General features: G+C 72.4%; 207 protein-coding genes, 1 tRNA gene and 2 pseudogenes. 149 read left to right on the top strand and 61 right to left on the bottom strand.

Annotated elements, in window-relative coordinates; genetic code table 11:
- Positions 1-167: 167 nt before the first annotated feature.
- From ACZ7RU_RS07450 to ACZ7RU_RS07405, 10 genes are all read left to right on the top strand, one after another.
- The gene (locus ACZ7RU_RS07450; protein ID WP_470339929.1) at positions 168-1,046 is read left to right on the top strand and encodes an SCO4651 family lipoprotein; all 879 of its coding nucleotides are present in this window, start codon (positions 168-170) and stop codon (positions 1,044-1,046) included.
- Positions 1,047-1,439: 393 nt separating this feature from the next.
- A complete protein-coding gene (rplJ, locus tag ACZ7RU_RS07445) occupies positions 1,440-2,003 on the top strand; it encodes a 50S ribosomal protein L10 (RefSeq protein WP_045693068.1) in 564 nt (187 codons plus the stop codon).
- An 87-nt stretch (positions 2,004-2,090) separates the two neighbouring features.
- A complete protein-coding gene (gene rplL, locus ACZ7RU_RS07440) occupies positions 2,091-2,474 on the top strand; it encodes a 50S ribosomal protein L7/L12 (protein WP_470339928.1) in 384 nt (127 codons plus the stop codon).
- 693 nt (positions 2,475-3,167) lie between these two features.
- Positions 3,168-6,644, top strand: coding sequence for a DNA-directed RNA polymerase subunit beta (rpoB, locus tag ACZ7RU_RS07435; RefSeq protein ID WP_470339927.1), 3,477 nt, complete (start codon positions 3,168-3,170; stop codon positions 6,642-6,644).
- 98 nt (positions 6,645-6,742) lie between these two features.
- Entirely contained in the window at positions 6,743-10,636 is a 3,894-nt protein-coding gene (locus ACZ7RU_RS07430; protein ID WP_470339926.1) for a DNA-directed RNA polymerase subunit beta', read from the top strand.
- 188 nt (positions 10,637-10,824) lie between these two features.
- A tRNA-Met gene (locus tag ACZ7RU_RS07425) sits at positions 10,825-10,898 on the top strand.
- A gap of 352 nt (positions 10,899-11,250) precedes the next feature.
- Positions 11,251-11,991, top strand: coding sequence for an SIR2 family NAD-dependent protein deacylase (locus ACZ7RU_RS07420; protein ID WP_470339925.1), 741 nt, complete (start codon positions 11,251-11,253; stop codon positions 11,989-11,991).
- A gap of 90 nt (positions 11,992-12,081) precedes the next feature.
- Positions 12,082-13,296, top strand: a complete 1,215-nt coding sequence (locus tag ACZ7RU_RS07415; RefSeq protein WP_470339924.1) for a cytochrome P450 — start codon at positions 12,082-12,084, stop codon at positions 13,294-13,296.
- 21 nt (positions 13,297-13,317) lie between these two features.
- Positions 13,318-14,316 (top strand): ADP-ribosylglycohydrolase family protein, encoded by a 999-nt coding sequence (locus ACZ7RU_RS07410; RefSeq protein ID WP_470339923.1) that lies wholly within the window; start codon positions 13,318-13,320, stop codon positions 14,314-14,316.
- 76 nt (positions 14,317-14,392) lie between these two features.
- On the top strand, positions 14,393-15,709 hold the full coding sequence (locus tag ACZ7RU_RS07405; RefSeq protein ID WP_470339922.1) for a serpin family protein: 1,317 nt from the start codon (positions 14,393-14,395) through the stop codon (positions 15,707-15,709).
- A gap of 66 nt (positions 15,710-15,775) precedes the next feature.
- Here ACZ7RU_RS07405 and ACZ7RU_RS07400 read toward each other — a convergent pair whose 3' ends face one another.
- From ACZ7RU_RS07400 to ACZ7RU_RS07385, 4 genes are all read right to left on the bottom strand, one after another.
- Positions 15,776-16,888, bottom strand: a complete 1,113-nt coding sequence (locus ACZ7RU_RS07400; protein WP_470339921.1) for an ADP-ribosylglycohydrolase family protein — start codon at positions 16,886-16,888, stop codon at positions 15,776-15,778.
- 130 nt (positions 16,889-17,018) lie between these two features.
- Positions 17,019-18,290, bottom strand: a complete 1,272-nt coding sequence (locus ACZ7RU_RS07395; protein ID WP_470339920.1) for a DUF2786 domain-containing protein — start codon at positions 18,288-18,290, stop codon at positions 17,019-17,021.
- Between the two features lie 136 nt (positions 18,291-18,426).
- Entirely contained in the window at positions 18,427-20,076 is a 1,650-nt protein-coding gene (locus ACZ7RU_RS07390) for a transporter (protein WP_470339919.1), read from the bottom strand.
- A gap of 73 nt (positions 20,077-20,149) precedes the next feature.
- Positions 20,150-20,971 (bottom strand): ABC transporter ATP-binding protein, encoded by an 822-nt coding sequence (locus tag ACZ7RU_RS07385; protein ID WP_470339918.1) that lies wholly within the window; start codon positions 20,969-20,971, stop codon positions 20,150-20,152.
- 263 nt (positions 20,972-21,234) lie between these two features.
- Here ACZ7RU_RS07385 and ACZ7RU_RS07380 point away from each other — a divergent pair, with 263 nt between their 5' ends.
- The 9 genes from ACZ7RU_RS07380 to ACZ7RU_RS07340 all read left to right on the top strand — a co-directional run bounded on the left by ACZ7RU_RS07380 (position 21,235) and on the right by ACZ7RU_RS07340 (position 32,659).
- Positions 21,235-21,780 carry a DUF1707 and DUF4190 domain-containing protein gene (locus ACZ7RU_RS07380; protein ID WP_470339917.1) on the top strand — a complete coding sequence of 182 codons (546 nt, stop codon included), beginning with the start codon at positions 21,235-21,237 and terminating at the stop codon, positions 21,778-21,780.
- 224 nt (positions 21,781-22,004) lie between these two features.
- Positions 22,005-23,621 (top strand): DUF2142 domain-containing protein, encoded by a 1,617-nt coding sequence (locus ACZ7RU_RS07375; RefSeq protein WP_470339916.1) that lies wholly within the window; start codon positions 22,005-22,007, stop codon positions 23,619-23,621.
- Positions 23,622-23,997: 376 nt separating this feature from the next.
- A complete protein-coding gene (gene rpsL / locus ACZ7RU_RS07370; protein ID WP_014144289.1) occupies positions 23,998-24,369 on the top strand; it encodes a 30S ribosomal protein S12 in 372 nt (123 codons plus the stop codon).
- Between the two features lie 2 nt (positions 24,370-24,371).
- Complete coding sequence (gene rpsG / locus ACZ7RU_RS07365; RefSeq protein ID WP_030055803.1) at positions 24,372-24,842, top strand: 30S ribosomal protein S7; 471 nt, start codon at positions 24,372-24,374, stop codon at positions 24,840-24,842.
- A gap of 39 nt (positions 24,843-24,881) precedes the next feature.
- Positions 24,882-26,987 carry an elongation factor G gene (fusA, locus tag ACZ7RU_RS07360; protein WP_470339915.1) on the top strand — a complete coding sequence of 702 codons (2,106 nt, stop codon included), beginning with the start codon at positions 24,882-24,884 and terminating at the stop codon, positions 26,985-26,987.
- A gap of 198 nt (positions 26,988-27,185) precedes the next feature.
- Entirely contained in the window at positions 27,186-28,379 is a 1,194-nt protein-coding gene (tuf, locus tag ACZ7RU_RS07355) for an elongation factor Tu (protein WP_380608275.1), read from the top strand.
- Positions 28,380-28,734: 355 nt separating this feature from the next.
- Positions 28,735-29,685 (top strand): glycosyltransferase family 2 protein, encoded by a 951-nt coding sequence (locus ACZ7RU_RS07350; protein ID WP_470339914.1) that lies wholly within the window; start codon positions 28,735-28,737, stop codon positions 29,683-29,685.
- A gap of 230 nt (positions 29,686-29,915) precedes the next feature.
- Positions 29,916-32,183, top strand: a complete 2,268-nt coding sequence (locus ACZ7RU_RS07345; RefSeq protein ID WP_470339913.1) for a hypothetical protein — start codon at positions 29,916-29,918, stop codon at positions 32,181-32,183.
- A gap of 23 nt (positions 32,184-32,206) precedes the next feature.
- Positions 32,207-32,659: a GtrA family protein gene (locus ACZ7RU_RS07340; protein WP_470339912.1), complete on the top strand. Its 453-nt coding sequence runs from the start codon at positions 32,207-32,209 to the stop codon at positions 32,657-32,659.
- A 38-nt stretch (positions 32,660-32,697) separates the two neighbouring features.
- Here the strand turns inward: ACZ7RU_RS07340 and ACZ7RU_RS07335 are convergent, their stop codons facing one another.
- The 3 genes from ACZ7RU_RS07335 to rfbA form a co-directional block, all read right to left on the bottom strand.
- Complete coding sequence (locus tag ACZ7RU_RS07335) at positions 32,698-33,888, bottom strand: acyltransferase family protein (protein ID WP_470339911.1); 1,191 nt, start codon at positions 33,886-33,888, stop codon at positions 32,698-32,700.
- 209 nt (positions 33,889-34,097) lie between these two features.
- Positions 34,098-34,697 (bottom strand): dTDP-4-dehydrorhamnose 3,5-epimerase, encoded by a 600-nt coding sequence (gene rfbC / locus ACZ7RU_RS07330; protein ID WP_470339910.1) that lies wholly within the window; start codon positions 34,695-34,697, stop codon positions 34,098-34,100.
- Positions 34,694-35,569: a glucose-1-phosphate thymidylyltransferase RfbA gene (gene rfbA, locus ACZ7RU_RS07325; protein WP_470339909.1), complete on the bottom strand. Its 876-nt coding sequence runs from the start codon at positions 35,567-35,569 to the stop codon at positions 34,694-34,696. Before rfbA ends, rfbC begins: the two co-directional genes overlap by 4 nt.
- 81 nt (positions 35,570-35,650) lie before the next feature.
- Between rfbA and rfbB the strand changes: the two genes are divergently transcribed.
- The 6 genes from rfbB to ACZ7RU_RS07295 all read left to right on the top strand — a co-directional run bounded on the left by rfbB (position 35,651) and on the right by ACZ7RU_RS07295 (position 40,957).
- Positions 35,651-36,628, top strand: a complete 978-nt coding sequence (gene rfbB, locus ACZ7RU_RS07320) for a dTDP-glucose 4,6-dehydratase (protein WP_470339908.1) — start codon at positions 35,651-35,653, stop codon at positions 36,626-36,628.
- Positions 36,625-37,560 (top strand): dTDP-4-dehydrorhamnose reductase, encoded by a 936-nt coding sequence (rfbD, locus tag ACZ7RU_RS07315; protein ID WP_470339907.1) that lies wholly within the window; start codon positions 36,625-36,627, stop codon positions 37,558-37,560. Before rfbB ends, rfbD begins: the two co-directional genes overlap by 4 nt.
- Before the next feature lie 11 nt (positions 37,561-37,571).
- Positions 37,572-38,894 carry a lipopolysaccharide biosynthesis protein gene (locus ACZ7RU_RS07310; protein ID WP_470339906.1) on the top strand — a complete coding sequence of 441 codons (1,323 nt, stop codon included), beginning with the start codon at positions 37,572-37,574 and terminating at the stop codon, positions 38,892-38,894.
- A gap of 68 nt (positions 38,895-38,962) precedes the next feature.
- Positions 38,963-39,652, top strand: a complete 690-nt coding sequence (locus tag ACZ7RU_RS07305) for a glycosyltransferase family 2 protein (RefSeq protein WP_392867362.1) — start codon at positions 38,963-38,965, stop codon at positions 39,650-39,652.
- Positions 39,649-40,047, top strand: a complete 399-nt coding sequence (locus ACZ7RU_RS07300; RefSeq protein ID WP_188301641.1) for a DUF2304 domain-containing protein — start codon at positions 39,649-39,651, stop codon at positions 40,045-40,047. Before ACZ7RU_RS07305 ends, ACZ7RU_RS07300 begins: the two co-directional genes overlap by 4 nt.
- A gap of 4 nt (positions 40,048-40,051) precedes the next feature.
- Entirely contained in the window at positions 40,052-40,957 is a 906-nt protein-coding gene (locus ACZ7RU_RS07295; RefSeq protein ID WP_470339905.1) for a glycosyltransferase family 2 protein, read from the top strand.
- An 85-nt stretch (positions 40,958-41,042) separates the two neighbouring features.
- On the opposite strand, the gene ACZ7RU_RS07290 is transcribed toward ACZ7RU_RS07295, so the two are convergent.
- Positions 41,043-42,800, bottom strand: a complete 1,758-nt coding sequence (locus ACZ7RU_RS07290) for a hypothetical protein (protein WP_470339904.1) — start codon at positions 42,798-42,800, stop codon at positions 41,043-41,045.
- Positions 42,801-43,113: 313 nt separating this feature from the next.
- Between ACZ7RU_RS07290 and ACZ7RU_RS07285 the strand changes: the two genes are divergently transcribed.
- The 37 genes from ACZ7RU_RS07285 to glmM all read left to right on the top strand — a co-directional run bounded on the left by ACZ7RU_RS07285 (position 43,114) and on the right by glmM (position 67,720).
- The gene (locus ACZ7RU_RS07285; RefSeq protein ID WP_470339903.1) at positions 43,114-44,904 is read left to right on the top strand and encodes a phospholipid carrier-dependent glycosyltransferase; all 1,791 of its coding nucleotides are present in this window, start codon (positions 43,114-43,116) and stop codon (positions 44,902-44,904) included.
- Between the two features lie 393 nt (positions 44,905-45,297).
- Positions 45,298-45,606: a 30S ribosomal protein S10 gene (gene rpsJ / locus ACZ7RU_RS07280; RefSeq protein WP_012785157.1), complete on the top strand. Its 309-nt coding sequence runs from the start codon at positions 45,298-45,300 to the stop codon at positions 45,604-45,606.
- A 14-nt stretch (positions 45,607-45,620) separates the two neighbouring features.
- Complete coding sequence (rplC, locus tag ACZ7RU_RS07275) at positions 45,621-46,268, top strand: 50S ribosomal protein L3 (RefSeq protein ID WP_031063055.1); 648 nt, start codon at positions 45,621-45,623, stop codon at positions 46,266-46,268.
- Positions 46,269-46,273: 5 nt separating this feature from the next.
- Positions 46,274-46,951: a 50S ribosomal protein L4 gene (gene rplD / locus ACZ7RU_RS07270; RefSeq protein WP_097237486.1), complete on the top strand. Its 678-nt coding sequence runs from the start codon at positions 46,274-46,276 to the stop codon at positions 46,949-46,951.
- Positions 46,951-47,268 carry a 50S ribosomal protein L23 gene (rplW, locus tag ACZ7RU_RS07265; protein ID WP_030280768.1) on the top strand — a complete coding sequence of 106 codons (318 nt, stop codon included), beginning with the start codon at positions 46,951-46,953 and terminating at the stop codon, positions 47,266-47,268. Before rplD ends, rplW begins: the two co-directional genes overlap by 1 nt.
- 46 nt (positions 47,269-47,314) lie before the next feature.
- A complete protein-coding gene (gene rplB, locus ACZ7RU_RS07260) occupies positions 47,315-48,151 on the top strand; it encodes a 50S ribosomal protein L2 (protein WP_207810337.1) in 837 nt (278 codons plus the stop codon).
- Between the two features lie 11 nt (positions 48,152-48,162).
- A complete protein-coding gene (gene rpsS / locus ACZ7RU_RS07255; RefSeq protein ID WP_030280772.1) occupies positions 48,163-48,444 on the top strand; it encodes a 30S ribosomal protein S19 in 282 nt (93 codons plus the stop codon).
- A gap of 82 nt (positions 48,445-48,526) precedes the next feature.
- Positions 48,527-48,874, top strand: a complete 348-nt coding sequence (rplV, locus tag ACZ7RU_RS07250) for a 50S ribosomal protein L22 (protein WP_030280773.1) — start codon at positions 48,527-48,529, stop codon at positions 48,872-48,874.
- Positions 48,874-49,698 carry a 30S ribosomal protein S3 gene (gene rpsC, locus ACZ7RU_RS07245; RefSeq protein ID WP_355253411.1) on the top strand — a complete coding sequence of 275 codons (825 nt, stop codon included), beginning with the start codon at positions 48,874-48,876 and terminating at the stop codon, positions 49,696-49,698. Before rplV ends, rpsC begins: the two co-directional genes overlap by 1 nt.
- Before the next feature lie 5 nt (positions 49,699-49,703).
- A complete protein-coding gene (rplP, locus tag ACZ7RU_RS07240) occupies positions 49,704-50,123 on the top strand; it encodes a 50S ribosomal protein L16 (protein WP_030232476.1) in 420 nt (139 codons plus the stop codon).
- Entirely contained in the window at positions 50,123-50,347 is a 225-nt protein-coding gene (gene rpmC / locus ACZ7RU_RS07235) for a 50S ribosomal protein L29 (protein WP_030263491.1), read from the top strand. Before rplP ends, rpmC begins: the two co-directional genes overlap by 1 nt.
- On the top strand, positions 50,347-50,619 hold the full coding sequence (rpsQ, locus tag ACZ7RU_RS07230; RefSeq protein ID WP_030055826.1) for a 30S ribosomal protein S17: 273 nt from the start codon (positions 50,347-50,349) through the stop codon (positions 50,617-50,619). Before rpmC ends, rpsQ begins: the two co-directional genes overlap by 1 nt.
- A 102-nt stretch (positions 50,620-50,721) precedes the next feature.
- Positions 50,722-51,093, top strand: coding sequence for a 50S ribosomal protein L14 (gene rplN, locus ACZ7RU_RS07225; RefSeq protein WP_196949334.1), 372 nt, complete (start codon positions 50,722-50,724; stop codon positions 51,091-51,093).
- Between the two features lie 15 nt (positions 51,094-51,108).
- Complete coding sequence (gene rplX / locus ACZ7RU_RS07220; RefSeq protein WP_030263484.1) at positions 51,109-51,420, top strand: 50S ribosomal protein L24; 312 nt, start codon at positions 51,109-51,111, stop codon at positions 51,418-51,420.
- A complete protein-coding gene (rplE, locus tag ACZ7RU_RS07215; RefSeq protein WP_316523506.1) occupies positions 51,420-51,989 on the top strand; it encodes a 50S ribosomal protein L5 in 570 nt (189 codons plus the stop codon). Before rplX ends, rplE begins: the two co-directional genes overlap by 1 nt.
- 4 nt (positions 51,990-51,993) lie before the next feature.
- Entirely contained in the window at positions 51,994-52,179 is a 186-nt protein-coding gene (locus ACZ7RU_RS07210; protein WP_030055830.1) for a type Z 30S ribosomal protein S14, read from the top strand.
- A 264-nt stretch (positions 52,180-52,443) separates the two neighbouring features.
- Positions 52,444-52,851: a 30S ribosomal protein S8 gene (rpsH, locus tag ACZ7RU_RS07205; RefSeq protein ID WP_238862988.1), complete on the top strand. Its 408-nt coding sequence runs from the start codon at positions 52,444-52,446 to the stop codon at positions 52,849-52,851.
- Between the two features lie 22 nt (positions 52,852-52,873).
- On the top strand, positions 52,874-53,413 hold the full coding sequence (rplF, locus tag ACZ7RU_RS07200; protein WP_387756336.1) for a 50S ribosomal protein L6: 540 nt from the start codon (positions 52,874-52,876) through the stop codon (positions 53,411-53,413).
- A gap of 3 nt (positions 53,414-53,416) precedes the next feature.
- A complete protein-coding gene (gene rplR, locus ACZ7RU_RS07195) occupies positions 53,417-53,800 on the top strand; it encodes a 50S ribosomal protein L18 (RefSeq protein ID WP_031063032.1) in 384 nt (127 codons plus the stop codon).
- Between the two features lie 48 nt (positions 53,801-53,848).
- Positions 53,849-54,469: a 30S ribosomal protein S5 gene (gene rpsE, locus ACZ7RU_RS07190; RefSeq protein ID WP_316523510.1), complete on the top strand. Its 621-nt coding sequence runs from the start codon at positions 53,849-53,851 to the stop codon at positions 54,467-54,469.
- Positions 54,469-54,651, top strand: a complete 183-nt coding sequence (gene rpmD, locus ACZ7RU_RS07185; protein ID WP_030055835.1) for a 50S ribosomal protein L30 — start codon at positions 54,469-54,471, stop codon at positions 54,649-54,651. Before rpsE ends, rpmD begins: the two co-directional genes overlap by 1 nt.
- Positions 54,652-54,653: 2 nt before the next feature.
- Positions 54,654-55,106, top strand: coding sequence for a 50S ribosomal protein L15 (rplO, locus tag ACZ7RU_RS07180; RefSeq protein WP_189916067.1), 453 nt, complete (start codon positions 54,654-54,656; stop codon positions 55,104-55,106).
- Between the two features lie 307 nt (positions 55,107-55,413).
- Positions 55,414-56,724, top strand: a complete 1,311-nt coding sequence (gene secY / locus ACZ7RU_RS07175; protein WP_387756339.1) for a preprotein translocase subunit SecY — start codon at positions 55,414-55,416, stop codon at positions 56,722-56,724.
- Entirely contained in the window at positions 56,724-57,377 is a 654-nt protein-coding gene (locus ACZ7RU_RS07170; RefSeq protein ID WP_470339902.1) for an adenylate kinase, read from the top strand. The genes secY and ACZ7RU_RS07170 overlap by 1 nt, the downstream gene beginning before the upstream one ends.
- A gap of 118 nt (positions 57,378-57,495) precedes the next feature.
- Positions 57,496-58,335 (top strand): type I methionyl aminopeptidase, encoded by an 840-nt coding sequence (map, locus tag ACZ7RU_RS07165; RefSeq protein ID WP_470339901.1) that lies wholly within the window; start codon positions 57,496-57,498, stop codon positions 58,333-58,335.
- Positions 58,336-58,477: 142 nt separating this feature from the next.
- On the top strand, positions 58,478-58,903 hold the full coding sequence (gene mscL, locus ACZ7RU_RS07160) for a large conductance mechanosensitive channel protein MscL (RefSeq protein ID WP_470339900.1): 426 nt from the start codon (positions 58,478-58,480) through the stop codon (positions 58,901-58,903).
- Positions 58,904-59,096: 193 nt separating this feature from the next.
- Positions 59,097-59,318: a translation initiation factor IF-1 gene (gene infA, locus ACZ7RU_RS07155; RefSeq protein WP_003956442.1), complete on the top strand. Its 222-nt coding sequence runs from the start codon at positions 59,097-59,099 to the stop codon at positions 59,316-59,318.
- 33 nt (positions 59,319-59,351) lie between these two features.
- The gene (gene rpmJ / locus ACZ7RU_RS07150; RefSeq protein ID WP_003956441.1) at positions 59,352-59,465 is read left to right on the top strand and encodes a 50S ribosomal protein L36; all 114 of its coding nucleotides are present in this window, start codon (positions 59,352-59,354) and stop codon (positions 59,463-59,465) included.
- A gap of 176 nt (positions 59,466-59,641) precedes the next feature.
- Positions 59,642-60,022 (top strand): 30S ribosomal protein S13, encoded by a 381-nt coding sequence (rpsM, locus tag ACZ7RU_RS07145; protein ID WP_049649048.1) that lies wholly within the window; start codon positions 59,642-59,644, stop codon positions 60,020-60,022.
- A gap of 72 nt (positions 60,023-60,094) precedes the next feature.
- The gene (gene rpsK, locus ACZ7RU_RS07140) at positions 60,095-60,502 is read left to right on the top strand and encodes a 30S ribosomal protein S11 (protein WP_014136257.1); all 408 of its coding nucleotides are present in this window, start codon (positions 60,095-60,097) and stop codon (positions 60,500-60,502) included.
- Positions 60,503-60,647: 145 nt separating this feature from the next.
- Positions 60,648-61,670 (top strand): DNA-directed RNA polymerase subunit alpha, encoded by a 1,023-nt coding sequence (locus tag ACZ7RU_RS07135; RefSeq protein WP_049649049.1) that lies wholly within the window; start codon positions 60,648-60,650, stop codon positions 61,668-61,670.
- Positions 61,671-61,797: 127 nt separating this feature from the next.
- Entirely contained in the window at positions 61,798-62,265 is a 468-nt protein-coding gene (gene rplQ / locus ACZ7RU_RS07130; RefSeq protein WP_470339899.1) for a 50S ribosomal protein L17, read from the top strand.
- A gap of 80 nt (positions 62,266-62,345) precedes the next feature.
- Positions 62,346-63,254 (top strand): tRNA pseudouridine(38-40) synthase TruA, encoded by a 909-nt coding sequence (gene truA, locus ACZ7RU_RS07125; protein ID WP_470339898.1) that lies wholly within the window; start codon positions 62,346-62,348, stop codon positions 63,252-63,254.
- 46 nt (positions 63,255-63,300) lie between these two features.
- Positions 63,301-64,959 (top strand): ABC-F family ATP-binding cassette domain-containing protein, encoded by a 1,659-nt coding sequence (locus tag ACZ7RU_RS07120; RefSeq protein WP_470339897.1) that lies wholly within the window; start codon positions 63,301-63,303, stop codon positions 64,957-64,959.
- 232 nt (positions 64,960-65,191) lie between these two features.
- Complete coding sequence (gene rplM / locus ACZ7RU_RS07115; protein WP_030055846.1) at positions 65,192-65,635, top strand: 50S ribosomal protein L13; 444 nt, start codon at positions 65,192-65,194, stop codon at positions 65,633-65,635.
- 33 nt (positions 65,636-65,668) lie between these two features.
- Positions 65,669-66,190 carry a 30S ribosomal protein S9 gene (gene rpsI / locus ACZ7RU_RS07110; protein WP_387756606.1) on the top strand — a complete coding sequence of 174 codons (522 nt, stop codon included), beginning with the start codon at positions 65,669-65,671 and terminating at the stop codon, positions 66,188-66,190.
- 165 nt (positions 66,191-66,355) lie between these two features.
- Positions 66,356-67,720 carry a phosphoglucosamine mutase gene (gene glmM / locus ACZ7RU_RS07105; RefSeq protein WP_470339896.1) on the top strand — a complete coding sequence of 455 codons (1,365 nt, stop codon included), beginning with the start codon at positions 66,356-66,358 and terminating at the stop codon, positions 67,718-67,720.
- A gap of 104 nt (positions 67,721-67,824) precedes the next feature.
- On the opposite strand, the gene coaA is transcribed toward glmM, so the two are convergent.
- Entirely contained in the window at positions 67,825-68,820 is a 996-nt protein-coding gene (gene coaA / locus ACZ7RU_RS07100) for a type I pantothenate kinase (protein ID WP_359897501.1), read from the bottom strand.
- A 99-nt stretch (positions 68,821-68,919) separates the two neighbouring features.
- On the opposite strand from coaA, the gene glmS reads away from it, so the two are divergent.
- The 6 genes from glmS to ACZ7RU_RS07070 all read left to right on the top strand — a co-directional run bounded on the left by glmS (position 68,920) and on the right by ACZ7RU_RS07070 (position 76,056).
- Positions 68,920-70,776 carry a glutamine--fructose-6-phosphate transaminase (isomerizing) gene (gene glmS, locus ACZ7RU_RS07095; protein WP_470339895.1) on the top strand — a complete coding sequence of 619 codons (1,857 nt, stop codon included), beginning with the start codon at positions 68,920-68,922 and terminating at the stop codon, positions 70,774-70,776.
- A 301-nt stretch (positions 70,777-71,077) separates the two neighbouring features.
- A complete protein-coding gene (locus ACZ7RU_RS07090) occupies positions 71,078-72,589 on the top strand; it encodes an NAD(P)H-hydrate dehydratase (protein WP_470339894.1) in 1,512 nt (503 codons plus the stop codon).
- Positions 72,590-72,693: 104 nt separating this feature from the next.
- On the top strand, positions 72,694-73,893 hold the full coding sequence (gene alr, locus ACZ7RU_RS07085) for an alanine racemase (RefSeq protein WP_470339893.1): 1,200 nt from the start codon (positions 72,694-72,696) through the stop codon (positions 73,891-73,893).
- Positions 73,890-75,125, top strand: a complete 1,236-nt coding sequence (locus ACZ7RU_RS07080) for an alpha/beta fold hydrolase (RefSeq protein WP_470339892.1) — start codon at positions 73,890-73,892, stop codon at positions 75,123-75,125. Before alr ends, ACZ7RU_RS07080 begins: the two co-directional genes overlap by 4 nt.
- A gap of 99 nt (positions 75,126-75,224) precedes the next feature.
- Positions 75,225-75,722 (top strand): tRNA (adenosine(37)-N6)-threonylcarbamoyltransferase complex ATPase subunit type 1 TsaE, encoded by a 498-nt coding sequence (gene tsaE / locus ACZ7RU_RS07075; RefSeq protein ID WP_470339891.1) that lies wholly within the window; start codon positions 75,225-75,227, stop codon positions 75,720-75,722.
- Positions 75,723-75,843: 121 nt separating this feature from the next.
- Positions 75,844-76,056 carry a hypothetical protein gene (locus tag ACZ7RU_RS07070; RefSeq protein ID WP_470339890.1) on the top strand — a complete coding sequence of 71 codons (213 nt, stop codon included), beginning with the start codon at positions 75,844-75,846 and terminating at the stop codon, positions 76,054-76,056.
- A 69-nt stretch (positions 76,057-76,125) separates the two neighbouring features.
- On the opposite strand, the gene ACZ7RU_RS07065 is transcribed toward ACZ7RU_RS07070, so the two are convergent.
- A complete protein-coding gene (locus ACZ7RU_RS07065) occupies positions 76,126-76,692 on the bottom strand; it encodes a hypothetical protein (RefSeq protein ID WP_470339889.1) in 567 nt (188 codons plus the stop codon).
- A 154-nt stretch (positions 76,693-76,846) separates the two neighbouring features.
- Here ACZ7RU_RS07065 and tsaB point away from each other — a divergent pair, with 154 nt between their 5' ends.
- Genes tsaB through ACZ7RU_RS07040 form a run of 5 tightly spaced genes read left to right on the top strand, consistent with a single transcriptional unit; the run spans position 76,847 to position 80,377 of the window.
- Complete coding sequence (gene tsaB / locus ACZ7RU_RS07060; protein WP_470339888.1) at positions 76,847-77,503, top strand: tRNA (adenosine(37)-N6)-threonylcarbamoyltransferase complex dimerization subunit type 1 TsaB; 657 nt, start codon at positions 76,847-76,849, stop codon at positions 77,501-77,503.
- 23 nt (positions 77,504-77,526) lie between these two features.
- Positions 77,527-78,060 (top strand): ribosomal protein S18-alanine N-acetyltransferase, encoded by a 534-nt coding sequence (gene rimI / locus ACZ7RU_RS07055; protein ID WP_470340220.1) that lies wholly within the window; start codon positions 77,527-77,529, stop codon positions 78,058-78,060.
- On the top strand, positions 78,053-79,144 hold the full coding sequence (gene tsaD / locus ACZ7RU_RS07050; RefSeq protein WP_470339887.1) for a tRNA (adenosine(37)-N6)-threonylcarbamoyltransferase complex transferase subunit TsaD: 1,092 nt from the start codon (positions 78,053-78,055) through the stop codon (positions 79,142-79,144). Before rimI ends, tsaD begins: the two co-directional genes overlap by 8 nt.
- Entirely contained in the window at positions 79,141-79,401 is a 261-nt protein-coding gene (locus ACZ7RU_RS07045) for a hypothetical protein (protein WP_470339886.1), read from the top strand. The genes tsaD and ACZ7RU_RS07045 overlap by 4 nt, the downstream gene beginning before the upstream one ends.
- Before the next feature lie 31 nt (positions 79,402-79,432).
- A complete protein-coding gene (locus ACZ7RU_RS07040; RefSeq protein ID WP_470339885.1) occupies positions 79,433-80,377 on the top strand; it encodes a polysaccharide deacetylase family protein in 945 nt (314 codons plus the stop codon).
- A 1-nt stretch (position 80,378) separates the two neighbouring features.
- Here the strand turns inward: ACZ7RU_RS07040 and ACZ7RU_RS07035 are convergent, their stop codons facing one another.
- Both ACZ7RU_RS07035 and ACZ7RU_RS07030 read right to left on the bottom strand, forming a co-directional pair.
- Positions 80,379-81,545 (bottom strand): class I SAM-dependent methyltransferase, encoded by a 1,167-nt coding sequence (locus ACZ7RU_RS07035; RefSeq protein ID WP_470339884.1) that lies wholly within the window; start codon positions 81,543-81,545, stop codon positions 80,379-80,381.
- A gap of 67 nt (positions 81,546-81,612) precedes the next feature.
- A complete protein-coding gene (locus ACZ7RU_RS07030; RefSeq protein WP_470339883.1) occupies positions 81,613-81,948 on the bottom strand; it encodes a hypothetical protein in 336 nt (111 codons plus the stop codon).
- Between the two features lie 249 nt (positions 81,949-82,197).
- On the opposite strand from ACZ7RU_RS07030, the gene groES reads away from it, so the two are divergent.
- From groES to ACZ7RU_RS07015, 3 genes are all read left to right on the top strand, one after another.
- Positions 82,198-82,503, top strand: coding sequence for a co-chaperone GroES (groES, locus tag ACZ7RU_RS07025; RefSeq protein WP_014136232.1), 306 nt, complete (start codon positions 82,198-82,200; stop codon positions 82,501-82,503).
- 117 nt (positions 82,504-82,620) lie between these two features.
- Positions 82,621-84,252 (top strand): chaperonin GroEL, encoded by a 1,632-nt coding sequence (gene groL / locus ACZ7RU_RS07020; RefSeq protein WP_470339882.1) that lies wholly within the window; start codon positions 82,621-82,623, stop codon positions 84,250-84,252.
- Between the two features lie 130 nt (positions 84,253-84,382).
- Positions 84,383-85,381, top strand: a complete 999-nt coding sequence (locus tag ACZ7RU_RS07015; protein WP_470339881.1) for a LysR family transcriptional regulator — start codon at positions 84,383-84,385, stop codon at positions 85,379-85,381.
- 99 nt (positions 85,382-85,480) lie between these two features.
- Here ACZ7RU_RS07015 and ACZ7RU_RS07010 read toward each other — a convergent pair whose 3' ends face one another.
- Positions 85,481-85,807, bottom strand: a complete 327-nt coding sequence (locus tag ACZ7RU_RS07010) for a WhiB family transcriptional regulator (protein WP_470339880.1) — start codon at positions 85,805-85,807, stop codon at positions 85,481-85,483.
- A gap of 563 nt (positions 85,808-86,370) precedes the next feature.
- On the opposite strand from ACZ7RU_RS07010, the gene ACZ7RU_RS07005 reads away from it, so the two are divergent.
- From ACZ7RU_RS07005 to ACZ7RU_RS06990, 4 genes are all read left to right on the top strand, one after another.
- Positions 86,371-86,982 (top strand): response regulator transcription factor, encoded by a 612-nt coding sequence (locus ACZ7RU_RS07005; protein WP_014136228.1) that lies wholly within the window; start codon positions 86,371-86,373, stop codon positions 86,980-86,982.
- 335 nt (positions 86,983-87,317) lie between these two features.
- The gene (locus tag ACZ7RU_RS07000; protein WP_470339879.1) at positions 87,318-88,034 is read left to right on the top strand and encodes a sigma-70 family RNA polymerase sigma factor; all 717 of its coding nucleotides are present in this window, start codon (positions 87,318-87,320) and stop codon (positions 88,032-88,034) included.
- 263 nt (positions 88,035-88,297) lie between these two features.
- Complete coding sequence (gene guaB, locus ACZ7RU_RS06995) at positions 88,298-89,800, top strand: IMP dehydrogenase (protein WP_387756392.1); 1,503 nt, start codon at positions 88,298-88,300, stop codon at positions 89,798-89,800.
- Positions 89,801-89,967: 167 nt separating this feature from the next.
- Positions 89,968-91,095: a GuaB3 family IMP dehydrogenase-related protein gene (locus ACZ7RU_RS06990; RefSeq protein WP_470339878.1), complete on the top strand. Its 1,128-nt coding sequence runs from the start codon at positions 89,968-89,970 to the stop codon at positions 91,093-91,095.
- Between the two features lie 384 nt (positions 91,096-91,479).
- Here the strand turns inward: ACZ7RU_RS06990 and ACZ7RU_RS06985 are convergent, their stop codons facing one another.
- Positions 91,480-92,040, bottom strand: a complete 561-nt coding sequence (locus ACZ7RU_RS06985) for a hypothetical protein (RefSeq protein ID WP_470339877.1) — start codon at positions 92,038-92,040, stop codon at positions 91,480-91,482.
- Between the two features lie 253 nt (positions 92,041-92,293).
- On the opposite strand from ACZ7RU_RS06985, the gene ACZ7RU_RS06980 reads away from it, so the two are divergent.
- Positions 92,294-94,204, top strand: a complete 1,911-nt coding sequence (locus ACZ7RU_RS06980) for a serine/threonine-protein kinase (protein ID WP_470339876.1) — start codon at positions 92,294-92,296, stop codon at positions 94,202-94,204.
- A 15-nt stretch (positions 94,205-94,219) separates the two neighbouring features.
- On the opposite strand, the gene ACZ7RU_RS06975 is transcribed toward ACZ7RU_RS06980, so the two are convergent.
- Positions 94,220-94,747 carry an SHOCT domain-containing protein gene (locus tag ACZ7RU_RS06975; RefSeq protein ID WP_470339875.1) on the bottom strand — a complete coding sequence of 176 codons (528 nt, stop codon included), beginning with the start codon at positions 94,745-94,747 and terminating at the stop codon, positions 94,220-94,222.
- 57 nt (positions 94,748-94,804) lie between these two features.
- Between ACZ7RU_RS06975 and ACZ7RU_RS06970 the strand changes: the two genes are divergently transcribed.
- The 8 genes and pseudogenes from ACZ7RU_RS06970 (at position 94,805) to ACZ7RU_RS06935 (ending at position 107,336) form a co-directional block, all read left to right on the top strand.
- Positions 94,805-95,920 (top strand): protein kinase domain-containing protein, encoded by a 1,116-nt coding sequence (locus ACZ7RU_RS06970; RefSeq protein WP_470339874.1) that lies wholly within the window; start codon positions 94,805-94,807, stop codon positions 95,918-95,920.
- 161 nt (positions 95,921-96,081) lie between these two features.
- Positions 96,082-97,836 (top strand): serine/threonine-protein kinase, encoded by a 1,755-nt coding sequence (locus tag ACZ7RU_RS06965; protein WP_470339873.1) that lies wholly within the window; start codon positions 96,082-96,084, stop codon positions 97,834-97,836.
- A 96-nt stretch (positions 97,837-97,932) separates the two neighbouring features.
- Entirely contained in the window at positions 97,933-99,564 is a 1,632-nt protein-coding gene (locus tag ACZ7RU_RS06960) for a succinic semialdehyde dehydrogenase (RefSeq protein WP_470339872.1), read from the top strand.
- Positions 99,565-99,653: 89 nt separating this feature from the next.
- Positions 99,654-101,444 carry a GMC oxidoreductase gene (locus ACZ7RU_RS06955; protein WP_470339871.1) on the top strand — a complete coding sequence of 597 codons (1,791 nt, stop codon included), beginning with the start codon at positions 99,654-99,656 and terminating at the stop codon, positions 101,442-101,444.
- 266 nt (positions 101,445-101,710) lie between these two features.
- Positions 101,711-103,480: a hypothetical protein gene (locus tag ACZ7RU_RS06950; protein ID WP_470339870.1), complete on the top strand. Its 1,770-nt coding sequence runs from the start codon at positions 101,711-101,713 to the stop codon at positions 103,478-103,480.
- A 1,020-nt stretch (positions 103,481-104,500) separates the two neighbouring features.
- A complete protein-coding gene (guaA, locus tag ACZ7RU_RS06945) occupies positions 104,501-106,096 on the top strand; it encodes a glutamine-hydrolyzing GMP synthase (protein ID WP_470339869.1) in 1,596 nt (531 codons plus the stop codon).
- Positions 106,097-106,316: 220 nt separating this feature from the next.
- Positions 106,317-106,844, top strand: a pseudogene (locus tag ACZ7RU_RS06940) (DoxX family membrane protein); the annotation flags it as partial.
- A gap of 48 nt (positions 106,845-106,892) precedes the next feature.
- Positions 106,893-107,336, top strand: a complete 444-nt coding sequence (locus ACZ7RU_RS06935) for a QcrA and Rieske domain-containing protein (RefSeq protein ID WP_470340219.1) — start codon at positions 106,893-106,895, stop codon at positions 107,334-107,336.
- 24 nt (positions 107,337-107,360) lie between these two features.
- Here ACZ7RU_RS06935 and ACZ7RU_RS06930 read toward each other — a convergent pair whose 3' ends face one another.
- Both ACZ7RU_RS06930 and ACZ7RU_RS06925 read right to left on the bottom strand, forming a co-directional pair.
- Positions 107,361-107,570, bottom strand: coding sequence for a hypothetical protein (locus tag ACZ7RU_RS06930; RefSeq protein ID WP_470339868.1), 210 nt, complete (start codon positions 107,568-107,570; stop codon positions 107,361-107,363).
- Positions 107,567-109,060 carry a PspC domain-containing protein gene (locus ACZ7RU_RS06925; protein WP_470339867.1) on the bottom strand — a complete coding sequence of 498 codons (1,494 nt, stop codon included), beginning with the start codon at positions 109,058-109,060 and terminating at the stop codon, positions 107,567-107,569. Before ACZ7RU_RS06925 ends, ACZ7RU_RS06930 begins: the two co-directional genes overlap by 4 nt.
- A 134-nt stretch (positions 109,061-109,194) precedes the next feature.
- Here ACZ7RU_RS06925 and ACZ7RU_RS06920 point away from each other — a divergent pair, with 134 nt between their 5' ends.
- From ACZ7RU_RS06920 to pcrA, 6 genes are all read left to right on the top strand, one after another.
- Positions 109,195-110,658, top strand: coding sequence for a PspC domain-containing protein (locus tag ACZ7RU_RS06920; protein ID WP_470339866.1), 1,464 nt, complete (start codon positions 109,195-109,197; stop codon positions 110,656-110,658).
- Complete coding sequence (locus ACZ7RU_RS06915; RefSeq protein WP_097237526.1) at positions 110,651-111,328, top strand: LuxR C-terminal-related transcriptional regulator; 678 nt, start codon at positions 110,651-110,653, stop codon at positions 111,326-111,328. The genes ACZ7RU_RS06920 and ACZ7RU_RS06915 overlap by 8 nt, the downstream gene beginning before the upstream one ends.
- An 87-nt stretch (positions 111,329-111,415) precedes the next feature.
- The gene (locus ACZ7RU_RS06910; RefSeq protein ID WP_470339865.1) at positions 111,416-111,724 is read left to right on the top strand and encodes a hypothetical protein; all 309 of its coding nucleotides are present in this window, start codon (positions 111,416-111,418) and stop codon (positions 111,722-111,724) included.
- Complete coding sequence (locus ACZ7RU_RS06905) at positions 111,724-113,421, top strand: alpha/beta hydrolase (protein ID WP_470339864.1); 1,698 nt, start codon at positions 111,724-111,726, stop codon at positions 113,419-113,421. Before ACZ7RU_RS06910 ends, ACZ7RU_RS06905 begins: the two co-directional genes overlap by 1 nt.
- Positions 113,422-113,444: 23 nt before the next feature.
- On the top strand, positions 113,445-113,990 hold the full coding sequence (locus ACZ7RU_RS06900) for a hypothetical protein (protein ID WP_470339863.1): 546 nt from the start codon (positions 113,445-113,447) through the stop codon (positions 113,988-113,990).
- Between the two features lie 76 nt (positions 113,991-114,066).
- Positions 114,067-116,676, top strand: coding sequence for a DNA helicase PcrA (pcrA, locus tag ACZ7RU_RS06895; RefSeq protein ID WP_470339862.1), 2,610 nt, complete (start codon positions 114,067-114,069; stop codon positions 116,674-116,676).
- A gap of 12 nt (positions 116,677-116,688) precedes the next feature.
- Here the strand turns inward: pcrA and ACZ7RU_RS06890 are convergent, their stop codons facing one another.
- Positions 116,689-117,492, bottom strand: a complete 804-nt coding sequence (locus ACZ7RU_RS06890; protein WP_470339861.1) for a M23 family metallopeptidase — start codon at positions 117,490-117,492, stop codon at positions 116,689-116,691.
- Positions 117,493-117,814: 322 nt separating this feature from the next.
- Between ACZ7RU_RS06890 and ACZ7RU_RS06885 the strand changes: the two genes are divergently transcribed.
- On the top strand, positions 117,815-118,219 hold the full coding sequence (locus ACZ7RU_RS06885) for a cobalamin B12-binding domain-containing protein (protein ID WP_396300242.1): 405 nt from the start codon (positions 117,815-117,817) through the stop codon (positions 118,217-118,219).
- A 145-nt stretch (positions 118,220-118,364) separates the two neighbouring features.
- Here the strand turns inward: ACZ7RU_RS06885 and ACZ7RU_RS06880 are convergent, their stop codons facing one another.
- Positions 118,365-119,948: a DUF5691 domain-containing protein gene (locus ACZ7RU_RS06880; RefSeq protein WP_470339860.1), complete on the bottom strand. Its 1,584-nt coding sequence runs from the start codon at positions 119,946-119,948 to the stop codon at positions 118,365-118,367.
- An 11-nt stretch (positions 119,949-119,959) separates the two neighbouring features.
- The gene (locus ACZ7RU_RS06875; protein WP_470339859.1) at positions 119,960-121,258 is read right to left on the bottom strand and encodes an SWIM zinc finger family protein; all 1,299 of its coding nucleotides are present in this window, start codon (positions 121,256-121,258) and stop codon (positions 119,960-119,962) included.
- A gap of 189 nt (positions 121,259-121,447) precedes the next feature.
- Between ACZ7RU_RS06875 and ACZ7RU_RS06870 the strand changes: the two genes are divergently transcribed.
- From ACZ7RU_RS06870 to sucD, 5 genes are all read left to right on the top strand, one after another.
- Entirely contained in the window at positions 121,448-122,530 is a 1,083-nt protein-coding gene (locus ACZ7RU_RS06870; RefSeq protein WP_470339858.1) for an ATP-binding protein, read from the top strand.
- 64 nt (positions 122,531-122,594) lie between these two features.
- Entirely contained in the window at positions 122,595-124,976 is a 2,382-nt protein-coding gene (locus tag ACZ7RU_RS06865) for a DUF5682 family protein (protein ID WP_470339857.1), read from the top strand.
- Positions 124,977-125,107: 131 nt separating this feature from the next.
- Positions 125,108-126,274, top strand: coding sequence for a VWA domain-containing protein (locus tag ACZ7RU_RS06860; RefSeq protein ID WP_470339856.1), 1,167 nt, complete (start codon positions 125,108-125,110; stop codon positions 126,272-126,274).
- A 302-nt stretch (positions 126,275-126,576) separates the two neighbouring features.
- On the top strand, positions 126,577-127,749 hold the full coding sequence (gene sucC, locus ACZ7RU_RS06855) for an ADP-forming succinate--CoA ligase subunit beta (protein ID WP_359911285.1): 1,173 nt from the start codon (positions 126,577-126,579) through the stop codon (positions 127,747-127,749).
- Between the two features lie 18 nt (positions 127,750-127,767).
- On the top strand, positions 127,768-128,658 hold the full coding sequence (gene sucD, locus ACZ7RU_RS06850) for a succinate--CoA ligase subunit alpha (RefSeq protein WP_470339855.1): 891 nt from the start codon (positions 127,768-127,770) through the stop codon (positions 128,656-128,658).
- Between the two features lie 62 nt (positions 128,659-128,720).
- On the opposite strand, the gene ACZ7RU_RS06845 is transcribed toward sucD, so the two are convergent.
- Positions 128,721-130,778, bottom strand: coding sequence for a sigma factor-like helix-turn-helix DNA-binding protein (locus tag ACZ7RU_RS06845; protein ID WP_470339854.1), 2,058 nt, complete (start codon positions 130,776-130,778; stop codon positions 128,721-128,723).
- A gap of 132 nt (positions 130,779-130,910) precedes the next feature.
- Between ACZ7RU_RS06845 and ACZ7RU_RS06840 the strand changes: the two genes are divergently transcribed.
- On the top strand, positions 130,911-132,332 hold the full coding sequence (locus ACZ7RU_RS06840; protein ID WP_470339853.1) for a cell division protein PerM: 1,422 nt from the start codon (positions 130,911-130,913) through the stop codon (positions 132,330-132,332).
- A 76-nt stretch (positions 132,333-132,408) separates the two neighbouring features.
- Here the strand turns inward: ACZ7RU_RS06840 and ACZ7RU_RS06835 are convergent, their stop codons facing one another.
- The gene (locus tag ACZ7RU_RS06835; protein ID WP_470339852.1) at positions 132,409-133,077 is read right to left on the bottom strand and encodes a hypothetical protein; all 669 of its coding nucleotides are present in this window, start codon (positions 133,075-133,077) and stop codon (positions 132,409-132,411) included.
- Positions 133,078-133,479: 402 nt separating this feature from the next.
- On the opposite strand from ACZ7RU_RS06835, the gene purN reads away from it, so the two are divergent.
- Together purN and purH are read left to right on the top strand one after the other, a co-directional pair.
- Positions 133,480-134,145, top strand: coding sequence for a phosphoribosylglycinamide formyltransferase (purN, locus tag ACZ7RU_RS06830; RefSeq protein ID WP_470339851.1), 666 nt, complete (start codon positions 133,480-133,482; stop codon positions 134,143-134,145).
- 69 nt (positions 134,146-134,214) lie between these two features.
- Complete coding sequence (gene purH, locus ACZ7RU_RS06825; protein WP_470339850.1) at positions 134,215-135,792, top strand: bifunctional phosphoribosylaminoimidazolecarboxamide formyltransferase/IMP cyclohydrolase; 1,578 nt, start codon at positions 134,215-134,217, stop codon at positions 135,790-135,792.
- Positions 135,793-135,874: 82 nt separating this feature from the next.
- Here purH and ACZ7RU_RS06820 read toward each other — a convergent pair whose 3' ends face one another.
- Complete coding sequence (locus ACZ7RU_RS06820) at positions 135,875-136,480, bottom strand: hypothetical protein (RefSeq protein ID WP_470339849.1); 606 nt, start codon at positions 136,478-136,480, stop codon at positions 135,875-135,877.
- A gap of 533 nt (positions 136,481-137,013) precedes the next feature.
- Between ACZ7RU_RS06820 and ACZ7RU_RS06815 the strand changes: the two genes are divergently transcribed.
- The 6 genes from ACZ7RU_RS06815 to ACZ7RU_RS06790 all read left to right on the top strand — a co-directional run bounded on the left by ACZ7RU_RS06815 (position 137,014) and on the right by ACZ7RU_RS06790 (position 142,597).
- Positions 137,014-137,868: a bifunctional methylenetetrahydrofolate dehydrogenase/methenyltetrahydrofolate cyclohydrolase gene (locus tag ACZ7RU_RS06815; RefSeq protein ID WP_392867187.1), complete on the top strand. Its 855-nt coding sequence runs from the start codon at positions 137,014-137,016 to the stop codon at positions 137,866-137,868.
- A gap of 19 nt (positions 137,869-137,887) precedes the next feature.
- Positions 137,888-138,313, top strand: coding sequence for a DUF3017 domain-containing protein (locus ACZ7RU_RS06810; RefSeq protein WP_470339848.1), 426 nt, complete (start codon positions 137,888-137,890; stop codon positions 138,311-138,313).
- A gap of 214 nt (positions 138,314-138,527) precedes the next feature.
- Positions 138,528-139,520, top strand: a complete 993-nt coding sequence (locus tag ACZ7RU_RS06805) for a malate dehydrogenase (RefSeq protein WP_470339847.1) — start codon at positions 138,528-138,530, stop codon at positions 139,518-139,520.
- A gap of 129 nt (positions 139,521-139,649) precedes the next feature.
- On the top strand, positions 139,650-140,975 hold the full coding sequence (locus tag ACZ7RU_RS06800; protein ID WP_470339846.1) for a hemolysin family protein: 1,326 nt from the start codon (positions 139,650-139,652) through the stop codon (positions 140,973-140,975).
- Positions 140,976-141,005: 30 nt separating this feature from the next.
- Positions 141,006-142,046: a tryptophan--tRNA ligase gene (gene trpS / locus ACZ7RU_RS06795; protein ID WP_470339845.1), complete on the top strand. Its 1,041-nt coding sequence runs from the start codon at positions 141,006-141,008 to the stop codon at positions 142,044-142,046.
- A 62-nt stretch (positions 142,047-142,108) separates the two neighbouring features.
- On the top strand, positions 142,109-142,597 hold the full coding sequence (locus tag ACZ7RU_RS06790) for a 2'-5' RNA ligase family protein (RefSeq protein ID WP_470339844.1): 489 nt from the start codon (positions 142,109-142,111) through the stop codon (positions 142,595-142,597).
- 159 nt (positions 142,598-142,756) lie between these two features.
- Here the strand turns inward: ACZ7RU_RS06790 and ACZ7RU_RS06785 are convergent, their stop codons facing one another.
- Positions 142,757-146,329 (bottom strand): bifunctional glycosyltransferase/CDP-glycerol:glycerophosphate glycerophosphotransferase, encoded by a 3,573-nt coding sequence (locus tag ACZ7RU_RS06785; protein WP_470339843.1) that lies wholly within the window; start codon positions 146,327-146,329, stop codon positions 142,757-142,759.
- Positions 146,330-146,463: 134 nt separating this feature from the next.
- Between ACZ7RU_RS06785 and ACZ7RU_RS06780 the strand changes: the two genes are divergently transcribed.
- Both ACZ7RU_RS06780 and ACZ7RU_RS06775 read left to right on the top strand, forming a co-directional pair.
- Complete coding sequence (locus ACZ7RU_RS06780; protein ID WP_470339842.1) at positions 146,464-147,462, top strand: glycosyltransferase family 2 protein; 999 nt, start codon at positions 146,464-146,466, stop codon at positions 147,460-147,462.
- A gap of 102 nt (positions 147,463-147,564) precedes the next feature.
- A complete protein-coding gene (locus tag ACZ7RU_RS06775; protein ID WP_470339841.1) occupies positions 147,565-148,560 on the top strand; it encodes a YihY/virulence factor BrkB family protein in 996 nt (331 codons plus the stop codon).
- Between the two features lie 27 nt (positions 148,561-148,587).
- On the opposite strand, the gene ACZ7RU_RS06770 is transcribed toward ACZ7RU_RS06775, so the two are convergent.
- Positions 148,588-149,805, bottom strand: coding sequence for a D-alanyl-D-alanine carboxypeptidase family protein (locus ACZ7RU_RS06770; RefSeq protein WP_470339840.1), 1,218 nt, complete (start codon positions 149,803-149,805; stop codon positions 148,588-148,590).
- Positions 149,806-149,944: 139 nt separating this feature from the next.
- Between ACZ7RU_RS06770 and ACZ7RU_RS06765 the strand changes: the two genes are divergently transcribed.
- Both ACZ7RU_RS06765 and ACZ7RU_RS06760 read left to right on the top strand, forming a co-directional pair.
- On the top strand, positions 149,945-150,202 hold the full coding sequence (locus ACZ7RU_RS06765) for an SCO4848 family membrane protein (protein WP_470339839.1): 258 nt from the start codon (positions 149,945-149,947) through the stop codon (positions 150,200-150,202).
- A gap of 91 nt (positions 150,203-150,293) precedes the next feature.
- Positions 150,294-151,946: a hypothetical protein gene (locus tag ACZ7RU_RS06760; RefSeq protein WP_470339838.1), complete on the top strand. Its 1,653-nt coding sequence runs from the start codon at positions 150,294-150,296 to the stop codon at positions 151,944-151,946.
- Positions 151,947-152,032: 86 nt separating this feature from the next.
- Here ACZ7RU_RS06760 and ACZ7RU_RS06755 read toward each other — a convergent pair whose 3' ends face one another.
- From ACZ7RU_RS06755 to ACZ7RU_RS06730, 6 genes are all read right to left on the bottom strand, one after another.
- Complete coding sequence (locus ACZ7RU_RS06755; RefSeq protein WP_470339837.1) at positions 152,033-152,806, bottom strand: succinate dehydrogenase iron-sulfur subunit; 774 nt, start codon at positions 152,804-152,806, stop codon at positions 152,033-152,035.
- Positions 152,806-154,548 carry a succinate dehydrogenase flavoprotein subunit gene (gene sdhA, locus ACZ7RU_RS06750; RefSeq protein ID WP_470339836.1) on the bottom strand — a complete coding sequence of 581 codons (1,743 nt, stop codon included), beginning with the start codon at positions 154,546-154,548 and terminating at the stop codon, positions 152,806-152,808. The genes ACZ7RU_RS06755 and sdhA overlap by 1 nt, the downstream gene beginning before the upstream one ends.
- A 51-nt stretch (positions 154,549-154,599) precedes the next feature.
- Positions 154,600-155,091 carry a succinate dehydrogenase, hydrophobic membrane anchor protein gene (gene sdhD / locus ACZ7RU_RS06745; protein WP_392867153.1) on the bottom strand — a complete coding sequence of 164 codons (492 nt, stop codon included), beginning with the start codon at positions 155,089-155,091 and terminating at the stop codon, positions 154,600-154,602.
- 8 nt (positions 155,092-155,099) lie between these two features.
- Positions 155,100-155,480, bottom strand: a complete 381-nt coding sequence (gene sdhC / locus ACZ7RU_RS06740) for a succinate dehydrogenase, cytochrome b556 subunit (protein WP_033332398.1) — start codon at positions 155,478-155,480, stop codon at positions 155,100-155,102.
- 346 nt (positions 155,481-155,826) lie between these two features.
- On the bottom strand, positions 155,827-156,312 hold the full coding sequence (locus ACZ7RU_RS06735) for a 2-oxo-4-hydroxy-4-carboxy-5-ureidoimidazoline decarboxylase (RefSeq protein WP_470339835.1): 486 nt from the start codon (positions 156,310-156,312) through the stop codon (positions 155,827-155,829).
- Positions 156,313-156,615: 303 nt separating this feature from the next.
- Complete coding sequence (locus tag ACZ7RU_RS06730) at positions 156,616-157,371, bottom strand: SDR family oxidoreductase (protein WP_470339834.1); 756 nt, start codon at positions 157,369-157,371, stop codon at positions 156,616-156,618.
- 129 nt (positions 157,372-157,500) lie between these two features.
- Between ACZ7RU_RS06730 and ACZ7RU_RS06725 the strand changes: the two genes are divergently transcribed.
- From ACZ7RU_RS06725 to ACZ7RU_RS06690, 8 genes are all read left to right on the top strand, one after another.
- The gene (locus ACZ7RU_RS06725; protein WP_470339833.1) at positions 157,501-159,090 is read left to right on the top strand and encodes an acyl-CoA mutase large subunit family protein; all 1,590 of its coding nucleotides are present in this window, start codon (positions 157,501-157,503) and stop codon (positions 159,088-159,090) included.
- Between the two features lie 211 nt (positions 159,091-159,301).
- Positions 159,302-160,555, top strand: a complete 1,254-nt coding sequence (locus ACZ7RU_RS06720) for an amidohydrolase (protein ID WP_470339832.1) — start codon at positions 159,302-159,304, stop codon at positions 160,553-160,555.
- Positions 160,556-160,823: 268 nt separating this feature from the next.
- A complete protein-coding gene (locus tag ACZ7RU_RS06715) occupies positions 160,824-161,885 on the top strand; it encodes a BMP family lipoprotein (protein WP_470339831.1) in 1,062 nt (353 codons plus the stop codon).
- A 347-nt stretch (positions 161,886-162,232) separates the two neighbouring features.
- Positions 162,233-163,759 carry an ABC transporter ATP-binding protein gene (locus tag ACZ7RU_RS06710; protein ID WP_470340218.1) on the top strand — a complete coding sequence of 509 codons (1,527 nt, stop codon included), beginning with the start codon at positions 162,233-162,235 and terminating at the stop codon, positions 163,757-163,759.
- 3 nt (positions 163,760-163,762) lie between these two features.
- On the top strand, positions 163,763-164,926 hold the full coding sequence (locus tag ACZ7RU_RS06705; protein ID WP_470339830.1) for an ABC transporter permease: 1,164 nt from the start codon (positions 163,763-163,765) through the stop codon (positions 164,924-164,926).
- Between the two features lie 73 nt (positions 164,927-164,999).
- A complete protein-coding gene (locus ACZ7RU_RS06700) occupies positions 165,000-166,265 on the top strand; it encodes an ABC transporter permease (protein ID WP_470339829.1) in 1,266 nt (421 codons plus the stop codon).
- Positions 166,262-166,663 (top strand): cytidine deaminase, encoded by a 402-nt coding sequence (locus tag ACZ7RU_RS06695; protein ID WP_470339828.1) that lies wholly within the window; start codon positions 166,262-166,264, stop codon positions 166,661-166,663. Before ACZ7RU_RS06700 ends, ACZ7RU_RS06695 begins: the two co-directional genes overlap by 4 nt.
- Before the next feature lie 106 nt (positions 166,664-166,769).
- Positions 166,770-168,047, top strand: coding sequence for a thymidine phosphorylase (locus tag ACZ7RU_RS06690; protein ID WP_470339827.1), 1,278 nt, complete (start codon positions 166,770-166,772; stop codon positions 168,045-168,047).
- 30 nt (positions 168,048-168,077) lie between these two features.
- Here ACZ7RU_RS06690 and ACZ7RU_RS06685 read toward each other — a convergent pair whose 3' ends face one another.
- Both ACZ7RU_RS06685 and ACZ7RU_RS06680 read right to left on the bottom strand, forming a co-directional pair.
- Entirely contained in the window at positions 168,078-168,338 is a 261-nt protein-coding gene (locus ACZ7RU_RS06685) for a Uma2 family endonuclease (protein WP_470339826.1), read from the bottom strand.
- A gap of 26 nt (positions 168,339-168,364) precedes the next feature.
- Positions 168,365-169,657 (bottom strand): MFS transporter, encoded by a 1,293-nt coding sequence (locus tag ACZ7RU_RS06680; RefSeq protein ID WP_470339825.1) that lies wholly within the window; start codon positions 169,655-169,657, stop codon positions 168,365-168,367.
- Positions 169,658-169,709: 52 nt separating this feature from the next.
- Between ACZ7RU_RS06680 and ACZ7RU_RS06675 the strand changes: the two genes are divergently transcribed.
- The 3 genes from ACZ7RU_RS06675 to ACZ7RU_RS06665 all read left to right on the top strand — a co-directional run bounded on the left by ACZ7RU_RS06675 (position 169,710) and on the right by ACZ7RU_RS06665 (position 172,595).
- Positions 169,710-170,717 (top strand): LysR family transcriptional regulator, encoded by a 1,008-nt coding sequence (locus ACZ7RU_RS06675; RefSeq protein WP_470339824.1) that lies wholly within the window; start codon positions 169,710-169,712, stop codon positions 170,715-170,717.
- 130 nt (positions 170,718-170,847) lie between these two features.
- Positions 170,848-172,005, top strand: coding sequence for an adenosine deaminase (locus tag ACZ7RU_RS06670; protein WP_470339823.1), 1,158 nt, complete (start codon positions 170,848-170,850; stop codon positions 172,003-172,005).
- A gap of 227 nt (positions 172,006-172,232) precedes the next feature.
- Positions 172,233-172,595, top strand: a complete 363-nt coding sequence (locus ACZ7RU_RS06665) for a hypothetical protein (RefSeq protein ID WP_387756503.1) — start codon at positions 172,233-172,235, stop codon at positions 172,593-172,595.
- 35 nt (positions 172,596-172,630) lie between these two features.
- Here the strand turns inward: ACZ7RU_RS06665 and ACZ7RU_RS06660 are convergent, their stop codons facing one another.
- Positions 172,631-172,816 (bottom strand): PspC domain-containing protein, encoded by a 186-nt coding sequence (locus tag ACZ7RU_RS06660; RefSeq protein WP_355267409.1) that lies wholly within the window; start codon positions 172,814-172,816, stop codon positions 172,631-172,633.
- A gap of 416 nt (positions 172,817-173,232) precedes the next feature.
- Between ACZ7RU_RS06660 and ACZ7RU_RS06655 the strand changes: the two genes are divergently transcribed.
- On the top strand, positions 173,233-174,615 hold the full coding sequence (locus tag ACZ7RU_RS06655) for a hypothetical protein (RefSeq protein WP_470339822.1): 1,383 nt from the start codon (positions 173,233-173,235) through the stop codon (positions 174,613-174,615).
- Positions 174,616-174,710: 95 nt separating this feature from the next.
- Here the strand turns inward: ACZ7RU_RS06655 and ACZ7RU_RS06650 are convergent, their stop codons facing one another.
- Complete coding sequence (locus ACZ7RU_RS06650) at positions 174,711-175,259, bottom strand: hypothetical protein (protein ID WP_470339821.1); 549 nt, start codon at positions 175,257-175,259, stop codon at positions 174,711-174,713.
- A gap of 149 nt (positions 175,260-175,408) precedes the next feature.
- Between ACZ7RU_RS06650 and ACZ7RU_RS06645 the strand changes: the two genes are divergently transcribed.
- Positions 175,409-176,086 (top strand): PhzF family phenazine biosynthesis protein, encoded by a 678-nt coding sequence (locus ACZ7RU_RS06645; protein WP_470339820.1) that lies wholly within the window; start codon positions 175,409-175,411, stop codon positions 176,084-176,086.
- Here the strand turns inward: ACZ7RU_RS06645 and ACZ7RU_RS06640 are convergent.
- The 4 genes from ACZ7RU_RS06640 to ACZ7RU_RS06625 all read right to left on the bottom strand — a co-directional run bounded on the left by ACZ7RU_RS06640 (position 176,056) and on the right by ACZ7RU_RS06625 (position 179,463).
- Positions 176,056-176,727 carry a VanZ family protein gene (locus ACZ7RU_RS06640; protein WP_470339819.1) on the bottom strand — a complete coding sequence of 224 codons (672 nt, stop codon included), beginning with the start codon at positions 176,725-176,727 and terminating at the stop codon, positions 176,056-176,058. The two genes, ACZ7RU_RS06645 and ACZ7RU_RS06640, sit on opposite strands and share 31 nt — an antisense overlap.
- Before the next feature lie 121 nt (positions 176,728-176,848).
- The gene (locus ACZ7RU_RS06635; protein WP_470339818.1) at positions 176,849-177,181 is read right to left on the bottom strand and encodes a hypothetical protein; all 333 of its coding nucleotides are present in this window, start codon (positions 177,179-177,181) and stop codon (positions 176,849-176,851) included.
- Positions 177,178-178,722, bottom strand: coding sequence for an ATP-binding protein (locus ACZ7RU_RS06630; RefSeq protein WP_470339817.1), 1,545 nt, complete (start codon positions 178,720-178,722; stop codon positions 177,178-177,180). Before ACZ7RU_RS06630 ends, ACZ7RU_RS06635 begins: the two co-directional genes overlap by 4 nt.
- A gap of 63 nt (positions 178,723-178,785) precedes the next feature.
- The gene (locus ACZ7RU_RS06625) at positions 178,786-179,463 is read right to left on the bottom strand and encodes a response regulator transcription factor (RefSeq protein ID WP_360495283.1); all 678 of its coding nucleotides are present in this window, start codon (positions 179,461-179,463) and stop codon (positions 178,786-178,788) included.
- Between the two features lie 380 nt (positions 179,464-179,843).
- Between ACZ7RU_RS06625 and ACZ7RU_RS06620 the strand changes: the two genes are divergently transcribed.
- On the top strand, positions 179,844-180,716 hold the full coding sequence (locus tag ACZ7RU_RS06620; protein ID WP_470339816.1) for a SigE family RNA polymerase sigma factor: 873 nt from the start codon (positions 179,844-179,846) through the stop codon (positions 180,714-180,716).
- Positions 180,717-180,897: 181 nt separating this feature from the next.
- On the opposite strand, the gene ACZ7RU_RS06615 is transcribed toward ACZ7RU_RS06620, so the two are convergent.
- The 5 genes from ACZ7RU_RS06615 to deoC form a co-directional block, all read right to left on the bottom strand.
- Positions 180,898-181,536 (bottom strand): ATP-binding protein, encoded by a 639-nt coding sequence (locus ACZ7RU_RS06615; RefSeq protein ID WP_470339815.1) that lies wholly within the window; start codon positions 181,534-181,536, stop codon positions 180,898-180,900.
- Between the two features lie 62 nt (positions 181,537-181,598).
- Complete coding sequence (locus ACZ7RU_RS06610) at positions 181,599-182,000, bottom strand: hypothetical protein (protein ID WP_470339814.1); 402 nt, start codon at positions 181,998-182,000, stop codon at positions 181,599-181,601.
- Positions 182,001-182,259: 259 nt separating this feature from the next.
- On the bottom strand, positions 182,260-183,165 hold the full coding sequence (locus ACZ7RU_RS06605; protein WP_470339813.1) for an aldehyde dehydrogenase family protein: 906 nt from the start codon (positions 183,163-183,165) through the stop codon (positions 182,260-182,262).
- On the bottom strand, positions 183,158-184,654 hold the full coding sequence (locus tag ACZ7RU_RS06600) for an aldehyde dehydrogenase family protein (protein ID WP_470339812.1): 1,497 nt from the start codon (positions 184,652-184,654) through the stop codon (positions 183,158-183,160). Before ACZ7RU_RS06600 ends, ACZ7RU_RS06605 begins: the two co-directional genes overlap by 8 nt.
- Positions 184,655-184,659: 5 nt before the next feature.
- Entirely contained in the window at positions 184,660-185,646 is a 987-nt protein-coding gene (gene deoC / locus ACZ7RU_RS06595) for a deoxyribose-phosphate aldolase (RefSeq protein WP_470339811.1), read from the bottom strand.
- Positions 185,647-185,754: 108 nt separating this feature from the next.
- On the opposite strand from deoC, the gene ACZ7RU_RS06590 reads away from it, so the two are divergent.
- Positions 185,755-186,435 carry a PH domain-containing protein gene (locus ACZ7RU_RS06590; RefSeq protein ID WP_470339810.1) on the top strand — a complete coding sequence of 227 codons (681 nt, stop codon included), beginning with the start codon at positions 185,755-185,757 and terminating at the stop codon, positions 186,433-186,435.
- A 67-nt stretch (positions 186,436-186,502) separates the two neighbouring features.
- Here the strand turns inward: ACZ7RU_RS06590 and ACZ7RU_RS06585 are convergent, their stop codons facing one another.
- The 3 genes from ACZ7RU_RS06585 to ACZ7RU_RS06575 all read right to left on the bottom strand — a co-directional run bounded on the left by ACZ7RU_RS06585 (position 186,503) and on the right by ACZ7RU_RS06575 (position 189,859).
- Positions 186,503-188,227 (bottom strand): phospho-sugar mutase, encoded by a 1,725-nt coding sequence (locus ACZ7RU_RS06585; protein ID WP_470339809.1) that lies wholly within the window; start codon positions 188,225-188,227, stop codon positions 186,503-186,505.
- Between the two features lie 185 nt (positions 188,228-188,412).
- On the bottom strand, positions 188,413-189,234 hold the full coding sequence (locus ACZ7RU_RS06580) for a purine-nucleoside phosphorylase (protein WP_387756531.1): 822 nt from the start codon (positions 189,232-189,234) through the stop codon (positions 188,413-188,415).
- Between the two features lie 187 nt (positions 189,235-189,421).
- Positions 189,422-189,859: a gamma-glutamylcyclotransferase family protein gene (locus ACZ7RU_RS06575; protein ID WP_049660023.1), complete on the bottom strand. Its 438-nt coding sequence runs from the start codon at positions 189,857-189,859 to the stop codon at positions 189,422-189,424.
- A 97-nt stretch (positions 189,860-189,956) separates the two neighbouring features.
- Between ACZ7RU_RS06575 and ACZ7RU_RS06570 the strand changes: the two genes are divergently transcribed.
- Both ACZ7RU_RS06570 and ACZ7RU_RS06565 read left to right on the top strand, forming a co-directional pair.
- A complete protein-coding gene (locus ACZ7RU_RS06570) occupies positions 189,957-191,411 on the top strand; it encodes an NAD(P)H-quinone dehydrogenase (RefSeq protein ID WP_470339808.1) in 1,455 nt (484 codons plus the stop codon).
- Positions 191,412-191,647: 236 nt separating this feature from the next.
- Complete coding sequence (locus ACZ7RU_RS06565) at positions 191,648-192,604, top strand: DeoR/GlpR family DNA-binding transcription regulator (RefSeq protein WP_470340217.1); 957 nt, start codon at positions 191,648-191,650, stop codon at positions 192,602-192,604.
- A gap of 77 nt (positions 192,605-192,681) precedes the next feature.
- Here the strand turns inward: ACZ7RU_RS06565 and ACZ7RU_RS06560 are convergent, their stop codons facing one another.
- The 6 genes from ACZ7RU_RS06560 to ACZ7RU_RS06535 form a co-directional block, all read right to left on the bottom strand.
- Positions 192,682-194,457: an acetyl/propionyl/methylcrotonyl-CoA carboxylase subunit alpha gene (locus ACZ7RU_RS06560; protein WP_470339807.1), complete on the bottom strand. Its 1,776-nt coding sequence runs from the start codon at positions 194,455-194,457 to the stop codon at positions 192,682-192,684.
- 235 nt (positions 194,458-194,692) lie between these two features.
- Entirely contained in the window at positions 194,693-195,439 is a 747-nt protein-coding gene (locus ACZ7RU_RS06555; protein WP_470339806.1) for a hypothetical protein, read from the bottom strand.
- Positions 195,440-195,499: 60 nt separating this feature from the next.
- Positions 195,500-196,102, bottom strand: coding sequence for a nucleoside triphosphate pyrophosphatase (locus tag ACZ7RU_RS06550; protein WP_470339805.1), 603 nt, complete (start codon positions 196,100-196,102; stop codon positions 195,500-195,502).
- Positions 196,103-196,149: 47 nt separating this feature from the next.
- On the bottom strand, positions 196,150-196,290 hold the full coding sequence (gene mmpB, locus ACZ7RU_RS06545) for a morphogenic membrane protein MmpB (RefSeq protein WP_470339804.1): 141 nt from the start codon (positions 196,288-196,290) through the stop codon (positions 196,150-196,152).
- Positions 196,291-196,432: 142 nt separating this feature from the next.
- Positions 196,433-196,654, bottom strand: a complete 222-nt coding sequence (locus ACZ7RU_RS06540) for an acyl-CoA carboxylase subunit epsilon (RefSeq protein ID WP_470339803.1) — start codon at positions 196,652-196,654, stop codon at positions 196,433-196,435.
- A gap of 30 nt (positions 196,655-196,684) precedes the next feature.
- Positions 196,685-198,274 carry an acyl-CoA carboxylase subunit beta gene (locus ACZ7RU_RS06535; protein ID WP_387756546.1) on the bottom strand — a complete coding sequence of 530 codons (1,590 nt, stop codon included), beginning with the start codon at positions 198,272-198,274 and terminating at the stop codon, positions 196,685-196,687.
- Positions 198,275-198,540: 266 nt separating this feature from the next.
- On the opposite strand from ACZ7RU_RS06535, the gene ACZ7RU_RS06530 reads away from it, so the two are divergent.
- The 4 genes and pseudogenes from ACZ7RU_RS06530 to ACZ7RU_RS06515 all read left to right on the top strand — a co-directional run bounded on the left by ACZ7RU_RS06530 (position 198,541) and on the right by ACZ7RU_RS06515 (position 203,375).
- Positions 198,541-199,434: a biotin--[acetyl-CoA-carboxylase] ligase gene (locus tag ACZ7RU_RS06530; RefSeq protein WP_470339802.1), complete on the top strand. Its 894-nt coding sequence runs from the start codon at positions 198,541-198,543 to the stop codon at positions 199,432-199,434.
- Positions 199,435-199,607: 173 nt separating this feature from the next.
- Entirely contained in the window at positions 199,608-200,732 is a 1,125-nt protein-coding gene (locus ACZ7RU_RS06525) for an adenylate/guanylate cyclase domain-containing protein (protein ID WP_470339801.1), read from the top strand.
- A gap of 425 nt (positions 200,733-201,157) precedes the next feature.
- A pseudogene (locus tag ACZ7RU_RS06520) lies at positions 201,158-202,315 on the top strand (GGDEF domain-containing protein); the annotation flags it as partial.
- Positions 202,316-203,045: 730 nt separating this feature from the next.
- Positions 203,046-203,375 (top strand): hypothetical protein, encoded by a 330-nt coding sequence (locus ACZ7RU_RS06515; RefSeq protein WP_470339800.1) that lies wholly within the window; start codon positions 203,046-203,048, stop codon positions 203,373-203,375.
- Here the strand turns inward: ACZ7RU_RS06515 and ACZ7RU_RS06510 are convergent.
- The gene (locus ACZ7RU_RS06510; protein WP_470339799.1) at positions 203,353-203,973 is read right to left on the bottom strand and encodes a TetR/AcrR family transcriptional regulator; all 621 of its coding nucleotides are present in this window, start codon (positions 203,971-203,973) and stop codon (positions 203,353-203,355) included. The two genes, ACZ7RU_RS06515 and ACZ7RU_RS06510, sit on opposite strands and share 23 nt — an antisense overlap.
- 125 nt (positions 203,974-204,098) lie before the next feature.
- Between ACZ7RU_RS06510 and ACZ7RU_RS06505 the strand changes: the two genes are divergently transcribed.
- Together ACZ7RU_RS06505 and hutH are read left to right on the top strand one after the other, a co-directional pair.
- Positions 204,099-205,265, top strand: coding sequence for a macrolide family glycosyltransferase (locus ACZ7RU_RS06505; protein WP_470340216.1), 1,167 nt, complete (start codon positions 204,099-204,101; stop codon positions 205,263-205,265).
- A gap of 127 nt (positions 205,266-205,392) precedes the next feature.
- Complete coding sequence (gene hutH, locus ACZ7RU_RS06500; protein WP_470339798.1) at positions 205,393-206,970, top strand: histidine ammonia-lyase; 1,578 nt, start codon at positions 205,393-205,395, stop codon at positions 206,968-206,970.
- Between the two features lie 28 nt (positions 206,971-206,998).
- Here hutH and ACZ7RU_RS06495 read toward each other — a convergent pair whose 3' ends face one another.
- Positions 206,999-207,427 carry a hypothetical protein gene (locus ACZ7RU_RS06495; protein WP_470339797.1) on the bottom strand — a complete coding sequence of 143 codons (429 nt, stop codon included), beginning with the start codon at positions 207,425-207,427 and terminating at the stop codon, positions 206,999-207,001.
- A 223-nt stretch (positions 207,428-207,650) separates the two neighbouring features.
- Between ACZ7RU_RS06495 and ACZ7RU_RS06490 the strand changes: the two genes are divergently transcribed.
- Entirely contained in the window at positions 207,651-208,520 is an 870-nt protein-coding gene (locus ACZ7RU_RS06490) for a MurR/RpiR family transcriptional regulator (protein WP_470339796.1), read from the top strand.
- 73 nt (positions 208,521-208,593) lie between these two features.
- Positions 208,594-208,914: a hypothetical protein gene (locus tag ACZ7RU_RS06485; RefSeq protein ID WP_470339795.1), complete on the top strand. Its 321-nt coding sequence runs from the start codon at positions 208,594-208,596 to the stop codon at positions 208,912-208,914.
- Positions 208,915-208,955: 41 nt separating this feature from the next.
- Here the strand turns inward: ACZ7RU_RS06485 and ACZ7RU_RS06480 are convergent, their stop codons facing one another.
- The gene (locus ACZ7RU_RS06480; RefSeq protein ID WP_470339794.1) at positions 208,956-209,618 is read right to left on the bottom strand and encodes a hypothetical protein; all 663 of its coding nucleotides are present in this window, start codon (positions 209,616-209,618) and stop codon (positions 208,956-208,958) included.
- Between the two features lie 126 nt (positions 209,619-209,744).
- The gene (locus tag ACZ7RU_RS06475) at positions 209,745-210,143 is read right to left on the bottom strand and encodes a hypothetical protein (protein ID WP_470339793.1); all 399 of its coding nucleotides are present in this window, start codon (positions 210,141-210,143) and stop codon (positions 209,745-209,747) included.
- A 180-nt stretch (positions 210,144-210,323) separates the two neighbouring features.
- Here ACZ7RU_RS06475 and hutU point away from each other — a divergent pair, with 180 nt between their 5' ends.
- From hutU to hutI, 4 genes are read left to right on the top strand one after another with little or no spacing between them, the layout of a single operon-like run.
- On the top strand, positions 210,324-211,991 hold the full coding sequence (gene hutU / locus ACZ7RU_RS06470) for a urocanate hydratase (protein ID WP_470339792.1): 1,668 nt from the start codon (positions 210,324-210,326) through the stop codon (positions 211,989-211,991).
- Positions 211,992-212,008: 17 nt separating this feature from the next.
- Positions 212,009-213,190 carry an allantoate amidohydrolase gene (locus ACZ7RU_RS06465; protein ID WP_470340215.1) on the top strand — a complete coding sequence of 394 codons (1,182 nt, stop codon included), beginning with the start codon at positions 212,009-212,011 and terminating at the stop codon, positions 213,188-213,190.
- On the top strand, positions 213,187-214,539 hold the full coding sequence (locus ACZ7RU_RS06460) for a formimidoylglutamate deiminase (protein ID WP_470339791.1): 1,353 nt from the start codon (positions 213,187-213,189) through the stop codon (positions 214,537-214,539). Before ACZ7RU_RS06465 ends, ACZ7RU_RS06460 begins: the two co-directional genes overlap by 4 nt.
- Before the next feature lie 34 nt (positions 214,540-214,573).
- Complete coding sequence (hutI, locus tag ACZ7RU_RS06455; protein ID WP_470339790.1) at positions 214,574-215,758, top strand: imidazolonepropionase; 1,185 nt, start codon at positions 214,574-214,576, stop codon at positions 215,756-215,758.
- A 135-nt stretch (positions 215,759-215,893) separates the two neighbouring features.
- Here hutI and ACZ7RU_RS06450 read toward each other — a convergent pair whose 3' ends face one another.
- On the bottom strand, positions 215,894-217,417 hold the full coding sequence (locus ACZ7RU_RS06450) for a peptide MFS transporter (RefSeq protein ID WP_470339789.1): 1,524 nt from the start codon (positions 217,415-217,417) through the stop codon (positions 215,894-215,896).
- 329 nt (positions 217,418-217,746) lie between these two features.
- On the opposite strand from ACZ7RU_RS06450, the gene ACZ7RU_RS06445 reads away from it, so the two are divergent.
- Together ACZ7RU_RS06445 and ACZ7RU_RS06440 are read left to right on the top strand one after the other, a co-directional pair.
- The gene (locus tag ACZ7RU_RS06445) at positions 217,747-218,421 is read left to right on the top strand and encodes a response regulator transcription factor (protein WP_030058577.1); all 675 of its coding nucleotides are present in this window, start codon (positions 217,747-217,749) and stop codon (positions 218,419-218,421) included.
- Between the two features lie 53 nt (positions 218,422-218,474).
- On the top strand, positions 218,475-219,719 hold the full coding sequence (locus tag ACZ7RU_RS06440) for an ATP-binding protein (protein ID WP_470339788.1): 1,245 nt from the start codon (positions 218,475-218,477) through the stop codon (positions 219,717-219,719).
- A 57-nt stretch (positions 219,720-219,776) separates the two neighbouring features.
- On the opposite strand, the gene ACZ7RU_RS06435 is transcribed toward ACZ7RU_RS06440, so the two are convergent.
- Positions 219,777-220,283, bottom strand: coding sequence for a GtrA family protein (locus ACZ7RU_RS06435; RefSeq protein WP_470339787.1), 507 nt, complete (start codon positions 220,281-220,283; stop codon positions 219,777-219,779).
- Positions 220,284-220,608: 325 nt separating this feature from the next.
- Between ACZ7RU_RS06435 and ACZ7RU_RS06430 the strand changes: the two genes are divergently transcribed.
- Genes ACZ7RU_RS06430 through ACZ7RU_RS06420 form a run of 3 tightly spaced genes read left to right on the top strand, consistent with a single transcriptional unit; the run spans position 220,609 to position 223,532 of the window.
- Complete coding sequence (locus ACZ7RU_RS06430) at positions 220,609-221,748, top strand: 5-(carboxyamino)imidazole ribonucleotide synthase (protein WP_470339786.1); 1,140 nt, start codon at positions 220,609-220,611, stop codon at positions 221,746-221,748.
- Positions 221,745-222,275: a 5-(carboxyamino)imidazole ribonucleotide mutase gene (gene purE, locus ACZ7RU_RS06425; protein ID WP_470339785.1), complete on the top strand. Its 531-nt coding sequence runs from the start codon at positions 221,745-221,747 to the stop codon at positions 222,273-222,275. Before ACZ7RU_RS06430 ends, purE begins: the two co-directional genes overlap by 4 nt.
- A 36-nt stretch (positions 222,276-222,311) precedes the next feature.
- A complete protein-coding gene (locus ACZ7RU_RS06420) occupies positions 222,312-223,532 on the top strand; it encodes a dipeptidase (protein ID WP_470339784.1) in 1,221 nt (406 codons plus the stop codon).
- On the opposite strand, the gene ACZ7RU_RS06415 is transcribed toward ACZ7RU_RS06420, so the two are convergent.
- Both ACZ7RU_RS06415 and ACZ7RU_RS06410 read right to left on the bottom strand, forming a co-directional pair.
- Complete coding sequence (locus ACZ7RU_RS06415; RefSeq protein ID WP_470339783.1) at positions 223,529-223,942, bottom strand: CoA-binding protein; 414 nt, start codon at positions 223,940-223,942, stop codon at positions 223,529-223,531. The two genes, ACZ7RU_RS06420 and ACZ7RU_RS06415, sit on opposite strands and share 4 nt — an antisense overlap.
- Before the next feature lie 61 nt (positions 223,943-224,003).
- Complete coding sequence (locus tag ACZ7RU_RS06410) at positions 224,004-225,341, bottom strand: UDP-glucose dehydrogenase family protein (protein ID WP_470339782.1); 1,338 nt, start codon at positions 225,339-225,341, stop codon at positions 224,004-224,006.
- A gap of 218 nt (positions 225,342-225,559) precedes the next feature.
- Between ACZ7RU_RS06410 and ACZ7RU_RS06405 the strand changes: the two genes are divergently transcribed.
- A partial coding sequence (locus ACZ7RU_RS06405) for an acyl-CoA dehydrogenase family protein (protein ID WP_470339781.1) occupies positions 225,560-225,879 on the top strand: 320 nt, incomplete at its 3' end.

Genomic DNA, 225,879 nt, shown 5'->3' with positions numbered 1-225,879 from the left:
CGCCCCCGACCGGCGTTCCGGCCCGGGCCGGGCTCGGCCGACCCGGTGGATCCGCCCGCGCCCGGGGCGGGTCCGAGGGGGCCGCGACCGGGCGGGCGGGGGACGGGTGGCAAGGTGGCCGGAGCGAAGCCGCCGTCGGGCGGGGGCCGGCGAGAGGGGAACGGACCATGGCGGCACGGCAGCGATTGGCGGCAGTGGCCGTCGTCGTCCTGCTGACGAGCGGGCTGAGCGGGTGCGGCGGGGACGGCGACACGCCCGCCACGCCGTCCGACGGCCCGACCACGACCAGCGCCACGCCGTCCACCGCCTCGCCGAGCGCCCAGGCCAAGCCGACGGACCGCTCCCCGCACGGGGTGCTGCTCTCCGCCCAGCTGGCCGCGCAGACCGCCCGCCGGGCCAAGGTCAGCTACCGGCTCGGCGCGGACGCCGGTTCCGGCCCGCTGTTCTGGCAGCCCAAGACCGCGCTCCAGATCAAGCGCTCCACCCCGGCCGAGGCCGAGCAGCTGATCGTCGTGGACACCGTCGCCTACCAGGGCGGCGACGCCGCCACCGCGGCCCGGCAGGGCGGGAAGCACTGGGAGCGCTTCACCGTTCCGCCGGCCGCGGACGGCCACAAGGAGATCCCCTACGCCGGGCTGATCGACCTGCTGAACCCGGTCGAGGCGCTGACCGCGGCCACCGCCGAGGGGACCGAGCCGGCCTTCGTCGGCGAGGAGAAGTTCGACGACTCGACCGTCGGGCACTACCGGGTGACCACCACCGCCGAGAAGTACGCGGCCGCCCAGTCCCAGCTGACCCAGTCCCGCCGGGACGGCCTGCGGGCCGCGCTCGCGCCCGGCGGCTCGCTCTCGCTCACCCTGGACCTCTGGCTCAACGACAAGGACCAGCTGGTCCGGCTCCAGCGCACCGGCAGCGGGGACAGCGGCCGGGCGGACGACGCGGTGCTCTACACCGACCTCGCCGGGGCGTTGCTCTCGGCACAGGCGCCGGCCGAGACGGACACGGTGGACACCGGCGTCCGGACGGTCTCCCCGCTGGCCCGCTGACCCGCGGCCCGCTGACCCGCGACCCGCCTAACCGCGACCCACTGAACCGCGCCGGGCCGCTCCGCCCGAGGGCGATTTGCACCCGGCCGACGGCTCCGGTTACTGTTGCCGAAGCCAAAGACCGCTGGTTGTCATCACGCGCCCGTCAGGGAGCAGGTGGCCGAAGGATCTGCGCTTCGTCGCAGGCAGCCCGCGCAGGTGTGTCTGGAGCTTCGACTTCCGGGTCCGCGTTCGCGCGGCAGCCCGTCGAGGTCGTTCCGAGCCCCGTGCGCCTGCGCATCGGGGCTCATTGCATTTCGCAGGAGCTTTCCTTCCGTCCGGTCGGTCCACGGCGACCCAGGTCGACTTTCGCGGTCGGCCCGACTTCTACATCACGGAAGGAGGCGTAAGCCTATGGCCAGGCCCGACAAGGCTGCTGCCGTTGCCGAGATCACGGACAAGTTCCGTGGCTCCTCCGCGGCGCTGCTGACCGAGTACCGCGGTCTCTCGGTGAAGCAGGTCAAGACCCTGCGTCGCTCGCTCGGCGACAACGCCGAGTACGCCGTGGTGAAGAACACGCTGACCAAGATCGCGGCCAATGAGGTCGGGATCACGGAGCTCGACGACCTGTTCAACGGTCCGACGGCTGTCGCCTTCGTCACCGGTGACCCGGTGGAGTCGGCGAAGGCTCTGCGTGACTTCGCCAAGGAGAACCCCGCTCTCATCATCAAGGGCGGTGTCCTTGACGGCAAGGCGCTGTCCGCCGATGAGATCAAGAAGCTCGCGGACCTCGAGTCCCGCGAGGTGCTGCTCGCCAAGCTGGCGGGTGCCCTGAAGGCCAAGCAGTCCCAGGCTGCCGCGCTCTTCCAGGCCCTGCCGTCGAAGCTCGTCCGCACTGTGGACGCGCTGCGCGACAAGGTCGAGCAGGGCGGTGCCGGTACGCCGGCTCCCGCCGCCGAGGACGCCGCCGCCGAGTAATCGGCAGGCTCACGCCTCGCTGCGGGCCCGTGCCCGCCCAACCCGTACATACGGCACCACCTGCCGATTTAGTGGAAGGACGCCATCATGGCGAAGCTGTCCCAGGACGAGCTGCTCGCGCAGTTCGAGGAGCTCACCCTCATCGAGCTCGCTGCCTTCGTGAAGGCCTTCGAGGAGAAGTTCGACGTCACCGCCGCCGCCCCGGTCGCCGTTGCCGGCGTTGCCGGTCCGGCCGTTGCCGCCGAGGCCGCTGAGGAGCAGGACGAGTTCGACGTCATCCTCGAGGCCGCTGGCGACAAGAAGATCCAGGTCATCAAGGAGGTGCGCACCCTGACCTCCCTCGGCCTGAAGGAGGCCAAGGACCTCGTTGACACCGCTGGTGCCAAGGTCCTGGAGAAGGTTGCCAAGGACGTTGCCGAGAAGGCCAAGGCCGCCCTCGAGGGTGCCGGCGCCAAGGTCACCGTCAAGTGATCTCGCGCCCCCTCTGAGGGGGCGTACGGCCGGGCCGATCACCCTTGCGGGTGGTCGGCCCGGCCTTTTCGCGTTCCCGGGCCGGGGCGGCCCGCGGGGCCGTTCCGCCAACCGGCCGGTACGGCCCCCGGTGTGGCCGACGGTGCACTCGGCAGCGTCGGTGCCTGGGGGTATGGTGATCACCGTCGTCGAGGGCGGCCCGACCACGGCCTCTGTAACGCCGGGGCGGTCCGGACCGATGGACGGGTCGAGGTCCGCGCCGCCGGCGGGCCCTTGACGAACCTGGCGCGGCGCGCGATTCTCGAGGCGCGAGTCCGCCCGGTTGGTTCGCCACTGGATGCATAACCAGTGGCTCCGGCGGGAAATGACTCCACGTGAGTTAGAGCAGTACCCGGTGGGCGCCCGCGCCCGCCGGCTACCGGGAGGAGTCTCCGATTCGGTCTCCGAATCAGAGCTGGACAGCAGTGTCGCCATTGGCTACACTGTCCCTTTGCGCTGCCTGTTAGCTGCTCCGTGACTCGTCGCCCGGAGTTTGCGTTGCCCTGAAGGGGTCTGGCACCGCCTCCGCAAAGCGGCTCTGACCTGGGGTTTCGACCCCGGCGGAGGCCAGTGGCGAGGGAGGCGGCACCAAGCCCAAGCAGGCCCGGCTGGTACGCGCGTAGTGAGCTCCGAGCCCTCGGAAGGACCCCCCTCTTGGCCGCGCCGCGCAACGCCTCGAACAATTCCGCCGCATCCACCGCCCCGCTCCGCGTCTCCTTCGCGAAGATCAAGGAGCCCCTCGAGGTCCCCAACCTCCTGGCCCTGCAGACCGAGAGCTTTGACTGGCTGCTCGGCAACGCGGCCTGGAAGACCCGGGTCGAGCAGGCGCTGGAGTCTGGTCAGGATGTCCCCACCAAGTCCGGTCTGGAGGAGATCTTCGAGGAGATCTCGCCGATCGAGGACTTCAGTGGGTCGATGTCGCTGACCTTCCGCGACCACCGTTTCGAGCCGCCGAAGAACTCCATTGACGAGTGCAAGGACCGCGACTTCACGTTCGCCGCCCCGCTCTTCGTCACGGCCGAGTTCACCAACAACGAGACCGGTGAGATCAAGTCTCAGACGGTCTTCATGGGCGACTTCCCGCTCATGACCCACAAGGGCACGTTCGTGATCAACGGCACCGAGCGTGTCGTCGTGTCGCAGCTCGTCCGCTCCCCGGGCGTGTACTTCGACTCCACCCTGGACAAGGTGTCCGACAAGGACATCTACTCCTGCAAGGTCATCCCCTCGCGTGGTGCCTGGCTCGAGATGGAGATCGACAAGCGCGACATGGTCGGCGTCCGCATCGACCGCAAGCGCAAGCAGTCCGTCACCGTGCTGCTCAAGGCGCTCGGCTGGACCAACGAGATGATTCTCGAGGAGTTCGGCGAGTACGAGTCGATGCGCGCCACCCTGGAGAAGGACCACACCCAGGGCCAGGACGACGCGCTGCTGGACATCTACCGCAAGCTGCGCCCGGGCGAGCCGCCCACGCGCGAGGCCGCGCAGACGCTTCTGGAGAACCTCTACTTCAACCCGAAGCGCTACGACCTCGCGAAGGTCGGCCGTTACAAGGTCAACCGCAAGCTGGGCAACGCCGAGTCGCTGGACTCCGGCGTGCTCACCGAGCCCGACATCATCGGTGCGATCAAGTACCTGGTGAAGCTGCACGCGGGCGAGACCGAGTGGCGTGACGACGAGGGCCGCGACATCGTGGTCGAGGTCGACGACATCGACCACTTCGGCAACCGCCGCCTGCGCAACGTCGGCGAGCTCATCCAGAACCAGGTCCGTACGGGTCTCGCCCGTATGGAGCGCGTCGTGCGCGAGCGCATGACCACCCAGGACGTCGAGGCGATCACGCCGCAGACCCTGATCAACATCCGGCCGGTCGTCGCCTCCATCAAGGAGTTCTTCGGCACCAGCCAGCTGTCGCAGTTCATGGACCAGACGAACCCGCTGTCGGGCCTGACCCACAAGCGCCGTCTGTCCGCGCTGGGCCCCGGTGGTCTGTCCCGTGAGCGGGCCGGCTTCGAGGTCCGTGACGTGCACCCCTCGCACTACGGCCGCATGTGTCCGATCGAGACGCCCGAAGGCCCGAACATCGGTCTGATCGGCTCGCTGGCCTCGTACGGCCGGGTCAACGCGTTCGGCTTCATCGAGACGCCGTACCGCAAGGTCGTCGACGGTGTGGTCACCGAGAAGGTGGACTACCTCACCGCCGACGAGGAGGACCGCTTCGTCATCGCCCAGGCGAACGCGCCGCTGACCGCGGACCTGCACTTCGCCGAGCCGCGCGTCCTGGTCCGCCGCCGTGGTGGCGAGATCGACTACATCCCCGGCACCGAGATCGACTACATGGACGTCTCGCCGCGCCAGATGGTGTCGGTCGCGACCGCCATGATCCCGTTCCTCGAGCACGACGACGCCAACCGCGCGCTCATGGGCTCGAACATGATGCGCCAGGCGGTGCCGCTGCTGAAGAGCGAGGCTCCGCTGGTCGGTACCGGCATGGAGTACCGCTGCGCCGTCGACGCCGCGGACGTCATCACCGCCGAGAAGGCCGGTGTCGTCCAGGAGGTCTCGGCCGACTACGTCACCGTGGCCAACGACGACGGCACGTACACCACGTACCGCGCCGCCAAGTTCACCCGCTCCAACCAGGGCACCGCCTTCAACCAGAAGGTGCTCGTGGACGAGGGCGCCCGGGTCGAGACCGGCCAGGTGCTGGCCGACGGCCCGTGCACCGACGAGGGCGAGATGGCCCTCGGCAAGAACCTGCTCGTGGCGTTCATGTCGTGGGAGGGTCACAACTACGAGGACGCGATCATCCTGTCGCAGCGCCTCGTCCAGGACGACGTCCTCTCCTCGATCCACATCGAGGAGCACGAGGTCGACGCCCGTGACACCAAGCTCGGCCCCGAGGAGATCACCCGGGACATCCCGAACGTCTCCGAGGAGGTCCTCGCCGACCTCGACGAGCGCGGCATCATCCGCATCGGCGCCGACGTCGTCACCGGCGACATCCTGGTCGGCAAGGTCACGCCCAAGGGTGAGACCGAGCTGACCCCGGAGGAGCGCCTGCTCCGCGCGATCTTCGGCGAGAAGGCCCGTGAGGTCCGCGACACCTCGCTGAAGGTGCCGCACGGTGAGTCCGGCAAGGTCATCGGCGTCCGCGTCTTCGACCGCGAAGAGGGCGACGAGCTGCCCCCGGGCGTGAACCAGCTGGTCCGCGTCTACGTGGCCCAGAAGCGCAAGATCACCAACGGTGACAAGCTCGCCGGCCGTCACGGCAACAAGGGTGTCATCTCCAAGATCCTTCCGGTCGAGGACATGCCGTTCCTCGAGGACGGCACCCCGGTCGACATCATCCTCAACCCGCTGGGTGTCCCGTCCCGAATGAACCCGGGACAGGTCCTGGAGATCCACCTCGGGTGGCTCGCCAAGCAGGGTTGGGACGTCTCCGGCCTCGCCGACGAGTGGGCCCAGCGCCTGCAGGCGATCGGCGCCGACACGGTCGAGGGCGGCACCAACCTGGCCACCCCGGTCTTCGACGGCGCCCGCGAGGACGAGATCACCGGCCTGCTGGACAACACCACCCTCACCCGTGACGGTGAGCGCCTGGTGAACTCCACCGGCAAGGCCCGACTGTTCGACGGCCGCTCCGGCGAGCCGTTCCCGATGCCGGTCTCGGTCGGCTACATGTACATCCTCAAGCTGCACCATCTGGTCGACGACAAGCTGCACGCCCGGTCGACCGGTCCGTACTCGATGATCACCCAGCAGCCGCTCGGTGGTAAGGCGCAGTTCGGTGGTCAGCGCTTCGGTGAGATGGAGGTGTGGGCCCTCGAGGCGTACGGCGCCGCCTACGCGCTCCAGGAGCTGCTCACCATCAAGTCCGACGACGTCCTCGGCCGAGTCAAGGTCTACGAGGCCATCGTCAAGGGCGAGAACATCCCCGAGCCCGGCATTCCCGAGTCCTTCAAGGTCCTCATCAAGGAAATGCAGTCGCTCTGCCTCAACGTGGAGGTGCTGTCCTCGGACGGCCAGTCCATCGAGATGCGGGACTCCGACGAGGACGTGTTCCGCGCCGCCGAGGAGCTCGGCATCGACCTGTCCCGGCGCGAGCCGAGCAGCGTCGAAGAGGTCTGACGGAGGTCGGGCCGGCCGCACCCGCGGCCGGCCCGCCCCCAGGCCCCCCTCAGACCACATGAACGACTCTCGACTTACGAAAGAGGGCTTGACGACCAGTGCTTGACGTCAACTTCTTCGACGAGCTCCGCATCGGCCTGGCCACCGCCGACGACATCCGCCAGTGGTCGCACGGCGAGGTCAAGAAGCCGGAGACCATCAACTACCGCACCCTGAAGCCCGAAAAGGACGGACTCTTCTGCGAGAAGATCTTCGGCCCCACCCGGGACTGGGAGTGCTACTGCGGTAAGTACAAGCGCGTCCGCTTCAAGGGCATCATCTGCGAGCGCTGCGGCGTCGAGGTGACCCGCGCCAAGGTGCGCCGTGAGCGGATGGGCCACATCGAGCTGGCCGCCCCGGTCACCCACATCTGGTACTTCAAGGGCGTGCCGTCCCGTCTGGGCTACCTGCTCGACCTGGCGCCGAAGGACCTCGAGAAGGTCATCTACTTCGCCGCCTACATGATCACCTGGGTCGACGACGAGCGCCGCCAGCGCGACCTGCCGTCCCTGGAGGCGCACGTCTCGGTCGAGCGCCAGCAGATCGAGAACCGCCGCGACTCCGACCTCGAGGCCCGCGCCAAGAAGGCCGAGACCGACCTGGCCGAGCTGGAGGCCGAGGGCGCCAAGGCCGACGTGCGCCGCAAGGTGCGCGAGGGCGCCGAGCGCGAGATGAAGCAGCTGCGCGACCGCGCGCAGCGCGAGCTCGACCGCCTCGACGAGGTGTGGGCCCGCTTCAAGAACCTCAAGGTCCAGGACCTCGAGGGCGACGAGCTGCTCTACCGCGAGCTGCGCGACCGCTTCGGCACCTACTTCTCCGGCTCGATGGGCGCGGCGGCCCTCAAGGACCGCCTCGAGACCTTCGACCTGGCGGAGGAGTCCGAGCGCCTGCGCGAGATCATCCGCACCGGCAAGGGCCAGAAGAAGACCCGCGCGCTCAAGCGCCTCAAGGTCGTCTCCGCGTTCCTGCAGACCACCAACAAGCCCAACGGCATGGTGCTGGACTGCGTCCCGGTCATCCCGCCGGACCTGCGTCCGATGGTGCAGCTGGACGGTGGCCGCTTCGCGACCTCCGACCTGAACGACCTGTACCGCCGCGTCATCAACCGCAATAACCGCCTGAAGCGCCTGCTCGACCTCGGTGCCCCCGAGATCATCGTGAACAACGAGAAGCGCATGCTCCAGGAGGCCGTCGACGCGCTGTTCGACAACGGCCGCCGCGGCCGTCCGGTCACCGGCCCGGGCAACCGCCCGCTGAAGTCCCTCAGCGACATGCTGAAGGGCAAGCAGGGTCGTTTCCGTCAGAACCTGCTCGGCAAGCGAGTCGACTACTCGGCCCGTTCGGTCATCGTCGTCGGCCCGCAGCTCAAGCTGCACCAGTGCGGTCTGCCGAAGGCCATGGCGCTGGAGCTCTTCAAGCCGTTCGTGATGAAGCGCCTGGTCGACCTGAACCACGCGCAGAACATCAAGTCGGCCAAGCGCATGGTCGAGCGCGCCCGTCCGGTCGTGTGGGACGTCCTCGAAGAGGTCATCGCCGAGCACCCGGTCCTGCTGAACCGTGCGCCCACCCTGCACCGCCTCGGCATCCAGGCCTTCGAGCCGCAGCTGGTCGAGGGCAAGGCCATCCAGATCCACCCGCTCGTCTGCACCGCGTTCAACGCGGACTTCGACGGTGACCAGATGGCCGTCCACCTGCCGCTCTCCGCGGAGGCGCAGGCCGAGGCCCGCATCCTGATGCTGTCCTCGAACAACATCCTGAAGCCGGCCGACGGTCGCCCCGTCACCATGCCGACCCAGGACATGGTGCTCGGTCTGTTCTTCCTGACCTCGGACCGCGACAACGTGAAGGGCGCCGGCCGCACCTTCTCGTCGACCGCCGAGGCGATCATGGCCTTCGACGCCCGCGAGCTGGACGTCCAGGCCCCGATCGAGCTGCGCCTGCCGGCCGGCACCGTCCCGCCGCGCGGCTGGACCCCGCCGGTGGACGAGGAGGGCCAGTCGACCTGGTTCGACGGCGAGCCGTTCCGCCTGACCACCACCCTGGGCCGCGCGCTCTTCAACGAGCTGCTGCCCGAGGACTACCCGTTCGTCGACTACGAGGTGGGCAAGAAGCAGCTCTCCGCGATCGTCAACGACCTGGCGGAGCGCTACCCCAAGGTCGTCGTCGCGGCGACCCTGGACAACCTGAAGGCGGCCGGCTTCCATTGGTCGACCCGCTCGGGTGTCACCGTCTCCATCTCGGACGTCGTCGTCCCGCCGAACAAGCCCCAGATCCTGGAGGGCTACGAGGCCAAGGCGGAGAAGGTCCAGCGTCAGTACGAGCGCGGTCTGATCACCAACGACGAGCGCAAGCAGGAGCTCATCGGCATCTGGACCCAGGCGACCAACGACGTCGCCGAGGCCATGAACGTGAACTTCCCGAAGACGAACCCCATCTTCATGATGGTCGACTCGGGTGCTCGCGGAAACATGATGCAGATGCGCCAGATCGCCGGTATGCGTGGTCTGGTGTCGAACGCCAAGAACGAGACCATCCCGCGACCCATCAAGGCGTCGTTCCGTGAGGGTCTGTCCGTGCTGGAGTACTTCATCTCCACCCACGGTGCCCGTAAGGGTCTGGCCGACACCGCCCTGCGTACCGCCGACTCCGGCTACCTCACCCGTCGTCTGGTCGACGTCTCCCAGGACGTCATCATCCGCGAGGAGGACTGCGGCACCGAGCGCGGCCTGAAGCTGGCGATCGGCTCCGTGGGCGCGGACGGCGTGCTGCGCAAGGCCGACGACGTCGAGACCAGCGTCTACGCCCGCATGCTCGCCGAGGACATCACCGTCGACGGCAAGCTGCTGGCCACCGCCAACACGGACCTCGGCGACGTCCTGATCGACGAGCTGATCCGCCACGGCATCGGCGAGGTCAAGACCCGCTCGATCCTGACCTGTGAGTCGGCCGTCGGCACCTGCGCCATGTGCTACGGGCGCTCGCTGGCCACCGGCAAGCTGGTCGACATCGGTGAGGCGGTCGGCATCATCGCCGCCCAGTCCATCGGTGAGCCCGGTACCCAGCTGACCATGCGTACCTTCCACACCGGTGGTGTGGCCGGTGACGACATCACCCAGGGTCTGCCGCGTGTCGTCGAGCTCTTCGAGGCCCGTACCCCCAAGGGTGTGGCCCCGATCTCGGAGGCCCAGGGCCGGGTCCGCATCGAGGACACCGAGAAGACCCGCAAGCTGGTCGTCACCCCGGACGACGGCACCGACGAGATCGCCTACCCGGTCTCGAAGCGTGTGAAGCTGCTGGTCAGCGAGGGTGAGGCGGTCGAGGTCGGCCAGAAGCTGACCATGGGTGCCACCAACCCGCACGACGTCCTGCGCATCATGGGCCAGCGTGCCGTCCAGGTCCACCTGGTCGCCGAGGTCCAGAAGGTCTACAACTCGCAGGGTGTGTCGATCCACGACAAGCACATCGAGATCATCATCCGGCAGATGCTCCGCCGCGTGACGATCATCGAGTCGGGCGACGCCGAGCTGCTGCCCGGCGAGCTGGTCGAGCGCGGCCGCTTCGAGCAGGAGAACCGCCGCGTCGTCGCCGAGGGCGGTCACCCCGCCTCCGGCCGTCCGCAGCTGATGGGTATCACCAAGGCCTCGCTGGCCACCGAGTCCTGGCTGTCGGCCGCCTCCTTCCAGGAGACGACCCGGGTCCTCACCGACGCGGCGATCCACGCCAAGTCGGACCCGCTGCTGGGCCTCAAGGAGAACGTCATCCTCGGTAAGCTCATCCCGGCCGGTACGGGTCTGCCCCGCTACCGCAACATCCGGGTCGAGCCGACCGAGGAGGCCAAGGCCGCGATGTACTCGGCCGTCGGCTACGACGACTACGACCTGTCGCCCTTCGGCGCCGGCTCCGGCCAGGCGGTCCCGCTGGACGACTACGACTACGGCCCGTACACCGGCTGAGTCTCCCTCCTCGCCCTCCATCGGGCAGGAGTGGCCCAGGTCACCGATCGCAGGGCGGTCACCCCACACGGGGTGGCCGCCCTGCGGCGTTTCCGGGCCCTTCCGCGGCCGCCGGGGCAGGGCCGGAGGCCGGTCGACACCGCCGGTTAGGACATTCGGCGGAAGTCGCGTAAGGTCGTGTTTACCGACGCGGGGTGGAGCAGCTCGGTAGCTCGCTGGGCTCATAACCCAGAGGTCGCAGGTTCAAATCCTGTCCCCGCTACTGGTTCGAAGGGCCCGGAGGCATCAAGCCTCCGGGCCCTTCGGCGTTCCCGGGCGCGGCCGGCTCCGTCGCGCGGGGGAGGGCGGGAACCGCTCCGTCGTACGGGGGAGGTGGCGGGTCCGCCGGTGCGGGCGATCCGGGACGAGGGCCCCGGCGGCCCGGCTCCGCGGTGTCGGAACGGACCACACCACGGGAGACCATCGGATGAACGCCCCCCGGAACGCCCGAACCACCCGCCTCACCTCCCGGGCCGCCGTCGGTGCCCCCGTCCTGGCGGCCCGCTACGGCGACATCCGGCGCACCCCCGATTTTCGGTGGCCGCGGGCGGGCCGGCGGCCGTACCGTCCGGGGTATGAACGCGAAGCGTCCCCTGATCGCCGTGCTCACCGGCGCGGGCATCTCGACGGACTCCGGCATCCCCGACTACCGCGGCCCGAACGGGCTGTGGCAGAAGGACCCGTCGGCGCAGGAGCTGGTCACCATCGGCCCGTACCTGGAGGACCCGGAGGTCCGGCGGCGGGCCTGGCGGATGCGGCTGGAGACGGACGCGGTGGCCGCCGAGCCGAACGCCGGGCACCGGGCGCTGGTCGACCTGGAGCGCTCCGGGCTGCCGCTGCGGGTGCTCACCCAGAACATCGACGGGCTGCACCAGAAGTCCGGGCTGCCCGCCCGCAAGGTGCTCGAACTGCACGGCAACACGCGGGAGACGCAGTGCCTGCGCTGCCGGGTGGTCGGGTCGATGGCGGACGCGCTGGCGCGGGTCGGGGCGGGCGAGCCGGACCCGGCCTGCCGGGAGTGCGGGGGGATCCTCAAGCCCCGCATCGTGATGTTCGGCGAGAACCTGGACCCGGAGGTGCTCGGGCAGGCCGACTCGATCGTCCGGGCCTGCGACGTCCTCATCGCGGTCGGCACCAGCCTCCAGGTGTTCCCGGTGGCGGCGCTGCCGTACGACGCGGTGAGGACCGGGGCGGAGTTGGTCATCGTGAACGCCGAGCCGACGCCGTACGACGAGGCCGCGGCCGAGGTGATCCGGGAGCCGATCTCGCAGGCGCTGCCGGAGCTGGTCCGGCGGCTGGTGCGGGAGCGGGTCTGAGCGGGGCCGGAAGGGCCGTCTTCCCGGACGCACCGCGTGCGTACGATGATCCTTCCGGCTTTCCCCCTCATGGCCTGGAGTGATGGACCGATGACGACGACGGCGAAGTTCGACCCCTGGTCGGCGGCGTTCGTGGCCCACCCGTACGACGCGTACGCCGAACTGCGCGAACACGCGCCGGTGACGTACTTCGAGCCGACGAACCAGTGGCTGGTCTCGCGCCACGACGACGTCAGCGCCCTGCTGCGCGACCGGCGGCTGGGCCGCACCTACACCCACCGCTTCAGCCACGCGGAGTTCGGCCGCCCCGAGCCCGACCCGGCGCACGAGCCCTTCCACACCCTGAACGACCACGGGCTGCTGGACCTCGAAGGGCCGGACCACACCCGGCTGCGCCGGCTGGTCTCCAAGGCCTTCACCCCGCGCATGGTCGAGGGACTGCGCCCCACCGTGCGGCGGCTGGCCGGCGAACTCGTCGACGACCTGCTCGCGGCCGGCGGCGGCGACCTGATCGCCACCGTCGCCGAGCCGCTGCCGGTCGCCGTGATCGCCGAGATGCTCGGCGTGCCGGAGGGCGACCGGCACCTGCTGCGGCCGTGGTCCTCCGACATCACCGGGATGTTCGAGCTCAACCCGACCGAGGAGGCCGCCCGCCGGGCCGTCACCGCGAGCATCGAGTTCTCCGACTACCTGCGCGCCCTGATCCGCGAACGCCGGGCGAACCCGGGCGACGACCTGATCAGCGCGCTCGTCCAGGCCCAGGAGGGCGCCGACGCGCTCAGCGAGCAGGAGATGGTCTCCACCTGCGTGCTGCTGCTCAACGCCGGCCACGAGGCGACCGTCAACACCACCGGCAACGGCTGGTGGGCGCTGTTCCGCAACCCCGGGGAACTCGCCCGGCTGCGCGGCTCGGTGGACGAACTGCTGCCCACTGCCGTCGAGGAGCTGATGCGCTGGGACACCCCGCTGCAGATGTTCGAGCGCTGGGTGCTGGAGGACATCGAGGTCCGCGGTGTCACCATCCCGCGCGGCGCCGAGATCGCCCTGCTCTTCGGCTCCGCCAACCGCGACCCCGAGCGCTTCGCCGACCCGGACCGCCTCGACCTCGGCCGCACCGACAACCCGCACATCACCTTCGGCGCCGGAATCCACTTCTGCCTCGGCGCCCCGCTTGCCAGACTGGAGCTCACCGAGTCCTACGGCACCCTGCTGCGCCGGGCCCCGGGCCTGCGGCTGGTCCGTGAGCCCGAATGGAACCCGGGCTACGTGATCCGCGGGCTCGGGGAACTGGTGGTCGAGGTCTGACGGAACAGAGGGGGAGCGGCCGTGGGCAAGGCTACGGGGGCACTGCTGGGGCTGGCGATCGGGGACGCGCTCGGCCGGCTGACGGAGTTCAGGACCGTCGAGGCGATCGCGCCCGAGCATCCGGACTGGCGGCGGCTCCCGCTGCCCGGCCGGGCGCTGGTCACCGACGACACCCAGATGACGCTCGCCCTGGCCCGCGGCCTGCGCACCGCCCTGGCGCGCGGTCCGCTCACGCCGCTGCGGCTGGAGCGGCCGGTCCGCGAGGAGTTCGTCGACTGGTGGCGCTCCCCGGACAACAACCGCGCCCCCGGCATGACCTGCCTGCGCTCCTGCGAGCGGCTCGGCCACGAGGGAGTCCGCTGGCAGCAGGCGAGCGACGTCGGCTCCAAGGGCTGCGGCGCCAACATGCGGGTCGCCCCGATCGGGCTGGTCCGCGAACTGGACGCCCGGCAGCTCTCCGGCGCCGCCCAGCTGCAGTCCGGGCTCACCCACGGCCACCCCACCGCGCTCGCCGCCAGCGACCTCACCGCGTACGCCGTCCGCAAGCTCGCCGAGGGCCTGCCGCCGGCCGGCCTGCCCGCGGTGCTGCGGGCGTACGCGCTGGCGAGCCGGGAGCGGTACGACGAGTTCTGGCTCGGCGACCTCGCCGACCGCTGGTACGGCTCCTCGCCGCAGGCCGTCCTCGCCCGCGGCTGGGAGGACTGCCTCAAGGTGCTCGACCAGCTGGACGCGGCGCTCGCCGCACCCGACGTCGAGGCCGACCCCTGCCTGGCCACCGGCGAGGGCTGGGTCGCCGAGGAGGCCTTCGGCACCGGACTGCTCTGCTTCCTGCTGCTCCCGGACGACCCGGTGGCGGCCGTCCGCCGGGCCGCGTACTCCAGCGGCGACTCCGACTCGCTGGCCTGTCTGACCGGCGCCTTCGCGGGCGCCCGCCACGGCGAGGCGGCCTGGCCGGCCGACTGGGTGGAGCGGATCGAGCACCGCGACGAACTGCTGGAGTTCGGGGCGCTCTGGGACTGAGGCGGGGCGCCGCGGGGACTCAGGCGGGGTGCCGCGGGCGGCGGAACCGGGTGGCGGGGCGGTGCGTCGAAGGGCCATGACGAACCGCAGCACCGCAACCCGTCGTACCCTCCGCCGCCCGGCGGCGCTCCTGCTCGCGGCCGCGCTCGCCACACCGCTGCTCGCCGGCTGCGGCAGCACCACCCCCGCGCCTGTGGAGCTCCGGGCGTCCGCGCCCACCGGCCGGCCGGCCGTCGACCCGGCCCAGGTGGCCGCCACCGCGGCCGCCACCGACGCCTTCGGCCTGGACCTCCTGCACGCCCTGACCGCCGAGCCGGACGCCGCCGGGAGCAACCTCGTGGTCTCCCCGTCCGGCCTGGCCACCGTGCTCGCCATGTTGCTGCCCGGCGCCCGCGGCGCCACCGCCGAGGAGCTGGCCAAGGCCCTGCACACCGCCCTCGACCCGCAGCAGTACGCGTTCGCCACCGGCGCGCTGAACCGGCCGGTCCCGGCCACCGACAAGCTGACCCTGCGCCGCAGCGACGACGTCTGGACGCAGCAGGGCCTGGCCGTCGAGCCGGACTACCTGGCCACCCTGGCCGGCGCCTTCGACACCGGCGTGCACCAGGCCGACTTCGCCAAGGACCCGGACGGGGCCCGCAAGTCCGTCAACGCGGCCGTGGAGAAGGCCACCGACGGCCGGATCAAGGACCTGTTCGGCCGGGAGGCGATCACCCCGGGCACCCGGCTGGTGCTCACCGACGCGCTCTACCTCAAGGCCAGGTGGGCCTCCGCCTTCAAGCCCTCGCACACCGCCGACCGCCCGTTCCACAAGCTCGACGGCTCCACCGCGACCGTCCCCACGATGGGGCAGACCGGGGAGTTCAAGTACGCCGACGGCTCCGGCGGGATCGTCGGCGAGCCCTGGCAGGCCGTCGAACTGCCGTACGCGGAAGGCGGGTTGGTGATGGACCTGATCGTCCCCGCGCAGGGCGGCTTCGCGGCCTTCGCCAAGGGCCTGGACCAGCCGCAGCTCGACCTCGTCCTCGGCGCCCTCGCCGAGCGGCCGGTCGACCTCCAACTGCCGCGCTTCCACTTCGACACCTCGAAGGAGCTCGGCTCCGCGCTGCGCTCGCTCGGGGTGCGGACGGCCTTCGGCGCGGCCGACTTCAGCGGCATCGCCAAGGACCCGCTGGTCGTCGGCACGGTGGTGCAGAAGGCCACCATCGAGGTCGGCGAGGACGGCACGGTCGCGGCGGCCGGCAGCGGTGCCGGGATGGACGTGGCGGCGGCGCCGAACGCCGACCGGCCGGTCCAGGTGCACCTCGACCGGCCGTTCCTGTTCCTGATCCGGGACGCCCGGGGCGGAGCGCCGCTGTTCCTCGGCCAGGTCACCGACCCGCAGGCCGGGTAGCGCCGGCCACCGGCCCCGCCGGGCCGAGGAGCGCGAGACCGGGCCGAGTGGTGCGGGCCGCCCGGCTCACCAGGCCGGGTAGCGCCCGCCGAGCCCCGGGTGCAGCGGGTCGCGGCTGCCGAACAGCACCAGCAGGTCGTCGGCGACCTGCCGCAGCTCCGTCCGGCCCTCGACCGCCCCGGCCCACTCGGCGGGCAGCGCCGCGGCGCCGTACGCGGCCCCGACCAGGTTGCCGCAGACCGCGCCGGTCGAGTCGCTGTCCCCGGAGTGGTTCACCGACAGCAGCAGCGCGGTGCGCACCGGGTCGGGGTCCAGGGTGGCCGCCAGCAGCGAGTACACCGCGACGGCCAGGCACTCCTCGGCGACCCAGCCGAGCCCGACCCGCTCCACCGTCTCGGCGGCCGGCTCGGCCTCCTGGGCGAGCCGCACCGCCCGGGCCAGTGCCTGGACGGTTTCCTTGGAGCTCGGCAGCTCGCGGATCTGCTCCACCGTCTCGCCGACCGCCGCCCACGGCTCGGTGCCGTCCGCGAGCCGCTCGACCAGCGCCGCGAAGGCGCCCGCCGCGAGGTAGCCGGTCGGGTGGCCGTGGGTGAGCTGGGCGCACTGCACCGCCAGCCCGAAGGACTGCTCGACGCCCAGCCGGGCCAGCCCGAACGGCGCCGAGCGCATCACCGTGCCGCAGCCCTTGGAGCCAGGGTTGATCGGCCCGTTCAGCCCGATCGCGGACGGCACCTCGAACACCGGGTGCTCGGACACCCCGCTCAGGCAGGCGTTGCCCGGCGCGCGCCGGGCGTACAGGAAGGGCCGGCTCAGCAGCCAGCCGTCGTAGGGGCGGGGCTGCGGCCCGGCGTCCGGGGCGCCCTGGTACTGGGTCCGCAGCCAGCGCCGGTAGGCGCCGTGGACGGCCTCCGGCACCGAGCCGCCGCCGCCCGTCCAGCCGCGGACGAAGCCGCGGATCAGGCCCTCGGCGGTGAACAGCGTCATCTGGGTGTCGTCGGTCACCTCGACCGGCCCGGGCCCGGCCGGCAGCGAGGTGACGCCCTGCGGCCCGTACCGGTCCTGGATCTGGTGGAGCTGCTGGAACTCCACCGGCCAGCCCAGCGCATCGCCGATCGCTCCGCCGAGCAGCGCTCCGCGCACCCGGTCCCGGTATCCCGACTCCGCCGCCGGTTCCGTCACGTCGAGTCCCCCTTCGTTCGTGGCGGACTACGTTCTATCAGGTCCTTCAGGGCGCGGGGCGGCTCTTGTGGATCTTGCGCGGGTCGGGCGGGGAACCGGTGCGGACCGTCCTGGGCCCGTCCGACCCGCCTCAGCGGCGGATCGCCCCGGCGCGCCCGTGCAGCGCGGCCCGGTCGGCGGCGGCGCGGCCGGCCGCCCAGCCCACGCCGTCGCTGACCCGTACCCGCTGCGAGACCAGCTTCGGGAACAGCCGGCCGATCTCCTCGTCCACCGCCTCGGAGCGGGCGGCGAGCGCGGGCAGCAGCCGCTCGTCGGGCAGCAGCTGCTCCTCGGTGCCGTCCTCGCGCAGGTGCCGCCCGGCCGCGGCGGCGCTGGTGGCGCGCTCGGTCGCGGCGGTCAGCCGCTCCCGGATCCGCGCCGCGTACGCGACCAGGAAGGACTGCCGGAACGCCTTGCTGCGCGAGTCCTTGCGGGAGCCCGCCTTGTTGAGCGCGTGGGTGGCCTGCACCAGCAGCGAGGTGTAGAGCAGTTCGACGCCGTCCAGGTCGCCGTCGAAGCCGACCACGGTGCAGAAGCCGAACTCCTTCGCCCACACCACCCGGCACCGGTTGGCCGCCGCGACCGCGTCCAGCAGCATCGTCTTGGGGCCCTCGTACGGGTTGTCCACCCCGATCCGCAGCGCCGCCGGGGTGTCGCGGTCGGCGCCGGCCGCGGCCAGCAGCGCGTCGTCGATGCTGTGCTGGGCCATCAGCTGCTGGGCCTTGGCGGTCAGCGCCTCGGCTTCCTCCGGGTACTCGGTGGACTCGGCCTTGGCCAGCAGCGCCCGGATCCGCGCCAGCATCCGCGGCTCTCCGGTCGTCGGCGCCCGGTGCTGCGGCCGCACGGCCTGCCCGGGGGCGGGCCCCACCGGGGCGATCGGCGGCAGCCGGCCCCAGGTGCGCAGCAGCTCCAGGGCGACGGTGGCGAGCGCGAAGCGGTCCAGCCGGTGCCGGTGGGCGAAGGCGCTCAGGTACGCGTCGTCGCCGGACCACCACACCTCGGCCTCCAGCTCGCGCAGCTGCTCCCGCCAGCGCCGGTCCAGGGCGGCCGCGGGGTGGCGGCGGCCCTCGGCGGCGATCAGGTCCACCGCGAGGGCCAGGTGGACGGGCTTCAGCTCGCGCCGCACCACCCGGGCCAGGTCGGCCGGCCGCCATCCGGCGGACCAGCAGCGGCCGACGGCGGTGTCCGCGTGGCCGAGCAGCGCCCGGCCGATCTCGGGCCACTGCCCGGCCGAGGCGGCCAGCAGCGAGGCCCCGGTGTCCAGGGCGAGGTCCAGTGCGTCCTCGGGCGCCGTCAGCACCGACCGCACCGCCTGCTCCAGCAGCGGCCCGGCGGTCCCGGCCTGCTGCGCTCGCTCGCCCACGGTGTGTCCCTGCTCTCCTCGACGGTCCGGCCTCCTGCCCATGATGCCGGAGCGGTGGCGCGAACCCTCCGGAGAGCGGGCCGGAGAACCGTTTCCCCGGGCAGAGTTCAGACGGTTCGAACCCCGCCCGGCGGGCTCAGCGCTCGATGGCCTTGGCCAGGATCTCCGGCGTGCGCTCCAGCAGCCTCCCGGCCGCCACCCGCACGCCCAGCGTCGCGACCAGCGCGCCGTACACCGGGCCGACCAGCAGCACCGGCCAGCTCGGCCCGTCCGCGACCAGCGCCCAGGCGAGGTAGCCGCCGACCGGCAGCGCCAGCACCGTGACGCCGACCATCGAGCCGAACTGGTTGAGCAGGATCAGCCCGCCCTGCCCCGGGGCGGCGTTGCGCATCGGGTTGCTGTCGGCCGGCATGGTGTACGGCGCCAGCACGCTGAACACCGAGCCCAGCGCGATCCCGCAGCCGAGCAGCGTCAGCGCCAGGCCGAGCGCGGGCGGCAGCTCGCCCCACCGGCCGGTGACGGCCGCCAGCACCAGCCCGAGCACCACCGTCACCGGAACGGCGTACGAGAGCACCGCGTACGCCCGTCCGCGCAGCTCCGACCGGGCGTCGGCCGGGGTGCGCAGCGTGGCGGCGACCATCCAGAACGCCGAGCCGTCCATGCCGAACAGGTTGAGCATCTGCAACCCGAGGAACACCCCGGTCATCGCCAGCAGGTAGACGCTCGCCCAGCCCTGGACCATCGACAGCACGCAGACCACCAGCGTCATCCCGATGCTGGTGAACAGCGCCGCCTTGGCCCGTGGCTCGCGCCAGGCGTACCGCAGGTGCCGCTGCATCACCGCACCGGTCCGGCCCTGGGGCAGGAAGCCCCAGGCGCGGGAGTTCTGCACCCCGCGCGCCACCTCCAGGGTGGAGGAGTCGGCGGTCACCATCAGCTCCTGCAGGCTCCGCCGCCACCAGCGCAGCAGCAGCGCCAGCAGCGCGGCGGCCGCGGCGAGCTGGAGCAGCGCCAGCCCGTACCGGCCCTCGCCGGCGGTGCGCGGCGCGTCCGCCGCGCTGATCGGCGGGATCCAGCGCAGCACCGAGGCGATCGGCTTCAGCGGGGTGAGGTCGATCGGCCCGCCCCGGCGGCCGAGGATGCTCTGCGAGCCGACGTTGGCGACCTGCACCAGCAGCGCGAACGCGAGCCCTCCGAAGATCGCGAAGTCCTTGCCGCGCCGGCTGGAGAGCATCCGGGCGTTGCCGGCCGCGACCGCCCGGGAGAGCGTGACCAGGCAGAGCACCACGAGCGGCACGCCGGGCACCGCGACCGCGGCCGAGACGCCGCCGGCCGCGCCGGCCAGCACCGCGCCGGTCACCAGCACCAGGCTGATCAGCGGCCCCGGCCCGATCAGCGCGGCCAGCAGCGAGCCGCGCAGCAGCGGGCCGGGCCGCAGCGGCAGCATGGTCAGCCGGGTCGGGTCGGCGCTCTCGTCGCTGGAGAAGAGGAACAGCGGCAGCGCGCCCCAGCCCAGGGTCAGTACGCCGAGCAGCATCACCCCGGCGTCCCCGGAGCCCGGGTAGCGCCCGTTCAGCGCGGCCATGGCGACGGCGATGCCGGCCGCGAAGGCCAGGCCCACGACGCCGCCGATCACGTAGACGGCGGTCCGGCCGGGACTGCGCCGCAGCCCGTTGCGCAGCAGCCGCAGCTTGAGCGCCACCAGGGCGCGGACCACCGTCCGGCCGTCGGGCACGGCGGGCGTCGTCGCGCCACTGTCGATGACGAGCCCGCTGCGCTCGCTCATGCGCCCACCTCGCTGCGCCCGGCAGGGGCATCCGCCCCCGCGCGCCTGTTGACGGCGACCTCGCCGCGCCCGCTCACCGGGCGCCCCCGGCCTGTCCGCCGCCGAGCCAGCCGAGCGCCTGCCCGTCGTCCTCGCGCACGCCGATCAGCTCCAGGAAGGCCTCGTGCAGGCTGCGCCCGCCCCGGACGGAGTCCAGCGGCCCCTGGGCGATCACCCGGCCGGCGTTGACCACCGCGACCCAGTCGCAGAGCTGCTCGACCAGCTCCATCACATGGCTGGAGAAGACCACCGTGGACCCGGCCGCCGCGTACCGCTTGAGCACCCCGCGGATGGTCTGGGCGGACACCGGGTCGACGCCCTCGAAGGGCTCGTCCAGGAAGAGCACGTCCGGGTTGTGCAGCAGCGCGGCGGCCAGGCCGATCTTCTTGCGCATGCCGGTGGAGTAGTCGGCGACCAGCTTGTCGGCGTCCCGCCCGAGGTCCAGGACGGCCAGCAGCTCCTCGGCCCGCCGGTCCACCTCGGCGCCGGGCAGGCCGCGCAGCCGCCCGGTGTACTGGAGCAGCTCGCGCCCGCTGAGCCGCTCGAACATCCGCAGGCCCTCGGGCAGGATCCCGATCCGGGCCTTGACCGTGACCGGGTCGGCCCACACGTCGGTGCCGTGCACCAGGACGGTGCCCTGGTCGGGCCGGAGCAGCCCGGTGACCATCGACAGCGTGGTGGTCTTGCCGGCGCCGTTCGGCCCGACCAGGCCGATGAACGCCCCGGCCGGCAGCTCCAGGCTCAGCCCGGCCACGGCGGCCTGGGTGCCGAAGTGCTTCCAGAGCCCCTGGATGCTGACGGCGGACGGGGTTCCCGGCCCGGGGAGGTCGGAGGACGGCGGCGCTGACGCCTGCATGGCGGCCTTCTCTGCTCGTGGTGGTGGACGGGGGAGAGCGTGGTGCGAAGCTCCCGTGGCTCAGCCTGGCACCACTCGAACGGGCTGTCGCCCGAGTTGAGCATCCTCTGAGCGCATCCGCCGCCCGGGTGAGGCACACCGACCGGCATCGCCTTCCCGGCGACTACTGGACCGATTCGGCAACTACTCAGTTCGTTCGTTCGTCCTGCACTATGAGGGAGCAGTGACGTGCGCGGGGGTGCCGCGCTACCGGGAGGTGGCGGATGTCCGTACAGCCATGGGGCGAGCCGGGTTCCGGCTATCCGCCCGGCAAGCGGCCGACGGGGGGCTGGCAACCAGCGCCCGCGGTCTCGTCGCAGGCCGCGATGCGGGCGGGCCACGCCGACCGGGAGCGGACGCTCGACGTGCTCAAGGCCGCGTTCGCCGAGGGCCGGCTCTCCGTCCAGGAGTACGAGCAGCGCCACGAGGCGGTGGCCGCGTCGCAGACCTACGGCCAGCTGGCCGCCCTGGTGGCCGACCTGCCCTCCGGGCCGATGACGGCGCCGCCGATCACCGCGCCGCAGCCGATCCCGGCGACCTTCCTCGTGGCGCCTCCGCCTCCGCCCCGCACCACCAGTGTGCTGGCGGTCACGTCGTTGGCGCTCAGCCTGATCGGCTTCTCACTGCCCGCCGTGGTCACCGGCCACATCGCGCGGTCACAGATCCGGCAGCGCAACATGGACGGTGACTGGGCGGCCGTCCTCGGCCTGGTCATCGGCTACCTTGGCAGCGCGTTCTGGACCTTGATGATCCTCCTGGGTACCGTCTGATCCTGCTGAGCACCGCCTCCCTAGGCGGCGGAGCGCACCGGGCCGACCGGGTCCACGGGCCGCCATCGGGAGGGTGCCGTTAGTCCCTCAGGGCTCGGTTCGGTACGGTCTTCTCGTCCATGGCTGACCGTTGCCTGTTACATCTCGTCGATGCGAGCACCCACCGCCCCCGGCCGTGGGCGTCGCACGCCGAGTTCGGACCGACCCCGAAGGCCCATTTCCAGATGATGATCACTGCCGTCAAGAGCATCGCCGAGCGGCTTGCGTCCACGCCCCGGCGGCTGTGGGCGGTCGCGTTCGCGATCCTGTTCGCGCTGAGCGCGGCCTGGTCGCTGGCGACTCCGATCGGCGGCTCGCCGGACGAACCCGCGCACCTCATCCGGGCGGGCGCCGTCGCCCGAGGCCAGGTCAACGGTGAGGAAGTCATGATCCCGCACACGGTCGGCGGGATCAAAGGCTACTGGGCCGAGAGCGGGGTAGTGCTCCCGCGGATCTACGAGGACGTGGCGGAGACCCACTCGTGCTACGCCTTCAAGCCCTGGCAGTCGGCCGACTGCGCGCCAGCGCTCAAGCAGCGCTCCGGGACGGCCGAGGTGACCACCTCGGCGGGCCGCTACCACCCGGCGTACTACTTCGCCGTCGGCTGGCCCAGCCTGCTGCTCCCGGGTAAGACGGCCTTCTACCTGATGCGCCTGATCTCGGCCGCGATCTGCTCCGCCCTGGTGGCGAGCGCGGTGGTCTCGGCGGCGGAGTGGCGTCGACGTTCCCTCGGCCTCCTCGGAGTGGTGGCGGCCACCGCTCCGATGTCGCTGTTCATGTTCGGGGTGGTCAATCCGAGCGGCCCGGAGATCGCCGCGGGCATCCTGGTCTGGAGTGCCGCCGTCGCGCTGCTGATGAACCCGGATCCTCAGCTCCTGAGCCGCCGCGTCGCCCGGCTCGGCATCGGTGCGATAGTGCTGATCAGCATCCGGCCGCTAGGCCTGATCTGGTTCAGCGGGGCGGTCTTCTTCGCCCTGCTGCTCGGGCGCAGGGACGCACTCGCTTCGATCCTGCGCCATCGGGCAACCTGGGCCTGGGGCGCTCTGACCGCGGTCTCGGCCGGCGTGGCCCTCGTCTGGTCCTCGACTCACCCGGACCACTCGGTCATCAACGCCCCGAGCGGTTTCACTCCGCTGTCCGCGGCCCGTCAGACCTTCGACAACGGTCTGCTGTACATGAAGCAGATGATCGGCTACTTCGGCTGGCTGGACGCCGAACCCCCGGCGGCGACGCTGCTGCTGTGGTGCGGCGTGGTGATCGTCCTGGTGCTGCTCGCGCTCTGCTACGCGCGGCTCAGGGACGCCCTGGCCGTCCTGGGGATCCTGGCCGGGATCGTGGCCATACCGTTGGTCGCCCAGGCCATGCAGGCGCGGGAGGTCGGCATGATCTGGCAGGGCCGCTACCTGCTGCCGTTCGCCGTCGGGCTGCCGATCGTGTGCGTCGCGATCTGCCACGAGCGGCTGCCCTGGGGTGGTTTCTCCTGGCGCCGGCTGATGGTGCTGTGCTCCGGCGCACTGGCGCTGGCCGACTTCGCGGCGTTCGTCTGGGCGCTGCGCCGCATGGCGGTCGGTACCGGAGGGTCGTTCTTCATCAGCCCGGCCCACTGGGCGCCGCCGTTCGTGGGCTGGCAGCCCTGCGTGCTGGTGTACGGGGCGGCCGTGGTGGCACTGGGACTGCTCGTCGTCCTGTCGGACCGGAAGGGGACCGACCAGGAGCAGGCCGAGTCGTCGTCGGCCGGGACGTCCGGGGACGGCGCCGGCGACGGGAACACACCGCTCGCCGCCCTCCGCGCAGAGGCGTAGGGTTTCGCCGTGCGGGGGTTCTCGACCATGGTATGGGGGCCGCCCGCGTCGTTTCCCGTCCCGTTTCGAGGCCTGGCCCCGCGACCTGCGGCGTTGCATTTGTTTTGACCGCGCCCGATGCGCTAGGTACGCTCTGACCTTGTGCCTGGGGTGTCCCCGGGTCCTTGTGCGTGCATGCACACCGGTCGCCGCGCCGAGCCGGAGCGCTTCCCAGCGCGCCGCGCGTAGAGCGCCGTCGCTGTACATCAGCTCATGGGATTCCGTGTCGTAACAAGCCCAACACACCCGACCGCGTGGGTCGACCACGGGGCCGTGTGCGAGGGAGACACCGCAGGTTAGTTCCACCAAGCCTTGGCACACAGAAAACGGAGAAACGGTGCCTACGATCCAGCAGCTGGTCCGAAAGGGCCGGCAGGACAAGGTCGAGAAGAACAAGACTCCCGCGCTGAAGGGTTCCCCGCAGCGCCGTGGGGTCTGCACGCGTGTGTACACGACCACCCCGAAGAAGCCGAACTCGGCTCTCCGCAAGGTCGCCCGTGTGCGCCTCACCAGCGGGATCGAGGTCACCGCTTACATCCCGGGCGAGGGCCACAACCTGCAGGAGCACTCCATCGTGCTGGTGCGCGGTGGTCGTGTGAAGGACCTTCCTGGTGTCCGCTACAAGATCATCCGCGGTTCGCTCGACACCCAGGGTGTCAAGAACCGCAAGCAGGCCCGCAGCCGCTACGGCGCCAAGAAGGAGAAGTAAGAATGCCTCGTAAGGGCCCCGCCCCGAAGCGCCCGGTCATCATCGACCCGGTTTACGGCTCCCCGGTCGTCACCCAGCTGGTCAACAAGATCCTGCTGCACGGCAAGCGCTCCACCGCCGAGCGGATCGTCTACGGCGCCCTCGAGGGCGTCCGTGAGAAGACCGGCTCGGACCCGGTCGTGACGCTGAAGCGCGCGCTGGAGAACGTCAAGCCGGCCCTCGAGGTCAAGTCCCGCCGTGTCGGTGGCGCGACCTACCAGGTTCCGGTCGAGGTCCGTCCGGGCCGCGCCAGCACCCTGGCGCTGCGCTGGATGGTCGGTTACTCCCGCGCCCGTCGCGAGAAGACCATGACCGAGCGCCTGATGAACGAGATCCTCGACGCCAGCAACGGTCTGGGCGCTTCCGTGAAGCGTCGCGAGGACACCCACAAGATGGCCGAGTCCAACAAGGCCTTCGCGCACTACCGCTGGTAGTCCGTACCCCGTCACTAGACAGAGAGAGAACGAGCCACCATGGCTGCAACCTCCCTTGACCTCGCCAGGGTCCGCAACATCGGGATCATGGCGCACATCGACGCGGGCAAGACCACCACCACCGAGCGGATCCTGTTCTACACCGGTGTCTCGTACAAGATCGGTGAGGTCCACGATGGCGCTGCCACCATGGACTGGATGGAGCAGGAGCAGGAGCGCGGCATCACGATCACGTCGGCCGCGACGACCTGTCACTGGACGGTCGACGGCGTCGACAACACCATCAACATCATCGACACCCCGGGTCACGTCGACTTCACCGTCGAGGTGGAGCGTTCGCTGCGCGTCCTCGACGGTGCCGTGACGGTGTTCGACGGTGTCGCCGGTGTCGAGCCCCAGTCCGAGACCGTGTGGCGGCAGGCTGACCGCTACGGCGTCCCGCGCATCTGCTTCATCAACAAGCTGGACCGCACGGGCGCGAACTTCTTCTTCTGCGTCCAGACCATCGTGGACCGCCTCGGCGCCACCCCGCTGGTCATGCAGCTCCCGATCGGTGCCGAGTCGGACTTCCAGGGCGTTGTCGACCTGGTCCGCATGAAGGCTCTGGTCTGGTCCGCCGAGGCCGCCAAGGGCGAGATGTACGACGTCGTCGACATCCCGGCCGAGCTGCAGGAGCAGGCCGACGAGTACCGCGAGGCGCTCATCGACACGGTCTCGAACGTCAGCGACGAGATCATGGAGCTCGCCCTCGAGGGCGAGGAGATCCCGGTCGAGCTGCTGCAGGACGCGATCCGCAAGGGCACCCTGAACTCGGACTTCACCCCGATCTTCTGCGGTACCGCCTTCAAGAACAAGGGCGTTCAGCCCCTGCTCGACGCGGTCGTCAAGTACCTGCCGTCCCCGCTGGACATCGAGTCCATCGAGGGCACCAAGCCGGGCGACGACACCGTCAAGATCTCCCGCAAGGCCTCGGACGACGAGCCGCTCGCCGCGCTCGCGTTCAAGATCATGTCGGACCCGCACCTCGGCAAGCTCACCTTCGTCCGGGTCTACTCGGGCCGCCTGGAGTCCGGCACCTCGGTGCTGAACGCCGTGAAGGGCAAGAAGGAGCGCATCGGCAAGATCTACCGCATGCACGCGAACAAGCGTGAGGAGATCGACTCGGTGGGCGCCGGCGACATCATCGCCGTCATGGGCCTGAAGCAGACCACCACCGGTGAGACGCTGTCCGACGAGAAGAACCCGGTCATCCTGGAGTCCATGGACTTCCCGGCCCCGGTCATCCGCGTCGCGATCGAGCCCAAGTCCAAGGGTGACCAGGAGAAGCTGGGTGTCGCCATCCAGCGTCTCGCCGAGGAGGACCCGTCCTTCCAGGTCAACACGGACGAGGAGACCGGCCAGACCATCATCGCGGGTATGGGCGAGCTGCACCTCGAGGTGCTGGTCGACCGTATGCGCCGTGAGTTCAAGGTCGAGGCCAACGTCGGCAAGCCGCAGGTCGCGTACCGCGAGACCATCCGCCAGGCGGTCGAGCGCATCGACTACACCCACAAGAAGCAGACCGGTGGTTCCGGTCAGTTCGCCAAGGTGCAGATCGCGATCGAGCCGCTCGAGCAGGCCGAGGGCTACGAGTTCGTCAACCAGGTCACCGGTGGCCGCGTTCCGCGCGAGTACATCCCGTCGGTCGACGCCGGTTGCCAGGAGGCCATGGAGTTCGGCATCCTCGCCGGCTACCCGCTGCAGGGTGTCCGCGTGAAGCTGCTGGACGGCCAGGCGCACGACGTCGACTCCTCCGAGCTCGCGTTCAAGATCGCCGGCTCGATGGCCTTCAAGGAAGGCGCGAGGAAGGCCAAGCCGGTCCTCCTCGAGCCGATGATGGCCGTCGAGGTCACCACGCCCGAGGACTACATGGGCGACGTGATCGGCGACATCAACTCTCGCCGTGGCCAGATCCGGTCCATGGACGAGCGTCACGGTGCCCGCGTCGTCACGGCGCTGGTGCCCCTCTCCGAGATGTTCGGCTACGTCGGTGACCTGCGCAGCAAGACCTCTGGTCGCGCGAGCTACTCGATGCAGTTCGACTCGTACGCCGAGGTTCCGAAGAACGTGGCGGACGACATCATCGCCAAGGCCAAGGGCGAGTGACGTCCCGATAATCGGGACGATAACGAAGCCTTAGGCTATTAGGAGGCAACCCGGGAGGATCCGGTCGGATCCTCCCGGGGCCTCCGGCCCCCCCACCAGCGGGACGGCACGGGATGTCCTCCGGACAACCCGCACCAAAACCGATTCAGACCAACTGACGTCAGCACGGCGTACAGGAACTGTCCTCAGGAGGACTCAGTGGCGAAGGCGAAGTTCGAGCGGACGAAGCCCCACGTCAACATCGGCACCATCGGTCACATCGACCACGGTAAGACCACGCTGACCGCGGCCATCACCAAGGTGCTGCACGACGCGTACCCGGAGATCAACCCCTTCACGCCGTTCGACCAGATCGACAAGGCGCCGGAGGAGCGGCAGCGCGGTATCACCATCTCCATCGCGCACGTCGAGTACCAGACCGAGGCGCGCCACTACGCCCACGTCGACTGCCCGGGTCACGCCGACTACATCAAGAACATGATCACCGGTGCCGCCCAGATGGACGGCGCCATCCTGGTGGTCGCCGCCACCGACGGCCCGATGCCGCAGACCAAGGAGCACGTGCTCCTGGCCCGCCAGGTCGGCGTCCCCTACATCGTCGTCGCCCTGAACAAGGCCGACATGGTGGACGACGAGGAGATCCTGGAGCTCGTCGAGCTCGAGGTCCGCGAGCTGCTCTCCGAGTACGAGTTCCCGGGCGACGACCTGCCGGTCGTCCGCGTCTCCGCGCTGAAGGCGCTGGAGGGCGACAAGGAGTGGGGCGAGAAGCTCCTCGGCCTGATGCACGCCGTCGACGAGGCCATCCCGACCCCGGCCCGCGCCGTCGACCAGCCGTTCCTGATGCCGATCGAGGACGTCTTCACGATCACCGGTCGTGGCACCGTCGTCACCGGTCGTATCGAGCGTGGCATCCTCAAGGTCAACGAGACTGTCGACATCATCGGCATCAAGGAGACCAAGACCACCACCACGGTCACCGGCATCGAGATGTTCCGCAAGCTGCTCGACGAGGGCCAGGCCGGTGAGAACGTCGGTCTGCTGCTCCGTGGCATCAAGCGCGAGGACGTCGAGCGCGGCCAGGTCATCATCAAGCCGGGTTCGGTCACGCCGCACACCGACTTCGAGGCCCAGGCCTACATCCTGTCGAAGGACGAGGGTGGCCGTCACACCCCCTTCTTCAACAACTACCGCCCGCAGTTCTACTTCCGTACCACGGACGTGACCGGCGTCGTGACCCTCCCCGAGGGCACCGAGATGGTCATGCCGGGCGACAACACCGCCATGACCGTCGCGCTGATCCAGCCGATCGCCATGGAGGAGGGCCTGAAGTTCGCCATCCGTGAGGGTGGCCGCACCGTCGGCGCCGGCCAGGTCACCAAGATCATCAAGTAGTCTGATGTTCTGACCTGCCTGCCTCGTACAGGCTCAGTCCGCAGGGCCCCGCGCACTCATGGTGCGCGAGGCCCTGCGGCGTGTCGGGATATCGAATCGACGGCGATCAGGTAACAGGTCCGTTGAGAGTGCCCTCGGAATGGACTGCTATCCTGCCGCTCATTGGCTCTCCCCCGCCGCCGTCCGCGATGCTCAGGGTGCGGAGGGGGAAGGATTCCGGCCGGTGGGACGACCCGGCGGTCCGTGCCTCCCAACCGCTCTCGGATCACATGGGGACAGGCGAAGAAGGATGCTCAACGCAGTGGAGCACGGAGTCGGACGGACCGGGGAGCCGGCGCCGCTCTTGTCGGTCGTCATGCCGATCTACAACGAGCAGGAGGCGCTGCCGCTGACCGTGCGGCGCCTGCGCCCGATCCTTGACGGCCTGGGGATCACGTACGAAGTGGTCGGCATCGACGACGGCAGCACGGACGCCACCCCGGTGCTGATGCAGAAGATCCACCAGGACTGGCCGGAGTTCCGGATCGTCCGGTTCGCCCGCAACTCCGGGCACCAGGCCGCCCTCACCGCCGGCATCCACCGCGCCTTCGGCGACTACGTCGTCTCCATCGACGCCGACCTCCAGGACCCGCCGGAGAAGATCCCCGAGATGCTCTCGCTCGCGCGGGAGCAGGATCTCGACATCGTCTACGGCGTGCGCGGCGACCGCGGCACCGACACGATCTTCAAGCGCCGCACAGCCGGCGCCTACTACTGGCTGATGCGCAAGCTCGTCGGCAAGAAGATGCCCAACCAGGCCGGTGACTTCCGGCTGCTCAGCCGTGCGGCGGTGAACGCCCTCAAGGCGATGCCCGAGCACCAGCCGGTCTACCGGCTGCTGGTACCGTGGCTCGGCTTCCCGAGTGGCGAGGTCGTCTACGTGCGTGAGGAACGGATCGCGGGCTCGACCCACTACCCGCTGTCCAAGATGGTCCGCCTCGCCGTCGACAGCGTCACCAACTTCTCCGCGAGTCCGCTGCGGCTCGCCACCTGGCTTGGGCTGTTGAGCTTCCTGCTCTGCTTCGCCCTCGGCGTCTACACCGTGGTCATGTACGCGCTGGACAAGACCGTCCCCGGCTGGTCCTCGCTGTTCATGGGCATGCTGTTCCTCGGCGCGGTGCAGCTCGTCTGCATGGGCCTCCTGGGCGAGTACGTCGGCCGCATCTACTCGGCGGCCCAGGCCCGGCCGGCCTACTTCGTCGGCTATGACTCGGCGGAGGGGCCCGACCCCGCGACGGCTCGTCGCAGCGCCTCCTGCACGAGCTGACCGGAGTCGTTCCGCCGCCGGTCGACAGACCGCCGCCGGCCTCCACCAGGGCCGTGCTGCGAGCTGTGAGCTTGGACGAGAGAACGGACACCATGCATACGAACAGCACTGCGACTGGAGCGCCGACCACCGGAGGACGTCCGGGTGATCCGGCGCTGTCCGGCAGCGCGGCGGACGGGGGACCCGGGGCCCGCGCCTTCTGGCGGTTCCTCCCCGCAGTCTGCGCGTACTTGCTCCTGGTTGGGCTGCTGCTGGCCGCGGACACCAGGGTCGGCGACGTCGCCCGGTACACCTTCTACGCGGGCTGGGGCGTGGTGCTTCCGGGCACCCTGGTCTTCCGGGCCCTGCGCAGGCGTCCGCACACCCTGCTGGAGGACCTCGTCTTCGGCGCGGTGACCGGGCTGGTGCTGGAGCTGGCAGCGTGGGCGGTCCTGGTCGGCGCGGGCCTCCAGTCGGTGGCCGTCGGGTGGCCGCTCGCTGTGGTCGTCCCGTTCGCGCTCGTCCCTGGTCTGCGCCGGCACTGGCGCGTCAGCGGCTACCGGCGGCAGTCCCTCGGCCTCTCCTGGTCGTTGGCCGGGCTGGTGGGCCTGACCAGCCTGTACTACTACCTGGTCTTCCTGTCGAAGTTCCCGGTCCTGGCGACGGACGAGAACTCCCGGCTGTTCGGCGACATGCCGTACATGCTGTCGCTGGCGGCCAACGCCAAGCAGCACGTGCCATTGACGTTGCCGCAGGTGGCCGGGGAACCGCTCCACTACCACTGGTTCACGTTCGCGCACATGGCGATGACCGACATGGTGGGCCACATCGACCTGCCGGTGGTCGAGACCAGGCTGCTCGTCCCCGCGTTCGTCGCGCTCGGCACGCTGATCACGGCCGTGGTGGCCCAGCGGATCACCGGTCGGGCGTGGGCCGGTCCGCTCGCCGGGCTGCTGCTCTTCGCGGTCGGGGAGTTCACCGCGGTCTACCCGAACACGGTGATGAGCTGGACCTTCGGCGCGCCGGCCATCCGGTTGATGTCCTGGTCGAGCATGTCGCTGACGTACAGTCAGCCACTGCTGATCGCGCTGATCGGCGTGGTCGCCGACAGGCTCCGCAGGGTCAGCGGTCCGGGCGACGCGGACGGGCCGGCTCGGGCGCCGGAGTTCGGACGGGGGGCCTTCGTCCTGACGGCGATGTTCGCGACCGCCTCCAGCGCGGCCAAGGCGAGCACCCTCCCGGTGGCACTCGCGGGTCTGGCCGTCGCCGGCCTGGCGGTCCTGATCAGGACCCGGCGCATCCCCTGGACGGTCGTCGGGTTGGGTGCGGCCATCGCGGGCGCCCAGCTCTTCGCGACGGCGGTGATCTTCGACTTCGAGAGCTACGGCCTGGAGGTCCTCCCCTTCGGCAACATCCAGAAGTACTGGGCCGAACCCGTGGAGGGCCGGCCGGTGCTGCTTCAGGGCGGTCTGGTCGCGGTCGTCTTGATCGCCTTCTTCCTGAACCACCAGATCAAGCTGCTGGGCGCGGTGCCGCTGCTGTGGCGGCGCCGGCTTCGGCTGAACGCGGAGCAGTGGTTCCTGCTCGGCGCGGTGGTCGCCGGACCGGCGGCCTACCTGATGGTCAACGGCTACAACGCCAGCTACTTCACCATCTCCGCGATGCCCTTCGGGGCGGTGCTGTCCGCCTGGGGGTACTGCGAGGCCTTCGAACGGGCCACGCTACCCAGGGCCGCCAAGGCCGCCCTGGCCGTCGGCGCGGTGGCCCTGACCGGGCTGTTCACCTGGCTCTCGTACCGGTACTCGGCGGACTGGGAGACCTTCCTGCGCGAGCACACCGGGGACGGCACCGGCACCGAGCCGTACACGCCGCTGCTGCCGGCGCTGGGCGTGGCGGCCGCGTTCGCGGTACTGGCGGTCCTCCTGGGGTTGCTCTGGCGCCTGCTCTCCAGGGCGGCGCGCGGTCTGCGGCGCCGGGGCGGGATCGTCCTGCTCACCGCCGGACTGACGCTCGGCACCCCGGGCCTCGCCCTCGACGCCATCCAGGCCCACGAGACCCTGTGGGACGGCAGTTGGGTGATGCCTGCGAGCCAGGTGAACGCCGCACGCTGGATTCGCTCCCACAGCGCGCCCTCGGACGTCCTGGCGACGAACAGCCACTGCTGGCAGTACGAGGACTACGCGGACGGTCTGCCGTGCGCCAACTACCGTTCGCACTGGCTCGGCGCCTATTCGGAGCGCTCGGTCCTCATCGAGGGATGGGCGTACGCACCGAGACTGATGTCCAGCTCGAACGGGTCGTCGGCCTCCGGCTCGCCGTTCTGGGACACCGAGCTGTTCCAGCTCAACGAATCCGCGTTCTACGCGCCGACGCCGGACGTCCTGAACCGGCTGCACCGTGTCCACAAGGTCCGCTACCTCGTGGTCCAGCGGAAGGCGGGTGCCGAGTCGCCACAGCTGAGGAACTTCGCCAAGCCGGTGTTCGACAATGGCCGGGTGGCTGTGTACGAGCTCTCCTGACCCGACGAACGAAGCAGCAAACCATGATCTCCACCGACAACGCCCCGGCACCGGCGCCCGACGGCCCGGCCGCCGCGACGGCCGGCACCGCCAAGCGGCAGCTGCCGTCGTTCGTGGTCATCGGCGTGCTCAGCACGGTCTTCTGCCTCGGCCTGTACGTGGTTGCCCGCCAGGTCGTGGACCCGCAGGCGGCCAACCTGATCGCCCTGGCGGTGAGCGCGGTCGTCAACACCGCAGCCAACCGGCGCTTCACCTTCGGGATCACCGGCTCGGAGGGCGCGGTGCGCCAGCAGCTCCAGGGCGCCGTCGCGTTCCTGATCGGTCTGGGCCTGAGCAGCGGCGCGCTCGCGCTGCTGGCCCACCTCGCGCCGCACGCCTCGCGGGTGGTCGAGGTGGCCGGCCTGGTCGTGGCCAACGGCCTCGCGACGGTGGCCCGGTTCGTCCTCCTCAAGGTGTGGGTCTTCAGGACCCGCTGAGGGCGAACCGGGCCACCTGGGCCTGACGTCTCGTGCGGTCAGGGCGCGGGGACCGCGGTCCTGGCGGATTCCCTGGCCTGCTGGGCCGTGGCCGGGACGAGGACCTTGCGGGCCCGGCGTTCGGCCAGCGCGCGCACCGGCCGCGGCGTCCAGTCCTTCGCCTTCAACGCGGGCTTCTCGACCAGGTACCAGGAGAGCGCGGCGAGGACGACCGTCCCACCGAGGGACAGCAGGAGGTAGACCTTCATGCCGTGCGCGTTGCCCCCGAGTGCGGCGACGGCCTGCTCGACGGTGAAGCCGTACACGTAGATGCCGTACGAGAAGTCCCGCTTGACACCGATCCGCTGGAACGGCCTGGGCAGCCGGACCGCCAGCCAGAAGAGCAGGTACGCGAAGGCCGGGTAACCGAACGCGAACAGCCCGCCGTAGCGCATGCTGGCGACCAGCACGACGACCGACAGCAGTGCGAGCCCGGCGTTGATCGGGATCCGCTCCTTGTACAACTGCACCGTGGCGCCGAGCAGGAAGACGAACGACAGGTAGACGAAGTACTGCGTGTAGACCTGGCCGAAGACCGGCACGTGGACATAGAAGCCCATGCTGTGCGGGTTGTTGACGAAGCCGGCGGTCGTCCGCCAGTCCTCGAAGATCAGGATCCAGCCGACCAGCGTCAGCAGCGGCACCGTCTTCTTCGCGCGCAGCAGCACGCCGCCGGCGGCCAGCAGGCCCATCATGACGTAGCAGAGCATCTCGTAGTCGAGCGACCAGAGGGAGCCGTTGATCCCGGGGTCGTGGTTGGTGCCGGCCCGCATGCCGTCGTCGATGACGTTCGAGATGTCGAACCCGGTGGAGAGCGAGGCGTTCCAGGCACCTGCCAGGTAGTTCAGCGGCCCGTGCGGGTGCGACCAGTAGCCGGTGAGCGAGTGGTGGGTCCGGTAGTACAGGGCGGGTGCCACCAGCAGGACGCAGACCAGGAGCGACGCCCAGAGCCCGGGCAGGATGCGCAGGGCGCGGTGCCAGGAGTACCGGCCGGCCGTGCTGCGCACGGCACTTCCGGTGATCATGAACCCGGACAGGGCGAAGAAGCCGACCACCGCGAGCCGCCCGAGGTCGATCTGGCCACCGCTGAAGTGAGAGAGCGGAGCAGGCCGGCCGAATCCGAGCGGGTAGGCGTGGGAGTACACGACGGCTACCGCGAGGGTCGTCCGGATCGCGCCGAAGCTGTTCACCCGGCCGGACAGACTGCCCCCCCTCAGCCACGCAGGGCGTCGGATGTCGACGCCCTCGCGTATGCCGTGTGAGCGTCCCGCATGGTGGGTCATGGTCCGTCCGATCCGGCCGGCTGGGGAGCGGCCTGGGAATGGCCTGTGATGGGGGAGGGAGAACGGCCGAGGGGACGGGTACGCCCTGCGCTCGCCCCTCGGCCGGACGGGCTGCGCTACCGCTGCTTCAGCGAGTCCGTGTAGGCCTTGCAGGCCTGGTAGTCCGGCAGCAGGCCGTCGGCGAGCGCCTCCGCGAGGGAGGGGGCCACCGCGTCGCGGGCCGAGAGCTGCGGGGCGTCGGTCGGCCACTCGATGCCGAGGTCCGGGTCCAGCGGGTGCACGCCGTGCTCGCCGGTCGGGTTGTACGTCGCCGAGCAGAGGTAGGTCAGCGTGGCGTCGTCGGTCAGGGCGCAGAAGCCGTGGCCGAGGCCCTCCGGGATGTAGACGGCCTTGCGCTCGGTGTCGTCCAGCCGGACGAACTCCCACTTGCCGAAGTTCGGCGAGCCGACCCGCAGGTCGACGATGACGTCCAGCACCGCGCCGCGGGTGCAGGCCACGTACTTGGCCTGGCCGGGCGGGACGTCGGCGAAGTGGATGCCGCGGACGACGTCCTTGGCGGAGAGCGACAGGTTCGCCTGGGCCAGGTTCAGCGGGTGGCCGACGACCTCGGCGAGGCGGTCGAAGCGGTACCACTCGGTGAAGTGGCCGCGGGCGTCGCCGTGCACCTGCGGGGTGATCTCGAAGGCGCCCTCGATGGAGAGCTCACGGAACTTCACTGGGCGGCCGCCTCTTCGAGCAGGCCCAGCAGGTACTGGCCGTAGCCGCTCTTCAGCAGCGGCTCGGCGAGCTCGCGCAGCTGGGCGTCGTCGATCAGCCCGGCCCGCCAGACGGCCTCCTCGATGCAGCCGATCTTGAAGCCCTGGCGCTCCTCGATGACCCGGACGAACTCCGAGGCCTGGACCATCGACACGAACGTGCCGGTGTCCAGCCAGGCGGTGCCGCGGTCGAGGATCGTCACGTGCAGGTCGCCGGTCTGGAGGTAGGCGTCGTTGACGGCGGTGATCTCCAGCTCGCCGCGGGCGCTCGGCTCCAGGTTGCGGGCGATCTCGACGACCCGGTTGTCGTAGAAGTACAGGCCGGGGACGGCGTAACGGGACTTGGGCTCGGCCGGCTTCTCCTCGATGGAGAGGACCTGGCCGTTCCCGTCGAACTCGACCACGCCGTACGCGGTCGGGTCGGCCACCGGGTACGCGAAGACCCGGCCGCCCTTGATGTCGGAGTGCTCGGTGAGCGCGGTGCCCAGGCCGGTGCCGTGGAAGATGTTGTCGCCGAGGATCAGGGCCACCGGCTCGTCGCCGATGAAGTCCGCGCCGAGCACGAAGGCCTGGGCGATGCCCTCGGGCTTCTCCTGGACGGCGTACTGGAGCTTCAGGCCGAACTGGGAACCGTCGCCCAGCAGCCGTTCGAACTGGTCCCGGTCGTTCGGGGTGGTGATGATCAGGATTTCGCTTATCCCGGCCATCACCAGGGTCGAGAGGGGGTAGTAGATCATCGGCTTGTCGAAGACCGGGAGGAGCTGCTTCGACACCGCACGGGTCAGGGGCCACAGCCGCGAGCCGGTGCCGCCGGCCAGGAGGATTCCACGCATGGGTGCACCCTATTCGAGATCGGTGAACGCGGGAGGGGCCGGGTCGGGAGGGCGTTCGGGCGGCGGTAGACTACGCGCATTATGCGCATCCTCGTGACCGGCGGCGCCGGATTCATCGGTTCGGAGTTCGTCCGTCAGCTCCTCGGAGCAGACGAGAACGCCCGGATCACGGTCTTTGACAAGCTCACCTACTCGGGTGTCCTGGAGAACCTGGCCCCGGTGGCAGACCACAAGGGCTACACCTTCGTCCAGGGCGACATCTGCGACGCGGACGCCGTCGACCAGGTCATGCCCGGCCACGACGTGGTGGTGCACTTCGCCGCCGAGTCCCACGTGGACCGGTCGATCGCCGGTGCGGGCCCGTTCGTGCTGACCAACGTCGTGGGCACCCAGGTGCTGCTCGACGCGGCCCGCAAGCACGGCGTCGGCCGCTTCGTGCACATCTCCACCGACGAGGTGTACGGCTCGATCAACGAGGGCTCCTGGACCGAGACCTGGCCGCTGGAGCCGAACTCCCCGTACTCGGCCTCGAAGGCCTCCTCCGACCTGCTGGCGCTGGCCTACCACCGCACCCACGGCATGGACGTCGTGGTGACCCGCTGCTCCAACAACTACGGGCACTACCAGTTCCCGGAGAAGGTCATCCCGCTGTTCACCACCAACCTGATCGACGGCAAGAAGGTGCCGCTGTACGGCGACGGTGGCAACATCCGCGACTGGCTGCACGTCTCGGACCACTGCCGGGGCATCGAGCTGGTCATGCGCGGCGGCCGGGCCGGTGAGGTCTACAACATCGGCGGCGGCACCGAGGCCACCAACAAGGAGCTGACCGGCCTGCTGCTCGAGGCGGCCGGCGCCGGTTGGGACATGGTCGAGCACGTCGAGGACCGCAAGGGCCACGACCTCCGCTACTCGATCGACATCAGCAAGATCCGCGAGGAGCTCGGCTACGAGCCGCAGGTCCGCTTCGAGGACGGCCTCGCCGCGACCATCGCGTGGTACCGCGAGAACCGTGCCTGGTGGGAGCCGCTGAAGCAGAAGGCGGCCCTGGCCAAGTGACCGCGAACGCCGCCGCGCCCGTGCGCTGGCTGGTCACCGGCGCGGCCGGGATGCTCGGGCGGGACCTGCTGTCGGTGCTGGGCGCCGACGCGACCGCCGAGATCACCGCGCTGCGCCGGGCGGACCTCGACATCACCGACGCGGAGGCCGTCCGGGCCGCCGTCGAGGGCCACGACATCGTGGTCAACTGCGCCGCGTGGACGAACGTCGACGCGGCGGAGACCGAGGAGGACGCCGCCACCGCCATCAACGGCACCGGTGTGCGCCACCTGGCCGCGGCCTGCGCCAAGAGCGGCGCGCGGCTGCTGCACGTCTCCACCGACTACGTCCTGCCGGGCGACGCCACCGAGCCCTGCCCGGAGGACGCCCCGACCGCGCCGGTGAACGCGTACGGCCGCGGCAAGCTGGTGGGGGAGCGGGCGGTCGCCGAACTGCTCCCCGAGCACGGCTACGTCGTGCGCACCGCCTGGCTGTACGGCGAGCACGGCCCGAACTTCGTGGCCACCATGCTCAAGCTCGCCGCCCAGCGGGACACCCTGGACGTGGTGGACGACCAGCACGGCCAGCCGACCTGGTCCTACGCGCTGGCCGGCCGCCTGGTCGAGCTCGGCCGGGCCGCGCTCGCCGGGCAGGCCCCGGCCGGGGTCTACCACGGCACCGCGAGCGGCCGCACCACCTGGTGCGGACTGGCCCGCGAGAGCTACGCGCTGAGCGGGCTGGACCCGGAGCGGATCCGTCCGACCACGTCGGAGGCCTTCGTCCGCCCGGCCGCCCGTCCGGCCTTCAGCGTGCTGGCCCACGACCGCTGGGCCGCCGCCGGACTGGCGCCGCTGCCCGAGTGGCGGGCCATGCTGGCCGAGGCCCTCGCCCGTCCCGTCTTCGCCGAACTGGCCGCCACGGCCCGGAGCACCGAGAGCGACAGACCTCAGTGAAGAAAGCACTGATGAAGGTGGCTGCCGCGCTACCGCCGGGAACCCTGGCGGTGGCCGGCGGCACCGTCGTCCTGGGCGCCGCCTCCTACATCCACCTCGGGGTGGCGGGCCACAGCCTGTCCGTCGACGACATGGCGAACGTCTCACTGCTGTGGACGATCGTGATGTCCGTCGGCATCGGCGTCTTCTTCCCGATCGAGCAGGAGCTCACCCGGATCGTCGCCGCCCGCGCCGCGCTCGGCCACGGCGCCGCACCGGTGCTGCGCCGGGCGACCCTGCTCACCGGCGGGATCCTCGCGGCGACCCTGGCCGTCCTCGGCGCCGCCTCCGGCCCGATCGCCCGGTCGATGTTCCACGGCGACCGCTCGCTGGTGCTGGCGCTCGGCGGGGCCTTCACCGGCATGGCCGTCTGCTACCTCACCCGCGGCGTGCTGGCCGGCCTCGGCCGCTTCGGCGCGTACGGCACCCAGCTCGGCCTGGACGGCGGCCTGCGGATCGGCCTGGCCTTCGCCTTCGGCGTGGCCGGGGTGCACTCGGCGCTCGCCTTCAGCCTGATCCTGGCCGTCGCGCCGGTCCTCGCCACGATCGTCACGCTGCCGCCGCTGCTGCGCGCGGTGAAGCCCGGCGAGCAGGTCGGCTGGTCCGAACTCTGCTCCGGGCTGGGCCTGTTGATCTGCTCGACGCTGCTCTCGCAGGTCGTGGTGAACGCGGCCGTGGTGAGCACCAAGCTGCTCGCGCCCTCCGACTCCGCGCTGATCGCCGCCCTGCTCAACGCGCTGGTGCTGGCCCGGGTGCCGCTGTTCGTCTTCGGTTCGCTCCAGGCCTCGCTGCTGAACGGCCTCTCCGCCGCGATCGCGGTCGGGGACCGGGCCGCCTTCACCGGGATGCTCAAGAAGATCGGCGCCGTGGTGGGCGCGCTGGGCCTGCTCGGCGGGATCCCGGCGGTCGCCCTCGGCCCGTGGCTGATCCAGGTACTGTTCGGCGCCAAGCCGGTGCTCGGCTGCCTCGACTTCTTCTGGTTGTCCGCCGGAACCGTGGCGTACATGTTCGCGATGGTGCTCGGCCAGGCGCTGATGGTATTCAAGCGGCACAACCTGCAGCTGCTCTGCTGGGCGGTCGGCACCGCGGTCCTCGCCGGGGTGACCTTCCTGCCCGGCGAGGTGTCCACTCGCGTGATCCTTGCGTACACGGCGGGTTCCGTGGCCACCGTCCTCGGTATGCTGGCGGTCCTGAGGCAGAGTTTCGCCCGTTCGGCGACGATTTCCGCGGGCCCCGTCCAGCAGCCGGGGGACCCGGACGCCGCGGTGTTGAGCAGCCGGACGGCCGGTGACTGACCGTGTCCGCCCCTCATCTTCAGATCGCCGCGCAGCAGCGCGGGCCAGACCCCATTCATGGAGCCTCCGTGTCCCAGTACGACGATGTTTGGCTGGTGATCCCGGCCTACAACGAGGGCCAGGTGATCGCCGACGTTGTGGAGGGGGCGCGAAAGACGTTCCCGAACATCGTGGTGGTCGATGACGGCAGCGGCGACGACTCGGCGAAGCACATCATGGAGACGGGCGCGCACCTGGTGCGCCACCCGGTCAACCTCGGCCAGGGTGCCGCCCTCCAGACCGGCCTCGCCTACGCCCTGGCCCAGCCGGGCGCCAAGTACTTCGCCACCTTCGACGCGGACGGTCAGCACCAGACCGCCGACGTCGAGAAGATGGTCGCCCTGCTGCGGGAGGGCGACGTGGACGTGGTCCTCGGCTCGCGCTTCATCGAGCAGAACGGGCAGGTGCCGTGGATCAAGCGGGTCGTCCTGCGCACCGCGGCGACCGTCAGCCCGACCGCTCGCAAGCTCAAGCTGACCGACGCCCACAACGGCCTGCGGGTGCTGAACCGCGAGGCCGCCGGCCGGCTGCGGATCACCATGAACGGCATGGCGCACGCGTCGGAGATCGTCAGCTACCTCGCCGGCTCGGACCTCCGGGTCGCCGAACTCCCGGTGGACATCCTGTACACCGACTACTCACGCGCCAAGGGTCAGTCCCTGATCAACGGCGTCAACATCATCTTCGACATCTCGCTGCGGGAGCGTAGCCGCCGATGAAATTCTTCTGGATCCAGCTGGTTCTCATTCTCGGCTCGGTCACTCTCGCCTTCATGTTCATCCGGCGTTGGGACCGTGCCAACACCCGCGCCTGGAAGCGCATCGCGTTCTCGGTCTTCGTGCTCGTGAACATCTACGCGGTGCTGCGTCCCACCGACGTGACCTGGCTGGCCCACCAGCTCGGCGTCGGCCGCGGCACCGACCTGGTGCTGTACGTGATGGTGCTGGCGATGGGCTTCCTGACCCTGAACACCTTCCTGCGCTTCCGCTCGCTGGAGAAGAAGCTCACCGACCTGGCGCGCACCGTGGCGATCAACGAGGGCGCCCGGCTGAACGAGGAGCGCTTCGACCTGGACCTGCCGGTCTCGGCGCCGGTCGACCGCAGCAAGGCCTGATCCCGTGGCGACCTTCGAGTTCATGCTGCCGTACTACGGCGACGTGGCACTGATGCAGGCCGCGGTGCGGAGCATCCTCGCGCAGACCGACCGGGACTTCCGGCTGACCGTCATCGACGACGGCAAGGAGCCGGACGTCCCGGGCTGGTTCGCCGCGCTCGGCGACGACCGGGTGAGCTACCTGCGCAACGAGCGGAACCTCGGCATCACCAAGAACTTCCAGAAGTGCGTGGAGCTGTCGACGGCCGACCACGTGGTCATCATGGGCTGCGACGACCTGCTGCACCCGCACTACCTGGAGACCGTCCGGGCGATCGTCAAGGACAACCCGGACCTGGGCATGGTGCAGCCGGGCGTCGAGGTCATCGACGGCAACGGCGAGGTCAGCCGTTCCGGCTTGGCGGACAACGTCAAGGAGAAGATCTACGCGCCGACCGTCAAGGGCCGGCGGCTGATGGGCGGCGAGGAGCTGGCCGCGAGCGTGCTGCGCGGCAACTGGCTCTACTTCCCGTCGATCTGCTGGCGGGGCGAGGCGCTGCGCGCGGTCAACTTCCGTGACGAGTACTCGGTGATCCAGGACCTGGCCCTGGTCGTCGACCTGCTGGAGCGCGGCGAGCAGATGATGGTGGACAACACCACCGTCGTCTTCCAGTACCGCCGGCACGCGGTCAGCGAGTCCTCGGTGCAGGCCTTCTCCGGCACCCGGTTCACCGAGGCGGAGCGGTACTTCAACGCGGTGGCCGAGCGGATGGACGCCCGGGGCTGGCCGAAGGCCGCCCGTGCGGCCCGGTTCCGCAGCGCCTCCCGTCTGCACGCGCTGACCATGCTGCCGGGCGCGCTGAAGCGCGGCCAGCGGGCCGGCGCCAAGGTCCTGGTCCGCCACGCGCTGACCGGGGGAGAGCGGCACTGACCGCTCGGAAGTCCTGGAACGGCACTGGGCCGGTAGTCCGAACTCGGACTACCGGCCCAGTGCCGTTCGCGGTTCGCGGCGAGGATCACTCGGGCAGGTCCGCGGAGAACCCGGGGAGCAGTTCATTCTTGCGCGGGTACGGGTTGACCTTCGGGCAGATCAGCTTCCCGAGGTCGACCTTCGGGTCCGCAGGGTTCAGAAGCCCAGGGGCCTCGACGCATTTGGGCGCGTAGCGGGAGCAGTGCCCCTTGGTGTCGGCGGTGGTCTGCGAGATCCAGGCCAGCATGCCGGTGCCCTCGTGCGGGTCGGGCATGTACTTGCTGGCGGTGGCGGAGCCGGCCATGCCGAAGAGCAGGCCCAGGGCGCAGACGGCGCCGACGGCCACTCCTCGCGGGTTGAGGCGCAGCGGGAGGCGGCGGCCGGCCGGCTCGGCCGACTCCGTGCCGGGGGCCGCGGCGGCGCTCTGCCGGCGGCGGACGATCAGGTAGCAGGCCAGGCCGACGAGGACCAGCAGGCAGTAGAGCAGCTGCGCGCTGGTGCGGGGGTAGAGCATGACGGCCTGGTCGCGCTCCATGTGGGAGGCGTACCAGTAGCGCATCAGCAGGGCGCTCGCGGTGCAGGCGGCGGCGGTCAGGACGACGGCCCGGCCGATCCCGAGGGCCAGCGCCACGCCCAGGCCGACCAGCAGCAGGATCGTGAAGAGGCCGACCCCGCCGAGCTCGCCGGGCACCGGCCAGGTGCTCTGGCCGTCGGTGCCGGGAAGGTCGTCGCGCCACATCGCGAAGTAGGTCGGCTCGGTGTAGGTGTCGAAGTAGCAGTAGCGGTCGACCGTGCTTCCTGCGGACCCGAGCAGCCGGACCAGGTAGACGCCGGAGACGACCAGGAAGACCCCGCCGGCGGCGCCGATCGCGCACAGGGCGTTGAGCAGGCCGGACGTCCCGCCGGTGCGGCGGGCGCGCAGCAGCAGCACCAGGGTGAGCACCACCACGCCGGCCGCGGACCACACGAACCAGCCGGAGTAGAGGAGGAACAGCAGCCCGATCCCGAGGCCGAGCACGGCCCCGCGGACGGCGGCGGTGCGGCGCGGGAGCTCCGGGGCGCGCTGGAGGAGCCGCATCAGCTTCGCCAGCACGGGGAGGAAGGCGACGAGCACGAAGGTGGTGTACGGCTTGTACGGCTGCGCCATCGGCAGCGCGGCGGTGACGCCGATCCCGAGCGCCCAGAGCGGCGGCAGCAGCAGCCGCCAGGACAGGTAGGCGAGCGGGCCGAGTATCGCGACGAACAGCAGGTCGACGAGCTTGAGCGCGTGGCCGATGTCCCCGTGGGTGAGGTGCTCGGTGACGAAGGCGACGATGTGCGGGAACATGGGCGGGTAGGCGCCGTCGAGTGGCTTGCCCTCCAACAGGGCGTTGACCCAGGCCTGGAGGCTGCCGGAGTCACCCGACTGGGCGTACAGCGGCCAGTTGGTGTCGCGCAGCGCGAGCGAGACGCCGGCCGCCAGGACGCCGGAGGACAGGCCGGCGACCGCGGCGGCGGCGAACCGGACCGGGACGTCCGCCCAGCGGCGCATCGCGGGCACGAGGACCAGGACGACGACGCCGAGCAGCAGCAGGAGTCGGAGCTGGAGCGCCGCGAGGCCGCTGACCTGGCCGATCCTCGACATCGGGTTCAGCTCGATGGACGTCGCCAGGCCCGTCATCAGCAGGGCCGCCGCAACCGCGGTCAGGATCTCCGCCGTCCAGAGGACGGCGGAGAGACGCAGAGCGGCTGCCCGTCTCCTTCGGCTGGACGGTATGTCCTGCTGCATGCCCGGGGTGGAGGCGGGCTGCACGCTCGTCGTCACTGTTCGGTCCTTCTGCTCTTCCGCAGCGATCCGGTGCGGAGGCGGTGTGTGGTTTCGGTGCCGGACACTGCGATTCTGCCAGCACCAGGGTCGGCGGATCCGCAGGGGATGAACCGCCGTTCCCGAGCGGGTCGTTGTCGTCCGCGGGAGAGGAGTGCGTTGGCTCCGGCCGATCACCGCGTGGCACACTGCCGATGCGCTTCGACGAGGGTGGCAGGAACCGTGGCGCGCCCGTCCGGAGCCCCATGGCGGGATCGTCCACTCACACAAGTAGGGAAGTGTCTCGGTGCAGCCGCTGATCGACTCTGCCCACATGTCCGACGGGCCGGGCCGGGGTGAGGAGGGCGGCAGGAGCGCGCCGGACACCCGGGCCCCGGCCGTGCCGCCCCGGCTGCGGGCGCTGGCCGCCCACCGCTGGTTCTGGCCGGTGGCGCTGCTGCTCGGGTACGGCGGGCAGGTGGCGTTCCGCCTGGTGCTGTCGGTCCACAACTACTTCCCGTCGGTGCACGCCGACGAGGACTCCTACCTGGTGATCGCGCGGGTGCTGGCCGGTCGGCCGACCACCGAGATGCCGGTCGGCGTGGTGATCCCCGGCGGGTACCCGCTGCTGATCTCGCCGGCGCTGCGGATCGCCGACAACCCGGCCACCGCGTACCACCTGGTGATGGGCCTCAACGCGCTGCTCAACGCGCTGGTGTTCCCGCTCGCCGTGGCGGCGGCGCGCCGGGTGGGCCTGTCCCGGCCGCAGGCGTACCTGGTGGGCACCGCCGTGGCGCTGGTGCCGCCGGTGGTCTTCTACTCCCAGTTCGTCATGTCGGACACCGTGCTCCCGGTGCTGCTGCTGGCCTGGCTGCTCGCGATGCACGGCTGGCTGTCGCCCGGCCCGGCGCGCCGCCGGGCGCTGTACGGGGTGGGGACGGGCCTGGCGGCCGGCTGCACCATGGCCACCCACGACCGCGGCGGCGTGGTCGTGGCGCTGACCGCGCTGGTCCTGGTGGTGGTGCTGGCGTCCGGCTGGGCGCCGCGGCTCGCCTCGCTGGCCGGCGTCGGCGCGCTCGGGGTGTCGTACCTGGGCGCGAAGCTGCTGGCGGGCTTCGTCGAGGGCCAGTTCAAGGACGTGCCGCCGAGCGACGTCGGCAACAAGGTCTTCGAGAACCTCGGGAACAGCGACTACATCGGCACGATCGTCGCCCGCACCTTCGGGCAGCTGTGGTACTTCATGGTCTCCACGTACGGCTTCGGGGCGATCGCCTTCGTGCTGTGCGTGGTGGTCGTGTTCCGTCGCCGGTACTCGGTCCCCGAGCGGGTGGTGGCCTGCACCATGGTGGCCCTGCTGTTCGGTACCGCGCTGGCCTCCGCGGCCGGCCTGGCGGACAACGGCCGGACCGACAACTGGGTGTACGCCCGGTACTGCGCGGTGCTGGTGCCGATGTTCCTGGTGGTCGGCCTGGCCGCGCTGTGGCGGGCCGGGGTGCGGGCGCTGCTGTGGCTGGCGCTGGTCGGCACGGCGGTGATCGGGGTCATCCAGCTGTCCGTCGGCGCGTACGCGGGCGCCGTGCTCAAGCTCTGGGTCAGTCCGTGGACCGTGCCCGACGCGATGTTCCTGGCCTCGACCTGGGACGGCCTGCACATGGCCCGGACGAGCTTCGGCGCGCTGGCGGTGCTGGCCGCGTGCCTGCTGCTGCGGGTGGCCGGCGGGCGCCGGGTGGTCGCCGCGGTGGTGGCCTGCGTGACGCTGTTCGCCGCCTACGCGACGATCGCCGTCACCGACAACGTCTCCGAGCCGCACGCCAAGGAGCGCAAGTACCAGGCGGTCGGCGTGGCCAAGGAGGCCGGCCTGCGCAAGGGCGACAACGTCGTCCTGGACATGGACCTCGACTGGGACACCCGGATGGCGATGGCCTACGAGGTCTACTGGGGCCGGGTCTGGTCGGACGACCTGAAGGACGGCTCCACCCCGCCGGAGAGGGCCACCGCGTACCTGGCGGCGACGGCCTCCCGCAAGGAAGCCCCGCCGGAGGCCAGCTGGCCGGACCCGAAGCCGGGCTGGCACGTCGCGAAGTACAACAAGGACCGCGGCTGGGTGCTCTGGCGCAAGGGCTGAGCGGGGTCGTCACCCCGTCGGGGCCGGTGAGGAGCGCCTCACCGGCCCCGATTGGCATCCGGGCTGCTCCATGTGGCAGTATGTCCAAGTTGCTCGGTTGAGTGCCGATGCTGCGCGCCTCCCGCCGGGAGGACTGGAAGCGAGTCCCATGTACTCGTCGTTCCCGTGATGGCCGTCAAGCGTGAGTTCTACGCCACGGCAGCTGCGGGGCGAAAGTACGGGAATCTTCCGGGAAGCGTGTGCGGGGCCTCGGCCCGGCACCCCCCACCCCGAAAGTTTGAAACCGACGAAGTACTTCGCCGGTTTTTTGCAAGCGCGAGTGCGACACGCCCGAGCGCGGGGGTCGGAGGGGCAGTCGTGAAGTAACTAAGGACAAAGGACTACTGAGTAGCCATGGCGGGACAGAAGATCCGCATCCGGCTCAAGGCCTACGACCACGAGGTCATCGACTCCTCGGCGAAGAAGATCGTCGAGACGGTGATCCGTACTGGTGCGCAGGTCGCAGGCCCGGTGCCGCTGCCCACTGAGAAGAACGTGTACTGCGTCATCCGCTCGCCGCACAAGTACAAGGACTCGCGCGAGCACTTCGAGATGCGTACTCACAAGCGTCTGATCGACATCCTCGACCCCACGCCGAAGACGGTTGACTCGCTGATGCGTCTCGACCTGCCGGCGGGCGTCGACATCGAGATCAAGCTCTGAGAGGCGCACCGAAGATGGCTAAGCAGATTAAGGGCATCCTGGGCGAGAAGCTCGGCATGACCCAGGTCTGGGACGAGAACAACCGGGTCGTTCCGGTGACCGTCGTCAAGGCTGGGCCCAATGTCGTGACCCAGGTCCACACCGCCGACAGCCCGGCCGGCTACGACGCCGTCCAGATCGGCTTCGGCGAGATCGACCCCCGCAAGGTGAACAAGCCCCTCGCGGGCCACTTCGCCAAGGCCGGTGTCACCCCGCGCCGTCACCTGGTCGAGCTCCGTACCTCGGACGCGTCCGAGTACACCCTGGGCCAGGAGATCACCGCCGAGCTGTTCGAGGCGGGTGTCAAGGTCGACGTGACCGGCACCTCCAAGGGCAAGGGCTTCGCCGGTGTCATGAAGCGTCACAACTTCAAGGGCCTCGGCGCCGGTCACGGCACCCAGCGCAAGCACCGCTCGCCCGGTTCCATCGGTGGCTGCGCCACCCCGGGCCGTGTGTTCAAGGGCCTGCGCATGGCCGGTCGGATGGGCCACGAGCGTGTGACCACCCAGAACCTGACCGTGCACGCGGTCGACGCGGAGAAGGGTCTGCTGCTCATCAAGGGCGCCGTCCCGGGCCCGAACGGCGGCCTCGTCCTCGTCCGCACCGCGGCGAAGGGGCTGTGAAGGATATGAGCACCATTGACATCCTGTCGCCGGCTGGCGACAAGACCGGCAGCATCGAGCTGCCGGCCGAGATCTTCGACGCGAAGGTCAGCGTTCCGCTGATGCACCAGGTCGTCGTGGCGCAGCTCGCTGCGGCCCGTCAGGGCACCCACAAGACCAAGACTCGTGGCGAGGTCCGCGGTGGCGGCAAGAAGCCGTACCGCCAGAAGGGCACCGGCCGCGCCCGTCAGGGCTCGACCCGTGCGCCGCAGTTCGCCGGCGGTGGCGTCGTGCACGGTCCCGTGCCGCGCGACTACTCGCAGCGGACCCCGAAGAAGATGATCGCCGCCGCCCTGCGCGGTGCGCTCACCGACCGGGCCCGCCACAACCGCATTCACGTCGTCACCGGCGTGACCGCGACCGAGGCGCCGTCGACCAAGGCCGCCAAGAGCCTGTTCGGCAAGATCACCGAGCGCAAGAACGTCCTCCTGGTCGTCGAGCGCGAGGACGAGCTGGGCCTGAAGTCCGCTCGCAACCTGCCGCACGTGCACATCCTGGACGCCGGTCAGCTGAACACCTACGACGTGCTCGTCTCCGACGATGTGGTCTTCACCCAGGCCGCCTTCGAGCGTTTCGTGGCCGGTCCGGCCGCGTCCGCCAAGGCCGTTGCCGCTGAGGGCGAGCTCGAAGGGAGCGCCGCCTGATGAGCGACGTTACGAGCAAGACGTTCACGGACCCCCGTGACGTCCTGGTGAAGCCGGTCATCTCCGAGAAGAGCTACAGCCTTCTCGACGAGAACAAGTACACGTTCATCGTGTCGCCGGGCGCCAACAAGACCCAGATCAAGCAGGCCGTCGAGGCGGTCTTCTCGGTCAAGGTCGAGGCTGTCAACACGATCAACCGTCAGGGCAAGCGCAAGCGCTCCAAGACGGGCTTTGGCAAGCGCAAGGACACCAAGCGCGCCATCGTGACGCTGGCCGAGGGCAACCGCATCGACATCTTCGGTGGTCCGGTCTCCTGAATAGGGAGATCGTGATCGTCGATTAGGACGAGGACGAGAGAGCCAAATGGGCATCCGCAAGTACAAGCCGACTACGCCGGGCCGTCGTGGCTCCAGCGTGGCCGACTTCGTAGAAATCACGCGGTCCACTCCGGAGAAGTCGCTGGTTCGCCCGCTGCACAGCAAGGGCGGCCGTAACAACGCCGGTCGTGTCACCGCTCGCCACCAGGGTGGCGGTCACAAGCGCGCCTACCGCGTGATCGACTTCCGTCGTCACGACAAGGACGGCGTGCCGGCCAAGGTCGCGCACATCGAGTACGACCCGAACCGCACCGCGCGCATCGCGCTCCTGCACTACGCGGACGGCGAGAAGCGCTACATCATCGCGCCGCGCGGCATCACGCAGGGCGACCGGATCGAGAACGGCGCTGGCGCCGACATCAAGCCGGGCAACAACCTGCCGCTGCGCAACATCCCGGTCGGTACCACCATCCACGCGGTGGAGCTGCGTCCCGGTGGCGGTGCCAAGCTGGCCCGCTCGGCCGGTTCCGGCATCCAGCTGCTGGCGCGTGAGGGCAAGATGGCGCACCTGCGCATGCCCTCCGGTGAGATCCGCCTGGTCGACGCGCGCTGCCGCGCCACCGTCGGTGAGGTCGGCAACGCCGAGCAGTCGAACATCAACTGGGGCAAGGCCGGCCGCATGCGCTGGAAGGGCGTCCGCCCGACCGTGCGTGGTGTCGCCATGAACCCGATCGACCACCCGCACGGTGGTGGTGAGGGTAAGACCTCCGGTGGTCGCCACCCGGTCTCGCCGTGGGGTAAGCCCGAGGGCCGTACCCGTCGCCCGAACAAGGCGTCGGACAAGCTCATCGTGCGCCGCCGCAAGACCAACAAGAAGCGCTAGGAGCAGGTCAGATGCCGCGCAGTCTTAAGAAGGGCCCCTTCATCGACGGCCACCTCATCAAGAAGGTGGACGCTCAGAACGAGGCGGGTACCCAGAACGTCATCAAGACCTGGTCCCGTCGTTCCGTGATCTCCCCGAGCATGCTCGGCCACACGATCGCGGTTCACGATGGCCGTAAGCACGTCCCGGTGTTCGTCACCGAGTCGATGGTCGGCCACAAGCTCGGCGAGTTCGCTCCGACCCGCACCTTCCGTGGCCACGTGAAGGAAGACCGGAAGTCGAAGCGTCGCTAGAAGGCCCGACTGTGGCCACTGGCCACGGGCTGAGCTTGCGCGCCAAGAAGACTCAATGACTTACTCCATTAAGGGGACAACCATGGAAGCCAGGGCACAGGCGCGGTACATCCGCGTGACGCCCATGAAGGCCCGCCGCGTGGTGGACCTCATCCGTGGCATGAATGCCACGGAGGCCCAGGCCGTCCTGCGTTTCGCTCCGCAGGCCGCCACCGTGCCGGTTGGCAAGGTGCTCGACAGCGCCATCGCCAACGCCGCGCACAACTACAACCACTCCAACGTGGACGACCTCTACATCTCCGAGGCGTACGTTGACGAGGGCCCGACCCTGAAGCGGTTCCGTCCGCGTGCCCAGGGCCGCGCCTACCGGATCCGCAAGCGGACCAGCCACATCACCGTGGTCGTCAGCAGCAAGGAAGGGACCCGGTAATGGGCCAGAAGGTTAACCCGCACGGGTTCCGCCTCGGCATCAGCACGGACTTCAAGTCCCGCTGGTACGCCGACAAGCTGTACAAGGACTACGTCAAGGAAGACGTCGCCATTCGTCGCATGATGACGAAGGGCATGGAGCGCGCCGGCATCTCCAAGGTCGAGATCGAGCGCACCCGCGACCGCGTCCGCGTCGACATCCACACCGCCCGTCCCGGCATCGTCATCGGTCGCCGTGGCACCGAGGCCGACCGCATCCGCGGCGACCTCGAGAAGCTGACCGGCAAGCAGGTCCAGCTGAACATCCTCGAGGTCAAGAACCCCGAGCTGGACGCCCAGCTCGTGGCTCAGGGCGTCGCGGAGCAGCTGTCCTCCCGCGTCTCCTTCCGCCGTGCCATGCGCAAGTCGATGCAGGGCACCATGAAGTCCGGCGCCAAGGGCATCAAGGTCCAGTGCTCCGGTCGTCTCGGCGGCGCCGAGATGAGCCGTTCGGAGTTCTACCGCGAGGGTCGCGTGCCGCTGCACACCCTGCGTGCGAACGTCGACTACGGCTTCTTCGAGGCCAAGACCACCTTCGGCCGCATCGGCGTGAAGGTCTGGATCTACAAGGGCGACGTCAAGAACATCGCCGAGGTCCGCGCTGAGAACGCCGCTGCCCGCTCGGGCAACCGTCCGGCCCGTCCCGAGGGTGGTCGTCCCGCCCGCGGTGGCGACCGTCGCGGTGGCGAGCGTGGTGGCCGTGGCCGTCGTCCCGCCGCTGCCGAGGCCCCCGCGGCCCCGGCCGTCGAGGCTCCGGCTGCCGAGAACACCGGAACGGAGGCCTGACCCAAATGCTGATCCCCCGTCGGGTCAAGCACCGCAAGCAGCACCACCCGAAGCGCCGTGGCGCTGCCAAGGGTGGCACCGAGCTGGCGTTCGGCCAGTTCGGCATCCAGGCCGTCACCCCGGCCTACGTGACGAACCGTCAGATCGAGTCCGCTCGTATCGCGATCACCCGTCACATCCGCCGTGGCGGCAAGGTCTGGATCAACATCTACCCGGACCGTCCGCTCACCAAGAAGCCGGCCGAGACCCGCATGGGTTCCGGTAAGGGTTCGCCGGAGTGGTGGATCGCGAACGTGCACCCGGGTCGGGTCATGTTCGAGCTGTCGTACCCGAACGAGAAGGTTGCTCGCGAGGCGCTCACCCGCGCCGCGCACAAGCTGCCGATGAAGTGCCGGATCGTCCGGCGCGAGGACGGTGAGAGCTGATGTCGGCCGCTACCAAGGCTGCTGAGCTTCGTCAGCTGGACAACGAGGGTCTCGTTGCCAAGCTCCGCGAGGCCAAGGAGGAGCTGTTCAACCTCCGCTTCCAGGCGGCGACCGGGCAGCTCGACAACCACGGCCGGCTCAAGCTGGTCCGTAAGGACATCGCGCGGATCTACACCCTGATGCGCGAGCGCGAGCTGGGCATCGAGACGGTGGAGAACGCCTGATGACTGAGAACACCAACGAGACGCGCGGTTTCCGCAAGACCCGTGAGGGTCTCGTCGTCAGCGACAAGATGGACAAGACCGTCGTCGTCGCCGTCGAGGACCGCGTCAAGCACGCTCTGTACGGCAAGGTCATCCGCCGTACGAACAAGCTGAAGGCGCACGACGAGGCGAACGCCTGCGGCATCGGCGACCGGGTCCTCCTCGCGGAGACCCGCCCGCTGTCCGCGACGAAGCGCTGGCGCGTCGTCGAGATCCTCGAGAAGGCCAAGTAACGAAGCCGATGTGGTACGGCCGTATGTGCAGCGGGTCCCCCCGGGGCGCCGATGTGAGCAGCGGCCGGCCCGTCGACTCTCGTTGACGATCAGGAGAAAGCTGTGATCCAGCAGGAGTCGCGACTGCGTGTTGCCGACAACACTGGTGCCAAGGAGATCCTTTGCATCCGTGTTCTCGGTGGCTCCGGTCGCCGCTACGCCGGAATCGGGGACGTCATCGTCGCGACCGTCAAGGACGCGATCCCCGGTGGCTCGGTGAAGAAGGGTGACGTGGTCAAGGCCGTCGTCGTCCGTACCGTGAAGGAGCGCCGTCGTCCGGACGGTTCCTACATCCGGTTCGACGAGAACGCCGCCGTCGTCCTCAAGAACACCGAGGGTGACCCCCGCGGTACCCGCATCTTCGGCCCGGTGGGCCGCGAGCTGCGCGACAAGAAGTTCATGAAGATCATCTCGCTGGCGCCGGAGGTGCTCTAACCCATGGCGAACAGCATGAAGATCAAGAAGGGTGACCTGGTTCAGGTCATCACCGGCAAGGACAAGGGCAAGCAGGGCAAGGTCATCCAGGCCATGCCGGCTGAGAACAAGGTCCTCGTCGAGGGTGTCAACCGGGTCAAGAAGCACACCAAGCCGGGTCCGGGTACCCAGGGTGGCATCGTGACCGTCGAGGCCCCGGTGCACGTCTCCAACGTCCAGCTGGTCGTGGAGAAGGACGGCAAGAAGGTCGTCACCCGCGTCGGCTACCGCTTCGACGACCAGGGCAACAAGATCCGCGTTGCCAAGCGAACCGGTGAGGACATCTGATGTCTGAGACGTCTGTTGAGAAGGTGGCCCCCCGCCTCAAGGAGCGTTACAACTCCGAGATCAAGGGCCAGCTGCACGAGCAGTTCAAGTACGAGAACGTCATGCTGATCCCCGGCCTGGTCAAGGTCGTGGTCAACATGGGTGTCGGCGAGGCCGCCCGTGACAGCAAGCTGATCGAGGGCGCGATCCGCGACCTGACCGCGATCACCGGTCAGAAGCCGGCCGTGACCAAGGCTCGTAAGTCCATCGCGCAGTTCAAGCTGCGCGAGGGCCAGCCGATCGGCACCCACGTCACCCTCCGTGGTGACCGCATGTGGGAGTTCCTGGACCGTCTGGTTTCGCTGGCCCTGCCGCGTATCCGTGACTTCCGTGGTCTCTCCCCGAAGCAGTTCGACGGCCGTGGCAACTACACCTTCGGTCTGACCGAGCAGGTTATGTTCCACGAGATCGACCAGGACAAGGTCGACCGTCAGCGCGGTATGGACATCACCGTCGTGACCACCGCTCAGACCGACGACGAGGGCCGGGCGCTCCTGCGCGCTCTGGGCTTCCCGTTCAAGGAGGCGTGAGCCAATGGCGAAGAAGTCCCTCATCGCGAAGTCCGAGCGCAAGCCGAAGTTCGGCGTCCGGGCCTACACCCGGTGCCAGCGCTGCGGCCGTCCGCACTCGGTGTACCGCAAGTTCGGCCTGTGCCGTGTCTGCCTCCGTGAGATGGCGCACCGCGGCGAGCTGCCGGGCGTGACCAAGAGCTCCTGGTAATCCAGGCGCTTTAGGCACCCAGCGACGCAGAGGTGCCCGATCCCACACGGCCCGTTTTTGGGCTGCCGTACGGATTCCCGTAAGGTAGTGGGGTCGGGCCCCCTGCCACGGCTTCCCCATGGACGACCGTGGCCCTTCTCAAGGGCTCGCACCCAGTCTTACTACGTCGTAGGTCCCCTGCGCTTGTGCCCCTGACGGACTCGCAAGAGTGCGGAAGGGGGACCTGGTGCGGAGAAACCACGGCGAGAGAGGCCTGAGGCCATCATGACCATGACCGACCCCATCGCAGACATGCTCACGCGTCTGCGTAACGCGAACTCGGCGTACCACGACTCCGTGGCGATGCCGGCCAGCAAGATCAAGGCGCACGTCGCCGAGATCCTGCAGCAGGAGGGGTACATCTCCTCCTACAAGGTTGAGGAGCCGGCTGAGGGCGAGGTCGGCAAGAAGCTGACCATCGAGCTCAAGTTCGGCCCCAACCGTGAGCGCTCCATCGCCGGCATCAAGCGCATCAGCAAGCCGGGTCTGCGCGTTTACGCAAAGTCCACCAACCTGCCGAAGGTTCTCGGCGGCCTGGGCGTGGCGATCATCTCCACGTCCTCCGGCCTCCTGACCGACAAGCAGGCCGCCAAGAAGGGCGTAGGCGGAGAAGTTCTCGCCTACGTCTGGTAATTCGGGAAACGGAGGTACAGCAATGTCGCGCATTGGACGGCTGCCCATCCAGGTCCCCGCTGGCGTGGACGTCACCATCGATGGCCAGGCGGTCTCGGTGAAGGGCCCCAAGGGCTCGCTCACCCACGTCGTCGCCGAGCCGATCGAGATCGGCAAGGGCGAGGACGGCACCGTGCTCGTCACCCGCCCCAACGACGAGCGTCGCTCGAAGGCCCTGCACGGCCTGACCCGCACGCTGGTGGCGAACATGATCACCGGTGTGACGCAGGGCTACCGCAAGTCGCTGGAGATCAGCGGTGTTGGTTACCGTGTGACCGCGAAGGGCTCCGACATGGAGTTCGCGCTCGGTTACAGCCACCCGATCCTGATCGCCGCGCCGGAGGGCATCTCCTTCGTCGTCGAGTCGCCCACCAAGTTCCACGTGGACGGCATCGACAAGCAGAAGGTCGGCGAGGTCGCCGCGAACATCCGCAAGCTGCGCAAGCCCGACCCGTACAAGGCCAAGGGCGTCAAGTACGCGGGCGAGGTCATCCGCCGCAAGGTCGGAAAGAGTGGTAAGTAAGCGATGAGTGTCTCTGTCAAGATCGGCAAGGGCAACGCCTACAAGAGCGCCGCTCGCAAGCGCCGCGCGATCCGCGTTCGCAAGCGCGTCGTCGGCACCGAGGTGCGTCCGCGTCTCGTCGTGACGCGCTCGAACCGCCACATGGTCGCCCAGGTCATCGATGACGCCAAGGGTCACACCCTGGCGTCGGCGTCCACCCTCGACGTGTCCATCAAGGGCACCGAGGGCGACAAGACCGAGCTGGCCAAGAAGGTCGGGAGCCTGGTCGCCGAGCGCGCCAAGGCCGCCGGCATCGAGTCGGTCGTCTTCGACCGCGCGGGCAACCGGTACGCCGGCCGCATCGCCGCCCTGGCGGACGCGGCCCGCGAGGCCGGGCTCGACTTCTAAGCCGCTCGTCGACTCTGTCGACGGACGTAAACGAGAGAGGTAATTCCAATGGCTGGACCCCAGCGCCGCGAAGGCGGCGCCGGTCGCGGCACGGGTGGCGAGCGGCGCGACCGTAAGCGTGACGGTCAGGGCAACGCCCCGGCTGTCGAGAAGACCGCTTACGTCGAGCGCGTCGTCGCGATCAACCGTGTCGCCAAGGTTGTCAAGGGTGGCCGTCGCTTCAGCTTCACCGCGCTCGTCGTGGTGGGCGATGGCGAGGGCACCGTGGGTGTCGGTTACGGCAAGGCGAAGGAGGTTCCGGCCGCCATCGCCAAGGGTGTTGAGGAGGCCAAGAAGAACTTCTTCAAGGTCCCCCGTATCCAGGGCACCATCCCGCACCCGATCCAGGGTGAGAAGGCCGCCGGCGTCGTGCTGCTGAAGCCCGCCGCCCCCGGTACCGGTGTTATCGCCGGTGGTCCGGTGCGCGCCGTCCTGGAGTGCGCCGGCATCCACGACATCCTGTCGAAGTCGCTCGGCTCGGACAACGCGATCAACATCGTGCACGCCACCGTGGTGGCTCTGAAGGGCCTCGTCCGCCCCGAGGAGATCGCCGCCCGTCGTGGTCTGCCGCTGGAGGACGTGGCCCCCGCCGCTCTGCTGCGGGCGCGTGCTGCTGGGGTGAGCGCCTGATGGCTCGCCTGAAGATCACGCAGACCAAGTCGTACATCGGCAGCAAGCAGAACCACCGTGACACCCTGCGTTCGCTTGGTCTCAAGCGCATGCACGACGTCGTGGTGAAGGAGGACCGTCCCGAGATCCGCGGGATGGCCCACACGGTCCGTCACCTGGTGACGGTTGAGGAGGTGGACTGATCATGGGCGAGAACCCGATCAAGATCCACAACCTGCGTCCCGCCCCGGGTGCCAAGACCGACAAGATCCGCGTGGGTCGTGGTGAGGGCTCCAAGGGTAAGACCGCTGGTCGTGGTACCAAGGGCACCAAGGCCCGCTACCAGGTTCCGCAGCGCTTCGAGGGTGGCCAGATGCCGCTCCACATGCGCCTGCCGAAGCTGAAGGGCTTCAAGAACCCGTTCAAGATCACGTTCCAGGTGGTGAACCTGGACAAGCTGGCCGAGCTCTACCCGCAGGGTGGCGAGGTCACGGTCGAGGACCTGGTCGCCAAGGGCGCGGTTCGCAAGAACTCGCTCGTCAAGGTGCTCGGCACCGGCGAGGTCTCGGTCGCCCTCCAGGTGACGGTCGACGCCGTCTCCGGTTCGGCCGCCGAGAAGATCAAGGCCGCGGGCGGCACGGTCACCGAGCTCGTCTGAGCCCGCTGACCCGGCCCCACGAGCCCCGCACCTCCTTCGGGAGGTGCGGGGCTCGTGCCGTTCCCGGGATTTCCGGCCGGACGGTGCTCGTTCTTTTGTGTGGCAAACCCGGGCATCCCGTACCCCGTGAGTGGGGGAGCGGCCGTACGCGCTTCTTCGGAATGGCCGCGCACTGTTAGAGTCCGTGGAGTTCCCTTGTAGGCTGCGCGTAGGCTCGCCTGTGCCGTCTGTACGGGAGCCCGTACCGCAAACTCCCATTCAGGACCGACCCTCCCGCCGACGACGCGCGGGAGGCGCAGGAGGCACCGTGCTCAGTGCGTTCGCGCGGGCGTTCCAGACGCCCGACCTGCGCAAGAAGCTGCTGTTCACGCTGGGCATCATGGTGCTGTTCCGGCTGGGCTCGCACATCCCGATTCCGGGCGTGAGTTTCACGGCCGTGAACGAGTGCGTGAAGGAGACCAAGAACAGTGGCCTCTTCGGACTCGTCAACCTGTTCAGCGGTGGCGCGCTCCTCCAGCTGACGATCTTCGCCCTCGGCATCATGCCGTACATCACGGCGAGCATCATCCTCCAGCTCCTCACCGTCGTGATCCCGCGACTGGAGATGCTGAAGAAGGAGGGACAGGCCGGCCAGGCGAAGATCACCCAGTACACCCGGTACCTGACCATCGCGCTCGCGGTGCTCCAGGGCACCGGCATCGTGGCGACGGCCTCCAGCGGCGCGCTGTTCTCCGGCTGCGTCTACGCGAACCAGATCGTCCCGGACACCAGCGTGTTCCGGATCACCGTCATGGTGCTCACCATGACCGCCGGCACCACGGTCATCATGTGGCTCGGTGAGCTGATCACGGACCGCGGCATCGGCAACGGCATGTCGCTGCTGATCTTCACCTCGATCGCCGCCCAGTTCCCGTCCTCGATGTGGGCGATCAAGCAGTCCGGCACCATCGGCGGCGGCTGGGTCGAGTTCCTCTCCGTGGTCGCGGTCGGCGTCATCGTCGTGATGCTGGTCATCTTCGTCGAGCAGGCCCAGCGCCGGATCCCGGTCCAGTACGCGAAGCGGATGATCGGCCGCCGGGCGTTCGGCGGCACCTCGACCTACATCCCGCTCAAGGTGAACCAGGCCGGTGTCATCCCGGTCATCTTCGCCTCGTCGCTGCTGTACATCCCCGCCCTGGTGGTCCAGCTGACCAACAGCCAGGCGGGCTGGGCCACGTGGATCCGGACGAACTTCGTCAAGGGTGACCACCCGATCTACATGGCCACCTACTTCCTGCTGATCGTCTTCTTCGCGTTCTTCTACGTCGCCATCTCCTTCAACCCCGAAGAAGTTGCCGACAACATGAAGAAGTATGGTGGGTTCATCCCGGGCATCCGGGCCGGCCGGCCGACGGCCGAGTACCTGAACTACGTGCTGACCCGAATCACGTGGCCGGGTTCGCTCTACCTGGGCCTGATCGCGTTGATCCCGATGATCGCCCTGGTCGCCTTCGGACAGCAGACAAACTTCCCGTTCGGCGGCACCAGCGTGCTCATCGTCGTCGGCGTCGGACTCGAAACTGTGAAGCAGATCGAGAGCCAGCTCCAGCAGCGCAATTACGAAGGGTTCCTCCGCTGATGCGTATCGTCCTCGTTGGTCCTCCCGGGGCCGGGAAGGGTACTCAGGCGCACCTGCTCGCCAAGACCCTGTCCATCCCCCACATCTCCACCGGCGACCTGTTCCGCGCGAACATCAGCCAGGGCACCCCCTTGGGGCTCGAGGCCAAGAGCTACATGGACGCGGGACACCTGGTGCCGGACGAGGTCACCATCGGGATGGCCAAGGACCGGATGCTTCAGCCGGACGCCGCCAAGGGCTTCCTGCTCGACGGCTTCCCGCGCAACCTGGGCCAGGCGAAGGCGCTCGACGAGTTCCTCGCCGAGCAGGGCATCAAGCTGGACGGTGTGCTGGACCTGGAGGTCCCCGAGGACGAGGTGGTCCGCCGGATCGCCGGCCGACGCCTGTGCCGCAACGACGGGGGCCACGTCTTCCACGTGGACTACAACCCGCCGAAGGCGGAGGGCGTCTGCGACGAGTGCGGCGGCGAGCTGTACCAGCGCTCGGACGACACCGAGGAGAAGGTGCGCACGCGCCTGGAGGTCTACCACACCGAGACCGAGCCGATCATCGACTACTACGTCCAGCAGGGCCTGGTGGCGACCATCTCGGCCCTCGGCAAGGTGGACGAGGTCACCGCCCGCTCGATCGAGGCGCTGAAGCAGGACAGCTGAGTCTCTCGGCGAACGTACGACGGTACGGCCGGGTCGCCCGCCCCAGTGCGGGTGGCCCGGCCGTTTCGGCGTCGTACGGTGGTAGCAGTGGTAATCCGGACTTGGAAGGCGTGACCAGATGGTGGAGATCAAGACCCCCGAGCAGATCGCGAAGATGCGAGCGGCCGGGCTGGTCGTCGCCGAGGCCCTGAAGGCCTGCCGCGAGGCGGTCGTCCCCGGGGTGACCACCCAGGAGCTCAACGACATCGCGGACAAGGTCATCACCGACCACGGTGCCACCTCGAACTTCCGCGCCCACCACGGCGGGCTCTGGTTCCCGGGTGTGATCTGCGCCTCGGTGAACAACGAGGTAGTGCACGGCATCCCCGGCGAGCGGGTGCTCCAGGAGGGCGACGTCATCTCGATCGACTGCGGCGCCATCCTGGACGGCTGGCACGGCGACTCGGCCATCACCGTGGCGGTCGGCGAGGTCAGCCCGGAGGTCGAGATGCTGAGCCGGGTCACCGAGGGCTCGATGTGGGCCGGCATCGCCCAGATGAAGAAGAACAACCGCCTGGTGGACGTCTCCAAGGCGATCGAGGGCTACATCCGCCGCCAGCCGCTGCCGCCGAAGGGCAAGTGGGGCATCACCGAGGGCTACGGCGGCCACGGCATCGGCACCGCGATGCACATGGAGCCGCACGTGCTGAACTACGTCGAGCGCGGCCGCGGCAAGGGCCCGAAGCTGGTCCCCGGCACCGTGCTGGCGATCGAGCCGATGGTCTCGCTCGGCACCCCGCACACCACCGTGCTGGAGGACGACTGGACGGTCGTCACCAACGACGGCACCTGGGCCTCGCACTGGGAGCACTCGGTGGCCGTCACCGAGCAGGGCCCGCTGGTGCTGACCGCCTTCGACGGCGGCAAGGCGGAACTGGCCAAGCTGGGCATCACCGCAGCTCCGGACCCCCTCGCGTAGTCGCGGCGGCGCCCGACCGCCGCTGCTGACAAGGGATCAGAGCCCTGGAGGTTTGGACCTCCAGGGCTTTTGTCCTATTTTTATCGGCTGGTAGTGGTCCGCTGCCGCCTGACTGGTTTACGAGCGATGCAGGAGACAGCACGTGCTCAAGGGATTCCGCGACTTCATGATGCGCGGCAACGTCGTCGACATGGCCGTCGGTGTGGTCATCGGCGCCGCGTTCACCGCGGTGGTGACCGGCTTCGTGTCGGCGTTCCTCACCCCGCTGGTGGGTGTGGTGGTCGGCGCGGCCGGCGACTTCAGCTCGTACAAGGCGCACATCGCCGGGGTGACCTTCCCGTACGGGCAGTTCCTCAACGTGCTGATCGCGTTCTTCATGACCGCCGCGGTGCTGTACTTCTGCGTGGTGCTGCCGATCACCAAGGCGACCGCGCGCTACCTGCCGAAGAAGCCGAAGACGCCGAAGCGCCCCTGCCCGGAGTGCCTGACCGACATCCCCGAGGCCGCCCGCCGCTGCTCGGCCTGCACCGCGCACGTCGAGCCGCTGACGGTCACCGCCCGGCTCTGACCCGGCGGTGTGACGGCGGCCGCTTTCCGGGGCCCCCGTTTTGGTCCACCGGACGCGCTGGCGTAGGATGGACCGTCGGCTCACTCGTAGCGTGCTTCAGCGCGCCCTCTTCCCCTCGGGGGAGGGGTGAACCCAGGTTCGCACGAGCGTTCCGCATACGGTAGCCGGTCCCGGAAGGTGGATCTCGCAGTTCATGGCTAAGAAGCAAGGCGCCATTGAGATCGAGGGCACCGTGATCGAGTCTCTTCCGAACGCGATGTTCAAGGTCGAGCTGCAGAACGGTCACAAGGTCCTCGCGCACATCAGTGGCAAGATGCGCATGCACTACATCCGCATCCTGCCGGACGACCGGGTCGTCGTGGAGCTCAGCCCCTACGACCTCACGCGCGGGCGGATCGTCTACCGCTACAAGTAAGAACGTCAGATCTAGACCCGGAGAACCTGAAGCATGAAGGTCAAGCCGAGCGTCAAGAAGATCTGCGACAAGTGCAAGGTGATCCGCCGTCACGGCCGGGTCATGGTGATCTGCGACAACCTGCGCCACAAGCAGCGCCAGGGCTGATCGCTCTCCAGCATTTCTCGTAGTACTTCGCGCGACGCGAAAACGTCATAAGCGGGCTACCCGATCCGTCCGTTCGCGGGCGGACTGCCGCCCCCGGTCAGAGGCCGGGGCTCCATCGTCGAGAGGCGAAGGAGTAGGTAGCACGCAAGACCTCTGAAGAACCACAGGAGCCTTGAATGGCACGCCTCGCCGGCGTTGATCTCCCCCGTGAGAAGCGGATCGAGATCGCCCTCACCTACGTGTACGGCATCGGCCGTACCCGCGCCCAGCAGACCCTGGCCGAGACCGGTGTCAACCCGGATGTCCGCGTTCGCGACATCTCCGAGGACGACCTCGTCAAGCTGGGCCAGTACATCGACGCCAACTACACGGTCGAGGGTGACCTCCGCCGTGAGGTGGCCGCCGACATCCGCCGCAAGGTCGAGATCGGCTGCTACGAGGGTCTGCGTCACCGCCGCGGCCTGCCGGTCCGCGGCCAGCGCACCCACACCAACGCGCGTACCCGCAAGGGCCCGCGTCGCGCGATCGCCGGTAAGAAGAAGCCGGGCAAGAAGTAGTCCGTCCCGTAACCGGACATCCCTCCGGCCCGCGGGTCAGCGGACCGACCACCTCAGTAGGAGAACAGACTTATGCCCCCCAAGGGTCGTCAGGCTGCCGGCGCGAAGAAGATCCGCCGCAAGGAAAAGAAGAACGTCGCTCACGGCCACGCGCACATCAAGAGCACGTTCAACAACACCATCGTTTCGATCACCGACCCGTCGGGCAACGTGATCTCCTGGGCCTCCGCCGGCCACGTCGGCTTCAAGGGCTCGCGCAAGTCCACCCCGTTCGCCGCGCAGATGGCCGCCGAGGCCGCTGCCCGTCGCGCGCAGGAGCACGGCATGCGCAAGGTTGACGTCTTCGTGAAGGGTCCGGGCTCCGGCCGCGAGACCGCGATCCGTTCGCTCCAGGCCACCGGCCTGGAGGTCGGCTCGATCCAGGACGTCACCCCCACCCCGCACAACGGCTGCCGTCCGCCGAAGCGCCGCCGCGTCTGACGCAGCGCCTTCGGGCACACGCGGGTCTTGCTGTAAACCTCGTACGGGCTCCCGGGCGGTGAGTGTCACTGCTCACGGGAGCCCGTACGCTTGGTCCTGTCGGCATCAAATAGTGGGTGCCGAAGACAACTGGAGGATTTCCCCCATGCTTATCGCTCAGCGTCCGTCGCTGACCGAAGAGGTCGTCGACGAGTTCCGCTCGCGGTTCGTGATCGAGCCGCTGGAGCCGGGCTTCGGCTACACCCTCGGCAACTCCCTGCGCCGCACGCTCCTGTCGTCGATCCCGGGTGCCGCTGTCACCAGCATCCGCATCGACGGCGTCCTGCACGAGTTCACCACCGTGCCGGGCGTCAAGGAGGACGTGACCGACCTCATCCTCAACATCAAGCAGCTGGTCGTCTCCTCGGAGCACGACGAGCCGGTCGTGATGTACCTGCGCAAGCAGGGCCCGGGTGTCGTCACCGCCGCCGACATCGCCCCGCCGGCGGGTGTCGAGGTGCACAACCCCGAGCTGGTCCTCGCCACCCTGAACGGCAAGGGCAAGCTGGAGATGGAGCTGACCGTCGAGCGCGGTCGCGGCTACGTCTCCGCCGTCCAGAACAAGGCATCCGGCCAGGAGATCGGCCGCATCCCGGTCGACTCGATCTACAGCCCCGTGCTGAAGGTCACCTACAAGGTCGAGGCCACCCGTGTCGAGCAGCGGACCGACTTCGACAAGCTGATCGTCGACGTCGAGACCAAGCCCGCCATGCGTCCGCGCGACGCCATGGCCTCGGCCGGCAAGACCCTGGTGGAGCTGTTCGGCCTCGCCCGCGAGCTGAACATCGATGCCGAGGGCATCGACATGGGCCCGTCCCCGACGGACGCCGCCCTGGCCGCCGACCTGGCGCTGCCGATCGAGGAGCTGGAGCTCACCGTCCGCTCCTACAACTGCCTCAAGCGCGAGGGCATCCACACCGTGGGTGAGCTCGTCGCCCGCTCCGAGGCGGACCTGCTCGACATCCGCAACTTCGGTGCGAAGTCGATCGACGAGGTCAAGGCGAAGCTGGCCGGCATGGGCCTGGCCCTCAAGGACAGCCCGCCCGGGTTCGACCCGACCGCCGCCGCCGACGCCTTCGGCGCCGACGACCTCGACGACTCGCACTTCGCCGAGACCGAGCAGTACTAAGAGATTTGGCCGCGGGGGCGGTTCCACGGAGCCGCCCCCGTCGTCGTGAAAGTCGTACGGGCACCGTGCCCGTACGCCCGCTGCGGTACCTGGTACGGCCGCAGTCGGAGATTCAAGGAGTAATTCCATGCCGCGTCCCACCAAGGGTGCCCGCCTGGGCGGTGGCCCGCACCACGAGCCGCTGCTGCTCGCCGGTCTGTGCCGGGAGCTGTTCCAGTACGGCCGCATCACCACGACCGAGGCCAAGGCCCGTCGGATGCGCCCGCTGGCGGAGAAGCTGATCACCAAGGCGAAGAAGGGCGACATCCACAACCGTCGCCTGGTGCGCAAGACCATCACCGACATCTCGGTGCTGCACACCCTCTTCACCGAGATCGCGCCGCGCTACGAGAACCGCCCGGGTGGCTACACCCGTATCACCAAGATCGGTCCCCGTCGTGGCGACAACGCCCCGATGGCCGTGATCGAGCTGGTCGAGGCGCTGACCGTCGCGCAGACCGCCGTCGGCGAGGCCGAGGCCGCCACCAAGCGTGCCGTCAAGGAGGCCGACGCCAAGGTCGAGGCCACCGAGACCGAGGCCGCCGAGCAGGCCTGACACCGCCAGGTGTGTTGCGGGCCCGCCCTCCCATCCGTGGGGGAGCGGGCCCGTTCCTCATGTCCAGGGAGTGAAGAGCAGTGGTCAACGATTGCGCCGAGCGGCCGCCGGTGAAGGACGGCCCGGCGGAGGGGTACGTCCGGGTCCGGCTCGACCTCGCCTACCAGGGCGCCGGGTTCTCCGGCTGGGCCCGCCAGAAGGGCGGCCGCCGGACGGTCCAGGAGGAGATCGAGACCGCGCTCCAGGTCGTCACCCGCAGCTCCGAGCTGTTCCCGCTGACCGTGGCCGGCCGCACCGACGCCGGGGTGCACGCCCGCGGCCAGGTCGCCCACGTCGACCTGCCCGTCGAGCTGTGGGCGGCGCACCGGGAGAAGCTGCTGCGCCGGCTGGCAGGCCGGCTCCCCGGGGACGTCCGGATCTACCGGGTCGGCGAGGCGCCGGCCGGGTTCGACGCCCGCTTCTCGGCGATCTGGCGCCGGTACGCGTACCGGGTCGCCGACCACCCCGGCGGGGTGGACCCGCTGCTGCGCGGCCACGTGCTCTGGCACGACCGCCCGCTGGACGTCGACCGGATGAACGCAGCCGCGCAACTGCTGCTCGGCGAGCACGACTTCGCCGCGTACTGCAAGAAGCGCGAGGGCGCCACCACCATCCGCACCCTGCTGGAGCTGCGCTGGGACCGCGTCCCGGTGGACTCCTACGCCGCCCAGGAGGGCTCGCTGGCGGTCGCCACCGTCCGGGCGGACGCCTTCTGCCACAACATGGTCCGGGCGCTGGTCGGCGCGATGCTGCTGGTCGGCGACGGGCACCGGCCGGTGGAGTTCCCCGGCGAGGTGCTGGCCGGCGGGGTGCGCAACTCGGCCGTCAACGTGATCCGGCCGTACGGGCTCACCCTGGAGGAGGTCGGCTACCCGCCGGACGACCAGCTGGCCGAGCGCAACCGTGCGGCCCGGCGGATGCGCACCCTGCCCGGGCAGAGCGCGCTGTGAGGTAATCCGTTTTGGCCCGGCGCGTCCGCTTGGGAGAATCGCTCCCATGGGACACGTCGAGATTTCGCACCTGGAGTACTACCTGCCGGACGGGCGCGTCTTGTTCGACGACGCGTCCTTCCGGGTCGGCGAGGGTGCCGCCGTCGCCCTGGTCGGCGCCAACGGGGCCGGCAAGACCACCCTGCTGAGGATGATCGCGGGGGACCTCCAGCCGCACGGCGGCTCGGTGACGATCAGCGGCGGGCTCGGCGTGATGCGCCAGTTCGTCGGCACCACCGGCCGCGAGGACCAGCAGGCCACCCCCGGTGCGCTGCCCGCCGACGCCTCGGTGCGGGACCTGCTGGTGTCGGTCGCCCCGGAGCGGATCGCCAGTGCGGCCCGCGCGGTGGACGCCGCCGAGCTGGCGATGATCGCCCAGGACGACGAGAAGACGCAGATGGCCTACGCCCAGTCGCTCTCCGACTGGGCCGACGTCGGCGGCTACGACTACGAGACCGACTGGGACGTCTGCACCATGGCGGCCCTCGGGATGCCCTTCGACAAGGCCCAGTGGCGCGGCCTGAACACCCTCTCCGGCGGCGAGCAGAAGCGGCTGGTGCTGGAGGCGCTGCTGCGCGGCCCGGAGGAGGTGCTCCTGCTCGACGAGCCCGACAACTACCTGGACGTCCCGGCCAAGCGCTGGCTGGAGGAGGCCATCAAGGCCACCCCGAAGACCGTCCTGTTCATCTCGCACGACCGCGAGCTGCTCTCGAAGACCGCCGACAAGATCATCAGCGTCGAGTCCGGCGCGGCCGGCAGCAGCGTCTGGGTGCACGGCGGCGGCTTCGACACCTTCCACGAGGCCCGCAAGGCCCGCTTCGAGCGCTTCGAGGAGCTGCGCCGCCGCTGGGACGAGGAGCACGCCAAGCTCAAGAAGCTGGTCGTCACCCTGCGCCAGGCCGCCTCCGTCAGCCACGACATGGCCTCCCGCTACTCCGCCGCCCAGACCCGGCTGAAGAAGTTCGAGGAGGCCGGCCCGCCGGAGGCGCCGCCGCGCGAGCAGAGCATCAGCATGCGGCTCAAGGGCGGGCGCACCGGCGTGCGCGCCTTCACCCTGGAGCGGCTGGAGCTCACCGGCCTGATGCAGCCCTTCGACCTGGAGGTCTTCTACGGCGAGCGGGTCGCGGTGCTGGGCGCCAACGGTGCCGGCAAGTCGCACCTCCTGCGGCTGCTGGCGGGTGACGGGACGGTCGCGCACACCGGTGACTGGAAGCTCGGCGCGCGGGTCGTCCCCGGCCACTTCCGGCAGACCCACGCCCACCCGGAGCTGTTCGGCCGCACCGTGCGGTCGATCGTCGAGGAGGAGCACGCGCTCAGCCGCGGCGCCGCGATGGGGGCGCTGCGCCGGTACGAGCTGGACCGCCAGGAGGAGCAGAAGTTCGAGTCGCTGTCCGGCGGACAGCAGGCCCGGCTGATGATCCTCAAGCTCGAACTCTCGGGCGTCACCGCCCTGTTGCTCGACGAGCCGACCGACAACCTGGACCTGGAGAGCGCCGAGGCGCTCCAGGCCGGCCTGGAGGCGTTCGACGGTACGGTACTGTGCGTCACCCACGACCGCTGGTTCGCCAAGACCTTCGACCGCTTCCTGGTGTTCGGGGCGGACGGCCGGGTCTATGAAGCGTCCGAGCCGGTCTGGGACGTGACCCGGGTGGAGCGCGAACGCTGAGTGACGGCGGGGGCCGGTCCCGGGCATTTTTGACCCGGTCCGGCCCTGCCGGTAACCTGGACGCTTGATGTGCGTATTGGCTCGCTCTATCTCACGTGAGAGGTCGGTACGCCGGAGACATCAGGTCGTCGACCAGCGGTCCCCCTTGAATTGCGTCCAAGGGTGGCCAGGCTGCTCTTCCGTCCGGGTGCTCCTGTCAGGACTCACTCACTGAAAAGCGAAGGCTACGACCGTGCGTACGTACAGCCCCAAGCCCGGCGACGTCCAGCGTCAGTGGCACGTCATCGACGCGACCGACGTCGTGCTCGGCCGCCTGGCCTCCCAGGCCGCCAACCTCCTCCGGGGCAAGCACAAGGCGATCTACGCGCCGCACGTTGACACTGGTGACTTCGTCATCATCATCAACGCCGACAAGGTGCACCTGTCCGGTAACAAGAAGACCCAGAAGCTGGCCTACCGCCACTCGGGCTTCCCGGGCGGTCTGCGCTCGGTGCGCTACGACGACCTGCTGGCGAACAACCCGGAGAAGGCCGTCGAGAAGGCCATCAAGGGCATGATCCCCAAGAACAGCCTGGGCCGTCAGATGCTCTCGAAGCTCAAGGTCTACTCGGGCGACCAGCACCCGCACGCTGCCCAGCAGCCGGTGCCGTTCGAGATCACCCAGGTCGCGCAGTAATTCGGCCACCAAGCCCCCCAACACTGAAAAGAGCTGAGGAACACCGTGGCCGAGACCACTGAAACCCTTGAGGTCGACTTCGACGAGGCCGCCGAGGCCGTCGAGGGCGAGTACACCTCCGAGGAGAGCTACACCTCCGAGTCCCTGGCGGGCCGCTTCGGCGAGGCCGTCCCGGGCGCCGGTCTGGGCCGTCGCAAGGAGGCGATCGCCCGTGTGCGCATCGTCCCCGGCACGGGCCAGTGGAAGATCAACGGTCGCACCCTTGAGGACTACTTCCCCAACAAGGTGCACCAGCAGACCGTGAACGAGCCCTTCAAGCTCCTGGAGCTGGACGGCCGTTACGACGTCGTCGCCCGCATCAGCGGTGGCGGCGTCTCCGGCCAGGCCTACGCGCTGCGCCTCGGCGTCGCCCGTGCCCTGAACGAGGCCGACGTGGACAACAACCGCGGCGCCCTCAAGAAGGCCGGCTTCCTGACCCGTGACGCCCGCGCCGTCGAGCGCAAGAAGGCCGGTCTGAAGAAGGCCCGCAAGGCGCCGCAGTACAGCAAGCGCTAATCGCCTCCCCGGGGGTGCGGCCCGCCCTGGCGGCGCACCCCCTGGTTGCGCGAAACCGTCGCCCCGGAGTACCCCGTGTACTCCGGGGCGACGTGTTCCCCGGCTACTGTGCGGCGGCCGGGATCATCGGTTGGGTTCCGAGCAGTGGTGATGGAGGACGGGACAGTGGGACGACTCTTCGGTACGGACGGCGTGCGCGGGGTGGCCAACGAGGGCCTGACGGCGGAGCTGGCGCTCGGTCTGTCGGTCGCGGCGGCCCATGTGCTCGGCGAGGCCGGTGCCTTCGACGGCCACCGGCCGGTCGCGGTGGTCGGCCGTGACCCGCGCGCCTCGGGCGAGTTCCTGGAGGCCGCCGTCATCGCCGGTCTGGCGAGTGCCGGGGTCGACGTCCTGCGGGTCGGCGTCCTGCCGACCCCGGCCGTGGCGTACCTCACCGGCGCCCTCGGCGCCGACTTCGGCGTGATGCTGTCCGCCAGTCACAACGCCATGCCGGACAACGGCATCAAGTTCCTCGCCCGCGGCGGCCACAAGCTGGACGACCGGATCGAGGACGCGATCGAGTCCCACTACCGCAAGCACACGCTCGGCGACGAGGACTGGAACCGTCCGACCGGCGCGGCCGTCGGCCGGGTGCGCGAGTACACCGAGGGCTTCGACAAGTACGTCGCCCACCTGATCGGCGTGCTGCCCAACCGCCTGGACGGCATCAAGGTCGTCATCGACGGCGCCCACGGCGCGGCCGCCTACGTCGCCCCCGAGGCCTTCGCCCGGGCCGGCGCCGAGGTGGTCCACACCCTGGGGGCCGAGCCCACCGGCCTCAACATCAACGACGGCGTCGGCTCCACCCACCTGGACCGGCTGCGGGTCGCGATGAAGGAGCACCAGGCCGACCTGGGCATCGCCCTGGACGGCGACGCCGACCGCTGTCTGGCCGCCGACGCCGAGGGCAACGAGGTGGACGGCGACCAGATCATCGCCATCCTCGCGGTCGCCATGAAGGAGGCCGGCACCCTGCGCGGCAACACCGCGGTGGCCACCGTGATGTCCAACCTCGGCTTCAAGCTGGCGATGGAGCGCGAGGGCATCGAGCTGGTGGAGACGGCCGTCGGCGACCGCTACGTGCTGGAGGCGATGAAGGAGCACGGCTTCGCGCTGGGCGGCGAGCAGTCCGGCCACGTGATCCTGCTGGACCACGCCACCACCGGTGACGGCACCCTGACCGGCCTGATGCTGGGCGCCCGGCTGGCCGCCACCAAGCAGCCGCTGGCCGACCTGGCCGCCGTGATGACCCGGTTGCCGCAGGTGCTGATCAACGTCAAGGGCGTCGACAAGAGCCGGGTGCGGACCAGCACCGAGCTGGCCGCGGCGGTCGCCGGGGCCGAGGCCGAACTGGGCTCCACCGGCCGGGTGCTGCTGCGCCCGTCGGGCACCGAGCCGCTGGTCCGGGTGATGGTCGAGGCCGCCGACCCGGCGCAGGCCGAGACGGTCGCGCAGCGGCTCGCCGAGGCGGTGCGCACCCACCTGGGCTGAGCCCGGAGACGCCGGGCCGGGTCTTGAGACGCCGGGCCGGGTTTTGAGACGACGAAGGGCCCCCGCGCGCCGCGGGGGCCCTTCCCGTCGTACCCGGCGGACGCTCAGAGCTTGCGCAGCAGCGCCCGGCGGACCTTGTGGTCCGAGCCCTTCTGGAGGATCAGGGTGGCCCGGCCGCGGGTCGGAAGCACGTTCTCCAGCAGGTTGGGCTTGTTGATGGTGCGCCAGACCTGCCGGCCGTACTCCATCGCCTCCTCCTCCGGCACCTCGGTGAAGCGGCGGAAGTAGGAGTTCGGGTCCTGGAAGGCGGTCTGCCGCAGCTTTCGGAAGCGGTCCAGGTACCAGTGCTCGATGTCGTCGGTCCGGGCGTCGACGTAGATCGAGAAGTCGAAGTAGTCGGCCACCGCGAGGCGGGTGCGGCCGTCGGAGCCGGGCAGCGCCGGCTGGAGCACGTTCAGGCCCTCGACGATCAGGATGTCCGGGCGCTCCACGGTGAGCCGCTCGCCCTGCACGATGTCGTACACCAGGTGCGAGTAGACCGGCGCGCTGACCCGCTCTTTGCCCGCCTTCACGTCCGCGACGAAGCGCATCAGCGCCCGGCGGTCGTAGGACTCCGGGAAGCCCTTGCGGGCCATCAGGCCGCGCCGGCGCAGCTCGGCGTTGGGGAGCAGGAAGCCGTCGGTGGTGACCAGTTCGACCCTGGGGTGCTCGGGCCAGCGGGCGAGCAGCGCCTGGAGCAGACGGGCGGTGGTGGACTTGCCGACCGCGACGGAGCCGGCCACGCCGATGATGAACGGGGTGCGGGTGCGCTCGGTGTCGGGGGTGTCCAGGAACGTGCCCAGCGTGCCGCGCAGTTCGTGCGTGGCGTGGATGTACAGGTTCAACAGGCGCGACAGCGGCAGGTAGACGTCGCGGACCTCGTCCAGGTCGAGCGCGGTACCGAGCCCGCGGAGCCGCTCCACCTCCTCGGCGGTCAGCGGCAGCGGCGTACGCTCGCGCAGCGCGCTCCACTCGGCCCGGCTGAGGTCCACGTAAGGGGACGGGGACGGGCCGGGCGTGGCGGCGCCCCGCGTACAGAGTTCGGTCAGCACATGCTCCATTGTGAGCCGTAGCGACGTTCACGGTTGCTGTGGTGTCGGTCACGCAGCGTTCCCGCGCGGCGGGAAAAGGGGCCCAGAACCGCCCTTATGCTGGCACGCATGTGCGGAATTGTTGGATACGTGGGCGCTCAGGCCGCCCTCGACGTAGTAATCGCAGGCCTGCAGCGCCTGGAGTACCGGGGTTACGACTCGGCCGGTGTGGCGGTGCAGGTCCAGGACTCCGAGGGGCAGTGGAGCCTGGCCACGGACAAGCGGGCGGGCAAGCTCGCCAACCTCCAGAAGTCGCTCGCCGAGACCCCCCTGCCCGGCGGCACCACCGGCATCGGCCACACCCGCTGGGCCACCCACGGCGGCCCGACGGACGCCAACGCCCACCCCCACCTGGACGACCACCAGCGGGTGGCCGTGGTCCACAACGGCATCATCGAGAACTTCGCCCAGCTGCGCGCCGAGATCGCCGAGCGCGGCCACACCCTCCGCTCCGAGACCGACACCGAGGTCGTCGCCCACCTGCTGGGCGAGGCCTACGCGGGTGACCTCGCCGAGGCCATGCGGGTGGTCTGCCGGCAGCTGGAGGGCGCCTTCACCCTGGTCGCCGTGCACGCGGACGCGCCGGACGTCGTCGTCGGCGCCCGCCGCAACTCGCCGCTGGTGGTCGGGCGCGGCGAGGGCGAGAACTTCCTCGCCTCGGACGTCGCCGCCTTCATCGCCCACACCCGTGAGGCGATCGAGCTGGGCCAGGACCAGGTGGTCGAGCTGCGCCGGGAGGGCGTGACCGTCACCAACTTCGACGGCACCCCCGCCGACGTGCGCGAGTACCACGTCGACTGGGACGCCTCCGCCGCCGAGAAGGGCGGCTACGACTACTTCATGCTCAAGGAGATCGCCGAGCAGCCGAAGGCGGTCGCCGACACCCTGCTCGGCCGGATCGGCACCGACGGCCGGCTGACCCTGGACGAGCTGCGGATCTCCGACGCCGACCTGCGCTCGGTCGACAAGGTCGTCATCGTGGCCTGCGGCACGGCCTTCCACGCCGGCATGATCGCCAAGTACGCGATCGAGCACTGGACCCGCATCCCCTGCGAGGTCGAGGTCGCCTCCGAGTTCCGCTACCGCGACCCGATCATGGGCCCGGGCACGCTGGTCATCGCCATCTCGCAGTCCGGCGAGACCATGGACACCCTGATGGCGCTGCGGCACGCCCGCGAGCAGGGCGCCAAGGTGCTGGCGATCTGCAACACCAACGGCTCCACCATCCCGCGCGAGTCGGACGCGGTGCTGTACACCCACGCCGGCCCGGAGGTCGCGGTCGCCTCGACCAAGGCGTTCCTGACCCAGCTGGTCGCCTGCTACCTGGTCGCCCTGTACCTGGGCCAGGTGCGCGGCACCAAGTGGGGCGACGAGATCTTCGCCGTCATCAAGGAGCTCGGCGACGCGCCGAAGCAGGTCGAGCAGGTCCTGGAGACCATGGAGCCGGTGCGCGAGCTGGCCCGCTCGCTGGCCGACGCCCGCTCGGTGCTGTTCCTCGGCCGCCACGTCGGCTTCCCGGTGGCCCTGGAGGGCGCGCTCAAGCTCAAGGAGCTGGCGTACATGCACGCCGAGGGCTTCGCGGCGGGCGAGCTCAAGCACGGCCCGATCGCGCTGATCGAGGAGGGGCTGCCGGTCGTGGTCGTCGTGCCCTCGCCGCGCGGCCGGTCGATCCTGCACGACAAGATCGTCTCCAACATCCAGGAGATCCGGGCCCGCGGCGCCCGCACGATCGTGATCGCCGAGGAGGGCGACGAGGCGGTCGTCCCGTACGCGGACCACCTGATCCGCATCCCGGCCACCCCGACCCTGCTCCAGCCGCTGGTCTCCACCGTCCCGCTCCAGGTCTTCGCCTGCGAGCTGGCCACGGCCAAGGGCCACGAGGTCGACCAGCCGCGCAACCTGGCGAAGTCGGTCACCGTCGAGTAGTCGCTCGGCCTTCCACGGCGCCCCTGCGGTGGCTGCGTCCTACCGCAGGGGCGACGTGTCGAGCGTGAAGGAGAACGGGGCGGGGAGCTCGATGCGCCTGCCGGCCTCGCGCGCAACGGCCCGGCGACCATGGCCCTTCTCCCTCCTGTGGGTCCGTGTCGAGCCACAAGGTAGGCGTACGGACCGGCACCGGTGGGGGATCGAAGTGGTCGTCACTCGAAAGTGTGCCGCAGGGGCGGCTCCCGCGGGGCGGCGGCGCGGGCTAGCGTCGGCGGTAGCCGACCGCTGAAGGAGTTCCCGCATGCGTCATGCACACCCTGTGGAAACCGTTCGGGCCGCCGAGGCCGCGCTGATGGCGCGGCTGCCGGAGGGCACGCTGATGCAGCGGGCGGCCGCCGGGCTGGCCGCGACCTGCGCGCGGCTGCTGACGCGGCGTCGCGGCCGGGTGTACGGCAGCCGGGTGACGGTGCTCGCGGGCAGCGGGGACAACGGGGGTGACGCCCTGTACGCCGGGGCCGCGCTGGCCCGGCGCGGGGCGCGGGTGACGGCGGTGCTGCTGGCCCCGGAGAAGGCGCACCCGGGCGGGCTGGCCGCGCTGCGGGCCGCCGGCGGACGGGTGACGGCGGAGCAGGAGGTCGGCCTGGCCGACTTCTCGCGCGCGGACCTGGTGCTGGACGGCATCGTCGGCATCGGCGGCCGGGGCGGGCTGCGCCCGGAGGCCCGGCCGTACGCGCAGGCCGCGCGGTCCGGGATCGTGGTGGCGGTGGACCTGCCGAGCGGGGTGGACGCCGACACCGGCGAGGTGCCCGGCGAGGCGCTGCGCGCGGACGTCACGGTCTGCTTCGGCACGTACAAGCCCGGGCTGCTGGTCGACCCGGGGGCCTCGTACGCGGGCGTGGTGCAGCTGGTCGGCATCGGGCTGGAGCCGCCCGCCGCGCAGGTGACGGCGCTCCAGCACGCGGACGTGGCGGCGCTGCTGCCGGTGCCGGGCGCGGAGAGCGACAAGTACCGGCGCGGCGTCGTCGGGGTGGCGGCCGGCTCGGCGACCTACCCGGGTGCGGCGCTGCTGGCGGTGGCCGGGGCGCTGCACGGCGGCGCGGGCGCCGTCCGCTACGTGGGCACCGCCGCCGAGGAGGTGGTGCGGCGCTTCCCGGAGGCGCTGGTCACCGAGGGCGGGCCGGCCGGGGCCGGGCGGGTGCAGGCCTGGGTGGTGGGGCCGGGCGGCGGCGAGGGGGCGCGGCAGGCGCTGACCGAGGCGCTGGCGAGCGACGTCCCGGTGCTGGTGGACGCGGACGGGCTGACCGAGCTGGGCCGGCTCGGACCGGACGCGCTGGCCGGCCGCACCGCACCCACCCTGCTCACCCCGCACACCGGCGAGGCCGCCCGGCTGCTCGCGGGCGCCGGGGGCGGCACCCCGCCGGCCGCGGACGACCTGGCCGCGGCCCGGCTGGCCACCGCCCGACGGCTGGCGGCGGTCTACCGCGCGACGGTGCTGCTGAAGGGCTCCACCACGGTGGTCGCCGACCCGGGCGGGGCCGTCCGGGTGAACCCGACCGGCACCTCCTGGCTGGCCACCGCCGGCAGCGGCGACGTGCTGGCCGGGCTGGCCGGCTCCCTGCTGGCGGCCGGACTCGCACCCCTGGACGCCGGGTCGGCGGCCGCCTACCTGCACGGCCTGGCCGGCCGCGAGGCGGCGGGCCGGCCGGGCGCCCCGACGACGGCGCTCGCCGTGGCGGGGGCGCTGCCGGCCGTGTGGCGGGCGGTCCGCGAGGGGGCGCCGACGGAACCGGGACATCCGGCTACGGCGTCCTGAACGGGGGGAACGGGCGGTCCGCGGCACGTCGGCGGGCCATGGGGGGCCGCCGCGCGGACGGGCCGTTCGGCGAGGACTCCGGGACGTCTGGGAGACTGACCCTGATGACAACTGCGAACACGACCGGCACAGCCACCCTCACCGACGGCGTACGGGCCGAGGCGACCATCGATCTCGCCGCCCTGCGCGGCAACCTCGCGGCGCTGCGCGAGCGCGTCGGCGGCCCGGCGGTGATGCTCGCGGTCAAGGCGGACGCCTACGGCCACGGGGCGGTCGAGTGTGCCCGGGAAGCGGTCGCCAACGGGATCGGCTGGCTCGGCTGCGCGACGCCGGACGAGGCGCTGGCGCTGCGGGCCGCGGGCATCCGCCCCGAGCGGGCCCGCATCCTGTGCTGGCTGTGGACGCCGGGCGGGCCCTGGCGCGAGGCGCTGCGCGCGGACCTGGACATCTCGGTCAGCGGCCAGTGGGCGCTCGACGAGCTGCTGTCCGCCGTGCGCGAGACCGGCATCCCGGCCCGGGTGCACCTGAAGGCCGACACCGGCCTCGGCCGCAACGGCTGCCAGCCGCACGACTGGCCGCGGCTGGTGGCCGCCGCCCGCCGGGCCGAGGCCGAGGGCCTGCTGACGGTCGTCGGCGTCTGGTCGCACTTCGCCGCGGCGGACGAGCCCGGCCACCCCTCGATCCAGGCCCAGCTGGACTCCTACCGCGCCGCGCTGGCGACGGCCGAGGCCGCCGGGCTGCGCCCCGAGGTCCGGCACCTGGCGAACTCCCCGGCCACCCTGCTGCTGCCCGAGTCGCACTTCGACCTGGTCCGCACCGGCCTGGCCGCGTACGGGCTGTCGCCGGTGCCCGGGGTGGGCTCGCCGGCCGACTTCGGGCTGCGCCCGGTGATGGCGCTGACCGCGCGGCTGGCGCTGGTCAAGCAGGTCCCCGGCGGGCACGGGGTCAGCTACGGCCACCACTACACGACGCCGGGCGAGACCACCCTGGGCCTGGTCCCGGTCGGCTACGGCGACGGCGTCCCCCGGCACGCCAGCGGCACCGGCCCGGTGCAGATCGACGGCAAGTGGCGCACGGTGGCCGGCCGGGTCGCGATGGACCAGTTCGTGGTGGACCTCGGCGGCGACACCCCGGCGATCGGCGACGAGGTGCTGCTGTTCGGCAACGGCGAGCGCGGCGAGCCCACCGCCGAGGACTGGGCCCGCGCCTGCGGCACCATCTCGTACGAGATCATCACCCGGATCGGTGCCCGGGTGCCCCGCCGCTACCTGGGCGGCAGCCACGCCGAGGGCCCGTCGGCATGACGGACGCGCCGTCCGAGGTCAGTCCGGTCGCGGTGGTCGCCAAGGCGGCCGGCGCCGCCTCCGGGGTGAGCCGGGCGGGTGTGATCGGGATCTCGGTCGGCGTGCTGGCGGCCGGGGCGGCCGCGGGCGTCGCGCTCGAACGGCTGACCGTCGGCCGGGCGATGCGCCGCCGGGCCCGGGCCGAGCTGGACGCGAACGCCCCCTACGGCTCGCTGCGCGGCCGCCCGCGGACGGTGGCCGCACCGGACGGCACCGAGCTGTACGTCGAGCTGGACGGCACCGGCTGGAGCGGGCCGGACGGCGACGGCTCCGACGACGAGCCGCTGACCGTGGTGTTCTGCCACGGGTACTGCCTCAACCAGGACAGCTGGCACTTCCAGCGGGCCGCGCTGCGCGAGGGCATGCGGCTGGTCTTCTGGGACCAGCGCAGCCACGGCCGCTCCGAGCGCTCCCGTTCGTTCCTGGCGGGCGAGCCGGCCGGCATCGACCAGCTGGGCGGCGACCTCAAGGCGGTGATCGACGCCGTCGCCCCGACCGGGCCGCTGGTGCTGGTGGGCCACTCGATGGGCGGCATGACGGTGATGGCGCTGGCCGACCAGCACCCGGAGCTGTTCCGCGAGCGGGTGGCCGGGGTGGCGCTGATCGGCACCCTCGCCGGGGACTGGAACGACGTCAGCCTCGGTCTGCCGAGGGCCGGCGCCAAGCTGTTCAAGAAGGTCGCGCCCGGGATGGTGCGGCTGCTGGGCCGGCAGGTCGACCTGGTCGAGGCGACCAGGCGGCTGGGCTCGGACGTGGCCGCCCTGTTCTACCGGCGCTTCTCCTTCGGCGGCCGGGACGTCGACCCCGGCGTGGTGCGCTTCGCCGAGCAGCTGCTGGACGCCACCCCGATCGACGTGGTCGCCGAGTTCTACCCGGTGTTCGGCGTGCACGAGAAGTACGAGGCGCTGGCCGCCCTGCGCGGTCTGCCCGTGCTGGTGCTGGCCGGGACGAAGGACCTGCTGACGCCCTCGACGCACAGCGAGGCGATCGCCGCGCTGCTGCCGGGCGCCGAGCTGGTCCTGGCCGAGGGCGCCGGGCACCTGGTGATGCTGGAGCGCCCGGAGCCGGTCGGCCACGAGCTGGCCCGGCTGCTGCGCCGGGCCGCCGACTTCGCCGGGGCCGCGCCGCTGCCCGCGGCCGTCCTCGACCTGGCCCGTGAGCGGGCCGGCGAGGCCGTCGCCGACCCCGCGTGAGCCCGGGGGCCGCCCGCACCGGGGCCCTCCGATGTGGGACGGTAGCGGTGGCGGCCGGTGGTCGGTGCGCCGGTACGGATCGAAGGGCAAGACACGCGCATGGGCTCGCAAGCCACTCTCACCGTCCCCACCCCGGAGCGGATGGGCCGGCTCGGCCGGGAGCTGGCCGCGCTGCTGCGGCCGGGTGACCTGGTGCTGCTCTCCGGCGAGCTGGGAGCGGGGAAGACCACGCTGACCCGGGGCCTGGGGGAGGGGCTCCAGGTCCGCGGGGCGGTGACCTCGCCGACCTTCGTGATCGCCCGGGTGCACCCCTCGCTGGTCGGCGGCCCGGCGCTGGTGCACGTGGACGCGTACCGGCTGGGCGGGGACCTGGACGAGATGGAGGACCTCGACCTGGACGTCTCGCTTCCCGAGTCGGTGGTCGTGGTCGAGTGGGGCGAGGGCAAGGTCGAGCGGCTGTCCGAGGACCGGCTGGAGGTCCGGATCGAACGGGCCATCGGCGGCACCGCGGACGGCGACGACCAGGACCCGCGCCGGGTGGTGCTGACCGGCATCGGCCCGCGCTGGGCGGACGTGGCGCTGGCGGAACTCGGATAGCGACCGGCCGCCGACGTCTCGCCGGCACTTGCCGACAGGCTGTCGGCAAGGTGTTGCGGGCGGGGCGCCGGGCGTGGTGGGATGGGTGCTGCGGTTAGGTCTGCCTAACTAGGGAGGCGCCATGTCGAGCACCACCCCCGCCCCGCAGCGCGCGGTCCCCGCCGCCGGGGCCGGAGACTCCGCCCGCCGCGCTCCGGGAGAGCCGATGCGGGCGCTGCTGGCCGCGTGCGCGGCCGCCGAGGCGGTGTCCACCCCGCCCGAACCGCGGTCCGTACCGGACGAACGGCCCGGGCAGGACGAACGGCCCGAAGCGCGGACGCCCCGGGCCGCGTGAGGCCGGTCGGCCGCGTGAGGCCGGTCCTCCCGGGCGCGGACGCTCCGGGCCGCTCCCGGCCGTCTGGGGTCAGGCGACCACGACCACCTTGGTGTCCTTCGGCGCGAAGTCCCAGAGCAGCTGCCCCTCGGCGCGGCCGCTGCGGATGCCGCCGGTCTTGGTGCCCGGGTCGGTGGTCGGCGTCGCGCCGTCCACGGCCGCGCTGAAGCCGAACACCACGCCGTTCTGCTGCGCGAAGCGCACCACGTGCTCGATCTGCCGGCCGTCCGTCCCGGTGGCGGTCGGGGTGCGGCTGTACACCGCGTAGTTGCCCGGGGCCGGCTCGACCGAGCCCGGGGTGACCGGGAAGGCGGCCGCGACCTGCGGGGTCTTCTTCGGGTCGACCAGCCAGACGTAGTGGCTGCCGACCGAGTACACGACCCGGATGCCGGTGCCCGAGGTGGGCGGCAGCGCGGGGACGGTCGGGGTGGCCGCGGGGGTCGGCGCCGCGGCGGTGGCCGTGCCGGTCGCCGTGGTGGTGGCGGTGGGCCTGGCGCCGCCCGCCCGGTCCTGGGCGCCGTTGGCCTGGAAGGCCAGCAGGCTCACCGCCACCAGGGCCCCCACGGTCAACCCCGTGACCACCACTCCAGGACCCATCTTCGCCACGTTGCCGCTCCCGCCGCCGTCCCTTTACGTACGGCCCCATCGTGCCAGGTTCATCCGCGCGGGTCGCAGCGCCTCGGATGTGTGTTCCCGGGTGGTACGCCCTGCCGATCGGCCGGTCGGCCCAACGTCGGTCTAACCTTGACCCGTGCTGCTGCTCGCGTTCGACACCGCTACCCCCGCCGTCACCGCCGCCGTCCACGACGGCACGGCCGTCCTCGCCGAGACCCACCAGGTCGACGCCAGGCGCCACGGCGAACTGCTGCTGCCCGCGATCGACCAGGTGCTGCGGGCCGCCGGGGTGGACAAGCACCGGCTGACCGGCATCGCGGTCGGCGTCGGCCCCGGCCCGTACACCGGCCTGCGGGTCGGCCTGGTGACCGCCGCCGCGCTCGGCCACGCGCTCGGGCTGCCGGTCCACGGCGTCTGCACCCTGGACGCGATCGCCTTCCAGGCCCGCGCCGAGGGCCTGGCCGGACAGCCGTTCACGGTCGCCACCGACGCGCGCCGCAAGGAGGTCTACTGGGCCTCGTACGACGCCGAGGGCCGCCGCACCGAGGGCCCCGACGTCGACCGCCCGGCCGAGCTGACCCCGCAGGAGCGCTCCGTCGGCGCCGGCGCGCTGCTCTACCCCGACGCCTTCCCGGGCGCGCACGGCCCCGCGCACGTCTCGGCCGGCGCCCTGGCCGGCTTCGCCGCCGCCGAGCTGGCCGCCGGCCGCGAGCTGCTGCCGAACCACCCGCTGTACCTGCGCCGCCCGGACGCCCAGGTCCCGGCGGGCTACAAGGCGGTGCTCCCGGCGTGAACCACGGCACCACCCTGCGCCCGATGCGCTGGTGGGACATCGCGCCGGTGCTGGAACTGGAGCTGCGGCTCTTCCCCGAGGACGCCTGGTCCGCCGGGATGTTCTGGTCCGAGCTGGCCGACTCCCACCCCGGCGGCACCCGCCACTACACCGTCGCGGCCGCCCCGGACGGCACCGTCGTCGGCTACGCCGGGCTGATGGCGATCGCCGGCGAGGGCGACGTCCAGACCATCGCCGTCGACGAGCGCCACCAGGGCGCCGGCCTCGGCGCGGCGCTGCTCACCGACCTGATCCGGGAGGCCGCCCGGCGCGAGTGCGCCGAGCTGCTGCTGGAGGTGCGGGTGGACAACCCGCGTGCCCAGCGGCTGTACGAGCGGCACGGCTTCGAACCGGTGGGCATCCGGCGCGGCTACTACCAGCCCGCCAACGTCGACGCGCTGGTGATGCGCCTCGACCGCCCGGGCCTCGACCATCCGAGTCCCGACCACCCGGGCCTCGACCGCCCGAGCACTGACAGCACCGATCCGAAGGACATTGAGGACACCCGCCATGGCTGACGAACCGCTCGTCCTCGGCATCGAGACCTCCTGCGACGAGACCGGCGTCGGCATCGTGCGCGGCACCACGCTGCTGGCCGACGCGGTCGCCTCCAGCGTCAACGACCACGCCCGCTTCGGCGGTGTCGTGCCGGAGATCGCCAGCCGCGCGCACCTGGAGGCGATGGTCCCGACCATCCAGCGCGCCCTGGACACCGCCGGGATCAAGGCGAGCGACCTGGACGGCATCGCCGTCACCGCCGGCCCCGGCCTGGCCGGCGCGCTGCTGGTCGGCGTCAGCGCCGCGAAGGCGTACGCCTGGGCGCTGGACAAGCCGCTGTACGGGGTCAACCACCTCGCCTCGCACATCTGCGTCGACCAGCTGGAGCACGGCCGGCTGCCCTCGCCGACGATGGCCCTGCTGGTCTCCGGCGGGCACTCCTCGCTGCTGCTCAGCGAGGACATCACCAGCGACGTCCGCCCGCTCGGCGCGACCATCGACGACGCGGCCGGCGAGGCCTTCGACAAGGTCGCCCGGGTGCTCGGCCTCGGCTTCCCCGGCGGCCCGATCGTCGACCGCACGGCCCGCGAGGGGGATCCCAAGGCGATCGCCTTCCCGCGCGGCCTGTCCGGCCGGAACGACCCGGAGTACGACTTCTCGTTCTCCGGCCTGAAGACCGCCGTCGCCCGCTGGGTCGAGGCCAAGCGCCGGGCCGGCGAGGAGGTGCCGATCGCCGACGTGGCGGCGTCCTTCCAGGAGGCGGTCACCGACGTGCTCACCCGCAAGGCCGTCAAGGCGTGCCGGGACAACGGCGTCGACCACCTGATGATCGGCGGCGGCGTGGCGGCCAACTCGCGGCTGCGCGAGATGGCCCAGCAGCGCTGCGACCGGGCCGGCATCCGACTGCGGGTGCCCCGGCCGGGCCTGTGCACCGACAACGGCGCGATGGTCGCGGCGCTCGGCGCCGAGATGGTGTGGCGCGACCGCACGCCGTCCGCCTTCGACCTGTCCGCCGACTCCTCGCTGCCGGTGACCGACGTCCACGTGCCCCACACCGACTTCCACGGTCAGGCCTACGACGCCCTCGGCGGCGGCGCGGCATGACCGTCGCCGCGATGTGGGAGGCCCGGGCGGCGACCGGCCGGGGGGCCGAACTCGCCGCCTGGGTGCGGGAGTCGGTGCTTCCCGTGCTCCGCGGCTCGGCCGGGCTGGACCGTCTCGAACTGCTCTCCGCCCCGGGCGGGAGGGTGCTGCTGATCGCCTGGTGGAGCGGCGAGCCGGTGCCCGTCGCCGACCCTCCGGCCGAGCTGTTGGGCCGCCCGGTGCACCGCTGGTCCTTCACCAGCGAGCACATCGAATAACTGATCGGGAACCGCTGACCTGTTCGGTACCGTGCTAGCTGAGAGAGAGCTGGACGGGAGCCGGGAGCGCGCAGCGGTGATCAGGGACGGGCGGAGCAGGGCCAGGACGTACGCGGCGGGGGCGGCGGCCCTGCTGGCCTTCGCCACCGCGTGCGGCGACGACGGAGGCGGCGGCAGCGCCGCCCCGCCCGCCGCGCCTTCGTCCGCCGCGGCCCGGCCCACCGGCTCCGCGCCGACCGGCGCGACCGCGACCGCCACCCCGGCGGCAGCGGGCGCGGCGGCCTGGGCCAAGTGGGGCCTCACCCCGCTCGCCCCCGCCCCGGCGCCGCCCGCCGACAAGCCCGTCAAGCTCGAACGGACCGGCCCGGTACCGGTGTTCAGCGACGTGAAGACGAGCGACAAGGTCGTCTTCATCACCATCGACGACGGCGCCGAGAAGGACCCGAAGTTCGTCGAGATGCTGACCGACCTCAAGGTGCCGGTCTCGATGTTCCTGACCCGGGACATCGTCAGGAACGACTACGCCTACTTCAAGCCGCTCCAGGCGCTGGGCAACCACGTCCAGAACCACACCGTGGACCACCCGGTGATGAGCAAGCTCCCGGCGGACCGGCAGAAGTCCGAGATCTGCGACGCGCAGTCCGCGCTCACCCAGCAGTACGGCACCGCCCCGCTGCTGTTCCGCCCGCCGTTCGGCGACGGCGCCAACACCCCGATGCTCAACACCTCGGTCCAGGAGTGCGGTCCGCGCGCGATAGTGCTGTGGCGCGAGTCGATGCAGATCCACGACATGCAGTACCAGTCCGGGGACAAGAAGCTGAAGCCCGGCGACATCGTCCTGGCGCACTTCCGCGGCCCCAAGGAGCTCAAGGGCGCCACGATGACCCAGATGTTCGGCGACCTGCTGGCCCGGATCCAGGAGCAGGGCTTCTCGGTGGCCCGGCTGGAGGACTACATCCAGGCGCCCGGCGCGTAGCTCAGACCGGCTGCCCCAGCATCATCAGCGGCCCGTGGTCGGTGCGGCTGAGGATCACCGTGACGGTGTTCGGCCCGGACGGCTTGAGCTGGCGGCGCAGCTCCTCCGGGGTGATCGCCATTCCGCGCTTCTTGATCACCACCGTGCCGACCGCCCGTTCGCGCAGCAGCGCCTTCAGCTTCTTGATGTTGAACGGCAGCACGTCGGTGAGCTCGAAGGCGTGCGCGTACGGGGTGGCGACCAGCTCGTCCGAGGTCAGGTAGGCGATCTTCGGGTCGATCAGCCGGCCGCCCACCTGCTCGGCCACCTCGGCCACCAGGTGGGCCCGGATCACCGCGCCGTCCGGCTCGTACAGGTAGCGCCCGACCGGGCCGGCCGGCGGGTCGGGCAGGTCGCCGCCGGTCAGGCTGGCGCCCTGCGGCAGCAGGGTGGCGCGGTGCGGGCTCGCGGCCCGGGTGCCGAACCAGAGCACCGCCTCCTTGACGTCGCCGTGGTCGGAGACCCACTCGGCCTCGGCGTCCTGCGGCACCGCCTCGTGCGGGATGCCCGGCGCGACCTTCAGCGCGCCGACCGGGGTCCGCCGGCCGGCCTCGACGGCCCAGGAGAGCGGCGGGGCGTACGCCTCCGGGTCGAACACCCGGCCGCGCGAGGTGCGCCGGGCCGGATCGGTGAACACCGCGTCGAAGCCGGTGACGTCCACGTCGGCGACGTCCGCGCAGCGCACCTCGACCTGTTCGGCCAGGCCCAGCGCGGCGGCGTTGGCCGCGGTGGCGGCGCAGGCCGCCGGGTCCCTGTCGACGGCCAGCACCTCGATGCCCGCCCGGGCCAGCGCCAGCACGTCCCCTCCGATGCCGCAGCACAGGTCCGCCAGCCGCCGTACGCCCAGGGCGGCGAACCGCCGCGCCCGCCACTCGGCCACGCTGCGCCGGGTGGACTGCTCCACCCCGTTGGGCGTGAAGTACATCAGGTCGGCGTCGGTTCCGAACTTCGCCCGCGCCCGCTGCCGCAGCCGAGCCTGCCCGAACGCGGCCGACACCAGCTCCGCGGGGTGCTCCCGGCGCAGCCTGGTCGCCAGCGCCAGCTCCTCCTCGGGGGTGAACTCGCGCAACTCGGCGAGCAGGGCCTGGCCCTCGGGGGTCAGCAGCGGCTGGAGGTTCTCGGTGTCCACGGGGCCATTCTCGCGGGTCGGGCGCCCTCGCTCCGCGTGCCCGCCGACTCCGGCGGGCCGGAGGGCGTCACCGCCACAGGACGCCCGAGGAGAGGACCACCGGCAGCACGAACGGGGAGAGCGCAGCGGCGACCGGGAGGTACCGGTAGCCGGACCGCCGGCCGCGGAAGGCGACCGCCAGGCCCGCCGCCAGGGCGGCGACCGGGGCGGCCAGCATCCCGATGCTCAGGAAGGCCCACCCGAGGCCGTCCCCGTCGTCCCCGTGGCCGGGGCCGCTGCCGAGGGAGGCGACGAGGAGGAAGACCACGAACGGCAGCGCGGCCCCCAGCAGGGGCAGCGACAGCAGGGCGAGGGCGGCGTCCGTGGTCCGGGACGGGCCGACGCGCACCGGGATCGATGTCATGACGAGGAGTCTGCCGACGGCTGGACCGTCGCACATGAGTACGACTACTCATCCGGGAACCGGGCTCCTCAGGGCGCGTCGTTGGCACTCTGGTTGACTGAGTGCTAACACGGCCCTATGGTCGTCCTTGGCACTCCCCACTAGGAGAGTGCTAACGCGATAACGCGTGTCTGACCCCCGCGACGGCAGACCCGCAGGATCGCCCCTACCCGTTAGAAAACCCCGTAATCTCCGAAGGGGAGCTCGGACGTGACCACCAGCAGCAAGGTTGCCATCAAGCCGCTCGAGGACCGCATCGTGGTCCAGCCGCTCGACGCCGAGACCACCACGGCCTCCGGCCTGGTTATCCCGGACACCGCCAAGGAGAAGCCCCAGGAGGGCGTCGTCCTGGCCGTCGGCCCGGGCCGCTTCGAGGACGGCCAGCGTCTGCCGCTCGACGTCGCCGTGGGTGACATCGTCCTGTACTCGAAGTACGGCGGCACCGAGGTGAAGTACCAGGGCGAGGAGTACCTGGTGCTCTCCGCTCGCGACGTTCTCGCCATCATCGAGAAGTAAGTCGTCCCCGACCCGCCCCGGATCCGTGTCCCTAGTGACAGGGGCCCGGGGCGTGGTTGTTGGTTCACGTAGTTCGGCGGCCGGTCGGCCGGCCGCAGCCCCGAGGGAATAGGGAACATGGCGAAGATCCTGCAGTTCGACGAGGACGCCCGCCGCTCGCTGGAGCGCGGTGTCAACAAGCTGGCCGACACCGTCAAGGTGACCATCGGCCCCAAGGGCCGCAACGTCGTCATCGACAAGAAGTTCGGCGCCCCGACCATCACCAACGACGGTGTCACCATCGCCCGTGAGGTCGAGCTGGACGACCCGTACGAGAACCTTGGCGCGCAGCTCGTCAAGGAGGTCGCCACCAAGACCAACGACGTCGCGGGTGACGGCACGACCACCGCCACCGTGCTGGCCCAGGCCCTGGTCAACGAGGGTCTGCGCAACGTCGCCGCCGGTGCCGGCCCGGCCGCCCTGAAGAAGGGCATCGACAAGGCCGTCGCCGCCGTCTCCGAGCACCTGCTCTCCATCGCCCGCGAGATCGAGGGCAAGGACGACGTCGCCGCCGTCGCGTCCCTCTCCGCCCAGGACACCCAGGTCGGCGAGCTGATCGCCGAGGCGATCGACAAGGTCGGCAAGGACGGTGTCATCACCGTCGAGGAGTCGAACACCTTCGGCGTGGAGCTGGACTTCACCGAGGGCATGCAGTTCGACAAGGGCTACCTGTCGCCGTACTTCGTCACCGACGCGGAGCGGCAGGAGGCGGTCCTGGAGGACCCGTACATCCTGATCAACCAGGGCAAGATCTCCTCCATCCAGGAGCTGCTCCCGCTGCTGGAGAAGATCCTCCAGGGCGGTACCTCCAAGCCGCTGCTGATCATCGCCGAGGACGTCGACGGCGAGGCGCTGTCGACCCTGGTCGTGAACAAGATCCGCGGCACCTTCAACGCCGTCGCTGTCAAGGCTCCGGGCTTCGGCGACCGCCGCAAGGCGATCCTCGGCGACCTGGCCGTCCTGACCGGTGGCCAGGTCATCTCCGAGGAGGTCGGCCTCAAGCTCGACCAGGTCGGCCTGGACGTGCTGGGCACCGCCCGCCGCGTGACCATCACCAAGGACGAGACCACGGTCGTCGACGGCGCCGGTGACGCCGAGGCCGTCGCCGGCCGCGTCGCCCAGATCAAGGGCGAGATCGCCGCGACCGACTCCGACTGGGACCGCGAGAAGCTGCAGGAGCGCCTGGCCAAGCTGGCCGGCGGCGTCTGCGTCATCAAGGTCGGCGCCGCCACCGAGGTGGAGCTCAAGGAGCGCAAGCACCGCCTGGAGGACGCCATCTCGGCGACCCGCGCCGCGGTCGAGGAGGGCATCGTCGCCGGTGGTGGCGCCTCCCTGGTCCACGCCGCCAAGGTGCTGAACGACGGCCTGGGCCTGTCGGGTGACGAGGCCACCGGTGTCGCCGTCGTCCGCAAGGCGCTGCACGAGCCGCTGCGCTGGATCGCCCAGAACGCCGGCCTGGAGGGCTACGTCATCACCTCCAAGGTCTCCGAGCTGGAGGCCGGCCAGGGCTACAACGCCGCCACCGGCGAGTACGGCGACCTGGTGAAGGCCGGCGTCATCGACCCGGTCAAGGTCACCCGCTCCGCCCTGGAGAACGCCGCCTCGATCGCCTCCCTGCTCCTCACCACCGAGACCCTCGTGGTGGAGAAGAAGGAGGAGGAGGCCGACAGCGGTCACGGCCACTCGCACGGCCACGGCCACTCGCACTGAGGCTCCGACACCTGACCGGAGGCCCGGTCCGCGCCCCGCGAGGGGAGGCGGGCCGGGCCTCCGGCGTTCGCGCCCGTTTCAACTATCAGTAGAATTTTGCAGAATTCAAAGATTGCCTTATAAATAAGGCATGATCGAGGCCCGCCATCTGCGCGTCCTGCGTGCCGTCGCCCGCACCGGCTCCTTCTCCGCCGCCGCCCGCGAGCTGGGGTGTACGCAGCCCGCCATCAGCCAGCAGATGAAGGCCCTGGAGAAGTCGGTGGACACCCCGCTGGTGGTCCGCTCGGGCCGGGGGATGCAGCTCAGCGAGGCCGGCCGGGTCCTGCTCAAGCATGCCACCGGAATCCTGGCCGGGCTCTCCGCCGCCGAGGAGGAGGTGGCCGCGATCGCCGGGCTGCGGGCCGGGCGGGTTCGGCTGGTGTCCTTCCCGACCGCGAGCTCCACTCTGGTGCCGCCCGCCGTCGCCCGCCTGCGGGACGGCCATCCGGGGGTGCGCGTGTCGCTGGTCGAGGCGGAGCCGCCGGAGTCGCTGGCGATGCTGCGCGGCGGCGAGTGCGAGATCGCGCTGGCCTTCCGCTACCCGCAGTCCGACGGCGCCGCCGCGGCCCCGGCGCCCGCCCACGGCACGCCGCGCGAGGCCCGGGCCGAGGCCAACCTGGAGGCGCAGCAGCTGACCGCCGGGACCGACTGGTCCGATCTGGTGGTCACCCCGCTGCTGGACGACCCGCTGGTGGGCCTGCTGCCCGCCGACCACCCGCTGGGCGGGCGCGGCGGGGCGGTGGAACTGGCCGAGCTGGCGGGGGAGCAGTGGATCGCCGGCTGCCCGCAGTGCCGGGGGCACCTGGTGGAGCTGTGCGCCGGTGCGGGCTTCGAGCCCCGGATCGACTTCGCGACGGACGACTACCCGGCGGTGGTCGGCCTGGTGGCGGCCGGGCTGGGGGTGGCGGTGCTGCCCCGGCTGGCGCTCCAGTCGGTGCGTCCTGACGGCGTGTCGACGGTGCCGGTGCGGACGGCCTCCGGGGTGCCCGCGGTGCGCCAGGTGGTCGCGCTGACCCTGCCGGACCTGGCCGGGGTGCCGGCCGTCGCGCTGATGCTGGAGCGGCTGGCGGGAGCGGCCGCCACGCGCTGACGGCGGGTGACGGGGCCGCGGTGGTCCTGTACGAACAGTGAGCCGAGAGGCTGAAGCGCCGCGAGGAAACGTTTCTTCACGGCGCTCATGGAGACGGGGCTAGTGCCGGGCGACCATCGGCGGGGCCAGCGGGACCTCGACCAGCCGGTGCCGCGAGCGTCCCAGCATCTCCTCGCGCTCGTCCTCGGTCATCCCACCCCAGACGCCGTACGGCTCACGGACCGCCAGCGCGTGCGCCGCGCACTCGGCGATCACCGGGCAGCGCATGCAGACCTCCTTGGCGCTGGCCTCGCGCGAACTGCGCGCGGCCCCGCGCTCGCCCTCGGGGTGGAAGAAGAGCGAGCTGTCCACGCCACGGCAGGCTGCGGAGAGCTGCCAGTCCCAGAGGTCCGCGTTGGGACCGGGGAGGCGGGAGAAATCTGCCATGGCTCATTCCCTTCAGAGGCTGTCGGCCGTCGGCCGGGCGTTCGGCGGGGCTGGCTGCCGAGCGGTGCGGCGGGGCTTCGATGCACTGGTGTGGACACCTGGAAATATGACTTAAGGCAACTCCATGGACAAGTCACCCACACACTGGCACAACAGTCAATGACCATACGAAAGCTATAAAAAAGGGCATAGTGGGCAAGGGCTCTGCCGGGCGCGGGCGTGGCAATCGGGTGGCCGAGGGGCGCGCGGCGGGCCGGGCCGGTGTGCGGGTCGTGCGCCGACCGCGCGCGAGCTGCGCAAAAGAGCGGCGTGTGCACCGCGATGCGGCTGATCGGTAACGGGTCGGCCACGTACAGTGGTGGAGATGGCCCCGAAGGCCGTAACTCATTCGAGTGACGGTCGTTGGAAGTGCGGAGGCGGTTAGCGGGCGCCGGACGTCGGGAACGATCGCGGGCAGGTTGGGGCGATCAGGACGGAGTCTGTCGCCGATCGGCCGTGTCGGAGAGGTTCGTACCAGCCAGGAGGCTCAACGTGACGCGGATCAGCTGCGGAGGACGACGGTCATGACTTCCGTTCTCGTTTGCGACGATTCCCCGCTCGCCCGCGAGGCGCTTCGCCGCGCGGTCGCGACCGTACCCGGTGTGGACCGGGTCACCACCGCGACGAACGGGGAGGAGGTCCTCCGCCGCTGGGTGGCCGACCGCTCCGATCTCGTTCTGATGGACGTCCGGATGCCCGGCCTCGGCGGGGTCGAGACGGTCCGGCGGCTGCTGTCCGCCGACCCGGGCGCGCGGATCATCATGCTCACCGTCGCCGAGGACCTCGACGGCGTCGCGCTCGCGGTGGCCGCGGGCGCCCGCGGTTACCTGCACAAGGACGCCTCGCGCGCCGAGCTGCGGGCCACCGTCACCCAGGCCCTCGCCGACCCGACCTGGCGGCTCGCCCCGCGCCGGCTGCGCAGCCCCGACATGGGCGCGGCGCCGACGTTGACGGCGCGTGAGATCCAGGTGCTGGAGGGCATGAGCCACGGCCGCAGCAACGCCGAGATCGGCCGTGAGCTGTTCCTCTCCGAGGACACCGTCAAGACCCACGCCCGACGGCTCTTCAAGAAGCTCGGGGCCTCCGACCGGGCGCACGCGGTGGCGCTGGGCTTCCGCTGGGGCCTGGTCCGCTGACCACCGGCGGCGCCGCCGGTTGCGGCGTGCCGCCGGCGGTTCCCGGAGCGGACACCGCACAGGCGTGTGACGTCACGGTCCCGAGGTTGCACCATGGAGGAGTGGAGCACCTCGGGGACCAGCGGACAGGCACTGCGGCGAACCACGCAGCCGCAGGACACTCGGCGGACGGCGCGACGGACGGGACCAGCGACGGCGGCGGGGCGGGAGGCGGCACGGTGCAGGAGGGGCCGGTGGTGCACGGCATGCCGCACGGTGCCGCAGCGCATAACGTTCCGGTGCACAACTCCGGACGCGGTGCCACGTTTTCCCGCTCGACCAGGCACCATGGACCGATGCGCGACGACGTCGCCGGTACGGCCGGCCAGGCGGACCCGGTGGAGGCCGAGCCCTCCGGTCCGGGTCACGATCCGTCGTACGCCGAACCCGGCGGTTCCGCCGGTGAGACCGGACCCGACCGCCCGCCGGTGCTCGGCAAGGGCGGCTCCCCGCTGGTGGGGGAACTGGTCGCGGCCGCCGTGCGCGGCGAGGGCCCGGCGATCGACGCGCTGCTCGCCTACGTCCACCCGCTGGCCCTGCGGTACTGCCGCGCCAGGCTGGTCCGGCTGCCCGGCGGGGCCCGGCACCACGTGGACGACGTCGCGCAGGAGGTCTGCGTCGCGGTGCTCTGCGCGCTGCCCCGGTACAAGGACCAGGGGCGCCCGTTCGAGGCCTTCGTCTACGGGATCGCCGCGCACAAGATCGCCGATCTCCAGCGGGCCGCGATGCGCGGGCCCGGCTCGACCGTGGTGCCCCAGGACGACCTGCCGGAGGTGCCGGACGAGGCGCTCGGCCCGGAGGAGCAGGCGCTGCTGAGCAGCGACGCCGCCTGGGCGAAGGAACTGCTCTCCAACCTGCCGGCCCGTCAGCGCGAGCTGGTGCTGCTCCGGGTGGCCGCCGGACTGTCGGCGGAGGAGACCGGCGAGGTGCTCGGGATGTCACCCGGCGCCGTCCGGGTCGCCCAGCACCGGGCGCTCAGCCGGCTGCGGGCGCTCGCGGAGGAGTCCTCCTGACCCGTGCCGTGCCCGCCGGCCGCGGTGGAATGGGCCATGGTGCGGGGTTGTTGTCAAGGGCACACGAGGACACATTCGCGGTGCCAGTACCATGGGGTATCGGCGCCTGGGCGGGTTGCCAAAGTTTGACGGGTGCGCGCGGGGTCCCCCTGGAGGATCCTCCCATTGCACCCGGCTTCGGCGGTCTGCGCGAGTGAGCGATGAATGCGCCCCCACCCTCAGGGCGTGAGCGGATAAGGCCGGCCACGGAAGGTACCCCCCAAATGTCTTACAACGCCGCAGGCGTACCCGAGAAGTTCGCCATGCTCGGGCTCACGTACGACGACGTCCTGCTGCTGCCCGGGGCCTCCGAGGTGCTGCCGAACCAGGTGGACACCTCCTCGCGGGTCTCCCGGAACGTGCGCGTCAACATCCCGCTGCTCTCCGCGGCGATGGACAAGGTCACCGAGTCGCGGATGGCCATCGCGATGGCGCGCCAGGGCGGCGTCGGCGTGCTCCACCGCAACCTGTCCGTCGAGGACCAGGCCAACCAGGTCGACCTGGTGAAGCGGTCCGAGTCCGGCATGGTCACCGACCCGATCACGGTCGGCCCGGAGACCACCCTGGGCGAGGCCGACGCGCTGTGCGCCAAGTTCCGCATCTCCGGCGTGCCGATCGCCGACGAGGCGGGCAAGCTGCTCGGCATCGTCACCAACCGCGACATGGCCTTCGAGTCGGACCGCAGCCGCCAGGTCCGCGAGATCATGACCCCGATGCCGCTGATCACCGGCAAGGTCGGCATCTCCGGGGTGGACGCGATGGCGCTGCTGCGCCGTCACAAGATCGAGAAGCTTCCGCTGGTCGACGACGAGGGCCGGATCAAGGGCCTGATCACCGTCAAGGACTTCGTCAAGGCCGAGCAGTACCCGAACGCCGCCAAGGACGCCGAGGGCCGGCTGCTGGTCGGCGCCGCCGTCGGCGCCAGCGCCGAGGCGTTCGACCGGGCCCAGGCCCTGGTCGAGGCCGGTGCGGACTTCCTGGTGGTGGACACCTCGCACGGCCACAGCCACAACGCGCTGGCCTGGATCGCGAAGATCAAGTCGGCCGTCAAGATCGACGTGGTCGGCGGCAACGTCGCCACCCGCGACGGCGCCCAGGCGCTGATCGACGCCGGCGTGGACGGCGTCAAGGTCGGCGTCGGCCCCGGCTCCATCTGCACCACCCGCGTGGTCGCCGGCATCGGCGTCCCGCAGATCACCGCCATCTACGAGGCCGCGGTGGCCTGCCAGGCGGCCGGCGTGCCGGTCATCGGCGACGGCGGCCTGCAGTACTCGGGCGACATCGGCAAGGCGCTCGCCGCCGGTGCCGACACCGTGATGCTCGGCTCGCTGCTGGCCGGCTGCGAGGAGTCGCCGGGCGAGCTGATGTTCATCAACGGCAAGCAGTTCAAGTCCTACCGCGGCATGGGTTCGCTGGGCGCCATGCAGTCCCGCGGCCAGGGCCGCTCCTACTCCAAGGACCGCTACTTCCAGGCCGAGGTGGCCTCGGACGACAAGCTCGTCCCCGAGGGCATCGAGGGCCAGGTGCCCTACCGCGGCCCGCTGTCGGCCGTGCTGCACCAGCTGGTCGGCGGTCTGCGCCAGACCATGGGCTACGTCGGCGCCGCCACCGTCGCCGAGATGGAGAGCAAGGGCCGGTTCGTCCGGATCACCTCGGCGGGCCTCAAGGAGAGCCACCCGCACGACATCCAGATGACCGTCGAGGCGCCGAACTACTCGGCCCGCTGACGCCGCCGGACCACTGAGGGGCCCGCTGCCGCACCGCGGCGGCGGGCCCCTCGGGCCGTCGGGCGTCCGGCCGTGGGCCGTCGGGGCGGGACCAGCGGCAGTACGGGATACTGGGGTGCGGTCGGGGTGACCCGGCAGGCATGAGCAACAAAGCAGAAGGGCTCGAAGTGACTGAGATCGAGATCGGGCGAGGCAAGCGCGGCCGACGGGCGTACGCCTTCGACGACATCGCCGTCGTCCCCAGCCGCCGTACCCGGGACCCGAAGGAGGTCTCGATCGCCTGGCAGATCGACGCCTACCGCTTCGAGCTGCCGTTCCTGGCCGCCCCGATGGACAGCGTGGTCTCGCCGCAGCAGGCCATCCAGATCGGCCGCCTCGGCGGTCTGGGCGTGCTGAACCTCGAGGGCCTGTGGACCCGCTACGAGGACCCGCAGCCGCTGCTGGACGAGATCGCCTCGATCACCGACGAGTCCGCCGCGACCCGCCGGCTCCAGGAGATCTACTCCGCGCCGATCCGCGCCGAGCTGATCAAGCAGCGGATCCAGGAGGTCCGCGACTCCGGCGTGGTCACCGCCGCGGCCCTGTCGCCGCAGCGCACCGCCGAGTTCTCCAAGGCCGTCGTGGACGCCGGCGTCGACGTCTTCGTCATCCGCGGCACCACCGTCTCCGCCGAGCACGTCTCCGGCGCGGCCGAGCCGCTCAACCTCAAGCAGTTCATCTACGAGCTGGACGTTCCGGTGATCGTCGGTGGGTGCGCCACGTACACCGCGGCGCTGCACCTGATGCGGACCGGCGCCGCCGGGGTGCTGGTCGGGTTCGGTGGGGGCGCGGCCCACACCACCCGGGCCGTCCTGGGCATCCAGGTGCCGATGGCGACCGCGGTCGCCGACGTGGCGGCCGCCCGTCGCGACTACATGGACGAGTCCGGTGGGCGCTACGTGCACGTCATCGCGGACGGCGGGGTCGGGTACAGCGGTGACATCCCGAAGGCGGTCGCCTGCGGCGCCGACGCGGTGATGATCGGGGCCGCGCTGGCGCGGGCCACCGACGCTCCGGGCAAGGGGATCCACTGGGGGATGGAGGCCGTCCACGAGGAGCTGCCGCGGGGCAAGCGGGTGGACCTCGGGACGGTCGGGACCACCGAGGAGATCCTGACCGGCCCCTCGCACGCTCCGGACGGGACCATGAACCTGTTCGGTGCGCTGCGGCGGGCGATGGCCACGACGGGGTACACGGAGCTCAAGGAGTTCCAGCGGGTCGAGGTGACGGTGAATCCGGCGCTGGATCATCGCTGAGGTTGTTGGTTGACGGGGCCCCTGCCGGGTGACGGTGGGGGCTTTCGTTTTGGGGGTGGGCTTTCGGGAGGGTGGGGGGTCGGGGGCGGCTCCGGGGGTGGGTGCTGCGGGGGCTGGATGATTTTCAGACTGCCGGTGGCGTGGGTGGGGTCGTTGGGTGCGTTGGCAGTCTGAAAATCACCCGTCACGCCCCTCTCCGCACCCACCCCCTGCGCCGCCCCCTTCCGCAGCGCGTCCCTCTCGCGGGGGGTGGGTGGGTGGGGGAGGGGTGGGGTGTGCGCTGGTGGGTGGGGGGCCGGTGGGGGGCCGGTGGGGGTTGGGGTTTGTGCGGGCGTGCGGGCTTTGCCCTGCGCGCCCGCTGGGGGGTGTGGGGGTGGTCGGGGGTCAGGTGCGGGTGGCGGTACGGCGGGTGAGGAGGAAGCCGCCGATGAGGGCGATGGCGTAGAAGGCGGCGTCGAGGGGGCGTAGGTCGGCGCGCCAGGTGGTGAGGGTGTCGTGGAGGAGGCCGTGGGGGGTGGGGCCTTCGGCGCGGAGGCGGCGGAGGTGTTCGATCAGTTGGCCGAGGAGGAGGGCGCCGGCGGCGAGGAGGGCGCCGAGTGGGGGGAGGAGGCGGCTGTGGCCGCCGAGGCGGCCCAGGGGGAGGGCGACCAGGCCGGCGGGGGCGATGGCCAGCCAGCCGAGGCTGTCGGCGGCGCGGAGGGGGGCGCTGCCGTAGGCGAGGCCGCCGAGGAGCATGGCGAGCAGGGCCAGGGTGACGGCCAGGGCGGTGCGGTGGCGGGGGGCGGGCCGGGGGTCGGGTTCGGTGGGGTCGAAGCCGGTGACGGCGCCGGGCATGCCGGGGGCGACGTAGCCCTCGGGGGTGGCCGGGGGAGGTGCGACCGAGTAGTGCTGGGCGGTGCGCGGCCGGGGCGATGGGCCGTCAGTGCCCGGTACGGGTGCGGTCATGGGCGTCGAATCCCCCCGGAAAGACGATGAGCTGCCGAACGGTAGCAGCGACTCGGACAGATCTTGGCGAGTTTTCGATCACAGATCGGGCACGGAGCGCCGCATCCGTTCAGGTCCGTCCCAGGTTGGGGCGGGGGCCGGGTGGTCGAGGGCCCCCGGGACAGGGGATGATGGAGGCTTGGGCGTTCGGGACCCAGGTCGGGCCGACGCGCCGTCACCACGACCGCCGGCAGCACATGGGGGAACGTTCCGAATGACCCAGGCGCAGGGTTCCACCGGCCGCCTCCTGGCCGGCCGCTACCGCCTGAACGGCGTGCTCGGGCGCGGCGGCATGGGCACGGTCTGGCGCGCCGAGGACGAGATGCTGGGCCGGACCGTCGCGGTCAAGGAACTGCGGATGAACGCCAGCGTCGACGAGGAGGAGAAGCACCGGCTGATCACCCGGACGCTGCGCGAGGCCAAGGCCACCGCGCGGATCCGGCACAGCTCGGCGGTGACGGTCTTCGACGTGGTCGACGAGGACGACCGGCCGTGGATCGTGATGGAGCTGGTCGAGTCCCGCTCGCTGGCCGACGTGGTGCGGGAGGACGGGCCTCTGGAGCCCGCCCGGGCGGCGGAGATCGCGCTGGACGTGCTGGGCGTGCTCAGCGCGGCGCACGCGCTGGGGATCCTGCACCGGGACGTCAAGCCGTCCAACGTGCTGATCGGCGAGGACGGCCGGGTGGTGCTCACCGACTTCGGCATCGCCAGCGTGGAGGGCGACGCCTCCGTCACCTCGACCGGGATGCTGGTCGGCGCCCCCTCGTACATCTCGCCGGAGCGGGCCCGCGGGCAGAAGCCCGGGCCGCCGGCCGACCTGTGGTCGCTGGGCGGCACGCTGTACGCCATGGTCGAGGGCCGGCCGCCGTACGACCGGGGCTCGGCGCTGGCCACGCTGACCGCGGTGATGACCGAGGACCTGGCCACGCCGGTGAACGCCGGGCCGCTGCTGCCGGTGATCGAGGGGCTGCTGGCGAAGGACCCGGCCGAGCGGCTGGACGCCTCGCAGACCCGGTCGATGCTCAAGCGGGTGGTTGCGGAGTCGACCGCGCGGGCCGAGTCGACCACCGAGCACGCGGTGCCGGTGAAGAAGGCGGCCGTGGCGGAGTCGGCGCCGGGGGCCAAGCCGGCCGAACCGGCGAAGGCGGCGGAGGCGGAGCCGGAGCAGGCCGAGGACGGCCGGAAGCGGGCCGTGGGCGGGCTGCTGGGGACGGTCCGGGTCGGCAGTCGGGCCCAGGGCGGGGAGCCCGCCGGGAAGCCGTCGGGGGAGCCGGGGGCGGAGGCGATCCGGCCGGTCACCAGCGAGTGGACGCTGGGGGCGACCCAGGCGGCCGGGGCCGATCCGCGCACCGGCCGGCGGCGGCTGGCCATCGCCACCGTGATCGTGGTGCTGCTGCTGATCGCGGGCGTGGTGGCGGTGGTCCAGGCGGTCGGCGGGGACGGCGGTTCGAGCGGCGGGTCCACCGGGAGCGCGGGTGCCACCGGGCCGGTGACGGCCAGTACGCAGCCGGAGCCGGTGTCGAGCCCGAGCGCGGCGGCGCCGCCCGCGCCGGCGCCCGCCCAGCCGACCAGCGACCCGGCGGCGGTGCCGGACGCGCCGGCGCAGTCCGCCGGTGCGCCGGCGGCTCCCGTGCAGACCCCGCCGCCGGCGCAGACCCCGGCGCCGCCCGCGCCGGCCGCCGTGCCGGCCGGCTACCACGAGTACAAGGACCCGAGCGGCTTCTCGGTCGTGCTCCCGGACGGCCTGCAGCCGGCCGGGTCGGACGCCAACCGGCGGATCTTCAAGAACGCGGCCGACGGCAGCCAGCTGCGGATCGAGTGGACCACGTCGCCCGGTGCGAGCGCGGTCGCGGACTGGCAGGAGTCGGAGCCGAACGTCCGCGGTCAGGTCAGCAACTACCAGCGGCTGAACCTGGCGGCGATCACCTACCGGCAGTGGAGCAACGCGGCGGACTGGGAGTGGACCAACGGCACGCCCAGGATGCACTCGCTCAACCGCGGCTTCGTGACCGGCACCCCGGCCAAGTACGGGTACTCGATCTACTGGATCGTCCCGGACGCCGAGTGGGCCGCCCAGGCCCCCGTCCGGGACGTCGTCTTCAACAGCTTCCAGCCGGCGCCGTAGGGTCGAAGGCGGGCCTCAGCCGATCAGGCGTTGCTTGGCGCGGGTGAACTCGTCCTCGGTGAGGGCGCCGGAGGTGCGCAGGGCGGCCAGCCGTTCGAGCTGGCCGATGAGCTGGTCGCCGGTGGCGTCGGCCGGGGCGGCGGACACGGCCTTCGGGGCGTTGCGGGCGGTGCGGGCGGCGGTCCGGAGCTGTTCGGCGAAGAAGTCGGCCTTGACCACGTCCTCGAAGCGGTGCGAGCCGGTGAGCGCCACCACCAGGAGCACTTCGCCGTTGAGCTTGGTGCGGGTCACGGTGACGTCGGTGACGGCGGCGAGCGGAACCGGCACCGGAGGCTTCCCGTCCTTCAGGAAGAGCAGCCGATGGGTGGTCAGCACGAGCATTCCCTTGCGGAAGTGGTCGGGATGGCGCCCGGCGGTCGAGGCGACCGGCTTCTCACCGTCGATGATGGTCCCCTCGACGGTGCGGAGGGCCTCGGCCTGATTGGCTTTGCCGCTGTTTCCGGAGGCCTCGAAGGCGGTGTCGATCAGATCGGTCCAGTCCATGGGATCGAGCCTAAGGGAGCCGCTCAGTAGGCTGCTCGGTGAGCGAGAGGAACTGGCATGCGAGGCGCCCCCGGGCAGTTGCTGGCGGGGCGGTACCGGTTGACGGACCGTCCTGAACCGCTGCGTGCCCACGCGGTGGACGAGCGGACCGGCGAATCGGTGCTGCTGAGCGCCCTGGAGTTGCCGGGTCTGCTGACGCCGGGTCAGGACCTGGAGGAGGCCGCCGCCGCGCAGGCGGACCGGCTGGTGCGGCGGGTAGCGGCGGTCGGTTCGGCCGCGCCGGTCGCGCACCCGCGGCTGCTGCGCGGGGTCGGCGCGTTCGTCGAGGGCGAGCTGCTGTGGACGGTGGAGGAGCGGCCGGCCGGGCGTACGGTGGCCGAGCTGCTCGCCGAGGGGCCGCTGCCGCCGTACCGGGCGGCCGAGTTGGCGGCGGACGTGGCCGGTGCGCTGCGGGCGCTGCACGCGGCCGGGCTGACCCACGGAGCCGTGACCGCGGAGTCGGTGCTGGTCTGCGAGGACGGCGCGGCGATGCTCGGCGGGCTGCTCGCCGGGGTGGCGCAGGAGGCGCTGGCCGAGGAGCTCGGCGGGCCGGGCGGGCGGCGCCGGTACGAGGTGCGGGCCACCCTGGTCGGTCCGGTGGCGGAGCGCTGGCCGCTGGACGGCGGCCCGGCGGGCGACTGCTGGGCGCTCGGGGTGCTGGTGCAGCGGCTGGTCACCGGCCGTGCGCCGTACCCGGAGCGGGACGTGCCGGAGCTGGTGACGGCCGTCCGGGACGGGCGGCGCGAGCCCGCGGTGGTGTGCGGGCCGCTCGCGCCGCTGGTGGAGCGGCTGTTGCGGCCTGACCCGGTGCTGCGGCCGACGGCGGAGGCGGTGCGCGGGGAGCTGGCGGCGCTGCTGGCGGGGGCGCCGGAGCCGGTCGACGAGGAGCGGGCGGCGGGGGTTCCGGTGCTGAAGCCGGAGGCGCCGCTGGTGCCGCATCCGCGCGGCGGGAGGGCCGGGGGCTCCAGGGCCGGGAGGAGTGCCCGAAAGGGCGGCGGCGGTGGGGACTTCGGGGCGGGCAACGGGGCGAAGCCGCCCCGGATACCCCCCGCCCTGCTGGGCCCGCTGTTGGTGGGTGGGGTGTTCGTGCTGCTCGCGCTGGGAATCGCCGCGGTGGTCCTGTTCGCAGGCTGACGGCCCGCGGCGATTCCGGTCCGCCGGTCCGGGGGGCGGGCGTGATTACCCGGGGAGGCGGGGTGCGCCTAATGTGTGCGTGGGATTTGTTCGAACAGTGGTCTGCACCAGGCCCTCCGTCGCGGGGACGGCAGGCGGAATGTGTGGGGGAGCGGGCGCAGATGGGCGTGCAGGACGGGCCGGAGTCGGCCGAGGCGGAGCGGTTGCTGGCCGGGCGGTACGAGCTCGGCGAGCGGCTCGGCCGCGGCGGCATGGGCACTGTCTGGCGGGCCTGGGACCGGATGCTCGACCGCGAGGTGGCGGTCAAGGAGCTGACCGTGAACCACCTGCCCGAGGAGGACCTCCAGATCCTGCACGCCCGGATGAAGCGCGAGGCCAGCGCGGCTGCGCGGATCAAGCACCCCGGCGTGATCACCGTGCACGACGTGCTGGAGCAGGACGGCCGGCCGTGGATCGTGATGGAGCTGGTCGACGGCCGCTCGCTGGCCGACGTGATCAGCCAGGACGGCACCCTGCAACCGCGCGCCGCCGCCGAGGTCGGCAGCCAGGTGCTGGCCGCGCTGCACCGCGGCCACCAGCTGGGCGTGCTGCACCGGGACGTGAAGCCGGCCAACGTGCTGCTGGAGCGCGGCACCGGGCGGGTGGTGCTGCTGGACTTCGGCATCGCGAAGTACGAGGGCTCGACCGAGCTGACCCGGCCGGGGGACCTGGTCGGCTCGCCGGACTACCTGGCGCCGGAGCGCGCCCAGGGCGAGCGGCCCGGGCCGGCCTCCGACCTGTGGGGCCTCGGGGCGACGCTGTACGCGGCGGTCGAGGGCCAGTCGCCGTTCCGGCGGGACTCGCCGATCACCACGCTCGCCGCGGTGGTCGACGAGCCGTTGCCGGAGTCGCGGCGGGCCGGGCCGCTGGGGCCGGTGCTGGCCGCGCTGATGGCCAAGGACCCGGCCGAGCGGCCCACCGCGGACGAGGCCGCCCGGATGCTGGCCGAGGTGCAGTCCGGGCACACGATGGGCCTGAAGTCGGTCGCGTCGGTGCGCACGCCCACGCAGTCGGTGCCGGTGGTGGACCGCAGTGAGGGCCGGGCGACCGCGGCGGAGCCGGTCGAGGGCTCCGAGGAGCCGACCGAGCCGAAGGCCGCCGCGCCCGCCGTCCCCGCCGTCCCCGCCGTCCCCGCCGGACCGGACACCGCCGGGGGCGGGCAGGCCGCGGCCATGGCGTACACCGGCCCCGTCGCGCCGGTGCCGCACTCCGTCACGCCCGCGCGCGGACCGGCCAAGCGCCGTAACCTGCTGAAGATCGTGGGCATCGCGGTGGCCGTCGGCCTGCTGGCCGCCGCGGGCACCTTCCTCGTCACCCGGCACATGGTGGGCGGCGGCGCCGGCCCCGACGACCCGACGCCGACCGCCGCCGAGTCCACCGGGCCCGAGCCCACCAGCGACGCCAGCCCGGCGGTGGCGCCGCCCAGCGGCTACCACTGGGTCGACGACCCGGCCGGCTTCCGCTTCCCGCTGCCGAACGGGACCCCCTCCTGGCAGCGGATCAGCGCCGGGGACAACCAGATCTTCTACAGCCCCGACGGCAAGGTGCACTACCTCCAGTTCGCCGTCACCGTCGGCCAGTCGGTCAAGCCGCTGGAGCACATGCGGCAGATGGAGGGCAACGTCTCCAAGTCGCTCAAGGACTACAAGCAGCACCGGATGGCCGGCACGGCGGTGAAGGGCCAGGAGGCGGCGGTCTGGGAGTTCAGCTACCTGGCCAAAGAGGGCGGCCGCCGGCGCGCCATCGAGACCGAGTTCATCAGCCAGGACGGCACCAGCTACGCGATCTACTCGTCCAGCCCGGAGAAGGGCAACGAGTGGAACGAGGCCGAGCAGCGCTTCTACGCGGTGCTCAACGGCTTCACCCCGACCCGCTGACCGGGGCCGGGCGGAGCGCCCGCTTTCGCCCGACTGCGGCAGATTCTTGTTACCGACGGGTACCGGACCGGCCGCCGAGCGCCTAGGCTGCGCCGTATGTCGGACCTCACAGCAGATGCAGTGGCCACCGAACACCCCGGCACCGGCAACCCGGCGGCCCCCGGCGGCGGCCGGACGGTCGCCGCGGCCGTCCCGCCGTCCCTGGTCGCCAAGCTGGCCGCCGGCGTCACCGCCACCGGCGAGCCCGACCTGGTGGAGACCGTCGCCCCGCTGACCGGCGAACGGCTGGCCAGTCTGCCGCAGTCCACCCCGGCCGACGTCGAGGTCGCCTTCCAGCTGGCCCGCCGCGCCCAGGCGGCCTGGGCCGCGCTGCCGGTGCGCCGCCGGGCCGCCGTCCTGCTGCGCTTCCACGACCTGCTGCTCAGGCGGCAGGACGAGGTGCTGGACCTCGTCCAGGCGGAGACCGGCAAGGCCCGGCTGCACGCCTTCGAGGAGGTGCTGGCCGTCGCCATGGCCGCCCGGCACTACGGGCGGGCCGCGCACGCGTACCTCAGGGACAAGCGGCACGGCGGCGCGCTGCCGGTGCTCACCCATGCCGTCGAGGCCCGCCGCCCCAAGGGCGTGATCGGCCACATCTCGCCGTGGAACTACCCGCTGGAGCTGTCCGTCGGCGACGCCCTGCCCGCCTTCGTGGCCGGCAACGCGGTGGTCAACAAGCCCGACACCCAGACCGCGCTGACCGCACTGTGGGCCCGCGAGCTGCTGGTCGAGGCCGGGCTCCCGGCCGACCTGTGGCAGATCGTGATCGGCGACGGCCCGGTGATCGGCCCCGCCGTGGTGGAGCACGCCGACTACGTCTCGTTCACCGGCTCGACCCGCACCGGCCGCGACGTCGCCCAGCGCGCCGCCGCCCGACTGGTCGGCGCCTCGCTCGAACTCGGCGGCAAGAACGCCATGCTGGTGCTCGCCGACGCCGACCTCGACGCGGCCGCCGCGGGTGCCGTACGGGCCTGCTTCTCCTCCGCCGGGCAGCTCTGCATCTCGATCGAGCGGCTGCTGGTGCACCGCTCGGTGGCCGACGGGTTCCTGGAGCGCTTCGCCGCCCGCACCCGGGCGCTGCGCCTCGGCGGCGGTCTCGCCTACGGCGCGGACATGGGCTCGCTGGTCTCCGTCCGCCAGCTGGAGACCACCACCCGGCACGTCGAGGAGGCGGTCAAGGCGGGCGCCACCGTGGTGGCCGGCGGGCGCGCCCGGCCGGACCTCGGCCCGTTCTTCTTCGAGCCGACCATCCTCGACGGCGTCACCCCCGACATGGCGGTCTGCGCCGAGGAGACCTTCGGCCCGGTCGTCTCCGTCTACCGCTTCGACACCGACGAGGAGGCGGTGGCCGCCGCCAACTCCACGCCGTACGGCCTGAACTCCAGCGTCTGGACCAGGGACCTGCGGCGGGGCCGGGCGGTCGCCGCCCGGCTGCGCACCGGCACGGTCAACGTCAACGAGGCGTACGCCGCCGCGTACGGCTCGGTCGGCTCGCCGATGGGCGGCATGGGCGACTCCGGGCTGGGCCGCCGGCACGGCGCCGAGGGCATCCTGCGCTTCACCGAGGCGCAGACCGTCGCGACCCAGCGGCTGATGCCGATCGCGCCCTCGTTCGGGCTGGACGACAAGCAGTTCGCCGCCGTGATGACCGGCGGGCTGCGGGCGCTCAAGGCGCTGCGCTTCAAGTAGGCCCCGGAGGTACGCGGGCCCCGCGCGTCCGCCGGGGCCCGGTTCGCGGTACCCACAGGCAGGTTCACCCGGCGAAGGAGCGGTGGCAGATGGTGCAGTCCGGCGGTGCGGCGGAGTTCGACTACGACGTGGTGGTGGTCGGGTCCGGCTTCGGCGGTTCGGTCGCGGCCCTGCGGCTGACCGAGAAGGGCTACCGGGTCGCCGTCCTGGAGGCCGGGCGGCGCTTCGACCGGGACGAACTGCCCAGGAACTCCTGGGACCTGCCGAACTACCTGTGGGCGCCGCAGCTCGGGCTGTACGGCATCCAGCGCATCCACCTGCTGGCCAACGTGCTGATCCTGGCCGGCGCCGGGGTCGGCGGCGGCTCGCTGAACTACGCCAACACCCTGTACGTGCCGCCGAAGGCCTTCTTCGAGGACCGCCAGTGGCGCCACATCACGGACTGGCAGCAGGAGTTGGCGCCGTTCTACGACCAGGCGCAGCGGATGCTCGGGGTCCGGCTCAATCCGACCCTCACCCCCTCCGATGTCCACCTCAAGGCGGCCGCCGAGCGGATGGGCGTCGGTGACACCTTCCACATGGCGCCGGTCGGGGTCTTCTTCGGCGACGGCGGGGACACCGACGGCAGCGCCAAGGCGGCCCCCGGCGGCGAGGTTGCCGACCCGTACTTCGGCGGCGCCGGCCCGGCCCGCAAGGCCTGCGTGGAGTGCGGCGAGTGCATGACGGGCTGCCGGCACGGCGCCAAGAACATGCTCACCGAGAACTACCTCCACCTGGCGGAGCGGGGCGGCGCGGAGATCCACCCGCTGACCACGGTGGCCAGGATCCGCGAGTACGGCGACGGCTACGCGGTGGACGTGCGCCGCACCGACTCCCGTTCGAGGACGGACCGGGTGAAGGCGGGCGCGCGGACGATCACCGCGGCCCGGGTGATCGTCGCGGCCGGCACCTACGGAACCCAGTCGCTGCTGCACCGGATGCGGGACGGCGGCCACCTGCCCCGGATCTCGGAGCGGCTGGGCGAGCTGACCCGCACCAACTCCGAGGCGCTGGTGGGCGCGCAGACCACCGACCGGCGGTACGGCACCAGGGCGGACTTCACCAAGGGCGTGGCGATCACCTCCTCGATCCACCCGGACGCCAACACCCACATCGAACCGGTCCGCTACGGCAAGGGCTCCAACGCGATGGGCGCGCTGTCCATCGCCCAGGTCCGGGGCGGCGGGGCGGTCCCGCGCTGGCTGCGCTACCTGGCCAACTCGGCGCTCCACCCGGTGACCTTCGCCCGCTCGATGAACCAGCGCCGCTGGTCCGAGAAGACGATCATCGGCCTGGTGATGCAGTCGCTGGACAACTCGATCACCGTCTCGCTGAGGAAGGGGCCGCTCGGCAAGGCCCGGCTCACCTCCTCCCAGGGCCACGGCGAGCCCAACCCGACCTGGATCCCGGCCGCCGAAAAGGGCGCCCAGGCGCTGGCCGACGAGATCAACGGCTTCCCGGGCAGCACCGTCGGCGAGATCTTCGACATCCCGATGACGGCGCACTTCCTGGGCGGCTGCCCGATCGGCGACGCCCCCGAGACCGGCGTGGTGGACCCGTACCACCGGCTGTACGGCTACCCCGGGATCAGCGTGGTGGACGGTTCGGCCGTCTCCGCCAACCTGGGCGTCAACCCCTCGCTCACCATCACCGCCCAGGCCGAGCGCGCCATGTCGATGTGGCCGAACAAGGGCGAGGCGGACCCGCGCCCGGCCCAGGGCGAGGAGTACCGGCGGGTCGCCGCGGTGGCCCCGGTGCGGCCGGCCGTGCCCGAGGGCGCGTTCGGGGCGCTGCGGCTGCCGCTGCTGCCCGTCCCGGAGGTCCCGAAGAAGCGCGGCTGACCCGGCCCGGAGGCCCAATGGGCCTGCCCCCTTTCCCGGTTGACATCCGTTCGGATCCGATGGGATAAACGGGCTCCCTGGGGCGACCAGGGACTCGTCGAGCGGGGGGAATGCGGGCCATGGCCGACTGCACATCGTGCGGGGCGACTTCGGAGGAGGGGGCCTCCGGCTGCGGGTCGTGCGGCCGGCCGTTCGTGCCGCCGCCCCCGCCGGACGCCGCTTCGCCCGTCGCTCCGCCCGTCGCTCCGCCCGTCGCTCCGCCGGCCGTGCCGCCGCCCCCGCCGGGTGCGGCTCCGCCCGTCCCCCCGCCCCCGCCGGGTGCGGCTCCGCCCGTCCCGCCGCCCGGCTACGGGCCGCAGCCGGGGTACGCGCCGGCCGCGGCCCCGCCCGCGCTGGCCAGCTGGGGCGCCGGGCAGCGGTACGACAAGCAGCCCGGGTTCCAGCGCCTGCTGACCGCCGCGGACTGGCGCCCGGCGGCCAGGGCGGCCGTCGCGCCGACCCTCGTCCTGCTGGCCGTGGCACTGATCGCGGCGATCCCGAGCGGCTACGACTACCAGTACCGGTTCGAAGCGCCCGGCTTCGGCGAGCGCTTCCTCGCGATGCTGTCGATGACCCTGAACGCGCTCGGCGCGCCGTTCCGCATCGGCTTCGAGAGCTCGGCGAGCCGGGGCACGGCCGGCTGGGCGGAGTCCGTCCGGGTGCTGCCGATGACCGTCACCGCCCTGTGGTGCCTGGCGCTCTGGCTCGGGCTGCGGGCCGGGCTACGCCGGTGCAGGGCGGCCGAGGGCCAGCTGACCCGGAGCCGGGCCGCCGCCGAGGCGGTGCGCACCGCGGTCGTCCTCGCGGCGGTGAGCCTGGTGCTCGGCCTGGTCGGCGGTACGGACTGGAACCCGGACGGCCGCCTGGGCCGGGCCGACTACCCCGGCTCCGGCCGGAAGTCGGCGGAGTCGCTGATCACCGCGGACTCCGGCTGGCTGGAAGCGGTCGCCTGGACCGCCGTGTCGGCCGCCCTGCTGGCCTTCCTGGTGTACGGCACCGACGCGCTGCGCTGGGCCGCCTGGCGCAGCCGCGCGGTGCGCGGCTGGGCGGTGGCCGCGCTGACCGCCGGCCAGGCGCTCGCGATCTCGGTGGGGCTGTCCTCGGTGGCGGCCTTCGTGGTGGTCGCGGCGAACAGCGACAGCGGGGCGCTGACCGGGGTCTCACTGGCCTTCCTGCCCAACCTGGGCCTCGGCCTGCTCGCCTTCGGCTCGGGGGCGAGCCTGCGGTCGCACACCAACCTGTCCGGCGACGGCGGATCCTCGTGGCGCGACCGCGGCAACGACACCGAGTTCTCCTTCTTCGACCTGCGGGACATGAGCGCCGACTGGCGCTGGACCGGCCTGGCCGCGCTGGTCGCGGCGGGCGTGCTCGGCTGGGCGGCGTACCGGCGGCGTCTGGACACCACCGACCGGCTGCGCCTGGCGGCCCTGTACACCGGGGCGCTCACCCTGCTGATGACGGTCTCCGGGGCGGCGCTGGTGGAGACCAGCTCCATGACCGGCTGGGCCGAGGCCAAGCGGACGGAGTTCTCTCAGGAGTCCTCGGTCGGGCTGGTGTTCCTGACCGTGCTGGTGGCCAACGCGGTCTGGGCGCTGGTCGGGGTGCTGCTGGTGCCGGTGTTGCTGGCGGCCGTGCGGGGCCGGGGCGAGGGCGCGCCGGGCGGCGCCGTGCCGTACGCCGAGTCCCCGTTCGCGCCGGGCGGGGGCGCCGTGCCGTACCCGCCGGAGGTGCCGTACGCGACGCCGCACGGTGTTCCGGCGCAGCAGGGCGGCCCGGTGCCGGGGGCCGGTGTGCCGCCGCAGGCCGCCGCGCCGCAGGACGCGCCGTACGCCGCCGGGAGCGGGGTGAGCGAGGTGCTCGCCTCGCACGAGGCGCCGTCCGCCCCGCCCGCGCCGTCAGCGCCGCCCGCGCCGTCCGCCCCGGCCGGTGGGGCGCCGGTGCCGCCGCGCCCGGCCGAGGAGCCGGTCGACCCGAGCGTCTGGCGCGAGCACCCCTGAGCGCGGGCACCCCTTGAGCGCGAGCCCCACTGAGCGCGAGCACGCCTGAGCGAAGACGGCCCGGACAGGGCAAAGGGCCCCGCGGGGGAACGGGGCCCTTTGTCGCTCAGCACTCGGCGTCAGGGCCGCGCCGGTGCTGGGGTGACGGCGCCGGGGGAGGAGCGCCGTCGTGTCGGTTGGCTTCGGGATGCGCCGTGCGGCTCCGGCGTGGGTGGCCGGACGCGCGGGGCGCGAACGCCCGTACGCGGGGTCGGCGCGCAGGTCTGCGCCGGTCCCACGCTCACGGAGCGTGAACTGAAGACCGCTGCCACCTCCCTGCGGCGCGGCTGCGGAGAACGCCCGTCGCGGGCCTCCTCGGCGAGCCGTGAGGCGCCGGGAGAACCGCTTACAAGGAGCATCGTGCTGGACGAGGGGCTCGCTCTGCAACCGGTTCGGCACAGTTCGGCAGAGAGCATTTCCCGTCGGGCCCGCCATCGATGATCACGGTGCGTAGTGGCCTGGGTGGTGGAGGCGCACGGGGACGCGCGTAGCGGCGCGGTGCGGACGGGGGCGTGCGCCCGGGCGCACACCGGATCGGACCGGGGGTGCGACGGCCGGCCCGGGCGTCCCCGGATTCCGGCCGTCCCACCTCTCGGCCCAGTCGCGGCCGGGGTCGCTGTCCCCTGCTGGCCGGCCGCGGCACCCGCGCACGGTCCCACGGAGCCGCGCACCCGGCGGGCCGGGCGGCGGCACCACGTGCGCCGGTGGACTGGGTGGAACTCCACGCGTGGTCCTGCTGCCGTACGGCGGTGCCCCCGCGGGGACGGGCGGCGCGTCTGGCGGACGCGGCGCGGCCGTACGTTCGTCAGAAGCAACGAACCGCGGCCCCGCCCGGTCACGGTTCGTTGGACGGGCAGACGAGTGAAACCGGACAGCCCGGTAGAATCGGTGTCCAGACACCCCACACCCGTCCGCAGCCGTGGCCCCCGCCGGGGAAGCGGCTCCGCGCGACACCTCGATACCGCTGCCGGAAGGCCGTCTGTGTCCTCTGCAATTCCCGTCCAGTCCGCGCCGGACAACGACCCCGTTCTGGTGGTCGACTTCGGCGCCCAGTACGCCCAGCTCATCGCCCGTCGGGTGCGTGAGGCGCGGGTCTACAGCGAGATCGTGCCGAGCAGCATGCCGGTCGCCGAGATGCTCGCCAAGAACCCCAAGGCGATCATCCTCTCCGGCGGCCCGTCGTCGGTCTACGAAGAGGGCGCGCCGCAGATCGACCGCGCGATCTTCGAGGCCGGTGTCCCGGTCTTCGGCATGTGCTACGGCTTCCAGCTGATGGCCAAGAGCCTCGGCGGCACCGTCGACAACAACGGCGCCCGCGAGTACGGCCGCACCCCGCTGACCGTCTCCCGCACCGGCTCCACCCTGTTCGAGGGCGTCCCGGCGCAGCACTCGGTGTGGATGTCGCACGGCGACGCCTGCTCCGCCGCCCCGGAGGGCTTCGCGGTCACCGCCTCCACCGACCTGGTCCCGGTCGCGGCCTTCGAGAACGACGAGGCCCGGCTGTACGGCGTCCAGTACCACCCCGAGGTGCTGCACTCCGACCACGGCCAGCTGATCCTGGAGCACTTCCTCTACCGCGGCGCCGGCATCGCCCCGACCTGGACCACCGGCAGCGTGGTCGACGAGCAGATCGCCCTGATCCGCGAGCAGGTCGGCGACAAGCGCGCGATCTGCGGCCTGTCCGGCGGCGTGGACTCCGCGGTCGCGGCCGCCCTGGTCAACAAGGCCATCGGTGACCGGCTGACCTGCGTCTACGTCGACCACGGCCTGATGCGCAAGGGCGAGACCGAGCAGGTCGAGAAGGACTTCGTGGCCGCCACCGGCGTCCAGCTGAAGGTCGTCGACGCCTCCGAGCGCTTCCTGGACGCGCTGAAGGGGGTCACCGACCCCGAGGAGAAGCGCAAGATCATCGGCCGGGAGTTCATCCGGGTCTTCGAGCAGGCCCAGGCCGAGATCATCGCCGAGGCCGGCGAGCACGGCGAGTCGGTCGACTTCCTGGTCCAGGGCACCCTGTACCCGGACGTGGTGGAGTCCGGCGGCGGCACCGGCACCGCCAACATCAAGTCCCACCACAACGTCGGCGGCCTGCCCGAGGACCTCCAGTTCCAGCTGGTCGAGCCGCTGCGCAAGCTGTTCAAGGACGAGGTCCGGATGGTCGGCCAGGAGCTGGGCCTGCCGGAGGAGATCGTCCAGCGCCAGCCGTTCCCGGGCCCGGGCCTGGGCATCCGGATCGTCGGCGAGGTCACCAAGGAGCGCCTGGACCTGCTCCGCGACGCCGACGCGATCGCCCGCGAGGAGCTGACCGCGGCCGGTCTGGACCGCGAGATCTGGCAGTGCCCGGTCGTGCTGCTCGCCGACGTCCGCAGCGTGGGCGTGCAGGGCGACGGCCGCACCTACGGCCACCCGATCGTGCTGCGCCCGGTCTCGTCCGAGGACGCCATGACCGCCGACTGGTCGCGTCTGCCCTACGACGTGCTGGCGAAGATCTCCACCCGGATCACCAACGAGGTCCGCGACGTGAACCGCGTCGTCGTCGACGTCACCAGCAAGCCGCCGGGCACCATCGAGTGGGAGTGAGCACTCCCGCCGGCCGCCGGGGCGCGAGGTCGTCGTCGTCCTGAGGCCGATGCCTGAACGGCCGCGCCGTCGTTCCCGTACTGGAGGGAGCGACGGCGCGGCCGTTTGCGGTGCGGGTGCCGCTCTCCGGGAGGGACCTCCCACCGAAAGCGGTCGGGAACGGGCAGAATGCGGACCGGACCTGTCAGGGAGTGGCAGGCGACGAGGGAAGGTGTGAGGGATGTCGGAGGCCAGCAACTCGGTGCCGGCCGGTGGGGGAGCGGCCAGTCGGGCCGACCGGGCGGCGCGGTGGCGGGCGCTCGCGTCCCGGTACGCGCTGCTGCCCCTGCGGCTCTTCCTCGGCGTCACGTTCGTCTACGCCGCCCTCGACAAACTGTCCGACGCCCACTTCCTGGCCGGGGCGGGCGACCCGGCCTCCTTCGTCTCGCAGACCCAGGCCGCCAAGGCGGGCGGCAGCCCGATCTCCTTCCTGCTCGGCCCCGCCCTCGACCACCCCACCCTGTTCGCGCTCGCCATCGCCTTCGGCGAGCTGGCGGTCGGCCTCGGCACCCTGCTCGGCCTCTGGGGCCGGGCCGCCGCGCTCGGCGGCGCGCTGCTCAGCCTCAGCCTGTGGCTGACCGTGAGCTGGAGCGTCGCGCCGTACTACCTCGGCAACGACCTGGCCTACCTGATGGCCTGGACCCCGCTGGTGCTGGCCGGGACGCCGTACCTGTCCGTGGACGGCTACCTGGCCCGCCGGGCCGGGCGGGACCGCGCGCGCGGGCTCGGCGAGGACCACGTCCGGCGGCGGGCCCTGGTGGACGGCGGGATCGCGGCCGTCGCGATCGGCGGGGCCGGGCTGCTCGCCGGCTCGCTGACCCGCACCTTCGGCCGGGACAGGTCCGCCGCGCCCAAGCAGTCGGCGGCCCCGGTCTCCACCGCCCTGGCGCAGGCCCCCGCGGTGTCCGCCGCGAGCGTGCCGGTCGGCGGCTCGGCCCAGGTCAAGGATCCGGCCACCGGGGACGCCGTCTACATCGTCCAGCCCAAGGCCGGCCAGTACTGCGCCTTCTCCGCGGTGTGCACCCACTCCGGCTGCGCCGTGGACGCGCCGAAGAACGGCCAGCTGTACTGCCCCTGCCACGGCTCCCGGTTCGACGCCGCGACCGGTGCGGTGGTCAACGGGCCGGCGGTCAAGCCGCTGCCCAGGTACGCCGTCCGCAAGGACGGGGACCAGCTGACCCTGGGCCCCCAGCAGGGCTGAGGACCCGGGGGTTCGTCGGCGGGGTCACTCCTCGCGGTCGGGCCGGGCGCGCCGGGCCACCGCCGCGACCGCGCCGGCCAGGCCGCCGACGCCGAGCACGATGAAGGTGACCGGGATGACGATCCGCCCGTTCACCGACTGGTCGTTGAGCGCCGCGACCAGGTAGAGCACCGCGATCACGGTGAACAGCGCGCCCGCGATCAGCGAGAACAGGTCGAGCCGGTGCTTCCTCACTGCTGGACCACCTTGATGTTGCCGAGCCCGATTCCGAGTTCGAGATTGAGGGTGCCCTTGGCCGGCCGCCCGTTGGCAGGGCCGATCAGGTAGGTGTGCCGCCCGGTGCTGTCGCTGCGGTCACCGGGCACGGTGACGTCGCCCAGGCCGACCCGGACCACCAGGTTCACCGCCACGTCGTCCGGCACGGTGACGGTCATGTTGCCGGCGCCGAGGTCGGCCTTGGTGGCGAGGGTGGCCCCGGCCGGGTCGACCGCGGAGAGGTCCAGCCTGATCGTCCCGGCGCCCAGGTTGTAGCGGTCGTGCAGGTCGGTTGCCGAGACGACGGTCCAGTCGCGGTCGCCGACCGCGTTGCGCAGGGAGTCCGGCGAGTGGCCGACGAAGGCCAGCGCCAGGGTGAGCAGCAGACCGGTCACCGCCAGCCGCCGGGCCCGGCCGAACTTCGCGCCGACCAGCAGCGTCAGGCCCACCACCAGCAGCGCGGAGGCCAGCACCGTCGCGCCGCGGACCGTGGGGTCGTGGTGGCCGGCGGAGGCGGTCCACACCGCGGTGCCGGCGCCGACCGCCAGCAGGAATCCGAAGAAGCCGAGCGCCGAGCGCTCCCGGGGGCGCCGGACGGCGGCGGGTTCGGGACGGCGCTCCGCGCGCTCCTTGCGCAGCGGGTCGCCCTCCGGCAGGTCGGCGCGCTGCCACCAGGGCTGGGCCGGGGTGCCGGCCGGCGGCACCGGGGTGCCGAACGGCGGGGTCGGGGTGCCGAACGGTGGCGTCGGGGTGGCCGGGGCGGTGTTCCCGTACGGGTTGCGCTCGGGGTGGCGCGGGTCCCACAGGTAGCCGCCGGCGTCGGGGGTCGGGCCGTCGGCGGGCGCCTTCCCGGCGGTCCGGGCGGTGGTGTGCTCCGTCGCCCCGGCCGGCTCGGCCTGCTCGGCCTGCTCCGGCCGCGGCCAGCGGTAGGCCCCGGCGCCGCCGGTGATCCCGGTGCCTTCGTTGTCGGGGAAGTGACGGTCGTACGGGCCGCCGCGGCGGCGCTCGCGCCCCCGCCCGCGCCCCCGGCGGCGCTCCGGGTCGTACCGCACCGCCAGGAAGACCAGGGCGGCGAGCAGCAGCAGCGGGAACATCTGGTCCCCGTCGCCCATCGAGGAGAAGAACACCCCGGTGCCGATCACGGTCAGCAGCACCGCGCCGACCGACTGGCCGTCCACCCGCCCGGTGAGCACCCGCTGGAGCTCGGTGCGCCCGCCGCGGCCCTTGGCGCCGTCGTCGGTCGGGACGATCAGCCAGGCCAGGCCGTACAGGAACAGCCCGAGGCCACCGGAGAGGCAGAGCACCACCGTGACGATCCGGAAGACCACCGGGTCGATGTCCAGGTGCCGGCCGAGGCCACCGCAGACACCGGCCACCACGCGGTGGTGCTCGGCCCGGGTCAGTGGGGGGCGTTCCGGTTCCGGCGGGGCGGCGGGCCCGGCCTCCTCGATGCGGGGGTCCTCGGTCATGGACACCATCCTTCCGGCACGGGACGGCCCGGCCCAACCGGGTCGACCCCTGTCCGTACCCTGACTTGTCCCTGATGCGGCTTGGGGACACACCCTGATGCGCCCGCGGGTGCCCGCGTGGAACCATCGGTGGCGTGGCAGCCCCCGGTACCGATCCCCGATCCATCGCCCCCGACACCGTGCCGTCGGCCGGCGCCGACCCGAGCACGCCCGACGGCGGGCGGCCGCCCTACCGGCGGCTCTACCGCAGCCCGCGGGGACGGATGCTGGGCGGCGTCGCGCACGGCCTGGCGGTGCACCTCGGGCTGCCGGTGCGGTGGGTGCGGCTCGCCTTCGTCGTGCTGTTCTTCGCCCAGGGGATCGGCGCGCTGCTGTACGCCGCGTTCTGGTTCGTGGTGCCGATCGGCATCGGCGAGCCCTCGCAGCGCGGCGGCGCCCAGTGGGTGTACCTCAACGGGGTGTTCGTCCCGGCCACGCCCGGGCTCCAGGGCGGGGCGCTGAGCAAGGGCGGCGAGACCGGCGGCTGGGTGGGCCGGATGCGCCGGCTGCTCCAGCACACCCTCCAGGGCGAGCCGGTGGCCGCGCCCGCCGAGGGCGAGGAGGCCGGGGCGTCCGGCAAGGGCGGGCAGGGCGGCCTCGGCCAGCTCTCCGCCCTGGTGATGACGGTGATCGGCCTGATCGCCCTGCTCAACGTGCTCGGCTGGCAGACCGCCAAGCCCTACACCTGGCCGCTGCTGGCGATCGGCGTCGGCGTGGCGCTGGTCTGGCGGCAGGCCGACGACTCGCGCTGGCAGCGCTGGTTCGGCATCGAGGAGGGCGAGAAGCGGCGCGGCGCCTACACCCGGGTCGGCGCGGGCGTGCTGCTCGCGGTGGCCGGCACCATCGCGCTGCTCGCCATGCAGGGCAGCGGCTCCACGCTCGGCTCGGTGGTCGAGGCCTCGCTCGCGGTGCTGGCCGGCGTGCTGGTGCTGCTCGGCCCGTACGGCCTGCGGCTCTGGCAGGACCTCGGGGCCGAGCGCACCGCCCGCATCCGCGCCCAGGAGCGGGCCGAGATCGCCGCGCACATCCACGACTCCGTGCTGCACACCCTGACCCTGATCCAGCGCCGGGCCGAGGACCCCAAGGAGGTACTGCGGCTGGCCCGCTCGCAGGAGCGCGAGCTGCGGCTGTGGCTGTACCGCCCGGAGGCGGCCGCCGAGGCCGCGCCGGACACCATGGCGGAGACCCTGCGGGCCGCGGTCGCCGAGGTCGAGGACCGGCACGGCGTCCCGGTCGAGCTGGTGATCGTCGGCGACTGCCCGATGGACGAGGGGATCGCGGCACAGATGCAGGCCGCGAGGGAGGCGACCGTCAACGCGGCCAAGTACGGTGGCGGGGGACCGGTCCAGGTCTACGCCGAGGTCGAGGGGAGGACGGTGTCGGTGTTCGTGCGCGACCACGGCCCCGGCTTCGATCCCGACACGGTGCCCGAGGACCGGATGGGCGTACGGGAGTCGATCATCGGCCGGATGAAGCGCAACGGCGGCACCGCTCGGGTGCGGCCGGCTGCGGGCGGCGGCACCGAGGTCGAGCTGGAGATGGAGAGAACTGATGACTGAGGCAGCTCCGGAGCGTACTGCGCGGGTCGTGCTGGTCGACGACCACCGGATGTTCCGGACGGGGGTCAGGGCCGAGATCGGCCGCACCGAGGTGACCGGCATCGACGTGGTCGGCGAGGCCGACGACGTGGACTCGGCGGTCCGCGTGGTCGCCGAGACCAGGCCGGACGTGGTGCTGCTCGACGTCCACCTGCCGGGCGGCGGCGGCGTCGAGGTGCTGCGCCGCTCGGCCGGGCTGATGGGCGAGCAGGGAGGGGTGAAGTTCCTGGCGCTGTCGGTGTCGGACGCCGCCGAGGACGTCATCGGCGTCATCCGCGGCGGCGCGCGCGGCTACGTCACCAAGACCATCACCGGCACCGACCTGGTGAACGCGGTCTTCCGGATCGCCGACGGCGACGCCGTGTTCTCGCCCCGGCTGGCCGGCTTCGTGCTGGACGCCTTCGCCGCCACCGACACCCCGCCGGTGGACGAGGACCTGGACCGCCTCACCCAGCGCGAGCGCGAGGTGCTGCGCCTGATCGCCCGCGGCTACGCCTACAAGGAGATCGCCAAGCAGCTCTTCATCTCGGTGAAGACCGTCGAGAGCCACGTCTCCGCCGTCCTGCGCAAGCTCCAGCTGAGCAACCGCCACGAGCTGACCCGCTGGGCCACCGCCCGCCGCCTGGTCTGACACTTCCGAACTCGCACTGTAGTTCCATTCGTACCCACGGTAGTCTCCTTGGTGCCCGACGCTGTCGGGCCCCAGGGAGGGGGAAGCATGGGGGACGCGGTCAAGGTCGATCCGACCGGCCTGGCGAACGTGGGGAAGAAGACGCAGGAGATCGCCGCCCAGATGCCGGGCGAGGTCGCGCGGATAAGGAAACCGTCCGACGACGCGGTCGGTGCCCTCGGCGGCTGGGCTTCGGGGGGCGCGCTGGCAGCATGCACGAAGGCCTGGGAAGGCTGCCTCGACAAGCTCCATGCCGAGGTCGACACCAACGGCCTCAACATGGTGACGGCTGCGAACAACTACGCGAAGAACGAATCCGCGGTCAACAGTGCCATGGCGACGGGCGGAGTCCACTGATGGTCGACTTCGCCCGTCTCCGGGACGCCCAGCCCGGCAAGCTCCGTGCGGCCGCGGAGGCCTACGAATCGCTGGGCGTCGCACAGGGTCAGCACTTCGAGACGATCAAGCAGGCCTCCTATTACATCGTCCGCGGGGACAAGTGGACGGGCAGCGCGGCCGAGGCGGCGACGAAGGCACTCAAGAAGACGGACACCAAGCTGGACGGAGTCCACAAGGGATTGCACGACACCGCCGTCGTCCTCAAGATGGCCGCCGAGGCGTTCGAAATCGCCCAGGGCAAGCTCCAGGGGGCCCTGGACGAAGCCGTTCGGGCCGGGTTCACTGTCGGCGAGGACGGCTCCGTCACCTATCCGCCGCCGACGCAGGCGGAGAAGCACGACAAGGACTACAACGCGCCGCAGCACGCCCAGTCACTGGCCGATCGCATCGGACAGGCACTCACCGAGGCCACCAACGCCGACGAGAAGATCTCCCAGCGGCTGGCCAGCATCACCACCGGGGCCCAGAACGGCGCCTGGGAGAACCCCGATGCGGCCACCGTCGAGCTGGACGCGATCAACGACGTCGGCAGGCAACTGACGGCGGCGGGCTGGCCGAAGCCCGATGCCTCGCCCGCCCAGGTGCACGACTGGTTCACGGGTCTCTCGGCCGCCGAACAGCAGAGGCTCATCCAGGACCACCCCGATCTGCTCGGCAACCGGGACGGTATTCCGTCGGCGGCCAGGGACCGGGCCAACCGGATCCTGCTGCCGAGGCTGATCGAGCAGTACCAGCAGCGGAGCGGCAGCCTGAACGACGCCGAGCGGAAGAAGCTGCAGGGCTTCCTGGACATCCAGAAGCGCCTCAAGGGGGAGATCGGGGAGCCGGACGACGACAAGCTGAATCTCCCCAGGCCCCCGTTGTTGCTGCTGGGGATCGGCGATCAGGGCCAGGGCCGCGCGATCCTGTCCTGGGGCGACCCGGACAAGGCGAGGAACGTCTCGTCGATCGTGCCCGGGTTGAACAGCGACATGTCGGGTGCGGGAAAGGGAGACACCTCGACGGCGCTGCGGGTGTACCGGTCGGCCGAGGCGGCTGCGAAGGGCAACAAGGAGATACCGGATGTCGCATCCGTGTTCTGGCTGGGGTACGACGCGCCGCAGTTGGACGGCCCGTCGGTGGCCATGAAGGACCGGGCGGTCGAGGGTGGGGCGGCTTACAACAAGTTCATCGCCGGACTCCGGGCGACGCACGAGGGATGGCCGGCGCACATGACCGCGCAGGGACACAGCTACGGATCCCTGGTGGTCGGGCAGTCGACTCAGCACCCCGGTGGCCTGGCCGCCGACGACATCGTCCTTGTCGGCAGCCCGGGTACCGGGGTGGACAGGGCGACACAGTTGGGGGTCGGAGCGGATCACGTGTACGTCGGCATGGCCAAGAACGACCCCGTCGGGATGTCGCCGGGCAAGGGGACGCTCATTCCCGGTGTGGCGGCGTACGAAGCGTTCGCGAACCCCGACGGATCATGGCACGGAACCGACCCGGCCAGTCGGAGCTTCGGCGGACAGCGCTTCTCCGTGGCGGACGGAACGGTGGACGACTCCCACGACAACTACTTCGGGAAGCACGACAAGGGCGGCGACTCCCTCGCCAACATCGGCAAGATCGTGAGCGGCCACGGGAGCACGATCACGCGGCAGGACACGAGGTGAGGATCAGGTGGCGGTGGGGGACCGTGTCGGCCGTCCTCCTGGTGGTTCTGGCGGGCTGGCTCTTCTGGCCGGAACCGGACGAACCGATGTTGCCGGTCGAGCAGGCGCGGCAGCGGATCGAGGCCGAACTCGCCGAGGTGGCCGGTGCGCTTCCGTCGGGGCTCCAGTGGACTGAGGCGAGGTACGGCAGTGAGGCAGACACCACGGGGTTCTGCGGGACGTCCGGGTGCAGGAAGACCGGCCGGGCGGAACTGGCTGCCGGGCAGGTGGCCCGAGTCAGGGTTGCCGACAACCGGCGCACCGAATCGCTCGACAAGGTGGAGACGCTCTGGACCGGGAAGGGCTATTCGGTCACGCGCACCTGGTACTCGCTGGAGGTGAAGGAGGACCGGAACCCGCGTTTCAGCCTCCGGTTCTCCGTCGAGCTGGGCGGCTGCGCGAGGCTCGTTGTCTCCCAGTACGACGTCAGGGACACGACCGGGCCCGATGGATCCGGCGGATTCACCCAGGGGCCGCGGGACGGCGACAAGGCGTGCGCGACCGCCGACGACCCGTATTGGTCGCACTGACCCCGTCGAGCCCGTCCGCCCCGGGATCTCCGGGGCGGACGGGCTTGTCGGTGGGTGGCCATAGACTCGATGTGCCATGAGTAGCCTCTTTGACGACCTTCCGCTCCCCGGTTTCGAGGCCCCCGCCGCCGGGTCGAAGCAGCCCGCCGCTCCCGCCGACGAGGAGCCCCCGCCGTACGAGGAGGAGGTCCCGTACGACGCGTACGAGGAGGCCATCCCGGACGGGCTGTTCCGGACCGACCACGCCGCCGAGGCGGAGCGGGACGCCTGGTACCGCAACGGCGCCGCCCGTACGGTGATCGATCCGGCGCAGCTGCTGGAGGGGATGAACGACCCGCAGCGCGAGGCGGTGCTGCACGCGGGCTCGCCGCTGCTGATCGTGGCCGGCGCCGGCTCCGGCAAGACCCGGGTGCTGACCCACCGGATCGCCCACCTGCTGGGCGCCCGCGGGGTGCAGCCGGGGGAGATCCTGGCGATCACCTTCACCAACAAGGCGGCCGGCGAGATGCGCGAGCGCGTCGAGGCGCTGGTCGGCCCGCGCGCCCGGGCGATGTGGGTCTCCACCTTCCACAGCGCCTGCGTGCGCATCCTGCGCCGCGAGTCCAAGCAGCTGGGCTTCACCTCCAGCTTCTCGATCTACGACTCGGCCGACTCGCAGCGGCTGATGTCGCTGGTCTGCCGGGACCTCGACCTGGACCCGAAGCAGTTCCCGCCGAAGTCCTTCACGGCGAAGATCAGCAACCTCAAGAACGAGCTGATCGACGAGGAGACCTTCGCCGACCAGGCCGCCAACCCGATGGAGAAGAAGCTCGCCGAGGCGTACGCGCTCTACCAGCGGCGGCTGCGCGAGGCCAACGCGCTGGACTTCGACGACATCATCATGACGACGGTGAACCTGCTCCAGGCCTTCCCCGACGTCGCCGAGCACTACCGGCGCCGGTTCCGGCACATCCTGGTCGACGAGTACCAGGACACCAACCACGCCCAGTACATGCTGGTCCGGGAGCTGAGCGGGGGCTCCGTCGCGGCCGCGCCGAAGCGCACCGCGGACGGGGACTTCGTGAACCCGGCGGCCGGGCGGCTGGCCGAGGTGCCGCCGGCCGAGCTGTGCGTGGTCGGTGACGCGGACCAGTCGATCTACGCCTTCCGCGGCGCGACCATCCGCAACATCCTCCAGTTCGAGGAGGACTACCCGAACGCGACCACGATCCTGCTGGAGCAGAACTACCGCTCCACCCAGACCATCCTGAGCGCCGCCAACGCCGTCATCGAGCGCAACGCCAACCGCCGCGAGAAGAAGCTGTGGACGGCCGGCGACCACGGCGAGAAGGTCATCGGCTACGTCGCGGACGACGAGCACGGCGAGGCCCAGTTCATCGCCGACGAGATCGACCGGCTCACCGACAAGGGCGAGGCCAAGCCCGGCGACGTCGCGATCTTCTACCGGACCAACGCCCAGTCCCGGGTGTTCGAGGAGGTGTTCATCCGGGTCGGCCTGCCGTACAAGGTGGTCGGCGGGGTGCGCTTCTACGAGCGCAAGGAGGTCCGGGACGTCCTGGCGTACCTGCGGGTGCTCTCCAACCCGGAGGACACCGTGCCGCTGCGCCGGATCCTCAACGTGCCCAAGCGCGGCATCGGCGAGCGGGCCGAGGCGATGATCGACGCGCTGGCCGCGCGGGAGCGGATCTCCTTCGCCCAGGCGCTGGTCCGGGTGGACGAGGCGTACGGGATGGCCGCGCGCTCGGCCAACGCCGTCAAGAAGTTCAACACCCTGATGGCCGGGCTGCGCCAGGTCGTCGAGTCGGGCGCGGGCCCGGCGGCGGTGCTGGAGGCCGTCCTGGAGGAGACCGGCTACCTGGCCGAGCTCCAGGCCTCCACCGACCCGCAGGACGAGACCCGGGTGGAGAACCTCCAGGAGCTGGCCTCCGTCGCCCTGGAGTACGAGCAGGACCCGGGCGAGCGGCCGGACGCCGGGGAGGAGGGCACCCCGCCGGTCGGTTCGCTGGCCGACTTCCTGGAGCGGGTCGCGCTGGTCGCCGACAGCGACCAGATCCCGGACGACGACGAGGACGGGCAGGGCGTCATCACGATGATGACCCTGCACACCGCCAAGGGCCTGGAGTTCCCGGTGGTCTTCCTGACCGGCATGGAGGACGGGATCTTCCCGCACATGCGGGCGCTCAACCAGGTCAAGGAGCTGGAGGAGGAGCGCCGGCTCGCGTACGTCGGGCTCACCCGGGCCCGCGAGCGGCTGTACCTGACCCGCTCGGTGCTGCGCAGCGCCTGGGGGCAGCCGGCCTACAACCCGGCCTCGCGGTTCCTGGAGGAGATCCCGGAGGCGCTGGTGGAGTGGAAGCGCACCGGGGCGGCGCAGGCGCCGGTCCAGCGCGGTTACTCCTCGGGCTCGTCCTGGGGCAAGTCCTCGTCCGGGGGCGGGAGTTCGCGCTCCTCGTCGTCGGCGTCGCCGAAGGCCGGCTGGGGGCAGTCGGCGCGGCGCGGCGGCCAGGTGGTGGAGCGCGAGGCCGCCTCGCTCGCGGTCGGCGACCGGGTCACCCACGACAGCTTCGGGCTGGGCACGGTGGTGGCCGTCACGGGCGCCGGGGACCGGGCGCAAGCCACCGTCGACTTCGGCACCGAGGGGCGCAAGCAGCTGCTGCTGCGCTACGCGCCGGTCGAGAAGCTGTAGGGCCTCAGCGCCTCAGCGCGGGTCCAGCCCGTTGGAGAGGAGCCAGGGCAGCGGGTCGATCGGTCCGCTGCCCTGCGGCCGGATCTCGAAGTGCAGGTGCGGGCCGGTGCTGTTGCCGCTGGTGCCGACGAAGGCGATCACGTCGCCCTGCTTCACCGGGCCCTTGCGGACCTTGTACGCCCGCAGGTGGCAGTACCAGGCCTCGGTGCCGTCGGGCATCCTGAGGATCGTCATGTAGCCGTAGAACGGATTCCACTGGGTTCGGACGGTGCCGTCGGTCACGGCGTAGACCTCGGAGCCGCCGTCCACCGGGAAGTCGATGCCGGTGTGCCGGTTGGCCCAGCGGCTGCCGGCCTCGCCGAACAGTTCGCCGAGGCCGTGCTGGGCGACCGGCATGACCACCTTGGGCTTGACCGGTTCGGGCGCCGGCTCGGCGGTGGGCTGCGCGGTGGGGGCCTCGGTGGGCTGGGCGCCGGCCAGCGGCTGGCGGGCGTCGCCGCGGGAGGCCTGGGCCGGTGCGCCGGCCGCGACCGCCTGGGCGGCGGCCGCCTGCGCGGCCGTGGTGTCCGGGTCGGCCTCCACCGCGGACTGCGGCACCCGCCCGGCGGCCTGGGCGCGCTGCTGGTCGGCCTCCCCCTGCACGGTGACCGCGGCCGCCGCGGCCACTCCGAGCGCGGCCATCGACGGCAGCGCGACCCGCAGCAGCGCCGTCCGGGTGGCCGCCCTGGCGGCGCCGCGGCGCTGGGTGCGGGACTGTTCGCGGGCGGCGAGGCGCAGCTCCGCGCGGGTCGGACGGGCGGCTGCATCGGGAGCCATCGGGGGCTGCCTCCTCGGTGGGCCTCGGACGTCGTCGGACGAGGGAGAACAGCCGTGACTGTAGCTCCAAGGCCGACGCCCCGGAAAAACCCCCGGATGTCAAGGGGTCGGCCGGGGGGTCTGTGCGGAGGTTGCGCGGAGGACGGGTATACCGGCTGGTAGCAAGGCCTGGAGCTGTGACTTTGCCCTCCTCTTCGGGGGCGGCACGGCCAACCGGGCCGGGTGGCGCTAACCTCCCCTCAGGTTGGTTATTGACCGTTAACCGCGCCGGCGGCCCACGAGGCCCGGTCGGATGGTGGACGACGACGTCCAGGAGGCAGTCATGAGTGTGTCGGGGCCGATCCGTGTGGTGGTCGCCAAGCCCGGGCTCGACGGTCACGACCGTGGTGCCAAGGTCATCGCGCGCGCCCTGCGCGACGCCGGTATGGAGGTCATCTACACCGGACTGCACCAGACGCCCGAGCAGGTCGTCGACACCGCGATCCAGGAGGACGCGGACGGCATCGGGCTGTCGATCCTCTCCGGTGCCCACATGACGCTCTGCGCCCGGGTGCTGGAGCTGCTGAAGGAGCGCGACGCCGAGGACATCAAGGTCTTCTGCGGCGGGATCATCCCGGACGAGGACGTCGCCGAGCTCAAGGCGATGGGCGTCGCGGACATCTTCACCCCGGGCACGCCGACCCGGGACGTGGTCGCCTGGGTCGAGTCGAACCTGCGGGCCGGCTGAACCACGGCGCGTCGAGCGGGCCGGCCCTTCCGGGGCCGGCCCGCTCCGTCGTTCCGGGGAGTTCCGGGGCGTTCCGTCGTTCCCGGCCGGTCCCGGTCGTTCCCGGTCGTTCCCAGTCGTTCCGGGGTGTGCGGGAGCCCCGGGCTCAGCCCGCCAGCTCGGCGAGCATCGCCGCCCGGAAGCGCAGGGTGCCGGCCAGCCGGGCGAAGGTCTCCGACCAGGCGGAGTCCGGGGCGGCCCCGGCGGCCAGCTCCTCCACCGCGGCGGCCGTCTCCGGGGCGAGCGCGCGCTCCGTCATCCCGAGCACCCCGCTGTGGCTCCACGGGTACGCCCCGGAGGCCGCCGCCCGGGCCAGCGCGGCCACCACGGCGGTGGACAGCGGCGGCGTCCACGGGGTGGCGCAGGCTCCGAGCAGCTGGAAGGCCTCGCCCAGCCCGTGCACCCGGATGAACGCGGCCGTCCAGACCGCCCGCTCCTCCGGCGGCAGGACGGCCAGCAGCTTGGCCGGGGCGCCGGTGGTGCGCGGCGAGCGGGCCCGCGCACCGCGACCGGCGACGGGTGCCGGGCCGAGCAGCGCCCGGGCCCAGTCGGCGTCCTGCTGGCGGACGGCGGCCCGCGCCCAGGCCTCCCGCAGGTCGTCGGCCCAGCTGCTGGTGGTCTCGTCGATGCTGTCACCGACCCGCAGGGCGAGCAGCTGTTCGGGCGTCAGTCCGGTGGTCCGCGGCCAGAGCGACAGCGGCGCGGCGGCCACCACTTCACCGAACCACCAGGCCCGTTCGCCGCGCCCGGTGGGCGACTTGGGCGCGATCCCGTCGCGCTGCATCTGCGCGTCGCACTCGACGGGCGGGGTGACCAGCAGGTGGGTCCCGGTGTCGGCGAGCCGGACGGCGGCCCGGGCCCGCTCGGCCATCCGGCGGGCCAGCGCCGAGCCGGGCAGGGTGGAGAGCAGCTCGGCGGCGGTGGCCCGGACGTTCTTGCTGCGGTCGCCGAGGGCGGCCTCCAGGAAGGGCTCGTCGGCGGGGGAGAGGCCGTCCTGGAGGGCGTCCAGGAAGAGCAGGCGGTCCTCGGCGCGCTCGGTGGACCAGGTGCCGCGCAGCAGCTCCAGGCCGGCCGCGGGGTCGCGGCGGCGGAGCAGCGTGAGGTGGGTGACCCGCTCGGCGAACAGGCCCTCGTGCCAGAGCCGGTCGTCCGTGGGCTGCCGCGGCAGCTCGGGGGTGGTGGTGCGCAGCACGAACCGCCAGTCGGGGTTCCGCTCGGCCAGCCAGCGGCCCAGCGGACCGGCCAACGCCACGGCGTCGGGCCGCAGTTCGCTACGGGCCCGGGCGGCGTCGAGCAGGCCGGGTATCAGCGCGGCGGGCGGGCGCAGGCCGCGGTCCCGGGCGGCGTCGAGCCACTGCGGCAGCAGCTCGGCCAGGTTGGCCAGGGTGCCGCCGCCGCTGCCGGTCCGCCCCGAGAGCAGGACGGCCAGCCGGCGGGCGGCCGGCTCGGGCAGCTCCGGGCGGGGGTCCTCGGCCGCGGGCGGGCCCGGAGGCTGGGCGGCCGGTACGGGCAGCGCGCCGGCCCGGCGGCGGACGGTGGCCAGCGCGGCCAGCTCCAGCAGCGCGGTGGCCGGATCGCCCTGGTCCACGGCGTCGGCGAGCGGCAGGGCGGTGGCCGGGAGCGGGCGGCGGTCGGTGCCGAGCAGGGCGGTGGTGTGCAGCGTCTCCCACGGGTCCTGGGTGAGCGTCATGCCGGGTTCTCCTATGCGTTGGTGAGGCCGACCGGGCGTCGGCCGGCGGCCCAGGCCGTGACCGGGGCGAAGCCCTGGTGGCCGTACTCGCCGAAGACCGTCAGCGGGCGGCCGGTGGAGACCGCGGCCAGCCGCCACAGCGCGGCCTCCGGGACGGACGAGGTGCGGACCGGCACGGTGTGGTGGCCGTCCGTCAGGAACCAGCCGCCGGGGGCGTGCACCGGGACGACGCTGTCGAGCACGGTCGGGCGGCTCTCCAGCCACGGGTCGTCGGCGACGGCCGTGCCGTAGGCGGCCACCGCCTCGGCGACGGTGAGCCCGGCGGGCGGGTCGGCGGGGCCCGGCTCGGGGGCGCCGTAGCGCTCGCCGAGGGTGGCGCGCAGCGGATGGGCGCCGGGGTGGTAGGCGAGGTCGGCCTCCACCAGGTGGCCGGTGGGCAGGGCGAGGGCGGGCGCCTGGCCGGGGCGGCCGAAGGAGAGCAGCAGGGCCGGACGGCCGGTCTTGGCGCCGCGCAGCCAGATCCGGCGGGTGATGAGCCGCTCGTCGGTGGTGTCCCGGCTGCCGAGCACCAGCCAGCGGTCGCGGACGGTGGGGCCGGCCAGCACCTCGGTGGACTCCACGGTGTAGCCGACCCGGGTGCGGACGGTGGCGGCCAGCTCGGCCGGCAGCTCGTCCATCCGGGTGGCGGCGGTGGCGAGCAGGTGGAGCATCGCGTACTCCTCCAGCAGCCGCTCCTGCGGCAGCGCGTCCAGCTCGCGGACCCGGGTGGCCAGGCCGGGGGCCTGCGCGTCGACCATCCGGGCGGCGACCTCCTCCCAGGGCCCGGCGGTGGACTGGTCGGCCAGGCCGTGCCGGACCCGGTCGGCCAGCCGCAGCCGCAGTTCGGCCGCCCCGGCCGCGACCCGGGCGCCGCGCTTCTCGGCCCGGCGCCGGGCGGCCTCCGGATCGACCGTCTCCTTCGCGCGCTTCTCGGCGCGGTCCTGGCGGGACCTGAGCCACTCGGCCACCCAGTCGGCGGGCTCGCCGGCCGGGACGGCCTGCGGGGTGCCGCTCCACAGCAGGAGGAGCCCGAGCGCGTGCTTGCACGGGAACTTCCGGCTGGGGCAGCTGCACTGGTAGGCGGGCGTGGCGAGCTCGATCGCGGTGCGGTACGGCGTGCGGCCGCTGCCCTTGCACTCGCCCCACAGCGCGGCGCCGTCGGTGCCGGTGGCGGACCACGGCGCGGGCGCGGAGAGCTTGCCCGCGGCCTTCCGCGAGGCGGCGTCAGGTGCCAGGGACAGGACGTGTTCGGTGCTCCAGCGTTCCTCCATGCGACCGACCGTAGGCGGCACCACTGACAGCTGCTGACGGCCCGTCCGGAGCTCCGCCGAGGTCGGCGGCGGATGTCAGTGGCTCGGTGCAGGGTGGTTCCCACAGGCCGGGACGCCGACCTGGCTCCCCCCGATCATCCTGCCGTCCAGGGCACCCGTGCGCCCGGCGGCCGACCCGAAGGAGCCCCCATGACAGACGTTCTGCGGCAGCACGCCGAGGACGCCTTCGCCGGTGAACTGGCCGCGCTGGCCGCGCAGGACGACCGTCCGCGCCCCGAGCGCTGGAAGCTCTCGCCGTGGGCCGTGGCGACGTACCTGCTCGGTGGCGAACTGCCCGACGGCACCCGGATCACCCCCAAGTACATCGGCCCGCGCCGGGTCGTCGAGGTCGCCGTGACGACCCTGGCGACGGACCGCGCGCTGCTGCTGCTCGGTGTGCCCGGCACCGCGAAGACCTGGGTGTCCGAGCACCTCGCCGCGGCGATCAGCGGCGACTCCACGATGCTGGTGCAGGGCACCGCCGGCACTCCCGAGGAGGCCGTCCGGTACGGCTGGAACTACGCCCAGCTGCTGACCCACGGGCCCAGCCGGGACGCCCTGGTGCCCTCGCCGCTGATGCGGGCGATGGCCGAGGGCAGGATCGCCAGGGTCGAGGAGCTCACCCGCATCCCGGCCGACGTGCAGGACAGTCTGATCACCATCCTGTCCGAGAAGACGCTCCCGATACCGGAGTTGGGCACCGAGACCCAGGCGGTGCGCGGCTTCAACGTGATCGCCACCGCCAACGACCGCGACCGCGGCGTCAACGAGCTGTCCAGCGCGCTGCGCCGCCGCTTCAACACCGTGGTGCTGCCGCTGCCGGGCTCCCTGGACGAGGAGGTCGACATCGTCACCCGCCGGGTCAACCAGCTCGGCCGCTCCCTGGACCTGCCCGAACTGCCGGGCGGCGCCGAGGAGATCAGGCGGGTGGTCACCGTCTTCCGCGAGCTGCGGGCCGGGATCACGGTGGACGGCCGGACGAAGGTCAAGACCCCGAGCGGCACCCTCTCCACCGCCGAGGCGATCTCGGTGGTGACCAACGGACTCGCCCTGGCCACCCACTTCGGCGACGGCGTGCTGCGCGCCGGGGACGTGACGGCCGGCATCCTCGGCGCCGTCGTCCGCGACCCGGTGGCGGACCGGGCGGTCTGGCGCGAGTACGTCGAAGGGGTGGTGCGCGAGCGCGACGGCTGGAAGGACTTCTACCGCGCCGCCCGCGAGGTGACGGCATGAGCGGGCGAGTCGTGGAGGGGTGCGTGTGGGCGAGTGCCCCTGCCGGGCGCGGCGAGGTGGGAGCATGAGCCCTGTCGAGGTCGCCCTCCTCGGCATCCGCCACCACGGTCCCGGCTCGGCCCGGGCGGTGGCCGCCGCGCTGGCGCAGTGGCGGCCGGACGCGGTGCTGATCGAGGGCCCGCCGGAGGCCGACGGCATCGTCCACCTGGCCGCCGAGAAGGACCTGGTCCCGCCGGTGGCGCTGCTCGCCCACGCGGTGGACGACCCGGCCAGGGCCGCCTTCTGGCCGTACGCCGAGTTCTCCCCGGAGTGGGTGGCGATCCGGCACGCCGTGGAGCACGACCTGCCGGTCCGCTTCATCGACCTGCCCGCCGGGTACGGGTTCGCGCCGGCCCCGGCGGACGCCGCTGCGACGGGCGCCGAGAAGGACGGCACCGGGGAGGACGACGCCGAGTCGGTAGCCGACCCGCTGGCGCTGCTCGCCGAGGCCGCCGGGCACGACGACGCGGAGCGCTGGTGGGAGGACGTGGTCGAGCACCGCGCGCCCGGCGGCGACGCGCTGGCGCCGTTCGCCGCCGTCGCCGAGGCGATGGGCGCGCTGCGCGCCGAGGGCCTCGGCGAGTCCCGCCGGGACCAGCTGCGCGAGGCGTACATGCGCCAGCAGATCCGCGCCGCCCGCCGCGCCGGGCACCAGCGGATCGCCGTGGTCTGCGGGGCCTTCCACGTCCCCGCGCTGGAGACGATGCCCACCGTCGCCCACGACCGGGCCCTGCTCGCCGGGCTGCCGAAGAAGGTGCGCACGGACATCACCTGGGTGCCGTGGACGCACCGCAGGCTCTCCCAGGCCACCGGCTACGGCGCGGGCGTGCAGTCGCCCGGCTGGTACCACCACCTGTTCACCACCGACGGGGACCCGGTGCCGCGCTGGCTCACCCGGGCCGCCGAGCTGTTGCGCGCCGAGGACCACCCGGTCTCCTCCGCGCACGTGATCGAGGCGGTCCGGCTCGCCGAGAGCCTGGCCGTGCTGCGCGGCCGCCCGCTCGCCGGGCTGACCGAGACCCTGGACGCCGTGCGCGCGGTGCTCTGCGAGGGCTCCGACGTCGCCCTGGAGCTGGTCCGGGACCGCCTGGTGGTCGGCGACGCGCTCGGCGAGGTCCCGGACGCCGCACCGGCGGTGCCGCTCCAGCGCGACCTGACCCGGTTGCAGCGCTCGCTGCGGCTCAAGCCCGAGGCCGCGCCGAAGGACGTCGACCTCGACCTGCGCAAGGAGACCGACGCGGCCCGCTCCCGGCTGCTGCACCGGCTGCGGCTGCTGGGCGTGGACTGGGGCGTGCCCGCGCGCTCCTCGGTGAACTCGACCGGGACGTTCCGGGAGAGCTGGCGGCTGTGCTGGCAGCCCGAGTTCGCGGTGCGGATCGCCGAGGCCGCCCAGTGGGGCACCACGGTCGAGGAGGCGGCGGCCAACAAGGCCGTCGGCACCGCCCGCGCCGCCGAGGAGCTCGCCGAGCTGACCGGCCTGGTGGAGACCTGCCTGCTGGCCGGACTGTCCGGTGCGCTGCCCGCGGTGATGCGGGTGCTGGCCGACTGCGCGGCCCTGGACACCGACGTCGCCCACCTCGCGGGCGCGCTGCCGGCGCTGGTCCGCGCGCTGCGCTACGGCGACGTGCGCGGCACCGACCACGGCGCGCTCGCCGAGGCGGCCTCGGGCCTGGCCGAGCGGATCTGCGTCGGGCTGCCGCCCGCCTGCGTCGGCCTGGACGCGGACAGCGCGGCGGCGATGCGCGGCCGCCTCGACGAGGTGCACGGCGCGATCGGCCTGCTGGCCGCCGATCCCGCCGCCCCCGACACCGTCACCGCCACCGCCACCGCCCCCGACACCGGCACGGCGCCGGACCCCGACGGTCTGGCCGGCCTGGCCGACCGCTGGGCCGGCGCCCTGGGCTCGCTGGCCCGCCGCGAGCCGGCCGGCGGACCGGCCACCGGTGCCCCCGGGCTGCTGCGCGGCCGGGCCGTACGGCTGCTGCTGGACGACGGCCGGCTCGGCTCCGAGGAGGCGGGCCGACGGCTGCGGCTGGTGCTCTCCGTCGCCAACGCCCCGGCGGACGCGGCCGGTTGGGTCGAGGGCTTCCTGACCGGCGGCGGCGCCCTGCTGCTGCACGACCCGAGGCTGCTCGCCCTGCTGGACGAGTGGCTGACCGGAGTGAGCGGCGAGGTCTTCACCGACGTCCTGCCGCTGCTGCGCCGCACCTTCGCCGGACTGGAGGCGGGCGTGCGCACCACCATCGGCGGCCGGGTCGCGGCCGGCCCGCTCGGCGAGCCCCCGGCAGCCCGGGCCGAGGCCGGTGAACTGGACCGGGCCCGCGCCGACGCCGCCGTCCCGGTGGTGGCCCTGCTGCTCGGCGTCCGGCCGAGGATCCCCCGGCAGGCCGCCGGCCGCGACACCTGACACCGCCGCGGAGCCACACCCCGCGGAGCCACACCCCGCAGTGCCACCCCCACGGTGACCCCGTACCGCCGCGGCCCGCACCGCACCGAACGCCTGCCCCGCCGCAGGACCCGCTGAAGGAGGAGGACGAGATGGCAGCGCCCACGACCGACGAACGGCTGCGCCGCTGGCGGCTGGTGCTGGGCGGCGAGGCCGACGGCACCGGCTGCACCCTGCGCGGCCGTGACGCCGCGATGGACGGCGCCCTCGCCGCGCTCTACCGCGGTGCCCCCGAGGAGGGCGCCCGGCCCGGCCGCGGCAGCCGCCGCAGCGCCGGGCTGGGCGGCTCGGCCCCGCAGGTGGCCCGCTGGCTGGGCGACATCCGCGAGTACTTCCCGTCCACCGTCGTGCAGCTGATGCAGCAGGACGCGATCAGCCGGCTCGGCCTGGACCGGCTGCTGCTGGAGCCGGAGATGCTGGAGGCCGTCGAGCCGGACGTGCACCTGGTCGGCACCCTGCTCTCGCTCAAGCACGCGCTGCCCGAGACCACCCGGGAGACCGCCCGGGCGGTGGTCGGCAAGGTGGTCGCGGACCTGGAGCGCCGGCTCGCCGACCGCACCCGGGCCACCCTCGGCGGCGCCCTCGACCGCAGCGCCAAGGTCAACCGCCCCCGCCACCGCGACATCGACTGGGACCGCACCATCCGGGCCAACCTGAAGAACTACCTGCCCGAGCACGGCACCGTCGTCCCCGAGCGGCTGGTCGGCTACGCCCGCGCCCAGCGCGCGGTGAAGAAGGACGTCATCCTCTGCATCGACCAGTCCGGCTCGATGGCGCCCTCGGTCGTCCACTCGGCGGTGTTCGGCGCGGTGCTCGCCTCGATGCGCACCCTGGACACCCGGCTGGTCGTCTTCGACACGTCGGTGGTCGACCTCACCGAACAGCTCACCGACCCGGTCGACGTCCTGTTCGCCACCCAGCTCGGCGGCGGCACCGACATCAACCGCGCGCTCGCCTACTGCCAGTCGAAGATCACCCGGCCGTCCGAGACCGTCGTGGTGCTGATCAGCGACCTGTACGAGGGCGGCATCCGGGACGGCATGCTCAAGCGGGTCGCCGCGATGAAGGCGGCCGGCGTCCAGTTCATCGCCCTGCTCGCGCTCTCCGACGAGGGGGCCCCGGCGTACGACCACGCGCACGCCGCCGCCCTGGCCTCGCTCGGCGCGCCGGCCTTCGCCTGCACCCCGGACGCGTTCCCGGAGATCATGGCGGCGGCCATCGAGAAGCGCCCGATCCCGGTCCCGCCGCAGGGGGGATGAGGTGTTCACCCGAACGCGTCAATCCGCTCGATCGGTGGACCGGCAGCGGACCCCGTCCCGCCGGGCATTCTGTGACGGTTCTCACCCAAGCCGGGCAGGCCCCGGGCGGAACAGGCCCGTCCAGCGGGGATAACCTGCCAGACGGACGTGACGCGCGTGTTGATTGACGTGTGCGCCCGTGGCTGTGTGGGCCGCAAGGCCGTACCTCTGCGTACCCGCACCGCCCCGACGACCCGCAGCGAAGATCCTGCCGTGGCACGCTCGTAGAGACACAATCCGCGACCACGAACAAGGACAAACACGTGGACCTGTTCGAGTACCAGGCGAGGGACCTCTTCGCCAAGCACGGCGTGCCCGTGCTTGACGGCGATGTCATCGAGACCGCCGCAGACGCTGCCGCCATCGCGGAGCGCTTCGGCGGCCGCGCCGTCGTCAAGGCTCAGGTGAAGGTGGGCGGCCGAGGCAAGGCCGGCGGCGTCAAGCTCGCCGCCGACCCGGCGGACGCCGTCGCCAAGGCCGAGCAGATCCTCGGCATGGACATCAAGGGCCACACCGTTCACAAGGTGATGCTGGCCCAGACCGCGGACATCAAGGACGAGTACTACGTCTCGTTCCTGCTGGACCGCACCAACCGCACCTTCCTGGCCATGGCCAGCGTCGAGGGCGGCGTGGAGATCGAGGTCGTCGCCGAGCAGAACCCCGAGGCGCTCGCCAAGATCCCGGTCGACGCCAACGAGGGCTGCACCCCGGAGAAGGCCGCCGAGATCGTCGCCGCGGCGAAGTTCCCGGCCGAGGTCGCCGACCAGGTCGCCGAGGTCCTGCAGAAGCTGTGGACCGTCTTCATCAAGGAGGACGCCCTCCTCGTCGAGGTCAACCCGCTGATCAAGTCCGGCGAGGGCAAGATCATCGCGCTCGACGGCAAGGTCTCCCTGGACGAGAACGCCGAGTTCCGCCAGCCGGAGCACGAGGCGCTCGAGGACAAGGCCGCGGCCAACCCGCTCGAGGCGGCCGCCAAGGCCAAGGGCCTGAACTACGTCAAGCTCGACGGCCAGGTCGGCATCATCGGCAACGGCGCGGGCCTCGTCATGAGCACCCTCGACGTGGTCGCCTACGCCGGTGAGAACCACGGCGGCGTCAAGCCCGCCAACTTCCTCGACATCGGTGGCGGCGCCTCCGCCGAGGTGATGGCGAACGGCCTGGAGATCATCCTGGGCGACCCCGACGTCAAGTCGGTCTTCGTCAACGTCTTCGGCGGCATCACCGCGTGCGACGCGGTCGCCAACGGCATCGTGCAGGCCCTGGCGCTCCTCGAGGGCAAGGGCGAGAACGTCACCAAGCCGCTGGTCGTCCGTCTGGACGGCAACAACGCGGAGCTGGGTCGCAAGATCCTCGACGACGCCAACCACCCGCTGGTCCAGCGCGTGGACACCATGGACGGCGCCGCTGACCGCGCCGCCGAGCTGGCCAACAAGTAAGGAAGGGGACTTAACACCATGGCTATCTTCCTTACCAAGGACAGCAAGGTCATCGTCCAGGGCATGACCGGCGCCGAGGGCATGAAGCACACCCGCCGCATGCTCGCGTCCGGCACCCAGATCGTCGGCGGCGTGAACCCGCGCAAGGCCGGCACCACGGTCGACGTCGACGGCACCGAGATCCCGGTCTTCGGCTCCGTCGCCGAGGCCATGAAGGAGACCGGCGCCGACGTCTCCGTCCTCTTCGTGCCGCCGGCCTTCACCAAGGCCGCCGTCGTCGAGGCCATCGACGCCGAGATCCCGCTGGCCGTCGTCATCACCGAGGGCGTCCCGGTGCACGACACCGCCGCCTTCTGGGCGCACGCCGGTGCCAAGGGCAACAAGACCCGCATCATCGGCCCGAACTGCCCCGGCCTGATCAGCCCCGGACAGTCGAACGCCGGCATCATCCCGGCCGACATCACCAAGGCCGGCAAGATCGGCCTGGTCTCGAAGTCCGGCACCCTGACCTACCAGCTCATGTACGAGCTGCGGGACATCGGCTTCACCTCGGCCGTCGGCATCGGTGGCGACCCGGTCATCGGCACCACCCACATCGACGCGCTCAAGGCCTTCCAGGAGGACCCGGAGACCGAGCTCATCGTCATGATCGGTGAGATCGGTGGCGACGCCGAGGAGCGTGCCGCGGACTTCATCAAGGCGAACGTGACCAAGCCGGTCGTCGGCTACGTCGCGGGCTTCACCGCCCCCGAGGGCAAGACCATGGGCCACGCCGGCGCCATCGTCTCCGGCTCCTCGGGCACCGCCCAGGCGAAGAAGGAGGCCCTCGAGGCCGCCGGTGTCAAGGTCGGCAAGACGCCGTCCGAGACCGCCCGCCTGGCCCGCGAGATCATCGCCGCCCAGGGCTGATCCCGCCCCGCGCGTGACGAGCGCCCCCGCCCTCCCCGGGCGGGGGCGCTCGCCGTTCCGGCTCAGGGCGCCTTCGGCCCCGTCGTGCAGGGCAGCGGCGACCACAGCCGGCAGACCACCGGGCCCTGCGGCGGCGGAGCGGCCCCCCGGCCCGCCGCCGGCAGCTCCCAGCGCGCGACCGCCTGCGACCGCGGCTCCACCAGGACGGCCTCCAGGCCGGGCGCCGGGCTGCACCAGATGCTGGTGATGCCGTTCGGCGTGCCGCCGGGCACCAGCGGCACGCCCGGCTCCGCCGGCTCCGCCCCGGCGGCGGGCAGGCACAGCGCGGGCGCCGGCGGGGCGGCCGGCCGGAACAGCTCCGCCGGGCGCACCCCCGCCAGGGTGGCCAGCGTCGCCCCGCCCACCGCGACCGTCAGCAGCGCCGCCGCGCCCGTCCGGCTCGCCGTCCGGAGCCGGTGCCGGGCCCGCAGCACCGGAACCGGCATCCGGTGCGGCTGCGGGCAGCCGCGCACCGCCGCCCGGTGCAGCAGCCCGCTCAACCCGTCCGCGAAACCCGGCGCCGCCGGATCCGGGCCGACCAGCTCCGGCACCCACCTCGCCAGCGCCGCCCGGGCGGCCCACACCCGCCCCTCGGCCGCCGCCAGGGTGGACTCCACCTCCACCGCGACCGCCGCGGCCGGCAGGCCCAGCCCGTCGTGCAGCACCAGCGCCCGGCGCTGCGGCCGGGACAGCCGCCTGAGCGCCTTCAGCAGCGCCCGGTCCCGGTCGGTGAGCCGGTCGTGGTCCGGCAGCACCGCCTGCGCCTCGTCGGCCGGCCGCACCTTGATCCGCCGGTGCGGCAGCCCCCACGCGTGCGACCGCCGGGGCCCGCCCCGGTGCCACGGGGACAGCGCCAGCTCGCAGGCCCGCACCCGGACCCACCCCTCCGGGCTCCCCGAACCGGCCACCACCTCCCAGCGCCGCCGGGCCTCCCCGAACGCCCGCCGCACGCAGTGCACCGCCCGGTGGCGGCAGGCGGTCAGCAGGAACACCTGCTGCACCAGCCGGGTGTGCGCGGTCTCGTACAGCTCCTCGAAGCTCATCGCCGGGGGGACCGGGGGCTCAGCGTCGAGGTCGTCGTCCGCGCCCGAGGGGGCGGCGGCGGCCAGCGCCGCCCACCCGGGGCCGACGGCGGCGTGCTCGGCCGGGGCCTGGGCGCGGGCCGCAGGGGAGGGGGCGGCGCGGTGCTCCTCCTGCTCCCCGCTCCGGGCCCGGCCGGGCGGCTGCGCCCCGTCCGCTTCCGGCGCGGTCGGGGCCCGGCGCGGAGTGTCGTCGTGGCCTGCCCCGGGCGAGGGGCCGGTGTCGGGTTCCTCCCGCTCCGCCGGGCGTGTCCGGTCGGGGCCGCCGGACGCGGCCGCGGCGGTCGCCGGTCCCGCGTTCGCGGTCGGGACGTCCCCGGCCCGGGCCTGCCCGGCGGCGGGAATGCCGCCGGGCGGCCCGGGGTCCGCCGGAGATGCCGGTTCGCGGACCGCTTCGGACGGCTGACGCCGGCCGTCGCGCGTCACCGGTGCGGCCGGGCGCGCCGGCCCGGTGGCGGCGTCTGCCGCCCGCGCCTCGGGCGTGCACTCCTCCTGCGCGCGCCCGGGGGCGGCTCCCTTCGGGCCGGGCGACGGCCTCCCGGTTCGGGAGCGGCGCCGCCTTCCGGCCGCTTCCCCGCCCGCCGCTTCCCCGCCCGGCGCGGCGCCGGCCCGTGGGCGGTCGGTCGCCGGGGCCGGACCCGGGCCGGCTGCCGGGGCCGGACCCAGGTCGGCCGGGTGGCGGCCGGCGAAGTTCACCGGGTGCCCGGTCGGCCCGGGGCCCGGGGGGTGCGGCAGGGCGCCGGCCAGCAGGGCGAGGGCCTCCGCCTCGGTGCGGGCGCCGAGCTTGCGCAGGGCGCGCTGGAGGTAGCTGCGGACGGTGGTGGGGGTGACCCCGAGGGCGGCGGCGGTGCGGGGGAGGTCGTGGCCGGCCGCGAGGTGCGCCAGGGTCTGGGCCTCACGGGGGGTCAGTTTCCGCAGCAGGCGGCCCGCGTCGGTGTCGGCGCGGGCCGCCTTGCGGTGGCGCTCCGGGGTGGGGGAGTCGGCGGTGGGTGGCGTGGTCATCAGACGCTCCGGGCCGGGGCGCCGGCGGCTTGGGGGCAAGGTCTGAAAATGCGCATAAGCCAATAATCTGGGACACGGCGGCGGTTTGGCGCTTCACGGAGCATGGCGAGTCGCCTTGGCACCATGTGGCCCATGACGCAGCTGATGGGCCGTCCGATCCTGGAGTCGCCCGGTGAATGGGGTGGACGCCCCGCGCTGGCCGACCTGTTGGCGGGAGTGCGGACGGCGCTGGTCGGCCTCGCGGTGGTCGGGGCGCCGGTGCTCGGGCTCTGGGTGATGTCGCCGTACGCGGACGACGGCGCGGCCGCTGTCACCCGGTCGGCGGGGGTGCTCTGGCTGCTCGGGCACGGCGCGCCGGTGCTGCGCGGGCCGACGGACGCCCCGCTGACCGTCACTCCGCTGCTGCTCGGCGTCCTGGCCGTGGTCCGGCTCCACCGGGCGGCCGCCGGGGTGGCGGGGCGGCGCGGGCTGCGCTCGCGCTGGGGCGGCCCCGTGGCGGTGTGGGCGGGCTACTGCGCGGTGGCCGTCGGGGTGGCGCTGCACTGCGCGGGCGCCGGGCTGTTCCGCAGCCGGGTGCTGCCGGACGTCCTGGTGGTGGCGCTGGTGGCGGGACTGGCGACGGCCGCCGGGGCGCGCTCGGTGACCGTCCTCGACCTGCCGGTCGACTCCCCGCTGGACCGCCTCCCCCCGCGCTGCCGCCCGGCCGGCGGCGCGCCGGTGGTACGGACCGCGGCGCTGGCGGGCGGCGCCGGGCTGGTCGCGGCGGGCGGCCTGCTGGTGGGGTGCTCGGCGGTGCTGGACGCGGTGGCCGGCGGCGGGCGCGGGACGGCGCCGCTGGGCGGCGGGCCCGCCGCGGTGGCGGGGCTGCTGCTGCTCGCGCTGGCCGTGCTGCCGAACGCGGTGCTGTGGGGTGCGGCGTACGCGCTGGGGCCGGGCTTCGCGGTGGGCGCCGGGACGGTGGTGTCGCCGGCCGGTACGGTGCTGGGCCCGGTGCCCGAGTTCCCGCTGTTCGCCCTGCTGCCGGCGGACGGCCCGGGCGGCTGGCGGCTCGCGGCGTCGGCGCTGCCGCTGCTGGCGGGCGTGGTGCCGGCGGTGCTGCTGGGCCGCGCGGCGGCGGGCCGGAGGCCTCCCGTGGCCGGGTCCGGCGAGCGGTCCCGGCCCTGGCCGGCGGCGGCGACGGCGGTGGCCGCGCTGGCGGCGGCGCTGTCGGTCGGGGCCGGGGCGGCGGTGCTGGGCTGGCTCTCCGGCGGGGCGCTGGCGGGGGAGCGGCTGGCCTGGGTGGGACCGGTGCCGTGGACGGGCCCGGCGGCGGCGGGCTGGATCGCGCTGGTCGCCGTTCCGGGCGCGCTGCTGGTCCGGTACCGCACGCTGGGCCCGGCGGACGGCAGGGGCGTGTACGCCCGGCTCGCGCGGCGGGCCCGCCGGGGCGCGCTGAGGCTGCGCGCCTGTACGTACGCCCTCGTGCTGCGGCTTTCCGCGCCGGGCGTCAGGAAGGCCGACGGGCCGGACCCCGTGGACCGGGACCCGGACGACCTCGTGGGCCTGGACGCCTGACCGGACCCGGGCGTCCGAACGGATCCGCCCCGTCTGGCCGTCCGAGCCGGACGGCCGAGCGGACCCGGAGGTCCGACTACTCGGTGTTCCCGGTGAAGTCCACGTACCACTGCGGCGCGTACCGGTCGCAGTTCTGGGCGCCGACGCTGGTCAGCGAGTCCTGGACGCAGGTGACGTAGTCGCGGTAGTGGTACCCGAGGCCGATCACCGAGGTGGCGACCACGATGGTCATCGCGCCGGTCAGGATTCCGGCGAGCGCGGCCGGGGTGAGCGGGTTCGACGCCGGGGCCACCGGTACCGGGCCGCCCGGTCCGGCGACCGCGGTGACGGCCGGACCGGTCCGCCGGGCGCGCAGCGCGCCGACGCCCCAGACGATGCCGAGCGCCCCGACCAGCAGGGCGATCCAGTGGAACCCCGCGAACAGGCAGACCAGGGCGAACGGCCCGGCCAGCGCGGCGTTGCGGGCCTTGCGGTGGGCCGGATCGGCGAGGTCGAGCCGGGGCGGCTGCGGGGCCGGCGGCCGCTGGCCGGGGCGGCCGTCGCCGCCGGGACCCCACGGCGGCGGCAGCTGCGGGCGCTCGCCGCCCCGGCCGTCGGAGCCACCCTGCCCGTCGGGGCCGCCCTGCCCGTCGGAGCCGTGGCTCCCGCCGCCCCAGGGGCTGCGCGGCTGCCACGGCTGGTCCGGGGCATCCGCCGGCGGCGGTGCGAAGGGGTTGCGCTCGCCGGTGTCGTCGCCGCTGCTCATGGGTTCAGCCATTCCTTCTCGGTCGGGGCTCGTTCGGAGGTTCTCGCGTCGGAGCGGTCTCCCGCGCCCCCAATGATCCCGCAGCCGTCCGCGGGGCCACCGGCGGCCCGTGTCGCGGGGCCGGTGGGCGACCGCCGGTGGGCCGCCGCGGGCCGGGCAACTCCGGTGCGGCGGGCCGGAGGAGATCCCCGTCTCAACTACGCGCGTAGCGCCGCCGGGAGGGTGCGGAGGCCGTCCGACCAGCCGTTATCGTGGTGACGGTCAGCAGCCCACAGAGGTTCCCCGGGCCCGCGTCGCGGCGGGTTTTCCCGGAGTTCCCCCTCGCTCGACCTGCCGTTCGTAGTGGCCCCACCGCCGGTGGACGTACCAGCGGACGGCGCCCGACCTACGGAGAGACGCGCAGTGGCCGCCGCCCCCGCCCAGCACTTCCCGCCCCGTACGCCCGGACCGGCCCGCCTGGTGGTGCTGGTCTCCGGTTCCGGCACCAACCTGCAGGCGCTGATCGACGCCGCGGCCGATCCGGCGTACGGCGCCGAGATCCTCGCCGTCGGCGCGGACCGGGACGGGATCGTCGGCCTGGAGCGCGCCGGGAAGGCCGGTCTGCCGACCTTCGTCCACCGGGTGAAGGACTTCCCCGACCGGGCCGCCTGGGACCGCGCGCTGACCGCCTCCACCGCCGGGTACCAGCCGGACCTGGTGGTCACGGCCGGCTTCATGAAGATCCTCGGCCCCGAGTTCATCGCCGCCTTCGCCGGGCGGATCGTCAACACCCACCCCGCACTGCTGCCCGCCTTCCCCGGCGCCCACGGCGTCACCGACGCGCTCGCGTACGGGGTGAAGGTCACCGGCTGCACCGTCCACCTGGTCGACGCCGGCGTGGACACCGGGCCGATCATCGCGCAGGGCGTCGTCGAGGTCGTCGACGCCGACCACGCCGATGGCGGCGACGCGCTGCACGAGCGCATCAAGACTGTCGAGCGCAAGCTGCTCGTCGACGTCGTGGGCCGGCTGGCCCGCGAGGGTCACCGCATCGAGGACCGAAAGGTATGGATTCCGGCACATGAGTGAGCGCAGCGAACGAGTCATCGAGGAAGGTGCCTGGCGCGCAGCGCCCGCCGAGCGCAGCGAGGTGGGAGCATGAGTGCCAGCTCCACCACCACGCCCGTTTCGGAGAACGTTCGTCCGATCCGTCGCGCGCTGATCAGCGTGTACGACAAGACCGGTCTGGAGGAGCTGGCCCAGGGCCTGCACGCCGCCGGGGTCGCCATCGTCTCCACCGGCTCCACCGCCGGCCGGATCGCCGCCGCCGGCGTCCCGGTGACCGAGGTCTCCGAGCTGACCGGCTTCCCGGAGTGCCTGGACGGGCGCGTGAAGACGCTGCACCCCCGCGTGCACGCCGGCGTGCTGGCCGACCTGCGGCTGGAGTCGCACCGCGCGCAGCTGGCCGAGCTGGGCGTCGAGCCCTTCGACCTGGTCGTGGTGAACCTCTACCCGTTCAAGGCCACCGTCGCCTCCGGCGCCACCCCGGACGAGTGCGTCGAGCAGATCGACATCGGCGGCCCGAGCATGGTCCGCGCCGCCGCCAAGAACCACCCCTCGGTGGCCGTGGTGGTCGACCCGGCCCGCTACGGCGACGTGCTGAAGGCCGTCCGGGAGGGCGGCTTCGACCTGGCCATGCGCAAGCGCCTGGCCGGTGCCGCGTTCGCCCACACCGCCGCCTACGACGTGGCCGTCGCCTCCTGGTTCGAGGACGGCTACGCGCCCAGCGACGAGCGGTTCCCCGAGTTCCTCGGTTCGACCTGGGAGCGGCAGAACGTGCTGCGCTACGGCGAGAACCCGCACCAGGGCGCCGCGCTGTACAGCGACGGCACCGGCGGCCTGGCCGGCGCGCGGCAGCTGCACGGCAAGGAGATGTCGTACAACAACTACGTCGACACCGACGCCGCCCGGCGCGCAGCCTACGACCACGCCGAGCCGGCCGTCGCGATCATCAAGCACGCCAACCCGTGCGGCATCGCGACCGGCGCCGACGTCGCCGAGGCGCACCGCAAGGCGCACGAGTGCGACCCGGTCTCGGCGTACGGCGGCGTGATCGCCGTCAACCGCCCGGTCACCGTCGCGCTGGCCGAGCAGATCGCCCCGATCTTCACCGAGGTCGTCGTGGCCCCCGGCTACGAGGATGGCGCCCTGGAGGTGCTCACCCGCAAGAAGAACCTGCGGGTGCTGCTCGCCCCCGAGGCCCCGGCCAACCGCCGGGAGGTGCGCCCGGTCTCCGGCGGCGTACTGCTCCAGGACGCCGACCGGGTGCACGCCGAGGGCGACGACCCGGCGAACTGGACCCTCGCCACCGGTGAGGCGCTGTCCGCGGACGAGCTGGCCGAGCTGGCCTTCGCCTGGCGGGCCTGCCGGGCTGTCAAGTCCAACGCGATCCTGCTGGCCAAGGACGGCGCCTCGGTCGGCGTCGGCATGGGCCAGGTCAACCGGGTGGACTCCTGCAAGCTCGCGGTCGAGCGGGCCGGCGAGCGCGCCAAGGGTGCCTACGCGGCCTCGGACGCCTTCTTCCCGTTCGCGGACGGCCCGGCGATCCTGATCGCGGCCGGCGTCAGGGCGATCGTCCAGCCCGGTGGCTCGATCCGGGACGAGGAGGTCGTCGCGGCGGCCGCCGAGGCCGGCGTGACCATGTACTTCACCGGTGCGCGGCACTTCTTCCACTGATCCCGCCCGCGGCGTGACGGCATGACAGAGCGGCCCGGCCCCCTCCGAGGAGGGAGCCGGGCCGCTCGGTCGTGCGGGCCGGTCAGTAACGCGGCCGGTTGAACCAGTTGACGCCGTCCTGGACGCACATGGCGGTGATCCAGATGATGCTGACCGCCAGCCAGAGCAGGGCCATCACCAGGCCGACGGCGGTGCCGCCGGAGATGGCGCCGAGCAGGATCAGCAGGCCGACCAGGGCGCCGAGCGAGCCGTAGACGATGGTGGTGACGCGGACGGCGTTGCCGCCCTTGCCGAACTTCGCGCCCAGCGTGATGGAGAGCGCGGCGAACAGCCCGAACACCACGGCGACGACGATCAGGACACCGGCGGCGGCGTCGCCCAGCGCGGTGATCGGGTTGTCGTTGGTCGCGGCCCGGCCGGCGTTGGTGACGTCCTTGGCGGCCGCACCGATGATCATGTAGGCGATCGCGGCGAGCGTCTGCACGCCGCCGACGATGAAGAGCAGCACGCGGGCGGTCGTCACCAGGCCCGGCATGGTCGGCGGGGCCACCGGCGCGTACCCGTAGGCCGGCGCGGGCTGCGGGTAGCCGTACGCGGCGGCCGGCGGCGGGGCCTGCTGCGGGTAGCCGTAGCCCGGGGCGGCCGGCGGCTGGCCGTACGGGTTGTTCGGGTCGGGCGGGTAACTCATGGATGCCTCCGGGCAGTTACGGGGACGCGGGGACGGGACAGTGACGGCCCGGTGCCGGTCGGTGAGTCGGTTCACCGGCCGAAGGGGACGTTAGCTGAGCGGGGTGACAGCCCGGCGGCGGTGACGGGCGCCGCGGCTCGGCAGCGTGGTGAGCATCAGGGGCGCGAGGCGGCCGACGGGTACGGCGCGGGCCGGACGGTGCCTCCGCGGTCGGACGGCTCGTTCTGCTGTGGTCGGCTCACTGACTCTTTCCCCCGGGTACGCCCGCCGCGGGGTCCGTCGGCCCGTCACCGGGCCGGTATCGCGGCGGGAATGCGCGCTTATCGTCATCCGGACGACGGCGCCCTGTCCAGCCGGTTCCGCGCGCCGCGTCAAGACTGTGGCGCAACCGCAACGTGCGGCGGACCTTCGTACCCGTCCGTTCACCCGGCGGTCGACCCGTTCGTCCACCCTCCCGTCGGCCCGGCCGGGGCCGTCGGAGCCGTCGGACGCCCTCGGTACGGAGACTGCCGGCGATCCGGGAGAATGGGGTCATGACTGCCCAGATTCTCGATGGCAAGGCCACCGCCGCCGCGATCAAGTCCGAACTCGCCGCCCGCGTGGCGGCCCTCAAGGCGAAGGGCGTCACGCCCGGCCTCGGCACCGTCCTGGTCGGCGACGACCCGGGCAGCCGCTGGTACGTGAACGGGAAGCACAAGGACTGCGCCGAGGTCGGCATCGCCTCGATCCAGCGCGAGCTGCCCGCCACCGCCACCCAGGAGGACGTCGAGAACGTCGTCCGCGAGCTCAACGCCGACCCGTCCTGCACCGGCTACATCGTCCAGCTGCCGCTGCCCAAGGGCCTGGACCAGAACCCGGTCCTTGAGCTGATGGACCCGGACAAGGACGCCGACGGCCTGCACCCGACCTCGCTCGGCCGGCTCGCCCTGGGCATCGACGGCCCGCTGCCGTGCACCCCGCTCGGCATCGTCGAGCTGCTGCGCCGCCACGACGTCGAGATCAACGGCGCCGAGGTGGTCGTGGTCGGCCGCGGCATCACCGTCGGCCGCTCGATCGGCCTGCTGCTGACCCGCCGCAGCGAGAACGCCACCGTCACCCTGTGCCACACCGGCACCCGGGACCTCGGTGCCCACCTGCGCAAGGCCGACATCATCGTGGCCGCCGCCGGCGTGCCGCACCTGGTCAAGCCGGAGGACGTCAAGCCGGGCGCGGCGGTGCTGGACGTGGGCGTCAGCCGCAGCGAGGGCAAGATCGTCGGCGACGTGCACCCGGGCGTGGCCGAGGTGGCCGGCTGGATCTCCCCGAACCCCGGCGGCGTGGGCCCGATGACCCGCGCGATGCTGCTCAACAACATCGTCGAGGCGGCCGAGCGCCGCGCCGGCATCTGACAACCCAGGGACGGCGAGCATGACTGAACCGCGACCGGCACGGACCCGCCGCAGGCCGGTCAAGACCACCGGCACTCTGCCCCCCGAGGGCTCGGCCGCGGCCCTCGGGCGCGCTCACGCCCTGCCGGTGCGGCAGTGGCCGATCACGCTGGTCCTGCTGGTCGTCGGCGCCGGCCTCGCGGTCACCTGGTTCGCCGACTTCAAGGACGGTTTCAAGTACGGGCTGCTGATCCTCGGCGGCGGCGTGCTGCTCGGCGCGGTGCTGCGGCTGGTGCTGCCCGAGGTCGGCATGCTGGCGGTGCGCAGCCGCTTCACCGACGTGATCGTGCTGAGCTTCCTGGGCCTCTCGATCGTGCTGCTGACCCTGGTGGCACAGCCGAACCCGTGGGTGCAGATCCCACTGCTCGACAACATCGGCCAGCTGATGGGCCGGCCGAGGCACTGACCCGATGTCCGAGGCGGCCCCCGCCCGGCCCATGGAAACCCAGGGCCGGGGCGGGGGCCGCCTTTCTTCTGTGATGAATCAGCCACGCCGGGACACCCGGCGTACGCTTCCCTTTGCGATAACCTGACGCCGGTCTCTCGACGTCGAGAGAGATCATCCTGGCTCCAGTGCCGGTGTGCCTGGGGCGCCTGGCGATTTGCTGGAGAAGGTAGAAATGACCCGCACCCCCGTCAACGTCACCATCACCGGAGCGGCCGGCCAGATCGGCTACGCGCTGCTCTTCCGCATCGCCTCGGGCCACCTGCTCGGTGCCGACGTGCCGGTGAACCTGCGCCTCCTGGAGATCCCGCAGGGCCTGAAGGCCGCCGAGGGCACCGCCATGGAGCTCGTCGACTGCGCCTTCCCGCTGCTGCGCGACATCACGATCACCGACAACCCGAACGAGGCCTTCGACGGCGCCAACGTCGCGCTGCTGGTCGGCGCCCGTCCGCGCACCGCGGGCATGGAGCGCGGTGACCTGCTCCAGGCCAACGGCGGCATCTTCGGCCCGCAGGGCAAGGCCATCAACGACCACGCCGCGGACGACATCAAGGTCCTGGTCGTCGGCAACCCGGCCAACACCAACGCCCTGATCGCCCAGCGCAACGCCCCGGACGTCCCGGCCGAGCGCTTCACCGCGATGACCCGCCTGGACCACAACCGCGCCCTCGGCCAGCTGTCCGCCAAGACCGGCGCCCTGGTCTCCGACATCAAGCGCGTCACCATCTGGGGCAACCACTCCGCGACCCAGTACCCGGACGTCTTCCAGGCCGAGATCGCCGGCAAGCCGGCCTTCGAGGCCGTCGGCAGCGACCTGGCCTGGCTGGAGAACGACTTCATCCCGACCGTCGCCAAGCGCGGCGCCGCCATCATCGAGGCCCGTGGCGCCTCCTCGGCCGCCTCGGCCGCCAACGCCGCCATCGACCACGTCTACACCTGGGTCAACGGCACCGCCGAGGGCGACTGGACCTCCATGGGCGTCGTCTCCGACGGCTCGTACGGCGTTCCGGAGGGCCTGATCTCCTCCTTCCCGGTCACCACCAAGGACGGCGGGTTCGAGATCGTCCAGGGTCTGGAGATCTCCGACTTCTCGCGCGCCCGCATCGACGCCTCGGTCAAGGAGCTGACCGAGGAGCGCGACGCGGTCCAGCAGCTGGGCCTCATCTGAGCCCGCCCCGCACGGTCCACCGGCGGCCCGCCGCTTCCCTCCCGGAAGCGGCGGGCCGCCGCCGTGTCCGGCCGCCGGGCCCGCCGTGTCCGGCCCCGGCGGGTACCGGCCGCCCTACACTGGCCCGCTGTGAACGAAACACTCGGGGACGCCGCGCTCGTCCTCGTCTTCATCCTGCTGGGCGGGCTGTTCAACGTCGCCGAGATCTCGCTGATCTCGCTGCGGGAGGGCCAGATCCGGGCTCTGGAGGGGCGCGGCACCCGGCGCGCGGCCCGGGCCGCGCACCTGGCCGCCGACCCCAACCGCTTCCTGGCCGCCGTCCAGGTCGGGGTGACCTGCATGGGCTTCCTGTCCGCCGCCTTCGGCGCGGACACCCTGGCCGGCAAGGTCGCCCCGCTGTTCGTCCGGGCCGGGCTGTCCGAGGGCGTGTCCGACGCGGTGGCCCTGGTCGGCCTCACCCTGGTGATCAGTTACGCCTCGCTGGTGCTGGGCGAGCTGACCCCCAAGCGGATCGGCCTCCAGCGCGCCGAGTCGATCTCGGTCGTCGCCGCCCCGGTGGTGGACGTGATGTCGGTGGTGCTGCGGCCGGCGATCTGGCTGCTCGGCCACTCCACCGACCTGATGGTCCGGCTGCTCGGCGGCGATCCGACGGCGGGCCGCGGCTCGATGAGCTCCGAGGAACTGCGCGGCCTGGTCGCCACCAACACCGAACTCGGAAGCGACGAACGGGCGTTGATCGCCGACGTGTTCTCCGCCGGGGAGCGCCAGCTGCGCGAGGTGATGGTCCCGCGCACCGAGGTGACCTTCCTGGACGCCGAACGCCCGCTGGCCGCCGTCCGGCACCAGGCCGACACCTCGCCGCACTCGCGTTACCCGGTGGTCGAGGGCAGCGCCGACGCGGTGGTCGGCTTCGTCCACGTCCGCGACCTGTACGGCGCGCGCGGCGAGCAGGCCGCCAAGGTCCGCGACCTGGCCCGCCCGGTCAAGCTGCTGCCCGGCACCAAGCGGGTGCTGGAGGCGATGGGCGAGATGCGCCGCGAGGGCCACCACCTGGCCATCGTGGTGGACGAGTACGGCGGCACCGCCGGGATCGTCACCCTGGAGGACCTGGTCGAGGAGGTGATCGGCGAGATCCGCGACGAGTACGACCGCCCGGAGGCCGCCCCCACCCGCCGGCTGGCCGGCGGCGGCATGGAGCTGGACGGTCTGCTCAACCTCGGCGACTTCACCGAGGAGACCGGCGTCACCCTGCCCGAGGGCCCGTACGAGACGGTGGCGGGCTGCCTGGTCGCCGCGCTCGGCCGGCTGCCCCGGGACGGCGACCAGGTGCGGGTCCCGGTCGAGGGCGGCGGCGGGGTGCTGCTGACGGTGGCCAAGGTCGAGGGCAGGCGGATCGCCCGGGTGGGGGTGAGTGCGGTCACACTGGCCGAACCTCCGGGGGCGGAGGTTTCCTGAGCGAGCGGTGGAACTGGAACAATGGCCCGCATGGTCAACGCAGCGGTCACTGGTCCGGTCAAGGACCGTCCCCGGGTGCTCTCCGGCATCCAGCCCACCTCCGGCTCGTTCCACCTCGGCAACTACCTGGGCGCGGTGCGCCAGTGGGTCGACCTCCAGGAGGCCAACGACGCCTTCTACATGGTCGTCGACCTGCACGCCATCACGGTCGCCCAGGACCCGAAGGAACTGCGCGAGAACACCCGGGTCTCCGCTGCCCAGCTGCTCGGCGCCGGCCTCGACCCGGAGCGCTGCACGCTGTTCGTCCAGTCGCACGTGCCCGAGCACGCGCAGCTCGCCTGGGTGATGAACTGCCTCACCGGCTTCGGCGAGGCCTCCCGGATGACCCAGTTCAAGGACAAGTCCTCCCGGCACGGCGCCGACAGCACCACCGTCGGCCTGTTCACCTACCCGGTCCTGATGGTCGCGGACGTCCTGCTCTACCAGGCGGACGCCGTCCCGGTCGGGGAGGACCAGCGCCAGCACCTGGAGCTCACCCGCGACCTCGCGGACCGGTTCAACACCCGCTTCGGGTCGACCTTCACGGTCCCTCAGCCGTACATCCTCAAGGAGACGGCGAAGATCATGGACCTCCAGGACCCGGGCGTGAAGATGAGCAAGTCCGCGTCCTCGGCCAAGGGCCTGGTCAGCCTGCTGGACGAGCCGAAGGCCAGCGCCAAGAAGTTCAAGAGCGCCGTCACCGACACCGGCACCGTCGTCTCCTACGACGAGGAGGGGAAGGCCGGCGTCTCCAACCTGCTGCGCATCCACTCCGCGCTCAGCGGCCAGTCGGTCGAGCAGCTGGTCGAGCACTTCGAGGGCAAGATGTACGGCGCCCTGAAGACCGAGCTGGCCGAGCTGTTCACCGAGTGGGTCACGCCCTTCCAGGAGCGCACCCGGATGTTCCTGGACGACCCGGCCGAGCTGGACCGGGTGCTGGCGAACGGCGCCGAGAAGGCCCGCGAGGTGGCGTCCCGGACGCTGGAGTCGGTGTACGACCGGATCGGCTTCCTCCCGGCCGCCAAGCGGTGACTCCCCGCGCGCACCTGCCCGGTGGTGGCGACCTCCCCGAGGTCGTCACCATCGGCGTGTCCGTGAGCGTCCCGGATCCGTTCGGCACGGCGATCCAGGACGCCCGGGCCGGGCACGGCGATCCGCTGGCCCGGTCGATACCCACGCACGTCACCCTGCTGCCGCCGACCGAGGTGCCCGCCGACGCGCTGCCGAAGATCGAGGAGCACCTGGCGGCGGTGGCGGCCGCGCACCGGCCGTTCCGGATGCTGCTGCGCGGCGGCGGGACCTTCCGCCCGGTCTCCCCGGTGGTGTACGTCCGGGTCGAGGAGGGCGCGCAGGAGTGCCGGCTGCTGGAGGCGGACATCCGCTCCGGCCCGCTGGCCCGCGAGCTGGCCTTCCCGTACCACCCGCACGTGACGGTCGCCCACGGCCTGTCCGACGACGTGCTGGACCAGGCCTACGAGCAGGCGCGCGGCTTCCGGGCGGAGTTCCCGGTGCCGGGCTTCGGCCTCTCCCGCTTCGACGCGGACGAGGTCTGGCGCCCCTGGCGGAGCTACCCGTTCGGATGACCCGGCGGGCGTGACCCGGCGGGCGTGACCGGCGAGGGCGGCCCGGCGCCGGTGACCTGCCCCGGCCGAACCGCCCCGACGGGGTCCCCGTACGGCGCCCGCACACGCGCGGGCGCCCGGCACCGAGGTGCCGGGCGCCTTCCGGATCGGGCGCGGGGGCTACTCCTTGCGGAGCATCGCGTCGACCACCCGGGCGGCGGCCTTGCCGTCGTCCAGGTCGCAGTACGCCTCGCGGAACGCGGCCGCCCGGTCCGCGTACTCCTCGGCGACCTCGTCCACCCGGCCGAGCACCGAGACGAGCTCCTCGGAGGTGGCCGGCATCGGGCCGGGCGCCTCCGCCTCGAAGTTCAGGCTGAAGCCGCGCAGGTTGTCCCGGTAGTGCTCCAGGTCGTAGGTGAAGAACACGATCGGCTTGCCGGTCGCCGCGAAGTCGAACACGCTCGCCGAGTAGTCCGTCACCAGGACGTCGGCGATCAGCAGCAGCTCGGCCATGTCGGGGTAGCTGCCGACGTCCCAGATGTAGCCGTTGCCGGCGCCCGGGATCTGGCCGCACATCAGGTGGTGCCGGCGCACCAGCAGCACCTGGTCGTCGCCGAGCGCGGCCCTGGCCGCCGCCAGGTCGATCCGCAGGTCGATCTGGTAGCCGCCCTGCGGCCGGCGCCGGTCCTCGCGCCAGGTCGGCGCGTAGAGCACGACCTTCTTGCCCTCGGGCAGGCCGAGCCGCTCCCGGACCTGCTCGGCGGTCTTCTCCCGGTCGGCCGCGAACAGCAGGTCGTTGCGGGGCGAACCGCTCTCCAGGATCTCGCCCTTGAAGTCGAAGGCGCGCCGCAGCACCGGGGCCGACCAGCGGTTGCCGGCCACCAGCAGGCTCCAGTTCGGGACCTCCCGGGCCAGGCTCTTGAGGTACTTGGAGTCGGTGAACCAGACCTTCTCGAAGTCGAGGCCGATCTGCTTCAGCGGGGTGCCGTGCCAGGTCTGGAGGACCACCTGGTCGGGGCGGCGGACGAAGAAGTCGGGCAGGTGGGTGCTGGCCACGACGTACTTGGCGGTGGCCAGCGCCTCGTACCACTCCGGGCTGCGGTAGCGGAGCGCGGTCGCGCTCTGCGGCAGCTCGGCCTGCATGTCGTCGTTGCCCCACAGGTGCTCCAGCGGCAGGCCGCGGCGGACCAGCTCCTCGTGGACCGCCCGCGGCGAGCCGGAGTACGTGCCGAACTTGCCGGTGTGGTAGACGACCGTGTCGCGCACCGGCAGCCGGCGGGCGGCCGGGTAGTCCACGCTCTGCAGCTGGCGCTGGCGGAACCCGGCCCGCTCCTCGGGCAGCAGCACCGAGTCCGACTCCAGTGACAGCCCGTCGTGGTTGCGGCGCTCCAGCATTATCCGCTTGCCGCGGGACTCCACCACGACCGGCAGGACGTCGAAGCAGTCCGGGGTGACCAGCGCGGCGGCGTCCGGCAGTTCCGGCACCGGCACCCCGACCGGCCGGAACACGACGTTCCAGGTGCCCCGGGAGAGCGGCACCTGGCCGGCGAAGGAGGCCGTCGGGACGGCGGGCAGCGCGGTGCGGAACCGGCCGTCCGAGATCTCCACCGGGTAGGCGTGCTCCTCCTCGCGCCACTTGTGACGGACCACCAGCTCCCAGCGGTGCGCGCCGGGCAGCGGGAACGAGCCGCTCAGCAGGAAGCCGTCGGCGCCGCGCGAGGACACCTCGTCCACCATCGGCTGGAGCACCTGGTCGGTGAACTGGAGGCGCCCCTCGGGGGAGGGCTTGGAGTAGAGCGCCCGGCGCTCGGCGACCGGGGCCTGCGGGTTCAGCGCCAGGTGCAGCCGCTCCGGCGCGTTGCGGTCGTCCCAGGCCAGCGGGATGGTGCTGCCGTCGGCCAGCAGCAGCGCGCCGTCCCAGTGGTCGCGGCTGCGCTCGGCGGCCACCGGGTCCAGCTCGGCCCAGGCCTCGCGGACGGCGGTCAGCTCGGCGACGGGGAAGGCCGCGGTGAACGGCTGGAGCGAGCCGACCGGGGTGCCCAGCTCCAGCGGGAAGCTCACGTGGCGGTCCGACTCGGTGTGGGTGAGCCGCAGCCGCGCCCCGGCGAAGCTCGGGCCGGAGCGGGCCGCGCCCGAGACCTCCAGCCGGTCGCCGTGCGCGGCCAGGCCGGTCACCCGGGCCTTGACCGTCTCCACCCGGAGGTAGACGAAGTTGTCCCGGACCCACGGCACGATCCGCACGTCCGGCTCGACCCAGTGCGACGGGAGGAACTGGGCGCTGTCGCTCCACCCGGCCGAGATCCGGCCCTTGTAGACCCCGCCCTTGCCCGCGCCGGCCACCAGGACGCGCCAGTTGCCGTCCTTCCACTGGCCGCGGTGCCGGAGCTTCCTCGGGTCGACGGCGACGGTGAAGCCGGACCAGTCGCAGCTGTACAGGTCGTGCTGGCAGCTCGCGGTGGCCTCGGGGCTGTACGTCGTCCTCATCGGCACCGCGATGACCCGGCGGCCCTTGGTCTCGCGCAGCACCAGGGTGCGGACCATGTCGTGCTTGCCGGCCGCGCCCAGCTGCTCCGGGTACGCGTGCCCGGTCATCCGGAGCCTGCCGCCCTCCCAGCCGCTGCTGTACAGCCGGCTGCGGATGACCAGCGAGTTGTCCAGCTTGAGCACCCCGGCCGGCACGCTCCGGCGCCCGCCGCGCAGGAACGGGTAGTCGGCGTACGGGCGCAGCAGACCGCGGGCCTGGACGCCGCCGCCGCTCTCGCGCTCGTACGTGATCTGCTCGACCAGCTCGTCCATCCGGCCCGACAGGGTCAGGTGGTACTTCAGCCGCAGCGGCGCGCGCAGCCGGGCGACCTGGTCGGCGCCGATCGCCCGGAGCAGCCGGCCGACGTGCAGGAGGTAGGCGTCCCGGTAGTCCTTGTCGCCCTCCACGAGGGAGGAGAAGAACATCGGGATCTCCTCGACGAGGGTGTTCTCGTCGTAGGAGCGCAGGTACTCGGCGAAGCGCGGCTCGGCCTGCTTCATCAGCCAGGCGCGGACCAGCTCGACCGAGGCGACCCGGTCGATCAGGCCCTTGGGGTTGGTGCGCATCTGGGTGATCGACATCTCGCCGACCTCGCGCTCGCGCCAGTGGTAGATCGGCTCGGAGAGCACGTCCACGCTCTTGGCCAGGTAGTGGTGCGGCACGCTGACCGGGGCGTCCTCGTACAGGATGCCCTCGGGGTAGAGCAGGCCGGCCGCGTCGAAGAACGAGCGGCGGTACACCTTGTTCCACGCGGTGCGGTCGGTGACCAGCGCCGGGATCTCGGTGATGTGGGTCTTGAGCCTGGTCTCCTTGAACGGCTTCAGGTGGCCGCCGGACTGGTAGTAGCCCACGGCGCGGAAGCGCAGCACGTTGCCGGTGCAGAAGTCCGAGCCGGTCTCGTTCAGCGTGTTGATCATCAGCTCGTACGCACTCGGCGGCATCGAGTCGTCGCTGTCCACGAAGCACAGGAACTCGGAGTCCGGGTCGATGTGCCGGATGCCGGTGTTGCGGGCCGCGCCGAGGCCCTTGTTCACCTGCCGGACCAGCCGGAACCGGGAGTCCTGGGCCGCGTACGCCTCGGCGAGCGCCGCGCTGCCGTCCTTCGAACCGTCGTCGACCATGACGCACTCGAAGTCCGTGAAGGTCTGGGCGGCGATCGAGTCGAGGCATTCGACGAGGTAGCGCTCGACGTTGTAGATCGGGACGACGATGGAGAGGCGGGGAGCCATCGGCTACGCAGGCCTTTCTCTGGAGGAGCGTGGCAGCCCGTACGGGGCCTGGCCGCACTTGTGATCGGTGCGTACGTGCGCCCCGATCCTACCTCCGGGGACCCCGCCCGCCCGGGGGCCACTACGCTGGGGCCGTGTCCCGTTTCAGCGTGATCGTCCCCGTGTACCAGGTCCAGGACTACCTCGCCGAGTGCCTCGAATCGGTGCTCGGCCAGGACGGCCCGGACTTCGAGCTGATCGCGGTGGACGACCACTCCCCGGACCGCTGCGGCGCGATGCTGGACGAGGCCGCCGCCGCCGACGCCCGGATCCGGGTGCTGCACCTGCCGGAGAACGTCGGCCTCGGCCGGGCCCGCAACGCCGGCCTGGAGGTCGCCACCGGGGACTACGTGATCTTCCTCGACAGCGACGACACGCTGACGCCCGGATTGCTGAAGGCCGTCGACGAGCGGCTCACCGCCACGGGTGAACCGGACGTCCTGGTTTACGACTACGCCCGCACCTACGCCGACGGCCGGATCACCCGGGCCGCCTCCGCGCACGTGTTCGGCGCCGCGTCCCCGGACGTCTTCGACCTCGACGCCCGCCCCGACCTGCTCGACCTGCTCCAGGTCGTCTGGAACAAGGCCTACCGCCGCGGCTTCGTCACCGAGCAGCGGCTGGTCTTCCCGGCCGGCTACTACGAGGACACCCCCTGGACGTACCCGGCGCTGCTCGCCGCCGCCCGGATCACCCTGCTCGACCAGGTCGGCGTGCACTACCGCCAGCGCCAGGAGGGCGGCAACATCCTGGCCACCGCCAGCCGCAAGCACTTCGACGTGTTCGCCCAGTACGACCTGGTCTTCGCCTTCCTCGACCGCCGCCCCGACCTGGACCGCTGGCGGCCGGTCGTCTACGGCCGGATGCTGCACCACCTCAACACCGTGGTCTCCAGGCCCGGCCGGGTCCCGCCCGGCGACCGCCGCGAGTACTTCCGCCGGGCCGCCGGGCACTGCGCCCGGCTGCGGCCGGCCGGCTACCGGCCGCCGGCCGGCGTGGACGGCGTGCGCACCGAGCTGCTCAGCCACGGCCGCTACGGCGCCTACCAGGCCGTCCGGGCCCTCGCCAAGGCCCGCCGACTCGTCAAGCGGTAGCCGGCCCGTCCGGCCGGCCGCTCCCGGGTCCGCGGCGACCGACGGGCCGCGCCCTGGGCCCGCCTGACGCCCATTCGGGGGACAGGCCGGTATAACCGGTGGGTGGACTTCCTGACCCGACTGCCGGTCGTCGGCCCGCTCGTGGCCCGGGTGCTGCGCAGCCGCCCGTACCGGGTGTACGAGTACCTCTCCGCCGCCCGGGGCAACCGGCTGGCCGGCGCCGTCACGTTCTTCGGCTTCCTCGCCCTCTTCCCCCTGCTCACGGTGGGCCTGGCGATCGCCGCCGCGGCGCTGAGCGACAGCCGGGTGCACGAGTTGCAGGGGCACATCTCCGACCAGCTGCCGGGGATCTCGGACGCGATCGACCTGCCCGCCCTGGTGGCCAACGCGGGCACCGTCGGACTGGTCGGCGGGGCGCTGCTGCTGGTCTCCGGCCTCGGCTGGGTGGACACCATGCGCACCTCGATCCGCGACCTGTGGCAGCTGCCCCAGGAGGACGGCAACCCGGTGCTGCGCAAGGCCTGGGACGTGGCGGTGCTGGCCGGCCTCGGCCTGGTGTCGCTGTTCTCGCTGGGCGTCTCCGCCGTCGGGACCACGCTGGCCGGCCGGATCGCCGACGCGGCCGGCCTGGGCAGCGGTTACCTGCTGACGGCGGTGGGCGTGCTGATCGCCATAGCGTGCGACATGCTGCTCTTCGCCTACCTGCTGGCGCCCTTCCCCGGGATCACCGACCAGCGCCGCCGGGACCTCGTGCAGGGCGCGCTGATCGGCTCGGTCGGCTTCGAGCTGCTGAAGCTCCTGCTCGCCTCCTACCTGGGCTCGGTCGCCGGACGGAGCCTGTACGGGGCGTTCGCGACACCGGTGGCGCTGCTGCTGTGGATCAACTTCGTCTCCCGGCTGCTGATGTACTGCGTGGCCTGGACGGCGACGGCCGACCCGGTGGCCGCCCGGGAACGGACCAGGGCGCACGGACGGACGCTGCTGGAGGCGGCCGACGAGGCGGAGGCGGCGGCCGAGCGGGAGGAGGCGGAGCGGGGCGCCCGGGCCGCGCAGGAGGAGACGGCGGGGGAGAAGGGCGGGGCCCGGCCCTCGGACTGAGGCCGGGCCCCGCCGACGCCCGGCGGGTCAGCGGGCGGAGCGGCGCCGCCGCAGCACCACCGCGCCGTACCCGGCCGCGGCGCCGGCCAGCACCACGGCCGGCGCCACGGACGACCAGCCGCCGAGCCCGAACCCGCCGTCCCCGGCCGCCGCGGCCCCAGCCGCGGCCGGGGTGGCCGGGGTGGCGGCGGCCGAGGGGTGCGGAGGCGGCGCGGGCGTGCCGTCGGTGCCGCCGGCCTGGCCGGTCGGCTCGGCGCCGCCGGGCGGGAGCTCGTCGACCAGCCTGCCGACCGGCTGCACCTTGCCGGCCGCGGCGAAGCCCCAGTCCAGCAGGGCGGCCGTCTCGTCGTACACCTTCTGGTAGCCGGCCGGGTGCATCACCGTCACCAGCAGGGTGCGGCCGTCGCGCTCGGCGGCGCCGACGAAGGTCGAGCCGGCGTTGGTGGTGGTGCCGTTCTTCACCCCGATCAGGCCCGGGTACTTGCCCAGCAGCCGGTCGGTGTTGGCGATCCCGAAGCTGCCGCGCTGGCCGGTGTTCCGGTCGACGGCGCCCGGGAACATCGCGTCCCGGGTGGCGCAGTACATCCGGAAGTCCGCGTTGCGCAGGCCGGCCCGGGCGAACAGCGACAGGTCGTAGGCCGAGGAGACCTGGCCGTCCATGTCGTAGCCGTCGGGGGAGACCACCCTGGTGTCCCGCGCCTGGAGCGCGTCGGCGCGCGCCTGCATCTCGGCGACGGTCCGCTGGACGCCGCCGTTCATGTGCGCCAGGACGTGCACCGCGTCGTTGCCGGAGCTCAGGAACACCCCGCGCCACAGGTCCTCGACCCGGTAGTCCAGGTTCTCCTTGATGCCGACCAGGCTGCTGCCGGGACCGATCCCCTGGATCTCCTCGTCGGCCACCCGGTGCACCGCGTCGCGGTCGAACTTGGGCAGCACGGTGTCCGCGAAGAGGATCTTCAGGGTGCTCGCCGGGGGCAGCCGCAGATGCGGATTGCTGGCCGCCAGCACCTCTCCCGACGCCGCGTCGGAGACTATCCAGGACTGGCCGGTGAGGTCGGTGGGCAGTGGCGGGGCACCTGCCAGCGGGGCGACCTGCACCCCGGGGAGCCCGAGCCGCTCGCCGCCGATCGCGACCGACGGGGGCGGCTGCTGCGGGGCCGCGCCCGCCGGGGCGGCGAGCAGTACCGGTAGGGCCGCGGTGAGCGCGCCGCACAGGCGCGCGAACGTGTGACGGGGAGTGGGCACCAGCAGACCGTACCCACTCGGGGCTCCCCGCGCCCTCCCCCCGGGGGCCCGTCCACTCCGCAGGAGGGGCCCGCCGTACGCCGATCGGCGGCCGCGCATACTGGGGACGCACACCGCCTTCACACGCCGAGGAACCCCCATGAAGCTCAGCCGCCGCACCTCCTGGTTCCTGACCGCCTTCGGGGTCTGGTCGATCGTCATCTGGACGACCTTCGTCAAGAACCTCTGGAAGGACTCCGGCGGCCAGGCCTTCACCAACGGCGACCACTCCCAGCCCACCGCCTTCTTCTGGGTCCACCTCCTCCTCGCCGTCACCTCCTTCGCCCTCGGCATCGCCGTCGGCACCATCGGCCTCCGCGGCCTCCGCGCCACCCGCCGCACCCCGGCCACCGACTGAATTCCCATTGCCGCTGTCAGTCCCCACTGGCAAGATCCTCACCGCCTCCACACGGAACCGGTCCGGTGGACACAAGGGGTGGGGAACCTCCATGACACTTCGACACGCCCGCCGCATCGGTGGGGCCACCGCGGCGGCGCTCGCCGCCGGCCTGCTCGCGGCGCCGGGCGCCGCCGCCGTACCGGGGAACGCGGTCACCGGCCCGAAGGCGCTGCCCGCACCGGGCTTCGCCGCCACGGGCGTCCGCACCGACGCCTGCGACGACACCACCGCCCCCGGCTGGCTGGAGGTCGCGAACCCGGTGCTGAGCGTCTCGGCCACCTCGCCGCAGGTGCGCTTCAAGGTCTGGGACGACTCGACCCCGGAGCGCGACAAGATCGTCGACACCGCCGTCGATGTCACCGGCGGCGCCGCCAAGCTGGCCACCAGCGGCCTGGCGGACGGCCACTCCTACTCCTGGCAGACCTGGCCCGACTACGACCCGGGCAGCGGCAAGCCCGCTCCGACGTGCCACTTCCGGGTCGACCTGACCCACCCGGGTGTGTCCGTCTCCTCCACCGACTTCCCGGAGAGCGGCTCCGGCACCACCCCCGGCAAGTACGCGGGTGAGAACGGCGTCTTCACCCTCAAGGGCCTCGACGCCGTCCCGGCCGGCGGCCAGGCCTCCGGGGTGGCCTGCTACCGGTACGTGCTGAACGGCTCGCTGGGCGTCGGCTGGGACTGTGCCTCCGGACACACCGTCAAGGCGGGCGCCGACGGCACCGCCCAGCTGACCCTCAAGCCCAAGGACTGGGGCGCCAACATCCTGACCGTCCAGGCCATGGACGACGCGGGCAACGTCAGCCAGCCGTTCAGCTACTCGTTCTTCGCCCCCTGGGACTCGCGTCCGAAGCCGGCCGTCCCCGGCGACGTGGACGGCGACGCCGTCCCGGACATCCTGCTCCCGGACGCCCAGGGCGACCTGCAGATCATCAGCGCCGCCGCCGAGGACACCACCCCGACCTCCACCGTCCCGGCCGTGCTCGCCCCGCTGCGCGCCGGCTGGAAGGACGACCTGGTGCTGCACCGGGGCTGGGCCAACATCCACGGGCCCGGCGACGACCTGGTCGTGCGGCCCAAGGACAACGCCCAGGTCCTGTACGTCTACGCCAACTGGAGCAAGGGCGACTTCAGCGACCGGCTGCCCACCCTCGCGTGGAAGCCGTCCGACTGCATCGACGCCGCCGACGAGCAGGGCGCCTGCCCCGAGGACTACGCCGCGGACTGGTCCGCCGCAGACCAGCTCGTCGCGGTCGGCGGCCGCTTCGGCGCGGCCTCGCCGTCCCTCCCGACGCTTCTCGCGGTGGAGCACGGCAAGCTCTACGCCTACTACGACCAGTCCCGTGACTACGCGTACGCCCAGCCCGTCGCCACCACCGGCGACTGGAGCGGCTACGACCTGATCGCCCCCGGCGCGGACGCCTCCGGCAACCTCACCGTGTGGGCGCGCGAGCGGGCCACCGGTAACCTGCACGCCTACCCGGTGACCAGGAAGGCCAACTCCCTGCTCGACTTCTCCGCCCTCGCCGACCCCTCGGCGAACGTGGTCGCCACCGGCTTCACCACCGCCGCCTACCCGACGCTCGACAGCGCGGGCGACGGTGACGGGGACGGCAAGCCGGACCTGTGGGCCGTGACCCCCGACCGGCACCTGGTGACCTTCAGCGGCTGGTCCGCGCCGAAGGACCTCGGCGCCCTGCGCTAGGAGAGGCGCGCCGCGCCAGGAGAACGCGGAGGCCCCCGGCCCGATCGGTGGATCGGGACGGGGGCCTCCGGGTTGTCAGGCGGGGATCAGAAGCGGCGGGTGACCAGGGCCCGCTTCACTTCCTGGATCGCCTTGGTGACCTCGATGCCGCGCGGGCAGGCCTCGGAGCAGTTGAAGGTGGTGCGGCAGCGCCACACGCCCTCACGGTCGTTGAGGATCTCCAGGCGCTGCTCGGCGCCCTCGTCGCGCGAGTCGAAGATGAAGCGGTGCGCGTTGACGATGGCGGCCGGGCCGAAGTACTGGCCGTCGTTCCAGAACACCGGGCAGGACGACGTGCACGCGGCGCACAGGATGCACTTGGTGGTGTCGTCGAAGCGCTCGCGGTCCTCGGCGGACTGGAGGCGCTCACGGGTCGGCTCGTTCCCCTTGGTGATGAGGAACGGCATGACGTCCTTGTACGCCTGGAAGAACGGGTCCATGTCCACGACCAGGTCCTTGAGGACCGTCAGGCCCTTGATGGCCTCGATCGTGATCGGCTTCTCCGGGTTGACGTCCTTGATCAGGGTCTTGCACGCCAGCCGGTTGCGGCCGTTGATCCGCATGGCGTCGGAGCCGCAGATGCCGTGCGCGCAGGAACGGCGGTAGGTGAGGGTGCCGTCCTGCTCCCACTTGATCTTGTTGAGCGCGTCCAGGACGCGCTCCTTCGGGTCCAGGGTCAGCTGGTAGTCGACCCACACCGGGTCCGGGTGCTCCTCCGGGTTGAACCGGCGGATCCGGAAGGTGACGGTGATCAGCTGGACGCCGCCCGCCTCAGCCGCGTCCAGAGCGGCCGAGTGCTTCTCCACGGTCGGAGTGCTCATCAGTACTTACGCTCCATCGGCTGGTAGCGGGTCGTGACGACCGGCTTGTAGTCGAGGCGGATGGAGGTGGTGCCGTCGGCGGCAACCTCCTGGTACGCCATGGTGTGCTGCATGAACTTCACGTCGTCACGGGTCGGGAAGTCCTCGCGGTAGTGGCCGCCGCGGGACTCCTCGCGGGCCAGCGCGGAGACGGCCAGCACCTCGGCCAGGTCGAGCAGGTTGCCCAGCTCGACGGCCTCCAGCAGGTCCGTGTTGTACCGGAAGCCCTTGTCCTGGATGGAGACGTTCTTGTAGCGCTCCTTCAGCGCGGCGATGTCCTCGACCGCCTGCTTCAGGGTGGCGCCGGTGCGGTACACCATGGCGTTGGTGTCCATGGTCTCCTGCAGCTCCTTGCGGATCTGCGCCACGGACTCGGTGCCGGTGCCCTCGCGCAGGCCGTCGACCAGGGCCTGGACCTTCTCGGCCGGGTTCTCGGGCAGCTCGACGAACTCGTTCGCGTTGGCGTAGTCGGCGGCGGCGATGCCCGCGCGCTTGCCGAACACGTTGATGTCCAGCAGCGAGTTGGTGCCCAGGCGGTTGGCGCCGTGCACGGACACGCAGGCGACCTCGCCGGCCGCGTACAGGCCCGGGACGACGTCGGTGTTGTTGCGCAGGACCTCACCCTCGACGTTGGTCGGGATGCCGCCCATGGCGTAGTGCGCGGTGGGCTGGATCGGGATCGGGTCCGTGTAGGGCTCGATGCCGAGGTAGGTGCGCGCGAACTCGGTGATGTCCGGCAGCTTGGCGTCCAGCTGCTCCGGCGGCAGGTGGGTCAGGTCCAGGTAGACGTGGTCGCCGTCCGGACCGCAGCCGCGACCCTCGCGGATCTCGGTGTAGATCGCGCGGGAGCAGACGTCACGGGACGCGAGGTCCTTCATGACGGGGGCGTAGCGCTCCATGAAGCGCTCGCCGTCCTTGTTGCGCAGGATGCCGCCCTCGCCGCGGGCGCCCTCGGTGAGCAGGATGCCCATGCGCCAGATGCCCGTCGGGTGGAACTGGAAGAACTCCATGTCCTCCAGCGGCAGGCCGCGGCGGTAGACCAGGGCCTGGCCGTCACCGGTGAGGGTGTGGGCGTTGGAGGAGACCTTGAAGAACTTGCCGGTGCCGCCGGAGGCGAACACGACCGACTTGGCCTGGAAGACGTGGATCTCGCCGGTGGCCAGCTCGTACGCGACGACGCCGGCCGTCTTGCCCTCGTTGATCAGCAGGTCGAGGACGTAGTACTCGTTGAAGAACTCGACGCCGTGCTTGACGCAGTTCTGGAACAGCGTCTGGAGGATCATGTGGCCGGTGCGGTCGGCCGCGTAGCACGAGCGGCGGACCGGGGCCTCGCCGTGGTTGCGGGAGTGACCGCCGAAGCGGCGCTGGTCGATCCGGCCCTGCTCGGTGCGGGAGAAGGGCAGACCCATCTTCTCCAGGTCGAGGACGGCGTCGATGGCCTCCTTGCACATGATCTCGGCGGCGTCCTGGTCGACCAGGTAGTCACCGCCCTTGACCGTGTCGAAGGTGTGCCACTCCCAGTTGTCCTCCTCGACGTTGGCCAGGGCGGCGCACATGCCGCCCTGGGCCGCGCCGGTGTGGGACCGGGTCGGGTAGAGCTTGGTCAGGACGGCGGTGCGGCTGCGCTGCGTCGACTCGATGGCCGCGCGCATGCCGGCGCCGCCGGCGCCGACGATGACGGTGTCGTACTGGTGAATCTGCATGGGGGGTTAACTCGCCTCTGGCCTCTGCCGATGGTCGATGGTGCTCGCGGCTCAGATGTTGGGGTCGAAGGTGAAGATCACCAGGGTGCCCAGCAGCACGGTGAAGACCGTGGCGGTACCCATGAGCCCCTTGAGCCAGAGCCGGGTCGAGTCCTTCTCGGCGTAGTCGTTGATGACCTGACGCATGCCGTTGGCGCCGTGCAGCATGGCGAGCCAGAGCATCAGCAGGTCCCAGCCCTGCCAGAACGGCGAGGCCCAGCGGCCGGCCACGAAGGCGAAGCCGATCTTGGAGACGCCGCCGTCGAGCACCAGCATGATCAGCAGGTGGCCGAGGATCAGCACGACCAGGACGATGCCGGACAGGCGCATGAAGAGCCAGGCCAGCATCTCGAAGTTGGTGCGGGTGCGACGCGGGGTCTTCTTGGTCCGCTGGCGCGGAGGCTCGATGACGAACGCGTCGGCCGGGTTGCCGGTGCCCAGTCCCTTGCCGGTGTGCGCCTGCTTCGAGGGGACGACGATGGCGTCGGAGATTTCCGTGGACATGTCTCGGCTCACTTCCCGAACCAGGAGATCAGCGTGTGCTGGAGGATCCCGTAGAAGGAACCGGCCATCAGGACGACCCAGACGCCGACGACGGTCCAGAGCATCTGCTTCTGGTACTTCGGGCCCTTGGACCAGAAGTCCACTGCGACGACGCGCAGGCCGTTGAGAGCGTGGAACAGGATGGCGGCCACCAGGCCGTACTCCATCAGGTTCACGAGCGGAGTCTTGTACGTCTGGATGACGGTGTCGTAGGACTCCGGCGACACTCGCACGAGGGCGGTGTCCAGGACGTGGGCGAACAGGAAGAAGAAGATGAGGACGCCGGTGACTCGATGAGCCACCCAGCTCCACATGCCTTCCCGGCCGCGGTACAGCGTTCCAGCCGGCACGGAAAAACCCTCCGGAAGCGATTGGGGGCTCGGCCGGCTTCGGTGTCGGTCAGCCCGGCCGGGTACGGTCCACCGGCCGCCAGCATCCTATCGACGCCTTCTCGGGAACCGCCTCCGGGGGCCCCAGGTGTGATCAATCAGGCACTTCTGGCCTAGCGGGGCGGGAACCGGACCGGCCTTCGCCACGGCGGGTGACGGCGCACTCACGCCCCGCACCGGAGGGTGCGGGGCGCGGCGGTCCGGGCTCGGGGCGGTTCGGCTCCGGTGGTGCTCCGGATTCACCCGTCCGGGTGGGTTCGCGGGTGGAGTCACCCGTACGGGTGCGGTCGGGGTGTGTGCTGCGGGGTCAGCGCGCCGCGGCCTCCGTAGGGGTGGCGACCAGGTGCTCCAGTCGGGTGAGGGCGATCCGGCGGAGTTCGTCGGACGCGATCAGCCGCTCCTCGTCCGGGTCGTTGGCGAGCCGGGTGCGGATGGAGGAGAGCACGGTGTCGAGCATCTCCTCCGGGACGACCCGCTCCAGGCAGACCACGAAGACGTGCCCGAACCGGGCCTCGTACGCGGCGTGCGCCGCCCGCAGCGCGGTGTGGGCGGCCTGGCTTCCGGGGGCCCGCATGCCGAGGAGCGGCTGCGGCATCCAGCTCTCGTCCGCCAGCGCCTCGGCGAGGTCGGTCGGGCGGAGGTCGTAGGAGGCCTCGCTGGCGGCGGCCAGCAGGGACTCGATGTCGGGGTAGGGCCGGTGCGCGGTGAGGCGAAGGGCCCAGCGGTGGCTGCCGCAGCAGGCCAGCAGGGCCTCCTCGGCAGCGCCGGCGTCGGCTTCGTTGAAGCGGTGCAACCCGAGGAGGGTCGGCTCTGTTCTGACGTCGAGCCGCTGTGACGGGATGTCGCTGGCCAGCGGGTCCTCCTCGTGAGGGCGGGAAGGTGCCGGTGAAGGGGGGGTGGTGAGCGGGTGGAAGAGGGGCTGCCGAGGGGCGCGCGGGCACCGGTCGGGCTGCGCCTCAAAGGTAGTTGAGCCATCATCAGTTGGGGAGGGCGCGCGCCGAATTCATCCGGACGAGCTATCAAGTTGTGACGTTGACACCTGCACGTCAGCGCCCTCCCCGCCGTCGTCCGCCGGCCCCTCGGGACGGGCCCCGGCTCAGCCGCGGTGGACCTTGTGGTTGGCGGCCTGGGCCCGGGGGCGGACCACCAGCAGGTCGATGTTCACGTGCGAGGGGCGGGTGACCGCCCACGCCACGGTGTCCGCGACGTCCTCCGAGGTGAGCGGTTCGGCCACGCCCGCGTACACCGCGGCGGCCTTCTCCTCGTCGCCGCGGAAGCGGGTGACCGCGAAGCCCTCGGACTTCACCATGCCGGGCGCGATCTCGATCACCCGGATCGGCTCCCCGCACAGCTCCAGCCGCAGCGTGGCGGCGATGGTGTGCGCGGCGTGCTTGGCGGCGACGTACCCGCCGCCGCCCTCGTACGCGGCCAGCGCGGCGGTCGAGGAGAGCACCAGCACCGTGCCGTCGCCGGTGGCCCGCAGGGCCGGCAGCAGGGCCTGGGTCACGTGCAGCACGCCGAGCACGTTCACCTCGTACATGGCCCGCCAGTCGGCCGGGTCGCCGTGCTCGACGGTCTCGGCGCCGATCGCGCCGCCGGCGTTGTTCACCAGGACGTCCACCCGGCCGATCGCGGCCGCGAAGGCGTCCACCGCGGCCCGGTCGGTGACGTCCAGGGTGACCGCCCGGGCGGAGCCGCCCCCGTCGGCGATCTCCTTGGCCAGCGCCTCGACGCGGTCGGTCCGGCGGGCGGTCAGCACCACGTCGAAACCCTCGGCGGCCAGCCGGCGGGCGGTCGCCGCGCCGATCCCGCTGCTGGCACCGGTGACCACGGCCACCTTCTGCTCGGTCATTGCCACTCCCTGGGGCTCATCGGTCGTTCACCCGATCATCTCAACCGCGTCGCCGCCCCGGCGGGCCGGTCAGGCCCTACATTGCGAGACATCGCGAGGACCCCCCTCCCAGTTCCGCAGGAGGCACCCATGGCAGCCGAGCCGCGCCGCGCCGAGTCGGGCTTCGGGATCGAACCGCTGTACGGCCCCGAGTCCCTGGCCGGCTGGGACGCCGGCGCCCGGCTGGGCCGGCCGGGGGAGTACCCGTTCACCCGGGGCGTCTATCCGACGATGTACACCGGCCGCCCCTGGACGATGCGCCAGTACGCGGGCTTCGGTACCGCCGCCGAGTCCAACGCCCGCTACCGGCAGCTGATCGCGGGCGGCGGCACCGGCCTCTCGGTCGCCTTCGACCTGCCCACCCAGATGGGCTACGACTCGGACGCGCCGCTCGCCGCCGGGGAGGTCGGCAGGGTGGGCGTCGCCGTGGACAGCGTGGACGACATGGCGGTGCTGTTCGACGGCATCCCGCTCGGCGGGGTGTCCACCTCGATGACCATCAACGCGCCCGCCGCCCTGCTCCTGCTCCTCTACCGGCTGGTCGCCGAGGCCCAGGGGGTGGCGCCGGCGGCGCTCACCGGCACGGTCCAGAACGACGTGCTGAAGGAGTACATCGCCCGCGGCACCTACATCTTCCCGCCGCAGCCCTCGCTGCGGCTGGTCGCCGACGTCTTCCGGTACTGCCGGGCCGAGATCCCGCGCTGGAACACCATCTCCATCTCCGGCTACCACATGGCCGAGGCCGGCGCCGATCCCGCGCAGGAGGTCGCCTTCACCCTGGCCAACGGCATCGCCTACGTCCGTACCGCGCTCGCCGCCGGGATGGCCGTGGACGACTTCGCGCCCCGGCTCTCCTTCTTCTTCGTGGCCCGGACGACCCTTCTGGAGGAAGTGGCCAAGTTCCGGGCGGCCCGGAGGATCTGGGCCGGAATCATGCGGGACGGATTCGGTGCCCGGGACCCGCGCTCGCAGATGCTGCGCTTCCACACCCAGACCGCGGGAGTGCAGCTCACCGCCCAGCAGCCCGAGGTCAACCTGGCCCGGGTCACCGTCCAGGCGCTCGCCGCGGTGCTCGGCGGCACCCAGTCGCTGCACACCAACGGATTCGACGAGGCGATCGCGCTGCCCACCGAGAAGGCCGCCCGGCTCGCCCTGCGCACCCAGCAGGTGCTCGCGTACGAGACCGACGTGACCGCCACCGTGGACCCGTTCGCCGGCTCCTACGCCGTCGAGTCGCTCACCGACGAGCTGGAGGACGCCGCGCGGGCGCTGATGGACCGGATCGAGGAGCAGGGCGGCGCGGTGGCCGCGATCGAACGCGGCTTCCAGAAGGGCGAGATCGAGCGCACCGCCTACCGGCTCCAGCAGGAGACCGACTCCGGGGAGCGGACCGTGGTCGGCGTCAACCGCTTCCGGTCGGACACGGAGGAGCCCTACCAGCCGCTGCGGGTGGACCCGGCGATCGAGCGGCGGCAGGCGCGGCGGCTGGCCCGGCTGCGGGCCGAGCGCTCGGCCGGCGCCGTCACCCGGACGCTGGACGCGCTGCGCCGCACCGCCGAGGGGACGGAGAACGTGCTGTACCCGATGAAGGAGGCGCTGGCCGCCCGGGCCACCGTCGGCGAGGTGTGCGACGCGCTGCGCGGGGTGTGGGGGACGTACGCCCCGGTGGAGCGCTTCTGACCTCCGGCTGAGCGGTCGTCAACCCGTCGGTGCCGCCGGGCGGTGGTGGCCGTGACCGCCGGCCGGAGGGATCGTTGCACAGGGCACGCAACCCGGGGAAGGCGGCTGAAACAAGATGTCATACCCACGTGTCAGGCCGGTATGCACCCATCCGGAGACTAATTTTCCGGAAGTCAGGCCAAATCCCCCCAACAGGCCTACGATTGGCGAGATGAACCGTCCTGAGCCCGCTCAGTCGGGCACCACTCTCGCCGCCGCACGCCCCGCCGCCGATCTGCGCGACCGGGTACGGGCGCTGGAGCCCGAGCTGATCGCCTTCCGTCGTGATCTGCACCGGCACCCGGAGCTGGGCCGCCAGGAGTTCCGAACCACCGGGCTGCTGCGCGACCGGCTGGTGGCGGCCGGCCTCGAACCCCGGGTGCTGCCCGGCGGCACCGGCATGCTCGTCGACATCGTCCCGCCCGGCACCGCCCCGGGTACGGAGTTCCTGGCCTTCCGCGCCGACATCGACGCGCTGCCGATCGACGACGCCAAGACCGACGTGCCGTACCGCTCCTCCGTCCCCGGCCGGGCCCACGCCTGCGGCCACGACGTGCACACCTCGGTGGTGCTCGGCACCGGCCTGGTGCTGGCGGAGGCCGCCCGCACCGGCGAACTGCGCCGCCCCGTCCGGCTGGTGTTCCAGCCCGCCGAGGAGGTCATGCCGGGCGGCGCGCTGGACGTGATCAAGGCCGGCGGGATGGCGGGCGTCGGGCGGATCTTCGCGGTGCACTGCGACCCGAAGGTGGAGGTCGGCCGGATCGCCCTGCGGGTCGGGGCGATCACCTCGGCCTGCGACCGCCTGGTGCTCCACCTGGACGGCCCCGGCGGGCACACCGCCCGTCCGCACCTGACCACCGATCTGGTCACCGCCGTCGCCCGGATGGCCGCCGACCTCCCGGGTGCGCTGGCCCGCCGGATGGACCCGCGCTGGGGCGTCAGCCTGGTCTGGGGGCGGGTCGCCTCCGGCTCCGCGGCCAACGTCATCCCGCAGCACGCCGAACTGGAGGGCACCGTCCGCTGCCTGGAGCTGGACGGCTGGCGCGAGGCGCCGGACCTGCTGCACGAGCTGATCGCCAAGCTGGCCGAGACCTACCGGGCCAAGTGGACGCTGGACTACCACCGCGGGGTGCCGCCGGTGGTCAACGAGGCGGTCTCGGTCGCCCGGTTGGACGAGGCGATGAACGACCGTTTCGGCCGGGACGGCGCCGTGGTCGTGGAGGGCACCGAGCAGAGCCTGGGCGGCGAGGACTTCTCCTGGTACCTGGAGCACGCCCCGGGCGCCCTGGCCCGGCTGGGCGTCCGCGCCCCCGGTGACGCCACCGTCCGCGACCTGCACCAGGGCCGCTTCGACGTGGACGAACGGTCGATCGGCATCGGCGTGGAGCTGTTCTCGGCGCTGGCCCTGGAGGCGGACGGCAGCTGACGGCGCGGCGACAGCCGGCGACGGACCCGGGGCGGTGCGGCCGACACGGGCGGAACAGTGGATCCGGAGGTTCCGGAACCGTTCCGTAGACTGGCCGGACCGACCTCGGATCACCGTCCGCGCAGGGGATAGAGCCTCGGGGCGAGCATCAGACCACGGTTTGATAACAACCCGAATGCTCCGGCACCCCGTAACACAACCGTGTTCTACGCGCGTTACGGTGGCGTCCGACCACGCCAAACGGTTGCGTGTAGAAGGAGATATCCCCTTGCGCCGTTCAATGAAGCTCGCCGCGGTTGTGCTCTCGGGTTCCCTGGGCATGGCCTCGCTCGCCGCTTGCGGCGCAAAGAGCACCGACACCTCCTCCTCTTCCGGCTCGGGCGACGGCTCGATCAAGGTCGGCATGGCCTACGACATCGGCGGCCGCGGCGACCAGTCGTTCAACGACTCCGCCGCCCGTGGTCTCGACAAGGCCAAGTCCGAGCTGGGCGTCTCCGTGACCGAGGCCGAGGCCAAGCAGGGCGAGGCCGAGGCCGACAAGGAGACCCGCCTCAAGAACCTGATCGACGGTGGCTACAAGACCATCGTCGCGGTCGGCTTCGTCTACCAGCAGGCGGTCAACAAGGTCGCCAAGGACAACCCGGGCGTCAAGTTCGCGATCATCGACTCGAACGACAAGGACCAGCCGGCCAACGTCACCTCGCTGCTCTTCGCCGAGCAGGAGGGCTCGTACCTGGCCGGCGTCGCCGCCGCGAACAAGTCGAGGGCCAAGCACGTCGGCTTCATCGGCGGTGTGCAGTCCGAGCTGATCAAGAAGTTCGAGGCCGGCTACACCGCGGGCGTGAAGTCCGTCGACCCGAACATCACGGTCGAGACCACGTACCTGACCACCCCGCCGGACTTCACCGGCTTCGCCTCGCCCGACAAGGGCAAGGAGGCCGCCCAGGGCCAGCTCGACAAGGGCGCGGACGTCATCTACACCGCCGCCGGCTCCTCCGGCAACGGCGCCATCGAGGCCGTCGCCAACAAGTCGGGCGCGCTGGCCATCGGCGTCGACTCCGACCAGGCCAGCCAGCCGGCCCTGGCGAAGTACAAGAACAGCATCCTGACCTCGATGGTCAAGAACGTCGACACCGCGGTGTTCTCGTACGTCCAGTCGGTCAAGCAGGGCCAGAGCCCGACCGGCGTCAAGCTGTTCGACCTGAAGGCCGAGGGTGTCTCGCTCGCCACCACCGGCGGCAAGATCGACGACATCCAGGACAAGCTGAAGGCCGCCGCCGACGCGATCAAGTCCGGCGCCACCACCATTCCGACCGCGCCGGTCAAGTAAGCACCGCGCGTCCCGGACGCCGCAGCGCCTGCCGCCTGCCCGGCAGCGCGATGCATCCACACAGTTCACGGGAGGGGCCCGGCAGGGTGCGCTCAACGCGTACCCCCGGGCCCCGTTCCGTCTTCCACGTTCCCCCTTGGCCCTCCGAGCGCAACGACGCGCCTCCAGACCACCAGGAGATCGCCATCACCGCATCCGACCCCGTCCCCCTGCGCAAGGACGGCACCCCCAGCGCGGGGACGGCGACACTGGCCGTCGAACTGCGCGGCATCACCAAGCGCTTCCCGGGTGTCGTGGCCAACCACGACATCAACCTCACCGTCCGCACCGGCACCGTGCACGCCCTGATGGGTGAGAACGGCGCCGGCAAGTCGACGCTGATGAAGATCCTCTACGGCATGCAGAAGCCGGACGAGGGCACCATCGCGATCAACGGCGAACTGTGCGAGTTCAACACCCCCGGCGACGCCATCTCCCGCGGCATCGGCATGGTGCACCAGCACTTCATGCTCGCCGACAACCTCACGGTGTGGGAGAACGTCGTCCTCGGCGGCGAGAAGATCCACGGCATCGGCGCCAGGGCCAAGGCCAAGATCAAGGAGATCTCCGACCAGTACGGCCTGGGCGTGCGCCCGGACGCCCTGGTCGAGGACCTCGGCGTCGCCGACCGCCAGCGCGTCGAGATCCTCAAGGTGCTGTACCGCGGTGCCAAGATCCTGATCCTCGACGAGCCCACGGCCGTGCTCGTGCCGCAGGAGGTCGACGCGCTGTTCGACAACCTGCGCGAGCTCAAGTCCGAGGGCGTCACCGTCATCTTCATCTCGCACAAGCTGCACGAGGTGCTCGCGGTGGCCGACGCGATCAGCGTCATCCGGCGCGGCACCACGGTCGGCGACGCCGACCCGAAGGCCGTCACCGCCCGCCAGCTCGCCGAGCTGATGGTCGGCGCCGAGCTGCCCTCCCCGGAGAGCCGCGAGTCGACCGTCACCGACCGCGTGATGCTCGACGTCGACGGCCTGCGGATCGCCAAGACCGACGCCGAGGGCGTCGAGCGCGTCGTCCTGGACGACGTCTCGCTGCGCATCCACAGGGGCGAGATCCTCGGCATCGCCGGTGTCGAGGGCAACGGCCAGGCCGAGCTGGTCGAGGCCGTCATGGGCATGCTGCCGCTGAACGCCGGCACCGTCACCCTGGACGGCAAGGACCTCTCCGGCGTCCAGACCCGGGCCCGCCGTGAGGCCGGCATCGGCTACATCCCCGAGGACCGCCACCGGCACGGCCTGCTGCTGGAGGCTCCGCTCTGGGAGAACCGCATGCTCGGGCACGTCACCGAGGCGCCCAACTCCAAGGGCGTGCTGCTCGACCCGGCCGCCGCCCGGGTGGACACCCAGCGGATCGTCGAGGAGTACGACGTCCGCACTCCCGGCATCGAGGTCACCGCGGCCTCGCTCTCCGGCGGCAACCAGCAGAAGCTGATCATCGGCCGCGAGATGAGCCACCAGCCCAAGCTGCTGATCGCCGCCCACCCCACCCGCGGTGTGGACGTCGGCGCGCAGGCGCAGATCTGGGAGCACATCCGGGCCGCCCAGCGGGACGGCCTGGCCGTCCTGCTGATCTCCGCGGACCTGGACGAGCTGATCGGCCTGTCCGACACCATCCGGGTGATCTACCGCGGCCGCCTGGTCGCCGACGCCGACCCGGCCACCGTCACCGCCGAGGACCTCGGCACCGCGATGACCGGTGCCGCCAGCGGCCACCTGGAGTCCGAGCCGGAGGCCGTCGCCGAGGCGCAGGCCGCCGCCGCCGAGGGCACCGAGGCCGAGGGCGAGCACTCGCACACCGACACCGCCGACGACCCGCAGGCGGGGGAGTAACCCATGACCAGTCCCAACCCCGCCGCCGCGAAGCCCGGCCTGGCGCAGCGGTTCAGCGGTGAGCGGATCGTGCTCGCCCTGGCGGCGCCGGTGCTCGCGATCGTGCTCTCCGTCGCGATCTGCTCGGTGCTGCTGGCGACCTCGGGCAAGAACCCGTTCGACGCGTGGAACGTGATGATCACGTACGCCACCAAGTCGGACGGCCAGGTGAACATCCTCAACCGGACCACCACCTACTACCTGGCCGCCGCGGCCGCCGCGTTCGGGTTCCGGATGAACCTGTTCAACATCGGCGTCGAGGGCCAGTACAAGGTCGCGGCGCTGTTCGCGGCCTTCGTCGGCACCCAGCTCGACCTGCCGGCCTTCATCCAGATCCCGCTGCTCCTGATCACCGCCATGCTGGTCGGTGGCCTGTACGCGAGCATCGCCGGTCTGCTGAAGGTCTACCGCGGCGTCAGCGAGGTCATCTCGACCATCATGCTGAACGCGATCGCCACCGCGATCGTCGGCGTGCTGCTCGTCCCGGGCATCTTCGCGCCCAAGGTGAGCGGCACCAGCAACTCGATCCAGACCGAGAAGATCTCGGAGTCCAGCCACTTCTTCTCGATCGAGACGAACGGCGGCAAGCTCTGGGGCTTCCTGGTCATCGCCGTCCTGGTCGGCGTGGTCTTCCAGTTCGTGCTGACCCGCACCCGCTTCGGCTTCGACCTGCGCGCCACCGGCCGCTCGGAGTCCGCCGCGACCGCGTCCGGCGTGAACGTCAAGAAGATGGTCGTCATCTCGATGATCGTCTCCGGCGCGATCGCCGGTCTGATCGGTCTGCCCGAACTGCTGCAGAACTCGTACTACTTCGGCCAGACCTTCCAGCAGAACCTGGGCTTCCTGGGCATCTCGATCGCCCTGCTCGGCCGGAACAGCCCGATCGGCATCGCCTTCGCGGCACTGCTGTTCGCCTTCCTGGACGCCTCCGGCTCGGTGCTCCCGCTGCCGCTGAACGGCGAGTTCCCGTTCGAGATCGTCGACGTCATGAAGGGCACCATCGTCATCTGCGTCGTCGTCGCGTACGAGCTGGTGCGCCGCTACGGCCTGAAGCGCCAGCAGCAGAAGGTCGGCGCCCAGCTCGCCGCCCAGCTCGCGGCCACTGAGAAGAAGGAGGTGGCCTCGTGAGCGAGCGTAGCGAGCGAGCCATCAGGCACTGCGTGTGGTGCGAAGCACGCGCCGAGCGAAGCGAGGTGCGGGCATGAGTACCGCCACCGCCGCTCGTCCGAAGGCGCCGGGCGCGCCCGCGAGGAAGCGCAAGCTGTCCTGGCCGGTCGTCCTGCTCCTGATCGCGGGCGCCCTGGTCCTGTTCTCCGCCGTGGGCATGGCCACCGGCAACCACTCGCTGACCTCCTCCGGGCAGGTCACCGCCGCGCTGGGCGCCGCCGTGCCGATCGGCATGGCCGGTCTCGGCGGTCTCTGGTCCGAGCGGGCCGGTGTGGTCAACATCGGCCTCGAAGGCATGATGGTCGCCGGCACCTTCTGCGGTGCCTGGGCGGGCTACCTGGTCAACCCGTGGGTCGGCCTGCTGGCCGGCATGGCCGGCGGCGCGCTCGGCGGCCTGCTGCACGCGGTCGTCACCGTCACCTTCGGCGTCGACCACATCGTCTCCGGCGTCGGCATCAACCTGCTGATCCCCGGCATCTGCGCGTACGTCAACCGGATCTACTACAAGGACTACGTCTCGGCCGGCGCCGGCCAGAACCAGTCCCCGCCGGCGGACCCGCTGCCGTACATCACCATCCCGGGCCTGTCCTCCGGGCTGAAGGACATCGAGAGCCACCACTGGTTCTTCGTCTCGGACCTCGCCGGGGTGCTCGGCGGCATGGTCACCAAGCTCTCGGTGGTCGTGGTGCTCGCCGCCGTACTGATCGTGGTCAGCTACTTCGCGCTCTGGCGCACGGTGTTCGGCCTGCGGCTGCGCTCCTGCGGTGAGAACCCCACCGCCGCCGAGTCGCTGGGCGTCAACGTCTACAAGTACAAGTACCTCGCGGTCGTCGCCTCCGGCGCGTTCGCGGGCCTCGGCGGTGCCTACCTCTCGCTGGTCGCCGCGCACTTCTACAAGGACGGCCAGACGGCCGGCCGGGGCTTCATCGGCCTCGCCGCGATGATCTTCGGCAACTGGATGCCCGGCGGCCTCGCCATGGGCGCCGGCCTGTTCGGCTTCACCGACAGCCTCCAGCTGCGCGACCCGGAGTCGGTGCACGTGCTGATCCTGATCGTCGGCATCGCGATGGTCCTGCTCGCGCTCTGGCACCTGTACCGCCGCAAGTACGTCTCGACGGCGATCACCACCGCGGCGGCCGCGGGCCTGATCTGCTGGTACGCGTTCACCGAGCAGGTGCAGCGCCCGCTGATCGTCGCCACGCCGTACCTGATCACCCTGGTGGTGCTGTCGCTGGCCTCGCAACGGCTGCGGATGCCGAAGGCGGACGGCCAGATCTACCGCAAGGGCCAGGGCAAGTGACGGCCCCGGGCGCTGCCGCGATCGACTGGGAGCTGCTGCGGACGGCGGCGCGCGAGGCGATGGGCCACGCGTACGCGCCGTACAGCAGGTTCCCGGTCGGCGCGGCCGCGCTGGTGGACGACGGCCGGGTGGTCACCGGCTGCAACGTCGAGAACGCCTCGTACGGGCTGGGGCTGTGTGCCGAGTGCGGGCTGGTGTCCGCGCTGCACTCCTCCGGCGGCGGTCGTCTGGTCGCCTTCACCTGCGTGGACGGCGCCGGCGACCTGCTGATGCCGTGCGGGCGCTGCCGCCAGCTGCTGTACGAGCACGGCGGCCCCGAGCTGCTGGTCGAACTGGCCTCGGGCGTGAAGCCGATGAGCGAGGTCCTGCCCGACGCGTTCGGGCCGGAGCGGCTCTAGCATCCCCTTCTGTTACGCGCGTAGAGTGTCGCGAGTGGGCCGGAACCAGGTCATCTCGCGGCACTCTTCGCTTTTGACGCTTTTTGAAACCCCTCTTGGAGCACGCATGGACGCCATCTCCGTCATCAGGACCAAGCGCGACCGCGGAGAGCTGAGCGACGCTCAGATCGACTGGGTCATCGACGCCTACACCCGCGGCGAGGTCGCCGACGAGCAGATGTCCGCCCTGGCGATGGCGATCCTGCTGAACGGGATGCGGCCGCGCGAGATCAGCCGCTGGACCGACGCCATGATCCGCTCCGGCGTCCGGATGGACTTCTCCTCGCTGCCGCTGCCCACCAGCGACAAGCACTCCACCGGCGGCGTCGGCGACAAGATCACCCTGCCGCTCGCCCCGCTGGTCGCCGCCTGCGGCGCCGCCGTCCCGCAGCTGTCCGGCCGCGGCCTCGGCCACACCGGCGGCACCCTGGACAAGCTGGAGTCCATCCCCGGCTGGCGCGCCCTGCTCTCCAACGAGGAGATGATGGACGTGCTGCGCGACGCCGGCGCGGTCATCTGCGCCGCGGGCGACGGCCTCGCGCCGGCCGACAAGAAGCTGTACGCGCTGCGCGACGTCACCGGCACGGTCGAGGCCATCCCGCTGATCGCCTCCTCGATCATGTCCAAGAAGATCGCCGAGGGCACCGGCGCGCTCGTCCTGGACGTCAAGGTCGGCTCCGGCGCGTTCATGAAGAACCTGGACGACGCCCGCGAGCTCGCCCGCACCATGGTCGGCCTGGGCACCACCGCCGGGGTCAACACCGTCGCCCTGCTCACCGACATGTCCACCCCGCTCGGCCTCACCGCGGGCAACGCGCTGGAGGTCCGGGAGTCCGTGGAGGTGCTCGCGGGCGGCGGCCCGGCCGACGTCGTGGAGCTGACCCTGGCGCTCGCCCGCGAGATGCTCGCCGCGGCCGGCGTGCAGGGCAAGGACCCGGCGGACGCGCTGCGGGACGGCTCCGCGATGGACCACTGGCGCCGCATGATCGCCGCACAGGGCGGCGACGTCGACGCCCCGCTCCCGGTCGCCCGCGAGCAGCACGTCATCCCGGCGCCCGCCTCCGGCGTGCTCACCACGCTGGACGCCTACGCGATCGGCGTCTGCGCCTGGCGCCTGGGCGCCGGCCGCGCCCGCAAGGAGGACCCGGTCCAGGCCGGGGCCGGCGTCGAGATGCACGCCAAGCCCGGCGACACCGTGGTGGCCGGCCAGCCCCTGCTGACCCTGCACACCGACACCCCGGAGCGCTTCGACTACGCGATCGAGGCCCTGGCCGGCGGCATCGAGGTCGCCCCGGCGGGCACCGCCTTCACCCCGAACCCGATCGTGCTGGACCGCATCGCCTGACGGTCCCGAGGTCTGCTCGCGTACGCCGGATCAGGCGTACGCGAGCAGACCGCCGGTGTCGAGCGTCCGGGGACCGACGGCGACCCGGTCGCCGGACACGAACGTCTCCCGGGCCGCGTAGCCGGGATCCGAGTGCACGATTCCCGTGCGGGGGCCGACCAGCAGGTGGAACGGGATCCCCATCGCCGAGTAGTCGTGGACCTTGTCGTGGTAGTCGTTCTCGGGGTCGGACTTCGAGACGATCTCCACGACGAGCAGCACCTCGTGCGGCAGGACCGCATCGACGCTCATGTTCCGGAGTCCGTCCGGGGCGGCTGTCAAGCGTCCGCGACCGTCCGCCGGGCCGCGTGGGCCTGGCGGGTGGCGTAGAGGGTGACGGCGGCGGCGAGGGTCATGGCGGTGAGGCCGACGGCGGCGGCGCCGGGCCAGCCGGTGGCGTGGTAGGCGTCGGCGCCGAGGGTGCCGCCGAGGCTGTTGCCGAGGTAGTAGGCGATCAGGTAGAGGGCGGAGGCCTGGGCGCGGCCCTCGGTGGCGGTGCGGCCGACCGAGGAGGAGGCGGTGGCGTGGCCGGCGAAGAAGCCGGCGGTGATCAGGACCAGGCCGAGCAGGGCGCAGACCAGGGACTCGGCGAGGGAGAGCAGCAGGCCGGCCGCGGTCACGCCGATGGAGACGTAGAGGGCGCCGCGCCGGCCGAGGCGGCCGGCGAGCCGGCCGGCCGCGGCGGAGGTGCCGGTGCCGACCAGGTAGACCACGAAGATCGAGGCGGCGACCGACTCCGGCAGGTGGAACGGCGCGCCGATCAGCCGGTAGCCGACGGTGTTGTAGACCGCGCCGAACACCGCCATGAACAGCATCCCGAGCAGGTACAGCCGTACCAGCAGCGGGTTGCGCAGGTGCCGTCCGACGGTCCGGGCGAGCGCGCGGGCGTCCACCGGGGCCGGGGTGAAGTGCCGGGCGGCGGGGATCAGCAGCCGGAAGACGAGGGTGGCGAGCAGCGCGAGGACGGCGGAGGCGGCGAGGCCCCAGCGCCAGCCGAACCCGGCGGCGGTCCAGCCGGAGAGCAGTCGGCCGCCCATCCCGCCGATGCTGTTGCCGGCCACGTACAGGCCCATCGCGGAGGGCAGCGCGCTGGGGTGGACCTCCTCGGCGAGGTAGGCCATGGCGGTGGCCGGGAGCCCGGCGAGGGCGGCGCCCTGGAGGGCCCGTAGGGCGACGAGGGTGGTGAGGTCCGGCGCGAGGGGCAGCGCGAGGGCGAGTACGGAGGCGGCGAGGGTGGAGGCGGTCATCACCGCGGTGCGGCCGTACCGGTCGGAGAGCGCGCTGGCCGGGAGCAGCCCGAGGGCGAGGCCGAGGGTGGCGGCGGATGCCGTCCAGCTGGCCTGGCCGGGGGTGAGGTCGAGGTCGGCCGAGAGGACCGGCAGCAGGCCCTGGGTGGAGTAGAGCAGGACGAAGGTCGCGACCCCGGCGGCGAACAGGGCGAGGTTGGCGCGGCGGAAGGCGGGCCGGCCGGGGCGGTGGCGGTCGTCCTCGGCGGAGGAGACGACGGAGGAGGGAACGGTGGCGTGGGCATCCGGGGCGGGTACGGATGCCCCGGTATTCGAGGGCTGCATGCCGTCGACCGTAGGCCTGGGGCACTTGATGCGTCCAATGCATGAAGCGTGGATGATCGATGCACTGGCGTATGAGTCGAGGGTGGTGGCGATGTCCGGTCCGGAACCGGTGGACAGCGGCGAGCAGCGGTACCGGGCTGCCGAGTTGGGGCCGGAGGAGCCGGCCGTGCTGCTGGCGCCCCGGCTGGCGCAGTTCGCCGCGGTGGCCCGGCTGGAGCACGTGACCCGGGCGGCCGCGCTGCTCGGGGTGCCGCAGCCGACGCTGTCGCGCGCGGTGGCCCGGCTGGAGGAGGAGCTGGGGGTGGACCTGCTGGCCCGTCAGGGCCGGACGGTGCGGCTGACCAGGGCGGGCCGGCTGCTGCTGGCCTCGGTGGAGCGGGCGCTGGCCGAGGTCGAGCGCGGTGCGGCGGCGGCCCGGGCGGAGGCGGACCCGGCGGGGGGCCTGGTGGCCTTCGGGTTCCTGCACACGATGGGGCCGGACGCGGTGCCGGCGCTGCTGCGCGGCTTCCGCGCGGAGCACCCGCGGGTGCGCTTCCAGCTGGTGCAGGACTACGGCGCGGCGATGCTGGAGCGGCTGCGGGCCGGGGAGTTGGACCTCTGCCTGGTCGCACCGCTGCCGGACGACCCGGCGTTCGCCGCCCGCCCGCTGGACGAGCAGCGACTGCACCTGGTCGTCCCGGCGGACCACCGGCTGGCCGGGCGGCGGCGGATCCGGCTGGCGGAGGTGGCCGAGGAGCCGTTCGTCGGACTGGAGCAGGGGTACGGGCTGCGGGTGATCACGGACGGCTTCTGCGCGCAGGCCGGGTTCGTCCCCCGGCTGGCGTTCGAGGGCGAGGAGGCGGAGACGCTGCGCGGGCTGGTGGCGGCCGGGCTGGGGGTGGCGCTGCTGCCGCCGGCCCTGGTGGCGCGGCCGGGGGTGGTGGAGCTGGAGGTGACGGCGCCGCGCACCCGGCGGGCGGTCGGGCTGGCCTGGGCGGCGGGGCGGCCGCTGACGCCGCCGGCGCGGGCCTTCCGGGACTTCGTGCTGTCCCGGCGCGGCCGGCTGTTGCAGCACGACTGAGGCCCTCATCGGGGTCGGCCGGCGCTTTGGCGGATCGTATGGACCGGGCGGTGGAATTCCGGGCGGAGTTTGGACCATCCGGCGGCGCCCGCGGTGGTGGGTCTACGCGCGTAGGGGCTATATTTCCGCAATGGAACAGCAGATCCCCGTCACCACCGCGGGCACCGGCCCGCGCATCCCCACCCCCGACCAGATCCGCCGCGCGCCGAAGGTCCTCCTGCACGACCACCTGGACGGCGGGCTGCGCCCGGAGACCGTGGTCGAGCTGGCCGCCGCCTGCGGCTACCAGGGCCTGCCCACCACCGACCCCAAGGAGCTCGGCGGGTGGTTCCGCGAGGCCGCCGACTCCGGCTCGCTGGTCCGCTACCTGGAGACCTTCGCGCACACCTGCGCCGTGATGCAGACCCGTGAGGCGCTGGTCAAGGTCGCCGCGGACTGCGCCGAGGACCTGGCCGCCGACGGCGTCGTGTACGCCGAGGTCCGCTACGCCCCCGAGCAGCACCTGGAGGCCGGGCTGAGCCTGGACGAGGTCGTCGAGGCCGTCCAGGAGGGCTTCCGCCTCGGCGAGGCCAACGCCCGCCGGGCCGGCCACCGGATCCGCGTCGGCACCCTGCTGACCGCGATGCGGCACGCCGCCCGCTCCAGCGAGATCGCCGAACTGGCCAACCGCCACCGGGACGGCGGCGTGGTCGGCTTCGACATCGCCGGTGCCGAGGCCGGCTACCCGCCCACCCGCCACCAGGCCGCCTTCGACTACCTCAAGGGCGAGAACAACCACTTCACCATCCACGCCGGCGAGGCCTTCGGCCTGCCGTCGATCTGGGAGGCCCTGCAGTGCTGCGGCGCCGACCGGCTCGGCCACGGCGTGCGGATCGTCGACGACATCACGGTGGGCGAGGACGGCACGGTCGAGCTCGGCCGGCTGGCCGCCTACGTCCGCGACAAGCGCATCCCGCTGGAGATGTGCCCGACCTCCAACATCCAGACCGGCGCCGCCGCGTCGTACGCCGAGCACCCGATCGGGCTGCTCAGCCGGCTGAAGTTCCGGGTCACCGTGAACACCGACAACCGGCTGATGAGCGGCACCAGCATGAGCCGGGAGTTCGGCCACGTGGTGGACGCCTTCGGCTACACCCTGGGCGACCTGGAGTGGTTCACGGTGAACGCGATGAAGTCCGCGTTCCTGCCCTTCGACGAGCGGCTGGCGATGATCAACGACGTGATCAAGCCGGGCTACGCCGAGCTGAAGGCGGAGTGGCTGTTCAACGTGGGTGCCGGCGGCAACTGAGTCGTCGGGAGGGTGCCCGCGCCCACCGGTCGGATGAACACCGCTTTCCCGCAGGGGAGTTGGTGTTCATCTGACTACTCACTCGGGTGAGTGAACGCCCCTTGGTGACCGCGCGATCCGCTCACTACGGTGTGCCCGTCATTGCCGACACGTCGCGGCGGCGGTCGCACGTCCGCCGGTCCCGTGCGTGAACTCGGCCACCGACGAGGACCCAAAGGGGACCCACCATGAAGCAGGCTCTCAAGGCCGCCGGCACCGCGGCGCTCGGCATCGCCATCGCGGCGGTCGGCGCCGGTACCGCCTCCGCGGCTGACGGCCAGGCGGCCGGCGGCCTCGGGCTGCCCACCGGCGTGTTGACGAACCCGGCGGTGACCGGCGCGGTCACCGACACCGCCGGCAAGCTGCCCGCCACCGGCAAGGTGACCGACACCCTGGGCACCCTCGCCCCGAGCGTCGGCAAGGCCGTCCCCGCCGGCGACACCCCGCTGGCCGGCGTCACCCAGCAGCGCGCCGCCGTCCCCAGCATCCCCGGCCTGGACAAGACCCCGATCGGCGGGCTGACCGGCCTGCTCCCGGGCCTGGGCGGCTGAGCCGGAGCCCACCGCACGGCGACGGGCCGCCGGGCTCACGGTTCCTGGGGGAGCAGCAGCCAGAGGGCCAGGTAGAGGAGGAACTGGGGGCCGGGCAGCAGGCAGGAGAGCAGGAAGATCAGTCGGACGGTCCACGGGGTCAGGCCGAAGCGTTCGGCGATCCCGGCGCAGACGCCGGCGATGACGCGGTTGTGGCGGGGGCGGGCGAGGCGCGCACTCATGCGCCCACCTCGCTGCGCTCGGCGAGGGCATTCGCCCACGCGCACCCCTCGATGATTCGCTCGCTCATGGATGTCTCCGTACGGTGGCGGCCCGGTCCGGCCGGTCCGGCGGGCTGTTTCCATACTCCGCCGCCACCGGCTCCGGGTCCTCCGCCCGGCAGGTGATTCCGTGCCCCGGAGGGTCACCAGGGAGTCGTAGCCGAATGTCGGGGTCGTCCTCAGGGTGACCCTGAGGACCGGAGGCCGAAAGTCCGGCCGGGCCCGTCCGAACGCCCGGAAGCGGCTCGGTAGGATGCTGCCGATCGCGGTCGGCCGGGGGGCGGACGGGAAAGCCCGACTTCGTTGCGGAATGACCTCTCGTGCAAGCGATTTCACGTCCTGATGGGTTCTGTCCCGAATTCTCTCGTGGGGTTGAATTGCACATTCGGCATCGCAGATTCCTGACCGCGACCGCCGCCGTCACGCTGGCCTCCGGCCTGGCCGCCGCCGGGGCCCTGGCCGTCCTCGCCGCACCGGAGGCCGTCGCGGCGGCCCCGGGCTCCCAGTCCCGCCCCTCACCGGTCACGATCGCCTTCAGCGGCCTTCCCGGCACCGTCCAGGCGGGCGGCGCGCCGGTGGAGTTCACCGCGACCCTCCGGAACACCGCCGACCACCGGCTGGACGTCCCCTCCTCGGCCTTCGTGGTCGCGGACGCCGGCGCCGGCGTCGGGCAGGGCCACTTCAGGCTGGAGTACCGGCCGCCCGGCGGCACCCAGTGGCTGGACGCCAGGGTGAACGCCGGGGGCGTCGGCGCCTTCTGGACGCTCGACCAGCCGGCCGTGCTGTCGCTGCCGGCCGGTGCCGAGGCCGGCTACCGGCTGCGGCTCACCGTCACCGCCGACGCCCCGGCCGGGCGGGTGACGCCGGGCTTCAACTCCGTGATCTCGGACCCGGCCCTGCCGCCGGAGCAGCGCACCACCGAAGCGGGCAGCGGCCGCCCGGGCCTGGTCATCGCCCCGGCGGCGGCGCCGAGCACCCCGCCGAGCGCCACGCCGAGCGTCCCGGCGGCCACCGCCCGGGTCGGGTTCGACGGTGTGCCCACCGCGTTCACGGTGGGCGGGGAGGCGAAGCCGTTCAGGCTGGTCCTCACCAACCGGAGCGGCCGGGGCCTGCGGGTGGTGCCCGCGGTGGTGTTCCAGGGGGTGGACGAACTCCCCCCGCAGACCGTCGTGTTGGAGTTCCGGACCGCCGACGGGCAGTGGCGGGAGGCCACCCCCGGCGGCAGCCCGGAGCACCCGACCTGGCTGTACTTCGGGCTGCGGACCGGGGACCGGAACGCCGACGTCGTCACGCTGGCGAAGGACGAGACCCGCACCGTCGACCTCCGGCTGGCCTTCACCAAGGACGCGCCGATCCTCTTCGAGTCCCTGGTCGCCGTCTCGGGCACCCTTCCGGAGCCGGGCGAGAGCGCGGCCGAGGCGGACGGCCCGGCGGCCGACTTCATCACCGTGCCCGCGACGCGCGCCACCGCGGTGCCCGCTCGCGTCCCGGACGCCGACCCGGCCCCGGAGGCGCCGGAGCCGTCCACCGCCCCGGTCGTCTCCGCGGCGGCCCCCTCGGTGGTGGCGAGTCCGGCGGTGGGCGGCGTGCGGACGGCCGTCGTCGCGGCTCCGGCCGCCGACCCCCGGCTGGCCTCCACCGGTGGCGGCACGGCCGCGGAGCCGATGGTGATCACCGGTGTGACCGCGATCGCCCTCGGCATCGGCACCCTGGTGGTGGCGCGGCGCCGCGACCGCGTGCGGGGCCGTGCCGGGCGCTGACCCGGAGGACGGCGAGGCCCGTCCGTCCCCGCCGGGTGGCGGGGTCGGACGGGCCTCGGTCGGTTCTGTGGCGGCCGTACGGCCGTGCGGAGCGGTCAGCCGGCCGGGTGCTGCGGCGGCTGCGGCTGCGCGTACGGGTTGTCCGCCACCGGCTGCGGGGGGAGACCCGGCTGGTACGGAGCGGCCTGCGGCGGGGCCGGCGGCGCGACGGGGGCACCGGCCGGCGGCGGGACGGGCGCGCCCGGCTGCGGGGCGTACGGCGCCTGCGGGGCGTTGGGGTTGAACGGCGCCTGCGGAGCGTTCGGGTTGAACGGCGCCTGCGGGTTGAACGCCGCGGCCGCCTGGGCGGCCTGCTGCTGCTTGGCGTTGCCGCGCTCGACCAGTGCCTTCACCGAGGCGACGATCAACAGGACCGGCAGGATGAACACCTTGAGGAAGATGGTGTACGTGCCGCCCTCGAAGACGAACGCCAGGTAGTAGGCGTACCCCAGGAACGCGAGGCCGATGACGACGTTGAGGATGCGCAGGCCGACCTTCATCCCGCCGGCGACGGCCCCGAGGACCACCATGATGACGCCGCTGACCGCCAGCGCGACGACGTACCAGGAGAAGAGTGGTTCGGCGTTGAAGTCGAGATTGTTCAAGGAGTTTTCCTGGGAAGGGGAAGACGAGAAAACGGCGGGCACCGTTCGGGGACGAGAGCGCACAGTACTGGAGGCGGCCGACATCCGTCTCCGCTTTTGCGTCACGGTGTCATTGCGCTGTGCCGGAACGGAAGTCGACGAGGTGGGAAATGACGGTGTTTGAGGTGCTGCGGGTCTTTTGCGGGCCCGACGGGAGCCAGGGGAACGCGCTCGGTGTGGTGCGCGACGGCGCCGCCGTGCCGGAGCGCGCGGACCGGCAGCGGATCGCGCGCGAACTCGGCTTCAGCGAGACGGTGTTCGTCGACGATCCGGAGCGCGGCGAGATCGACATCTACACCCCCTCGGTGCGCCTGCCGTTCGCCGGCCACCCGTGCGTGGGCGCCGCCTGGCTGCTCGGGGTGGACCGGCTGGTCACGGCCGCCGGCGAGGTGGCGGTGCGGCGCGAGGACGGGCTGACCCGGATCGAGGCCCGGCCGGAGTGGGCCCCGGGGCGCACGCTGCGGCAGTACGGTTCGGCGGCCGAGGTGGAGGCGCTGGAGGTGCCGCCGCCGGGGGAGTGGATCTACGCCTGGGCCTGGCAGGACGAGGCGGCCGGCACCGTACGGGCCCGGGCCTTCCCGGGGCGGGGCGACGGGATCGACGAGGACGAGGCGACCGGCGCGGCCGCCCTGCTGCTGGCCGCGAGCCTCGGCCGGGCGGTGACGGTCACCCAGGGGCGGGGATCACAGCTGCTGGCCGGTCCGCGCCCGGGCGGGCTGGTCGAGGTCGGCGGCCGGGTGGTCCGGGGCGGGGAGCCTCAGCCGGTCGGCGGCGTCGGCTCGGCGTAGGCGCGCCGGCGCGCGGCGGGTGCGACGGCGGTGACGGCCCTGACGGAGGCGACGGCCGCGAGGGGGCCGATGGCCGGGACGGAGCCGACGGCCGTGACGGAGCCGGCGGCGGTCACCGGCGGCACGGGGCGCACCGCCCGCCGGGGCGCCCGGGGCCGCCGGTCCCGCAGCAGGTGCCGCAGGCCGGGCACGAGCGCGAGGTGGGCGACGGCCACACCGGCCACGGCGAGCAGGATGTGGTCCACGTTGAGGACGTGCCCGGGAGCCCAGGAGGAGAGGAACTCCAGCGCGGTCGCCAGCAGCGCCGAGACGCCGGTGGTGCGCAGGAAGGACGGCAGCCAGCGGGCCCGGAGCCGGCCGCCGGCCAGCGGCAGCAGGACCCCGAGCGGGGCCAGCAGCAGGAGTTCGCCGAGCACCTGCCAGCCGCTGGAGGAGCGGAGCGAGGCGAGCGGGGTCAGGTTGGCGTCGTACACCCAGGCCACCGGCAGCGGTCTCAGGACCAGCCAGAGCACCAGCGCCAGGTGGCCGGCGAGACCCGCCAGCCCGGCCCACCGCAGGGGAGGGTGGACGGCCGCCGCCGGGCTGCTCTCGGTCCCCGCGCCGGAACGCTCGTCGCGTGTCCTGGTGCCATCTCGCTGCACGGGGGGAAGGACGTGGACCGACGCCACGTCGGTTCCACGCCGGGCGTGAACATTCCCGAACGCGCCCCCGGCCGTCGTTCCCCGCCCCGCCCTGCCGCCCTTCCCGCCGCTTCCCGGCGTCCTACTTGCAGGGCGAGGCCGTCGGCACCGCGCCGAACACGTTGTCCGGCGGCGGACTGCCCGGCGCCATCGGGGTGGGCGACGGGCTCGGGCTCACGGCCGCCTTGGTGCCGCGGGCCGGCGTCGTGGTCGGAGCCGGTCCCGGCGGGGTGGCCAGGGCCGCCGGTATGTGCGGGGTGGTCGGGCAGGCCGTCCGGCTGGCGGGCGCCCCGGCGTCGACCGGTACGGCGGTCGGCCGGATGCCGCAGCCGGAGGCCAGGGCGAGCAGCAGCAGTACGCCGGCGCCGCGGCGCAGGACGGTACGGGGGGCGGTGGTGTCGGTGCGGGGGGTCACGTCGCGTCCTTGTCCTCGGCGGCGTCGCCGGCGGGGCCGCCCTGGGCCTCGCCCGCGGACGGCGGAGGCGGCGGGGCCAGTGGCAGGGTCAGGGTGAACACCGCGCCGACCTCCCCGTTCGCCGCCGTGATCGTCCCCCCGTGTATCTGCGCGTTGGCCATCGCGATCGACAGGCCGAGACCGCTGCCCTCCGAGCGCGCCCGCCCCCGGTCCGCCTTGTAGAACCGGTCGAAGACGTGCGGCAGCACGTCCTCCGGGATGCCCGGCCCGCTGTCGGAGACCTCGACCACGACCGACTCCCCGTCCTGGCGGACCCGGACCCGCACCGGCGAGCCGCCGTGCTTCAGCGCGTTGCCGATCAGGTTGGCGAAGACCACGTCGAGCCGGCGCGGGTCGACCACCGCCAGGATGCCGCGCGGGGCGTCCAGTTCGACCGCGTCGTACCAGGCCCGCCCGTCGATGCAGGACATGATCAGGTCGGCGATGTCCACCTCGTCGGCGACCAGCTTGGCGGTACCGGCGTCGAAGCGGGTCACCTCCATCAGGTTCTCCACCAGGTCGGACAGCCGCCGGGTCTCGCTGACCACGAGCCGGACGGCCGGCTCGATCATCGGGTCCAGCGACTCGGCCTCGTCCTCCAGGATGTCGGTCACGGCGGTCATCGCGGTCAGCGGGGTGCGCAGCTCGTGCGACATGTCGGCGACGAACCGCCGGCTCTGCGCCTCGCGCGCGCTCAGCTCCTCGACCTGCTCGTGCAGCGACTCCGCGGCCCGGTTGAAGGTCCGTGCCAGGTCGGCGAGTTCGTCCGATCCCTCGACCTCCAGCCGGGTGTCCAGGCGCCCCTCGCCGAGCCGCCGGGCGGCGTCCCCGAGCCGCTTGACCGGCCGCAGCACGGTCGCCGAGGCGGCCTGGGCGAGCAGCGCCGAGCCGATCAGCGCGAGCAGCGTGGCGATGGCCAGCGACCAGCCCAGCGTGTTGAGGTCGGCCCGCTCGTTCTCCAGCGACTTGAACATGTACGCCGTGGGGCCGCCGGGCACCACCTTGGTGCCGCCGATCACGAACGGCCGGCCCTCCAGGTTCTGCCGCTGCCAGTACAGGTGGTACGGGAACGGGTTGTTCTCGGTGACCTCGCGCGGCCTGGCGACGGTGGACTGCAGGGCGGTCGGGACGTCGGCGAGCGTGAAGTTCGCGGCGTCGGAGGAGGCCGTGCACTCCGGGTGCGCCGGGTCGACCACCACCACGTCGTAGGTCAGGCCGGAGCTGGCCACGGTGGACGCCAGCCCGGCCAGATCCGAGCAGTCGGCGTTCAGCGGCAGCTCGGAGACGTTCCGGGTGAGCGACACCCGGAAGTCGTTCAGCGCGGTGTCCTGGGCGCGCTTGAGCACCGCGTCGCGGTTCAGCCAGTACGCGATGCCGGAGGCCGAGACGGCGGCGAGCAGCGCGACGGCCGCGAACACCGCGATCAGCCGCACCCGCAGGGAGCGCAGCCGACGCCACCGGCCCGTCGAGAACCGCCGGGCAGTCGTCTGATGGTCAGTCACAGGAGCCTGTCGTGGTACGGGAGTTCAGAGGGCGGGTGGAGGCTGGTCGGGAGGCGTTCGGGATCAGGCCGGCGGGTCCAGCCGGTACCCCACCCCGCGGACGGTGCGGATCAGCGTCGGCGCGGACGGCACGTCCTCGACCTTGGCCCGCAGCCGCTGCACGCACGCGTCCACCAGCCGGGAGTCGCCGAGGTAGTCGTGCTCCCAGACCAGCCGCAGCAGCTGCTGGCGGGAGAGCGCCTGGCCGGGGCGGCGGCTGAGCTCCAGCAGCAGCCGCAGCTCGGTCGGGGTGAGCTGGAGGTCCAGTCCGTCCTTGGTGACGGTCATCGCCGCGCGGTCGATCACCACGCTGCCGTAGGCCGAGGAGTCCGAGCTCTCCCGCTCGCCGCGCCGCAGCACCGCCCGGATCCGGGCGTCCAGTACGCGTGGCTGGACCGGCTTCACCACGTAGTCGTCGGCTCCGGACTCCAGACCCACCACCACGTCGATGTCGTCCGAGCGGGCGGTCAGCAGGATGATCGGCAGCTGGTCGGTGCGGCGGATCCGGCGGCAGACCTCGAAGCCGTCGATTCCGGGCAGCATCACGTCCAGCACGATCAGGTCGGGTCGCTGCTCCTTGAAGAGCCTCAGACCGTCCTCGCCGGAGGCGGCGGTGGCCACACGGTGGCCCTGGCGGGTGAGAGCGAGTTCGAGGCCGGTCCGGATGGCGTCGTCGTCCTCGATCAGAAGGAGGAAAGGCACGGCCCCATTTTGGCCCACCCGCAGCCCCGAATCACCCCCCGGACCCTTCGCCGGTCCCCCGGGAACCGGAACGGTCGCCACCGGCGTCCGCTACGGAGGGAGGCGGACCGGGACGTTCGGCCCGCTCCTGTGACACCCCTGTGACAGTCGGCGGACAGCGCCATCACAACCGGCGGGCAGGATTTTCCATGTCGCCGCAGGACAGCGGGCCGCAAGGCCGGCTGGAGGGCGGCTACCGGAACCGCTCGTACCGACCCAGGGGGCGCACGATGAACGCCACGCTTCAGACCCGGACCAACCCGGCTGTCCGCACCGCGCGTTCGTCAGCCACGTCCCACCGGACCCGGTATGAGGTCAGGACCGACGAGAACTCCGGTGCCGTGACCGTGCGGGGGTGCGCGCACAGCACCGGTGGAAACCCTGTCGCCCGTCGGGTGAGCGGCGGCGGCAGGACGGGGGAGCTGTACGGGATCGGCCGTCTGGGGAGTTCGGTCGACACCGCCAACACCCTCACGCTGCGGGGGATCCTCCCCGTCCGCGTCGAGGGCAAGGACGCCCCGGGGGGTGACCGGGGGACCGGGGGGAACGGTCTGCGGACGGTCGGTTCGGGGGAGCCGACCGGTCGCGAGGCCGCCGGTGCGACGCTGCTGCGGTTGAACCCCGCGGCGGCCCGCACCACCGAGGCGGGACAGGGAGGCGCGCAGGGGGAGCACCCGGCCGTCGCGGAGGACCACATCACGGAGTTCACCGCGTACGTGCGCGAGCGCCGCGCCTCCCTGTACGCCACGGCCTACCACCTGACCGGTGACCGCTACGAGGCCGAGGACCTGCTGCAGAGCGCGCTCTTCAGCACCTACCGGGCCTGGGGCCGGATCACCGACAAGGCCGCGGTCGGCGGGTACCTCCGCCGCACCATGACCAACCTGCACATCTCCGCCTGGCGGCGCCGCAAGGTCAACGAGTACCCGACCGAGGAGCTGCCGGAGACGGCCGGCGACACCGACGCGATGGGCGGCACCGAGCTGCGCACCGTGCTCTGGCAGGCGCTGGCGAAGCTGCCGGAGAACCAGCGCACCATGCTGGTGCTGCGGTACTACGAGGGCAAGACCGACCCGGAGATCGCCGACGTGCTGGGGATCAGCGTCGGCACGGTCAAGAGCAGCATCTGGCGCGCCCTGCGCCGGCTGCGCGAGGACGAGCACCTGAACAAGTCCGGCGACACCGTCCGGGCGTTCGGCGAGCTGGTCGCGTAACGGAGGACTCCCGTCGGGGGACGGGAAGCGAACGGTCACGGTCCGGGGGCAGCGGCTCGGGGGAGCACGCCCGTGGGGGAGCCGAGGACCGTTCGGGGAAGGCGACGGCCCGGTGCGGGGGAGACGCACCGGGCCGTCGTCGTGCCGTGGGCCGGGCGCGGAAGCGGTCCCGGGGGCCGCTTCAGACGGCGGAGAGCTCGGTGGCCAGGGCCGCGGCGCGGATCCGCCGCTCGGCCTCCGGGCCGGCGCACGCGTACGAGCCGAGCGCGACCTGCCGGCCGACGATGGACCGTTCGGCCCGCATCAGCCGCAGGCCCCGGCGCAGCAGCACCGGCAGCGACTTGCGGCTCTCCCGGACGTCCCGGCGCAGCCGGCGCCAGGCCGTGGTGAGCGCGCCGTTGCGCAGGCACAGGGCGTCGCCCAGCAGGCCCTGTTCGGCGCACTCGGTGGTGATCTCGGCGGCGAAGATGCCCTCCGCGATGAACGCGCCGGCCCCGTCCAGCTCCAGGCCGCGGGTGCCGACCCGGCCGTTGTCCGGGATCGAGTACACCGGGACCTCCGCGCGGCCGTGCTCGTGCAGGGCGCGGATCGCGGCGACGGCCTGGTCGCGGTGCCAGGCCAGCGGGGAGTCCCAGTCGACGGCGCCGTCCGGCAGCCGCGGCAGGGTCGGGTCGTCCCCGTCCTTGTAGAAGTCGTCGAGCTGGAGCACCGGCAGGCCGCTGCGCTCGGCGAGGGAGGACTTCCCCGACCCGGAGGGCCCGGAGAGCAGGATCACCCGGGCGCGCGCGGCCGGTGCGGGGTTCATGGGGGAGTCACTCACGGGACACCAGTCTGACGCATCCCGGCCGGTTGCCGAAACCGGTCGGTGCGGACCTTCTGCCGTCAGGCCTTCCGCTGTGACCGCGGGTCGGCGAGGGCGACGTGCACCATCGGCAGGTAGCGGCTGTCCACCTGGAGGTAGACCGGTTCCTCGGTGCCGGGCGGCCGGTAGGCGGTGGCGGCCCAGTCCTGGCTGTGCCAGGTGTCGGGCTCGGGCTCGTGGAAGGTGCCGCCGGCGGGCAGGTCGAGTCGTCCGGTGTCGCGGGAGACGAGGGCCACGCTGTCGGCGCCGGGCGTGATGTGCAGGGTGCCGTTGGTGTACGCGCTCTGCCGTTCGGACCGGGCCGAGCAGGGCACCCGGACCGGGCGGCCGGCGGCCAGTCGCCGCGTGGTGCGGGCCACGTGCCACCTGCGGTAGAAGCCGTCCGCGAACAGCGCCATCAGCTCGCCGATGAACTCGCCCATCCGTCCCCCTTGATCGTTTCCGTCTCCGGTGATTCTGGCCCGGGCGGACGGGTGCGCGGGAGCGTCGAAAGTCGGCGGTGGGCAGTGACGAAAGTCGACGGAACGCCGGCGGCGGACGGCCGGAGCAGTGCCGGAACGGCGACGGACCCGCGCCAGGGGGGGAGAGGCGCGGGTCCGTCCAATGACCGTCCGGGCCCTGGGGGGGTGAGGGCACTGGGGACGGCCAGTCTGTGGAGTTGTTCGCTCGGAGCGACGGAGGTCAGATCCCCATCGGGTGCCAGACCGTCTTCGTCTCCAGGAACGAGAGTAGCCGGTCCGTACCGGGCGCATTGGTCCAGTCCTGGGCGAACGGGTCCAGCACCGGACGGACCACCCTCTTCAGGGTATCCGCGGCGGCCGCCTCCAGCGCCTGCGGCGCGCCGGGACCGTCGGAGGCGATCGCCCCGGTGAGGTCCAGCGCGTTGACGTCCTGGTGCGAGGCCAGGGTGGGGGCGACGTCCGCGGTCCGGCCCGAGACGATGTTGACCACGCCGCCCGGGACGTCCGAGGTGGCCAGCACCTCGCCCAGCGACAGCGCGGGCAGCGGGGCGTCCGCGGCGGCCGCGACCACGACCGTGTTGCCGGTGGCGATCGCCGGGGCGATCACCGAGACCAGGCCGAGCAGCGAGTGCCCGTACCCGGCCTGCGGGGCGACGATCCCCACCACGCCGGTCGGCTCCGGGGTGGAGAGGTTGAAGAACGGCCCGGCGACCGGGTTGGCGCCGCCCGCGATCTGGGCGACCTTGTCGGTCCAGCCCGCGTACCAGACCCAGCGGTCGATCGCGGCGTCCACCAGCGCGGCGGCCTTCTTCGGGCCGACGCCCTCGGAGACGGACACCTCGGCGGCGAACTGCTCGCGCCGGCCCTGGAGCATCTCGGCCACCCGGTACAGCACCTGGCCGCGGTTGTACGCGGTGGTGCCGGCCCAGCCCTTGACCGCCTTGCGGGCGGCCAGGACGGCGTCGCGGGTGTCCTTGCGGGTGCCCAGCGGGACGTTGGCGAGCCACTCGCCCTTCGAGTCGGTCACCTCGTACACCCGTCCGCTCTCGGAGCGCGGGAACTTCCCGCCGACGTACAGCTTGTAGGTCTTGAGGACGTCAAGACGCTGGAAGGTCGTGTCAGACATCTCGGGCCTCGACATTCAGGTAGGGCTCCAGACCGTGGCGGCCACCCTCGCGGCCGTAGCCCGACTCCTTGTAGCCGCCGAACGGCGAGGTCGGGTCGAACTTGTTGAAGGTGTTGGCCCAGACCACGCCGGCCCTGAGCTGGTTCGCCATCCAGAGGATGCGCGAGCCCTTCTCCGTCCAGATGCCGGCGGAGAGGCCGTACGGGGTGTTGTTGGCCTTCTCGACCGCCTCGGCGGGGGTGCGGAAGGTCAGCACCGACAGGACCGGGCCGAAGATCTCCTCCTGGGCGATCCGGTGGGCCTGGCTCACGCCGGTGAACAGGGTGGGCTTGAACCAGAAGCCGGTGCCCGGGAGTTCGCACGCCGGCGACCAGCGCTCCGCGCCCTCGGCCTCGCCGGCGTCGGTCAGCGCGGTGATCCGGGCCAGCTGCTCGGCCGAGTTGATGGCGCCGATGTCGGTGTTCTTGTCCAGCGGGTCGCCGACCCGCAGGGTGGCCATCCGGCGCTTCAGGGCGTCCAGCAGCTCGTCCTGGACCGACTCCTGGACCAGCAGGCGCGAGCCCGCGCAGCAGACGTGGCCCTGGTTGAAGAAGATGCCGTTGACGATGCCCTCGACCGCCTGGTCGATCGGCGCGTCGTCGAAGACGATGTTCGCGGCCTTGCCGCCCAGCTCCAGCGAGAGCTTCTTGCGGGTGCCGGCCAGCTGCTTGGCGATGGCCCGGCCGACCGGGGTGGAGCCGGTGAAGGCGACCTTGTTGACGTCCGGGTGGGAGGTCAGCGCGGCGCCGGTGCGGCCGTCACCGGTGACGATGTTGACGACGCCCTTCGGCAGACCGGCCTGGCGGCAGATCTCGGCGAAGCGCAGCGCGGTCAGCGGAGTGGTCTCGGCCGGCTTCAGGACGACCGTGTTGCCGGTCGCCAGCGCGGGCGCGATCTTCCACGCCAGCATCAGCAGCGGGAAGTTCCACGGGATGACCTGGCCGGCCACGCCCAGCGGCTTCGGGTTCGGGCCGAAGCCGGCGTGGTCCAGCTTGTCGGCCCAGCCCGCGTAGTAGAAGAAGTGCGCGGCGACCAGCGGCAGGTCGACGTCGCGGGTCTCGCGGATCGGCTTGCCGTTGTCGATCGACTCCAGCACGGCCAGCTCGCGGCTGCGCTCCTGGATGATCCGGGCGATCCGGAACAGGTACTTGGCGCGCTCGCTGCCGGGCAGCGCCGACCAGTCGGCGAAGGCCTTGCGGGCGGCGGCGACCGCGCGGTCCACGTCCTCCTCGGTGCCCTGGGCGAACTCGGCGAGCACCTGCTCGGTGGCCGGGTTGACCGTCTTCAGGGCCTCGTTGCCGGAGGAGTCGACGAACTCGCCGCCGATGAAGTGGCCGTAGGAGGTGGCGATGTCGCCCGCGGCGGCCGGGGACTCCAGGGCCGGGGCGTAGGCGAAGAGGCCGCCGGCGGGCTTGGCCACGGGCTCCTCGGTGTTCTTCTTCTTGGCCATGGTGATCAGTCCACCGTCACGTAGTCGGGGCCGGAGTAGCGGCCGGTGGCCAGCTTCTGGCGCTGCATCAGCAGGTCGTTGAGCAGGCTGGAGGCGCCGAAGCGGAACCAGTGCGGGGTCAGCCAGTCGTCGCCGAGCGTCTCGTTGACCATCACCAGGTACTTCATGGCGTCCTTGGTGGTGCGGATGCCGCCGGCGGGCTTGACGCCGACCTGGACGCCGGTGGCCGCGCGGAAGTCGCGGACCGCCTCCAGCATCAGCAGGGTGACCGGCGGGGTCGCGTTGACGGCGACCTTGCCGGTGGAGGTCTTGATGAAGTCGGCGCCGGCCAGCATCGCCAGCCAGGAGACCCGGCGGACGTTGTCGTAGGTCTGGAGCTCGCCGGTCTCGAAGATCACCTTGAGGTGGGCGGAGCTGCCGTCGGGGCGCCTGCACGCCTCCTTGACGGCGACGATCTCGTTGAAGACGTCGAGGTAGCGGCCGGAGAGGAAGGCGCCGCGGTCGATCACCATGTCGATCTCGTCGGCGCCCGCGGCCACCGCGTCGGCGGTGTCGGCGAGCTTGACCGGGAGGGCGGCGCGGCCGGCCGGGAAGGCGGTGGCGACCGAGGCGACCTGGATGTCGGTGCCCTTCAGGGCGTCCTTGGCGGTGGCGACCATGTCCGGGTAGACGCAGATGGCGGCGACGCGGGGGGTGGTCGGGTCGGTCGGGTCGGGGGTCCTGCCCTTGGCGCACAGCGCGCGCACCTTGCCGACCGTGTCCGCGCCCTCCAGCGTGGTCAGGTCGATCATCGAGATCGCCAGGTCGATGGCGTACGCCTTCGCCGTGGTCTTGATCGAGCGGGTACCGAGAGCGGCGGCACGCGCCTCCAGGCCGACCTGGTCGACGCCGGGCAGGCCGTGCAGGAAGCGGCGGAGCGAGGCCTCGGACGCCGCAACGTCCTGAAGGCCGCTGCCCGCAACGCCGAGGGCATTGGCTGCAACAGTGGACATAGTCACCAGACCAGCATATCTACGCGCGTAGCCGACCGCTAGACCGCCGACCCATCGTGGCCGGACCGAGACCTCCGCAGGTGGGGGGCATGGGGCAGAATCGACGCCATGACCGATTCCGACGGCAGGCCCGACCAGGGCCCCGCCGCCCCCGACGGGGAGCCCGAGTACGCCGACCGGGTGTACCGCTCTGTCCCCGGTGTGATCTCCGGCGTGCTGCTGCTGGTCGTCGCGGCCTGGCTGGTCGGCGACGCGGTGGTGAGCGGCACTGGGAAGACCCCGTACGTCTCGCTCGCGGCGGTGCCGGTGTTCGCCTTCCCGGTGGTCGCGTACACGCTGCGCCCGTCCGTGCGGGCCGGCCGCGACCGGCTGGTGGTGCGCAACCCGTGGCGGACCGTCGTCGCGCCGTGGGCGTCGGTGGACGCGCTGCGCGCCGGGTACTCGGTCGAACTGCTCGCCGGCGGGAAGAAGTTCCAGATCTGGGCGGTGCCGGTGTCGCTGCGCCAGCGCAAGCGGGCCACCCGGGCGCAGAGCCCCAGCGCCGCCGAGCACGCCTCCCGGACCGGCCTGGGAATGGGGCTGGCCAAGCGCACCAACCCGGTCGTCCAGGGCTCGCCCGACCCCACCCGCGCCTGGTCCGACCAGGTCACCGCCGTCCTCCAGGAGATGGCCGAACGCAACGCCGCCCGCCCCGCCGCGGCCGGCCCGGTCGACGTCCGCTGGTGCTGGTGGGTCATCGCGCCCACCCTGCTCGGCCTGATCGCCCTGGTCACCGTCATCGCGGTCTGACACCGCGCACCCACGCGAAGGGGCCCGCCGGTCGCGACCGGCGGGCCCCTTCACGCGTGCCTCGGCGTCAGGCGGTGATGCCGGCGGCCAGGGCGAGGTCCTGCTTGACGGTGGCCAGGAGGGCGGCGGCGCGCTCGCGGGCGGGGCCGAGGTCGGCCGCGGAGGCGACCGGGAGGACGACCTCCAGGTAGCACTTGAGCTTGGGCTCGGTGCCGGAGGGGCGCACCACGATGCGGGCGGAGCGGACGCCCTCGCCGGACAGGTAGTAGCGCAGGCCGTCGGTGGGCGGCAGGTCCGCGGAGCCGGCCGACAGGTCGTCGGCGCGGGTGACCTGGAGGCCTGCCAGGACGGTCGGCGGCCGCTCGCGCAGGCGGCGCATGGCGTCGGCGATCAGGGTGAGGTCCTGGACCCGGACGGAGAGCTGGTCGGTGGCGTGCAGGCCGTGCTCCAGCGCCAGGTCGTCCAGCAGGTCGGACAGGGTGCGGCCGGACTTCTTGAGGGTGGCCGCGAGCTCGGCGACCAGCAGGGCGGCGGTGATGCCGTCCTTGTCCCGGACGCCCTGCGGGTCGACGCAGTAGCCGAGCGCCTCCTCGTAGCCGTAGCGCAGGCCCTCGGCGCGGGAGATCCACTTGAAGCCGGTCAGCGTCTCGGCGTAGCCCAGGCCCGCCGCCTCGGCGATCCGGCCGAGCAGGGTGGCGGAGACGATGGTGGTGGCGAAGGTGCCCTCGGCCTTCTTCGCGACCAGGGCCGAGCCGAGCAGCGCGCCGACCTCGTCGCCGCGCAGCATCCGCCAGCCGGCGGCGCCGCTGCCGCTGCCGGCCGCGTTGCCGTTGGCGGGGACGGCCACCGCGCAGCGGTCGGCGTCCGGGTCGTTGGCGATCACGATGTCCGGGCCGACGGAGGCGGCGGTGCGGAAGGCGAGGTCCATCGCCCCCGGCTCCTCCGGGTTGGGGAAGGCCACGGTCGGGAAGTCCGGGTCGGGCTCGGCTTGCTCGGCGACCACGGTGGGCGCGGGGAAACCGGCCCGGCGGAAGGCGGCGACCAGGGTGTCGCGGCCGACGCCGTGCATCGGGGTGTAGACCACCTCCAGGTCGCGCGGGCCGTGCTCGTCGACGATGGAGACGGCGCGGGTCAGGTAGGCCTCGACGACGTCCTCGCCGAGCACCTCCCAGCCCTCCTCGGCGCGCGGGACCTCGTCCAGCGAGCCGATCGCGTCGATCTCGGCGGCGATCCCGGCGTCGGCCGGCGGGACGATCTGCGAGCCGTCGCCCAGGTAGACCTTGTAGCCGTTGTCCTGCGGCGGGTTGTGGCTGGCGGTGACGGTGACGCCGGCGGCCGCGCCCAGGTGGCGGACGGCGAAGGCGAGCACCGGGGTCGGCAGCGGGCGCGGCAGCAGCGCGGCGCGCAGGCCGGCGCCGACCACCACGGCGGCGGTGTCGCGGGCGAAGTCGTACGACTTGTGGCGGGCGTCGTAGCCGATGACGACCAGGTCGCCCAGGCCCTGTTGCCGGACGTACGAGACCAGGCCGGCCGCGGCCCGGATCACCACGGCGCGGTTCATCCGCATCGGGCCGGCGCCGAGTTCGCCGCGCAGGCCGGCGGTGCCGAACTGGAGGCGGTCGGAGAAGCGCTCGGCGAGCTCCGCCCAGGCGAGCTTGCTGTCGGTCTCGGCCTCCGGGCCCTCGGCCCGGGCCAGCAGAGCGGCGAGCTCCTCGCGGGTCCGCGGGTCGGGGTCCTCGGCCAGCCAGGTCCGGGCCCGGGCGAGGAGGTCGGTGGTGGGTGCCTGCGTCATGCCAGCTCCATCGGGAAGTGCGTCGGTGTGTCGGCCGGAGGGTTCGCTGAGACCGGGGGATCCGCCGGGACCGGGGGTCCGCCGAGAAGGGGTCGCGCACGCGGACGGGGCCCACGGGCCGGTGTGATCAGCGGATCACGCCGCCCGTGGGCCCCGTCACTCATGCATTCTGCGCCTGGTGGGCGTCAGATCCGCTCAAGGACCTTCGCGAGCAGCTCGCCCATGCGCTCGGCGGAGGCCTTGCCGGCCTCCAGCACCTCTTCGTGGTTGAGCGGCTCGCCGGTCATGCCGGCGGCCAGGTTGGTGACCAGGGAGATGCCGAGCACCTCGGAGCCGGCCTCGCGGGCGGCGATGGCCTCCAGGGTGGTGGACATGCCGACCAGCTCGCCGCCGATCACCCGGGCCATGTTGACCTCGGCCGGGGTCTCGTAGTGCGGACCGCGGAACTGGACGTAGACGGCCTCGTCCAGGGTCGGGTCGACCTCGTGGCAGAGCGCGCGCAGGCGCTTGGAGTACAGGTCGGTGAGGTCGACGAAGTTGGCGCCGACGATCGGGGAGTCCCCGGTCAGGTTGATGTGGTCGCTGATCAGCACCGGCTGGCCCGGGGTCCAGCCCTGGCGCAGGCCGCCGCAGCCGTTGGTCAGCACGACGATGCCGCAGCCGGCCGCGGCGGCGGTGCGCACGCCGTGGACGACGGTGGCCACGCCGTGGCCCTCGTAGTAGTGGTTGCGGCCGAGGAAGATCAGGGCGCGCTTGTCGCCGATCTTCACCGAACGGATCTTGCCGGCGTGGCCGGCGACGGCGGGGGCGGGGAAGCCCGGGAGGTCGGTGACCGGGAACTCGGCCACGGTCTCGCCCAGGGCGTCGGCGGCCGGCACCCAGCCGGAGCCCATCACCAGGGCGACGTCGTGCCGCTCGGCACCGGTCAGCTCGCGCAGGCGCTCGGCGGCGGCCTGGGCGGCGGCGTAGGGGTCGGCGGAGACGACCGACTGAGGAGAAGCGTTCACGGGTCAGAGGATAGACGGCTTTCGGCTACGCGCGTAGAAATTCGCTCGCGGCGTGCCGGATCGTTACCCGGATGCCCTGAAGACACAGCTCGGCGGCGGTCTCCGGGGCACCCGGTTCGTCGGTTCCCACACACCCGGCGGCTCGCGCGTTCCGTGCCCGCACCTTCGTGCCGGGCGCGGCACGCGGCTAGCAGGGGCGGCGGCGCAGGTCCATCACGTAGTCGTGCGGGGCGCCGGCGCTCTCCGCGGCGTCGGCGACCAGGCCCAGGTAGCGGGCCGCGGGCAGACCGCCCTCGTAGTCGTTCAGCACGTACGTCCAGACCGGGATGTCGCCGTCCAGGGTCTGCGCGCGCAGCTTGATCTTGCGGTAGATGCCGAGCTGGACGCCCTCCCAGCGGTCCAGGCCCTCCTCGTCCATCGGCGCGACGTCGTACAGCGAGACGAAGACCTGGTCCTTCTCGTCCTCGACCACGGTGGCCAGCGAGCCCTCCCAGCCGAGCTGCTCGCCACCGAAGGTGAGCCGCCAGCCGGCTAGCCACCCCGTGCCGCGCAGCGGGGAGTGCGGGGCTCGGCGGGTCATCTGCCGGGCATCGAGGTTGGTGGCATACGCGGCGTAAAGGGGCATGGGGGCCAGCGTAGCCCGGGCGGCGGGCGGGCCGCGGCGACTGGGCGAAGGTGCGGAGCCCGACCCCGGCGTGGCGGCGCTCCCGGCGTGCGGGACAATGGGGAGCGTGACTCGGATCGTGATCATCGGTGGCGGACCCGGCGGCTACGAGGCGGCCCTGGTCGCCGCACAGCTCGGCGCGGAGGTGACCGTCGTCGACCGCGACGGTCTGGGCGGATCGGCGGTGCTCACGGACTGCGTTCCGTCGAAGACCCTGATCGCGACCGCGGAGGTGATGACCACCTTCGACAGCTCGTATGAGGAACTGGGCATCCTGGTCGCGGACGACACCCCGCCGATCGAGCAGGCGGCCCGGGTGATCGGCGTGGACCTGGGCAAGGTCAACCGCCGGGTGAAGCGCCTGGCCATCGCGCAGTCCCACGACATCACCCAGTCCGTCACCCGGGCCGGCGTCACCGTGCTGCGCGGCCGCGGCCGGCTCGGCACCGGCGGGCAGGCCGTGGACGGCTCCCGCGAGGTCCTGGTGGACGCGCCCGACGGCACCGTGCAGTCGCTGCGCGCCGACGCGGTGCTGATCGCGACCGGCGCCCACCCGCGCGAGCTGCCGGACGCCCAGCCGGACGGCGAGCGGATCCTCACCTGGACCCAGGTGTACGACCTGGAGGAGCTGCCCCGCGAGCTGATCGTGGTCGGCTCCGGCGTGACCGGCGCCGAGTTCGCCGGCGCGTACCAGGCGCTCGGCTCCCGGGTGACCCTGGTGTCCAGCCGTGACCGGGTGCTGCCGGGCGAGGACCCGGACGCCGCCGAGGTGCTGGAGGACGTCTTCCGCCGCCGCGGCATGAACGTGATGGGCCGCTCGCGCGCCGAGAGCGTCAAGCGGATCGGCGACCGGGTCGAGGTCATGCTGGCCGACGGCCGGGTGATCGAGGGGACCCACTGCCTGATGGCGGTCGGCTCGATCCCCAACACCTCCGAGATGGGCCTGGAGGAGGCCGGGGTCAAGCTCAACGACTGGGGCCAGATCCAGGTCGACCGGGTCTCCCGCACCACCGCCCCCGGCGTCTACGCGGCGGGCGACTGCACCGGCGTCTTCATGCTCGCCTCGGTGGCGGCCATGCAGGGCCGGATCGCGATGTACCACGCGCTCGGCGACGCGGTGCAGCCGCTGAACCTCAAGACCGTGGCCTCCAACGTCTTCACCGACCCGGAGATCGCCACCGTCGGCTACACGGCGGCCGACGTGGAGTGCGGCAAGATGGACGCCGTCGTGGTCAAGCTCCCGCTGCGCGGCAACCCGCGGGCGAAGATGCAGGGCATCCGGGACGGCTTCGTGAAGCTGTTCTGCCGCCCGGGCACCGGCATCGTGGTCGGCGGCGTGGTCGTCGCCCCGCGCGCCAGCGAGCTGATCCACCCGATCTCGCTCGCGGTGGACGCCAATCTGACGGTCGAACAGGTGGCCAGTGCCTTCACCGTCTACCCGTCCGTCTCCGGCTCGACCGCCGAGGCCGCCCGGCAGCTGCACATCCGCAAGCGGGCCGACGGCGAATCCTGAGCGTCCGGCGCACAGTTGAGGGCGGCTGCCGATCGGCGGCCGCCCTTCGCGCGGGCATGCCCGTCACCCGGACGGCGGGCGCAGTTCCGGGCCATTGACGGCGCGTATTGTACGGTCACGCGCCGCTCGTGCGTGAGCAATTCCCGCTACTAGCTGCAAACGCCTGAAAGCAGACGGTCACGCAGGTTACCGTCGGTTCTGTGTTTGCAGCAGAACGTCGCCAGTTGATCCTCGAAATGGTGCGCGCCAACGGAGCCGTCTCGCTCCGGGAGTTGGCCCGCGTCGTCCAGACCTCCGAAGTGACCGTGCGTCGTGACGTGCGGGCGCTGGAGGCAGAAGGGCTCCTCGACCGCCGGCACGGCGGCGCGGTGCTCCCCGGCGGCTTCAGCCGCGAACCCGGATACCCGCAGAAGACCCACCTCTCCGCGGCGGAGAAGAGCGCCATCGCGGACCTCGCCGCCGGCCTGGTGGAGGAGGGCGACGCGGTGGTGGTCGGCGCCGGCACCACCACCCAGGAGCTGGCCCGCCGGCTGGCCCGGGTGCCCGGGCTGACGGTGGTCACCAACTCGCTGCTGGTCGCCCAGGCCCTGGCGCACGCCAACCGGGTCGAGGTGGTGATGACCGGCGGCACCCTGCGCGGCTCCAACTACGCGTTGGTGGGCAGCGGCGCGGAGCAGTCGTTGCAGGGGCTGAGGGTCACCAAGGCCTTCATCTCCGGCAGCGGGCTGACGGCCGAGCGTGGGCTGTCGACGGCGAACATGCTGTCCGCGAGCGTGGACCGGGCCATGGTGCTGGCGGCCGCCGAGGTGATCGTCCTCGCCGACCACACCAAGCTCGGCGCGGCCGGCATGTTCCAGACCGTCGCCACCGAGACCATCACCCGGCTGGTCACCGACGAGCAGGCCACCGCGGACGACAACACCGCCCGCGAGCTGGACGCGCTCGCCGACTGCGGGGTGCAGGTCGACCTGGCCCCGCTGGGTGCGGGCCCGGGCGGCGACGCCCCGGTGCACGGCACCGGCAGCGGCCCGGTGCACCAGACCCAGCCCGGCCCGATGGCCCGCCGCGGCGGCCCGCCCCCCGGCGGCGCCCCGCTGCCCGGCCAGCGCCGCCCCGGCGCGCACGGCGGGCACGCCGGCCCGGGCGGCATGCCCGCCCGGCTGGCCGAGCTGGGCCTGCCGCGCGGGCGCTGAGCCCGTACCGGCCTCGGAAACGGGACCGGTCCGCACACCCCGCAGGGCGTACGGACCGGTCCGAGGACGGGGCGGTGTCAGTCCTTGATCTCGCAGAGCGCCGCGCCGCTGCTGACGCTCGCGCCCACCTCGGCCTTGAGGCCGGAGACGGTGCCCGACTTGTGGGCGTTCAGCGGCTGCTCCATCTTCATCGCCTCCAGGACCACGATCAGCTCGCCCTCGGCGACGACCTGGCCCTCCTCCACGGCGACCTTGACGATGGTGCCCTGCATCGGCGAGGCCAGGGTGTCACCGCTGACGGCCGAGCCGGCCTTCTTGGCGCCCACCCGGCGCTTGGCCTTGGCGGCACCTGCCGCACCGGCCGCCGGGGCCGCCGCGACGCCCAGCGAGGACGGCAGCGAGACCTCGATCCGCTTGCCGCCGACCTCGACCACCACGGTCTCCCGGGTCTCGGCCTCCTCGCCGTCACCGGCCGCGCCGGCGAACGGCGGGATGGTGTTGTCGAACTCGGTCTCGATCCACCGGGTGAAGATCTTGAACGGGCCCTCGCCGCCGTGCACCTCGGGCGCGAACGCCGGGTCGGCGACGACCGCCTGGTGGAACGGGATGGCGGTGGCCATGCCCTCCACCTTGAACTCGGCCAGCGCGCGGCGGGCCCGCTCCAGGGCCTGCTTGCGGTCGCGGCCGGAGACGATCAGCTTGGCCAGCAGCGAGTCCCAGGCCGGGCCGATGACCGAGCCGCTCTCCACGCCGGAGTCCAGGCGCACGCCCGGGCCGGACGGCGGGGCGAACAGCGTCACGGTGCCGGGCGCGGGCAGGAAGTTGCGGCCCGGGTCCTCGCCGTTGATGCGGAACTCGAAGGAGTGGCCGCGCACCTCGGGGTCGCCGTAGCCGAGCTCCTCGCCGTCGGCGATCCGGAACATCTCGCGGACCAGGTCGAGACCGGTGACCTCCTCGGTGACCGGGTGCTCCACCTGGAGGCGGGTGTTGACCTCCAGGAAGGAGATCGTGCCGTCCAGCGCGACCAGGAACTCGCAGGTCCCGGCGCCCTCGTAGCCGGCCTCCTTCAGGATGGCCTTGGACGCCCGGTACAGCTCGGCGTTCTGCTCGTCGGTCAGGAACGGCGCGGGCGCCTCCTCGACGAGCTTCTGGTGGCGGCGCTGGAGCGAGCAGTCACGGGTGGAGACGACCACCACGTTGCCGTGCTTGTCGGCCAGGCACTGGGTCTCCACGTGCCGCGGGTTGTCCAGGTAGCGCTCGACGAAGCACTCGCCGCGGCCGAAGGCGGCGACGGCCTCGCGCACCGCGGACTCGTACAGCTCCGGGATCTCCTCCAGGGTGCGGGCGACCTTGAGGCCGCGGCCGCCACCGCCGAAGGCCGCCTTGATGGCGACCGGCAGGCCGTGCTCCCGAGCGAACGTGACGACCTCGTCGGCACCCGAGACCGGGTCCGGGGTACCGGCCACCAGCGGGGCACCGGCCCGCTGGGCGACGTGCCGGGCGGTGACCTTGTCACCGAGGTCGCGGATGGCCTGCGGCGGCGGGCCGATCCAGATCAGACCCGCGTCGAGGACGGCCTGGGCGAAGTCGGCGTTCTCCGACAGGAACCCGTAGCCGGGGTGGACGGCGTCCGCGCCGGAGTCGGCGGCCGCCTTGAGGACCTTGGCGATGTCCAGGTAGCTGGTAGCGGGAGTGTCACCGCCCAGCGCGTAAGCCTCGTCGGCCGCGCGGACGTGCAGCGCATCCCGGTCCGGCTCGGCGTAGACGGCGACGCTGGCGATACCGGCGTCCGAGCAGGCCCGGGCGACGCGGACGGCGATTTCCCCGCGGTTGGCGATGAGCACCTTGCGCACTGTGGCTCCCTTCTTGAACCTCGTTGAGTTTATGGATTCCTGGGCAGTACCGGCGAGTAGCCCCGGGTTGTGAACTATCCCACACGCTCGGTGATGGGTTTTCCGGGCCCCTGGGCGGGCCTGCGGACGACTCCGCAGGTCGGCGCGGGTCCGCCCGGATCGGCGGGGGCCACGGCGGGTGACCGGCCGGCGGCGTGGCGGGAGGTGGCATCGGCCACAGTCCTGCCCGGACCGCTCAAGCGGCCCCGGAACGCGTCCCGGAACGCGCCTCGGGCCGCCGGAGCGCCTCGGCCGTCACGTCGGCCGCCACCTCGACCATGTCCGGCCCGTACGCCTCCGGGTTGACCGCCCGCAGCACGAGCGCGAAGGTGCCGTCCTGCCCGTACTTCCGGGCGAGTTCGCGGTGGTGGGCGACCAGGAAGCGCACCCCGGCCTGGTTGGCGATGCCGGTCTGGCCGGCGACCAGGAACACCGGGCGGCCGCCGTCCGGGGTGGCGATCCGGGCGAGCAGGGTGTGCGTCCGGTCGGGACCGACGGTGAAGTCGCGCTCGCCCACCACGATCACGTTGCTGCCCGGCCCCGGGCCCGAGGTGACCAGTACGCCCGGCAGGCCCCAGGCCAGGTGGGCGGCCGTCCGCTCGTTGCTGACCGGCCCGCCCAGGCACAGCTCGGTCTTGGCGCCCAGGCCGCGGTGCGCGGCGTCGTGGGCGACCAGTTCGGGCCGCGCCCCGCACTCCTCGACCAGCCCGGCCAGCCACATCAGCGCGTAGGCGTCGCGCCGGGTCACGGTGTGGGCGTGCGAGCCCGTCCCGATGCTGCGCGGCACCACGACCAGGCACTCGCCGCCGTTCGGCAGGCCGAGGAAGGCCCGCATCCGCTCGACCCTGCGGCGCCGCCGCAGTGCCTGCGCCAGCCAGCCGAGGCAGGCGCTGATCGCGCTGGCCACCAGGCCCAGCACCACGTTGAGCACGCTGTCGGTCATCTGCCGCGTCCCCCTCCCCGTTCGGACGCCGGTCAGCTTAGAGCGGCGCAGTGCGGCGGGTCAGGCGGTCCACAGATCGGTGATGCGCAGGTCCAGGTCGGCGAGCAGCCGGCGCAGCAGCGGCAGGGAGAGGCCGATGACGTTGCCCGGGTCGCCGTCGATGCCGTCGATGAACGGTGCCGAGCGGCCGTCCAGGGTGAACGCCCCGGCCACGTACAGCGGTTCGCCGGAGGCCACGTACGCGGCGATCTCCGCGTCGTCCGGGGTGCCGAAGCGGACGGTGGTGGAGGCGGTGGCCGAGGACTGCCGGCCGGTCGCGGTGTCGATCACGCAGTGGCCGGTGCGCAGCACGCCGGCCCGTCCGCGCATCGAGCGCCAGCGGGCCAGTGCCTCGGCGGCGTCGGCGGGCTTGCCGAGGGCCTGCCCGTCCAGCTCCAGGACGGAGTCGCAGCCGATCACCAGCTCGCCGTCGGCGAGTTCGGCGGCGACGGCCTTCGCCTTGGCCTCGGCCAGGACGAGCGCGAGCTCGGCGGGGGTGGCGGCGGTGATCGCGTCCTCGTCGACGCCGCTGACCACCACGCGCGGGTCGAGCCCCGCCTGGCGCAGCAGCCCGAGGCGGGCGGGGGAGGCGGAGGCGAGGACGAGGGGGCGCTGGTCGGTCATGCCCACCAGCCTAGGGGGTGCCCGTGTCCGCCGTTCGGGTGAACGGCTCAGGTGAACCAGCGGGAGAGCATCGCCAGCACGGAGCCGACCAGCACCAGGGCGGCGAGCACCTTGCCGCCCCGCTGCATCCGCTCCTGCATCCGACGGGCCTCGGGCGAGGGCTCGTCGCGGGGGTCTGACCAGAGCACCCGTCCAGAGTGCGCCGCGCGGGGGTGCGGGCGCCTGAGTATCCGTACTCAGGTTTCGGGCGGACCGGTCGGCGGGGCGGGCGGAAAAGCCGGGTGGAGCGGGACGCCGGCGCGGCCGGACTCCCGCTCCACCCGGGGGACTTCAGTGCGCCCAGCCCGAGGTCCGCCAGGCGTTCACGCCCGGGTGGACGGCCGGGCGGAGCAGGCGGGAGCGGTCGTTCCAGGGGGAGGCCGGGCCGGCACCGGCCAGCCGCGCCGCCTCGGCGGCGGACTGCGCGGCGGCGGCCCGGGCCTGGACCACCGCCAGGACGGTGGCCAGCTCCTCGGGGGTCGGCTGCCCGTGCAGCACGTGGATCGGGGACATGGCTGGTTTCTCTCCCGACAGGGACGGGGCCTACAGGGGGATGTTGCCGTGCTTCTTGGGCGGCAGCACCTCGCGCTTGCCGCGCAGCGCCCGCAGACCGCGGACGATGTGCCGGCGGGTCTCGCTCGGCGCGATCACCGCGTCCACGTAGCCGCGCTCGGCCGCCAGGTACGGGTTCAGCAGGGTGTCCTCGTACGAGGCGATCAGCTCGGCCCGCTTCTCCTCGGCGGTGCCGGCCGCCTCGGCCTCGGCGATCTCCCGGCGGTGCAGGATGTTGACCGCGCCCTGCGCGCCCATCACCGCGATCTGCGCGGTCGGCCAGGCCAGGTTGAGGTCGGCGCCCAGGTGCTTGGAGCCCATGACGTCGTACGCGCCGCCGAAGGCCTTGCGGGTGATCACGGTGATCAGCGGGACGGTGGCCTCGGCGTAGGCGTAGATCAGCTTGGCGCCGCGCCGGATGATGCCGTCCCACTCCTGCTCGGTGCCGGGCAGGAAGCCGGGCACGTCCACGAAGGTCAGCACCGGGACGTTGAAGGAGTCGCAGGTGCGGATGAAGCGGGCGGCCTTCTCGCTGGCGTTGATGTCCAGGCAGCCGGCCAGGTCCATCGGCTGGCTGCCGACGATGCCGACGGACTGGCCCTCGACCCGCCCGAAGCCGGTGATGATGTTGCCCGCGTACAGCGGCTGGGTCTCCAGGAACTCGCCGTCGTCGACGATGTGCTCGATCACCTTGCGCATGTCGTACGGCTGGTTCGCCGAGTCCGGCACGATGGTGTCGAGTTCGAGGTCCTCCTCGGTGACCGTCAGGTCGGCCTGCTCGGGGTAGGACGGCGGGTCGGACAGGTTGTTGGAGGGCAGGTACGAGAGCAGGCTCTTGACGTACTCGATCGCCTCCTTCTCGTCCGCGGCCAGGTAGTGCGCGTTGCCCGACTTGGTGTTGTGGGTGCGCGCGCCGCCCAGCTCCTCCATCGCGACGTCCTCGCCGGTGACGGTCTTGATCACGTCGGGGCCGGTGATGAACATGTGCGACGTCTGGTCGGCCATCACCACGAAGTCGGTGATCGCGGGGGAGTACACCGCGCCGCCCGCGCAGGGGCCCATGATCAGCGAGATCTGCGGGATGACGCCGGAGGCGTGCACGTTGCGGCGGAAGATCTCGCCGTACAGGCCGAGCGAGACCACGCCCTCCTGGATCCGGGCGCCGCCGGAGTCGTTGATGCCGATGACCGGGCAGCCGGTCTTCAGCGCGAAGTCCATCACCTTGACGATCTTCTCGCCGAAGACCTCGCCGAGCGAGCCGCCGAAGACGGTGAAGTCCTGGGCGAAGACGGCGACCTGGCGGCCGTCCACGGTGCCGTAGCCGGTCACCACGCCGTCGCCGTACGGCCGGTTCCGCTCCTGGCCGAAGTTGGTCGAGCGGTGCCGGGCGAACTCGTCGAACTCCACGAAGGAGTCCTCGTCCAGCAGTTCCACGACCCGCTCGCGAGCGGTCAGCTTGCCCTTGGCGTGCTGCTTCTCCACGGCCTTGGCGGAGCCGGAGTGCACCGCCTCGTCCAGCCTGCGCCGCAGGTCGGCGAGCTTGCCCGCGGTGGTGTGGGGGTCGTACGGCGCCTCGGTCATCCGGTGGCTCTCCCTGATCCTTGGCCGCGACCTGTTCGAGTGCGCGCGGAACCGGGTGGTGGGCCCGCGCATGAGGGCAGGGCGGCGCTACGAACTACCGCTGGGTAGCGTAGCCAGCGCGGAGGGCTATCCGTCATGTCCCGGCGTTATGGCCATCGACACAGTTTTGCCGGCGGGCGTTCTGCGGGACGATGGGGCGGCCTGGCTCCCGGGGCGGGCGGCCCGACGGGGCGGCCCGGGTCCGTCACCCGATCTAGGGTTTCCCCATGACCGAACCACAGACCCCCCGCCGCAGCGGACTGCGCGGCTTCGGCCACGCCGGACCGTCGCCCTGGACCGACCTGGACCGTCCGCCGCTGGACGAGGAGGCGCTGCGCCACGACCTGCTCGTCCCGGGCGGCCTGTGGACCTCCCTGGACGTCGTCGCCGAGACCGGCTCCACCAACAGCGACCTCGCCGCCCGGGCCGTGGCGGGTGCCGGGCAGGGCGCGGTGCTGGTGGCCGAGGCGCAGAGCGCCGCCCGCGGCCGGATGGACCGGCGGTGGACCGCCCCGCCCCGCTCCGGGCTGTTCCTGTCCGTGCTGCTGCGCCCCGAGGAGGTGCCGGTCGAGCGGTACGGCTGGCTGCCGATCCTGGTCGGGGTGGCCGCGGCCAGCACGCTGGGCCGGGTCGCCGGGGTCGAGGTCGGACTGAAGTGGCCCAACGACCTCCAGGTGGAGATCGACGGCGCGGAGCGCAAGCTCGGCGGCATCCTCACCGAGCTGGCCGGCGGCGCGGTGGTGGTCGGCATGGGCCTCAACGTCTCGCTGCGGGCGGAGGAGCTGCCGGTCCCGACCGCGGCCTCGCTCGCGCTGGCCGGCGCCTCGACCACCGACCGGGGCACCCTGCTGCGCGCCCTGCTGCGCGAGTTCGCCGAGCTGTACCGGGACTGGACGGCCGCCGCGGGCGACCCGCACGCCAGCGACCTGCTGCGCGCCTACGTGGACCGCTGCACCACGCTGGGCCGCCAGGTGAAGGTGCACCTGCCGGGCGACCGCGAGCTGGTCGGCGAGGCGGTGGCGGTGGACGGCGACGGGCGGCTGGTGGTCCGCACGCCCGACGGCGTACGCCGGGCGGTCGGTGCGGGGGACGTCGTCCACGTGCGCCCCGAGCCCCGCTGAACGGCAGTCTTCACCTCCCCTTGACCCGGGCTGATGCCCCGGATCCGACGATTCCGTGCGAATATTCCACCTGGCAGCGGTGTGAGGCGCGCCACTGCCCGCCCGGGTGGCGGACTGCGCGCCCGGACAGGTAGGACACGAGGCGAGTGCGGCGATCGCACGGGGACGGACCGGTGGCAGAGGACGGCGGCAGCGGCGCGACGGCGGGCAACAACGACCCCACGGTGGCGCTCGAACTGGAGCGCCTGATCCTGGACGCGCCGCGCCGCTACACCCCGTACCAGGCCGCGCGCGCCGCCGACGTCCCGATGGAGCTGGCCACCCGCTTCTGGCGCGCCATGGGCTTCCCCGACATCGGCCAGTCCCGGGCGCTCACCGACGGCGACGTGATCGCGCTGCGGCGGCTGGCCGGCCTGGTCGAGTCCGGGCTGCTCAGCGAGTCGATGGCGATCCAGGTGGCCCGCTCCACCGGCCAGACCACGGCCCGGCTGGCCGGCTGGCAGATGGACACCTTCCTGGAGAACCTCACCCAGTCCGTCGAGCCCGGGCTGACCCGCGCCGACGTCGCGTACCCGCTGGTCGAGCTGCTGCTGCCGGAGCTGGAGCAGTTCCTGGTGTACGTCTGGCGGCGCCAGCTGGCGGCCGTCACCGGCCGGGTGGTGCAGGCCGCCGAGGACCACGAGATCACCAGCGGGCGGCTCGCCGTCGGCTTCGCCGACCTGGTCGGCTTCACCCGGCTGTCCCGGCGGCTGGAGGAGGAGGAGCTCGGCGAGCTGGTCGAGACCTTCGAGAACACCTGTTCGGACCTGATCGCCGGCCAGGGCGGCCGGGTGATCAAGACGCTCGGTGACGAGATCCTCTACGTCTCCGAGGACCCGACGACCGCCGCCGAGATCGCGCTGAGCCTGATCGAGGCGCTGGCCGGGGACGACACCATCCCGCCGCTGCGGGTCGGGATGGCCTTCGGCACGGTCACCTCGCGGATGGGCGACGTCTTCGGCACCACCGTCAACCTGGCCAGCCGGCTCACCTCGATCGCGCCCAAGGACGCGGTGCTGATCGACGGCGAGTTCGCCGCCGCGCTGGAGCAGAACGGCAGCGTCGCCCCGGCCGACTCGGAGGGTCCGGGCCTGGCCGAGGCGCTGTCGGCCGCGGCCGGGATGCCCGCCTCCGGGCTGCCGATGCCGGGGCCGGACGCCGGGGCCCGGTTCCACCTCCAGCCGATGTGGCGGCGGCCGGTGCGGGGGCTCGGGCTGGTCGAGCCGTGGCTGCTCACCCGGCGGCTGAAGGCCGAGTAGCGCGGTAGCGGAGCGGCCGAGTAGCGGCCGACGCGCGGGGAAGACGCCTGGTGTGAAGGAGACCACGGGCGGTGAGGAGGGCTCCCCGGGTGTTCGCCGGAGCGCTTCCCTGCGGTGCGCGGGAGGGCTTCCCCGCAGTGCGCGGGCCCTCGCGGGTGCCGAACGGTTGAAACCCGTACGTTCTGTCGCGGGTTCGCCCCGGCAAACGGGGCATAACCGAACGAAACCGCCCTAGTCTTGGTGCAAGCGGCCGATCGGGTGCGGCCGGTCGACGGGGGTCTGGCAGGACCGGGCACAGGGAGCGAGGCGAGCCGGTGAGCAGCGAGGCGATCATGACGGACCGCGACTGCGAGTGCGGCGGTTCGCGGCGTCCCGACCCGCTGCCCGACCTGAGGCTGCAGTCCGTGGTCGAGCTGGCCCAGGACATGGCCGCCGCGCTCACCCCGCTGGAGGCCGTCCGGGCCGCCGCCGCCCGGGCCACCGAGGCGCTCGGCGCCACCATGGCCGCCGTCTCGGTCTGGGACCGCGAGTCCGGCCGGCTGCGGGTGCTGGTCAACCACGGCGACCTCGCCCCCGGTGAGGAGGAACTGCCCGAGGACGAGTCGTACCCGGTGGCCGACTTCCCCGAGATCGTCACGTACCTGGAGGAGCGCTGGAGCACCGGGCGGCTGCCGCGGGCCTGGCTGCAGAGCGCTGAGAACAGCGAGTCGCACGCCGGGCACGCCCACCCGACCGCCGGCGCGTACTGCCAGGAGCGCGCCGCGGCGCTGCGCCGGCGCGGACGGGCCTGCTGCGTGGTCGCGCCGATCGTGCTGCACGGCCAGGCCTGGGGCGAGCTGTACCTCGCCCGCTCGGCCGGGATGCCCGAGTTCACCGAGGCCGACGCCGAGTACGCGACGCTGCTCGCCGCCCAGATCTCGGCCGGGCTGGCGCAGACCGAGCGCCTCGCCGACCTGCGCAAGCTGGCCTTCTCCGACCCGCTCACCGGCCTGGCCAACCGGCGCGCCGTGGACGCCCGGCTGGAGAGCGCGCTGGAGGCGCACAACCGGGACAACACCGTGGTCTCGCTGGTGGTCTGCGACGTCAACGGGCTGAAGCGGGTCAACGACCAGCTCGGCCACGAGATGGGCGACCGGCTGCTGGAGCGGTTCGCCCACCAGCTCTCGCTGGCCGCCGCCAAGCTCCCCGGCAGCCTCGCCGCCCGGCTCGGCGGTGACGAGTTCTGCCTGCTGGTGGAGGGGCAGAAGGCCGACGAGGTGGTCGCCGTCGCCGAGGAGCTGTGCGCGCGGGCCCTCGCGCTCTCCGAGGGCGAGGGCGTGGCCTGCGGCGTCGCCTCCACCGGCGACTCGATCGGGCCGGTCACCACCCCCGACCGGCTGTTCCGGCTCGCCGACGCCGCCCAGTACCGGGCCAAGGCCGCGCGGGCCGCCCACCCGGTGGTCGCCGGGCGCAGCCACGGCCCCGGCTTCTCGCCCGACCCCACCGTGCTGCTCGCCGACGCCGCCGACCCCCACCACCGGGCGGACGGGCGGCGCGGGCCGAGCGGCCGGGCCGGGGCGGGCGACCGGCGGCGGTTCCGCGGCGCCGCCCACAGCGCAGACCCGGGGCAGCTGCTCACCGCCGTGCTCGCCTCCCTCGACCAGGCCGCCGCGACCCGGGCCGTCCACCCGGCGGACACCCTCGGCAAGCTGGTCGTGGTCGCCGAGGCCTCCGCCCGGCTGCTGGACGCCGTCGGCTGGTGGGTCTCGTACGTCCCGCCCGGCTCCCACCTGATGCGCACCGCCCAGCACGCCGTCTACCGGATGACCAGCGGCCCCAGCAGTGCCCGTGCCGAGACCCAGCGGGCGCAGATCGAGGCGCCCGACGCGGTCTTCGACCTCCGGCACTACCCGATGACCCGCCGTGCCGTGCGCGGCGGCGCCTTCGCCCTGCGGGCGGGCGCGGCCGGCAACGACCCGGCGGAGGAGGCGATGCTGGTGGTCTCCGGCTACCGGGGCATGGTCGCGGCGGGCGGCCAGAACCCGGCCGGCGGCTGGCTGGTGGAGCTCTTCGCGGACGACGCCACCCTGCCGCTGGGGCACGCCGCCTGCGCCATGCGCGCCCTGGTCTCGGTCGCCCTGGCGGGGCCGGCCTCGCCGCCGGTGGTCTGAACGCTCGCCCGGCCGCCGATCGGCCGCCCGCCCGCCCGCGCGGTGTGCGGATTCGGTGACCGGAGTGTCCCGGCCGGGTCGCGGTTCGGGTCCGGGGGGTGCCGGGGGCGGACGAGGTGGTGGAGGGTGGGGCGACGGTCTTTCGGAGAACGGGGGTTCGGCCATGGGCAGACGGTGGGCGGGTGCGGCGGTGGCCGGGGTGCTGGTGCTCGGGGGCGCGGCGGCGGGGGCCGCCCCGGCGTCGGCGGCGCCGCTGGTGCGGTCGGCCGGGGCGGTGCGGACGGTGCCCGAGCGGGCGCCTCAGCTGCGGACCACCGCCGGGGCGCACCAGGTCACGGCGTCCGTGCTGGCCAAGTCGAAGAAGCACAGGTCGCGGCACGGGTCCCACGGCGGCTTCGGCGGGCTGTTCGCCTGGATCGCCGTCGGCCTGCTGGTCTGCGTGCTGGTCGCGGTGCTGGCCGTGGTCTGGGTCAGGCGCCGCGGCCGCCGTTAGCGGCGGGCGGGTTGAGGGCCCGGAGGGCGGCGTCGACCAGGCGGTCGGCGTGCTCGTGGGTGAGCGGGCCGAGCCGGTACTGCCAGCGGTACTGGAGCGGGCCGTAGACGAGTTCGATCGCGAGGTCGAGGTCGGTGTCGGGGGCGATCTGGCCGGCCTCGCGGGCGCTGCGCAGGCGGTCCCGGGTGACCTCCAGCAGCGGGTCCAGCAGGCGGGTGCGGTACTCGGTGTACAGGGCGGGGTCGTTGATGATCTCGGCGATGATCGCGCGGTAGGTGCGGTCGGCGCCCGGGTCGGCGAACTCGTCGCTGGTGGGGCGCAGCACGGCGCGGAGGTCGGCGGCGAGGTCGCCGGTGTCGGGCAGGGCGAGGCTGCCCTCGTGCTCGTTGGCGGCGAGGAAGGCGTCGAAGACCACCGCCCCCTTTGAGGGCCACCACCGGTAGATGGTCTGCTTGCCGACGCCGGCCCGGGCGGCGATCGCCTCGATGGTGACCTTGGCGTAGCCGACCTCGGCGACGAGTTCGATGGCGGCGGCGAGGACGGCGGCGCGTGCGCGCTCGCTGCGGCGGGCGGGGTCCGGAGCGGTTCTGGAGGTCATGGGGAAAAAGTCTATGCGAAATGACGAGACGAGACGTATTGTCTTCTCAAGACGCAGCGAGACGGACCGTCTCGTCTCATCCGCTATCCCCGGAGGTGCCCGTGACCCGCTCCGCACACATCCTGATGGTCTCCGTTCCTGCCCACGGACACGTCAACCCCAGCCTCGCCGTGATCGCCGAGCTGGTCGCCCGGGGGCACCGGGTCAGCTACGTCAACGACCCCTCGTTCCGGGAGACCGTCGAGTCCACCGGCGCCACCTTCGTCCCGTACCCGACGAAGCTGCCGCTCGCCGACGACTCGAACGCCTGGCTGGCGGACCCGGTGGGGATCCAGGAGCTGTTCCTGGACGACGCGCTCGCCATGTGGCCCGTCCTGCTGGAGGCCTTCTCCGACGACCGGCCCGACCTGGTGCTCTGCGACATCGCCGGCTTCGCGGGGCGGGCGCTGGGCGAGCGGCTGGGCGTGCCGGTCGTGCAGCTGTCGCCCACGTTCGTCGGCTGGGAGGGGATCGAGCAGGACCTGCCGGAGGTCTTCGAGGCGATCCGCGCCGCGCCCGGCGGCGCCGAGCACTACCGCCGGTACGCCGAGTGGCTGGCCGAGGCCGGCACGGTGCAGCGCGACGTGGACGCCTTCAAGGGCCGCCCGGAGCGGGCCCTCGCGCTCATCCCGCGTGCCCTTCAGCCCAACGCTGACCGGGTCGACGAGCAGCGGATCACCTTCGTCGGGCCCTGCTTCGGCGACCGGGCCCACCAGGGCGAGTGGAGGCGGCCGGAGGGTGCCGGGAAGGTGCTGCTGGTCTCGCTGGGCTCGGCCTTCACCCACCACCCGGCGTTCTACCGGGCCTGCGTCCAGGCCTTCGGCGACCTGCCGGGCTGGCACACCGTGCTGCAGATCGGCGCGCACACCGACCTGGCCGAGCTCGGCGAGGTGCCGGACACCGTCGAGGTGCACCGGTGGGTGCCGCAGCTGTCGGTGCTCTCCCAGGCGGACGCCTTCGTCACCCACGCGGGCATGGGCGGCTCCAGCGAGGGGCTGTTCCACGCGGTGCCGATGATCGCGGTGCCGCAGGCCACCGACCAGTTCGCCAACGCGGACGCCCTGGTGGGTCTCGGCGTCGCCCGCCGGCTGGACACCGACCAGGCCACCCCGGAGGCGTTGCGGGCGGCGCTGCTGGAGCTGGTCGGCGACCCGGCGGTGGCCGAGCGGCTGCGGGAGCTGTCCGCCGCCGGCCGGGCGGAGGGCGGCACCGCCCGGGCGGCCGACCTGATCGAGGCGGAGCTCGGGGCGTAGCGGCCCCGGGGTGGTGGGAGCGGTCGGGGGGTCGCGGTGTGCGGCGCCGATCCGGAGGGCGGAGAATCCGGATGGTGAGCACCTGTTGTCATATCTTCATTCACCTGATGTGATGGTGTATATGGATATGCACAGTGCTGTGGCCCCCGACGCTCCGCTGGTCCTGGTCGGCAAGGCCGACGTCAGCGCCGAGGACGTCCTGGCCGTCGCCCGGGGCAACGCCCGGGTCGAGATCGGTCCCGACGCGCTCGCCGAGATGGCGGCCGCCCGCGCGCGGATCGACGCCCTCGCGGCCGAGCCGCGTCCCGTCTACGGCGTGTCGACCGGCTTCGGCGCGCTCGCCGTGCGCCACATCAGCCCCGAGCTGCGCGCCCAGCTCCAGCGGTCGCTGGTGCGCTCGCACGCCGCCGGCATGGGGCCGGCGGTCGAGCGCGAGGTGGTCCGCGCGCTGATGTTCCTGCGGATGAAGACGCTGGCCTCCGGCCGCACCGGCGTCCGGCCGCTGGTCGCGCAGACCATGGCCGCCCTGCTCAACGCCGGCATCACCCCGGTGGTGCGGGAGTTCGGCTCGCTCGGCTGCTCCGGCGACCTCGCGCCGCTGTCGCACTGCGCGCTGGTCCTGATGGGCGAGGGCACCGCCACCGGCCCGGACGGCGCGGAGAAGCCCGTCGCCGAGCTGCTCGCCGCCGCCGGGATCGAGCCGGTCGAGCTGCTGGAGAAGGAGGGCCTCGCCCTCATCAACGGCACCGACGGCATGCTCGGCATGCTGGTGATGGCCATCGCCGACCTCCAGCGGCTGTTCACCACCGCCGACATCACCGCCGCGATGAGCCTGGAGGCGCTGCTCGGCACCGACAAGGTGCTCGCCCCCGAGCTGCACGCCCCGATCCGCCCGCACCCGGGCCAGGCGCTGAGCGCCGCCAACATGCTCGCCGTCCTCAAGGGCTCCGGCCTCACCGGCCACCACCAGGACGACGCCCCGCGCGTCCAGGACGCCTACTCGATCCGCTGCGCCCCGCAGGTGGCCGGCGCCGGCCGGGACACCCTGGCGCACGCCCAGCTGGTCGCCTCGCGCGAGCTGGCCGCCTCGGTCGACAACCCGGTGGTGCTGCCCGACGGCCGGGTCGAGTCCAACGGCAACTTCCACGGCGCCCCGGTCGCGTACGTGCTGGACTTCCTCGCCATCGCCGCCGCCGACCTCGGCTCGATCTCCGAGCGCCGCACCGACCGGCTGCTCGACAAGGCCCGCTCGCACGGCCTGCCGGCCTTCCTGGCCGACGACCCGGGCGTGGACTCCGGCCTGATGATCGCCCAGTACACCCAGGCGGCGCTGGTCAGCGAGAACAAGCGGCTCGCCGTCCCGGCCTCGGTCGACTCGATCCCGTCCTCCGCGATGCAGGAGGACCACGTGTCGATGGGCTGGTCGGCCGCGCGCAAGCTGCGCCAGGCGGTGGACAACCTCGGCCGGATCCTGGCCGTCGAACTCACCGCGTCCGCCCGTGCGCTGGAGATCCGTCAGCAGACCGACGGGTCCGGCGGGCTCGCCCCGGCCACCGCGGCCGCGCTGGCCGCCGCCCGGGAGGCGGGGGTCGGCGGCGCCGGCCGCGACCGCTTCCTCTCGCCGGACCTGGAGGCGGCCGCCGAACTGGTGGCCTCCGGCGAGCTGGTGCGCGCGGTCGAGCGGGTCACCGGCCCGCTGGCCTGAGCAGGCGCCGCCGCGGGGTGACGGGGGCTCAGTCCCAGTCGCTCCGCGGCGCGCGCTCGCCGCGGTTCCCGCGGTTGCGCAGCTCGCCCAGGGCGGCGGCCAGGTTGACCCCGACGATGCCCGCCCAGCAGACCACCAGGCCGGCGAACCCGCCGCTCTCGGGGCTGCCGGCGATCGCCGTCAGCGGGACGCCGATGACCAGCGAGGTCACCGCGAGTCCGGTGCCGGAGCGCTTGCCGAAGCCCGAACGGCGGGGGTGGTCCCGGTCCCGGCGGGACCGCGGCTCGTAGTCGTCGATCCGCTCGGCCACCGACCGCTCGACCCGGGCGTTGATGCGGGCGTCGAGCCGATTCATGAAGGAGTCGACCAGGGCGTCCTCGTACTCCTGGCCCAGCTCCTTGCGGGCCTGGAGGGTGGCGTCGAGGTCGCGCCGCAGTTCGTCCTGACGAGTGTCCATGGAACCAGAGTGGGGCCGGCGGGGCGTCCGGTCCATCCGTTCGCCGGAGGAATCCGGGCGGGCTCAGGGACAAATCAGGGTTACCCCGACCCGGCGGCGGCCCGGACCCCGCCCCTACCGGGGACGTCTCACCGGGCGTCCCGCCGTACGAGACGTCTTTGCCAGGTGCGGCCCGCTCCTGCACAGTCGTCGTCCGAACCCCTCGCACCCGGAGGTACCGCTGATGACCGCCACCGACGAGACCGGCAGCGTCGGCCCCTCCGCCCGGCTGCTCCAGCTGTTCGAGGGGCACCGGCTGACGCCCACCCAGCGCCGGATCGCCCACTCGCTGGTGCGGCACGCCACCGAGGCGCCGTTCCTGTCCAGCGTGGAGGTCGCCGAACTCGCGGGCGTCAGCCAGCCGTCCGTCACCCGCTTCGCGGTCGCGCTCGGGTACGACGGCTACCCGGCGCTGCGCAAGCAGCTGCGCGAACTCGGCGGCGGTGAACCGACCGCGCCGGAGAGCCCGGACGACGCGGTGCGCAACGAGCACCAGCAGGCCGTGCTGGCCGAGATCGCGCACCTGCGCCACCTCGCCGAACTCCTCGCCGACCCGGAGCCGATCATCCGGGCCGCCCGGCTGCTCGCCGCCTCCCGGCCGCTGCCGGTGCTCGGGCTGCGGGCCGCCTCGGCGCAGGCCCGCGGCTTCGCCTACTTCGCGTCCAAGGTGCACCCGGACGTCCGGCTGCTGGACGAGGGCGGCAGCATGCTCGCTGACCGGCTGGAACAGGCCCGGGCGGCGGGGGCCGGCGTGCTGCTCTGCTTCGCGCTGCCGCGCTACCCGCGGGAGTTGATGGACGCGCTGGCGGTGGCCCGCGAGTGCGGGCTGACGGTGCTCACCGTGGCCGACAGCGCCTTCGCGCCGGTCGCCAAGCTGTCCGACCTGATGCTGCCGGCCGCCGTCGGCACCGGGCTGGTCTTCGACACCGCGTGCGCGCCGATGATGCTCGGCCGGGTGCTGTTGCAGTCCATGTGCGACGAACTCCCGGGCGCGGAGGCCAGGTTGGAGGCGATCGAGCAGTCGGCGGCGGCGCGCGGGCTGTTCCTGGATTAGGCGCGGTCCGCAGCGGCGGCGGGGGAGTACTCGACACGAACCCGGGCATCCCCTACGGCAGGGGGTGCCGCCCATGCACGTGATCCACGAGATGAAGTTCGTCGCCCGCCTCTCCTCGGGTGCCGACGAATGGTCCTGCCCCGCCTGCGGACGCCGCGTCACCCTGCGGCGCCTGCCCGAACCCGAACTGACCGTCCTCGACCCGGGCGACGAGTCGGCCGTCCACGTCGGCGTCATCGAACCCGACGCCCGCGCCGCCGCGGCCGCCGAGCAGTACGGCCTCGGCCCGGTTCAGAACGTCCCCCGCCCCCCGTCCCCGCCCGCCCCCGACGCCGAGGACCGCCGCTGGCTCGCCGAGATCGGCATCGACTGGGACGGCGGCGCGGCGGCCTGAAGGTGGGGAGGGGCCTGGCGGAGATGGCCGGAGGAGGGAGGTCAGAACCGGGGCGACCGATCGCCGGCCAGGGTCGCGGCGCGATCCCCGAGCACGGTCGGAATCCGGTCGTACCGCGAGGTGGCCGCCGCGGCTTCCGGGCTGAGGTAGCCGAGGATGCGGTAGATCTTGGCGTGGTCGTCGGCCAGCGCGCGGTGGTGGATCGGCTCGTGGTGCATGATCCGGTTCCGGAAGAGCAGCAGGGAATAGAGCTCGTCGTGGAGCCGACGACGAGGGCCGCGGTAGTGCGGAAACGCCCGGTGCAGGGTGGGGACCCAGAACAGCCGGTCGTAGGACGAACCGTTGCTGACGAGGGAGACCCAGAAACCGAACGAGAGCTCGGCGACCACGGCGTCGGCTGCCGGCGAGGGTTGGCCGAGCCGCGCCAGCTTCCGCTTGGCGTCTGCCACCATGGCGGTCCCCTTCGCACTCAGAGGGGCCTGGTCCCACCACTCGGGCGTGCCGTACCTGGCCTGAAGCTCCCGGTGCAGCGAGTTTCGGAGGGTTACCTCCAGGCAGTGGAGCGGGCCGTAGAAGGCGGCGGACACCTCGATGTTCCACCAGTACAGCCCCTCCGCCCGGCCAGGGTGACCACCGGCCCGCAGGTACGGAGCGAGGCGGGCCTCCGAGAAGGCGCGCTCCATCCACGTCGGCATGCCGTTCATACCTGCTCCCCCTGTCGACCGCCCCCTTGTGCGGCCCCTGGCCTCTGGTAGATTCGGTGTGTACGCCCCGGGTCCGCCTCTGCTTCGCATGCCACCCGGGGCACGGCTTTTTCCGGGGCCGGGCGCTCAGCGCCGGATGCTCTGGAGCGGGCGGCCGCTGCCGTCGGACAGGGTGAAGAAGGACCAGCCGTTCCGGGAGCCCGAGACGGCCGGGTTGTAGTGATGGATGATCGCGCGGGCGGCGGAACTCGGAGTCTTGTACGACTTCCCCTCCAGCGGGCCGGAGACGATGTCGATGCGGCTGGTCTCCGGGGCGAACATGGCCTGCGTGAGGTGGCCCTCGTACTGTGCGTGGACCGCCACCCGCCCCTCCGCCGGCCTCGGCGGGTTCTGTGGTGCACCTGTGGCGACCGGGCTGGCGTCCTCCACCAGTCTGGCGATCACCTGGCCCGGAGTGATGCCGGCCATCTTCGCCGCGAACTCCAGCGCCCGAGCGGTCTGAATGTCGATCTCCACGTGCGGCATGTCGCCCTCCCCTGTGCGTCGGCTGCTCACTTAATGTAGCACGGGGAGCGGCAAAGGCCTGCGGAGTGCTCTGAATTCTCTATCTGCTCACTCTGCCCGACCTCTGGTCGGAGGCTGAATGTTTGGATATATTCAGCCGAGCCAAGCTTGAATGAATCCATCCGCAGAGAGGCCGGGACTATGGTGCAGCAGGCGAGTGGGCCGCGCGAGGTGCGTGCGGCGCGTGGGACGGGGCTCACGACGCAGGGCTGGCAGCAGGAGGCCGCTCTGCGGATGCTGATGAACAACCTCGACCCCGAGGTGGCCGAGCACCCGTCGAAGCTGGTGGTCTACGGCGGCACCGGCAAGGCGGCGCGCGACTGGCGGTCCTTCGACGCCATGGTGAAGACGCTCCAGGGCCTCAAGCAGGACGAGACCATGCTGGTCCAGTCCGGCCGCCCGGTCGGCGTGATGCAGACCCACGAGTGGGCGCCGCGGGTGCTGATCGCCAACTCCAACCTGGTCGGCGACTGGGCCAACTGGGAGGAGTTCCGCCGACTGGAGAGCCTCGGGCTCACCATGTACGGCCAGATGACCGCCGGTTCGTGGATCTACATCGGCACCCAGGGCATCCTCCAGGGCACCTACGAGACCTTCGCCGCCGTTGCCAACAAGCGATACAACGGCTCGCTGGAGGGCACCATCACCCTCACCGCCGGCCTCGGCGGGATGGGCGGCGCCCAGCCGCTGGCCGTCACCATGAACGGCGGCGTGGCGATCTGCATCGACTGCGATCCGTCCCGGATCAGCCGCCGGATCGAGCACCGCTACCTGGACGTCGAGGCCAAGGACCTCGGTCACGCGCTGGAGCTCGCCACCGCCGCCCGCGACCGGAAGCAGCCGCTCTCCATCGGCGTGCTGGGCAACGCCGCCGAGCTGGTCCCGCAGCTGCTCGCGATGGACGCGCCGATCGACATCGTCACCGACCAGACCAGCGCCCACGACCCGCTGAGCTACCTGCCGGTCGGCGTCGCGTTCGACGACATGGCGGACTACGCCGCCGCCAAGCCCGCCGAGTTCACCCAGCGGGCACGCGAGTCGATGGCCCGGCACGTCGAGGCGATGGTCGGCTTCCTGGACCGCGGCGCCGAGGTCTTCGACTACGGCAACTCGATCCGCGGCGAGGCCCAACTGGCCGGCTACGACCGCGCGTTCGCCTTCCCTGGCTTCGTCCCGGCGTACATCCGCCCGTTGTTCTGCGAGGGCAAGGGCCCCTTCCGCTGGGCGGCGCTGTCCGGCGACCCGCAGGACATCCACAAGACCGACAAGGCCGTCCTCGACCTCTTCCCGGAGAACGAGTCGCTGCACCGCTGGATCAGGATGGCCCAGGAGAAGGTGCACTTCCAGGGCCTGCCCGCGCGGATCTGCTGGCTCGGCTACGGCGAGCGCGACAAGGCCGGCGAGCGCTTCAACGACATGGTCGCCTCCGGCGAGCTGTCCGCCCCGATCGTGATCGGCCGCGACCACCTGGACTGCGGCTCGGTCGCCTCCCCGTACCGGGAGACCGAGGCGATGCTGGACGGCTCCGACGCGATCGCCGACTGGCCGCTGCTCAACGCCATGGTCAACGTCGCCTCCGGCGCCTCCTGGGTCTCCATCCACCACGGCGGCGGCGTCGGCATCGGCCGCTCGATCCACGCCGGCCAGGTCACCGTCGCCGACGGCACCGCGCTGGCCGGCGAGAAGATCCGCCGGGTGCTCACCAACGACCCCGGCATGGGCGTCATCCGGCACGTGGACGCCGGCTACGACCGGGCCACCGAGGTCGCCGCCGAGCGCGGCGTCCGCGTCCCCATGGGCGAGCTGTGAGTTCGTCCTTCGAGGAGATGTGGGCGGAGCTGCTCCCCGTGGGCCGCTCCGCCTCCTCCGGCGGCTACCGCCGCTTCGCCTGGAACTCCGCCGACGCCGAGTGCCGTGCCTGGTTCGAGCAGCAGGCCCGCAGCCGCGGCCTGACGTACGAGCTGGACCGCAACGGCAACCAGTGGGCCTGGCTGGGGGACCCGAACGGGCAGGGGGCGGTCGTCACCGGCTCGCACCTGGACTCCGTCCCGGACGGCGGCGCCTTCGACGGCCCGCTCGGCGTGGTCTCCTCCTTCGCCGCGCTGGACGAACTGCGCGCCCGCGGCGCCGCGTTCACCAAGCCCCTGGCGATCGTCAACTTCGGCGACGAGGAGGGCGCCCGGTTCGGCGTGGCCTGCATCGGCTCCCGGCTCACCGCCGGGGTGCTGTCGCCGGAGCAGGCGTACGGGCTGCGCGACGCCGACGGCGTCCGGCTGCCCGACGCGATGGAGCGGGCCGGCTACGACCCCACCGCGATCGGCGCGGACGACGACCGGCTGGCCCGGATCGCCGCCTTCGTCGAGCTCCACGTCGAGCAGGGCCGCTGCCTCGCCGAGGGGCAGCCGGTCGGCGTGGCCGGCGCGATCTGGCCGCACGGCCGCTGGCGGTTCGACTTCCACGGCGAGGCGAACCACGCCGGCACCACCCGGATCGAGGACCGCCGCGACCCGATGCTGACCTACGCCAACACCGTGCTGGCGGCCCGCAAGAAGGCCCGGCTGGCGGGTGCGCTGGCCACCTTCGGCAAGGTCGCGGTCGAGCCGAACGGCACCAACGCGATCGCCTCGCTGGTACGCGGCTGGCTGGACTCCCGGGCGGCCGACGAGCGCACCCTCACCGCGCTGGTCGCCGAGATCGAGCAGGCCGCCGCCGAGCGCGGCGGGCGCGACGGCGTCCGGGTCGAGCTGACCCGCGAGTCCTACACCCCGGTGGTGGACTTCGACGGGCCGCTGCGCGACCGGCTGGCCAAGCTGCTGGACGCCCCGGTGCTGCCCACCGGCGCGGGACACGACGCCGGAATCCTGGCCTCCGCGATCCCGACCGCCATGCTGTTCGTGCGCAACCCCACCGGCGTCTCGCACTCCCCGGCCGAGCACGCCGAGCAGGCCGACTGCCTGGCCGGGGTCGCCGCCCTCGCCGACGTACTGGAGGACCTGGCGTGTCAGTGACCGCGACGAGGTACTGGGCGCAGTACGCCTGGCTGCCGCACGACAACGGGCCGGTGGTCGAGCAGGACGTGCTGATCACCACCGGCCCCGGCGGGACGATCACCGCCGTCGCCCCGGACAGCGGCCCCTGCCCGCCGGACGCCGTCCGGCTCGACGGGCTGCTGCTGCCCGGCCAGGCCAACGCCCACTCGCACGCCTTCCACCGGGCGCTGCGCGGGCACGTCCAGGTCGGCTCCGGCACCTTCTGGACCTGGCGCGACACCATGTACCGGTTCGCCGGCGCGCTGGACCCGGACCGCTACCTGGACCTCGCCACCGCCGTCTACGCCGAGATGGCGCTGGCCGGCATCACCGCCGTCGGCGAGTTCCACTACCTGCACCACGCGCCCGGCGGCGCCCGGTACACCGACCCCAACGCGATGGGCGAGGCGCTGATCGAGGCCGCCGCCCGGGCCGGCATCCGGATCACCCTGCTGGACACCTGCTACCTCTCCTCCGGCTTCGGCGCCGAGCCGACCAAGCCGCAGCAGCGGTTCAGCGACGGCGACGCGGACGCCTGGGCGGCCCGGGCGGACGCGCTCAAGCCGCGCGAGCACGCCCGGATCGGCGCCGCCGTCCACTCGGTGCGGGCCGTCCCGGCCGAGCAGCTGGGCACCGTCGCGCACTGGGCGGCGATGCGCAGGGCGCCGCTGCACGTCCACCTGTCCGAGCAGACCGCCGAGAACGACGCCTGCCTGGCCGCGCACGGCGTCACCCCGACCCGGCTGCTCGCCGACCACGGCGCGCTCGGCCCGCGCACCTCGGCCGTGCACGCCACCCACCTGACCGACGAGGACGTCCGGCTGCTCACCGACTCCTCCACCACGGTCTGCATGTGCCCCACCACCGAGCGGGACCTCGCGGACGGCATCGGCCCGGCCCGCCGGCTCGCCTCGGCGGGTTCCCCGATCACCCTGGGCAGCGACAGCCACGCGGTGATCGACCCGTTCGAGGAGGCCCGCGCGCTGGAGCTGGACGAGCGGCTGCGCACCCGCACCCGCGGGCACTGGACGGCCAACGCGCTGCTGCGGGCCGGCACCGAGGACGGGCACGCCTCGCTCGGCTGGCCGGAGGCCGGGCGGGTCGAGGCCGGGGCGCTCGCCGACTTCACGGTGATCGCGCTGGACACCGTCCGCACGGCGGGACCGCCGCCCCGGCTCGGCGCCGAGATCGCGGTCTTCGCGGCCTCGGCGGCGGACGTGCGGCACGTGGTGGTCGGCGGCCGGCACGTCGTCCGGGACGGCGCGCACCTGCTGGTGGCCGACGTGCCGGGCGCGCTGCGCTCCGCGATCGGCGCGCTGGACTGCTGACCCGTTCCCTGTATCCCCTTCGGAAGGCCTCGTCGTGACCACCAGGAACACCAGGACCACCTTGATCACGGGCATCGGCAGCCTGGTCACCAACGACCCCGGGCAGGGTTCCGGGCCGCTCGGCCTGCTGACCGACGCGGCCGTGGTGGTCGACGGCGGCACCGTCGCCTGGGTCGGCCCGGCGGCGGACGCCCCGGCGGCGGACGAGCGCTTCGACGCCGCGGGCCGGGCCCTGCTGCCCGGCTTCGTCGACTCGCACGCCCACCTGGTGTTCGCGGGCGACCGCACCGCCGAGTTCAACGCCCGGATGTCCGGGCAGTCGTACACGGCGGGCGGCATCCGGACCACGGTGGCGGCCACCCGCGCGGCGAGCGACGCCGAACTGGACGCCAACCTGGCCCGGTTCGTCCGGGAGGCGGTGCGCCAGGGCACCACCACCATCGAGTGCAAGTCCGGCTACGGGCTGACGGTCGAGGACGAGGCGCGCTCCCTGCGGATCGCCGCCGGGCACACCCCGGAGACCACCTACCTGGGCGCCCACGTGGTGGCCCCCGAGTACGCCGAGGACCCGGCCGGGTACGTCGACCTGGTCACCGGCGAGATGCTGGACGCCTGTGCCCCGCACGCCCGTTGGGTGGACGTGTTCTGCGAGAAGGGCGCCTTCGACGGGGACCAGGCGCGGGCCGTCCTGACCGCCGGCATCGAGCGCGGCCTCACCCCCCGGGTGCACGCCAACCAGCTCTCGTACGGGCCGGGCGTGCAGCTGGCCGTCGAGCTGGGGGCCGCCTCGGCGGACCACTGCACCCATCTGACGGACGAGGACGTGGCGGCGCTGGCCGGTTCGGCGACGGTGGCCACCCTGCTGCCGGGGGCGGAGTTCTCCACCCGGGCCGAGTACCCGAGCGGGCGCCGGCTGCTGGACGCGGGCGCGGTGGTGGCGCTGTCCACCGACTGCAACCCGGGCTCCAGCTTCACGAGTTCGATGGCGTTCTGCATCGCGGTCGCGGTGCGGGAGATGGGGATGACCCCGGACGAGGCGGTCTGGGCGGCCACCGCCGGCGGCGCCCGGGCGCTGCGGCGCACGGACGTCGGCGTGGTCGCGCCCGGCGCCCGGGCGGACCTGCTGCTGCTGGACGCGCCCTCGCACGTCCACCTGGCCTACCGGCCGGGCGTGCCGCTGACGGCGGCGGTCTGGCGGGCGGGCGTCCGCGAGGTCTGACGGCCCCCGGGAGGGGTGAGCCCTCCGGGGAAGGCCCGGCGGCCGGCGCGCCCCCGGGGAACGAGAACGGCCGGGGCCGCCGTGGATCTCAGGAATCCACGGCGGCCCCGGAGTCGTGAGCCGAGGGGCGGCTCGTCAGTGCACGTCGCCCATGAGGGCCTGGACCCGCTTGCGGTAGGTGTAGACCGCGAAGCCGGCGAGGGCCGCGAGCGCCGCCTGCGCCGCGATGATCCCGGTGCCGTCGAGGCTGATGCCGGCCAGCGAGAGCAGGCTGGTGGTGCAGTCACCGGCGGTGACGGCGAGGAACCAGACGCCCATCATCTGGGAGGCGTACTTCCGCGGCGCCATCTTGGTGGTGACCGAGAGGCCGACCGGGGAGAGGCACAGCTCGCCGACGGTCTGGAGCAGGTAGATCGAGACGAGCCACATCGGGGAGACCAGCGTGCCGCCGTCCGCCATGTTCATCGGGACGATGAAGATGAAGAACGAGGCGCCGACCAGGACCAGACCCATCGAGAACTTCACGATGGTGTTCGGCTCCTTGTCCCGGCGGGACAGCCAGATCCACAGCCAGGCGAAGACCGGCGCGAGCGCCATCACGAACAGCGGGTTCAGCGACTGGTACCAGGTGGCCGAGAAGCCGAAGCCGAACAGGTTGTCCGCGGTCTTCTTGTCGGCGAACAGGGAGAGGGTCGACCCGCCCTGGTCGTAGATCATCCAGAAGATGGCGGCCGCGGCGAAGAACCAGATGTAGGCGGACATCTTGGACTGCTCGCCGGCGCTCAGGTCCTTGTCGCGCTTGATCCGGACCAGCACGGTGACCGGGATCAGCAGACCGGCCAGGGTGAGCGGGACCAGGGCCCAGTTCAGCGTGTAGACGCCCATGCCGATGATGACGCCGTAGAAGGCGGCGGCGGCGAGGACCGTGATGCCGACCTTCACCAGCAGGCTGTTGCGCTCCGCGGGCTTGAGCGGGTTGGGGACCTCGCTGCTCCGGGCGTCCAGGTGGCGGCTGCCCAGCAGGAACTGCACCAGGCCGAAGGCCATGCCGACCGCGGCCAGGCCGAAGCCCAGGTGCCAGTTGTACTCCTTGCCGATCGTTCCGATGACGAACGGAGCGACGAAGGCACCGAGGTTGATGCTCATGTAGAAGACGGTGAAGCCACCGTCGCGGCGCGGGTCGTCGGGGCCGTTGTAGAGGTGGCCGACCATCGTGGAGATGTTGGCCTTCAACAGCCCGGAGCCGAGCGCGACCAGGAGCAGGCCGAGGAAGAACGCGGCCTGGCCGGGGACGGCCAGCGCGATGTGGCCGGACATGATCACGAACCCGGCGATGGCGACGGTCTTGCGGGCACCCCAGACCCGGTCGCCGAACCAGCCGCCCGGGTAGGCCATGAGGTAGACCATCGAGACGTAGACGGAGTAGACCGCCGTCGCCAGCGCCGCCGACTTGGCGAGGCCACCGCCCTGGCTGCCCACGGCGGCGTCGGCGCCTCCGGAGACCAGGTAGTAGATCAGCAGGGCGCGCATGCCGTAGTAGGAGAAGCGCTCCCACATCTCGGTCATGAACAGGGTGGCGAGACCTCGGGGGTGCCCGAGGAAGGTCTTGCCGCTGGGAGAGGCCGACGAGACGTCGGCTTCCAGGGTCTTAGACGCCATGAGTAGTGGTTCCTTGCCTGACAGCGTCCGCCTAGGGGGGTGGCGGCGGACGTGGACGAAACCACTCTACGTGGCGACATTTGGCTTTATCAGATGACAAAAGCCGTGAATCAGGTATGGGAATGGCAAAGTCGGCAATACATCTGCCCGATCTATCGATGGTAGATGGGCGTGTCTTCCTTCAGTTTCAAGATCCAAGAGGAGATTCTTCGCCGAACGGCCGGTCCGTCGCGCCGGGTTGAGCCCCCGCGCGCCCTTGTATAACGATCACGCTCTGTGAACTACCTCACAGGGCGTACGGGCTCACCCCGGCGGACTACCATCACCCCATGACCTGTGTGCTGCTCGCCGAGGACGATCCGGCGATCTCCGAACCGCTCGCCCGGGCCCTGCGACGCGAGGGCTACGAGGTGCTCGTCCGCGAGGACGGTCCGACCGCACTGGCCGCCGGCCTCACCGAGGAGGTCGATCTCGTCGTCCTGGACCTCGGCCTGCCCGAGATGGACGGCCTGGAGGTCTGCCGCCGGCTGCGCGCCGACGGCAAGAGCTGCCCCGTCCTGGTGCTCACCGCCCGCGCGGACGAGGTGGACACCGTGGTCGGCCTGGACGCGGGCGCCGACGACTACGTCACCAAGCCGTTCCGCCTGGCCGAACTGCTGGCCCGCGTCCGGGCCCTGCTCCGGCGCGGCAACGTCGACCAGCTCACCACCGGGGCGCACGGCGTGAAGATCGACATCGAGTCCCACCGGGCCTGGCTCGGCGACGAGGAACTCACCCTCTCCGCCAAGGAGTTCGAGCTGCTGCGGGTCCTGGTCCGGGACGCCGGCCGGGTGGTCACCCGCGAGGAGATCATGCGGCAGGTCTGGGACACCACCTGGTGGACCTCCACCAAGACCCTGGACATGCACATCTCCTGGCTCCGCAAGAAGCTCGGCGACGACGCGGCCAACCCGCGCTACATCGCCACCGTGCGCGGGGTCGGGTTCCGGTTCGAGAAGAATTAGCCCCTGACCAGGCCCTCGGCCAACAGCGGCGGACCACCCCGGGGAGCGGCGGCGTGAAGCGCAGGATGATCAACTCGCTGCTGGGCGTGGTCCTGGTGGTGGTCGTGGTGTTCTGCGTGCCGATCGCCCTGGTCGAGAAGCGGACCATCGTCAACTCGGCCCAGGACCGGGTGGACGCGGCCGCCGTCCGGGTGCTCGCCCTGGTCGAGAGCCGGCTCGCCGCGGGGGAGCCGGTCACCGGGCGGGCCTTCCAGAGCCAGGTCACCGAGGGCAGCTACGTCGAGGTGCAGGTGCCCGGCCAGCCGGTGGTCTCCGCGGGGGAGCGCCCGGCCGGGAGCCACCTGCTGAAGGCCGTCGAACGCGGCAACAGCGGCGAGACCGTCACCGTCGAGCAGTCCCGCGAGGACGTCGACCACGAGATCGCCAACAACCTCCTGCTGCTCGGCGTGGTCGCGCTGCTCGCCGTCCAGGCCGCGGTGGCGCTCGCCGTCTGGCAGGCCAAGCGGCTCGCCCGGCCGCTCACCGACCTCGCCGAGACCGCCGAGCGGCTCGGCTCCGGCGACCCCCGCCCGCGCGACCGCCGCTACGGGGTGCCCGAGCTGGACCGGGTCGCCGAGGTGCTGGACACCAGCGCCGAGCGGATCGCCCGGATGCTCACCGCCGAGCGCCGGCTCGCCGCCGACGCCTCGCACCAGCTGCGCACCCCGCTCACCGCGCTCTCCATGCGGCTGGAGGAGATCACCGCGCTCGCCGAGGACCCGCAGACGGTCCGGGAGGAGGCGACCATCGCCCTCCAGCAGGTCGAGCGGCTCACCGACGTGGTGCAGCGGCTGCTCACCACCCAGCGCGACCCGCGCAGCCCGACCGCCGTCGCCTTCGACCTGGACGACGTGATCAAGCAGCAGGTGGAGGAGTGGGGCCCGACGCTGCGGGAGCAGGGCCGGGTGCTCTCCCTGGAGGGGCTGCACGGGGTCACCGTGGTCGGCACCCCGGGGACGGTGGCCCAGGTGCTGGCCACCCTGATCGAGAACTCGCTGATGCACGGCGCCGGGACGATCACCCTGCGGGTCCGGCCGTCCGGCACCTCGGTGGTGGTCGAGGTCCAGGACGAGGGTGCCGGCGTGCCGGCGGACCTCGGCAACCGGGTGTTCGAACGCGCGGTCAGCGGGCGCAACTCCACCGGCATCGGGCTGGCCGTCGCCCGCGACCTCGCGGAGGCGGACGGCGGGCGGCTCGAACTGCTCTCGCTGAAGCCGGCGGTGTTCGCGCTCTTCCTCGGGCGCAGCCACCAGGACTGAGCGGGCCGTACGAGGCCGGGAGGGCCGGACGGGCCGGGCGGGCCGGCCGGTGTCGGCCTACTCGGCCTTGGCGAAGCGGATCCGCTCGGCGGCCAGCATCAGCTCGGCCTGGGCGGCCAGCTCCTGGCCGCTGCCGGCGTCCGCCGCCTGCTCGGCCGCCTGCTGGGCGGGCAGCCCGACGGGCTCCGGCACGGCCTTGAACACCCAGGTGCGGTACGAGACGAAGCGGAACACGGTGGCGACCGCGAGGCCGATCAGCTTGGCGCCGATCTGCTCGTAGTGCGAGCGCAGGTCGAGCACGTACACCGAGAAGCCGAGCACGCCGGTCTCGATCAGCATGCCGATGCCGCTGTAGACCAGGAAGAGCGTGATCTCGCGCTTGCGGGAGGCGGCGTCGCGGTCCCGGTACAGCCAGTAGCGGTAGCCCAGGTAGTTGGTCGCGATGGCGATCACCGTCGCGACGATGTTCGACCGGACCGAGGCCAGGCCCATGCCGTTGATGCAGACCCAGAAGACGGCGAAGTTGACCACCACGCCGCTCAGGCCGACGATGCCGAACTTCACGACTTCGCCCGTGAGCCCACGCAGTTTCCGCGCGAGCGGGGGTTTCGAAGCTGCGGTCGTCGCCATACCGGACTGCCTCCATGTGCCTGCGGGACGAAAGGGCCGACCGCGACGGAGCGGTGACCCCTTGAGCCCTGCGTGCACGCACATGATCGGACCGCGCAGACCAGGACCTAGCCGACCAGGCTACCCGCTTCCACCGAACGGCTCAGCCGCCAGGGCGGCAGGTTGACATCTACGCGCGTCCACTCCGAAGGCCCCACCGGCGGCTCCACCGCCCCCCACCGGCCCGGATATCCTGGGCCGCGTGACTTCCCCGGGCAATGTGAATTTTCCAGTGGTCGGCATGATCGGTGGCGGGCAGCTGGCCCGCATGGCACACCAGGCGGGCATCCCGCTCGGGGTCAGGTTCAAACTCCTCGCCGACACGCCCCAGGACTCCGCCGCGCAGGTGGTCTCCGAGGTCGTCCTCGGCGACTACCGCGACCTCGACACCCTGCGCGCCTTCGCCGCCGGCTGCGACGTGATCACCTTCGACCACGAGCACGTCCCCACCGAGCACCTGCGGGCCCTGGAGGCCGACGGCGTCGCCGTCCGCCCCGGCCCGGAGGCGTTGGTCAACGCCCAGGACAAGGGCGTGATGCGGGCCAAGCTGGACTCCATCGACGTGCCCTGCCCCCGGCACCGGATCGTCGCCGACCCGGCCGACGTGACCGCCTTCGCCGAGGAGGGCTCCGGCTACCCCGTCGTCCTGAAGACCGTCCGCGGCGGCTACGACGGCAAGGGCGTCTGGGTCGTCGACGACGAGCGGCAGGCGCACGCCCCGTTCCTGGCCGGCGTCGCGGTGCTGGCCGAGGAGAAGGTCGACTTCGTCCGCGAGCTGGCCGCCAACGTGGTCCGGTCGCCCAGCGGCCAGGCCGTCGCCTACCCGGTGGTGGAGAGCGTCCAGGAGAACGGCGTCTGCGCCGAGGTCACCGCCCCCGCGCCGGACCTCGACCCCGCCCTGTCCGACGAGGCCCAGCAGCTCGCCCTGCGGATCGCCGGTGAACTCGGCATCGTCGGCCACCTCGCCGTCGAGCTGTTCCAGACCCGCGACGGCCGCATCCTGGTCAACGAGCTGGCCATGCGCCCGCACAACTCCGGGCACTGGACCCAGGACGGCGCGGTCACCTCGCAGTTCGAGAACCACCTGCGGGCCGTCCTCGACCTCCCGCTCGGCGACCCCCGCCCGCGCGCCAGGTGGACCGTCATGGTCAACGTCCTCGGGGGCGACTACCCGGACATGTACCACCCCTTCCTGCACTGCATGGCCCGCGACCCCGGGCTGCGGATCCACATGTACGGGAAGGACGTGAAGCCCGGCCGCAAGGTCGGCCACGTCAACGTCTTCGGGGACGACCTCGAAGACGTCCGCGAGCGCGCCCGCCACGCGGCCGCCTACCTGCGAGGAACGATCACCGAATGACCTCCGCCGCCCCTGTTGTTGGCATCGTGATGGGCTCCGACTCCGACTGGCCGGTCATGGAGGCCGCCGCCCAGGCACTCGACGAGTTCGAGGTCCCCTACGAGGTGGACGTCGTCTCCGCCCACCGGATGCCCCGCGAGATGGTCGCGTACGGCGAGCGGGCCCACGAGCGCGGCCTGAAGGCGATCATCGCGGGTGCCGGCGGCGCGGCCCACCTGCCGGGCATGCTCGCCTCGGTCACCCCGCTGCCGGTCATCGGCGTGCCGGTGCCGCTGCGCTACCTGGACGGCATGGACAGCCTGCTGTCGATCGTCCAGATGCCGGCCGGCGTCCCGGTGGCGACCGTCTCGGTGGCCGGCGCGCGCAACGCCGGCCTGCTCGCGGTGCGGATGCTCGCCGCCTTCGACCCCGAGCTGACCGAGAGGATGACCGACTTCCAGGCCGAGCTGAACAACCAGGCCACCGAGAAGGGCAAGAAGCTGCGCGCCAAGGTGGCCGGCTCCTCCTCCTTCGGATTCGGCAAGTAGTTCGACCACCCACGGGGGTGGGGTAGAACAGCTCGCATGACCGCTGACCTGGACTCCCCCACCCCGCTGGACCGCGCCCGCGCCCTGCTGCGCACCGCCCCCGTGGTGGACGGCCACAACGACCTCCCCTGGGCGATGCGCGAGCAGGCCGGGTACGACCTCGGTGCGCTCGACCTCGCCGCCGACCAGAGCGACCGCCTGCACACCGACCTCGACCGCCTCGCGCGGGGCGGGGTCGGCGCGCAGTTCTGGTCCGTCTACGTCCCCTCCTCGCTGGCCGGCGACCACGCGGTGAGTGCCACCCTGGAGCAGATCGACTTCGTCCACGCCCTGGTCGAGCGCTACCCGGACCGGCTGCGCCTGGCCCGTACCGCCGCCGACATGGAGGCCGCCCGCGCCGAGGGCCGGATCGCCTCGCTGATGGGCGCCGAGGGCGGCCACTCCATCGACTGCTCGCTGGCCACCCTGCGCGCCCTGTACGAGCTGGGCGTGCGGTACCTGACGCTCACCCACAACGACAACGTGCCGTGGGCGGACTCCGCGACCGACGAGCCGGTGGCCGGCGGGCTGACCCGGTTCGGCGAGGAGGTCGTCCGGGAGATGAACCGGCTCGGCATGCTGGTCGACCTCTCGCACGTCTCCGCCGACACCATGCGCGACGCCCTGCGGGTGACCGCGGCGCCGGTGGTCTTCTCGCACTCCTCCGCGCGCGCGGTCTGCGACCACCCGCGCAACATCCCGGACGACGTGCTCGCCCAGCTGCCCGCCAACGGCGGGGTGGCGATGGCGACCTTCGTGCCGAAGTTCATCCTGCCCGCCGCCATCGAGTGGACCCGGGCCGCCGACGAGAACATGAGCGCCCACGGCTTCCACCCGCTGGACACCACCCCGCCGGCCATGGAGCGCCAGCGCGCCTTCGAGGCCGCCAACCCGCGCCCGATCGCCACCCCGGCCACCGTCGCCGACCACCTCGACCACATGCGCGAGGTGGCCGGCATCGACCACATCGGCATCGGCGGCGACTTCGACGGCACCGCCTTCCTGCCGGACGGCCTGGAATCGGTGGCCGGCTACCCCAACCTGGTCGCCGAACTCCTCGGCCGGCACTGGTCGGAGGCCGACCTGGCCAAGCTCACCTGGCACAACGCCGTCCGCGTCCTGCGCGACGCCGAGTCGGTGGCCGCCGGGCTGCGCGGCAGCCGCCGCCCGTCCCTCGCCACCATCGACCGGCTGGACGGCCCGGGCTCCCGGCCTTAGCCGAGCCGCGGGATCTCGATGGCCGGGCACCTGTCCATCACCATGGCCAGCCCGGCCTCCCGGGTCCGCCGGTAGGCGGCCTCGTCCACCACGCCCAGCTGGAACCAGACCGCCTTCGCCCCGGCCGCGACCGCCTGGTCGGCCACCTCCCCGGCGAGTTCGGAGCGGACGAACACGTCCACCACGTCCACCGGGAACGGGATCTCGGCGAGCGAGGCGTAGCCCTGCTCGCCGAGGACCGTCTCGGCCTTCGGGTGCACGGGCACGACCCGCTTGCCGTACTGCCGGAGGACCCGGGCCACCCCGTACGCGGCCCGGGCGGTGTTGTTCGACAGGCCCACCACGGCCCAGGTGTCGCCCGTGCCGGTGAGGATCCCGCGGACCGTCGCGTCGTCGCCGTAGCTCGTCATGCCGGTACCAACGACGGCCGGGGGCTCCGGATTCCGGCCCGGGCCGCCGCGGGCGGGGGCGTCAGCTCGGGCGGCCGAGGGCGCGGTAGGTCCAGCCGGCGGCGCGCCAGGCGTCGGCGTCCAGGACGTTGCGGCCGTCGAGGAGGCGGCGTTCGGCGACCACGGCGCCGAGCACGGCCGGGTCCAGCTCGCGGAACTCGGACCACTCGGTGAGGTGGAGGACGACGTGGGCGCCCTCGGCGGCCTCCAGGGCGGAGTGGGCGTAGGTGAGGGAGGGGAACATCTTGCGGGCGTTGTCCACGGCCTTCGGGTCGTAGACGGTGACCTGGGCGCCCTGGAGCTGGATCTGGGCGGCCACGTTGAGGGCCGGGGAGTCCCGGATGTCGTCCGAGTTGGGCTTGAAGGCGGCGCCGAGGACGGCGACCCGGCGGCCCAGGAAGCCGTCGCCGCACTGCTCGCGGGCCAGCTCGACCATCCGGGAGCGGCGCCGCATGTTGATCGAGTCGACCTCGCGCAGGAAGGTCAGCGCCTGGTCGGCGCCCAGCTCGCCGGCCCGGGCCATGAACGCGCGGATGTCCTTGGGCAGGCAGCCGCCGCCGAAGCCGAGGCCGGAGTTGAGGAACTTGCCGCCGATCCGCTCGTCGTAGGCGAGCGCCTTGCTGAGCTGGGTGACGTCCGCGCCGGCCGCCTCGCAGACCTCGGCCATCGCGTTGATGAAGGAGATCTTGGTGGCCAGGAAGGAGTTGGCGGCCGCCTTGACCAGCTCGGCGGTCGCGTAGTCGGTGACCATGAACGGCACCCCGGCCGCGATCGGTTCCGCGTACACCTCGCGCAGCAACCGCTCGGCCCGCTCGCTCTGGGCGCCGACCACGATCCGGTCCGGCCGCAGGGTGTCCTGGACGGCGAAGCCCTCGCGCAGGAACTCGGGGTTCCAGGCGAGTTCGGCACCCTCGCCGACCGGCGCCAGCGCGGCCAGCCGCTCGGCCAGCCGGGCCGCCGAGCCGACCGGGACGGTCGACTTGCCGACCACCAGGGCGGGGCGGGTCAGATGCGGCGCCAGTTCGTCGAGCGCGGTGTCGACGTACGACATGTCGGCGGCGAACTCGCCCTTGCGCTGCGGGGTGTTGACGCAGATGAAGTGCACGTCGCCGAACTCGGCGGCCTCCTGGGCGGAGGTGGTGAAGCGCAGCCGTCCGGTCGAACCCTCGTGCCCGGCCACGTGCTTGAGCAGCAGTTCGGACAGCCCCGGCTCGTACATCGGGACGCGGCCGGCGGTCAGCATGGCGATCTTGTCGGGGTCGATGTCCAGACCCAGCACCTCGAAGCCGAACTCGGCCATCGCGGCGGCGTGCGTGGCGCCGAGGTAGCCGGTGCCGATCACGGAGATGCGGAGGGTCACGGGTTCTCCTTGGATGCGGACGCGACCAGTACGGATGCCCTGATGCTATCCGTCCGGCGAGGGCGCACCGGGATCGCCCGCACGGCTGGGACGCTAGGCAGCCGCAGGTCGGCGCCCTAGGATCTCTACTGAACGGTAGTTAACCGCGGATTCGACTCGCACCGGGCGCCGATCGGACCTCGATCGGGCGCCGGTCACTGAACGACGAGGCAGGCATCATGGCGGGCAGCGCAGGGGCGGCTGACTTCGATCTCTTCCGTATCTCCGAGGAGCACGGGATGCTCCGTGAGGCGGTGCGTTCGCTGGCCGAGGCGAAGATCGCTCCGTTCGCGGCGGAGGTGGACGAGCTGGGGCGGTTCCCGCAGGAGGCGCTGGACGCGTTGCAGGGCGGTGATCTGCACGCGGTGCACGTGCCGGAGGAGTTCGGTGGTGCGGGGGCGGATGCGCTGGCGACGGTGATCGTGATCGAGGAGGTCGCGCGGGTGTGCGCGTCGTCGTCGTTGATCCCGGCGGTGAACAAGCTCGGTTCGCTGCCGGT

Source organism: Kitasatospora sp. NPDC114501, from assembly GCF_055633695.1.
Note: the sequence above shows the minus strand (reverse complement) of the source record. Positions and strands in the feature narration are given on the sequence as shown.

What these genes read in the sequence shown, in the direction of transcription:
- ACZ7RU_RS07450 (WP_470339929.1), top strand. Translation starts at nt 168, where the DNA reads ATGGCGGCACGGCAGCGATTGGCGGCAGTGGCCGTCGTCGTCCTGCTG.
- rplJ (WP_045693068.1), top strand. Translation starts at nt 1,440, where the DNA reads ATGGCCAGGCCCGACAAGGCTGCTGCCGTTGCCGAGATCACGGACAAG.
- rplL (WP_470339928.1), top strand. Translation starts at nt 2,091, where the DNA reads ATGGCGAAGCTGTCCCAGGACGAGCTGCTCGCGCAGTTCGAGGAGCTC.
- ACZ7RU_RS07420 (WP_470339925.1), top strand. Translation starts at nt 11,251, where the DNA reads ATGAACGCGAAGCGTCCCCTGATCGCCGTGCTCACCGGCGCGGGCATC.
- ACZ7RU_RS07415 (WP_470339924.1), top strand. Translation starts at nt 12,082, where the DNA reads ATGACGACGACGGCGAAGTTCGACCCCTGGTCGGCGGCGTTCGTGGCC.
- ACZ7RU_RS07405 (WP_470339922.1), top strand. Translation starts at nt 14,393, where the DNA reads ATGACGAACCGCAGCACCGCAACCCGTCGTACCCTCCGCCGCCCGGCG.
- ACZ7RU_RS07390 (WP_470339919.1), bottom strand. Translation starts at nt 20,076, where the DNA reads ATGAGCGAGCGCAGCGGGCTCGTCATCGACAGTGGCGCGACGACGCCC.
- ACZ7RU_RS07385 (WP_470339918.1), bottom strand. Translation starts at nt 20,971, where the DNA reads ATGCAGGCGTCAGCGCCGCCGTCCTCCGACCTCCCCGGGCCGGGAACC.
- ACZ7RU_RS07380 (WP_470339917.1), top strand. Translation starts at nt 21,235, where the DNA reads ATGTCCGTACAGCCATGGGGCGAGCCGGGTTCCGGCTATCCGCCCGGC.
- ACZ7RU_RS07375 (WP_470339916.1), top strand. Translation starts at nt 22,005, where the DNA reads ATGATGATCACTGCCGTCAAGAGCATCGCCGAGCGGCTTGCGTCCACG.
- rpsG (WP_030055803.1), top strand. Translation starts at nt 24,372, where the DNA reads ATGCCTCGTAAGGGCCCCGCCCCGAAGCGCCCGGTCATCATCGACCCG.
- fusA (WP_470339915.1), top strand. Translation starts at nt 24,882, where the DNA reads ATGGCTGCAACCTCCCTTGACCTCGCCAGGGTCCGCAACATCGGGATC.
- ACZ7RU_RS07350 (WP_470339914.1), top strand. Translation starts at nt 28,735, where the DNA reads ATGCCGATCTACAACGAGCAGGAGGCGCTGCCGCTGACCGTGCGGCGC.
- ACZ7RU_RS07340 (WP_470339912.1), top strand. Translation starts at nt 32,207, where the DNA reads ATGATCTCCACCGACAACGCCCCGGCACCGGCGCCCGACGGCCCGGCC.
- rfbA (WP_470339909.1), bottom strand. Translation starts at nt 35,569, where the DNA reads ATGCGTGGAATCCTCCTGGCCGGCGGCACCGGCTCGCGGCTGTGGCCC.
- rfbB (WP_470339908.1), top strand. Translation starts at nt 35,651, where the DNA reads ATGCGCATCCTCGTGACCGGCGGCGCCGGATTCATCGGTTCGGAGTTC.
- ACZ7RU_RS07310 (WP_470339906.1), top strand. Translation starts at nt 37,572, where the DNA reads ATGAAGGTGGCTGCCGCGCTACCGCCGGGAACCCTGGCGGTGGCCGGC.
- ACZ7RU_RS07300 (WP_188301641.1), top strand. Translation starts at nt 39,649, where the DNA reads ATGAAATTCTTCTGGATCCAGCTGGTTCTCATTCTCGGCTCGGTCACT.
- ACZ7RU_RS07285 (WP_470339903.1), top strand. Translation starts at nt 43,114, where the DNA reads ATGTCCGACGGGCCGGGCCGGGGTGAGGAGGGCGGCAGGAGCGCGCCG.
- rpsJ (WP_012785157.1), top strand. Translation starts at nt 45,298, where the DNA reads ATGGCGGGACAGAAGATCCGCATCCGGCTCAAGGCCTACGACCACGAG.
- rplC (WP_031063055.1), top strand. Translation starts at nt 45,621, where the DNA reads ATGGCTAAGCAGATTAAGGGCATCCTGGGCGAGAAGCTCGGCATGACC.
- rplD (WP_097237486.1), top strand. Translation starts at nt 46,274, where the DNA reads ATGAGCACCATTGACATCCTGTCGCCGGCTGGCGACAAGACCGGCAGC.
- rplW (WP_030280768.1), top strand. Translation starts at nt 46,951, where the DNA reads ATGAGCGACGTTACGAGCAAGACGTTCACGGACCCCCGTGACGTCCTG.
- rplB (WP_207810337.1), top strand. Translation starts at nt 47,315, where the DNA reads ATGGGCATCCGCAAGTACAAGCCGACTACGCCGGGCCGTCGTGGCTCC.
- rpsS (WP_030280772.1), top strand. Translation starts at nt 48,163, where the DNA reads ATGCCGCGCAGTCTTAAGAAGGGCCCCTTCATCGACGGCCACCTCATC.
- rplV (WP_030280773.1), top strand. Translation starts at nt 48,527, where the DNA reads ATGGAAGCCAGGGCACAGGCGCGGTACATCCGCGTGACGCCCATGAAG.
- rpsC (WP_355253411.1), top strand. Translation starts at nt 48,874, where the DNA reads ATGGGCCAGAAGGTTAACCCGCACGGGTTCCGCCTCGGCATCAGCACG.
- rplP (WP_030232476.1), top strand. Translation starts at nt 49,704, where the DNA reads ATGCTGATCCCCCGTCGGGTCAAGCACCGCAAGCAGCACCACCCGAAG.
- rpmC (WP_030263491.1), top strand. Translation starts at nt 50,123, where the DNA reads ATGTCGGCCGCTACCAAGGCTGCTGAGCTTCGTCAGCTGGACAACGAG.
- rpsQ (WP_030055826.1), top strand. Translation starts at nt 50,347, where the DNA reads ATGACTGAGAACACCAACGAGACGCGCGGTTTCCGCAAGACCCGTGAG.
- rplX (WP_030263484.1), top strand. Translation starts at nt 51,109, where the DNA reads ATGAAGATCAAGAAGGGTGACCTGGTTCAGGTCATCACCGGCAAGGAC.
- rplE (WP_316523506.1), top strand. Translation starts at nt 51,420, where the DNA reads ATGTCTGAGACGTCTGTTGAGAAGGTGGCCCCCCGCCTCAAGGAGCGT.
- ACZ7RU_RS07210 (WP_030055830.1), top strand. Translation starts at nt 51,994, where the DNA reads ATGGCGAAGAAGTCCCTCATCGCGAAGTCCGAGCGCAAGCCGAAGTTC.
- rpsH (WP_238862988.1), top strand. Translation starts at nt 52,444, where the DNA reads ATGACCATGACCGACCCCATCGCAGACATGCTCACGCGTCTGCGTAAC.
- rplF (WP_387756336.1), top strand. Translation starts at nt 52,874, where the DNA reads ATGTCGCGCATTGGACGGCTGCCCATCCAGGTCCCCGCTGGCGTGGAC.
- rplR (WP_031063032.1), top strand. Translation starts at nt 53,417, where the DNA reads ATGAGTGTCTCTGTCAAGATCGGCAAGGGCAACGCCTACAAGAGCGCC.
- rpsE (WP_316523510.1), top strand. Translation starts at nt 53,849, where the DNA reads ATGGCTGGACCCCAGCGCCGCGAAGGCGGCGCCGGTCGCGGCACGGGT.
- rpmD (WP_030055835.1), top strand. Translation starts at nt 54,469, where the DNA reads ATGGCTCGCCTGAAGATCACGCAGACCAAGTCGTACATCGGCAGCAAG.
- rplO (WP_189916067.1), top strand. Translation starts at nt 54,654, where the DNA reads ATGGGCGAGAACCCGATCAAGATCCACAACCTGCGTCCCGCCCCGGGT.
- ACZ7RU_RS07170 (WP_470339902.1), top strand. Translation starts at nt 56,724, where the DNA reads ATGCGTATCGTCCTCGTTGGTCCTCCCGGGGCCGGGAAGGGTACTCAG.
- map (WP_470339901.1), top strand. Translation starts at nt 57,496, where the DNA reads ATGGTGGAGATCAAGACCCCCGAGCAGATCGCGAAGATGCGAGCGGCC.
- infA (WP_003956442.1), top strand. Translation starts at nt 59,097, where the DNA reads ATGGCTAAGAAGCAAGGCGCCATTGAGATCGAGGGCACCGTGATCGAG.
- rpmJ (WP_003956441.1), top strand. Translation starts at nt 59,352, where the DNA reads ATGAAGGTCAAGCCGAGCGTCAAGAAGATCTGCGACAAGTGCAAGGTG.
- rpsM (WP_049649048.1), top strand. Translation starts at nt 59,642, where the DNA reads ATGGCACGCCTCGCCGGCGTTGATCTCCCCCGTGAGAAGCGGATCGAG.
- rpsK (WP_014136257.1), top strand. Translation starts at nt 60,095, where the DNA reads ATGCCCCCCAAGGGTCGTCAGGCTGCCGGCGCGAAGAAGATCCGCCGC.
- ACZ7RU_RS07135 (WP_049649049.1), top strand. Translation starts at nt 60,648, where the DNA reads ATGCTTATCGCTCAGCGTCCGTCGCTGACCGAAGAGGTCGTCGACGAG.
- rplQ (WP_470339899.1), top strand. Translation starts at nt 61,798, where the DNA reads ATGCCGCGTCCCACCAAGGGTGCCCGCCTGGGCGGTGGCCCGCACCAC.
- ACZ7RU_RS07120 (WP_470339897.1), top strand. Translation starts at nt 63,301, where the DNA reads ATGGGACACGTCGAGATTTCGCACCTGGAGTACTACCTGCCGGACGGG.
- coaA (WP_359897501.1), bottom strand. Translation starts at nt 68,820, where the DNA reads ATGGAGCATGTGCTGACCGAACTCTGTACGCGGGGCGCCGCCACGCCC.
- glmS (WP_470339895.1), top strand. Translation starts at nt 68,920, where the DNA reads ATGTGCGGAATTGTTGGATACGTGGGCGCTCAGGCCGCCCTCGACGTA.
- ACZ7RU_RS07090 (WP_470339894.1), top strand. Translation starts at nt 71,078, where the DNA reads ATGCGTCATGCACACCCTGTGGAAACCGTTCGGGCCGCCGAGGCCGCG.
- alr (WP_470339893.1), top strand. Translation starts at nt 72,694, where the DNA reads ATGACAACTGCGAACACGACCGGCACAGCCACCCTCACCGACGGCGTA.
- ACZ7RU_RS07080 (WP_470339892.1), top strand. Translation starts at nt 73,890, where the DNA reads ATGACGGACGCGCCGTCCGAGGTCAGTCCGGTCGCGGTGGTCGCCAAG.
- tsaE (WP_470339891.1), top strand. Translation starts at nt 75,225, where the DNA reads ATGGGCTCGCAAGCCACTCTCACCGTCCCCACCCCGGAGCGGATGGGC.
- ACZ7RU_RS07070 (WP_470339890.1), top strand. Translation starts at nt 75,844, where the DNA reads ATGTCGAGCACCACCCCCGCCCCGCAGCGCGCGGTCCCCGCCGCCGGG.
- ACZ7RU_RS07065 (WP_470339889.1), bottom strand. Translation starts at nt 76,692, where the DNA reads ATGGGTCCTGGAGTGGTGGTCACGGGGTTGACCGTGGGGGCCCTGGTG.
- rimI (WP_470340220.1), top strand. Translation starts at nt 77,527, where the DNA reads ATGCGCTGGTGGGACATCGCGCCGGTGCTGGAACTGGAGCTGCGGCTC.
- tsaD (WP_470339887.1), top strand. Translation starts at nt 78,053, where the DNA reads ATGGCTGACGAACCGCTCGTCCTCGGCATCGAGACCTCCTGCGACGAG.
- ACZ7RU_RS07045 (WP_470339886.1), top strand. Translation starts at nt 79,141, where the DNA reads ATGACCGTCGCCGCGATGTGGGAGGCCCGGGCGGCGACCGGCCGGGGG.
- ACZ7RU_RS07030 (WP_470339883.1), bottom strand. Translation starts at nt 81,948, where the DNA reads ATGACATCGATCCCGGTGCGCGTCGGCCCGTCCCGGACCACGGACGCC.
- groL (WP_470339882.1), top strand. Translation starts at nt 82,621, where the DNA reads ATGGCGAAGATCCTGCAGTTCGACGAGGACGCCCGCCGCTCGCTGGAG.
- ACZ7RU_RS07015 (WP_470339881.1), top strand. Translation starts at nt 84,383, where the DNA reads ATGATCGAGGCCCGCCATCTGCGCGTCCTGCGTGCCGTCGCCCGCACC.
- ACZ7RU_RS07010 (WP_470339880.1), bottom strand. Translation starts at nt 85,807, where the DNA reads ATGGCAGATTTCTCCCGCCTCCCCGGTCCCAACGCGGACCTCTGGGAC.
- ACZ7RU_RS07005 (WP_014136228.1), top strand. Translation starts at nt 86,371, where the DNA reads ATGACTTCCGTTCTCGTTTGCGACGATTCCCCGCTCGCCCGCGAGGCG.
- ACZ7RU_RS07000 (WP_470339879.1), top strand. Translation starts at nt 87,318, where the DNA reads ATGCGCGACGACGTCGCCGGTACGGCCGGCCAGGCGGACCCGGTGGAG.
- guaB (WP_387756392.1), top strand. Translation starts at nt 88,298, where the DNA reads ATGTCTTACAACGCCGCAGGCGTACCCGAGAAGTTCGCCATGCTCGGG.
- ACZ7RU_RS06985 (WP_470339877.1), bottom strand. Translation starts at nt 92,040, where the DNA reads ATGACCGCACCCGTACCGGGCACTGACGGCCCATCGCCCCGGCCGCGC.
- ACZ7RU_RS06980 (WP_470339876.1), top strand. Translation starts at nt 92,294, where the DNA reads ATGACCCAGGCGCAGGGTTCCACCGGCCGCCTCCTGGCCGGCCGCTAC.
- ACZ7RU_RS06975 (WP_470339875.1), bottom strand. Translation starts at nt 94,747, where the DNA reads ATGGACTGGACCGATCTGATCGACACCGCCTTCGAGGCCTCCGGAAAC.
- ACZ7RU_RS06970 (WP_470339874.1), top strand. Translation starts at nt 94,805, where the DNA reads ATGCGAGGCGCCCCCGGGCAGTTGCTGGCGGGGCGGTACCGGTTGACG.
- ACZ7RU_RS06965 (WP_470339873.1), top strand. Translation starts at nt 96,082, where the DNA reads ATGGGCGTGCAGGACGGGCCGGAGTCGGCCGAGGCGGAGCGGTTGCTG.
- ACZ7RU_RS06960 (WP_470339872.1), top strand. Translation starts at nt 97,933, where the DNA reads ATGTCGGACCTCACAGCAGATGCAGTGGCCACCGAACACCCCGGCACC.
- ACZ7RU_RS06955 (WP_470339871.1), top strand. Translation starts at nt 99,654, where the DNA reads ATGGTGCAGTCCGGCGGTGCGGCGGAGTTCGACTACGACGTGGTGGTG.
- ACZ7RU_RS06925 (WP_470339867.1), bottom strand. Translation starts at nt 109,060, where the DNA reads ATGACCGAGGACCCCCGCATCGAGGAGGCCGGGCCCGCCGCCCCGCCG.
- ACZ7RU_RS06915 (WP_097237526.1), top strand. Translation starts at nt 110,651, where the DNA reads ATGACTGAGGCAGCTCCGGAGCGTACTGCGCGGGTCGTGCTGGTCGAC.
- ACZ7RU_RS06910 (WP_470339865.1), top strand. Translation starts at nt 111,416, where the DNA reads ATGGGGGACGCGGTCAAGGTCGATCCGACCGGCCTGGCGAACGTGGGG.
- ACZ7RU_RS06905 (WP_470339864.1), top strand. Translation starts at nt 111,724, where the DNA reads ATGGTCGACTTCGCCCGTCTCCGGGACGCCCAGCCCGGCAAGCTCCGT.
- pcrA (WP_470339862.1), top strand. Translation starts at nt 114,067, where the DNA reads ATGAGTAGCCTCTTTGACGACCTTCCGCTCCCCGGTTTCGAGGCCCCC.
- ACZ7RU_RS06890 (WP_470339861.1), bottom strand. Translation starts at nt 117,492, where the DNA reads ATGGCTCCCGATGCAGCCGCCCGTCCGACCCGCGCGGAGCTGCGCCTC.
- ACZ7RU_RS06885 (WP_396300242.1), top strand. Translation starts at nt 117,815, where the DNA reads ATGAGTGTGTCGGGGCCGATCCGTGTGGTGGTCGCCAAGCCCGGGCTC.
- ACZ7RU_RS06880 (WP_470339860.1), bottom strand. Translation starts at nt 119,948, where the DNA reads ATGACGCTCACCCAGGACCCGTGGGAGACGCTGCACACCACCGCCCTG.
- ACZ7RU_RS06875 (WP_470339859.1), bottom strand. Translation starts at nt 121,258, where the DNA reads ATGGAGGAACGCTGGAGCACCGAACACGTCCTGTCCCTGGCACCTGAC.
- ACZ7RU_RS06870 (WP_470339858.1), top strand. Translation starts at nt 121,448, where the DNA reads ATGACAGACGTTCTGCGGCAGCACGCCGAGGACGCCTTCGCCGGTGAA.
- ACZ7RU_RS06865 (WP_470339857.1), top strand. Translation starts at nt 122,595, where the DNA reads ATGAGCCCTGTCGAGGTCGCCCTCCTCGGCATCCGCCACCACGGTCCC.
- ACZ7RU_RS06860 (WP_470339856.1), top strand. Translation starts at nt 125,108, where the DNA reads ATGGCAGCGCCCACGACCGACGAACGGCTGCGCCGCTGGCGGCTGGTG.
- sucD (WP_470339855.1), top strand. Translation starts at nt 127,768, where the DNA reads ATGGCTATCTTCCTTACCAAGGACAGCAAGGTCATCGTCCAGGGCATG.
- ACZ7RU_RS06845 (WP_470339854.1), bottom strand. Translation starts at nt 130,778, where the DNA reads ATGACCACGCCACCCACCGCCGACTCCCCCACCCCGGAGCGCCACCGC.
- ACZ7RU_RS06840 (WP_470339853.1), top strand. Translation starts at nt 130,911, where the DNA reads ATGACGCAGCTGATGGGCCGTCCGATCCTGGAGTCGCCCGGTGAATGG.
- ACZ7RU_RS06835 (WP_470339852.1), bottom strand. Translation starts at nt 133,077, where the DNA reads ATGAGCAGCGGCGACGACACCGGCGAGCGCAACCCCTTCGCACCGCCG.
- purH (WP_470339850.1), top strand. Translation starts at nt 134,215, where the DNA reads ATGAGTGCCAGCTCCACCACCACGCCCGTTTCGGAGAACGTTCGTCCG.
- ACZ7RU_RS06820 (WP_470339849.1), bottom strand. Translation starts at nt 136,480, where the DNA reads ATGAGTTACCCGCCCGACCCGAACAACCCGTACGGCCAGCCGCCGGCC.
- ACZ7RU_RS06815 (WP_392867187.1), top strand. Translation starts at nt 137,014, where the DNA reads ATGACTGCCCAGATTCTCGATGGCAAGGCCACCGCCGCCGCGATCAAG.
- ACZ7RU_RS06810 (WP_470339848.1), top strand. Translation starts at nt 137,888, where the DNA reads ATGACTGAACCGCGACCGGCACGGACCCGCCGCAGGCCGGTCAAGACC.
- ACZ7RU_RS06805 (WP_470339847.1), top strand. Translation starts at nt 138,528, where the DNA reads ATGACCCGCACCCCCGTCAACGTCACCATCACCGGAGCGGCCGGCCAG.
- trpS (WP_470339845.1), top strand. Translation starts at nt 141,006, where the DNA reads ATGGTCAACGCAGCGGTCACTGGTCCGGTCAAGGACCGTCCCCGGGTG.
- ACZ7RU_RS06785 (WP_470339843.1), bottom strand. Translation starts at nt 146,329, where the DNA reads ATGGCTCCCCGCCTCTCCATCGTCGTCCCGATCTACAACGTCGAGCGC.
- ACZ7RU_RS06765 (WP_470339839.1), top strand. Translation starts at nt 149,945, where the DNA reads ATGAAGCTCAGCCGCCGCACCTCCTGGTTCCTGACCGCCTTCGGGGTC.
- ACZ7RU_RS06760 (WP_470339838.1), top strand. Translation starts at nt 150,294, where the DNA reads ATGACACTTCGACACGCCCGCCGCATCGGTGGGGCCACCGCGGCGGCG.
- ACZ7RU_RS06755 (WP_470339837.1), bottom strand. Translation starts at nt 152,806, where the DNA reads ATGAGCACTCCGACCGTGGAGAAGCACTCGGCCGCTCTGGACGCGGCT.
- sdhA (WP_470339836.1), bottom strand. Translation starts at nt 154,548, where the DNA reads ATGCAGATTCACCAGTACGACACCGTCATCGTCGGCGCCGGCGGCGCC.
- sdhD (WP_392867153.1), bottom strand. Translation starts at nt 155,091, where the DNA reads ATGTCCACGGAAATCTCCGACGCCATCGTCGTCCCCTCGAAGCAGGCG.
- ACZ7RU_RS06730 (WP_470339834.1), bottom strand. Translation starts at nt 157,371, where the DNA reads ATGACCGAGCAGAAGGTGGCCGTGGTCACCGGTGCCAGCAGCGGGATC.
- ACZ7RU_RS06725 (WP_470339833.1), top strand. Translation starts at nt 157,501, where the DNA reads ATGGCAGCCGAGCCGCGCCGCGCCGAGTCGGGCTTCGGGATCGAACCG.
- ACZ7RU_RS06720 (WP_470339832.1), top strand. Translation starts at nt 159,302, where the DNA reads ATGAACCGTCCTGAGCCCGCTCAGTCGGGCACCACTCTCGCCGCCGCA.
- ACZ7RU_RS06710 (WP_470340218.1), top strand. Translation starts at nt 162,233, where the DNA reads ATGGGTGAGAACGGCGCCGGCAAGTCGACGCTGATGAAGATCCTCTAC.
- ACZ7RU_RS06705 (WP_470339830.1), top strand. Translation starts at nt 163,763, where the DNA reads ATGACCAGTCCCAACCCCGCCGCCGCGAAGCCCGGCCTGGCGCAGCGG.
- ACZ7RU_RS06700 (WP_470339829.1), top strand. Translation starts at nt 165,000, where the DNA reads ATGAGTACCGCCACCGCCGCTCGTCCGAAGGCGCCGGGCGCGCCCGCG.
- ACZ7RU_RS06690 (WP_470339827.1), top strand. Translation starts at nt 166,770, where the DNA reads ATGGACGCCATCTCCGTCATCAGGACCAAGCGCGACCGCGGAGAGCTG.
- ACZ7RU_RS06685 (WP_470339826.1), bottom strand. Translation starts at nt 168,338, where the DNA reads ATGAGCGTCGATGCGGTCCTGCCGCACGAGGTGCTGCTCGTCGTGGAG.
- ACZ7RU_RS06680 (WP_470339825.1), bottom strand. Translation starts at nt 169,657, where the DNA reads ATGCAGCCCTCGAATACCGGGGCATCCGTACCCGCCCCGGATGCCCAC.
- ACZ7RU_RS06675 (WP_470339824.1), top strand. Translation starts at nt 169,710, where the DNA reads ATGATCGATGCACTGGCGTATGAGTCGAGGGTGGTGGCGATGTCCGGT.
- ACZ7RU_RS06670 (WP_470339823.1), top strand. Translation starts at nt 170,848, where the DNA reads ATGGAACAGCAGATCCCCGTCACCACCGCGGGCACCGGCCCGCGCATC.
- ACZ7RU_RS06665 (WP_387756503.1), top strand. Translation starts at nt 172,233, where the DNA reads ATGAAGCAGGCTCTCAAGGCCGCCGGCACCGCGGCGCTCGGCATCGCC.
- ACZ7RU_RS06660 (WP_355267409.1), bottom strand. Translation starts at nt 172,816, where the DNA reads ATGAGTGCGCGCCTCGCCCGCCCCCGCCACAACCGCGTCATCGCCGGC.
- ACZ7RU_RS06645 (WP_470339820.1), top strand. Translation starts at nt 175,409, where the DNA reads ATGACGGTGTTTGAGGTGCTGCGGGTCTTTTGCGGGCCCGACGGGAGC.
- ACZ7RU_RS06610 (WP_470339814.1), bottom strand. Translation starts at nt 182,000, where the DNA reads ATGGGCGAGTTCATCGGCGAGCTGATGGCGCTGTTCGCGGACGGCTTC.
- ACZ7RU_RS06605 (WP_470339813.1), bottom strand. Translation starts at nt 183,165, where the DNA reads ATGTCTGACACGACCTTCCAGCGTCTTGACGTCCTCAAGACCTACAAG.
- ACZ7RU_RS06600 (WP_470339812.1), bottom strand. Translation starts at nt 184,654, where the DNA reads ATGGCCAAGAAGAAGAACACCGAGGAGCCCGTGGCCAAGCCCGCCGGC.
- deoC (WP_470339811.1), bottom strand. Translation starts at nt 185,646, where the DNA reads ATGTCCACTGTTGCAGCCAATGCCCTCGGCGTTGCGGGCAGCGGCCTT.
- ACZ7RU_RS06590 (WP_470339810.1), top strand. Translation starts at nt 185,755, where the DNA reads ATGACCGATTCCGACGGCAGGCCCGACCAGGGCCCCGCCGCCCCCGAC.
- ACZ7RU_RS06585 (WP_470339809.1), bottom strand. Translation starts at nt 188,227, where the DNA reads ATGACGCAGGCACCCACCACCGACCTCCTCGCCCGGGCCCGGACCTGG.
- ACZ7RU_RS06575 (WP_049660023.1), bottom strand. Translation starts at nt 189,859, where the DNA reads ATGCCCCTTTACGCCGCGTATGCCACCAACCTCGATGCCCGGCAGATG.
- ACZ7RU_RS06570 (WP_470339808.1), top strand. Translation starts at nt 189,957, where the DNA reads ATGGGGAGCGTGACTCGGATCGTGATCATCGGTGGCGGACCCGGCGGC.
- ACZ7RU_RS06565 (WP_470340217.1), top strand. Translation starts at nt 191,648, where the DNA reads ATGGTGCGCGCCAACGGAGCCGTCTCGCTCCGGGAGTTGGCCCGCGTC.
- ACZ7RU_RS06555 (WP_470339806.1), bottom strand. Translation starts at nt 195,439, where the DNA reads ATGACCGACAGCGTGCTCAACGTGGTGCTGGGCCTGGTGGCCAGCGCG.
- ACZ7RU_RS06550 (WP_470339805.1), bottom strand. Translation starts at nt 196,102, where the DNA reads ATGACCGACCAGCGCCCCCTCGTCCTCGCCTCCGCCTCCCCCGCCCGC.
- ACZ7RU_RS06540 (WP_470339803.1), bottom strand. Translation starts at nt 196,654, where the DNA reads ATGTCCCCGATCCACGTGCTGCACGGGCAGCCGACCCCCGAGGAGCTG.
- ACZ7RU_RS06535 (WP_387756546.1), bottom strand. Translation starts at nt 198,274, where the DNA reads ATGACCGAGGCGCCGTACGACCCCCACACCACCGCGGGCAAGCTCGCC.
- ACZ7RU_RS06530 (WP_470339802.1), top strand. Translation starts at nt 198,541, where the DNA reads ATGACCGAACCACAGACCCCCCGCCGCAGCGGACTGCGCGGCTTCGGC.
- ACZ7RU_RS06515 (WP_470339800.1), top strand. Translation starts at nt 203,046, where the DNA reads ATGGGCAGACGGTGGGCGGGTGCGGCGGTGGCCGGGGTGCTGGTGCTC.
- ACZ7RU_RS06510 (WP_470339799.1), bottom strand. Translation starts at nt 203,973, where the DNA reads ATGACCTCCAGAACCGCTCCGGACCCCGCCCGCCGCAGCGAGCGCGCA.
- ACZ7RU_RS06505 (WP_470340216.1), top strand. Translation starts at nt 204,099, where the DNA reads ATGGTCTCCGTTCCTGCCCACGGACACGTCAACCCCAGCCTCGCCGTG.
- hutH (WP_470339798.1), top strand. Translation starts at nt 205,393, where the DNA reads ATGCACAGTGCTGTGGCCCCCGACGCTCCGCTGGTCCTGGTCGGCAAG.
- ACZ7RU_RS06495 (WP_470339797.1), bottom strand. Translation starts at nt 207,427, where the DNA reads ATGGACACTCGTCAGGACGAACTGCGGCGCGACCTCGACGCCACCCTC.
- ACZ7RU_RS06490 (WP_470339796.1), top strand. Translation starts at nt 207,651, where the DNA reads ATGACCGCCACCGACGAGACCGGCAGCGTCGGCCCCTCCGCCCGGCTG.
- ACZ7RU_RS06485 (WP_470339795.1), top strand. Translation starts at nt 208,594, where the DNA reads ATGCACGTGATCCACGAGATGAAGTTCGTCGCCCGCCTCTCCTCGGGT.
- ACZ7RU_RS06480 (WP_470339794.1), bottom strand. Translation starts at nt 209,618, where the DNA reads ATGAACGGCATGCCGACGTGGATGGAGCGCGCCTTCTCGGAGGCCCGC.
- ACZ7RU_RS06475 (WP_470339793.1), bottom strand. Translation starts at nt 210,143, where the DNA reads ATGCCGCACGTGGAGATCGACATTCAGACCGCTCGGGCGCTGGAGTTC.
- hutU (WP_470339792.1), top strand. Translation starts at nt 210,324, where the DNA reads ATGGTGCAGCAGGCGAGTGGGCCGCGCGAGGTGCGTGCGGCGCGTGGG.
- ACZ7RU_RS06465 (WP_470340215.1), top strand. Translation starts at nt 212,009, where the DNA reads ATGTGGGCGGAGCTGCTCCCCGTGGGCCGCTCCGCCTCCTCCGGCGGC.
- ACZ7RU_RS06450 (WP_470339789.1), bottom strand. Translation starts at nt 217,417, where the DNA reads ATGGCGTCTAAGACCCTGGAAGCCGACGTCTCGTCGGCCTCTCCCAGC.
- ACZ7RU_RS06445 (WP_030058577.1), top strand. Translation starts at nt 217,747, where the DNA reads ATGACCTGTGTGCTGCTCGCCGAGGACGATCCGGCGATCTCCGAACCG.
- purE (WP_470339785.1), top strand. Translation starts at nt 221,745, where the DNA reads ATGACCTCCGCCGCCCCTGTTGTTGGCATCGTGATGGGCTCCGACTCC.
- ACZ7RU_RS06420 (WP_470339784.1), top strand. Translation starts at nt 222,312, where the DNA reads ATGACCGCTGACCTGGACTCCCCCACCCCGCTGGACCGCGCCCGCGCC.
- ACZ7RU_RS06415 (WP_470339783.1), bottom strand. Translation starts at nt 223,942, where the DNA reads ATGACGAGCTACGGCGACGACGCGACGGTCCGCGGGATCCTCACCGGC.